Source organism: Allorhizobium borbori, assembly GCF_014196535.1.
GTDB lineage: Bacteria > Pseudomonadota > Alphaproteobacteria > Rhizobiales > Rhizobiaceae > Ectorhizobium > Ectorhizobium borbori.
Genome location: NZ_JACIDU010000001.1, coordinates 225,825 through 431,909, shown reverse-complemented (window position 1 = coordinate 431,909; position 206,085 = coordinate 225,825). Strand labels below are relative to the sequence as shown.

Here is a 206,085-nt window from a genome sequence, read left to right as displayed (position 1 = left end):
CATGCTTCCAATATATAACGCGGGGTGGAGCAGCCCGGTAGCTCGTCAGGCTCATAACCTGAAGGCCGCAGGTTCAAATCCTGCCCCCGCAACCACTGTTATCAAACAAGCCCCGTTGCCTGCGCCGCGGGGCTTGTTCCGTTTAACACATAGTCATATCAACTCGGTTGGAATGACGGCGCCCTAACAGCGGGTGCGTTGATGGACCACACCTGCGTCTGCCAACGTCGTCGCCGCCAATGTCTGGTCCAGGTGTCTAGCCCGAAGCGTCAGAAGCTTCTCCGCATAGGCAAGCCGGATCTTCAGATAGTCCGCATCCTCGGCCCTGTTTTCCAGCTCGCCCATGTCTTTCTTCAGATCGAACAGTACCGGCGGCAGGCCGGCGAAGTGGACGTATTTGAAATGGTCGTCGCGGATGACCGAGAGGTTGCACAGGCTGGATGGCAGCCCGAAATGCGTTTCCGCCACGCCATTCTCGATGTCGCGGAAATCATACTCGAAGAAGGCCGCATCACGCCATGGGACCGGGTTCCGCCCTTCGACGAACGGGAGCAGTGATGCGCCATCGACGTGGTTTTCCGGTTGAACACCCATGCGTTCGCAGAGCGTCGGCATGAGATCTGCCGAGGACGTGAAGTGCGACACGATGCGCCCGGCGCCGGCAGGGCGTGCGGGATCGCGAATGGCGAGCGGTATGTGGTAACTGCCATCAAAGAAGCCGCCTTTTCCGAGCGCCCAGTGTTCACCCATCATTTCCGCATGGTCTGATGTCACGATGACAACGGTGTTTTCCCATTTGTCCCGCGCCTTCAGCATGGTGAAGAGACGCCCGAGCTGCGCGTCCACTTCGGCGATCATGCCGTAATAGATGGCGCGGATCGCGGCGAAATCGTTCGCCCGCCATTCGCTGACCATGCCAGTTGTTCCCGTCATAAAGCTTGACTGCTTCTGTCGCGGGAGTTCGAACGCCAGAAAGGGATGCGCGGCAATCTCCTCGGCGTGGCTTTGCGCGCGCGGCGGTTCCGGGCCGTCCGACGGCTGAAAGAGGCTGTTATAGGGTTCCGGAACGGTAAAAGGCGGGTGCGGGCGCAGGAACGAGATATGAGCAAACCACGGCTTGTCCTGCTCCGCCTCCCAGGTCAGGAATTCGTTGACCAGAAAGGCCGTCTGGGTTTCCTCGGCGCTGTAGACCGGCGGAGCACCGATGGTGCCGACCGGCGCATCGGCCGGGCCATGTGGCAGGGCGGGGTCGACCTTCGTACCCCGCGTTGCCAGCCAGGAAATCCACGGCTTCTCGTGCTCGGGTAGCAGCCGGCGCACGGTGAAGCCGGGCAACACGCCCTCATATGTCGTCAGATGCGGGTCATTGGCCGCCATGCCACGTGGGTCGGGGGCCGTATCTGTGTAGCCGAACAGGGTCGGGTCATAACCGGCGCGGCGTGCGGCCAGTGCGATGGTGTCGAAGCGTGCATCGAGCGGCGAACCGTTGCGGCAGACGCGATGGTTCATCTGGTAAAGGCCGGTATAGATTGATGCGCGCGCGGGTGAGCAGGGGGCCGCACCTGCATAATGCCGGGCAAAAAGCGTGCCCTCGGTTGCAAGCGCATCGAGCGCCGGGGTCTTCACGGTCGGATGGCCGAGCGCGGAAACGCAGTCGCCGCGCCACTGGTCGGCGGTAATCAGCAGAATGTTCGGCTTCATGTCCATGTCCTTGAAGGTTTGTCGTAACGCGGTGCCCCGAATAAGGTCTTCGCGTTACGACAGGTATGAGACAGAATTATAAAAGTGGGGCCGCGGTTCACGGCTTGGGTTGCAATGATCCGGGGTTGAAGGCATTGCCGAAAGGTGAGGGATTGGCCGAAGGAACGGGGGTTGGTGCCGGTGCGGCCTCAGGTGCAAGCGCGCTCGGATTGAACGCGCCACCGAAAGGTGACGGATTGGTTGAAGGCGCCGGCGCGGGGGCTGCACCAGGTGCCAGACCGCCGGGGCTGAAGGCTCCGCCGAAGGGTGAGGGATTGTTGGACGGCTGGGGTGGCGTCGTTGCTGAAGGCTGTTGCAACCGCTTCTGTTCCTCGATGCGCTGGCGCTGCTCCTGAAGAAGGCGTTCCTGCACGGCGCGCTTCTGCTCGATCAGGTCGGCACGGCACGCGCGAGAATCGTGCTCGCTTCCTGCGTAGACGAGGGCAGCGGCGCAGCCGAGGAGAATGATGCCTATGCCGGCGGGATGCGTCAGCCAGCGCGTGACCGGGTTGGTATAGAGGCGGGATCTCGATGCCCGGCCCGTTCGCAGCAATTCCTGCCGGCGATTGTGCGCTTCGTTGATCATCGCGCCGATCAGGGTGACGGCGATGATGATGACGGCCAGCGCGGAAAGCGAGGGGTCGGTTCCGAGACGCACTTTGGATGCCAGCGCAGTGGTGAAGGTGTTGCCGGATAAAATGGTGAAGACGGTGGTGTTGTAGTTCTCGAACGAGGCGAGCAGCGCCATGAAGGCGGCGGAACCGATGGCCGGGCCAAGGAAGGGCATGAGAATCTTGCGAAATGCCTGTCCGGGCGTGGCGCCGAGGTCGAGAGCGGCTTCCGTCAGCGTCGGATCGAAGCGTTGCAGGCGGGCGATGAAGACCAGCATGGCATAGGCGGCGATGAAGGTGACCTGCCCCGCCAGCGTCAGGAATGTGCCATTGTAAAAGATGCCACCATGATCGCCGCCGAACAACCGCCCGACGCTGCCCCAGAAGACGATCGTGGAAATGCCGAGCACGACGCCGGGGACGAGGATCGGGATGATCAGCACGCTGTAGAGCGCGGTTCTGAGGCGCGGGCTGACTTCCGAAAGGGCAAGTGCGCCAGCCAGACCGAGCGGCACGGAGATCGCCACGACGCCGATGCCGATGCCGACGCTGGTGGATAGGCCGGACATCAGCCGCTGGTCGCGGATCAGGGCGCCGAACCAGTCGGTGGTAAAGCATTCCCATGGCGTGATGCGCGGGAACGACGAGGAGTTGAAGGCCGTGATCGTCATGATGATCAGCGGGCCGAACAGGAAGGCGAAGAAGAGAAGCGAGTAGCCGATCGCGAAGAGGCCGCCGCCCGTGCTTTTCGAAGAACCGCTCATCGTCCGATCGCTCCAATGTCGACCTTGAACACCCGCATGACCAGCATGACGAAGAGCATGCAGCACAGGAGCAGGATGGCTGCATAGGCGGAACCACGCTGCCAGTCGCCGGCCTCGTTGAACCACTGGTAGATCACCTGGGTGAACCAGAGGTTGGAAGGGCCACCAAGGATCTGCGGCGCGGCAAGTGCACCGGCGGTGAGCATGAACACCATGGTGGCGCCTGACGCGATGCCCGGTTTGGCAATGGGCAGAACCACGCGCCAATGCACCCGCCACCAGCTTGCACCCATGTCGCGGGCGGCTTCGATCTGGTTGCGGTCAAGCGCTTCCACGGCGTTGTAGATCGGGAAGATCATCAGCAGGATATAGGCGTAGGTCAGGCCGGAATAGAGCGCGATATCGGCGCGGATGAAGTCGATGGGGCTGTCCCAAAGGCCCATACCCATGCCGATGCCGTTCAGAACGCCAGTGGCGCCGAAGATGACGCGGAAAGCGAAGGCGCGCAGGATTTCATTGACCCAGAAGGGCACGATCAACCCGATCACCATCAGGCGGGCCGCCACGCCGCGGGCCGAATGGGCGAGGATGAAGGCGATGGGATAGCAGATCAGGACGTCGATAATGGTGACGAAGACCGCTGCCAGCATGGTCTTGAACAGGACGCCCATGTCCAGAACATTCGCCGATCCATCGGCGCTCTGGAAGAAGGCGGCATAGTTCGAAAGCGTGTAGACATCCTTCGCGCCGCCAATTTCGCTTGGCGGCAGATTATGGCGCAGCGAGAAATCGAACATGGCGATCTGCGGCAGGGCGATCAGGAAGAGAATCCAGAAACCGACCCCGAGACCGACGAAAAGTGCGACACCGAGACCGTGCCGTCCGGCAAATTCCTGCCAGCGTCCCTTCATGCATCCACCTCCGCCATGCTGGAAACGGGCAGGACGGTGGCATTGTCGGGCGAAAAGGCGAGTGTGACGTTTTCGCCCGGCGCAAGCGGTGCGGAAAGTCCGTCGTTGACCCGCGAAATGCGGATCATGGCATTGCCGATGCGCACATGGGCGATGCGGATATTGCCTTCGAACTCTTCTTTCTCAAGTGTGCCGACGATGCGGTTCACGCTGTCGTTATCGCGGGCAAGCATCAGTCGCTCCGGTCGCACGAACAGAATACAGGCATCGCCCGGTTTGTAGTGACGCCCGCCTGCGGCCACGCCATGCAGAAGCCCCGCCGGCGTTTCCAGCGCGGCGTAACCGCTTTCGGCACTGGCAATCTTGCCGGAAAGTGCGTTGTTTTCACCGACGAAGGACGCAACGAAGGCCGTCTTCGGGCGATTGTAGACGGCTTCCGGCGCATCCACCTGTTCGATGACGCCCGTATTCATCACCGCCACGCGGTCCGACATGGTCAGCGCCTCGCCCTGATCGTGGGTGATGTAGATGAAGGTGAGACCCACCCGCTGCTGGATGGCGCGCAATTCGGTGCGCATATGCTGGCGCAGCTTCAGATCAAGCGCAGAAAGCGGTTCATCGAGCAGGAGAATGTCGGGCTCCACGGCCAGCGCGCGGGCAATCGCCACACGCTGGCGCTGGCCGCCGGAAAGTTCATGCACCTTCTTGTCGCCGGTACCGGGCAGCGCGATCATGTCGAGCAGTTCGTCAGCGCGCTTGCGGCGCTCCTTCCTGCCCACGCCGCGCACTTCCAGCGGGAAGGCGATGTTTTCGGCCACGCTCATCAGCGGGAAAAGTGCAAGGTTCTGGAAGATCAGCGCCGTCGGCCGCTTGTTGGGGCTGACATCACGCATGTCCTTTCCGCCGATCAGCACCCGGCCTTCAGTCGGATCGACAAAGCCGGAGACGCAGCGCAGGAGCGTGGTCTTGCCACAGCCGGAAGGTCCGAGAAAGGAGAAGAATTCGCCGCCCTTGATGGTCAGGAAGGCATTATCCACCGCGGTATAGGCGCCGAAGCGGATGGACACGTGATCGAGCACGACGTCTTTGTTGCTGGTCATACGGCCTCTTGACGATGCAAACGGTGCGGGAAACGCCCGCAGTCCGGGCGCTTCCTGTCTCGATACCGGCGGCTTCATGCCGCCGGGTCAAAAGGGCCCGGTCGTCAGGCGCTCAGGAACTTGTTCACGAATTCCGTGCGCTGCGTCACATACCAGGGCATTTCGGCCGGCCAGGCGTTCAGCTTGGCAAGCGCGTCGCCCGGATAGGCATCGGCGAAGTTCTTGGCATAGACCTCGCCACCGAACTTGTCGGCACCGATGACCGGAGAGTTGTAGCCATGCGTCTTGATGGCTTCACCAGCCAGCTTGGCGTCATAGGCGGCATCGATGAAGGCATAGACCTGATCGATGTTCTTGGCGCCGATGGGCAGGGAAAGACCGTCCACCCAGGCCATGGCACCTTCCACCGGAGCGCGGTAGATGACCGGCTCGCCGGCGGTCTTGAGCGCGATCGGCGGGCCATCCCAGGTCTGGCCAACGATGACGCCTTCATTCAGAAGACCGTTCTTCTGGGCATCGGCATCGTTCCACAGAAGTTTCAGGTTCTTCTTCTTGGCAACGGCGATCTCGGTCAGCTTGCCCCAGACCTCCTTCATCTTGTCGGCGTCCTTGTAGGCCGCCCACATGGAGCCGGGCGCGAGTTCGCCGCGACGCTCGAGACCAAGACCGAGGCCGAGCATCACGGAGTGGCCGCGGCCCATGGTCTTGCCGGCATTGGCCTCGTCCCACACGTCGTAGTAGCTTGGGAACTCACCGGCGGGGGTGAACTTGTCGGTGCGCCAGGCGATACCTTCCGTGCCCCAGATATGCGGCAGCCAGTGAACGCCCTTGCCGCCGAAGTTCCAATGGGCTTCACCGAGCGCCATGGCCGGGTTCACCTTGTCGATGGCCACACGCTTCATGTCGAAGGGCTGTAGCAGGCCAAGTTCGGCCCAAAGCGGATTGCGGTTCACGGTGGGCGTCACGATATCGAAACCCTGGCCGTTGGTGGCCTTCATCTTGTTGAGGATTTCGTCGTTGGAGCCGATGCCGGTGAAGTTGATCTTGATGCCGGTCTTGTCCGTGAAGGCCTTGGTGAAGCTTTCCGGCAGGTAGTCGGACCACATCATGATGTTGATTTCGCCGGAGGAGGCGAGCGCCGACGAGCTGATGATCGCGGGCATGGCAAGCCCGGCGCCCGCGGCAGCGGTCGACTTCAGAAGCGTGCGGCGGCCGAGCGGCCTGGAAAGAAGAAGGTGAGACATCGTATTCCCCTTGGTTTGCGGCTTGAGCCGGCTTTGTTGTGATGTCGCGGTCGCGGTATCCGCTCTGACCTTCTCCCGATCAGGCGGGTACGGAAAGGAAGCCTATTTCCGGCTTCGCTTCCACCCGTAGAGCCACGGATTTAAATCTATGGAGCCAGAACGGACTGGACAGTTCCCGGCACGGCGCAATAGGCTGCGCACCTATTCGAAACACGGTCGCCCATGCTCGAACATTTCTTTTCCGCACCGCTCGATCCGGGCCGCAAGTTGCAGCAGCAGATCCAGGAGCGCATCATCGAGGCTATCCTGGCGGGCAGTCTGCCCTCGCACGAGCCGCTGCCGGCGACCCGCATTCTGGCGCGCGATCTGGGCGTTGCCCGCAACACGATCAGCCTCGTCTATGAGCGTCTGGCGGAAGACGGCTACCTGAAACCGGTCAGGCGGCGCGGCTATTTCATCGACGAACGCTATGTCCGCGAGCAGCTCAATCTGAAGCCGGATGGCGGCGGCAAGGGGCTTTTTCCGGTCACGGGAAAGCCGGTCGATTACGCTGCGCGCATTCCCGTCAGCTACAGAAATCAACGCCTCATGCACAAGCCCGCCGACTGGCGGCGCTATTCCTACCCCTTCATTTACGGCCAGCTCATCCCGGATCGCACCTCGGTCAGCCGCTGGCGCGACTGCATCCGTCAGGCCGGCACGGCCGAGCATGTATCGAGCTGGGCGGTCGACCTGATCGACGCGGACGACCCTATGCTGATCGACCAGATCATTCGCCGCGTTCTGCCCAAGCGCGGCTTCCGGGCGGAGCCTGCGGAGGTAATGATCACGGTCGGTGCCCAGCATGCGCTCTTTCTGGCGGCGACGCTTCTCATGCAGGCGGGAACCGTCGTCGGCTTCGAGGAGCCCGGCTATCCCGATGCGCGTAACATCTTCCTGTCACGGGGGGCGAGCATCAAGCCCCAGATGCTTGATGGCAACGGCATGCGGGTGACGGAGGATCTGGCAGGTTGCGAGGTTGTCTGCGTCACACCGGGTCATCAGTCGCCCACCAATGTCACCATGACGCTCGAACGCCGGCTCCAGCTTCTTGCGGCGGCGGAAACCCATGATTTCCTCATCATCGAGGACGATTACGAGCATGAGCTGAATTATGTCGGCAAACAGCGTCCGGCGCTGAAAAGCCTCGATACCAGCGGTCGGGTCATCCACATCGGCAGCCTGTCTAAGCCGCTCTTTCCCGGCTTGCGGCTCGGCTTTGTGGTGGCGCCAAAGCCGCTGATGGAGGAACTGCGAGCGCTGCGCCGGCTCATGTGTCGTCATCCCTCCGCGCTCGACCAGCGGGCCATGGCAATCTTCTTCGCCGACGGTCATTTCGAGGCGCATATCCGTCGCCAGCGCAGCGATCTGGCGCAACGCTGGAAAACCATCCTCAAGGAAATCGACAAGAGCCTGCCCGATTGCGATGTGACGATGACGACCGGTGGTTCCGGCCTGTGGCTGACACTGCCGAAGGGGACGGATGCCCGCCGTCTTGCGGCGGTCGCGGCTGAAAAAGGTGTCCTCGTCGAGCCGGGTGATGCCTGTTACCTACGCGATACGCCACCGCTCAACCGCATCCGCATGGGCTTTGCAGCGATCCCGCGGGAACGCATCGCAGCCGGCATTACGCTTCTGGCCGAGGCGTTGAAGGAGGTCCGGCCACCGGCATCATGATCCCGTTGGAGCCACCCTCGATAAACGATGGGGCCAGAGGGAAGCAACGGTCTGGCGGTCTTGGCCTTTATCACCCGGCCCGATAAACCTTTCGGGGCGAGCGGTTGCGACATGCCTGTGTCATCGAAGGCCGTTACGGCTCGCGTGCAATGGCAGAACAGGACATCGGAAATGGCTCACTACGATCTCGCCGTGGTCGGTGCCGGCATCGTCGGTCTGGCGCATGCGCTGGCGGCCGCCCGCAGGGGCAAGCGTGTCGTTGTCGTGGACAGGGACGCGCAGGCAAACGGCGCTTCGGTTCGCAATTTCGGCTTCGTCACCGTCACCGGTCAGGAAGCAGGCGACTGCTGGGAAAAGGCGCGGCGCGCCCGTGAAGTCTGGGCCGAGGTGGCGGCGGCAGCCCAAATTCCCGTCCTGCTCAACGGACTTGTCCTGACGGCGCGCCTTGAAGAATCCGAAGCGGTTATCGATGCCTTCCTGAAAACGCCGATGGGCGAGAAGTGTCGCAAGATCGGCTATGAGGAAGCGCTCTCCTTCGTCCCGGCGTTGCGCCGCGAGGCGGTACGGGCCGCTCTCTACAGCCCGCATGAGGTGCGCGTGGAATCGCGCACGGCCATTCCGCTGGTTTCCCGTTATCTCGCTGAACGCTATGGTGTCGAATTTCGCTGGCAGACCAGCGTCACGGCGGTTCAGCCACCGAGGATCGAGACCTCGAACGGTCCGATCGAAGCCGAAACAGCGGTGATCTGCCCCGGTGACGATTTCAGCGGCCTGTTCCCCGAACGCATTGCCACCTACAGGGCAACGCGCTGCAAGCTGCAGATGCTGCGCATCAGGCCCGGGGCGCCGGTTTCCTTCAAGACCGCCGTCCAGTCCGATCTCGGCCTTGGCCGCTATCTCGGCTATTCGATGCTGCCGGAAGCCGTGGCGCTGAAGGCACGGCTTGACGTGGAGATGAAGGCGGAGCGTGAGAACGGCATCCACCTCATCGTCACCCAGTCAGCCGATGGTTCCTTCGTCGTGGGCGACAGTCACCATTATGCCGCAACGCCCGATCCCTTCGCCAGCGAGGCGGTCGACAAGCTCATTCTCGATGAGTTCGACGCGGTGCTCGACTTGCCGGGCCGGACGATCAGCGAGCGCTGGGTCGGCACCTATGCCGCAGCGGCGAACTGGCGCTTTACCGACAAGCCCGCCGACGCGATCCGCATCGCGATCGTCACCGCCGGTTGCGGCGCATCCACCGCCTTCGCCATTGGCGAGGAAACCATTGCCGATCTTTATGGAGACGCCGCATGACCCGCTTCAAGGCCGTTGTTTTCGATTGGGCCGGAACGATCATCGATTTCGGTTCCTTCGCCCCGATGGGCGCTTTCGTGGAAACCTTCGCCAAGTTTGGCGTCGAAACCTCGATTGCCGATGCCCGCAAGCCGATGGGTCTGCCGAAACGGGCGCATATCGCCGCCATGCTGGCCGAGCCGGATATTGCCGCCCGCTGGCAGGCGGCACAGGGTTCCGCTCCCGATGAAGCCGCCATCGATGCCGTTTATGCGCTCTTTGTGCCGCTCAACGAGGAAGTCGTCACCAATTACTGCACGTTGATACCCGGCGCGCTGGAGGCGATCAATGATTGCCGGGCCAGGGGCATGAAGGTGGGCTCGACCACGGGCTACACCCGCTCCATCATGGAGCGGGTTCTTCCTCTGGCGAAGGAACAGGGTTATGAGCCGGATAATCTCATTTGCGCCGACGATCTGCCCTTCGGCCGCCCGACACCCTATGGCATGTACAAGTGCTTCCTCGATCTCGGCGTCTTCCCCGCCAGCGCGGTCATCAAGGTGGACGATACCGAACCGGGCATTGCGGAAGGGGTGGCGGCTGGCTGCCTGACGGTCGGCCTGACGCTCTCCGGCAACGAGGCCGGCCTGACACCCGAAGAACTCTCCGCCCTTTCACCGGAAGCACGCAAAGCCCTGCACGACAAGGTTGCGGAAAAGCTTCTGGCCGCGGGTGCCGACTACGTCATCGAGACGGTGGCCGATCTTCCCGCCCTGATTGAGACGCTCGAATAACCCTGTGGCTTTATGGGTCAGAAAGCCTAGACCGCCGTTATCCGTCTCTTTAAGGTTTATCCCTAGATTCCGGCTAAACGGAGCATCTTGTGGATCAGCAATACGGACTATGGCGGTTCTGGCGGAACGGCGCGGCAAGGTTGCCGTCGCTGAGGTTATGTATTGCCGGTGTTATCCTTCTCGTGCTGCTGCCAACGCTCGGCGTGGTAGCGATCACGCTTTTCAACGCCGGTCTGTCCTATCGCGACGGATCGGTCAGCCGTATGATGGAAACCGCCCATGTGGTGGCGCAGTCTGTCGAAAGCGAACGGGATTCAGCCTCCCGCATGATCCGCGCCTATGCGCTGATGACGGGCCATTCCGCCAGCGAGGAGGCGGAGCGGCGGTGGCTGTCGCAGTCCTTCGGCGATGGTGAGTTTCACCAGGTTCTCATCCGCCGTCAGGGAACGGATTTCACCGTTGTCTCGGGTGCTCCGGGCGAGGAGCTCGCAGGGCTTGCCCGTGCCGCTGCACGCAAGGGCGAACCACAGCTTTCCAATCTCATCTCCAGTGCGGAAAACCCCCGCCCCAGCATCGCCTTGGCGGTGGCCGCTCCCGAAAACGCCGAAGGCATGGTCGAGGTGGACCTCATCGTCGTACGGCCGGATGCACTCATGCGCCCGCTCGCGCGGCAGGGCGCGGCGAGCCAGTCGGTCACGCTGGCGGTGACGGATGGCAGCGGCCGCATCATCGGCCGTTCGCGCGATGCGGAGAAGTTTCTCGGTCGACCGGTGCCGGATTGGCAGGCGCTCATGGCGCTCGGCACCAGTTCCGGCCTGTTCGAGGCGCGTACCATCGAGGGCCAGAAGATCGTCTTTGCCTTCCAGCGCATTGCCGGTACGCCGGGTTGGGTGGCCGTGGTGGGCGAACCGCTCACCCTTTTCAACAGCCGCTGGCAGAAGCCTATTGCCGTTATGGCGGCAGCCTCCGCAGCGACGATTTTTGTCGCCTCCCTTCTGGCCTGGCTTCTGGTGCGCAACATTCTGAAGCCTATCCGCCTTCTGGCGGACCATGCCAGGCTGGTTTCCAGCACGCGAGGCGAAGGTGAGGCTGTCGATGTACCGCCTTCCTACGTTGCCGAATTCGAAACCCTGCGCCAGAGCCTGGCGGCTTCCGAAGCGGAACTGCGCCGTTCGATAGCCGAAAGCCGGGCAGCCGAACAAGCGGCGGAAAAGAGCCTTGCCGCCATGCGCAGGGCCGAACGTCTGGCCCGTATCGGAAGCTGGACGCTCAATCTTGAAACCCTCGAGTTCAATTCCTCGGACATGCTCCATGTGCTCAATGGTGCGGATCCCAACGGCCCGGCGGTGACGGTCAATGACCTGCAACGGCTGACCTCGCCGGAGGATTTCGAGCGTATCAACGCAGCGATGGACAACTGCATCGCAAACGGTGAGCCCTACCGTCTGGAAGTGACGCATCTGCGCGAGGATGGATCGCACTTCCCCGCCATGCTGCGCGGCGGGCCTGTCTTTGGCGAGAATGGCGAACTCATTGCTCTTGCCGGCACGGTGCAGGACGTGAGCGAGCGTCACGAGCAGATGGCGCGACTGGCGATGCTGGCAGACAATCTGCCGAGTGGCGCGGTCCTCCGTCTTGAGCGTGGCGCGACCGGAAAACTGGTGGTGAGTTACATAAGCGCGGGCATCGAGAAGATGACCGGTGTTCCGCCGGGCGAAATGATCGACAGTCGCGAGAGCCTGCTGGGGCTGATGGTATCGGAGGACCGGACCGCCTATGAGACGGCGCTGGCGTCGTTCATCGACCGTGGCGATACCTTCAATCACGAATTCCGCGTAAACGCCCGCGATGGCCGCCTCGTCTGGCTGCGCCTGCGGGCTGCGCGTCACGATCTTCTGGATGGCCGTACCGTCTGGGACGGCATCCTGCTGGATATTACAGCCGAAAAAGCTTCCGCCCAGGCGCTGGAAGCGGCCAAGGAAAAGGCGGAGGATGCCGAGCGCGCCAAGAGCGACTTCCTCGCCACGATGAGTCACGAGATCCGCACGCCGATGAACGCCGTCATCGGCATGACGCGGTTGACGCTTCAGACCGACCTGACAGCCAAGCAGCGCAATTATCTCGAAAAGATCGACACATCCGCCCGCCTTCTGCTCGGCATCATCAACGACATCCTCGATTATTCGAAGATCGAAGCCGACGGCATGAAGCTGGAGCAGACGGATTTCACGCTGGAATCGGTTCTGGAATCGGTTTCTGTCATCACCGCTCTGCGCGCGGAAGAAAAGCAGCTCGAGGTGATCTTCTCCGTGGCACCGGATGTGCCGCCGGTCATCATCGGTGATCCGCTCAGGCTTGGGCAGGTGCTGACCAATCTCGTTTCCAACGCGGTGAAATTTACCGAAAAGGGTGAAATCGCCATTTCGGTGGAAACGGTGCCGGGTGCGAAAAAGCCGATGCTTCGCTTTGGTGTGCGCGACACCGGCATTGGTCTCGAAGCCGACCAGATTGCCCGCCTCTTCCGTCCCTTCAGCCAGGCCGAACGGGCCACGAGCCGCAAATATGGTGGTACCGGTCTCGGTCTGGCCATCAGCAAACGGCTGGTGGAGATGATGGGCGGCGAAATCGGCGTGACGAGCGAACCGGGTGTTGGCACCACCTTCAGCTTCACCATGGCAGCGCCGCCTGCCATCCAGACCCGTCCGGCGACAGCCATTCCCGAACGTCTCAAGGGCAAGCGGGTACTGATCGTCGATGATAATGAAAGCGCCCGCATGGCGCTGGCCGAGATGCTCAACGGTCTGGGCGTCGAGATCGACGTGCGCGCTTCCGGCATGGAGGCGTTGGCCCTGTTGCATGAACGGGCGCTGGCCAACCGGCCCTTCGACGTGGTGCTGATGGACTGGCGAATGCCGCATCTCGACGGTTTGGAAACTGCCCGCCGCATGCGCGCCGATGGTGCGCTGGCAAAAATGCCGGCGGTTCTGATGGTGACGGCCTATGGCCGCGAAGAGATTTTGCAGGGTGCGGAGCAGGTCGGTTTGCAGGGTGTCCTGATCAAGCCGGTCACGCAGTCGGTCATGTACAACACCATGCTCGACCTTCTGGTTCCTGCGGATGGCAACGAGCAGCCCGCCATGCCAGCAACGGGCACGGATGTTGCCGCTGACATGCGCATATCACTGTCCGGTCGCCGGGTTCTGCTGGCCGATGACAATGCGCTGAACCGCGAGGTTGCGACCGATTTTCTCCACGCGGTCGGTATGGTGGTCGAAACGGCCTGCAACGGTGCCGAGGCTCTGGAAAAACTTGCGGCCGGCAATTTCGATGTCGTTCTTCTCGATGTGCACATGCCGGTCATGGGCGGTTTGGAAGCTGCCCGCGAAATCCGTCGTAATCCGGTCTGGGCCGGCCTTCCGGTAATCTCGCTGACTGCCCAGGCAAGCCAGGAAGATCGGCAGGCCAGCCTTGACGCGGGCATGACCGCCCACCTGACCAAGCCCATCGACGAGACTGCACTCTATAGCACGCTGGCCGATGTGTTGAGCGCCGGCGACGTGATCGACGGTGCGGGGAGCCCTGTGCCGGCATTTGTCGACCCTGAACACCCGGCCACGCCCGTTGACCTGCCCGCCATTCTCCGGCGCTTCAACGGTAACGAAGAGCGCGTAAGGCGCTTGCTTCAGGGCTTTACGCGTGATTTTGCCGATGTGCCGGTCACGCTGGACCGCCTTCTGGCGGCGAAGGACCTGGACAGCATAGCGATGCTGGCCCACCAGATGAAGGGCAGCGCCGCCTATCTCGAAGCGAAGACATTCTGCAGGATTGCGGCAAGACTGGAAACTGCGGCCCGCGACGGTGACGGCACGGCAGTTTCCGCGCAAGCCGGCGGTTTCCGTGACCGGCTTGTCGAGCTTCTTGCTGCCGTGAACGCAATCTCCGCATCGCTGATGCTCGTTGCAACGGTGCCGGCGGGTGGCGATGTGCAGAGGTTGATCGCAGACGCCAAACCCCTTGTGGAGTCCGGGGATTATGCGGCAATGTCTCTTCTGGAGGGCATTGCCACGCAGCTTGCGGGCGATGCGGCGCAGGCGCTGGTGCGAAAAGTACAGGCATATTTCGAGGATCTGGAACTTGTCGCCGCACTGGATGCGCTTGAGCAACTCGAGCGGATGGTGACGGGAACAGGAGGGGTGGCCCCTTGATGACGAGCGTAAACGAAGCGACCGCCTCCCGGCTTCCAACCGTCCTGATCGTCGATGACGACCGCGTCAACCGTGCGGCGCTTGCCGAAGCCCTCCAGTCAGACTGTCGCCTGCTTTTGGCCAAGGATGGCGAGAGCGCCCTGCAAAGGTTGCGGGAAGAGGATGTCAGTCTGGTCCTCCTCGATATTTCCATGCCGGGCATGGACGGCTACGAGGTGCTCCATCTCATCAAGTCCGATCCGCAACGGGCCGATCTCGGCGTGATCTTCATCACCGGCCAGGCCAGCGAGGCGGATGAAGAGCGTGGCCTTTTGCTTGGCGCGGCGGATTACATCACCAAGCCGGTTCGCCCGACGATCGTGCGCGCCCGCGTCAACATTCATCTGAAACTCGCCGCCCAGCGCCGCGAACTCGAACGGCTTTCGCGTGAGGACTGGCTGACGGGACTGGCGAATCGCCGTTCCTTCGAGGAGGCTTTTGCCCGTGCCATCCGGGGAGCCATGGAGCATGACCAGCCCATCGGCGTTGCTCTGCTCGATGTCGATCATTTCAAGCAGTTCAACGATCGCTACGGCCACGCGGAGGGCGACCGTGCCCTGCAGGCCGTGGCCCGCGTGCTTGCGGAGATGACCGGGCGAAGCGGCGAAATTGCCGCGCGGTATGGCGGCGAAGAATTCGTTCTGCTGAAGTCGGGACCGCATGATTTGGCGGCCTTCCTCGATGAAGTGCGCACAAAGGTTACGGGTCTCGGCATTCTCCACGAAGCCTCCGCCACGGCAGGTGTTTTGACCGTCAGCCTGGGCGGAGTCGTTGCGCAGGCGGCGGGGCTCGATACGCCGGCCGCCCTGCTGCGTCGGGCGGATGAACTGCTCTATACCTCCAAGCGTGACGGGCGAAACCGGGTCACCGTCGCGGAGTACGTGCCGGCGGCAGGCTGAACCTCAGGATTCCTTCACCGATTGCATGACGACAGAGGTCGATGTGCTCGCCACATGCGGCAGGCTGGAGATCTTTTCGCCCAGCACCTCGCGATAACGGCGAATGTTCTGGGTGCGCACCTTGAGCAGATAGTCGAAGCGCCCCGCGATCATGTGACACTCCTCCACCTCGCGGATTTTCCGCACGGCCCGGTTGAATTCTCGTAGTGCATCCTCGCGTGTATCCGTCAGTTTCACCTCCGCGAAGGCGACGTGATCGAGGCCGAGCTTCTGGGTGTTCAGCACCGCTCGGAAGCCGAGAATGAAGCCTTCTTCCACCAGACGTTTGAACCGCGCCGTCACCGGCGTTTTCGAAAGCCCGACCTTTTCGGAAAGCTCGGTAATCGAAATCCGCCCGTCTTCCACGACGGCGTCGAGTATTTTCAGGTCGAATGGGTCAAGTTCGCCATCTTTTGACTGATCCATGGTGAAATTCACTTCATATGGCATTATGTTTGGCTTCAAAGCCTACAAAAGATACCAATCAAAGTCCATCATTCCCGCGAAGATCGGGTATTCTTTATCCATAAAGCTCGAGCGCCGAAAAGCCGCCGGATGAACCGGCAGGACGCGCTCCTTTCTCCAGGATTCGGGACATGGACATGACGAACACATCAGGACATACCGCCAGACCCTTCGCCGATTTCGCCCCGCCGGTTTCGCCGCGAACGACCCTGCGCGCGGCCATCACCGCCGCTTACCGCCGGCCCGAGGTCGAGTGCCTCAGGCCGCTTCTGGAAGCCGCTTCGTTGCCGCGGGAGCAGCGCAACCAGATCCGCGAGACCGCTCGCGGTCTGATCGTGGCGTTGCGTGCCAAGCACAAGGGCACGGGCGTCGAAGGGCTGGTGCAGGAATATGCGCTTTCCAGCCAGGAGGGCGTGGCGCTGATGTGCCTTGCCGAAGCGCTGCTGCGCATTCCCGACGACGCCACCCGCGATGCGTTGATCCGTGACAAGATCTCCGAAGGCGACTGGAAGTCCCATATCGGCGGCGGTCGTTCGCTTTTCGTCAATGCCGCTACCTGGGGCCTCGTCGTCACAGGCAAACTGACCGGCACCGTCAATGACAGCAGCCTTTCGGCAGCGCTCACCCGCATCATCGCACGCTGCGGCGAACCGGTCATCCGCCGCGCCGTCGACATGGCCATGCGCATGATGGGCGAGCAGTTCGTGACCGGCGAAACCATCGAGGAAGCGCTGAAGCGGGCGAAGGTGCGCGAGGCGCAGGGTTTCCGCTATTCCTATGACATGCTCGGGGAAGCCGCGACCACGGCTGCCGACGCCGCCCGCTACTATCGCGACTACGAGCAGGCCATCCACGCCATCGGCAAGGCTTCCGACGGGCGCGGCATCTATGACGGCCCCGGCATTTCCATCAAGCTTTCGGCGCTGCACCCGCGCTACACCCGCGCGCAGCCGCAGCGGGTGATGAACGAGCTTCTGCCCGCCGTGAAGGCGCTGATGCAGATCGCGAAATCCTACGACATCGGCGTCAACATCGACGCTGAGGAAGCCGACCGGCTGGAGCTTTCCCTCGATCTTCTGGAAGTATTGGCGCTCGACCCCGATCTCGCCGGCTGGGATGGTCTGGGCTTCGTGGTGCAGGCCTATGGCAAGCGTTGCCCCTTCGCCATTGATTTCATCGTGGATCTCGCCCGTCGCGCCGGACGTCGCATCATGGTGCGTCTGGTGAAGGGCGCCTATTGGGATTCGGAAATCAAGCGAGCCCAGATCGACGGGCAGGCCGATTTCCCGGTCTACACCCGCAAGGTCCACACCGACGTGTCCTATGTCGCCTGCGCGAAGAAGCTTCTGGCCGCCACCGATGCCGTCTTCCCGCAATTCGCGTCGCACAATGCCCAGACGTTGGCAACGATCTACCACCTCGCGGGTCCGGATTATCACGTCGGTAAATACGAGTTCCAGTGCCTGCACGGCATGGGTGAGCCGCTTTACGAGGAGGTCGTCGGTCCTGACCGGCTGAACCGTCCGTGTCGCATCTATGCCCCGGTTGGCACCCATGAGACGCTGCTCGGTTATCTCGTGCGTCGCCTGCTGGAAAACGGTGCGAACTCCTCCTTCGTCAACCGCATCGCCGACCCCACGGTTACGGTGGACGATCTGACTGTCGATCCGGTCGATCGTGTGCACGCCATGCCGGAACCCGGCGCACGCCACGACAGGATCGCCCTGCCGAAGGACCTGTTCGGTGCGGGGCGCCGCAATTCGGATGGTTACGATCTCTCCAACGAGGATACGCTGGCCTTTCTGGGGCGGGAATTTGCCGCAAGCACCGGCAAGGCATGGGTGGCGCCGCCCGCTCTGGCCGATGCCTCGATGGAAGGCGAGACGCGCCCGGTTCTCAATCCCGCCGATCACACGGATATCGTTGGCAGCGTTACGGAGGTCTCGGAAGATACCGCCCGCAGGGCCGTGTCGCTTGCCGCCACCATCGGTATCGACTGGGCCGGCGTTTCGGTGAAGGATCGCGCCGGCATTCTCGACCGTGCCGCCGATCTATACCAGCAGAACATGCCGGCGCTGATGGCGCTGGCCGTGCGTGAGGCCGGCAAGTCGATCCCCAACGCCATTGCCGAAGTGCGTGAAGCTATCGACTTCCTGCGTTACTATGCCGAACAGGCGAAGCTGACGCTGGGTCCGGTTCACAGGCCGCTCGGTCCCGTGGTTTGCATCAGCCCCTGGAACTTCCCGCTGGCGATCTTCACCGGTCAGATTGCCGCCGCCCTCGTCGCCGGCAACCCGGTTCTCGCCAAGCCCGCCGAGGAAACGCCACTGATTGCGGCCGAGGCCGTGCGCCTTCTCCATGAGGCCGGCATTCCGCGCTCGGCACTGCAACTCCTGCCCGGCGATGGTCGTGTCGGCGCGGCCCTCGTCGCAGCGCCGGAAACGGCGGCGGTGATGTTCACCGGTTCGACCGAAGTCGCCCGCCTCATCCAGAAGGTACTGGCCGATCGCGTGTCTGCTGCCGGCAAGCCGGTGCCGTTGATTGCCGAAACCGGCGGCCAGAATGCCATGATTGTCGATTCCTCCGCACTTGCCGAACAGGTGGTCTTCGACGTCATCGCCTCGGCCTTCGATAGCGCTGGCCAGCGCTGCTCGGCACTGCGTGTGCTGTGCATTCAGGAGGACGTTGCGGATCGCACGCTCGGTATGCTCAAGGGTGCGCTGAAGGAGCTTTCCATCGGCCGCACCGACCGCATCGATGCCGATATCGGCCCGGTCATCACGGCGGAAGCGCAGGGCATCATCGAGGCGCATGTGGAGCGCATGCGCGCCGCCGGTTGCCCGGTCGAGCGTTTCCCGCTGCCACCGGAAACGGCGAAGGGCACCTTCGTTGCTCCGACCATCATTGAAATCCGCTCCCTGGCTGATCTGAAACGCGAGGTCTTCGGCCCTGTCCTGCATGTGCTTCGCTACCGGCGCGGTGATCTTGACCGGGTGATCGACGAGATCAACGGCACGGGGTATGGCCTCACCTTCGGCCTGCACACCCGTCTGGACGAAACCATCGCCCATGTGACGGGCCGTGTCCGCGTCGGCAATGTCTATGTGAACCGCAATGTCATCGGTGCCGTTGTCGGCGTCCAGCCCTTCGGCGGACGCGGTCTTTCCGGCACGGGTCCGAAGGCGGGCGGGCCGCTCTATCTCGGGCGACTGGTCACGGTGGCTCCGGTGCCGCCGAAGCACGGCTCTATCCACACCGATGCCGCCGCCGTGGATTTCTCCGGCTGGCTGCGCCGCAAGGGTAATCTTCAGGCTGCCGATACGGTGCGTCAGCAGGCAAGCGCCTCGGGCCTCGGGCTTGAGCGCGAATTGCCGGGCCCGGTCGGCGAGAAGAATCTCTATGCGCTTCATCCGCGTGGCCGCATTCTCGTCGTGCCGCACACCGAAGCCGGGCTTTACGGCCAGATCGGCGCGGTGCTCGCCACCGGCAATATGGCGGTTGTCGATAAAGCAGCCGGGTTGGAAAAGTGCCTCGTGGGCCTGCCGGCAAGCGTTGCCGCGCGGATCGAATTCACCGTCGACTGGGAAAAGGATGGTCCCTTCGCCGCAGCGCTGGTTGAGGGTGAGGCAGATGCGGTCCGCACGGTCTGTCAGAGGGTGACGACGCTTGCCGGGCCGCTGGTCACGGTCCATGCCGCCACGAGCGAAGCCGCTGCTCATGAGGATGGCTGGACGCTGAACTGGTTGCTGGAAGAGGTCTCGACAGCCATCAACACGGCCGCCGCCGGCGGCAATGCCAGTCTGATGTCCATCGGCTGACGGTCGTTTTTGGTGACGACAAAAGGCGCGCTTCGGCAGGAAACGCGCCTTTTTTGCAACAGCGAAGTAATGGACCGGACCTTTATTTCGCAAATGCGAAATAAACATTGAGCGGCGTGAAAGACTGTGCTTTGAAGGCCGAAAGTCGCAACCGGCGTTTCCCGCTCAAGTGTTTGCCATGTCCTCTCTTGCCCGTTCTCTCTCGGCTGTCTCCAAGAGCCTTATCCTGTGCCTTGCCGTCGCCGTGCTTCTGGCGAGCATCGGCGGGTTGAAGGGCGCATCGGATGTGGCCGTGGCAGCGCTCGGGCTTTTCGTCGTTCTCGAATGGCGCAACCTGCCGCGTCTGGCGCGGCTGTTTTCGGTGGGTGCGGTCGTGGCCGTCGCCGCCGTTCTGCTGCTGAAGCCGGATGCGGCAGCTCAGATGATCGCCGCCATGCGCCAGAGTACGACATTTGCCTGCCTGCTCGCGATGCTTGGTGTATTGCGCTATCCCGCTCGCCGGTCGAGGCTGGTGGCGAAGGCGGCGGCCTGGCTGGTAACCCGCAAACCGCGCCATGCCTATACCGCGCTCAGCGTCGGTGGCCACTTCCTGAGCCTCCTGTTTAACGTCGGCATCCTGCCACTTATCGGAGACATGATCCGCAAGGCGGGCGGGCGTTTCGAGGAAGGTCAACCCGGGCGCGAGATGATGCTGGGCGGCATGCGTGGCATGTCGCTGATGACGATCTGGTCGCCCATGGGCCTTGGCTTCGCCATCGTCACGACTTCCACCGCCGGTCTCGATCCCGTGAAGTTTCTGTTCGTTGCGTTTGCGGCGGCGATGGCTCTTCTGGCGATCAACTGCCTTACGACGGAGCCGGTCGACGCCGAACGCCCGGAAGAGGAGACGGCTGAAGCACAGGCTCTCTCCGTCATGCCGCTGCTTCAGATCACGGCGGCCTGCGCCCTGCTGATGGTGATGACCATCGTGCTGCACACGATCCTGAACGTCAGTTTCGTCGTCGCGACAATCCTCATCCTGCCGGTCTTCAGCGTCGCCTGGCTTTTGCTCGAGGGCGAGGAGAACCATGTCTCCGCAAGCCAGACCCTTCGGACGGGCCTGCGCGGCATCTTCGCCACTCTTTCGGACATGCGCACGGAAGCGACCTTTTTTGCGGCCGCCACGCTGATCGGCGCCGCGCTCACGCTGTTCATCTCCGCCATTCCCGGCTGGGATTCGATTGCCGAGAGCCGGGATTTGGGCCTGCCGATCCTGATTTTCTGTCTTCTTGCGATCCCTGTCACGGCCGCCGTCGCCATTCCTCACACCATCGTCGTCGTGCTGGTCGCCCAGCTTTTTGGCCATAGCCCGCTTGGTGCGACCCACCCCATGGCGCTGGCGTTGACCCTGACGATCGGCTGGGCGCTCGCTATCGCCGTTTCACCCATCAGCGCCACGACGCTGATCACCGCCGCCCAGGCCGGGGTGAAAAGCCACATCGTCGGCCTTGTCTGGAACCGTCGCTACGTGCTCATCCAGACCTCGGTCGCGCTTCTGATTGTCTCCGCGACCTATGTCGCAGGCATCTGAAAACGAAAAACCCCGGCACGGGCCGGGGTTCTCGATGGTTAAAATGCCGCGATCGTCTCAGTCGAGACCAAGCTTGCCGCGAAGCGTCGAAAGGTCTTCGGCCAGCGTGTTGACGGCGGTGGAGAGAACCTTGCGGTCGTCTTCCGTCAGCTTCTCGTAGGTCACGTAACCGTCGCCTTCCTTGTACTTGGCAAGGATGGTATCGACCTTGGCGAAGTTGGCATCGACCGTCTTGAGGAACGCGCCTTCCTTCTTCTCGATCAGCGGGCGCACCAGCTCGACGATCTTGTAGGCGCCATCGAAATTGCCACGGAAGTCCCAGAGATCGGTGTGGCTGTAGCGGTCTTCCTCACCGGAAATCTTGGTCGCGGCCACTTCTTCCATCAGCACGGCCGCACCGCCCACCACCTTTTCCGGCGGGAAGGTCAGGTCGTTGATGCGCTTGGAAAGCTCGGTCACGTCGGCCAGAAGCTTGTCGGCGACCGGGCCGAGTTCGGCGGTCGAGTTCTTCTCCCAAAGGCCGTATTCGATGCGGTGGAAGCCGGGGAATTCCGGGTCTGCCTCGGCCTTTTCATAGTCGTCGGCGCGCGAATCGATTGCGACGTCGAGATCGCTGAAGAGTTCGGCGATGGGCTCGATGGCTTCGTAGGAAAGGCGGGTCGGAGCGAAAAGCGCCTTCGCCTTGGCCACGTCACCGGCCTTCACGGCGGCGGTGAAGGCGGTCGTGTCCTCGACCAGCTTTTCCAGCTTTTCGGAAACGTAGATCTTGTACTCGGCAATCGGCTCGACGAGGTCGAGCGTCGCGCTCTCGGCAAAGGCCGAGGTGGTGAGGAAGAAGGAAAGCGCCGTTGCGCCGAAAAGATGCTTGATGGTCATGTCTTGGTCTCCAAGCGGGTTTAAAGGGGTTTCAGGGCGCTTTGCGCACGGCAGCGATCAATGTGCTGCCGAGGTAGTCCGAGGCATCACGAACACCGGGCAGCGTGTAGAAATACCCACCGCCAATCGGCTTGATGTATTCCTCCAGCGGCTCGCCATCGAGCCTGCGCTGCACGGTGATGAATCCTTTTTCCAGATCACCCTGATAACAGATGAACAGCAGGCCCTGGTCGAGCTGGCCGGACTTGGTGACCCCGTTTGAATAGTTGAACGGGCGGCGCAGGATGGTATTTTCCGCAGCAGCGGGGGTGCGGTCATTGGCCAGCCGGATGTGCGAATCGAGCGGCGTCAGCTTGCCTTCCGGGTCAGCGGCATAATCGGGCGTGGCGAACTCGCCGGCCTCCGGCTTGTCCAGCGGAGCGCCACCCATCTTCGTGCGGCCGAAAATGCGCTCCTGCTCCTTGAGCGGCGTGCGGTCCCAGCGTTCCACGAAATTGCGGATGATACGTACGGCCTGATAGGCGCCGCCAACGGCCCATTCCGGCTCGCCCCGGCCCGCACCGACCCAAACGACCCTTTCCATCACGGCCTCGTCACCCGAATCCGGATTGGCGGTGCCGTCGCGGAAGCCGAGATAGTTGCGGGCGCTTTCGGCTACGCCACCTAGCGGCGGCAGGATCACCGGAACATTGCCCTCCTGCTTCCATTTCAGGGTGAGGTGCCTGGAGGTGTTCTTGATGATGTCGCGCAGCGCATGGATCGTGGTGTCCTGCGTGTTGGCGCAGATCTGGATGGTGATGTCGCCGTGGCAGAGCGCTGCATCGAGCGCATCGTTGGGAAATTTCTTCATGCGCGAGAGATGGCGCGGCTTGAGCGGCTTCAGCCATTCCCGGCCGTCGAACAGCGAGGAGCCGAGCGAAACCGTGATGGTCAGCGCATCGGGCTTCACCACCGGGCCCACAATGCCGGAATCGGCCGGCGGCAGGCGTGGATCAAGCTCCGGTAACGTACCGCCTTCGGTCAGGAAGGCGATACGGTTGGTGATGAGCTTCAGAAGGGCTTCCAGATCGTCCGGTGTCTCGGCGATGACGTCGAAGGCGGCGATCATGCCGTTTGCCGGGCGCGGCGTGGTGATCCCGGCCTGATGTTTGCCGAAGAAAGGAACGCGATCCTCGGCGGAAGCGACATTGGCCACCGGCGCATCGGTCATGTGGCGGGCGGGCGCGGTTGCGGCCTGGGCAGCAGCACCGGCAAAGGGGCAGCCGAAGGCGGCAAGACCAAGGCCTTTCAGAACCTGCCGGCGATTTTCGTCGACGGAAGCGGACGCATCTGCAAGACGATCCCGGGACATGGGCTTACTCCATTCCAATGGCTGTGTTGATGGTTTCGATGCGCTCGGCGAGCGTTGTGAAGGCGGCCGAGAGCTTTTTGCGGGTTGCCGTGTCCACCGTCTGGTAGGAAGCGTTGCCGCTCATGACCAGCGCCGCGCGCGTATCGGCAAAGCCATCCTTCACCGCCTTGGCCACATCCGGCTTGGCGACCTCGATCAGCGGGTAGAGCAGCGAAACGCTCTTCTCCATGCCGTCGAGATTGGCGGTGAAATCGGCGAGATCGGTAAAACCGTAGCGGTTGTCACCGTTCGGAACCGTGTCCTCGGCCAGCCGGCGCGCCTGCCGGGCCGCGCTCGTGGCCAAGTCCTCGGGTACGAGTTTCATTTCCTTCAGGCGGGCCTTCAGCGCGGTCACATCGGCAACGAGAGCGTCTGCGAAGGGAGCAAGCCCGTCGGTCGAGTTCAGGCTGTAGAGGCCGTATTCGATGCGGTGGAAGCCGGCGAAGCCCGGATCGTCCTCCCGCTTCTCGAAATAGGCGGCGACGGGATCGATGCGGTTTTCGAGGTCGGCAATGCGACTGCTGACGCTTTCGATGCGCTTGTAGGGCAGGCGGGCGGCCACATAGGCGAGGCGGGCGCCATTGAGATCACCGGCCTTGATCGCGTCGGCGAGCTTTTGCGTGTCCTTCACCAGTGCGGAGGATTGTAGGCCGATATAGACCCGGTATTCCGACAGCGGGCCGATGAAGGCCTTGAGCGGCGGCTTGGTCTTCTCGGCCTCGGAGGAGGCCGAAGGCGTGACCGTCAACGTGCCGCGCGGGTTGGACAGCAGGCCGCAGGCGATTTCAAACGTTCCGGGATTGAGCTTGGCCGTTAGCGACGAACGGAAGCCCGGCGCGATGTTTTCGCGCTCCTCGACCACCATCACACCATCGAGAATTTCCCATTCGAGCGTGCGGTCTGACGCGTTGACGATCTCGAAGGTGGTACGACCGGCGGGAACCGTCAGCGTGTTCGGTTCGCAACCTTTGGCATTGACCGTGACCGTGTAGACGGCGCCCTTTTCCGGTCCCTTTGCCGTCTTGGCTGCATAATAGAACAGCGTGCCACCGGCGACGGCCAGTGCCGCCGCACCGGCAACGGCAAGCGGCATGAGGCGTGACGGGCGGGTGGCGGAACCGGGATTCGACATGATCAGACCTTTGCGGAGCCGTTGACGGTCGCTTTCGCAGCCGGTGCGGGCTCAGGCTTGAGAAAGAGGGTAAGCGTGATGGCGAGGAAGGCGATCCAGACAATGACTTCGCCGAGCGTCGGTGCGTCGTGATAGTTGAAGATGCCGGAGAGGATCGTACCGGTAAGACTGGAGACCGGCAGCACGGTCGTCAGATCATAAACGGTCGATTGGAGCCCGTTCCACAGGCCGGCCTCATGCAGGTTGCGCAAGACGCTTGCCAGAAGACCGGCGGCGACGATGAGGATGAACACGCCCGTCCAGCTGAAGAAGCGGCGCAAATTGATGCGGATACCGCCGTAGTAGAGCACGAAGCCGAGCGCGGTGGCGACGACAACGCCAGCCAGCGCGCTGAGCGGCGCAGCCGGGCCAGGGCTCTGCTGGAAGATGGCCAGCAGGAAGAAGATGGATTCCAGTCCCTCGCGCGCCACGGCGAAGAAGGCCATGCCGATCAGCGCCCAGGCCGTGCCGTGGTCGGCTCCCATGGCCTGATCGATGGAATGGTGCAGGTCCGACTTGATCGAGCGCGCTGCCTTGCGCATCCAGAACACCATCGAAACCAGAACCACGACCGCCACCAGTCCGACGATGGCCTCAAACAGTTCCTGTGCCTTTTGCGGAAACTCGGCGCTGACGAGTTGCAGGGCGGCGCCCGTGAACAGCGAAAGCGCCACGGCCAGAAAAATGCCGACCCAGACCGCCGGAAGCCACGCGCCACGGCCCGTCTGCCGCAGGTAGCTGGCGATGATGCTGGTAACGAGTGCGGCTTCGATGCCTTCCCGCAGCATGATCAGAAACGGTGCCAGCAAGGGTGTCTCCTTCAAGGCGCTCAAAGTGGGGTAACGGTGTCAGGAAATACGCCCGGTCACATTTTCGTGCAAGCCTGTGGTGCGCTAAAATAAGAGACAAAAATGCAGGTTTTCCGGGATTCTGCGCTTTCTGCGACAATCCGCCCGCAAATGCCCGCGCACCGAGCGGTCAAAATTGGCTCTTGCATCCTCTCCGGATCTGCGCATTAAACATGACTATAAATCTCACCTTATGTCGTGTGCGTCAAATCTGGAGATAGAAATGCGTTCTCATCTGCCCGGTGCGTCCGTGGTGCGAACCCTCACTCTTGCTGCGGCAGGGCTGGTTTTCGCCCACGGTGCGGCCCTTGCCGATCCCATCGTCTTCACCGATCAGGAAAAGCGCGAGGTGCGGCTTGAAAAGCCTGCGGAGAGAGTCGTTTCCATCGTTATTCCCATGGCGTCGACCGTCGTTGCCCTCGATGGCGGAACGAAGAAACTGGTCGGCATGAACCCGACCGCCAAAAGCGCAATCGTCGATGGCATTCTCGGCAAGATCTTTCCCGAGGCGAAGGATATTCCTTCGGACGTGACTGCACCCAACTTCGTACCGAATGTGGAAGCGCTGACGGCGGTCAATCCCGATCTCGTCATCCAGTGGGGCGGTCGTGGCGAGGATATCGTCAAGCCGATCACCAATGCCGGCCTCAACACCATGCTCATCCTCTATGGCACCGAGGAGCTGACCCGTGAGTATATGACTCTCGCCTCGAGGGCGATCGGCAGGCCGGAGCGAATCGGCGAACTCGTGGAATGGCGCGACCGGGTGCAGAAGGATATCGAGGCAAAGGCCGCAACCATACCTGACGGAAAAAAGCCGAAGGTCCTCTATCTTCAGACGGCGCTCTCCAGCATGATGGCCGCAGGAACGGGCGGCAATTATAACGACTGGTACATCAAGCTCGTCGGCGGCACGAATGCGGCAGCCGAGTTGAAGGGAACGGTCGCCGTCAACAAGGAGCAGATCGCGCAGTGGAATCCTGACATCATTCTGCTCAATGCCTTCGAAGCCAAACTCGGTACGGACTGGGTCTACAGCGATCCGATTCTGTCCCTCACCAACGCGGCGCAGGCCAGGAAGGTCTACAAGCTGCCGTTGGGTGGCTACCGTTGGGATCCGCCGAACCAGGAATCGCCCTTGACCTGGATGTGGCTCGCCAATCTCGTGCAGCCGGAGATCTTCAATTACGACCTGCGCACCGAAATGAAGACGGCCTACAACACGCTCTATGATTATGAGCTTGCGGATGCAGATATCGATAGCATCCTGTGGATCGATCGGCAGGGTGATGCTGCGGGTTACAGCCGTTTCAAGGCCAAGTGATCATGGTCGATGCGCTTTCCGAACGGCAGCCGGGAGCCATTCAGGGTGCCGGTCTGGTGCGCAACACCGCGATTTTCGCGGTGTTGGCCGCATGCCTCGTCATCGCATTGATTATCGGCATCGGTGCCGGCCGTTTCAGCGTTGCGCCGCTGCGGGTTCTCGAACTCGTCTGGCATGGGGTGGTGGACCCTTCTCGGACGCTGACGGGTATGGACGAGCGCATCGTGCTTCTCGTGCGGGCGCCGCGCGTGCTTCTGGCGGCGCTGGCCGGTGCCGGGCTTGCCATCTGCGGAGCGGCACTTCAGGGCGTTTTCCGTAATCCGCTGGTCTCGCCGGATATTCTCGGCATCTCGCAAGGGGCGGCCTTCGGTGGTGCGCTCGGCATCATGCTGGGCATCTGGGGCGGACCGCTGATCGCGCTGGTGTTTTCCACGGGTCTTGCCGGCCTTGCGCTGGTCGGCTTCCTGTCGCGCATCGATGGGCGTTCGGAAACCGTTACCGTCATTCTCTCCGGCCTCGTCGTCAGTTCGATGTTCGCGGCTGTCGTCTCGCTCCTGCAATTCGTGGCCGATCCGAATACTTCGTTGCCGGCCATCGTCTATTGGCTGATGGGTTCGTTTGCCTCCGCCACCTGGGAGCGGTTCCTTACCGCGCTGCCAGGTCTGGCTGGTGGTCTCGTTCTGCTCTGGAGCCTGCGTTTCCGGCTCAATCTCCTGTCGCTGGAAGAGGCGGAAGCCCGCAGTCTCGGTGTTCGCACAGAACGCGAACGCTGGCTGGTCTTTGCGGCGATTGCCGTCATCGTTGGCAGTCAGGTCGCCGTTTCCGGCATCATCGGCTGGGTCGGCATCGTCATTCCGCACGCCGCGCGCCTTGTCGCCGGTCACGATCATCGCGTGTTGCTGCCAGCTTCGGCCCTGCTGGGCGGCGCCTTCATGGTGGTGATCGATACGTTGGCCCGTACCGTGACCGCCGCTGAAATTCCGCTCGGCGTGATCACCGCGCTGGTTGGAGCGCCGGTTTTTGCCGTGTTGCTGCGCCGCCATTACCGCGAAAGGAACAGCGAATGATAGGTCTGGAAGGTGTCACGATCCGCTTCGGCGAGCGGGTCATTGTCGAGACCATGAGCTTTTCCGTGCCGCGGGGCCGCTCGCTTGCCATTCTCGGACCGAACGGGCGCGGCAAGACCACGACGCTCAAGGCCATGCTCGGCTTTCAGGCGCTGAATGCCGGCCGGCGTCTGGCGCCGAAGATTGTCGGTTACGTACCGCAATCGGCGTCCTACAGCCAGCGCTACAGGGTACTGGATGTGGTCATCATGGGCCGCGCCGCTAGGCTCGGCCTGTTTCGGCAGCCGGGTCCCGAGGATTTCGCCGTCGCGCGCGCGGCTTTGGACAAGACAGGGGCGCTGCGATTCGAAAGTGCCTATTTCGACCGACTCTCGGGCGGAGAGCGACAGCTCGTACTGCTGGCTCGCGCACTTGCCACGGGCTCGGATGTACTGGTTCTCGATGAGCCGGCTGCGGCGCTCGATCTCGCCAACCAGCACCGTCTTCTGGCGCTGCTCGGCCAGCTTCGCGCTCCGCGCGACAGGGCCATCGTCTTCACCACGCACGACCCGAACCATGCACTGACGGTGGCAGACGATGCGCTTCTGATGATGCCCGGCGCCCATCCGCTGTTTGGGCCGGTGGAGGAGGTGCTGACGCCAGACAATCTCGAACGCCTCTACGGGGTGGCGATGCGCCTCGTCGATCTCACCGGGCCGGATGGCGTGCTTCATCGCGCCGTTCTGCCCGCCTTTGCAGGAATGAAAGCCGCATGACCGTTCTCATGATCCAATCCCATTATCAGGCGCCATTCACCATGGGTGGCGCACTGTTCAGCCGCCACATCGAGGCCGGCACGGTGTGTCCGGTTCGTGAAATGGCGCTGACTGAAGCGCATTTCGCCACGGCGACGGGCCTCATCACATCCACCCACCTTGACCAGATCGGCTTCCAGCGCTTTCACGGCGCCGTGAAAGCACTGCTCGATCGCGGCGGGCGCTGGATCCTGAATGGCCATATCCTGCGCCCGATCCTGCCCGAGCTTTCCGTGTTCCAGCCGATTGCCATGCCGAAGCGGGCGGATTTCGAACAGATCCGGCTTTACGACCATCCGGTCTTTGCCGGCCTCGACCAGAAGGCGCTGGAAACGAACAGGGGTGTCGCCGGCTTTTACGGGCGCGGCCACAATCCGCCGCCCGAAGGCGCGCGCGTCATCAATGCGCTGGGCGCGGCGCGCACGCCGGTGGACTGGGTCTGGGCCCGTCCGCAGGGTGGCGAAGTGCTTTGTCATGCCGGCAATGAATTCTGGGCCTGCGGCGACGATGCCGCCCTGAAGCAGGAACTGGCCGACCGTGCTGTCGCCTGGGTAAACGGGGAGTTGAACTGATGAGCGTTCTGGCCATTCACCCGGGTGCCGCCTACCACATCGAATCGCTGGAAGGACCGCGTTACGCCGGCTATTTCGACCGGCTCGTGCGTCCCGAAGATCTGGCGACGGTTGATCTCGCGACCTTCGATGTCGTCTTCGTACCCTGCCGCACGCCCGCCGACCGCATGATCGAACACAAGGAGCGGCTTCGTGCCTATCTCGACCAGGGCGGCACGATCATCGCCACCGGCGAAACCGCCTGTGAGGCGTTCCTGCCCGGCATCCGCTTCACGCCGCAGCCGACGAACTGGTGGTGGTGGCTGGAACCCGGCGCCGATCTTGGCGTGCGGATCGCCTCGCCCGGTCATTCGCTCTTCAGCCATATCGGCGAGGGCGACATAACCTGGCACCTGCACGGCTGGTTCGATCCGCCGGACGGGGTGGAGGTGCTGGCCGTCAATGGCGAAGGCAGGCCGATCCTCTATATCGATGAGGTCACGACCGGCGGACGCATGGTTATCACCAGTCTTGACCCGATGTTCCATCACGGCTCGCATTTCATGCCAGCCACCACCCGCTTCCTCGATGGCTTTCTGCCCTGGATGCGCGAAACGCTCGACAAGGGAGCCTCTGCATGACGGTGATCCGCGTTCTCGAAAATGGGAAGCTCCTCGAATACGGCTTCGATGACCTCCTTCGCTATCACGGTTTCGGCTTTCCGGGCGGTGTGGCGCATGGCTTCAAGGTGATGCAGCGGGCCTTTCCGCTGCTTTCACCCGAGGCCCCGCCCGAAAGGCGGGAGATTTCAGTGCGCACGGCCTTCCGCGGTCCAGGTGCCCGCGATGCCTTCGAGATGGTCACGCGGGCGGTGATCGAAGATCGCTATGCAATCGACGCAAGCCTGGAAATACCCGAACGTGGCGAAACACTGATGCGCTACGTCTTCGAATTAAGTTACCGAAACGCGTGCATTACGCTGAAAATCCGTGAAGGGCATGTGCGGGACGAGTTCATTTTGCTCGGAAGAAAGCCGGAAAGAACACCGGAAGAGGAAGAACGCCTGACCTGGCTCAAGCAGGAAATGGCAGATCGGCTGCTCGTTGCAGACCCTCTCGACGTGTACGAAACGATTTAAACCGTGCGTTCCATGCATGGCGGTTTTGGGGGGTTTGCAGATATGCATTTTTGCATCGCTGCGTTGCGCAGAGCATGCTTTGAGCGCCAAGGAAATCAGCTATAACTCAGCCATCGCAGCGGCGCACTCCTCCTCCCAGCGCCCTGGGATCTGATCGGCAACACTCCTCCTCCTCCCAGTTGCCGATACAATCAAAGCCTGACGCACCTCCTCCCGCGTCAGGCTTTTTTGTTTTCCGGATTTCGATATTGATCTCGTTCGCCGCCTGTCGGGCTCGGCTTCAGCCCCTCGGCTCCACGGTGGCGAGCGTTGCGGCTGCAATGCCTTTCCACGTCATGATGCTTTTCGCAAAGCTCTCGCTGCGAGGCATGGAAAGCGCTTCGGTAATCTTGGCCGCCCAGTCGTTCGGTTCGTTCAGCGAATAGATGACCTCGTTGCCGCGTGTGGCGGGAATGAGGTTCGGAAGCATGACCGGCAGACGGCAATAGGCGTATTGGAGCAGCTTGAGGCTTGATTCGGCCAGATAGACCTCGTTCTCCGACAGGCGATAGGGCGCCAGGCCAAAGTCCGCATGGCGGATATAGGCAACGATGGTCTCGAAAGCACGTTCGCCGTAAATCCGGATATTCGGCGGGACCTCACCTTGCCAGTAAATGCCGAAAAGGTGGAACGTCACGTCAGGTGCGGCGGCAGCCATGGCGGCCACGGATGGCTGGTCAAACAGCATGTCACCCACTGCGACCGCGTTGCGCGTGCCCGGTGCATAGGGAGACTGGGTCGCGTTGTCGAACAGCTTTGTCTCAACGCCCTGAGCGATCACATTGACGTTACCTCCGGGTGGAAGCAACTGTCCGAGCCGCCGGGAAGGCACGCAGACCGAATCGAACATGCCGATCAGCCGCTGTTCCGTCTCCTGCAGAATCGGTGCGGTGCCGATGCTGGACAGCAGGTCGCGGCAAAAATAGATGGTTTTTGCCGTCTTGTTCAGCCGATGCGCGAGGCCGAAAAAGGTGATCGCTGTGCCGCTTTCGAACACCAGCACGTCCGCTTCGGCAATTGCTTCCCGCACAAAGCGCGGCAGATGGGCGCCATAAAGCCGGAAAATAGGCTTGATAAGCCGGTTCGCCAGAGCGTTTCGGGTGCTGAAAGCGTGAAGGAACGGGATGTAGGCGCCTGCCCGAAGTCCGGGCTCGATCGTGGAAAAACGGTTTCTTTGATCGATTCCAAGCGCTTTGAGGCGTTTCGGCTGCTTGAAAAGACTGAGCCAGCTATGTCCGACCGTTACGAATGTCACGTCATGCCCGAGTTCAGCCCAGTTCCGGCTGACGAAGTGGACGCTCGCCTTGCGGAAGCTCGGAAGAAAGACGTGTGATGTCAGCACGACGATCTTTCTCGGTTTGCCGCAATCTGGGGAATCGTCTGTAACGAGTGACATGAGCGCGCTTAGGGGGCTTCTGAAATAAATGGGTAGGGCCACAAACTGGTCCCCGGAGCGTTAATATTTATTCAAGATGGCAGGTCGGGCAACTGCAGGTCGAAGCGACCTTAGGCCCGGACAGACACCAAATGAAGTGTGGCCGCCAGGATGGAGCGGACGCGGTGCGGCAGTCGTTGCGCCACCGGACTGTCGAAGAGCGCGGCGGTATCGGCGTCCAAAACCAGCCGGAACCCCCTCAGGGCAAGGGGATAGGTAAGAGCGCCGGCAACGATCCCGACTGTGATGCCGGCCCAGCCATCCAGTGTCCTGACTGCAAGATGGGCGGTGAAGCCGCAGGTAGCCGCCGCCAGCATAGCCTTGAAGAGTGTGACATAGGGAATGGTGAGCCTGGTTCGCTTGCGGATTGCGAGGATAAGCATGGCGAGGGTCAGGCATTCGGCCAGCATGCGGGCGATGGCAGCGCCTTTCAGGCCAGCGAGAAAGATCCCCCCCGTCAGCAGTGCAACGGTAACGATGGCGCTGCTGGTCATGATGTGCAGGAGGCTGCCGCTGCCGCCCGTTGCAGCAAGGAACGCCCAGGGTATGACGGCGATCCCGGTAATGGCGGAGGCTATGAGCAGGATCGCCGCGGCGGAGCCGGCAGGTGCGAATGCCTCGCCGAAGGCCAGCGGCAGAAGCTGCTGGATGATCGCCGCACCGCCAAAAGCGACGGGAAAGATGCCGAGGGCGGTAAAGCGCATGGCGTTGGCGAAGAGCCGGGCGCGGGTATCTCCGGCCTCCTCGATAGTCGAGAAGCCGACGATGAGTGCCGGTGAAAGCTGCAGCGCGAACTGCCCGACCAGCCCGGCGAAGACGGCGGCGGCGGCAAAATATCCCATATCCGTGGAGGAGAAGAACAGCCCAAGCAGCGCCAGTTCGACGCGGGTCATGATAACGACATCGATGAGGTCACTCAGCCACATCTGCCGGGCATAGCGGCGCATTTCCGATGTCAGCCGCGCGGGTTCTGGCCGCAGCGAAAGATCGACATAGCGGTGGAGATTGAAAAGCTGCGGCACGAACCGTACCGCCATGCCGGCGACCGCACCGGCCGCCCCCAGGAAATGCGCGCCGGCGACTATGAAGGGAAGCTGAAGCAGGCTGCCCGAGACCGTGTTGACCGCGGTTTCGCGAAAGTTTCCCCGCCCGCGCGCTGCTGCCGTGGTGAAGGTGAAGAAGGCATAGCAGAGAAAGAGAAGGAGTGCCGCAGCCCAGAAAAGACCCCGCTCCGGCCCGTTCTCAAAGGTCGCCCAGAGACTGTAGGCGGCGGTTGCGAGCGCTGCGGCGAAAACGGGGCGGATGAACAATGAAAAGGCGGCGCGCACTGTCGCCTGCCAGGGGGCGGCCGGATTGTCCTCGTGGGTGCCGAGCGACCGCAGCATCGTCTGGGGCATGCCGCGATCGGCCAGTGCCGAGGCCGAGGTCGCGAACCACAGGGCAAAGGCGGCAAGCCCGGATCCCTCGGGCCCCAGCAACCTGGCATTGAGAATGCTGACAGCAAAGCCGGCCAGCAATGACACCAGTGTCGCGGTCAGATTGAGGAGCGAGGATTTCAGTACGGTACCCATTCTCGCGTTTTAGGGGAAATAAGGTAACGCTCGATTAAAGAAAGGAGCGCATCTTGGCGTGGGGCGAAAGGCGCTCCGCATGGGGGTCGGCGCGGAAAGAGCGGGCGCGATCCAGCTACGGAGACCATATCATGAGCGATGTTTCGATCCGCCAGGAGAGTTTTCTCATGCCTGGCTATCAGGATGGCAGGTTTCGCGAGAAGTTTCATCACCTGATCTGGCGCATCATTGCACCCTTGCCCGACAAGCCCTACCTCCGTGTCAAATATCGCGTCATCAAAGGCCTGTGGCCGGATCTCGACCAGCCGAAAACATTCTCGGAAAAGGTTCAATATCGCAAGTTGCATGATCGCGATCCGCTTCATGCGACGCTCGTCGACAAGGCGGCCGCCAAGGCTTATGTGGACGAGAAACTGGATGCGGTCTATGCGGTTCCCGCCTATTGGGTCGGCACCGATCTGGCGACCGTCGACTGGTCGAAAGTCGAACTGCCGGCCGTGGTCAAGCCGACCCATGCGAGCGCGCAGGGCCGTTTCCTCTATAATCAGGCGGATATCGACGCGCTGATCGCGGAAAACCCGGTGCCGGACTGGCTGAAACTCGATCACGCCCATTACAATCGCGAATGGGCCTATTCGCAGGTCAAGCCGCAGGTGGTCATCGAGAAGATGTTGAGCGTCAATGGCGGCGTTCCCTGGGATTATCGCTTCTTCACATTTGGCGGACGGGTTTTCTGCGTGCAGGTGGATATTCGGCATGAAGGCATGGGTTACTCATGCTTCTATTCCCGCGACTGGAAGCGCATGCCGTTCCTCGACGCGGATTACCTGCCTCCCTTTCCCAAGGAGGTCGAGCGCCCGAAACGCTACGACGAGATGCTTTCCGTGGCCGAACGCCTGGGCGAGGATCTGGATTTCGTCCGTGTCGATCTCTATGCCAGCGACGACTGGGTTCATGTCGGGGAATTGACGCTCTATCCCGGCGGCGGCTTTGAAAATTATCAGCCAGCGGCCTATGATCGTATCCTCGGTGATCTCTGGACGCTGGAGCCCGCGACCTGATCCCCGGTGAGCGATCGCATAAATATGAGTTATGCAGTCGACTTAAAACTTGCTTTTTTTCGTCAGCTTATTTATCGCAGAGGCATCGTCGCAGGTGTCGACTGAAGGCCTGCTTTACAGCGCCCGGTGTGCGACGTAAGGAAAAATGGTCTGGCCTGCCCCATGCGGCGCCTTCACCATTCTTTCCGCAAAGCTGAAGCGTAAGAAAGAAGCCGGTCATGCGTATGATGAACCTTGCCACTGGTCGAACCCTCCGCATCCTGTTTACCGCGGGCGTGCTGTGTGCAACTGCGGGGACCGCACTGGCGCAATCCACGGAAACGGCCCCCCCGCCTTCCCCTGCCATTTCCACGCCTTCAGTTGAAAGCGCCGCTCCGGTTGCGCTGCAAGACGCTGTCGGGCCGGAGGCTGCGCCGCGCCGCGCCGATATTCCCCATGACCTGTCACCCGTCGGCATGTTCATGGCCGCTGACTGGGTCGTTAAATCGGTCATGATTGCGCTGGCGCTTGCCTCGGTCGCCACCTGGACGGTCTGGCTGGCCAAGACCCTGGAACTGGCCGGCGCCCGCCGCCGCGCCGCCGCCGTGATCCGCATCATCCGCCAGTCGAAAAGCCTTGAAGATGCGTTGCAGGAAAGCGGCAAGCGCAAGGGTCCCGCCGCGCTGATGCTGCATGTCGCCGCTGATGAGGTGCGCCTGTCGGAAGGCGCGATCCCCCACGCCGATGGCAGCGGCCTCAAGGAGCGCGTGACGCTGGCGCTTTCGCGCGTCGAGGCCCATGCCGGCCGCCGCATGATGCGCGGCACTGGCATCCTTGCCACCACGGGTTCCATCGCGCCCTTCGTCGGCCTGTTCGGCACGGTCTGGGGCATCATGAATTCCTTCATCGGCATTTCCGAATCGCAGACGACCAACCTTGCCGTCGTCGCACCGGGCATCGCCGAAGCACTGCTGGCCACGGCTGTCGGTCTTGTTGCGGCCATCCCCGCCGTAGTGATCTATAATATCTTCTCCCGCGCCATCGCCGGCTATCGCATGCTCATGGCGGATGCGTCTTCGGGCGTGGAGCGCCTTGTCAGCCGTGATCTCGACCACCGCAAGGTTCCCAAGGCCGGGCAAAAGGCAACCGTTTCCATGGCGGCGGAGTAACCACCATGGCTGGCGGTATTCGCGAACATAGCGGCGACGACATGGCGGAAAGCCATGAAATCAACGTCACACCGTTTATCGACGTCATGCTGGTGCTTCTGATCATCTTCATGGTGGCGGCGCCGCTTGCGACGGTTGATATCAATGTCGATCTGCCGGCCTCCACCGCCCGCCCGGCGCCCCGCCCGGAAGAACCGCTTTACCTGACGTTGCAGCAGGATCTGACGATCAATGTCGGCAACGATCCGGTGGCCCGGGAAAATCTCGGTGCGACGCTCGACAGCATCACGAAGGGCGACAAGGAACGCCGCATCTTCCTGCGCGCCGACAAGACCGTTGACTACGGCCAGTTCATGACGCTGATGAACCTGTTGCGTGATGCCGGCTATCTGAAGATCGGTCTGGTCGGCCTTGAAACGGTGCCGCAGGCACCGGCAGGAGGTGCGCCATGATGCCGCTTTGCCCGCACGAACCCCGCCGCTCGACCCGCCTGTGCGATGCTGCTCTCTGGGGTTCTGCAGCTCTCATCGTGCTTTTCGCCCATGTTTCAAGCGCCGCCTGGCTGCTCAGCCAGATGCCGGTAGAAGTCGCCTCGGACGGTCCGCCACCGGCAATCATGATCGAACTTGCCGCCGAACCGGAAGCGATCAACACTGAAATGACGGAAGTCTCGACAGAGACCGAGGACGCGCAGGAAGTGGCCGAACTGATACCGCCGGAACCGCCGGTCGAAGAGCTTGTGTCCGAGCCTTTGCCGCCCGAGCCGGAACCGGTGCAGGAAACCACGCAGACGGTTCCCGAACCCGAACCGTTGCCGGAACCTGTGGTGGAACAGCCGCAGCCGACGGAAAAATTGGTTGAAAAGGCCGAGATCCCCTTGCCGCCCCCGCCGCCCGAACCGGTGAAGCCGGAGGTGAAGAAGCAGCCTGAGCCGCCGAAGCCGAAGAAGGTCGTGGTGAAGCAGGAAAAGCCGAAGGACGTGGTGAAGCCGCAGCCCGCACAGCCGTCGAAGGCTTCCGTGGCCGCAGCGGCTGAAGTTGCGAAAAGCGAGCGCAATGCCTCCGCCAGATCCTCTTCCGGCAGCGCCACCTCGAGCGTTTCACCGGCCCGCTGGCAGTCGAAGGTGCAGGCGCATCTGGCCCGCCGCAAGGGCCAACTCGCGAAAAGCCGCGACAAGGGCACGCAGGGCACGGTTCTTGTACGCTTCAGCATCGATACCGGTGGCAACGTGCTCTCGGTGTCGCTGTCGCGCTCCTCCGGCTATCCCTCGCTCGATCAGGATGTGCTGGCCATGGTCCGTGCGGCCTCGCCGGTTCCCGCACCGCCACCGGATGTCAACCGCACGCTCACGGTTCCCTTCGAGTTTACCACGCGTTGAGCGGACGAATACTTTTGCCGCTCGGTCATTCGCGCTAAGAGGCGTGAAGGATCAATGCGGGAATGCCGGACATGCTTCTTTCCATCGCCGAGGCCGAATGCCTCGTTTCCGAAACCCTCCGGAAAAACCGGGTCAGCCCTGAAAACGCCGTTGCTGTGGCACGGGCGTTGGTGGAGGCCGAGACGGTGGGGCAAAGTGGCCATGGTCTGCGCCGCGTGGAGGCCTACAGCCTTCAGGCGCGCGTCGGCAAGGTCGACGGTTTCGCCGTGCCGTGCCTTGAGGAGCCCCGTCCCGGTGTGCTGAAGGTGGATGCGGGGCTTGGCTTCGCTTACCCTGCGCTGGAACTGCTCCTGCCGAAGCTCGAGGAGACCGCGCGTCGTCAGGGCATCGCGGTCGCCGCTGTTTCCCGCTCCCACCATGCTGGTGTCCTCGGCCTTGTCGTCGAACGGTTGGCGACTGCGGGGCTCGTTGCCCTCATGGTTTCAAACGTGCCGGCTGCGATGGCGGCCTGGGGCGGTCGCCGCCCGATGTTCGGTACCAACCCCATCGCCTTTGCCGCGCCGCTGGCAGGGGCCGAACCCATCGTTATCGACATGGCACTGTCCACCGTGGCGCGGGGCCGGCTCATCAAGGCGGCTCAGAAGGGCGAACCCATTCCCGCCGACTGGGCACTGGCTCCCGACGGCAACCCGACTACCGATCCGAAGATCGGACTTGCGGGAACCATGATGCCGGCGGGCGGTGCCAAGGGGGCGGCGCTCGCCATGATGGTCGATCTTCTTGCCGCGGGCCTCACCGGGGCGAATTTCGGCTTTGAGGCGACACCGGTCATTGACGACAAGGGACGCCCGCCCGGCATCGGCCAGACGATCATAGCGATAGACCCGGAGGCGACCGGTGGTTCGGCGGCGCATATGGCGCGGTTGGCGGAAGAACTCGGACGGGAGGAAGGTGTTCGCCTTCCGGGCCGTCGCGGCTTCAATCTCCGGCGTCAGGCATTGGAGAACGGCATCGATGTCGAAGAGGACGTTCTGGCAATGATTGCCACACTCTGACACCACTGTTTTCCCCTTGTCCGGGCGTGAATCCGATCCGGATTTCACTGGAAATGCTTTGAACGAAAAATCCCGGCGACCACGGGGCCGCCGGGATTTCTGCTTTGAACGATCCCGACCGATCCTCAGAAATCGTCCGCAGCAAGAGCCATGAGCGTCGCCGGCCCCTTGAGGATCGACGCTTCAAGCGCCATCGTCTGGGGCAGGATGCGGGCCGCGTAGAATTCGGCCAGCGCCGGCTTGCGCCGCACCACCGGCGCGGCATCGGCGCCGGCGGCAAGGGCGGCCATCGCCATTTTCGCCCAGCACCAGCCAAGCGCGGTCAGCGCGAAGAGGCGCAGATAGTCGGTGGCGGCCGCACCGGCCTCCGCCGGGTTTTCCCCCTTGCCGAGAAGATAGCTGGTTGCCCGCTCCAGCCGGTCGAGCGCGGCTGCGGTCTCGCGGGTAATGGCTTCGGCACCAGCGACGAGCGATGCGGTCTGAAGGTCCTGCTTGATCAGGGCGAAGAAGCGCGGCGCCAGTTCGCCGCCTTCCATCGGCAGCTTGCGACCCGTCAGGTCCATGGCCTGCACACCATTGGTGCCTTCATAGATCTGCGTGATGCGGGCGTCGCGCACGAACTGTTCCATGCCCCATTCGCGGATATAGCCATGTCCGCCGAACACCTGCTGCGAGATCACGGCAGTCTCGAAACCGAAATCGGTGAAGGCAGCCTTCACGATAGGTGTCATCAGGGCCACGAAGCCATCCGCTGCCTTGCGGGTGGCCTCGTCGGGATGGCGGTCGGCCGTATCCATCTGCAGGGCGGTCCACATCGAAAGCGCGCGGGCGCCATCGCACAGCACACGGCCGGTCAACAGCATCTTGCGCACATCCGGGTGCTCGATGATCGGCACCAGCGGACGGGTACCGTCGAGCGAGCGGCCCTGCAGGCGCTCCTTTGCATAGGCTGTTGCCTTCTGGTTGGCGGCCTCGCCAACGCCCAGCCCCTCGATGCCGACGAAGAGACGTTCGGCATTCATCATGGTGAACATGGCAGCCAGGCCGCGATTGGGTTCACCGACGAGATATCCGGTGGCGCCATCATAGTTCATCACGCAGGTCGGCTGGGCGTGGATACCCATCTTGTGCTCCAGCGCGCCGGCGGCCAGGCCGTTGCGGGCGCCAAGGGTACCGTCGGCATTGACGAGGAATTTCGGCACGAGGAACAGGCTGATGCCCTTCACGCCCTTCGGTGCATCCGGAAGACGCGCCAGCACCAGATGAATGATGTTGCCGCCGAAATCCTGATCGCCGGAGGAGATGAAGATCTTGTTGCCGGTGACCTTGTAGCTGCCGTCTGCCTGCGGTTCGGCGCGGGTGGTCAGAAGGCCGAGATCGGTGCCGGCGGAGGATTCCGTCAGCGCCATGGCGCCGGTCCATTCACCCGAAATCATCTTCGGCAGATAGATGGCCTTCAGTTCGTCGCTGGCATGATGGCCGATGGCCTCGGTTGCGCCGCGCGTCAGCCCCGGAAAGAGGCCGAAGGACAGGTTGGCCGATGACACCATTTCGTCCATCAGGATCTGCAGCGTGCGCGGCAGGCCCTGCCCGCCATATTCCGGATCGCCCGAAAGCCCGCTCCAGCCGGCCTCGGCAAAAGCGCGGTAGGCTTCCTTGAAACCCTTCGGCGTCGTCACCAGACCGCCATCAAGCTTTGCGCCTTCCTCGTCGCCCGGACGGTTCAGCGGCTCAAGAATCTCAGCGGCGAACTTGCCGGCTTCCTCCAGCACGGAGGCGGCCAGTTCGGTGTTCACCTCATCGAAGCCCGGAAGGGCGGCCATCGTCTTGTCGAAGGCGAAGACATCGGAAAGCAGGAAGACCATATCTTCCACGGGCGGGGTATAGTTTGCCATGCGCGCAAATCCTCCTAATCAGTTTCTCAGCGGCTTGCCGGTGTCCAGCATGTGGCGGATACGGGCAACCGTTTCAGGTGTTTCCAGCAGATCAAGGAACGCTTCCCGTTCCAGAAGAAGCAATGCGTCCTCGCTGATGACGGTTCCGGAGGCCACATCGCCACCGGTCAGCACGCGGGCGAGTGCCGTGCCCACGACCTTGTCGTGTGGCGTTACGCCGTCAGTGTCGAGAAGGGCGGTCAACGCGGCAAAGCCTTCGCCGCCCGTCACCTTCACCGAAGCGGATTCCGGTGCTTTGTAGCCGGCTAACAGATCCAGGGCGCGGGCCTTGGCGTCGGCAATCAGGCGCTCCCGGTTCATGGTCACCCGGTCGGTCGACCGGATCAGGCCAAGGCTGCGGGCCTCGAATGCGCTGCCGGAGGTCTTGGCGCCGGCAATAAGCGTAAAGGCCGCCTTGGCTGCGTCGAGTGGAGACAACGTCTGCGAAAAGCGCAGCAGCATTTCCTTGCAACCGCCCCAGCCGGGAATGATGCCGATCTTCGTTTCGACCAGGCCGATGGAAAGCTCGGCATGGGCCTGTACGGCAGCGGAATGCAGCGTGATCTCCGCTCCGCCGCCCAGCGCCAGCCCGGAAGCGGCGCTGACCACGGGGAAGGGGGCGTATTTCAGGGCCTTGAAGGTCTGCTGGCCCTTGGCCACGAAAGGATCGAGCCCGGCCCGGCCCTGCGCTTCCAGAAGGGCGAGGAACTGACGCAGATCCGCACCGGCGCTGAAGGGATCGGTGTCGCCGCCGATCACCAGCGCGCCGAAGTCGCGGCCGGTCTTTTCCAGCGCCGCCAGCACGGCGTCGAGGGCTGCCGGGCTGAATGTGTTCATCTTGGTGCGAAGCTCGAGGCCGGCGACACCATCGCCAAGATCCCAGAGATTTGCGGCTTCGGATGTCTCCACCGGCGCGGTCGCAAGTTTCAGCGCCGCGAGCGTGATCACGCCTTCCGGCGTCTCGATGTCGCGCCACTCACCGTCGAGATCGAGCCACACCGCCTTGCCGTCACGCACGCTGTAGAAGCTGCCGGCTGCCGCAGCGGTGGCAAGATAGGCAGGCACGGTGACCCCCAGCGCTTCGAGTTTCCTCGCCAGCCATTCCGGACCAAGCTTGTCGATCAGTTCGAATGGACCAAGCTTCCAGCCGTAGCCGGTGCGCATGGCGTCATCGACGGCCTGCGGCGTATCGGCGATTTCGGGAATGAGGGCGGCGGCATAGGCGAGCGTCTTGCCCATGGTGAGCGCCGCATAACGGCCGGCGGGGCTGTCATGGTCCATCAGTGCCCGCGCATCGCCCTTCGTGACGTCAAGCGCGGCGGAAGCAAGCTTCTGCATCGGGCGGTAATCGCCGGTGACGAGATCGGTGATCTCGCGCGTCTTGCGGTCGGCGGACAGTTTCACGAAGCCTGCGCCGCTTTTGCGGCCCAGCCGGTTTTCCGCGATCATGCGGGAAACGAGCGGCGGCTCGGCGGCATAATCCTGCATCGGGTCGGTTGCCGGCAGTGCGCCCTGCAGACTTTTCAGGATGGTCGCCATCAGATCGATGCCGATAAGGTCCAGCAGGCCGAAAATGCCGGTCGAGGGAATGCCGAAGGGCTTGCCGATGATGGCGTCGGCCTCTTCCACCGAAAGGCCGAGCGCAATCGCCTCGCATTCACCGACCATGATCCAGTAATTGCCGATGCGGTTGCCGATGAAACCGGGCGTATCCTTGCAGGGCACCACGGCCTTGCCGAGACCGCGATCCGCGAAATCGGCAATCGCCGCACAGGCATCGGTCCGCGTCTGTTCACCGGTCACGAGTTCGAACAGGCGCATACGGCGGGGCGGATTGAAAAAATGGGTGATGAGGAAGTCGCCGGCGAAACGTTCCGGCATGTTCTCGGTCAGGCGGGCGAGCGGAATGGTCGAAGTGTTGGACGAAACGATGGAGCCCGGTTTGCGCACGGCTTCGAGCGCCCGGTAAAGCCCCTGCTTGATCTCCGGCTTCTCGGCAATGGCCTCGATAATCCAGTCGGAGTCGGCGGCCAGTGCCAGATCGGTGACGGACGAGCCGGTGCGTACCCGCGCTGCGAAGCCGCGCTCCATGAAGCCGCCGGCCTTGAGCTGACGCTCGACACCCGCTTCCGCAAGTTTCGCGTCCATATCGAGCAGGGTCACGGAGATGCCGGCATTGGCGAGATGGGCGGCGATGCCGGAGCCCATGGTGCCCGCGCCGATGACGGTTGCTTTTGCGATCGTGGTCATGATGCCTCACAGGAGCGGTCTGGCCGGTAGCGCTGCCGGCATGCTTGCGAACTGGATATGGGATTGCCGAAGGCCGCCCGTGCTCCTCCCCGGCCGGCCAAGTTCCCATTGTTTCTATATCAAACGGTTGTTACAGTTTGCAAGAGGCGAAAGACGGGATATGGGAAGGAAAGATGCGCGGCGCTTTGCGGGATGATATCCCGACAAATGCCGGGCGACGCCCTGAGAGCCCTTTTCGGGCGATGGAGAGACGATGGCGCCACACACGGACGGCAAGGCGACGGACATGCAGCGGGCGCAGCCCGGCAAGGGTCTGTTTCGCAACGAGGCAAGCGAACGCTACCAGGAAATTCTGGAGGCGGCGGCGGCCCTGTTTGCTGAACGCGGCTACGCCGCTACCTCCGTGCGCGACATCGGCGAGCGGGTCGGCCTGCTCGGCGGCTCGCTCTATCACTACATCAAATCCAAGGAAGCGCTGTTCGTGAAGATCCACGACACGGCGCTGGAAGTGGCGGCGGAACAGGTCAAGGAAGCGATTGCCGGGGTATCGGACCCCTGGGAAAAGCTGGAGGCGGCCTGCGTAAGGATGCTGGAAATCCAGCTCGATCCGCACTCCATCACAATGCCGCTCATGAACGACTTCCAGTCGACGCCGCTCGAAGTGCGCGAAAGACTGGTCGCGCGGCGCGATATTTTCGAACAGACCTTCCGCGATCTGGTCGATGGACTACCGCTCGATCCCGCCATAGACCGGGGTATCTATCGTCTTCTTCTGCTTACGCTTCTCAACAATATCAGCGGCTGGTACCGGCAGGGCCGCCTGACGCCCGCTGATATCGGCCGTCAGATCGTTCTGGTCTTCCGCCATCAGGCGGGCGCATAAAACCTTCACGCGGCCGCTTTCGGTGCCCGGCTGCGGACAGCCAGAACCAGTGCGCCGATCACCACCGTTCCCACGATGAACAGGAAGGCCGAAGAGGCAATCGCCGGACTGATGTTCTCGCGGATGGTGGAGAACATCTGCCGCGCCAGCGTGCGCTGGTTCGGGCCGGCAACGAAAATCGTCAGTACGACCTCATCGAGCGATGTGGCGAAGGCGAGAACCGCGCCGGAGAGAACGCCGGGCATGGCCAGCGGCAGCGTCACGCGGCGGAAAACCGTGGCCGGCGAAGCGCCTAGGCTGGCGGCAGCCAGTTCCACGCGCTTGTCGATGCCGGCAAGAGCCCCCGCCACGCTGATGATGACGAAGGGAACGGCAATCACCGTATGGGCGATGATGACCGCCGCATAGGTGTTGGCAAGGCCGAGATGAGCCAGCAGGATCTGCATGCCGATACCGAGCACCACGGCTGGCACCACCATCGGCAGCATGAACAGCGTGCGCAGCACCGCGCCGATATAGGGGAGCCGCTGGCGAAGTCCGAGCGAAGCGAGCGTGCCGAGAACGGTGGCAAGCACCGTCGTGCCGCCACCGATGATCAAACTGTTGACGATGGCCCGCCGCCATGCGTCGTTTTCCACCAGTTCCCTGAACCAGCGCATGGACCATCCCGGCACGGGATAGACGAGCAGCGCGCTGTTGGTGAAGGCAAGCGGCAGGATGACGATGAGCGGAATGATGAGAAATGCCACCATCAGCGCGGCGAAAAGTGCCTGAACCGTTTTGACGGGCATCATGCGCTCCTTTCACGGGTGGCGGACAGCCGTTCGTAAACGGCGTAAAGCAGGATGGTGATGATGAGAAGCACGAGGCCGAGAGCGCTCGCCATGCCCCAGTTGGCCGTTTCCGTTGCATAGAAGGCGATGAAATAGGAAATCATCTGGTCGCCCGCGCCGCCAATCAGCGCCGGCGTGATGTAGTAGCCAAGCGCCGACATGAAGACCAGCAGCGAGCCGGAGAGAATGCCGCGGAAGCTGAGCGGCAGCATCACCCGCCAGAAAGCCCGGATCGGATGTGCGCCAAGTGAAGCGGCGGCCGGCATCAGGTTTTTCGGAATGGTCAACAGCACGCTGTAGATCGGCAGCACCATCAGCGGCAACTGCACATGCGTCATGGCGATGACGACGCCGGTGCGGTTGAAGATCAGCGCCAGCGGCTCGTTGATGAAGGCGAGTGTCTGCAGCAATTCGTTGATGAGCCCCTTTTCCTGCAGCAGCATGAACCAGGCGGCGGTGCGCACCAGAAGCGAGGTCCACAGCGGCAGGAGAACGGCGGCGAGCAGAAGCTGGCGCTTCCAGCCGGTGGAGGCGACAATCAGCAGCGCATAGGGATAGCCGAGAACGACGCAGAAGAAGGTGACGAGCGCCGAGATCCACAGCGTGCGCGAGAAGATCGCGGTGTTGATGGCTGCTTCCGGAGGCTGCGAGACGATGGAGCCGGAGGCATCACGCGTCAGGTCGAGGGAGGCGAGAAGATAGCGGTCCGTGACGGGTGAAAGGGCTTCCGAGATGGCTTTCCAGTATTGTGGCTGGGCCCATTTCTTGTCGATCTCGAGGAGGTCGACCGGGCCTTCCCTGGCCTCGTTCGCGGCCTTGATGGTCTTGGCCATCAGCGTGCGGAAACCGGACTGGGCGCTGTTGAGACGCCGCACCATATCGCCGGTCGCCTGCTCGTCGGTTGCGGCGCGCAGATCGTCGATCAAGGCCTGCTGAAGAGTGGGAGAGGGCGTCGATTCACCATCCCAGTCGCTCATCGCTTCCGCCGTTTTCGGCAGGATATGCAATACAGCGGTATCCGATACCGACTGCTTCATGACACTGGCGAGAGGCCAGACGAAGAACAGCGCGATGAAGAAAAAGAGCGGCGCGACCAGCAGAAAGGCCCCCATGCGGGGCGAAAGCACGCGTTTCTTCATGGCAGCACAACCTTGCAATCCGCGGGCTTGAAGATCGCGGTGACGGCGGTGCCTTTCGGCCACTCCGCCGATTTGCGGTCGAGTCGGGCGATATAGGGCGTGCCGGCGCCGTCTTCGAGTTGCAGGCGGATATGGTCGCCCTGATAGACGCTGTCGGCCACACGGGTGGCGAATGCGTTGGCGCCCGTACTGGCGATGGCGGCGTCCTGAACCTCGATCCGCTCGGGGCGGATGGAGATGAAAACCGGCTGGCCTGGGGTAAGCCCCTGCGCATCGGTTACGGTGATGGCCTCGCCATTCGTCAGCCGCACGAGAGCGTCGCCGGCGCTGGTGCGGTCGACAACGCCTTCGAGCAGATTGGTCTCGCCGATGAATTCGGCGACGAAACGGGTTTTCGGCTCGTCGTAAATGTCGCGCGGCGAGCCGATCTGTTCGATCTTGCCTTTGTTGAACACGGCGATCCGGTCCGACATGGTCAGCGCTTCGCCCTGATCGTGCGTGACGAAGACGATGGTCAGCCCAAGGCGGTTGTGAAGGGCGCGGATGTCAAGCTGCATCTGTTCGCGCAACTGTTTGTCGAGCGCACCGAGCGGCTCGTCCATCAGCACCACGCGCGGCTCGAAGACCAGCGCGCGGGCAAGCGCCACGCGCTGCTGCTGGCCACCGGAAAGCTGCGAAGGCTTGCGCCCGGCAAGATGGCCAAGCTGCACCATGTCGAGGGCGCGGGCGACCCGTTCGGCAATCTCGGCCTTGCCGATGCCGCGCATCTGCAAGGGAAACGCAATGTTTTCACCGACTGTCATGTGCGGGAAGAGTGCGTAGTTCTGGAACACCACCCCCATGTCACGCTTGTAGGACGGCAGGTCGTTGACGGCGCGGCCATCCACGAGGATCTGTCCTTCAGTGGCTTCCTCGAAGCCGGCGAGCATCATCAGCAGTGTCGTCTTGCCGGAGCCGGAGGGGCCGAGCAGACTGACGAACTCGCCCTTGGCAATGTCGAGTTTCAGATTGTCGACCACCCGGACAGGGCCGTAATTCTTGCTGACGCTATCGAAGCGGATGCGGATGTCCACCAAGGTCTTGTCCCCTCGTTCTGGTCTTTGCCCGTGACATGGGCCGATGGCCGCGCGGAAGGCTCCGCGCGGGTCGGCGTCTGGAAGGCATGGCGGCAGCGAGACCGCCACGCTGGCAGGGGTGTGTTACTGGGCAAGCCAGGCGTTGAAACGCTCGGTCAGCGCTTCGGAATTGTCGATCCAGAAATCGACATTCAGTGCGATCGCGTGCTCGAGGTTGGCCGGGTAGGTTGGCAGGTTCTTCTGCACCTCCTCCGGAATGGCGGCGGCAGCCTTCGTGTTCGGCACGCCGTAATCCACCTTGAGCGGCAGCTTTGCCTGGTTTTCGGCCTGGCTTGCGAAGCTGATGAAATCCTGCGCCAGATCCTTGTTCTCGGCGCCCTTTAGGATGACCCAGCTATCGACGGCATACATGCTTTCCGGCCAGACCAGCTTGAAGTTCTTGCCTTCCGCCTTGTTGATGCCGGTAACGCGGCCGTTATAGACCGAGGTGACGGTCACTTCGCCGGAGGCGAGGAACTGGATCGGCTGGGCGCCGGCTTCCCACCACACGATGCTCGGCTTCAGTTCATCGAGCTTCTTGAAGGCGCGGTCGACACCTTCCGGTGTGGACAGGACATCATAGAGTTCGGCGGGCTTCACGCCATCGGCCAGCAGCGCGAATTCCAGATTGTACTTGGCGCCCTTGCGCAGCGAGCGCTTGCCGGGAAACTTCTTCGTGTCCCAGAAGTCGGCCCACTTCTTCGGGCCTTCCTTCAGCTTGTCGCCATCGTAGCCCATCGCCATGGACCAGTAGATGACGCCCGCGCCGCATTCGGAGACGGCGTCTTTCAGGAACTCGTCCTTGACGCCCATCTTGGCCCAGTCGAGCTTTTCATAGATGCCGTCTGCGCAGCCGAGCGCCAGTTCCTCGGCTTCCACCTGCACGACGTCCCAGTTCGGGGCGCCGGCCTTCATCTTGGCCTGAAGAACGCCGTAGCCGCCGTCCCAGCTTTCCTGGATGAGCGGCTTGCCGGTCTTGGCGGCAAAAGGCTTGAAGTAGACTTCATCCTGCGCGGCCTGGCCGGCGCCGCCCCAGCCGACAATGGTGAGATCGCGCGCTGCCGCCGGAAGCGCGGTAGCCAGCGCCGCGAGAGCCGCGCCAGCGAGAATGGTTGAACGGAGCATTGTGGTCATGTGGTAGTTCCCCTTGTGTTGCGGCCGGCTTTTGCCGGTCCGTGTCTGGAATGTCGCGGAAGCCTGCCTAGACGTGCTGGCCTCCGTTGATGTGGATTTCCGCGCCGTTGATGTAGGAGGATTCCGTGGAGCAGAGAAAATAGATGGTGCGTGCCACCTCGGCCGGCGTGCCGAGACGGCCCATCGGCACTTCGGCTTCCACCAGCGCATCGGTGCCCGGCGAAAGGATGGAGGTGGAGATTTCGCCGGGAGCAATCGCGTTGGCGCGCACGCCGCGCGGGCCGAATTCATGGGCAAGCTCGCGCGTCAGCGAGGCGAGGCCGGCCTTGGAGGCGGCATAGGCGACACCGGCAAAGGGATGAACGCGCGACCCGGCGATGGATGTCACGTTGACGATGGAGCCTTGCGCCTTTTCAAGCTCCGGCAGAAGTCCGCGCGCCAGAAGCGCGGTCGAGATCAGGTTGACGTTCATGACCCGCGTCCACACATCGGCATCGGAGGCGAGCACGCCAAGCCGCGAACCGCCCGGACCCTTGGGCGAGATGCCGGCGTTGTTGACCAGCCCGTGAAGCTCGCCGTTGGGCAGGCGCGAACGCACCTCCTCAATCAGTGCGTCGATCTGGTCGAGATTGGCGAGGTCCGCCTGAATGTGGCTCTCCCGCGCCGAAGGCCAGCGGCACTCTTCGGAGAAGGGTTGGCGGGACACGGTCAGGATTCGCCAGCCATGTTCCTGAAAGAGCTTGACCGTGGCGTGGCCGATTCCGCGGCTTGCCCCCGTTAAAAGCATGAACTTGACTGACATTTAATCACTTCCAATCTGTGCAAAATTTGTGTGCATCTTATTATTTGTACGATCCAATGCAAGTCGAAGCCTATGAGTTTTTCGCATCGCTGTGATGAGCTATGGTGCGAATTTGAAGTCACTGTCGGGCCGCGACGACGATGGGTGCGCCACTACCCTTGCATTTTCGGGCAATGCAGGCTATAAGAACTCCAAATTCTTGATCGCTTGATGAAGAGTGGGCCCTCCGGACCCGCTCTTTTTTGTTGCCGCGATCTCGTGAAGTTGAACGGGCGTTGTCGTCCGGGAGGGTGTATTGTCTGATACGAATACGGCCGTAACCGGCCCGGAGCCGAGACTGATCGTCGAGCAGGGTCTCGATCGTCGCGTCGCTGAAATCATCGAGCCGGTGCTGGAGGCGATGGATTTTCGCCTTGTTCGCGTGCGTCTGATGAACCAGAATGGCCAGACGCTTCAGGTCATGGCCGAGCGTAATGACGGTACGATGACCGTGGTGGATTGCGAAGCGGTTTCCATGGCGATCTCGCCGGTGCTGGATGTCGACGATCCGATCCCCGGCGCCTATCATCTGGAAGTGTCCTCGCCGGGTATCGATCGCCCGCTGGTGCGCCGTTCGGATTTCGTCCGCTGGCAAGGCCATATCGTCAAGTGCGAGACCTCGGTCATGCTTGATGGTCGCAAGCGCTTCCGTGGCCGCATCGCCGGTGCCGACGAAAACGGCTTCACGGTGGAGCGCACCGATATTGCATACGGCGAAAGCCCGGTCGTGGTCGTGCCCTTCACGGCGCTGGCCGAGGCCAAGCTTATCCTGACCGACGATCTGATCCGCGAAGCGCTGCAGGCTGACAAGAAAGCCCGCGAAGCCGCGAACCAGAACGACGAGACGGACGAAACCGATTCGATTTGATTGAGATGCCGGCCACTGCGCCCCGGCCAAAGACGGAGTGAAACGAAATGGCAGTCAGTGCGAACAGGCTTGAGCTTCTGCAGATCGCGGATGCCGTTGCCCGCGAAAAGGTGATCGACCGTGACATCGTGCTCGCCGCGATGGCGGACGCCATCCAGAAGGCGGCGCGCTCCCGTTACGGCAGCGAGACCAATATCCGCGCCGACATCAACTCCAAGACCGGTGAAATTCGCCTCCAGCGCCTGCTTGAAGTGGTGGAAAAGGCCGAGGATTACGCGACGCAGATCCCGCTGGAACTGGCGCGCGACCGCAATTCCGACGCCAAGATCGGTGATTTCATCGCCGATCCGCTGCCGCCGATGGATTTCGGTCGTATCGCTGCCCAGTCCGCCAAGCAGGTCATCGTGCAGAAGGTGCGCGAAGCCGAGCGTGACCGCCAGTTCGACGAGTTCAAGGATCGCGTCGGCGAAATCGTCAACGGCACGGTCAAGCGCGTCGAATACGGCAACGTCATCGTCGATCTCGGCCGTGGTGAAGGCATCATTCGCCGCGACGAGATGATCCCGCGCGAAAACTTCCGCTATGGCGACCGCGTTCGCGCCTATGTCTACGACGTCCGTCGCGAGCAGCGCGGTCCGCAGATTTTCCTGTCGCGCACCCATCCGCAGTTCATGGTCAAGCTTTTCACCATGGAAGTGCCGGAAATCTACGACGGTATCATCCAGATCCGTTCCGTTGCCCGCGATCCGGGTTCGCGCGCCAAGATCGCCGTGATCTCGAACGACTCTTCGATTGATCCGGTCGGCGCCTGCGTCGGTATGCGCGGTTCGCGTGTTCAGGCGGTTGTCGGCGAGCTTCAGGGCGAAAAGATCGATATCATCCCGTGGTCGCAGGACCCGGCGTCGTTCATCGTCAATGCCCTGCAGCCGGCTGAAGTCTCGAAGGTGGTTCTGGACGAGGACGCCGAGCGCATCGAGGTCGTCGTTCCCGACGAGCAGCTTTCGCTGGCTATCGGCCGCCGTGGTCAGAACGTGCGTCTGGCCTCTCAGCTCACCGGCTGGGATATCGACATCATGACGGAAGCCGAAGAGTCCGAGCGCCGCCAGAAGGAATTCAACGAGCGTACCAACCTCTTCATGAACGCGCTCGACGTGGACGAGATGGTCGGTCAGGTTCTGGCCTCGGAAGGCTTTGCCGCCGTCGAGGAACTGGCCTATGTCGATCCGAGCGAAATTTCCTCCATCGATGGTTTCGATGACGAGACGGCTTCGGAAATCCAGACCCGCGCCCGTGACTTCCTCGACCGTCTCGAAGCGGAAATGGATGCCAAGCGCAAGGAACTCGGCGTTGCCGACGAACTGAAGCAGATCGACGGCATGACCTCGCCGATGCTGGTTGCGCTGGGCGAGGACGGCATCAAGACCATCGAGGACTTCGCCGGCTGCGCCGTCGACGATCTCACCGGCTGGACGGAACGCAAGGACGGCGAAACCAAGAAGTTCGACGGCCTGTTCTCCAAGCTCGACGTTTCGCGCGTCGAGGCTGAAAACATGATCCTGCAGGCGCGCCTGGCCGCCGGCTGGATTACCGAGGAAGAGCTTGCCCAAGGCGGTGTTGAAACCGCCGAAGGCGACGCAACGGAAGAATGAGCGGCCCTGCCGGACAGGCGGACGCAGGCGATGACGATCTGGAGGCGGCCGTGAACGGTCGCCTCTGTATCGTTACCCGCAAGAGCGCCCCGCCGGAAGGTCTGATCCGCTTCGTTGCCGGGCCGGATGGCGCATTGGTGGCAGATCTGAAGCACAAGCTTCCGGGTCGCGGCTGCTGGGTCACCGCCAACCGGGCAACGATCGAAACGGCCCTGGCGCGGAAACTCTTCGCCCGGGCGCTGAAGACCGAAGTGAAACCCGCACCGGATCTGGTCGATCAGATCGACCGTCTGTTGCTGGTGGACCTCGCGAGCATGATGAGCATGGCGCGCAAGGCGGGTCAGTTCGTCATGGGATCGATGAAGGTCGAGAATGCCGTCCGTTCCGGTGCGGCGCTCGCCACCTTTCATGCCCGTGATGCTGCCGCTGATGGCGTCCGGAAGATCGATCAGGCCCGCAAGGCCTTCGCGATGATGGTTGAGGAAGACGAAATACCGTCCTTTTCCCTGCTCGGCAGCGCGGAAATGGACGCGCTGATGGGCCAGAGCGCGTTTATGCATGCCGTGGCGCTTGCAGGGCAGGCGGGTGAGGGTGTAGTGAAGCGCGCAACAGCGCTTGTCAGCTTCCGCAATGGCGGAAAAGACAGCGGGACTGGCGGTCGTGGCGGCCGGTCCTCCCGATCGGACGGAGCCGGGCGATGACCCGCTATCCGTCGCAGGAATTTGATTGAACGACGAGGACCGGTCCCAATCCGGCCTTGTCTGAAGGAACGGAAACGGAATGACCGACAACAAAGACGACAAGACCCTTGGCATCTCTGGCAAGAAGACGCTGACGCTGAAGCCTTCGGGCCTGACGCAAGGCACCGTGCGCCAGGACATGGGCCGTGGTCGCACAAATTCTGTCGTGGTCGAGACGGTGAAGCGCCGTCCGACGCGCCCGGCGGAAACGACGGCAAAGCCGGCACCGGTGGCGACGACTGCCCCGGCACCCGCTCCGGCAGCACCTGCCGCCCCCGCGAAGGCGCCTGAACCGGTGGCCGCGCGTCCGGCCCAGCCGGCTCAGCCGCCGCGCATTCACCAGCCTGTGCAGCAGCGCCCGCAGGGGCAGAACCAGCGCCAGGATCGTGACCGCGACCATTATCGTCAGGACCGTGATCGTCCGCGTGGCGGTGCTCCCGCTTCGCAGGGTGGCCTGTCTGCCGGTGAAATGGAAGCGCGTCGCCGCGCGCTGTTCGAAGCGCAGGCCCGTGACGCCGAAGACGCCCGCCGTCGTGTGGAAGAAGAGGCCCGCCGTCGTGCCGAAGAGGAAGCCCGCGCCGCTGCCGAGCGCGCCGAGGCTGCCCGTCGTGCTGCCGAACCGCCGGCACCGGTCGCACCGGAACCGGTGGCCGCTACCCCGACGCCCGCTCCGGCCCGTCCGGCTGAAGCTGCGCCGTCCGCCGTTCGTCGCACCGACGCCCGTCCGCAGGCGCCGGTCGTTACTCCGGCTGTTGCCGGCCGCGGCCGCAAGGGTGCCGACGAGGAAGAGGATGACCGTGGTGGCGCGGCCCGCACCGGCGCGCCGCGCGGCAAGGTTGCCGCCCCGGCCCCGGCCAAGGTTCCGGCCCGTCCGAAGGTCGAGGACGACCGCCGTCGTGGCAAGCTGACCGTGACCGCCGTGTCCGGCGACGATGAGGATGGCGGCTCTTCCCGCGGCCGTTCGCTCGCCGCCATGCGCCGCCGTCAGGAAAAGTTCCGCCGTGGCCAGATGCAGGAGCCGCGCGAGAAGATTTCCCGCGAAGTCATCCTGCCGGAAACCATCACCATTCAGGAACTGTCGCAGCGCATGTCCGAACGCGCCGTCGACGTCATCAAGTACCTGATGAAGGAAGGGCAGATGATGAAGCCGGGCGACGTCATCGACGCCGACCTTGCCGAACTTATCGCCGGCGAATTCGGCCACACCGTCAAGCGCGTGTCGGAATCCGACGTCGAAACCGGCATCTTCAATGTGGCCGACCAGGACGAGGATCTCGTGCCGCGTCCGCCGGTCGTCACCATCATGGGTCACGTTGACCACGGCAAGACCTCGCTGCTCGACGCCATCCGCAAGACGAGCGTCGTCTCGGGCGAAGCCGGTGGCATCACGCAGCATATCGGCGCCTATCAGGTCGAACAGCGTGGTCACAAGATCACCTTCATCGACACCCCAGGCCACGCGGCCTTCACGGCCATGCGTGCCCGCGGTGCCCAGGTGACGGATATCGCGATCCTCGTTGTGGCCGCCGACGACAGCGTCATGCCGCAGACGATCGAGTCCATCAGCCATGCCAAGGCGGCCGGCGTGCCGATCATCGTGGCGATCAACAAGATCGACAAGCACGAGGCCGACCCGCAGAAGGTGCGCACGCAGCTTCTGCAGCACGAGGTCTTCGTGGAAAGCATGGGCGGTGAAACGCTTGACGTGGAAGTGTCGGCCAAGGCCGGCCTGAACCTCGACAAGCTGCTCGACGCCATCCTGCTGCAGGCGGAAATTCTCGACCTCAAGGCCAACCCGAACCGCTGGGCCGAAGGCTCGGTGATCGAAGCCAAGCTCGACCGCGGTCGCGGCTCGGTGGCGACCGTCCTCGTTCAGAAGGGTACGCTGCGTCCGGGTCAGATCATCGTCGCCGGTGACGTGTGGGGTCGTGTGCGCGCGCTCGTCAACGACAAGGGCGAGCATGTGAAGGAAGCAACGCCCGCCATGCCGGTCGAAATCCTCGGCCTGTCCGGCACGCCGCAGGCCGGTGACAAGTTCGCCGTGGTCGAAAGCGAAGCCCGCGCCCGCGAAATTTCCGAATATCGCCTGCGTCTGGCCCGCGACAAGGCCGCTGCCCGTCAGTCCGGCCAGCGCGGTTCGCTGGAACACATGATGATCCAGCTCCAGAGCACCGGTACCAAGGAGTTCCCGCTGGTCATCAAGGGCGATGTGGGTGGCTCGGTCGAAGCGATCAATGCCGCGCTCGAGAAGCTCGGCACGGACGAAGTCCGGGCCCGCATCGTTCACTCCGGCGTCGGCGCTATCACCGAAACGGACATCACGCTGGCAGAAGCTTCGAACGCGGCCATCATCGGCTTCAACGTTCGCGCCAATGCCCAGGCCCGAGTCGCCGCCGACCGCGCTGGTACGGAAATCCGCTACTACAACATCATCTACGATCTGGTGGATGACGTGAAGGCGGCCATGTCCGGCCTGCTTTCGCCGGAACGTCGCGAAACCTTCCTCGGCAATGCCGAAATCCTTGAGGTGTTCAACATCACCAAGGTCGGCAAGGTCGCGGGTTGCCGCGTCACCGACGGCAAGGTCGAGCGTGGCAACGGCGTTCGCCTCATCCGCGACAACGTCGTCATTCACGAAGGCAAGCTCAAGACCCTCAAGCGCTTCAAGGACGAAGTTGCTGAAGTCAATATGGGTCAGGAATGCGGTATGGCCTTCGAGAACTACGAAGACATCCGCGTCGGCGACACCATCGAGTGCTTCCGCGTGGAGCACATCACGCGCACGCTCTAACAGCGGCGTTACACATAAAAGCGAATTGGCTCCGGGCGCTGGTTTTTCCAGCGTCCGGCTTTGCCGAACGCCATTTTATTCCAGGTTCCATCCCTGAAGGACGAGACCATGACCAGACCTACATCTTCTGCGCCTTCGCAGCGCATGCTGCGCGTCGGCGAACAGGTTCGCGCCGCTATCACGCAGGTTCTGCAGCGCGGCGACGTGCGCGATCCGCTGCTTGAAAAGACCATCGTTTCCATTTCGGAAGTGCGCATGTCGCCCGATCTCAAGATCGCGACGGCCTATGTCACGCCGCTTGGCGTTTCTGATCACGAAGCGACCATCAAGGCGCTGAACCACCATGCGAAGTACATTCGCGGACGCCTTGGTCCGTATCTGCATCAGATGAAATACATGCCGGAAGTGCGCTTCCGCGACGATACGAGCTTTGACAACTACAGCCGCATCGATGCGCTGCTGCGCTCGCCGGAAGTGGTGCGCGATCTCAAAGCCCACGACGACAACGAAGAATAACGGATATCATGTCGAAACCCCGCAAACCCAAGGGCCGCGCCGTTTCGGGCTGGCTGATCCTCGACAAGCCGGTCGATTTCGGTTCCACCGAAGCCGTTTCCAAGATCAAGTGGCTGTTCAACGCCCAGAAGGCCGGCCATGCCGGTACCCTCGATCCGTTGGCATCCGGCATGCTGCCGATCGCGCTCGGCGATGCCACCAAGACGGTTCCCTATGTCATGGACGGCCGCAAGATCTATGAGTTCACCGTAAGCTGGGGCGAACAGCGCACGACGGACGACCTGGAAGGCGAGGTCATCGCTTCGTCAGACAAGCGCCCGGCCAGGGAAGACATTCTGGCCCTCCTGCCGAAATACACCGGCACGATCAGCCAGATCCCGCCGCAGTTTTCCGCCATCAAGATCGACGGTGAACGCGCCTACGATTTGGCTCGTGAAGGCGAGGCGGTCGAAATTCCGGCGCGTGAGGTGGAAATCTTCCGGCTGAACCTCGTCGGCTGTCCGGATGAGAACACGGCCCATTTCGAGGTCGAATGCGGTAAGGGTACCTATGTCCGCGCACTCGCCCGCGATTTCGGGCGTGAACTCGGTTGCTACGGCCATATTTCCGATCTGCGTCGCACCTTCGTCGCGCCCTTTGCGGAGGAGACGATGATCCCGCTCGCCGATCTCGTGGCGCTCGAAAGCATCGAGGATCGCGACGAACGTCTGGCGGCCCTCGATGCGCTGATGATTGACACCGGCGAAGCGCTTTCGAACCTGCCGCATGTCGCGGTTACCGATGATCAGGCGCACCGCCTGCGCATGGGCAACCCCATCATCCTGCGCGGCCGCGACGCCCCGCTTGCGACAGACGATGCCTGGGTGACGGCGCGTGGCAAACTGGTCGCCATCGGAGAGATCGCCGGCGGCGAGTTCCGCCCCAAGCGGGTTTTCCAGTGAGAATACAAGCGCCGGCCTTCGAGCCGGCGTTTTCGTCTGCGCCCTCTTATTCCGGCGGCTTTGCAACCTGGCCGGCAAGCCAGTCGCTTGGCGACTGGCCCATCACGCGCAGGAATTCCCGGTTGAAGTTCGATTTGGTGTTGAACCCGCTATCGAGCATGGACGCGGTGATATTGGCCCCCTCTTCGAGACGCCGGCAGGCATGGCGGATGCGAAAGCCATTGATGTAGCGCGAGACATTGTCACCGGATGCGCGGTTCACTGCTGTCGAAAGACGTTTGACCGGCACATGCAGGCGCCGGGCAAGCCGCGCCAGCGTCATGCCGGGATCGAGATAAAGCTTGTCCGTCTCCAGAATCGTTTGAAGTTCCACCATCAGCGCCGTATCGGGTTCGCTCGGCTCGCCGGGCCTTTCTGCGGGCGCTGCATCGCCTTCACCGATGCTTTGCGACAGGCTGAGTGCGCCGATGGCCAAAAGCCACAGTGACGAAAACACGCTGACGATGATCGGTTGAAGCCAGTGGATACCATAGGCAAGTGCTGCTGCAATCATCCCGTCACTCAGCGCCGAAAGCATGAGCGCCACGGCGATGGCGCGCCAGACATGCATGGGTAGATCACCCGCATCGAGCTGCGTCAGCGGCAGGCTGTCTGCTCCGGCGCGCAGCGCAGCGAGCATCAGAGCGCCATAGACCAGAAATACAGCGGGTACCACGAAATCGAGCGCCTGTGGCGCCAGCAATACGCAAAACAGGGTGAAGGCCGGAGCGGCGACGTGCATAGCATCCCGGCGTATGTCTGCGGTCCGGATGGCGGCTGTCTGGAATGTCACCCAGGCCAGCGGCGGAATGGCGGTTGCCGTCACGGGCTGCACCGCCAGCAAGCCGGTAAAGCCATAGTGCTGGCTGAGCGAAACGATAACGCCCTGAACCGTACAGGCTGCGAGCAGGGTGAGGAAGGGGCGTGGCCTCTGGCGCGCAAGCAGCGCACGGACGAGCAGGAAGCCGAGAACCAGCGAAACGACAAGCGGAATGGGTAGGGCGATCATGGGGCACCGTTCGAAAACATGCGCCGATCCTTGTCCTTAATCGCGTCCGGCGCGACCTCGATCCGGTTTCAGGACGCGAATTCACCGGAAAACGGCGTAGCTGCATCGATGTCGATGTTCAATCCCGAAAGGACGAATTCCATGAAGCACCTTGCTCTCCTTGCTGGCGCCCTCCTGCTGGCGGCCGGCGCTGCCTGTGCCGAACCCTATGCTGGGTACGACCGCTTTGAAATCATGCCACCCGATCGCAGCGGTCCGGTGGCAGCCTCCGTCTGGTATCCCGCCGCCAAGGCCACCTATCGCGGTCTTGTCGGAGATAATCCGGTCTTTCAGGGGACGTCGGCCTATGTCGGTGCGGCGATGGCGGAGGGAAAGCACCCGCTCGTTCTCCTGTCGCACGGGTCGGGCGGCAATATGGATGGTCTTGGCTGGCTGTCGTCCCGGCTGGCGCTCAAGGGGGCCATCGTCGCTGCGGTCAATCACCCGGGATCGACTTCGGGTGACTCCTCGCCGCGCCGTTCGGTGCGCCTGTCTGAGCGGGCAGGTGACATTCGGGCGCTGCTCGATCATGTCCTGGCCGATCCGGAACTCGCAAGCCGCATCGATCCCGCCCGCATCGTCACGTTCGGCTTTTCGTTGGGTGGCGCCACCGCGCTCAATCTGGCGGGTGCTGTCACGGATGGCGCGCTCTACAAGCCCTATTGCGATCGCTTTCCCGATGCGGCCGATTGCGTGTTCTTTGGCAAGGGCGGTGTCGATTTCGCGAAGATGCCTGCTACATTTTCGGGTGACATGCGTGACCCTCGTGTCACGGCGGCGATTGCCATCGATCCGGGCCTGACCTATGCCATGACACAACAGAGTATCGAAGCCATGAAACTGCCCGTCCTGCTCGTCAATCTCGGTGGTGACGATCTCTGGAAGGCAATCGATGTGAGTGCCAGGGGCAGCAACCTTGCGGGCCGTATGCCGCAGGCGCAGTACGCCCGCTTCGGGCCGGCCCATCATTTCACCTTTCTTGCGCTCTGCAAGCCGGAAGGGCGGGCGCTTCTGGCCGAGGAAAAGGACGATCCTGTGTGCGACGATCCCGAAGGCACCGACCGGGCGCTGATTCACGCAGCCGTGGCGGACCGCATCGCTGCTTTTCTCGGCCTCTGAGCCCTTTCCGGTTTCGCTCTTTCCTTTAATGTGGAAATGCACTATATGCGGCGCCAGCAGCGGGCTTTTGTCCGCGTGCATTCATGGCCGAAGCTGGACGACATCCCGGCTTATGGCGTCCCTTAAATCCATTTATGAAAGGATTGTCCGATGTCGATCACTGCTGAGCGCAAGGCCGCCCTCATCAAGGAATACGCAACTGCCGAAGGCGACACCGGTTCTCCGGAAGTCCAGGTTGCCGTTCTGACCGAGCGCATCAACAACCTCACCGAGCACTTCAAGGGCCACAAGAAGGATAACCATTCCCGCCGTGGTCTGCTGAAGATGGTTTCCAGCCGTCGTTCGCTTCTCGACTACCTGAAGAAGAAGGATGAAGGCCGTTACGCCAAGCTCATCGCGAGCCTCGGCATCCGCCGCTAAGCTCTTCCGGCAGACGCTGGTCTCCAGCGTCTGCCGCCTCGTTTCAGGGCACTGAAAGCCCTCAACCGTCCCGGCTTTGCCGGATACGGATCTGCCGAAAAGCGACGCCATCCGGGCGGATACGACTTCGGCCAATGAAGCGCCTTCGCCGCAGGGTGGAGGCATGGGGTGTACCGGATGGGCCGGTCGCCCGGTTTAACCGATGACCTGTCATGGGGCAGGATTGCAGGATGCTCGGCCCGGGATTGCGGGTGTGCCGAGTCTCCCGCTGTCTTGCCCGTGATGAGTCTCAATCGCGAGGCGTGCCTCTGGCCATCGTGCCGGCGTGCCCGCAGTCTCAAGGACAAGATATGTTCGAACACCACATCGTAGAAGTCGAATGGGCTGGCCGCCCGCTGAAGCTGGAAACGGGCAAGGTCGCCCGTCAGGCTGACGGCGCTGTGATCGCCACCTACGGCGAAACCGTCGTTCTCGCCACCGTCGTTTCCGCCAAGGCGCCGAAGCCGGGTCAGGACTTCTTCCCGCTGACCGTCAACTACCAGGAAAAGACCTACGCCGCCGGCAAGATCCCGGGTGGCTACTTCAAGCGCGAAGGCCGTCCGTCGGAAAACGAAACGCTCGTTTCCCGCCTCATCGACCGCCCGATCCGTCCGCTCTTCCCGGAAGGCTACAAGAACGACACGCAGGTCGTCGTTACCGTTCTGCAGCATGACCTCGAAAACAACCCGGATATCCTGTCGATGGTTGCGGCTTCCGCTGCGCTCACGATTTCCGGCGTTCCGTTCATGGGCCCGGTTGGCGGTGCCCGCGTCGGCTTTATCAACGGCGAATACGTCCTGAACCCGCATCTCGACGAAATGCAGGAAAGCGTCCTCGACCTGGTTGTCGCCGGTACGCATGACGCCGTTCTGATGGTCGAATCCGAAGCCAAGGAACTCAACGAAGAAGTCATGCTCGGCGCCGTCATGTTCGGCCACCGTGGCTTCCAGCCGGTTCTCGATGCGATCATCAAGCTCGCCGAAGTGGCCGCCAAGGAACCGCGTGACTTCCAGCCGGAAGACTTCTCCGCACTTGAAGCCGAAATGCTCTCGATCGCCGAAGCTGAACTGCGCGACGCCTACAAGATCACCCAGAAGGCTGATCGCTACAACGCAGTCGACGCCGTCAAGGCCAAGGTGAAGGCGCACTTCGCTCCGGCTGAAGGCGAGGAAGCCAAGTACACGGCTGAAGAAATCGGCGCCGTGTTCAAGCACCTGCAGGCCAAGATCGTGCGCTGGAACATCCTCGACACCGGCAGCCGTATCGACGGTCGCGACCTGTCGACCGTTCGCCCGATCGTCGCCGAAGTCGGCACTCTGCCGCGCACCCATGGTTCGGCTCTCTTCACCCGCGGTGAGACGCAGGCCCTCGTGGTCGCCACTCTCGGCACCGGCGAAGACGAGCAGTATGTCGATTCCTTGACGGGCATGTACAAGGAAAACTTCATGCTGCACTACAACTTCCCGCCCTACTCGGTGGGTGAGACCGGCCGCATGGGCTCCCCGGGCCGCCGCGAAATCGGCCACGGCAAGCTGGCCTGGCGCGCCATCCACCCGATGCTGCCGGCCGCTGAACAGTTCCCCTACACGCTGCGTGTCGTTTCCGAGATCACCGAGTCCAACGGTTCGTCCTCCATGGCCACCGTTTGCGGCACCTCGCTCGCTCTGATGGATGCGGGCGTTCCGCTGGCCAAGCCGGTTGCCGGTATCGCCATGGGCCTGATTCTCGAAGGTGAACGCTTCGCCGTTCTCTCCGACATTCTCGGTGACGAAGACCACCTCGGCGACATGGACTTCAAGGTCGCCGGTACCGCCGACGGCATTACCTCGCTGCAGATGGACATCAAGATCGCCGGTATTACCGAAGAGATCATGAAGGTCGCGCTTGAGCAGGCTCAGGGCGGTCGTACCCATATCCTCGGCGAAATGGCCAAGGCCATCAGCGAAGGCCGTTCGCAGCTCGGCGAATTCGCCCCGCGTATCGAAGTGATGAACATCCCGGTCGACAAGATCCGTGAAGTCATCGGTTCGGGCGGCAAGGTCATCCGCGAAATCGTCGAAAAGACCGGCGCCAAGATCAACATCGAAGACGATGGCACCGTGAAGATCGCTTCGTCCTCCGGCAAGGAGATCGAAGCGGCCCGCAAGTGGATCCACTCCATCGTTGCCGAGCCGGAAGTCGGCCAGATCTACGAAGGCACGGTCGTCAAGACCGCCGATTTCGGCGCCTTCGTGAACTTCTTCGGCGCCCGTGACGGCCTCGTCCACATCTCGCAGCTTGCTTCCGAGCGCGTGGCCAAGACGACCGACGTCATCAAGGAAGGCGACAAGGTCTTCGTGAAGCTCATGGGCTTCGATGAGCGCGGCAAGGTTCGCCTCTCCATGAAGGCCGTCGACCAGACGACCGGCAAGGAAATCGTCGCCGAGAAGAAGAAGGACGATGGCGAAGCCGCCGAGTAATCGGCCACTTTTCCAGGAAATCAGGCGCGGGATTTCGATCCCGCGCCTTTGTCGTATCCGCCCAACCCGAAGGCCTGAACCATGTCCCGCGACGCCCTGAAGACCCTGTTCCATCCCTTTGCCGCCGAGGTTCTGCCTCTGCCCGGCGCGGATGAACGCTACCTGTTTCTGGGCGCCGAGGCCGGTCTCCGCCCGCCGGAAGGTTTCGCCGCCACGCTCGATTGTGTCCAGGGCTTCCGGCCGTTCTATCTGCCGCTCGAAAAGGCCGGTTTCGCACCGAAGCCGCTGGTTGAGGGCGAGGATTATGATGGCGCACTGGTTCTGGTCGGCAAGCACAAGGGCGAGAATGAAAACCGTGTCGCCGAAGCACTGAAGCGCGTGCGCACCGGCGGCGTCATCGTCGTGGCCGGAGGCAAGGAAGATGGCATCCAGCCGCTGCGCAAGGCGCTTGAGCGTCTCGGTCTGCTGACCGACCACATGCCGAAATATCATGGCGTGGCGCTCATTCTGCGCTGCCCGGAAGACATTGCGCCCGCGCTCGCCCAGTTCGCGACCCATCCCGTTACGGTCGAGGGCCGCTTTACAGCAGCGCCCGGCATGTTCTCCCACGATCGCGTCGACGCAGGTTCCGAACTGCTGGCAAGCCGCCTGCCGACCAACTTCGATGGCAATGCAGCCGATTTCGGTGCGGGCTGGGGTTATCTTTCGGTCATGCTGGCGACCAAATCGCCGGCAACCGCCCGTATTGACCTGTTCGAGGCTGACTATGCGGCTCTTGACTATGCGAAGGCCAATCTGGCCGCCAATTGCCCGAAGCTCACCACGCGCTTCTTCTGGCAGGATCTGGGTTCGGAACCGCCGAAGGAAAAATACGATCTCGTCATCATGAACCCGCCCTTCCATGAGGCGCAGGCCGCCGAGCCGGGTCTTGGCCAGGCCTTCATTCGCGCTGCCGCTGCCGCTCTGCGTCCGGGCGGTGAATTGCTTCTGGTCGCCAATCGCGGCCTGCCTTACGAGCCGGTGCTCAAGGAAGCCTTCCGCGAAAGCGGCGAGGTTTGCCGCAATGCTCGCTTCAAGATCTTGCAGGCGCGCAAGTAACGCCTTCAAGCTGCTTTTGAACCCTCATCTGTTTCAATGGAACGTCCGCCCTTCGGCGGACGTTTACATTTATACATAGGTGTAGTTGCGTATCATCTACTCCTAATGTTTGTATCGACAAGGCCGCCCAATCATCTTAGCATTGCGTGACAATTTCCGAACATTGGACGCCATAGTATGACTAATTCACCCGAACTGGAGGGTATGACCATCATTGCCGGCGTGGCGTCCGCCGTTGCGGAGCACGCCGCCAGCTATGGCATTGATATCAAACCGATTTGTGAAGCGCTCGGGATCGACCCCGAGATGCTGCAAAGCATGACGGCACGCGTCAGCCTGGACAAGATCTGCCGTCTTCTGGAAGCCTGTGCGCTGCTGTCCGGCGATGAGGCCTTCGGGTTGAAGTGCGTCGATGCCTATGAGCGTGGCGCGAGCGGCCCCTTCGGCTACGGCCTGATCGTGGCACCCACCGTGCGTGATTTGGTCGATTTTCTGGAGGCGCATGTACCGGGCGCCACGTCCTCCAGCTACTTTGTGCGCGAGGAAACGGAAAAGGGTGTCGTTCTCCGGCTGACCTTTTCACCGCTTGTCGTCAAGCGCGACCAGTATGTGGATATGGCGACCACCATGGTCATGGCCCGCTTGCGAGACATCGTCGGGGAACGCGCAGCGCTGGTGGAGATCGAACTGGAGCGTCCGAAGCCCCGAAACCCTGCCATTTTCCAGCGCTATCTTTCGAACCGGCTCACCTTTTCAAGTCGCATCAACAGCGTTTGCTTTCCGCACGAGATCATGGGGGTCGTCAATCCGCGCGGCGATCAGCGGCTGTTCACGCTGATGGATATGCAATGCCGCAGCCTGCATCCGTCGAAGCCGGCTTCGCAGGAGGAGTTCGTGACGGAGGTTCGCGATTATCTCCATCTGCGCATTGCCGAGCCGGAACTGTCGCTGACGGAGACCGCGAAGCATTTCGATCTTTCCGAGCGCACCCTGCAGCGCCGCCTGTCCGAACAGGGAACGAGCCTCAACGATATTCGCGACGCCATCCGCCGGGACATGAGCCTGACGCTTCTCAAGGAGAGCGATCTTTCGATCGCGGAGATCTGCTATCGCCTGGGCTACTCCGCTCCAAGCGCCTTCAGCCGTTCCGTGACACGCTGGTTCGGCACCTCGCCGCGCGCCGTGCGCAACAGGAAGGCGCGCTGACGCTATGAAGCCCAAAAGAAAACCGCCTGCCGGAGGCCGGCAGGCGGTTCTGTTCTTTGATCGGTTTCCGGCTTATTCCGGATCGACGTTCTTCAGCACTTCCAGCGGCGGAACCGAGGTGATGTTGAACCCGCCATCGACGTAATGGACTTCGCCGGTTACGCCGTTCGACAGCTTGCTGAGCAGATAGAGCGCGGAGCCGCCGATATCGTCGATGGTTGCGGTACGGCGCAGCGGCGCGTTCTTCTGGTTCCAGGCATACATGGCACGGGCATCGGCAATGCCGGCGCCAGCCAGCGTGCGCACCGGACCGGCCGAGATCGCGTTAACGCGGATGTTCTGCGGGCCAAAATCCGCAGACAGATAGCGCATCGAGGCTTCGAGCGCTGCCTTGGCGACACCCATGACGTTGTAGTTCGGAATGACACGCTGCGAACCGTTATAGGTCAGCGTCAGCACCGAACCGCCATCATTCATGATCGCTGCCGCCCGCTTGGTCACTTCCGTGAACGAGAAGCAGGAAATGATCATGGTCCGCACGAAATTATCGCGCGTCGTGTCGGCGTAGAGGCCCTTCAGCTCGTTCTTGTCGGAAAAGCCGATGGCATGCACGAGAAAATCGATCTTGCCCCAGCGGGCTTCCAGTTCGGCAAAGACGGCGTCGACGGATGCGAGGTCTTCGACGTCGCAGGGCAGCAGGAAATCGGAACCCACCTCAGCCGCCAGCGGCTTTACGCGCTTTCCCAGCGCATCGCCCTGATAGGTGAAGGCGATTTCCGCACCTTCCGCCGCCAGAGCCTTGGCAATGCCCCAGGCGATGGAATGGTTGTTCGCGACACCCATGATGAGTCCGCGCTTTCCGTGCATGATACCCGTCATGGAGTTCATCCGTTGTAGCGCTGGAACACCAGCGTGGCGTTGGTGCCGCCGAAGCCGAACGAGTTCGAGAGCGCAATATCGATCTTGGCGTTATCGATGCGTTTGCGCACGATCGGAACGCCGTCGAATTCGGGGTCGAGCGTTTCGATATGCGCGCTTTCGCCGATAAAGCCGGCCTGCATCGACAGAAGGCTGTAGATGGCTTCCTGTGCGCCTGCGGCACCCAGCGAATGGCCGGTCAGCGACTTGGTGGACTGGATATGCGGGATCTTGTCACCGAACACTTCGCGGATGGCGCCGATTTCCTTCGAATCGCCAACCGGCGTCGAGGTTCCGTGCGTGTTGACGTAATCCACGTCGCCCTTCACGGTGGCCAGTGCCTGACGCATGCAGCGGACCGCGCCTTCGCCGGAGGGGGCGACCATGTCGTAACCGTCCGAGGTCGCACCGTAGCCGACGACTTCGGCATAGATTTTCGCGCCGCGGGCCTTGGCGTGCTCAAGTTCTTCCAGGATGAGGACGCCTGCGCCGCCAGCGATCACGAAACCGTCGCGTTCGGCGTCGTAGGCGCGCGAGGCGGTCGCCGCCGTCTCGTTATACTTGGAGGACATGGCCCCCATCGCGTCGAACAGGTTGGACATCGTCCAGTCGAGATTTTCGTGGCCGCCCGCGAACATCACGTCCTGCTTGCCCCACTGGATCAACTCGTAGGCATTGCCGATGCAATGCGCGGAGGTGGAGCAGGCCGAGGAGATCGAGTAGTTCACGCCGTGAATCTTGAACCAGGTCGCCAGCGTGGCCGATGCCGTGGAAGACATGGCCTTCGGCACGGCGAACGGGCCGATCCGCTTCGGATTGCCGTTCTTGCGGGTGATGTCGGCAGCCTCGATCAGCGTGCGCGTCGACGGCCCGCCCGAGCCCATGATGATGCCGACCCGTTCCTGGGCCGAGTAGTCCTTCTCCGCGAGGCCGGCGTCGGCGATCGCCTGATCCATCGCGATATGGTTCCACACGCCGCCTTCGGAGAGGAAGCGCAGGGCGCGACGGTCCACCTTGTCCGCCGTATCGAGGTTCGGCTTGCCCCAGACCTGGCTGCGGAAGCCATGCTCGGCAAAATCGGGAGAGAAGGAAATACCGGACTTCGCGTCCCGCAGGGACTGCGTGACCTCGGCCGCATCGTTTCCGATGGAAGACACGATGCCAAGACCCGTGACAACAACCCGTCTCATCTCATGGACCTTTCTATGAATATGCGGAGCGGGCGTCCGTGCGCCCGGCTTCCGTTTAGCCCTGCTTTTCCTGGAACAGGCCGACGCGAAGATCGGTGGCCTTGTAGATGACTTCACCGTCGGCCTTCATCCAGCCATCGGCAATGCCGAGGACGAGGCGGCCGCGCACGACGCGCTTGAAGTCGATGCCGTATTCCACGAGCTTCGTCTTCGGCGTGACCATACCGGTGAACTTCACTTCGCCGGTCGAGAGCGCACGGCCCTTGCCGGGTTCGCCCAGCCAGCCGAGGAAGAAGCCGGTCAACTGCCACATGGCATCGAGGCCGAGACAGCCCGGCATGACGGGATCGCCCTGGAAGTGACAGGGGAAAAACCACAGGTCGGGAGTGATATCGAACTCGGCGCGGATGTAACCCTTGTCGTGCGGACCGCCATTCTCGAAGATCTCGGTAATGCGGTGGAACATCAGCATCGGAGGCAGCGGAAGCTGGGCATTGCCCGGACCGAACATTTCGCCCCGACCGCAGGTCAGGATTTCCTCATAGGTGAAGCTCGATTGTTTCTGTGTCATTAACGTGATGTTTCCCGTCTTTAACGCCGCGCCTGCTGCGAGTGCCTGCAAAAGCCTCTAGTGCATGTTCGCGATAAAATGAAGCGCCACTTTGGCGCATGCGGCAGGCCAGGCCCGCCCCTCCCTGTTTTTTGTTCAACAGGTCGCATACAGGAACAACTGGTTTCCGGCCAGCGAAAAAAGCAGGCGTTTCGCCTGTCCGTTAGGCGGTTTTGCGGAATCTGTTGAAAGAACGGGGGCAAAACGGTATATGCAACCACAGGACCCTCCCTTTTTCCGGGAGGCGGAGCGGTAGGCATGAGCGAAGACATGGATCTGGCGATGGAAGACAAGCTGCGTGAATCGGGCCTGCGCCCCACGCGTCAGCGGATTGCGCTTGCCGAACTGCTCTTCGCCAAGGGCGATCGCCACCTGACCGTCGAGGAACTGCACGAGGAAGCCGTAACCGCCGGCGTGCCGGTTTCGCTCGCGACGGTTTACAACACGCTGCACCAGTTCACCGAAGCCCGCATGATCCGCGTGCTCGCCGTCGAGGGGTCTAAGACCTATTTCGACACCAACACGTCGGACCATCACCACTTCTTCGTCGAGGACACGAACGAAGTGCTCGATTTCCCGGAAGGCAACGTGACGATCGACTGTTTGCCGACGCCGCCGCAAGGCATGGAGATCGCCCACGTTGACGTCGTGGTGCGCCTGCGTCGCAAGACCTCCTGATATTCACCAAACACCTTATTGTGTCGATCCGTCGTCCTTGACCGGGCGGCCCGGTCGCGGCTTGTAGCAGGGAATGCTCCAGCCACGGATCAGCGCGCCGCCACGCAACAGGAAAGCCGCAAGGGCGCCGGCCGTTGTCGCAGCCCACAGCGGTGTGCCGGCGAAATGCATGCCGGTGAAGACACCGGCGCCCAGCAGGGCCGCCGTAACGTAGATTTCCGGGCGCAGAAGCACCGACGGTTCACCCGAAAGCACATCGCGCAGAATGCCGCCGAAGGTTGCCGTCATCACGCCGGTTACGATGGCCACGGAGGCGGAGCCCGTGGCGGCGAGACCCTTGGCTGCTCCCATCACGCAATAGGCGGCCAGCCCCACCGTATCGAGCCACAGCAGAAGCCTGTATCGGTATTCGATAAGGTGGGCGGTGAAGAAGACGATAATGGCCACGCCGCCGCAAACCAGCACATAGGCCGGATTGACCACCCAGAAAACCGGTGCGCGGCCGAGCACTAGATCGCGTACCGTGCCGCCGCCAATACCGGTCAGCGCGGCCAGGAACAGGAAGCCGATCGGATCGAGCTGCTTGCGTGAGGCCGCGAGAGCTCCGGTGGCTGCGAACACGGCGACGCCGGCATAATCGAGAATGGTCAGAAGCGACATGGGTGGTCCTGGTGTGGTGTCGGGCTGAATCGATCTGCCCCATCCTCAATCCGTTAACAATTCCGTGGCATCCTGTCATTGGACCATTTGGAAAGCACCGGGGCATGATGCCGGCCCGGCGATGGTCCGGTGTCCCGACCGCTCTTTCCCGAGGCGCCCGCGCCCCTCTGCCGGAACTGAAACCCGTGAAAAAGTCCCGTTCTCTTCTCGCTGCCGCTCTTTTGCTTTTTGTCGCCAACGATACGTTGGCGCAGCAGGCGCTCGTCAGCGACCCGGAAATCTATGAGAAGAAATTCTTCCAGGACAAATGTAAGGTCGTCCAGTTCGACAGCGGCTTCGTCAAGCGGCAGGATATCAACAATGACGGGCTGGTGGATGCGGTCGTCAGCCACGGTTCTGTCGTGTGTGACGGTGAGCGTGGCGTCGGCTGCAATGGCGATGGCTGTCTCTACAACCTCTATCTTCAGGTGAAGGAGGGCGGCTATCTCATGATCGCCACCGCCCGCCTTTACAGCCTCGATTACGAGGTTCGTTATGGCAACAATCTCATTGCGATGAAGATGCATCCGCGTTTCTGCGATCGTGCCGAAGGCGAGGAACCCTGCCTGATTGTCTCGCGCATTCGCGGCACGACATTGTACACCGTTCAGAAGAAGTAGGTTTTCAGCCGGGCAGAAGCGTGTCGGTTCGCCCCATCAGCCTGTAGGCCACAAGACCAAACCATTCGCGCAGCGCCGTTGCAGTCTGCTGGGCGTTCAGCGTCGGCTGGGTCAGGTCCGCGCCAAGCGTCGTCTTCCCGTCCGTGCGATAATCCGTCGGCCAGGGGATGACGGAAAGCCCGGCCTTCCGCATCAGGCCGATGGAGCGCGGCATATGGAAGGCGGAGGTGATCAGCAGGCAATCCGAAAGCCCGGCACTCGTCAGCAGTGCTTTCGTGTTCTCCACATTCTCGGCTGTGTTGCGGGATGTCGTGTCGCGCAGCAGTCGATCGGTCGAGACGCCAAAGGCCGGGAAGAAGCGCTCCGCCGTCACCCCGTCACCCTCGTAAGTGCCGCTGAACGAACCGTCCCCGCCCGAAATCAGGACTTTCGCTTGCGGATGGGCGAGAGCCAGCCGCAAGGTCTCCACGAAACGGTCCGCGGATTGGTTCATTTCGATGCCGCCGCGCGCGGTATTCACCTGCGATGAAAACGCTCCGCCCAGAACGATCATGCACGACACGTTGTCCGGATCGCGTCCGGGCCTGGGAAAGCGATCCTCGAGGGTCTGCAGGGCCACGTCGCCTGCCGTCGTGAACAGCGTGACGAAGAGGATGCTGCTTGCCAGCATGCTCAAGGTGATCCCGCTCTTGCGAAAACCGAGGAGCAGCGCCAGACATCCGAGCGTTACCAGAAAAAAGGCGAGCGACAGAGGCTGGGCCAGCAGCCAGAACAGGCGGGAGACATAGAACACGACGCATCCATGGATTGATTCGGTCGTCGGCCATCATCCGGGTTAAGGTGACGCGGGCAAGGCCACTCACGGACTTGTGCGAATGCGCCAGGCCATGAGGGCCAGTGGTACGCCGATGGTGATGAACTGCACGCCGATCAGAAGCGCCACCAGCCACACCGCCGTTTCCGGCAGGTTGACGAGCAGGAAGATCGACAGCAGCACGCCGACAACGCCGCTTGCCAGCACATAACCCCAGATCGGCAGGGGGCGGATCGTCAGTGCGAAAACGATCTTCGACATGCCTTCCAACATGAAGAACACCAGCACCAGCAACGTCAGGATGGCGAGCGACTGGAGCGGATCGCGCAGGATGAGGAAGCCGGCGATGAGACTGAGCAGCACCGCAGCAAGCTGCAGCCAGAAATGCGGCACATGCCGCGCGCTGATGAGGTTGATCGCCTGCAGGGCGCCGCTGAAGATCAGAAGCCAGCCGAGCATGAGCACGGCGGCGGTCGAGGAAATCAGCGGGAAGACCATGGCGAGAATGCCGGCCAGCGTTAGCAGCACTCCCTCCACGAGATACCAGAGCGAATAACGCCGCACGGACTGGCGCATCGCTTCGCGATAGACTTCTGCGGCTGCATCGAGTGAAATGGTCATGATGGCTCCTCGCGAAAATGGGGCGAGGCCGGGAAAACCGATTCGGCCGCCCGCATGCCAAAACGCTTGTAGAGCCGCGATGTTCCGCGAATCGGCGCGAGAAGTCAATTTTCGCGCGAGGCGAATTCCGCAGACGCTTCGGCGTTTATCGCGTTACTGTCGTCAATGTCTGGAAAGATTTGGTGGAGCTAAGCGGGATCGAACCGCTGACCTCTTGCATGCCATGCAAGCGCTCTCCCAGCTGAGCTATAGCCCCATCTAAGGTGCCGGTTTTTCCGGCCCGGGAACCTTTCGGAGAGTGTCTCCCCGTCGGGTGTGGCGGCTTATTACTTCGTGGTTTTTTGAAGCGCAAGCCGAAAAATGCAGGCCGGTCGATTTTTTTATGACCGGCCTGTGGAACACATGCGATCAGACTTCGTCGTCGCCGCCGGTAACGCCGATGATACCGGTCATGTCGTCGTCATCGTCGTCATCGTCGGCTTCAAGGAAGGTGTCGTCCTCGTCGTCGTCCAGTTCGACATCGTCATCACCGAGATCCGGGAGGTCGCTGCCGCCGGCTGCGTCGTCGTCGGCGTCCTCGAGGGAAACCAGTTCGACATCCGTGTTCTCGGTATCGACTTCCTGAACGTCCTCTTCCTCGGCCTTTTCCATGATCGCTGCAGCCGTGCTCTCTTCAAAGAAGGAGAGCGGCCAGCTCTTGCCCGTGTAGGGCGAGACGACCGGATCACGGTTCAGGTCGTAGAATTTCTTGCCGGTATCCGGGTCGGTCCGCTTGGTACCAAGTTCCGCTTTTGCCACTGTTAGGCCTCTTGAATGGCTGAGATCACAATCGGTGCGAGCCGTCAAAACGGGCGCAGGACGAAAAATTATAGCCGGTCCCCTTAATCTGTGCGCCGCCGTCTGTCAAAGGCAAACTTCTCAAGGCTGGCAGGGCTTTTCGGCTGTTGGTGGATGACCGGGGCACATGAGTGTGGTAGCAAGCGCCGCATCCCCGTCATGCCGAGGTTCGCAACAAACCCGCGCATCCGGCGAGGCTATGATTGCAGCGGCACCGCCGCCAGTTTCCCCGGCCTCGTCGAGGCGATGGCCGGAGCCGACGCAGGAGTTTAGGTCCACCATGAGTTTCGTTGTCGCCATCGATGGTCCCGCAGCAGCCGGCAAGGGCACGCTTGCGCGCCGGATTGCCGAAACCTACGGCTTTCATCATCTCGATACCGGGCTCACCTATCGCGCCACCGCCAAGGCATTGCTCGACGCGGGCCTGTCGCTCGATGACGAGGCGGTCGCCGAGCGCATGGCGCTCGACCTCGACCTGTCCGGCCTCGACCGGGCGGTCCTTTCCCGCCACGAGATCGGTGAGGCCGCCTCGAAGGTGGCAGTGATGACGCCGGTGCGCCGTGCGCTGGTGACCGCGCAGCGACGCTTTTCCGGGAAACTGCCGGGCACGGTTCTCGACGGGCGCGATATCGGCACGGTCGTCTGCCCGGACGCGCCGGTGAAGCTTTATGTGACGGCCTCGCCCGAGGTGCGCGCAAGACGGCGTTTCGACGAGATCATCGCGAATGGTGGCACGGCCGATTTCGAGGCGATTTTCGCCGATGTGAAGACCCGCGACGAACGCGACATGGGAAGGGCCGACAGCCCTTTGAAACCAGCGCAAGACGCGCTCTTGCTTGATACCTCGGAAATGAGTATAGAGGCGGCGTTTCTGGCCGCAAAATCGATAATCGATGAACGGCTGAATTCGAATTGATTCTTTTCTCATCCAAGAGAAATTGACGAATACGAAGGGAACCGGCACCTGCCTGTTCCGTTTATGGGTCCGCAAGCACGTCCTGCGCCGGTTGTTCGCTCGTTGAAGCGGACGGATGCGCTTGCGAACCGGTTCAACACCAGCCCCCGGCGCATATGCGTCCGCTCGGATAGAGTGGATGTTCCAGGAGATTACATGTCTGTTTCTACCCCCACGCGCGAAGATTTCGCAGCCCTGCTCGAAGAATCCTTTGCCAAGACCGACCTCGCTGAAGGCTATGTTGCCAAGGGCATCGTGACCGCCATCGAGAAGGACGTCGCGATCGTTGACGTCGGCCTCAAGGTCGAAGGTCGCGTTCCGCTCAAGGAATTCGGCGCCAAGGCCAAGGACGGCTCGCTGAAGGTCGGCGACGAAGTCGAAGTCTATGTCGAGCGCATCGAAAACGCGCTTGGCGAAGCTGTTCTGTCGCGCGAGAAGGCTCGCCGCGAAGAAAGCTGGATCAAGCTCGAAGCCAAGTTCGAAGCCGGCGAGCGCGTTGAAGGCGTCATCTTCAACCAGGTCAAGGGTGGTTTCACCGTCGATCTCGACGGCGCCGTTGCCTTCCTGCCGCGTTCGCAGGTCGACATCCGTCCGATCCGCGACGTGACCCCGCTGATGCACAACCCGCAGCCCTTCGAAATCCTCAAGATGGACAAGCGTCGCGGCAACATCGTGGTTTCGCGCCGCACGGTTCTCGAAGAGTCCCGCGCCGAGCAGCGTTCTGAAATCGTTCAGAACCTCGAAGAAGGCCAGGTTGTTGACGGCGTCGTCAAGAACATCACCGATTACGGTGCGTTCGTTGACCTCGGCGGCATCGACGGCCTGCTGCACGTCACCGACATGGCCTGGCGCCGCGTCAACCATCCGTCGGAAATCCTGTCCATTGGCCAGCAGGTCAAGGTTCAGATCATCCGCATCAACCAGGAAACCCACCGTATCTCGCTCGGCATGAAGCAGCTCGAGTCGGATCCGTGGGATGGCATCTCGGCCAAGTATCCGGTCGGCAAGAAGATCTCGGGCACCGTCACGAACATCACCGACTACGGTGCATTCGTCGAGCTGGAGCCGGGCATCGAAGGCCTGATCCATATCTCCGAAATGTCCTGGACGAAGAAGAACGTTCACCCCGGCAAGATCCTGTCCACGAGCCAGGAAGTCGACGTGGTCGTTCTCGAAGTCGACCCGACCAAGCGCCGTATCTCGCTCGGCCTCAAGCAGACGCTGGAAAACCCGTGGCAGGCATTCGCCTTCTCGCATCCGGCTGGCTCTGAAGTCGAAGGCGAAGTCAAGAACAAGACCGAATTCGGCCTGTTCATCGGCCTCGAAGGCGACGTTGACGGCATGGTCCACCTCTCCGACCTCGACTGGAACCGTCCGGGCGAACAGGTCATCGAAGAGTTCAACAAGGGCGACGTCGTCAAGGCTGTCGTTCTGGACGTGGACGTCGAGAAGGAACGCATCTCGCTCGGCATCAAGCAGCTCGGCCGTGATTCGGTCGGCGAAGCTGCCGCTTCCGGCGACCTGCGCAAGAACGCTGTCGTTTCGTGCGAAGTCATCGCCGTCAACGATGGTGGCGTCGAAGTGAAGCTCGTCAACCACGAGGACATCACCTCCTTCATCCGCCGCAACGACTTGGCACGCGATCGCGACGATCAGCGTCCGGAGCGTTTCTCGGTCGGTCAGGTGTTCGACGCTCGCGTGACGAACTTCTCCAAGAAGGACCGCAAGGTCATGCTTTCGATCAAGGCGCTCGAAATCGCCGAAGAGAAGGAAGCCGTGGCTCAGTTCGGTTCGTCCGACTCGGGCGCTTCGCTCGGCGACATCCTGGGCGCAGCCCTGAAGAACCGCGGCGCCGAGTAATCGGTATCGCCTGAAATAAGAAGCCCGCCGGATAGTCCGGCGGGTTTTTTCATGTCCTGCGAAGCGGTAAGCGGGCGGGCCTGGCCCTGAACGGGCTTTTACAGTGCGCCCGACATGCGCTGGTAATAGGCATAGGCGAATTCGTCGGCTGCTTCGTCTTCGTCGGCGGGAGATGAAATTGTCTCGCCGCCAGATTTTGCCTCGTGCGTCAGCGCGGGCTGTTGATCGCTTTCGTCCTCTTCACCGTCGCCGTCATCGGCGTGGTTGCCGTCCTCATGCGAGGCGTGCCGTTCTTCATCCTCGTCTTCGTCTTCCTGCGTGACGTCATCAATCGCCATGTTCACGTAGGGCAGGGCAATGCCAACCCGTTGTGCGGCGAGAAATGCGGCCTGAAGAAGCTGGTTTTCGAAGGGCTGGATATTGGAGACGCCCTTCAATTCGATTTCCGGCCGTGCGGAGCGCAACGCCAGCGCGATCAGGCTGTCATCCTCGGATGCTTCGTTCTGCAGGTAGGACGCCACGACCGCATCGGTGGCCGCGTCGCCCTTCTGCCGGTTGACTTCCAGATAGGCTGCCACGCGCGCCGCTTCGGCGCCGCCGGGCTGCTTCAAGGCCAGAGCCACGAGCTGCAGCGGAAGACCCTTCAGAAGATGACCGAGCTGGCGTTCGAGCGCCATGCTAGGTCCCTCGTTCATGGCCAGAATTGCGTTGGCAAGACGAAGCGCATGCATGGCGGGGCTCTCGCCCGGCATGGCCGGCATGTCGAGAGCCTTGGCGATTGCATCCGAGAGCTGGGAAAGGCTCATCGTCATGGTCTCGGGGCCGGAAAGATTGAGAATATTCACCCGGCCTGAAACGGCGCTGGAGACGGCGACCGTACCCTGATCGCTGCGGTTGCCTTGCGGGTTCTGGCCCTGTCCACCCCGTGGATGACCATCATGTTCCTGCCGCGGCGGCACCCTGTGCTGCACGGTGGTATTTGAAACGGATAGGATCGGAGGCAGCATGGCGCGCTCCCACTCTGGCCAGGAAAAGGGGAACAGACAACATCAAGCCGCTCATACGGCTGTCGCATTCGAGACGCGGTGCCCGGTTTCCGCGCATTGCCTCATGGCCTGTGCGAATGCACGTTCAGTTCGCATATCGTCTGCCGATATGCAGAAGGCTATTTCCGGATGCGTCAATCGGGCGAATCATGGCGACGCTTCAAATCCGAGGATATGCGCACGATGCCCGAATGCAATGGGCATAGAACGACCCAAGACATTTATAATCCGGAATGGTTAATAAAATGTTAAGGGCGTGTTGTGGCTTTCGCCGTCAAATTCACGCACTTGCACAGGCCGCGGGTCTGGACTAGCCGGCCGCACCGCTCAGCTATGGGCGAAAATGTCGGTTTCTTCCCAGCCGAGAAGGTCGAGTTGCGCGCGCGTCGGCAGAAAGCGGAAGCATTCCTCGGCCAGTGCCTTGCGGCCATCGCGCACCAGACGCATCTCCAGCTTGTCGCGCAACGCATGCAGGTAGAGCACGTCGGAAGCGGCATATTCGAGCTGTTCCGGCGAAAGCACCGCCGCCGCCCAGTCGGAGGATTGCTGCGCCTTGGAAATGTCGACGCCCAGCATTTCCTTGAGATTGTCCTTCAGGCCATGGCGGTCGGTATAGGTTCGGGTGAGGCGCGAGGCGACCTTGGTGCAGAACACCGGCGTCGTCACCACGCCGAAGGTGTGGAAGAGCACGGCAATGTCGAAGCGGCCGTAATGGAAGATCTTCTGGCGGGCGGGATCGGCCAGCAGGGCAACGAGGTTCGGTGCTTCCTTCTGCCCGGCGGCGATGCGGATGACATCGGCCGTTCCATCTCCCGGCGAGAGCTGGACGACGCAAAGCCGGTCGCGGCGGGGAACGAGGCCGAGCGTCTCGGTATCGATGGCAATGGCGCCGGTATAGCGCGCGGCGTCCTCGGCGGAAATATCGCCTTCGTGAGAGCGGATCTTCGCGGCCATGGTCTTCTCCGGTCGTTTGCGCATGGTCTGATGGACTAACCGCAAGTGCCGGCCCGTGCAATGGCTATTTCAGGCGACTTTTCAGCGATGCATCGGGATAGCAGGTAGAGGCCAGCCCGTTTTTTGCCTGCCATTCGCCGAGGGAACGCCGGGTCTTGAAACCCGGCAGGCCATCCGCCTTGCCGACATCGTAGCCGAGCGTCACCAGCCGGTTCTGCATGGCCAGAACATCCGAGCGCAGCATCTTGCCCACATCGCCCCACGCCCCCTTGAAGGCGGCGCCGCCATTTGAAATGCGGTCGGCGAGGTTGCCGATGTAAAGCGCGTAGAGATCGGAATTGTTGTATTCCTTGATGACGTAGAAATTCGGCGTGACGATGAATTCCGGTCCGAAGGTGCCGGCCGGAACCAGCATCATGGATGGTGCCTTCATCTCGCTGGAGGGGAAGGCGCGGCCCGAAACGGGCCTGATGCCTTCGCCGGCCCACACGGAAAGCGGTTTGGCGCGATCCGGCCCTTCCTGCGCGCAGGAAACGCCGGCCGGCATCGTCACCTCATAGCCCCACCCGCGCCCGCGCTGCCAGCCCTTGAGCTTCAGATAGTTGGCGATGGAAGCCAGCGTATCCGGCACGGAGGTCCAGATGTTGCGATGGCCGTCGCCATCGAAATCGACGGCATATTTCAGATAGCTGCCGGGCATGAATTGTGGCTGGCCGAGTGCGCCGGCCCAGGAGCCCAGCATGGCCCGCGGCTCAGAATCGCCGCTTTCGACAATTTGCAGCGCCGAAATGAGCTCCTGCCGGAACATGTCCCTGCGGGTGGACATGAAGGCCTTGGTGGCGAGAACGCCCATGGCCGGATAAGGCAGCTTCGCCTTGCCATAGCCGCTCTCGCGCCCCCAGACGGCAAGAATGATGGGGCCGGGAACGCCATAGGCGGCCTCAACCTTCTTCAGCGTCGCCGCATGTTCGGATGCCAGCGCCCGGCCCGTGGCGGCAAGGCCCTGAAGCCGCTGCTCGTTGAAATAGGCGCCTGGGGAGGAGAATTCCGCCTGGCTCTGGCTCTGCTCCTTCGGCGGCTTCGTGCCGGGCGGCACCAGATCGGGCAGGTCGAAATAGAGCGTGACACCGGAAAGTGCTGCGCGGAATGTCTTTTCGGAAATACCGGCGGCCTTGGCTTCCGGCCAGAGGTCACGGTCGATCCATTGCCGGAACTGGACATCGACCGCGCCCTTGTCGAGCGCTGCGGCCGGAGTGGCAAAGGCCGTGATGCCCGCAATCAGTACGGCGGCAAGCTGTTTCAGACCCATTTCATTCCTCCCGGCATCCGCGAATCGTTTGTCGCGAGGATGACGTATAGGCTCAAAGGAGGAAACAATGGGGCCGGATCAAATCGCCGTGCGGGCGCGAAGTGCCGCCGTCAGCGTGCCCTCGTCGAGATAATCGAGTTCGCCACCCACCGGCACGCCATGTGCAAGCCGGGTGATCTTCACGTCGATGCCGGCAAGTTGCTCGGTTATATAGTGGGCTGTTGTTTGCCCCTCGACGGTGGCGTTCACGGCAATGATGACCTCACGCACATGGCCGCGCGTCACGCGGTCGATGAGGCCGGCGATGTTGAGGTCGTCGGGACCGACCCCATCGAGCGGCGAAAGCGTGCCGCCGAGAACATGATAGACCACGTTGAGCGCTCCGGCCCGCTCCAGCGCCCAGAGGTCGGAGACGTCTTCCACCACGATGATCACGCCGTGGTCGCGGCGTTCGTCGGTGCAGACGGTGCAGGGATCGATCGTATCGACATTGCCGCAGCAGGAGCAGATCCGCACCTTGTCATAGGCCTCGCCCATGGCCTTCGACAATGGCCCGAGCAACTGGTCCTTCTTCTTGACGAGCGTAAGCGCGGCGCGCCGGGCCGAACGCGGCCCGAGCCCCGGCACCTTCGCCAGAAGCTGGATAAGTTTTTCGATTTCCGGACCGGTGACTCGCTTTGCCATGGTGTCTTTCTATCCCATATGAACCCCGAACGGAATCGTGGAGCAGGAGCGGAACGATGAAACTGACAGCTATCTGCATCGGCCGGGCCGAACGACTTCCCGGCAAGAGTTACAAGAGCGGCATCGGCAAAAGCGAGGTCACGGCTCCGGTGATGATCGACACCGCCGGTCTCGTCGGCGACGCCGTATGCAACACGAAGCACCACGGTGGCCCGGACCAGGCAATCCTGCTCGAAGGGTCGGTGACGCTCGACTGGTGGGGAGAGCGCCTGAACCGCCCAATTCCGCCTGGAACCTTCGGCGAAAATCTGGTGATCGAGGCGCTGGACAATCGCGACATGGCAGTTGGTGACCGTTTGCACATCGGCGATGTCCTGCTGGAAGCCACGGCGGCGCGCATTCCCTGCAACACACTCGCCGCCCGCATGGGCGATCCGAAATTCGCTTCGCTTTACAATGAGGCCGGGCGGCCGGGCATCTATTGTCGGGTGTTGAGGGGCGGCGTACTGGCGGCTGGGCAGGTGGTTTCGATCGAACCCTATGCCGGTCAACGTGTCGCCATCCCGGACATGCTGTTGGCCGGCGGGCGAAGGCTTCCGGAGGAAGACAGGCGGCGCATGCTCGCCGCCCCGGTCAGTCTCAGAATGCGGGCGCTGTTATCGTCCTGAGGTTCAGAACGGAAACTTCATGCCGGGCGGGATCGGCAGACCCGCGGTCACGGCCTTGGTCTTTTCGGCGGCAATCGCCTCGGCCTTGTCCTTGGCGTCCTTGTGGGCGGCCACGATCAGATCCTCGAGGATTTCCACGTCGTCTTCCTTGAACAGCGACGGGTCGATCTTCACGCCCAGCAGGTCGCCCTTGCCGGTCAGGCGCAGGGTAACGAGGCCGCCGCCGGACTTGCCCTCCACTTCGAGGCTGGCGATCTCGGTCTGCAGGTTCTCCATCTTGGCCTGCATTTCCTTGACCTTGCCCATCATGCCCATGATGTCGCGCATTGCGGCTCTCCCTGTTTGAATTGTCGGCTGTGTTTTCAGAATTCGATGTCGTCGCCGGGCAGGATGTCGCCCTCGGAGGATTCGGTAATCGGCGGTGCCGGCGGATTATCCATCTCGCTGTCTTCCTCGGCGCTCGGCTTGGAAATGCGCACGTCGATGATCTTCGAGCCGGGGAAGCGGGCCATGATCGCCATCACGTCCGGGTCGGCCTTGGCATCTTCCTTCCGGGCTTCCTGCGCCATCACTTCCGCTTCGGAAAGCGTGGGTTCGCCCGGTTCGTTGGACAGCGTCACCCACCAGGTGATGCCCGTCCATTCCCGCAGCTTCGAGGTCAGATCGTTGACGATGGATTTCGGTGCGTCGGGGCCGAGGTTGATTTCCAGCCGTCCCGGTTCGAGCTTCACGAGATGCACCGACTGGCGCACCCGCGCCCGAAGCACGGGCTCGCGATGTTCGGCGCAGAGATCGGCAATGTCTTCCAGCGAGCGGACGTGAACCTTGGCTTCCTGCTGCGGCTCGGCCTGAACTGCCGGACGCTCCAGCGTTTCGGGTGGGCGCTCCGGTGTCGGCACGGCCCGCAGATGCGCGGAGGGGGCGTTGGTCGGGGCGGGCGCACGGCTTTCCAGCGGTCGGCCCATGGCTGCGGTTGCCTGCATCTGCGCGCCGCCGCCATTGCCGGAGGGCGCGCGCGGCGCAGAACCGCCATTGCCATTGGAAAAATCGGCGAGGCGGCGCGCGGCGTCTTCCGGTGAGGGAAGATTGGCGGCGTGCGCCAGCCGGATCAGCACCATTTCGGCTGCAGCAGAGGGCCGCGAGGAGTTTTCAGCCTCGGGAATGCCCTTCAACAGCATCTGCCACAGGCGAGACAGCGTGCTGACGGCAACACTGTCCGAAAACGCCTTGCCGCGCACGCGCTCGACCTCGGAGAGCGAGGGGTCGTCGGCGGCATCGGGTACGAATTTCAGCCGCGTCACCAGATGGGTGAAATCGGCCATGTCGGTCAGCACCACCACGGGGTTGGCGCCGGCCTCGTACTGGCTGGTGAATTCGGCGAGCGCCGAAGCGGCGTCACCGCGCAGGATATGTTCGAAGAGATCGACGATGCGGGCGCGGTCGGCAAGCCCCAGCATGCCACGCACGGCCTCTGCAATCACCTTGCCGCCGCCATGGGCAATCGCCTGGTCGAGCAGGGAAAGACCGTCGCGGGCGGAACCTTCGGCGGCGCGGGCAATCATCGCCAGCGCTTCCGGTTCGGCGTCGATGCCCTCCTTGCCGGCGATGGTGCCGAAAAGGTGCACGAGATCCGAGGCGCTGATGCGGCGCAGGTCGAAGCGCTGGCAGCGCGACAGGACCGTGATCGGCACCTTGCGGATTTCGGTGGTGGCGAAGATGAACTTCACATGCTCCGGCGGCTCTTCCAGCGTCTTCAACAGGCCGTTGAAGGCCTGCGTCGAAAGCATGTGCACTTCGTCGATGATGTAGACCTTGTAGCGCGCCGAAACCGGGCGATAACGCACCTGCTCGATGATCTCGCGGATGTCGTCGATACCGGTATGGGAGGCGGCATCCATCTCGATCACGTCGACATGGCGGCCCTCCATGATCGCCTGGCAATGGATGCCGGGCTCGCGCAGGTCGATGGTCGGTTTGTCGATCGTGTCGGTCTTGTAATTCAGGGCGCGGGCGAGAATGCGCGCCGTGGTGGTCTTGCCCACCCCGCGCACACCGGTCAGCATATAGGCCTGTGCGATGCGCCCGGTCTCGAAAGCGTTGGTGAGCGTGCGCACCATCGGTTCCTGACCGACCATGAGATCGGAGAAATCCTTCGGGCGGTATTTGCGGGCCAGAACGCGGTATCCGCCCGCAGTCGTCTGGCTTGCCGCCGGTTGCGTGTCGCTCATCCGACCCCTGTTTTGCCGCCAACGGAGAATGGATCGATAGGTGGGAGACTGGCGAGGCGACCCGTGCCCGCTCGTTAGGGCTGCTTCCTTCCGGACCTGACCCGGTTGGCGAGTAGCGACGTCCGCCACCAGCCTCCCGCGTTCCATATCGGCAATTCCATTTGCAAATGCAAGCCGAACCGTCAAAAAACTGCTATGAAAAACCGTAAGGCCGATGCACCATTCAAAAAAATGCGACAGCCCTGGGGAGGGATATGAAGTGAGCGACTTTCTTCTCGATGAACGGCTCGCGCGTGACAGCGAATGCCTGTCGAAACTCGGGCTCTGCCAGTTGCGGCTTTCAAGGGATGGCCGCTGGCCCTGGCTGATCCTGGTGCCGCAGCGAAACGGTGTCAGCGAAATCTTCGAACTCACACCGCTCGATCAGGCGGTGCTGACCTTCGAGATCAACATGGTGGCGAATGCGTTGCAAAAGGTGACGGGCGCCACGAAGATCAATGTCGGCGCACTCGGCAACATCGTGCGTCAGCTCCATGTTCACGTCATCGCCCGCAGCGAGGGTGATCCGAACTGGCCCGGCCCCGTCTGGGGCTTCGGAACCGCCGAGCCCTGGGATGCCGATGCCCGCAAGATTTTCGTCGACAAGCTGCAAGAGGCCCTTTCATGACGCTTGCCTTATTTGATCGGGCCGGGGAGGCAAGCGCGCTCACCGCTTTCTCCGGCAATACGCTGATCCGCGATTCCGAACACCGCACCGATGATTGCGCCCAGGTGGCGCTGCGTGACAAACGCGCCAAGGCTTTCGTCTTCTGTGGCGGCAAGCTGGTGCTGAAGCACGAGCACACCGCCGTTGATCCCCTGTTTTCGCTCTACGAACTCGCCGATCTGGAGCCTGCGCTGGAGGAGGCCGTGCTGCTCGGTCACGACAGCGAGGGAAAACCGCGCCTTGCGGTCAGCATTCTGAAGAATGTCGAGGAACCGGCAAGCCCATTCCGTCTGACCGACGGGCGTTCGCTGATCCGCGAATACGATCTCGCCCCAGAATTGCTGGGCGAATTCGCGCAAGGCGCAGGCCTCATCCGCTGGAATGCCGATAACCGTTTTTGCGGCAAGTGTGGCGCCCGCATGGCCATCCGCGCCGGCGGCTACAAGCGTGAATGCACCGCCTGCGGCAATGTCATTTTCCCGCGCACCGACCCCGTGGTCATCATGCTGGCCGTGGACCGGGCGAGCGACCGCTGCCTTCTCGGGCGCGGCCGCCACTTTGCGTCCGGCATGTATTCCTGTCTCGCCGGCTTCGTGGAGCCGGGCGAAACGATCGAGGATGCGGTCCGTCGCGAGACGGCGGAGGAATCCGGCCTGAAGATCGGCCGCGTCAGCTATCATGCCTCTCAGCCCTGGCCGATGCCGCACCAGTTGATGATCGGCTGTTATGCCGAAGCGCTGACCGTTGATCTGAACCCCGATCTGGAGGAACTGGAGGATTGCCGCTGGTTCACCCGCGAGGAGGTGCGCGCCGTGCTTGCAGCCCGTCCGGGCGATGAAGGTGTTCTTCATGCGCCTCCCTCCGGCGCCATTGCCAATCGGCTGATGCGGGACTGGCTGGATCGCGGGCTCTGATCCCGCATGGCCGGGTCCCGTTCCGAACGCCTTCTGGCGTTGTTGCAGGCGCTTCGCCGGCATCGCAGGCCGGTAGCCGGCGCGGATCTGGCGTCTGAAACCGGTATCAGCCTGCGCACGCTCTACCGCGATATTGCAAGCCTGCGGGCGCAGGGTGCCCATATCGAGGGCGAGGCGGGTCTCGGCTATCTGCTGAAACCCGGCTTTTTGCTGCCGCCACTGATGTTCTCGCCGGAGGAAATCGAGGCGCTGGTGCTCGGTTCGCGCTGGGTGGCTGGCACGGCCGATCCGAAGCTGGCGGGCGCGGCGCGTGACCTCATGACCAAGGTGGCCGCCGTGCTCCCCGGCGATCTGCGTGAGGATCTCGACCGCACGACGCTGATGGTGCCGCGTCGCGAGCAGGTGGCCGATACCGCCGATGTCGGTGGCATTCGCGAGGCGATCCGCCAGGAGCGGGTGCTGCGGATTGCCTATCGCAATGAACAGGGCGAGGCCTCCGAACGGCATATCTGGCCCTTCGCGCTCGCCTATTTCGAGCGGGTTCGCGTGGTTCTGGCCTGGTGCGAGCTACGCGAAGATTTCCGCAGCTTCCGCACGGATCGCATTCTGGATTTTGCGGACGCGGGCCGTCGTTATCGCCGCCGCCGGGCAGTTCTCCTGAAGGAATGGAAGACAGCGCAGGGAATTTCACCGGAGACATGATGCTGCTGCCATAAACTGACAGTAGGGTGGGTTAGTGTCCGGCCATCCACAAAGGAGACCTGACATGAAAACCCTCGATCTCAACCTCACTGTCCTCTATGTCGAAGATCCGGCCAGAAGTGCGGCCTTCTACCGCGACCTTCTCGGCGTCGAGACTTTCGCCTCCTCGGAAGGGTTTACGGCCATTCCTCTGCCGGGTGGTCGTCTCATGGGCCTGTGGCGCAAAAGCGCGGTGAAGCCCGACGTCACGGGGTCATCCGGCGGTTTCGAAATCGGCGCGATGATTGCGGAAGCCGGTGGTGTCGCCACGAAGTTCGCAGAGGTTGAAAAGGCCGGCCTCACCATCGCCCAGCCGCTGACGGTCGCCGATTTCGGCCCCACCTTCGTCATCCTCGATCCGGACGGTCATCGCATTCGCTTCTGCGAGCCGGACAAGTGAGACAAAAAGAGAAGGGGCGCATAAAGCGCCCCTTCCTCTTGCAAGCATTTGTTCTAGAGATCGCTGCGCATCGCATGGCCGCGATAAACGCCGAGAACCCGGACCTTTTCGGAGAAGAAGCGCAGTTCCTCCAGCGCCCGGCGCACCGGCTCGTCATCCGGATGCCCCTGGATATCGGCGTAGAACTGCGTGGCAATGAAACGCCCGCCGATCTGGTAGCTTTCGAGCTTCGTCATGTTGATGCCGTTGGTGGCGAAGCCGCCCAGCGCCTTGTAGAGGGCGGCGGGAATATTGCGGACGTTGAAGATGAAGGTCGTGACGATCACGTCCTCGTCCTTCTCGCGCTTGGCCCAGCGCTCGTCGCGCGACAGGATCACGAAGCGGGTGACGTTATTGTCGGTGTCCTCGACATTCTCCGCCACGATATCCAGCCCGTAGAGACCGGCGGCCAGCCGCGGCGCAAGCGCCGCCATCGTGCGGTCGCCCTTTTCCGAAACCAGCTTCGCCGCGCCCGCCGTGTCACCGGCCACCACCGGCTTCCAGCCGTTGGAGCGGATGATCTTGCGGCACTGGCCCAACGCATGGATGTGGCTGTGAACGGTGCGGATCTCGCTGACATCGACGCCCGGCAGCACCATGAGCTGGAAGCGGATCGGCATGAAATACTCGCCGATGATGTTGAGGCGCGACAACGGCAGCAGATAGTGAATATCGGCCACGCGGCCCGCAATCGTGTTCTCGATCGGGATCATGGCGAGGTCTGCGTCGCCGTTCTCAAGTGCGGTGAACGCGTCCTCGAAGGTCGGGCAGGGCAGCGGCTCCATGCTGGGGAACATGTCGCGGCAGGCCATATCGGAATTGGCGCCGAAATCGCCCTGGAAGGCGATCCTGTTGGTACGCTGGATCATGGCAGTCAGTCCGTCTTTCGTGCGGTGAGAATGGCGCGGGCCTTTTCGAGGTCTTCCGGTGTATCGACGCCGAGCGGCACGCCATCGACGATTTCCGCGTCGATGCGCATGCCGGCCTCAAGCGCACGAAGCTGTTCCAGCTTCTCGCGGGTCTCGAGTGTCGAGGGACCGAGCGCAACGAACTTTTCAAGTGCGGCGCGGCGATAGGCATAAAGCCCGATGTGATGGTAGAGCGGTCCTTCGCCATAGGGAGCGGTGGCGCGGGTGAAATAAAGCGCCTTGAGACGCGTGGCCGAAAGAGGCCCGCCGACGACCTTCACGACATTCGGATTGGTCTTTTCGTGGGGATCGGTGATCTCGGTCGTCAGCGTGGCGATATCGACGGCGGGGTCTTCCAGCGGACGAAGGGCGGCGCGAATGGACTCGACCTCGATGGTCGGCAGGTCGCCCTGCACGTTGATGATGATCTCTGCCTTGCGCTCGGGATCGGCAGCCTGAAGGGCCTCGAAAATACGGTCGGAACCGGATTGATGGCTCTCGGCAGTCATCACGGCGGTGAAACCGGCGGCGGAAACGGCATCGAAAACGCGTTTATCGTCGACTGCGACAATTATTCGCCCCACCCCCGCTTCTTCCGCGCGTTTGGCCACCTGAACGATCATTGGAAGGCCGGCAATGTCGGCCAAAGGCTTGCCGGGCAGGCGAGTCGAGGCCATTCGTGCCGGAATCAGCACGAGAATCCGGTCGGAAGCGGGTTTGGACATGAAGAGGCCCTTTAATTGCGACCCGCGAAATGGCACCATACGCGCGACCCGGGCCGAATGACGATATTGCAACGGACAGTCAAAAGACATAGGTTCCGCGCAAATTCAAGGCGCTCCGGGGGACGGATCGCTGACTCGCGATTGAAGAGGGACGAGTTAATGACATCTATCGTATTGAATGGTGCGGGGGCACTGATCAGCACGGCGTTGGTGGTGGCACTTGCAACGGTTTCCGGCAACGGCATCTTTGCGGAAAAGACGCCAGCCAAGCCTGGCTATGAAATCGCCGTTGGCGAAGCCGGTGGTGGCGCCGCTGCCGAGAAGGCCGCGCCGAAGTCGCTCTCCGAGCTTCTGGCAAGCGCCGATGCAACCGCGGGCCAGGCTGTCTTCAAGAAGTGTGCCGCCTGTCATGACGCCTCCTCCGGGGGGCCGAACAAGGTCGGACCGAACCTTTATGGCGTCGTCGGCCGTCCGGTCGCCTCGCATGAGGGCTTTTCCTACTCCGACGGCATGAAGGCCCATGCGGACGGCGGCAAGCACTGGACGTTCGAGGACCTGAACAAGTACCTGACGAACCCGAAGGCCGAAGTACCGGGCAACAAGATGGCCTTCGCCGGTCTGAAGAAAGACGAGGACCGCGCCAATCTTCTGGCCTGGCTGAACAGCCAGTCGACTTCGCCGCAGCCGCTGCCCTGATAGCGGGCAGTCTTGTTCACGAGGATTCGGGCCCGGCTGGTTTTCCAGCCGGGCCTTTCTCGTTCAGGTCAGAAGCCAGGCCCAGAAGGAAACGGAGAGAATACCTGTCGCGGTGCTCATGGTGATGGTGGAGGCGGCAAGCGGCTGACCGGTGTTGAAGCGCGTTGCCAGAAGCCAGGAGTTGATACCCGTCGGCAGGCAGGAGGTCAGCACCAGCGCCAGCGCCCAGGTTGGCGACAGGCCAAGGCCGTGGGCGCCAAGCCAGACGGCTGCCGGCATCAGGATCAGTTTCAACAGCGTCATTACCCCGGAAAGCCCCACATTGCCCGAGATGGAATAGCGCGTCAGGCTCATGCCGAGCGCAATCAGTGCCGCCGGGCCGGCGATGCCGGCAATCTGCGCCAGAACGGTGCTGCCGATCGTGGTCATGGGGAGTTCCACGAAATTGACGGCAACGCCGGATGCCATGGCGATGACCAGCGGATTGGTCACGAGATTGCGGCCGACTTGCCTGAGAATGGCGGAGACGGGGCGCTTCGTGCCGCCTTCCAGCTTGAACTTGGCATTTTCCATCAGGATTGTGCCGGTAATCATCATGATCGGCAGGTGCACGGCCAGCAGGATCGAAAGCGGCACCAAGCCATCATGGCCTACGATGTTGCCAACCAGCGGCAGGCCGATGAAGACGTTGTTGGCAAAGGATGCGGATATGCCGGCGATGACGCCCATCGTCGCATCGCGCCCGAAGATGCGCGTGGCGATGAGGTGGCCGGTGGTCCAGGTAACGGCGACACCGAAGAAATACGAACCCCAGAGCCGGAACGGGGAAAGGCCATTGAAATCCGCCTCCACGAGTGTCCGGAAAATCAGGACCGGGAGGGCGATCTTGAACACGAATTCGCCGAGGCCATCGCCCACAGAGGGCTTGAGAAGCCCGGTCCGGGCCAGAAGCCAGCCGATCAGGATGAGGGTGAAGATCGGGGCGACATTGAGCGCAATGGCATACATGGGGCGGGAAGCCTTCGGCGGAGGGACTTCTCGCTGTCTAGCGGATAATGCCGAAGCTGACAAATGGTTTGAACCAATTCCCGCATGGGGAGAGGGTACGCGCTGCGCTGCCCGCCAGGGCCGGAAAGCCGCGCCGCCAGTTCATCCGTGGTCGACGCGAGCAGTCCGGACGGAGAAATCCTGAGGCCGGTGCTTTCATGGCGTGGCCCCGGTTCTTCCGGGCGGACCATCGTCCGCTGCGGCTTCTTCTAAAGGCGCTTCGTAACAGACGTATGACGGGATAAATGCCGCTTGCTTCTTCCGCACCGCGAAAAACGCGCTATACCTCGGCGAGCAAAACAGGGGTTTCGGGGTCTCATGACGCAATATGACGTGCTTACCGTTGGCAATGCCATTGTCGATATCATCTCACGCTGCGAAGAGGCGTTTCTGACGGACAATGCCATCGTCAAGGGCGCGATGAACCTGATCGATGCCGAGCGTGCGGAAAAGCTCTATGCCCTCATGGGCCCGGCGGTCGAGGCTTCGGGTGGCAGCGCCGGCAACACGGCGGCGGGCGTCGCCAATTTCGGCGGTCGCGCCGCCTATTTCGGCAAGGTTGCGCAAGACGGCCTCGGTGAAATCTTCCGTCACGACATCCGTGCCCAGGGCGTGCATTACGGCGTGACGCCCCTGGCCGATAGCGCGCCGACCGCCCGCTGCATGATCTTCGTAACGCCGGATGGCGAGCGCTCGATGAACACCTATCTCGGCGCCTGCGTCGAGTTCGGCCCGGAAGATGTCGATCCCGCCGTGGTGGCGGATTCCAAGGTCACCTATTTCGAGGGCTATCTGTGGGACCCGCCGCGCGCCAAGGACGCCATTCGCGATTGCGCCCGCATTGCCCATGAAAATGGCCGCGAAATGTCGATGACCCTGTCGGACTCCTTCTGCGTCGACCGTTACCGTGGCGAATTCCTCGATCTGATGCGTTCCGGCACGATCGACATCGTTTTCGCCAACAAGCAGGAAGTGCTGGCGCTCTACGAGACCGACGACTTCGATGCGGCACTGACGGCGATTGCCGCCGACTGCCGTCTGGCGGCGGTGACGATGAGCGAGGACGGCGCCGTCATTCTTTCGGGCGGCGAGCGCATTCACGTTCCGGCCTTCCCGGTGGAAACGGTGGTGGATACGACCGGCGCCGGCGATCTCTTCGCCGCCGGCTTCCTGTTCGGCTATACGCAGGGGCGCACGCTGGCCGAAAGCGGCCGTCTCGGCTGCCTTGCGGCCTCGATCGTCATTGCGCAGATTGGTCCGCGCCCGATGGATTCGCTGAAGAAGGCGGCGGAAAAGATCGGCCTGCTCTGAGGAGCAGGAGGGGGCGTTACTTGAACGCTTCGCCGGGATAGGCGCCCCAGATCTCGCCCTGCGCCACCCAGCCTTCATTGCCTTCGGCCTGGGCCTTGCACCATTCGCCGGTGCACTCGGCAATCTTGAAAATCACGCCCGGCTCAAGACGGGCGGTGATGGTCGAATTGGCCTGTGGGTCGCGGCGAAGGTTGACATAGATGTTGTCGCCCTTGCCGCGCATCCACGGGGCGGCCACGGCCATGCGCTCGCCCGAAAGCAGCGACTGGTTCACCCAGCCCTCGGTGCCGTCTGCATCGCGAATCTTGCGCCAGTTCTCGTATTCCTGGGTGATTTCCACCGGCAGGCCCGCGCGGGTATACATCCACGAGGTCGCATAATCCGTGCTGGGGCCGACGCGCAGGTTGACGCGCTTCGATTTCAGGCTCACGAAACGCGGCAGCGGCAATCCGCTCGCTCCCTTGGCATTCTGCGCCTCGGCGGTCGAGGCAAAGGCGGCAAGCGCGAGGGCGAAAGCGAGGCAGGAACGGAAAATCGCGCGGCGCATTCTTGGATCACTCTTCGGTCTTGAACCTGGATTTGCGAGCGCCCGAACCGACCTTCATCCGAGGGTGCGACCCCAAAACCGTTCGCAACACCACGAGTTTTGTTGTCTTCCCCGAAGGGTCTGGTAGAAAACGCCCATAACGGCTTAATATTCGGTCATTCTGGTTAATGACCTCTAAATTCGGGGGTGCGAAACGCCATGGCGAACAAGAAACGTCCGAGGGTCTATATCACCCGCAAACTGCCCGAGGCGGTGGAAGCGCGCATGAGCGAGCTGTTCGACGTCGAGGTCAACGCCGATGACCACCCCCGTACCCGCGCGGAGCTGGCTGCCGCCATGCGTGAGGCCGATGTAATCGTGCCGACCGTCGGTGACCGCATCGATGCCGAACTCATCGAGCAGGCCGGTCCCGATCTCAAGCTCATCGCCTGTTTTTCCAACGGCACCGACCAGATCGATGTCGAAGCCGCGACCCGCAAGGGCATCACCGTCACCAACACCCCGAACGTGCTGACCGAGGATACGGCCGACATGACCATGGCGCTCATCCTCGCCGTGCCGCGCCGGCTGGCGGAAGGTGCGCGCCTCCTTACCGATACACCCGGCGACTGGGCCGGCTGGTCGCCGACCTGGATGCTCGGTCGCCGCATCTGGGGCAAGCAGATCGGCATCATCGGCATGGGTCGCATCGGCACCGCCGTCGCCCGCCGCGCCAAGGCCTTTGGTCTTTCGATACATTATCACAATCGCAAGCGCGTCAATCCGGCCACGGAACAGGAGCTGAATGCGACCTATTGGGAAAGCCTCGACCAGATGCTGGCCCGCGTCGATATCGTTTCGGTGAACTGCCCCTCGACGCCCGCGACCTTCCATCTCCTGTCGGCCCGCCGCCTCGCGCTGCTGCAGCCCACGAGCTACATCGTCAACACGGCGCGCGGCGATATCATCGATGAAGCGGCGATGATCCAGGCGCTGCGCGAAGGCAAGATTGCCGGTGCCGGCCTCGATGTTTTCGAAAGCGCCCCCGCCATCAACCCGAAGCTGGTGAAGCTATCTGCCGAAGGCAAGGTCGTGCTTCTGCCGCATATGGGCTCGGCCACCATCGAAGGCCGCGTCGATATGGGCGAGAAGGTGGTGATCAACATCCGCACCTTCTATGACGGTCATCGCCCGCCGAACCGCGTTCTGCCGGTGCGGGTATAACCACGCATACAAGCGCCATGGCCGCGAAGTCGAAACGATGCGTCCAGGTCTTGAGGTGTCAGAGCGCCTTTTTCATCTCGATGGAGGTCGGGCGGTCATAGCCGGCATGGGCGTTTTCTGCGGTCTTGACGAAGCCCCACTTGCCAAACACCGCGTGGTTGTCGGTAAGCTCGATGCGGGTTTCGAGCCTGAGCGCCGACAGGCCGAGTTCGCGGGCACGCGCCTCTGCTGCCGCCAGCAGCAGGCGACCAAGACCCTTGCCCTGCGCTTGAGGGGAAATCGCGAATTTGCCGATATAGAGCGTTTCCGGCTCCGCCTTGCAAAAGACGCAGCCGAGAAGCGCGCCATTCTCCGTGGCGACGATTGCGGTTTCCACGCCGGCCTTGTCCTTCAGTTTGTCCGGCGTCAGCCTGTGCGCGGACGAGGGCGGATCGATGCGTCCGTCCATATAGGCGAAAGCGTCCATGATCAGCGCGTGAAGTGCAGTCCAGTCGGTGAAGCGGTCGGGGTCGATACCGGCGAGGGTGATGCTCATGCGGTCTGTTTCCTGCGGCGATAGCGGATGGTGTCGAAACGGCTGGAGAGCGCATCGTAGAGCAGCAGCCGGCCGACAAGCGGTTCACCTGCGCCGGTGATGAGCTTGATCGCTTCCATGGCCATCAGTGTGCCGATCACACCGGTCAGCGCGCCGACGACACCCGTCTCCGCGCAATTGGGCACCAGCCCTGCCGGTGGCGGTTCGGGGAAGAGATCGCGGAAGCCTGGGTTGAGTTTGCCGTCAATGTCGGTCTCATACGGTTTTAGCACAGTCAGCGATCCGTCAAAGCGCCCGACGGCCCCCGTCACCAACGCGACATGCGCGGTTTCCGCCGCATCGGCCGCGGCATAACGCGTGTCGAAATTGTCGGACCCGTCGATCAGAAGCTGGAAGCCCGAGAGAAGGCGCGGGGCCGTTTCCTGCGTGAAGTGTTCGTCGAAGCGCGTCACCGTCACATGCGGGTTCAGCCGGGCAATGGCCTGCGCCGCACTTTCGGTCTTCAACGTGCCGAGCGTGCCGGTGTCGTGGATCACCTGCCTTTGCAGGTTGGAGAGGCTGACGGCATCGTCATCGACGATGCCGAGATGGCCGACACCGGCGGCGGCGAGATAATGCAGCACGGGGCTGCCAAGGCCGCCTGCGCCGATCACCAGAACCCGCGCCCGCTTCAGCGCCTGCTGCCCTGCGCCACCCACTTCAGGCAGAAGGATATGGCGCTTGTAGCGCTCGATCTCATCGGGGGTCAGGGCATCGCTCACAGGCTTTCCTCCGTCACGGTGGCCTCGCGCACCGTGAAATACTGCGCCCTCTCGCCAAGGGCTGCAAACATCGAACGGTCGGTGCCTGTCATGAAGGCCTGCCCGCCAAGCGCGTGGATACGGTCGAACAGGGCGGCACGGCGGTTGACGTCGAGATGGGCGGCGATCTCATCGAGTAAAAGCACGGGCGCATGGCCTGTCATGTCGGCAATCAGTTGCGCATGGGCAAGAATGAGGCCGACAAGTAGGGCCTTCTGTTCTCCGGTCGAGCAGCGGTCGGCCTGCATGTCCTTCTCGCGGTGGCGCACCAGAAGGTCGACCCGGTGCGGCCCCTCTAGCGTGCGCCCGGCAGCGGCGTCGCGATAGCGCCCTTCCACCAGAAGCGCGGCGTAGCGGTCTTCCAGTTCCAGCGCCGGCACTCCCTGAGCATCGTCGAGAAAGCCGGAAAGGGCGAGCGTCGCGGTCGGGAAGGGTTGGTCGCCGTCTGCCGTGCGCTCGGTCAGCGTCACCAGAAGGGCAAGCATTTCCCGCCGCGCAAGCGCCATGGCAATGCCGAGCCCGGCCATCTGCCGCTCCAGCCCGGATAGCCAGGCGGGGTCAAAGCGGCCTTCGGAAAGAAGCTTGTTGCGGCTGCGCATGGCGCGCTCGAAATCGGAGGCGCGGCGGCCATGGGCCGGATCGAGTGAAAGCACCAGCCTGTCGAGAAAGCGTCGCCGGTCGGAGGCGCCGCCGGTGAACAGCCCGTCCATGGAGGGCGTCAACCAGAGGACGCGTAGATGGTCGGTCAGTTCATCGGCGCTTTTCGCCGGCGTACCGTTCACCCTGAGCCGACGTGACAGGGTTTCTTCGGCAAGATCGACGCCGGTGCCGATCGACACCTCGTCTTCCATGCCATCCACTTCGGCAAAGACAGTGAAGGCGCTGGCGCCGTTGCGGATCACCTCGTCATAGCCGGCGCGCCGCAGACCGCGTCCGGGCGAGAGGAAGGAAACCGCTTCCATGAGATTGGTCTTGCCCGCACCGTTCTCACCGGTCAGCACGACATGACGGCCGTCGAAGCGGAGTGCCAGCGACGCGTAATTGCGGAAATCGGTCAGCGTCAGGCGCTTGAGATGGACTTTGCGGGTCATGATCCGAATCGGGAAGTGCCAGAAAGTGCTAGCCTATTCGTGCCAGCGGCGATACCGCCGCTCATGACTTGGCAATGCCAGAAAGCAGCATGTCCACCGTCTTGATGATGTCGGCGTCGTCATCGCCCAGCCGGTCGGTCAGAAGCCGGCTCCAGGCGAAGCTCGACAAAAGCTCCGTCACCAGTTCCGGATCGATATCGTCGCGTACCTCGCCGCGTGCCTTGGCCTCGATCACGATTGCGCTGCTTTGGCAACGCCGGTCAGCCATATAGGCTGTGAGCGCCGCCGCGGTGTCGGCATCGGCCTGCGCCTCGGCCACCACGGAACGGAACAATGCACCCGTGGTGGGATTGCGCCAGGCGGAAAAAAGGTTGTTCAGATAGACGATGAGGTCATCACGCAGATTACCCTTCGGCGCGTGGGAGAAATGCGTGCGCTTATGATTGTGGTAGACATCCAGGAGGAGGGCTGCCTTGGACGGCCACCAGCGATAGATCGTCGGCTTGCCGGCCCGCGCGCGCCGCGCCACCGCCTCGATGGAAAAGCCGGCAAGGCCGTTTTCCATAAGCACGGCCTGCGCTGCCGCAAGGATCGCCTCCTCGCTGGCGGGGTTGCGCTGCGCACCGATGGAACGCCGCGCCGGCCTTTCCGCAATCTCTGCCATGGTTTCTCTCCCGGATCATTTTTCGCGACGATAGCACGAAAGGGACTTGAACGGAACGTTTCGTTCTTATATAAACGAAACGTTCCGTTCAATAAAGGTTTCCCCATGAGCAATCCTTCCGCTCCCATCCGCAGGCTCTCCAAGCCGCATCTGGCCCTTGCCATGCTGCTGCCGGTCTATCCGCTGATTACCGTACTGCTCTATATCGTCATGCCGCTCACCGAAGGCTGGGCCATCTGGCAACGAACCCTGCTCATCGCTCCGATCATGATTATCAGCATCGTCTTCTTCGTGGCACCCATGGTGCAGAAGCACTTTGCCAGCTTCATCATGCGCCCGGCTTGACGAAAAAGGCCGGAGCGTTTCCGCCCCGGCCCTGGCAGCAAGCATCGCTTACGATCAATTGTCGAAGAAGTCCTTCATTCGGGCGAAGAAGCCGGAGGATTCCGGGCTGTTTTCGCCGGAGGAAAGCTTCTCGAACTCCTGCAGCAGTTCGCGCTGGCGTTTGGTCAGTTTCTGCGGTGTCTCGATCTGGATCTGGATATAGAGATCACCGACCTGGGACGAGCGCAGCACCGGCATGCCCTTGCCCTTGAGGCGGAACTGCTTGCCGTTCTGCGTGCCTTCCGGAACCGTCACGCGCGACTTCGTTCCATCCAGCGTCGAAACGTCGAATGTGCCGCCAAGGGCCGCCGTCGTCATCGAAATCGGCACCGTGCAGTAAAGGTCCGCGCCATCGCGCTGGAAGAACTCGTGCGGTGTCACCGACAGGAAGATGTACAGGTCGCCCGCCGGTCCGCCGCGCAGGCCGGCCTCGCCTTCGCCCTGCAGGCGAATGCGCGTACCGTCCTCGATGCCCGAGGGGATGTTCACCGAGAGCGAACGCTCTTCCGTCACCCGGCCCTGACCGTTGCACTTGGTGCAGGGGTCGGAAATCGTCTGACCGCGACCGTGGCAGGTCGGGCAGGTGCGTTCGACCGAGAATAAACCCTGCGCGGCGCGCACGCGGCCAGAACCCTGGCAGGTGGCGCAGGTTTTCGGCTGAGTGCCGGGCTTGGCGCCCGTGCCGGTGCAGACATCACAGGTGATCGAGGTCGGCACACGGATCTGCGCAGTCTTGCCCGAGAAGGCTTCCTCCAGCGAGATCTCCATGTTGTAGCGCAGATCGGCACCGCGTTCGCGACCGCCCGAAGCCCTGCGGCCACGGCCGCCGCCCATCATCTCGCCGAAAATATCTTCGAAAATATCCGAGAAACCACCAGCGCCGAAACCACCCGCGCCGGCACCGCCACCGCCGCCGAAACCGCCCTGTTCGAAGGCGGCGTGGCCGTAACGATCATAGGCCGCGCGCTTTTGCGGGTCCTTCAGCGTTTCGTAAGCCTCGTTGATTTCCTTGAACTTCTTCTCGGCTTCCGCATCGTCCGGATTCTTGTCGGGGTGATATTTCATGGCCAGCTTGCGGAAGGCGCTCTTCAGCTCCTTCTCGTCAGCGGTCTTGCTCACGCCCAGCGTTTCGTAGAAATCAGCTTTTGCCATGGAAATTCCTGTCCTTAAAGAACGTCCGGCTGCCTGTTGAGACAGCCGGACTCCAAGGTTTCAGACTTGAACGAGAGTCTCGGCTTAAGCCGACTTCTTGTCGTCCTTGATTTCCTCGTAGTCGGCATCGACGACGCCGTCATCCTTGCCACCTTCGGCGCCAGCGCCGGCTTCCGCCTGCTGGGCTTCATAGATGGCCTGGCCGAGCTTCATGGCGACTTCGGTCAACGACTGAGTCTTCGCCTGGATGTCTTCGGCGTTGAGTTCCGGCGCTTCGAGGGCGGTCTTGAGCGCGGCAATGGCATCCTCGATCGACTTGCGGTCGGCTTCGGAAACCTTGTCGCCATAGTCCTTCAGCGACTTCTCGGTGGAGTGAACGAGGCTTTCGGCCTGGTTCTTGGCTTCCACGCCTTCGCGACGCTTCTTGTCCTCGGCAGCATGGGCTTCGGCATCCTTCACCATCTTCTCGATGTCGGCGTCGGAGAGGCCGCCGGAAGCCTGGATGCGGATCTGCTGTTCCTTGCCCGTGCCCTTGTCCTTGGCGGACACCTGCACGATACCGTTGGCGTCGATGTCGAAGGTCACTTCGATCTGCGGCATGCCGCGTGGTGCCGGCGGCAGGCCAACGAGGTCGAACTGGCCGAGCAGCTTGTTGTCGGCGGCCATTTCACGCTCGCCCTGCGAAACGCGGATGGTCACGGCCTGCTGATTGTCTTCGGCGGTCGAGAAGGTCTGGCTCTTCTTCGTCGGGATCGTCGTGTTCCGTTCGATCAGTCGGGTGAAGACACCGCCGAGCGTTTCGATGCCGAGCGACAGCGGGGTCACGTCGAGCAGCAGAACGTCCTTGACGTCGCCCTGCAGAACGCCGCCCTGGATGGCCGCGCCAAGAGCGACGACTTCATCCGGGTTCACACCCTTGTGCGGTTCCTTGCCGAAGAGCTGCTTGACGACTTCCTGCACCTTCGGCATGCGGCTCATGCCGCCGACCAGAACGACTTCATCGATCTCGGCAGCCGAAACACCGGCATCCTTGAGAGCGGCCTTGCACGGCGCGATGGTGCGCTGAACGAGGTCGTCGACCAGGCTTTCGAACTTGGCGCGGGTCAGCTTCAGCGTCAGGTGCTTCGGGCCAGATGCGTCGGCGGTGATGAACGGCAGGTTGATTTCCGTCTGCTGCGAGGAAGACAGTTCGATCTTTGCCTTTTCGGCAGCTTCCTTGAGGCGCTGCAGAGCAAGCTTGTCGTTCTTCAGGTCGATGCCGTTGTCCTTCTTGAACTCATCGGCAAGATACTCGACGAGACGCATGTCGAAGTCTTCACCGCCGAGGAAGGTGTCGCCGTTGGTCGACTTCACTTCGAAGACGCCGTCGCCGATTTCCAGAACCGAGATATCGAAGGTGCCGCCGCCAAGGTCGTAGACCGCGATGGTCTTGCCGTCCTTCTTGTCGAGACCGTAGGCCAGCGCTGCCGCCGTCGGCTCGTTGATGATGCGCAGCACTTCCAGACCGGCGATGCGGCCGGCGTCCTTGGTGGCCTGACGCTGGGCGTCGTTGAAGTAGGCCGGAACGGTGATGACGGCCTTTTCGACCTTCTCACCGAGATATGCTTCCGCCGTTTCCTTCATCTTCTGAAGGATCATGGCCGAAATCTGGGCCGGGGAATAGTTCTTGCCGCCTGCCTGAACCCAGGCATCGCCATTGTCGCCCTTGACGATTTCGAAGGGAACGAGACCCTTGTCCTTCGTCACGGTCGGGTCGTCGTAGCGGCGGCCGATGAGGCGCTTGACGGCGAACAGCGTGTTGGTGGGGTTGGTCACGGCCTGGCGCTTTGCCGGCTGACCGACGAGGCGTTCGCCGTCGTCCGAGAAGGCGACCATCGAAGGCGTCGTGCGTGCGCCTTCTGCGTTTTCGATCACCTTGGCATCCTTACCGTCCATGACGGCGACGCAGGAATTGGTCGTTCCGAGGTCGATACCGATAACTTTTGCCATGTTTACTTCTCCTTGAAGCAGGTCGCCGGAACCCCTTGAAGGCATTTGCCTGGCGACCCCTTGACGTATGGTCCTGATGTCGGGGCCTCCGGGGCCACGATTATGACGGGTATATAAGGAGCCGTTTTTCGGACTGCAAGGCGCTTGAGCGCTCAAAACCGGCCAAAATTCAGCTTGTTGGAATGTTCAGTTGCCCATGATGACATCGAGCAGCGTCGTCGGACGCGTGCCGCGCGGCTGGCCGGGGGCGGGGCCGATATCGGCGGGCGGAACAGGGCCGCCATTGGCCTCCATCGGGCCGGGTGAAGGGAAGTTGCCAAAGTTGCCCGACGCGGGCGGAAGCGGTGCCACCGCGCCGGTCTGTTCCGGTGTCAGGCCCGGCCGGGGAGGGGCTTCCCGCTCACCCGGAAAGACGCCGGAAATAATGTCCATGATCGTCGTCTGCTGCGGCGCCTGCGCCGGAGGAAGGTCCTGCGGCGGGGCGGCGTCGAGCGGCGCGGGACCTCCGTTGCCGAGCCCGAAGAGCGGAGCAGGCGAAAGCCCCTTGTGGGCCGCCGTCATGAAATCCTTCCAGGCTTTTGCCGGCAGGCCGCCACCCGTGACCTTCTTCATCGGCGTGCCGTCGTCATTGCCGAACCAGATGCCCGCCGTCAGGTTGGAGGTGTACCCGACGAAAAGTGCGTCGCGGAAGGACTGCGTCGTGCCGGACTTGCCAGCCGCCTGCCAGCCATCGATTCTTGCCGCCTTGCCGGTGCCTTCGGTGATGACGCGCGACAGCATGGCGTTCATGTTGGCGGCGATGGCGCCGGAAATGACGCGCGGCGGGTTATCATATGTGTTTTCGTAGAGCACCTTGCCGTCCGCACCGGTGATGCGCCGGATGATGTGCGGCGTTGCCCGGTAACCGCCATTCATGAAGGGCGCGTAAGCCGAGGTGAGTTCCGTCAGTGACACTTCCGACGTGCCGAGCGCGATCGAGGCGTTGGACTGAAGTTCCGAATCGATACCCATGCGGTGGGCCAGCTTGATCACGTTGTCCGGCCCGGTTTCCATCACGAGCTGGGCCGCAATGGTATTAAGCGAATTGGCGAGCGCGGTGGCCACCGTCACCGGGCCGCGATATTTTTGCTCGTAGTTTTCCGGCGTCCAGTTGCCGATCCTCACCGGCGCGTCGTTGCGGATCGAATCGGGGGTCACGCCCTGTTCCAGTGCCGTGGCATAAACGAACGGCTTGAAGGCCGAGCCCGGCTGGCGCTTGGCCTTTACCGCGCGGTTGAACTGGCTTTCAGCATAATCCTTGCCGCCGACCATGGCGCGGATCGCACCGGTGCCGTCGATGGCGACAAGGGCGGCTTGCGTTGCGCCCAGCTTCTTGCCCTCGCCGTTCAGAATCTTGGAAATGGTCTGGTCGGCCTTGTGTTCCAGCCCCATGTCGATGGTCGTATCGACGACCACATCCTGCTTGACCTCGCCAATGAGCCGCTGAACCTCGTCCATCACCATGTCGGCGGCGTAATATTGCGCGCCGGACCAGAAGCTTTTGGCCTTGGTCGGCGGCTGGCTCATGGCGGAGGCTACTTCGCTGTCGGTAATCAGGCCCTGATCGCGCATCACGCCCAGAACCACCTGCGCGCGCGCTTCCGCCGCCTGGGGATCGCGGGCCGGTGAAAGCCGCGACGGAGCCTTCAGAAGGCCGGCGAGAAGCGCGGCTTCGCCCAGATTGGCATCGCGGGCCGACTTGTTGAAATAGCGCCGCGAGGCCGCCTCGACGCCATAGGCGTTCGAGCCGAAGAACACGCGGTTCAGATACATCGCCAGAATCTGGTCCTTGGTGTAGTGCTGCTCCAGCCAGAAGGAGAGCAATACTTCCTGCACCTTGCGCTCGATGGTGCGTTCGGGAGAGAGGAACAGGTTCTTGGCAAGCTGCTGGGTCAGCGTCGAGCCGCCCTGGATCGGCTGGCCGGTCAGATTGTTGAAGAAGGCGCGGGCAAGGCCGAGCGGATCGATGCCGAAATGCGAGTAGAAGCGTCGGTCCTCGATGGCGACCACGGCCTGCGGAATGTATGGCGACATGGCGTCGAGCGACAGCGCCTCGCCGCCGGTTGCGCCGCGATTGGCAATCGTATCGCCATCGACGGAAACGATCTTCACGTTCGGCGGGCGCTCGGGAATGGACCAGGTGGAGGCGCTCGGCATGCGCGCGCCGTAATAGACGAGAATGCCGGCAAGGCCGATGCCGCCCCAGATGCCGAGCACAAGTGTCCAGTAGATGGCAAAGCGGATGAGGCCGAACAATCCGCCGGACCGCGCCCGCCGCTGTCCAGCTTGCTTGCGCGCTTTGGATTTCGCCGGTTTGGAGCCGCGCCCGCCGCCGCTCACCCGTTCGCTGGCGTCGAGACGGAAGTCATTGCCGGAATCGGAGCGGCTGCCCGCCTCGAAGGAAGGTTCCATACGCTGGGATGGTCTTTTCTTGCCTGCCATGGAACCGGCCATATCCTCCTGATATTCCGACCTTGATTAGAAGAAGGTCCATGAATGCGTCGTGAACCGACCGCGAGCCCTGAGGCTGCGCATCACCAATGCGCGTGGACTGGACTCTAAATGAGGCGATTTAAGGGGGCGTAAACGGGCGGTTAACCAGCCCGCTCCCGCGTTCTGCTGCTACTGGCAGAGATCGGCCCATTCGGCCTGTACCAGATCCGCCATGCGTTCAGGGCCGATATGCACGGCGGCATTGGTCGCGCCTGCGGCGGGCACGACGCGCGGATAGGCCTTCAGCGAAATGTCGCAATAGATCTTGATCGGCGATGGGAGGCCGAAGGGGCAGACCCCGCCGACCGGATGGCTGGTAACGGATACGACCGTCTCTGCATCCAGCATGCGTGGCCTCACGCCGAAGAAATCCTTGAATTTCCGGTTGTCCAGCCGCTTGGTACCGGCGGCGACGACCAGGGCAATGTCATCCCCCAGCTTGACGGCAATGGTCTTTGCGATCTGGTCGGGCTCGACGCTGTGGGCGTGCGCCGCCTCAGCCACCGTGGCGGAGCTGGCTTCGGTCACGATAACGTCGATGTCGGGGGCATGCGCGGTAAAGAACGCGCGAACGGATTCAATGCTCATGCGTGAAATCTACCCCGGAATGGCGGATGGTCAACCCGTAGCGCTTTAGGTATGCGTTTGGTGCATAACAGCGCTGCCTTAATGTGTCTGTTTTTTAGGCGCGACTAGCGTATCTTGTGATTAACCAAGTGACGCAATTCTCCTCCCGGTGTCCTTGGCTTTGGACTGGCAACACCCTCCTCCCGGTTGCTGGTCAGTTTCAAGCAGCCCGGCCTTCCTCCTCCCAGGCCGGGCTGTCTGCTTTCCGGATTTCTGAACAGGACCTCTTGAAAGCAAGGGCAGGACTTCCCATCTAGCGTTCATCGGTGTTCCGAAGAAACAGTTTCACGCAAGACAGCCGGGTTAGGCTTGGCATGCATGAAACGGAAGCGGTCGCCTGAAGATGCGAGCAGTACGGTTAACCTTGTGTTAATCCTTTTGCTGCAAGCTTGTCTTCAAGAGCGTTCACGGGGTGTAAATCCTGACGCGCCGGAAAATCGAGATTTAATTCGCGTCGAAATGCTGACCACGGATGTACTGGCAGGTTTCGGGTAGCGGATTGGGAAAGGTCGGGCTTGCCCGGCCTTTTTGTTTTTCAGGCATCCGGAACGCAAAAGGGGCGCTGTCAGCGCCCCTTGGTGTTTGGCAGAGGTTTTTCCTCAAAGTGCCGCCAGAATCCGGATCCACGAGCGGATGCCCTTGTGGAAGGATTGCAGTTCGTATTTTTCGTTCGGCGAGTGGATACGGTCGTCAGCCAGACCGAAGCCGACCATCAGCGATTCCATGCCAAGCGTCTTCTGGAAGTCACCGACGATCGGAATCGAGCCGCCCATGCCGACAACGATGGCGGGCTTCGGCCATTCGTCGGAAAGCGCAATCTTGGCCTTCTGGAGAACGGGTGAATCGTAGCCGAGATGAATGGCGGGCGAAGCGCCGTGTTCGTGGAATTCCACCGAGCAATCCGCGGGTATCTTGGAGCGCACATAGGCGCGGAAGCTTTCGCGCACCTTCGCGGGGTTCTGCTGGCCGACAAGGCGGAAGGAAACCTTGGCCGAGGCCTGCCCCGGAATGACCGTCTTGAAGCCCTGGCCGGTATAACCGCCGATGATGCCGTTTACTTCCGCCGTCGGGCGCGCCCAGGTCAGTTCCAGAACAGAGCGGCCCTTTTCGCCGGAGGGAATGGATAGGCCAACCTCGCCCAGAAAGCTCTCCGCATCGCGACCGAGTTTCGCCCACGAGTCCTTGATGTTTGACGGCGTTTCCTCGACGCCCTCGTAGAAGTCGTCCAGCGTCACGCGACCGGTTTCGTCGTGCAGACCGGCGCAGATATCGGCGACGATATGGATCGGGTTGGCGGCAGCCCCGCCGAACATGCCGGAATGCAGGTCGCGGTCGGCAGCAGTGACGACGAACTCTTCGCCGACAAGGCCGCGCAGCGTTGCGGCAATCGCCGGCGTTTCGCCGTCCCACATGCCGGTGTCGCAAACAAGGGCGTAATCCGCCTTCAGTTCGGCGGCGTGGGCATCGAGGAAGGGCTTGAGCGACGGGGAACCGGATTCCTCTTCACCCTCGAACAGGATCGTGACCTTCACCGGCAGACTGCCCGTTACGGCCTTGTAGGCCGCGCAGGCTTCGACGAAAGTCATCAACTGGCCCTTGTCATCGGAAGAGCCGCGCCCGGTAATGACCTTGCGGCCCCCCGCAATCTCGGCAATCGACGGGTCGAAGGGATCGCGGGTCCACAGGTCGATGGGATCGACGGGCTGCACGTCGTAATGGCCGTAGAACAGCACATGCGGCGCGTCCGCCGTCGCGCCCGCGTGGTGGGCAACGACCATGGGATGACCGGCGGTATCGCGCACGGAAGCTTCAAAGCCGAGTTCGATGAGCCGGGTCGTCAGCCATTCCGCCGCCTTGCGGCATTCCGGCTTGTAGGCCGGATCGGTGGAAATCGAGGGAATGCGCAGCAACGCGAAGAGGCGCTCGAGGCTGGCGTCCAGATTCGTGTCGGCATGGTCGAGAAGGGCGGAAAGATCGGTCATGGGTGGGGACTCACTTGGTGAAACACTCGGCGCCGAACGAAGCACGCCCAGCCGCGCGGCGCAAGAAACTTTGCCGCGCCCTACACCTTGCCGGCGTTGCCGATGATGCGACGGATATATTCCAGCATCAGTTCGCGCTCGAAGGTGCGAAAGCCCGCAAACAGCGCGTCATCCGCCGCTGTGGCTGCGGTAATCGCGGCGTCGCGCATGCTGTTGGCCTTGTCCGTCAGGCGGATGACCTGCTTGCGCTTGTCCTGAGGGTGCGTCTTCCGCTCGATCAGTCCGTCGCGTTCCATGCGGGACAACGTGTTGGCGAGGGTTGCCTGTTCCACGTCGAGGCGGTCGAGGAGGTCTTTCTGGGTCAGGCCATCGCCGTTCCACAGTTCCACGAGAACGGGAAATTGTCCGGGCAAGAATCCGACGCTCGCCGACCGCTCCTGAAGCGACCGGCTGAAGCTCTTCGCCAACTGGCTGGCGAGATATGTAGCCGAATTCATACGATCGAACGCCATGGAAACTGCATAAGCCGAATTCGTGCCGCATACAATCACAGGGTAGTCGCATATTGTACCCAGGGTAAATGCCAACAAAAAAGCCGCCACGGTCCGGGGGCTGACCATGGCGGCTGTGCTGTTGGACGAAGACCCGGAGAGGGGGGAAGGTCTCCATCCGGCCTGCCGCGGCGGGGGACGGGCCAGCGGCAAGAGCGGTGGCGGTTTCATCCGCCGATGAGTAACAGATGATAGGCCAAATGCGGCTTTTCAAGGGAATGCTGCATTACAATTCGGTAACGTTCCGGTGAGCGATCATCGTGTTGGCGGTAGAAGTTTGTATGGACGCGGGCGGGCGCGGCGGGTTATCCATTCGCCCATGAAAAAAGGTGATCATCTCTTCCTCGTCGACGGCTCCGGCTTCATTTTCCGCGCGTTTCACGCGCTGCCGCCGCTCACCCGCAAATCGGACGGCCTGCCCGTCGGCGCCGTGTCCGGCTTCTGCAACATGCTGTGGAAGCTCATCACCAATGCGCGCGATACCTCGGTGGGCGTCACCCCCACCCATTTCGCGGTCATTTTCGACTATTCCTCGAAAACCTTCCGCAAGGAGCTTTTCCCGGAATACAAGGCGAACCGCTCGGCGCCTCCGGAAGAACTGGTCCCGCAGTTCGGTCTGATCCGCCAGGCGACGGTGGCCTTCAACCTGCCCTGCATCGAGACCGAAGGCTTCGAGGCCGACGATATCATCGCCACCTATGCCCGCATGGCGACGGAAAAGGGCGGCGACGTCACCATCATTTCCTCCGACAAGGACCTGATGCAGCTCGTTCGCGACAACGTCCACATGTATGACAGCATGAAGGACAAGCAGATCGGCATTCCCGACGTGATCGAGAAATGGGGCGTGCCGCCGGAAAAGATGATCGACCTGCAGGCTTTGACGGGCGATTCGGTCGACAATATTCCGGGCGTCCCCGGCATCGGTCCGAAGACGGCGGCGCAATTGCTGGAAGAATACGGCGATCTCGAAACGCTGCTGGCCCGCGCCGGCGAAATCAAGCAGGCCAAGCGCCGCGAGAACATCATCGAAAACCGGGAAAAGGCGCTCCTTTCGCGCCAGCTCGTGGAACTGCGCACCGATGTGCCGCTCGATGTCGATCTGGACGGGCTGGTACTGGAACCGCAGGACGGGCCGAAGCTTGTCGCGTTCCTCAAGGCGCTCGACTTTACGACCCTGACCCGCCGCGTGGCTGAGGCGACGGGCACGGACGCCGCTGCCGTTGAAGCGGTTGAGGTGACAACCGAATGGGGCGCCGACGCACACGGGCCGGATGTCGGTGAAGGTGGCGCTGCCGCCGCACCCGCCACCGCCAGGGTTGAAACAACCCCTAAAGCCGCGCCGGTGGCCGCTGCCGGCGCGCTGACGCCTGCCGCCCTTTCGTCTGCCCGGGCCGAAGCCTTCAAGGGCGTGAAGATCGATACGGAAGGCTATGAGACCGTGCGTGATCTCGATGCGCTCGATCGCTGGATCGCGCTGGCGCGTGAGACCGGCCTCGTCGCCTTCGATACGGAAACCACCTCGCTCGATCCCATGCTGGCCGAACTCGTCGGCTTCTCGCTGGCAGTCGCCGATAACCGTGCGGATGCGACGGGCGTTTCGGTCAGGGCCTGCTATGTGCCGATCGCCCACAAGGCCGGACAGGGCGACCTGCTGGGAGGCGGGCTGGTGGAAAACCAGATCCCGCTCGGCAAGGCGCTGGAACGGTTGAAGCCGCTTCTGGAGGATGCCGCCGTCCTCAAGGTGGCGCAGAACCTCAAATACGACTACCTTCTGATGAAGCGTCACGGCGTCGAAATCGCCGGCTTTGACGATACGATGCTGATGTCCTACGTGCTGGAGGCCGGAACCGGCTCGCACGGCATGGACGCGCTGTCGGAGCGCTGGCTTGGCCACACACCCATCGCCTACAAGGACGTTGCAGGCTCGGGCAAGGGGGCGGTCAGCTTCGACATGGTGGATATCGCCCGCGCCACGGCTTACGCGGCCGAGGACGCGGACGTGACGCTGCGTCTGTGGCAGGTGCTGAAGCCCCGCCTCGTCTCGGAGCAACTTGTCACCGTCTATGAGCGACTGGAGCGCCCGCTGGTGCCGGTTCTGGCGCGCATGGAAGAGCGAGGCATTTCCGTCGACCGGCAGATCCTTTCGCGCCTTTCCGGTGAACTTGCCCAGAAGGCCGCTGCCTTCGAAGCGGAAATTTACGAGCTGGCCGGTGAAAGCTTCAATGTCGGCTCGCCCAAGCAATTGGGCGATATCCTGTTCGGCAAGATGGGCCTGCCGGGTGGCGCCAAGACGAAGACCGGCCAATGGTCCACCTCCGCACAGGTGCTGGAAGATCTGGCCGCCGCCGGTCATCCGCTGCCGCGCAAGATCGTCGACTGGCGTCAGCTGACCAAGCTGAAATCCACCTATACCGACGCGCTGCCGGGCTTCATTCACCCTCAGACGAAGCGCGTGCACACGTCCTATTCGCTGGCGGCGACCACGACAGGGCGTCTTTCCTCCTCGGAACCGAACCTGCAGAATATCCCGGTTCGCACGGCGGAAGGCCGCAAGATCCGCACCGCTTTCATCGCCACACCCGGTCACAAGCTGGTGTCGGCCGATTACAGCCAGATCGAACTGCGCGTGCTTGCCCATGTCGCGGAAATTCCGCAGCTCACCCGCGCCTTTGCCGAGGGCATCGACATTCACGCCATGACGGCATCGGAAATGTTCGGTGTGCCGGTGGAAGGTATGCCCTCTGAAGTGCGTCGTCGCGCCAAGGCTATCAACTTCGGCATCATCTACGGCATTTCCGCCTTCGGTCTGGCCAACCAACTCGGCATCGAGCGCTCGGAAGCCGGCGATTACATCAAGAAATATTTCGAACGCTTCCCCGGCATCCGCGATTATATGGAATCCACCAAGGCCGAGGCGCGCGAGAAGGGCTATGTCGAGACGATTTTCGGCCGTCGCGCCTATTATCCGGAAATCCGCTCGTCCAACCCGCAGGTGCGCGCCTTCAACGAGCGCGCCGCCATCAACGCCCCCATCCAGGGCTCGGCAGCGGATATCATACGCCGCGCCATGATCCGCATGGAAGGCGCCCTTTCAGACGCAGGTCTTGCTGAACAGGCCCGCATGCTGCTCCAAGTTCACGACGAACTGATCTTCGAAGTAGAAGACGAGGCCGTCGAGGCGACGCTGAAGACGGTGACGCACACCATGGAAAACGCCGCCATGCCGGCGCTCGACATGCGCGTGCCGCTCAAGGTCGATGCCCGCGCGGCACATAACTGGGATGAGGCGCATTGAGGGTTTAGACCTCACGCGCTCCCAGGCCTGTCGGGTATTGTTGGCACAAGGGGCAGGAATGATGGAGCGATCCTGTTGCCCTCCTTCTCCCCGGTGGGGAGAAGGAAAGGCGGCACACGTTAACCCATAGAGCGGATCAGACCCGCTTAGCCACCGCTGTTTCCAGAACGCCGATGAACGCTTTCACCGCATCGTTGAGCGCGCCGCTATTATCCACGGTCACCACATCGAGATGACCGTCTATATCCGCCGGCGTGCGGGCAAGGCGTTTCAGAATATCCTCGCGGCTTTCGCGACCGCGGGCCGCAAGCCGTTCGGCCAGAACCTCAGGCCTTGCCGTCACCGAGATCACCCGCACACGGGTAAAGACCCGGTCGAAGGCGCGCAGTGCCGAGCGGGAGCCGTTGACGATAGCGACGTGGCCTTTGGCGAGTTCCTCGCAGGTGGTGCGCGGCACGCCGTATTTCAGGCCATGTGCGCCCCACCAGACCGCGAAACGATCCTCCACTACCAGCCGGTCGAAGGTCTCGCGGGAAACGGCTTCGTGGTCCTCGCCGCCCGCTTCCGCCGGGCGTGTGATGACGCGGCGCACGAAGTGAACGTTACCACGCCCGGAAAAATGCGTGCGGGCAGCGTCCATCAGTGTGTCCTTGCCGGCCCCGCTCGGGCCGACGACGACGATCAACAGTCCCTTGCCGGTGCCGGCAACACACTCCATCAGACGACCCGCCGGCCTTCGCGCCACACCGAACGCACCACCGGCACGTCGTTGGAGCGGTGTACCCGAACGAGATCGGCGCGCAGCCCTGGCGCGATACGGCCGCGATCATCGAGCGAAACCGTGCGGGCCGGCGTCGCCGTCACCATGGAAATGGCTTTGGGCAGCGACATGCCCTCGACGCTTTCGGCCAGCAGGAAAGGCGCATAAAGCAGGCTGAACGGCACGTAATCCGACGACAGAACGTCCAGAACGCCGTGCTCGGCCAGATCGCGGGCGGCGATGTTGCCGGAATGCGACTTGCCGCGCACCACATTCGGTGCGCCCATCAGCACGCTCATCCCGGCACTGTGCGAAGCCTTCGCCGCCTCGATGCTGGTCGGGAATTCGGCAAGACGCACGCCATGGCCGATGGCTTCCTCGACATGGGCAACGGTTGCGTCGTCATGGCTTGCAACGGTAATGCCGCGCTCGGCGCAGGCCTGTGCGAGATAATCACGGTGCTTGGCCGAATATTCGGCCGACAGCGCCTTGCGACGGGCAACAAAGCGCTCGAAGGCGGCGTCGTCCAGCCCGCGCTTGGTTTTGTAGTAGAAGACATACTGGTCCATTGACTGGAACTGCCGCTGGCCCGGGGAATGGTCCATCAGCGAGATGAGGCGGACATGCGGGTCTTCCTCGAAATCGGAAAAGTGGTCGAGTACGTCGTTCGAGGCCACTTCGCAGCGCAGGTGCAGAAGGTGTTCGGCCCGCAACCGTCCCTCGCGTTCGGCGGATTGGATCGCATCGGCCATCTCGCGCATTTCACCCTTCTGGAAGCCGCCGTCCTCGTCGGAGCCGAGACGCAGGCAGTCGAACACGGTGGTGATGCCGGAGGACGCAATCTGCGCGTCATGGGCCTGAATGGCGGCCGTCTTGTTCCAGCGCACGCTGGGACGCGGCGAATAATGGCCTTCCAGATGGTCGGTGTGCAGTTCCACGAGACCGGGGATCAGGAAGTCGCCTTCGCAATCCTCGCCGGTCTGCACGTTGCCGGCAGAAATGTCGGCGATCCTGCCATCACGGACAAGGATGGTTCCGTTGACGATCTCGTCCTCGAGAACGATGGCGGCATTGGTGAAGATCTGTTCGGCGGGCATGGTTTTCTCTCGTGCGGGGTCAGGCCGCAAGTGGCAGCCAGGTGTGGACGGTGAATGGCGCTCCCCGTTCGGGCTCAACGAAAAGAGCAAGCCCGGACACGGTCAGCGGCTTTCCGAGGAAGGAAGCGAAACGGGTTTTCAGCAGGGGTTCGATGGCATCGGCCAGTGCCGGTTCCAGCGCGCCGGACAGCGTCATGTGAAAGCGGAATTCATCGAACACGTAGGGATAGCCCCAACGCAGCAGATGCTCGCGCTGGATGGCCGGCAGCGTATCCGGCTTGCGGCGGGCAATGTCACCTTCCGAAAGCGGCGCCCGGAAGGGCTCGAAGCGGCGAACGGCTTCGGCGGCGAATGCCTGCAATTCAGCCGAGGGCTGGCCCGGCACGAGCGCGAAGAAGGCGCCGAGGCGACCGAGCGCCAGCGAAGGAATTTCGAAGCGACGGGTTTCGGCGGCGAAAGAGGCAAAGCTCTCCGTCAGTTCCGTCAGCGAAGCACCGTCCTTCAGCGCGAAGGGAGCCTTCAACGTGGCATGGAAGCCGTAGCGGCGCGGTTCGGCGGTTGCTTCCCGGAGCGTTTCGGAAGAAAGAGGCGGTTCGTCGCCCTGGGCAACGAGCCCTCCGGAGAAGGCGTCGCGACCGAGCCACCGGGCGGCCGCAACGGTCAGCGGATCGTCCTGGGCGGGCGTGAAATAAAGGGCATAGCGCACGGGCGGGTCTTTCAGTCGGCGGCGGGAGTGGTGCATTAGAGTGCAAACGCCACCCCGTCGCAAGGTCGGTTCTGCCCTAACGCCGTTCCGTGACAGAATGATGATGCCTTTGAGCGCGTCGCGCAAAAGTGTGCAGAGGCTTTGCGATGACGACACGCTGTGACTGGTTTCAGTGTCCCTGCTTGCCGATCAGCTTCCAGCGCAACGTGTTCGAAATGTTGTCGAACAGGAAGACGACGCCAAGGATGAGGAGCACCATATAGGCCACCTTGTCCCAGTCGGCATTGGTGCTCATGGCCTCCAGCAGCTTGAGGCCGATGCCGCCTGCACCGACGGCGCCGATGACGGTGGCCGAGCGGATGTTGCTTTCGAAGAAATAAAGCGATTGCGACACGAAGACCGGAAGAACCTGCGGCACAACGCCGAACCGGTTGACCAGCGCCGACGAAGCCCCGAGCGACTTCATGCCCTCGCGCTGTTTCTCGTCGACGTTCTCGATGGCCTCGGCATAGACCTTTCCGAGCGCGCCGGAATCGGTGAAGAAGATCGAGGCTATTCCGGGGATCGGTCCGGGACCGAAGCTGCGGGTGAAGAACAGCGCCCAGATCAGCATGTCGACGGAGCGCAGGAAGTCGAAGGCCCGCTTCATGCCCCAGTTGGCGACACGGTTGCGCGTGATGTTGCGCGCTGCGATGAAGGCCAGCGGAAAGGCCAGCACGGTGCCGAACAGCGTGCCGACAAAGGCCATCACCAGCGTCTGGGCAAGCTGTCCGAACACATCGCCATGCTGCCAGACATGGTTTTCAAGGAAGTCGTCCGCCATAGCGGAAATGTTGGAACGCGCGGGGTCGAGCCTTTCACCGCTTATGGCAAGACCGGCAAGTTCCGTAAAGCTCTTGCCCCAGAAGGCGGAGCGCGTATCGAAGAAGAAGTTCGCCCAGCCGAGGAAGCGGCGCTGCACATAGACCTGCGAACCGCGGATTTCCGCCTGCCCCGCAAAACCATAGCTGACGATGACCTTGGTCTCGTCCTGACGGATGGCGGACGGTCGGTCGGCGGGCGCACGCACTGCATCGGCGGTAATCGTCACGGGGTAGGAAACGCCGTCGATGATGACGTCCACGGCGGTCGTCGTCACCTCCAAACGGTTGTCGGCGTTGCCGTAAAAGACGGTATAGCCGCCATCGGTGCGCGGTTGCAGCCAGTCGATCTTTGCGCCCTCGGGATACTGCCCGCGCAGCGTCCATTTCGGCGTTACCTTGCCGTCCTCGAAGCGCAGGCGCGGCTGGGCCCGCCAGGAAATCCAGTCCTGCAGATAGGCCGTGGCGCGGTCCCATTGCCCGTTCATCAGGGTGGGGCCGACATTGAAGAAGACGAAGCTGAGCGCGAGATAGACGGTTGCGGCGGCAAGGCCGATGGCCAGCCCGAAGCGCTGCAGGAAGCTGCGCCCGAGCACGGTGGCATATTGTCTTTCGATGCGCTCGCGGTCGGCCAGCGGAATGAGCGGTGTCGAGTGCATCACAGGGCTCCCGGAGCGGCGAGAAGGGGCTTGTCGGTCATCAGGCGGCGGCGCAGCCAGGCGGAGAACTGGTCGATGGCGATGATGGTGACGAGCAGGAGAATGATGATCGCATAGGCCTTGGCCGCGTGGTCGCGCCCGATGGCCAGCCGGAACACCTCGCCGATGCCGCCACCGCCCACCGCGCCGATGATGGTGGAGGCACGCACATTCACTTCGGCGCGCAGCAGTGTGTAGGAGACGAAGTTCGGGAGAACCTGCGGCACGATAGCGAAGCGCACGCGGGTGAGCCAGTTTGCACCGACGGCGCGCAACCCCTCATCGGCCTTCATGTCGGCATTTTCCACTACTTCGAAGAACAGCTTACCGAGCGCGCCGACCGTGTGGATCGTAATGGCGACGATGGCCGCGATCGGGCCGATGGACAGGATCGCGGTGATGAGCCCGGCAACGACGATTTCCGGGAAAGCGCGCATCACTTCCATCGTGCGGCGGACGACGAAGCGTGTCGCTCCGGCCCCGACCAGATTGGTGGAGGCGAAGAAGCACAGGCAGAAGGCAAAGGTGCTGCCGACCAGCGTCGAAACCAGTGCGATATTCACGGTGATTACGAGCTGGTAGATGAAATGCGGAATGTAGATGTTATCGGTGATGTAGACCCGCTCCGACGTGAAATCATATTTCAGCGACCCGTCGGCCAAGGGGGAAGGCAGGTCGAACATCGCGCGGAAAATATCGACCGGGCTGTCGGGCGTGAAGGTCTTCAGGAAGTCGAAGAGATAGGGCAGGCGTTCGAGGAACTTGCCGGAATTGGCGCTGTTGGCGAAGTCGAGCGAAGCGACGAGGATGACCGTGAACACCGCGATGGATAGCACGGTATAGATCCGGCGGCGGTTCAATTGCTGCTGGTAGTGGCGCATCGTCGTCACGGCCTGTGCGCCGAGACGAGGTTCCGGGGATTGTGCCAGCGTGGTCGCCATGCCGTTTTCCTTTTCATAAGAAAGGGCGGCCCCCGGATGGAAAGCCGCCCTGCATGCCGTGGATGCGATCAGCCGCCGATGACGGACTTACGGGCGTCGATGATCGTCTGGTAGAAGGAGGAATCGACCTTGATATAGGCCTGGTTCTTGCCCTGGGTGTAACCCTGGAAGCAGGCGAGGTCCTTCTTCGGCAGTTCCATGAAGAAGTTCTCGACCTTGGTCTTCATGTCCTCGCCGAGCTTGTTCGACACCATCAGCGGGCCGTTCGGGATGAGCGGCGACTTCCAGATCTCGACGATATCGTCCATATCGAGAATGCCCTTGCCAACCATCTGGTGAAGGTTGCCGGCGGAATAGCCTTCTTCCCACTTGCCAACGCCCGAGCCGAACGTGGTGCCGGCATCGAACTTCTTGTCGAGAACGGCGAGAACGAGCTTTTCATGGCCGCCGCCGAAGCCGGTTTCGGAGAAGTACTCCTTGATCGGCGCGCCGATGTCCTTCGGCAGGGCGACGTTCGGAACGAGATAGCCGGAGGTCGAGTCGGGATCGGCGAAGCCGAGCTTCTTGCCCTTGAGGTCGGCGAGCGTCTTGATGCCGCTGTCCTTGCGGGCGACCATGATGGAGTAGTAGCCGCTGGAGCCGTCCGAACCCGTATAGGTCAGGATCGGGTCGACCGCCTTCGGATCGGCAAGGGCAATCTTGGCATAGGAGGAAGCGCCCATGGAAGCGATGTCCAGCGTACCGCCGAGCAGGCCCTGGATGACGCCGTTATAGTCCGGCGAAGGGAAGATCTGGACGTCTTCGACGCCCGTTGCAGCCTTCAGGCCATCGGCAACGCACTTGGTGTTGCGAACCTGGTCGGCTTCGTTTTCCGAGCCATCGAGGCCGATGCGCAGAACCTTGACGTCTGCAGCGGCAGCGGAACCGGCGAGAACGCCAAGGGCGGTCGCGGCAAGAAGAAGTTTCTTCAGCATGAGGTGTTTCTCCTGGTTGAGGGGATCAAGAAAAATGGCGCCCGCATGGACGCCATGATGGGAATGAATTCAGGCCATCACCGAAAAGGAGGCGACGGCAACCGGTGCGGCATGACCAACGCTGATCGCAGTCGAGGTCATGCTCTCGTCGATTTCAGCGCCGTCATGACCGGTGCCGTAGATCGTGCGCACGGCCTCGGCATCGAGTTCGTTCGGGCCGCCGTCAAACACGACGCGGCCGGCCGACATGCCGATGATCCGCTCGCAATAGGCGCGGGCGGTATCGAGCGTGTGCAGGTTGGTGATGACGGTAATGCCTTCGCGTTCGTTGATGTCCTTCAGCGCATCCATGACGATGCGGGCGTTGAGCGGATCGAGCGAGGCGATGGGTTCGTCTGCAAGCAGCATCTTCGGCGACTGCATCAGGGCGCGAGCAATGGCCACGCGCTGCTGCTGGCCGCCCGAAAGCGTGCCTGCGGCCTGAAGCGCCGTTTGCTCGATGCCGAGCCGTTCCAGCGCGGCAATCGCGGCAATGCGCTCTTCGCGGGTGAAGATGTTGAGCAGGCTCATCGCTGTCGAACGATGGTTCAGCCGGCCGAGCATGACATTGGTCAGCACATCGAGGCGCGGCACGAGATTGAACTGCTGGAAGATCATGGCGCAATCGCGCTGCCAGTTGCGCAGCGCCCCGCCGCGGAGCGCGGAGACTTCGAGATCGCCGAAATGCAGCGAACCGGAGGTCGGGTCGGCCAGACGGTTGATCATGCGCAGAAGCGTGGACTTGCCGGCGCCGGAGCGGCCGATGACGCCGACCATCTGTCCCTGCGGAATGCTCAGATTGACGCTGTTTACCGCGATATGACCGCCGAAACGCCGGGTGACATTCCTCAGTTCGAACTTCATGTTCATCCGTCCATTGCCATTAATTCATGCCCGGCAATAGCGTTCGGTCGTGAAGCGCTCATGTCATCTGAATGACAGTTTTGTTAAAGTGCAGAAGCCGACCGGTTTTTTGAACGGGTGGCGGGCGCTCAGCCGCCATATCGCTTGAGGAAGTCATGGACGCAGAGCGTACGGAAGTCGTTCAGCCCTTCCCTCAGTCGTTCGTGATCCCAGTCCCACCAGGCGAGCGCTTCAAGCCGGGCGACGGTCTCCCGGTCGAACCGCTCGCGTGCCGGCTTGGCTGGAACACCGGTAACGATGGTGTAAGGGGCTACGTCCCGGCTCACCACGGCGCCCGAACCGATCACCGCGCCATTGCCGACGGTCACCCCAGGCAGGAGCGTCACGCCATGGCCGATCCAGGTGTCGTGGCCGATGACCACGGGTTTTGAGCGGCGGGCGGCGAAGAAATCCGCCTCGTCTTCTTCCACGCCCGGCCAGTATTTGCCGGCCCGGTAGGTGAAGTGATGCAACGTTGCCCGGTCCATGGGATGGTTGGTGGCGTTGATGCGCACGAAGGCGGCAATGTTCGAGAACTTGCCGATTTTCGCGTTCCACAGGTGGCCGTGTTCCATCACATAGGAATAGTCGCCGATCTCACTTTCGCGGATGCGGCAGAACTCGGCCACCTCGGTATAGCGCCCAAGCGTCGAGTTTTCGACCAGTGCCGTGTCATGGATCGAGGGCTGTTCGGAGAGCGTGCTCATGCGGCCTTCTTTCTGGGCGAGAAGCCCGAGACGTCGATTAAGCGGTCGGCGACCTTCTCGCGCACGTCGAGATCGTGGAAAATGCCGATGATGGCGACACCCGCCGCCTTCTTGGCGGCAATCAGGTCCTCCACCACGGCGCGGTTCGCCGCGTCGAGCGAGGCGGTCGGCTCATCGAGCAGCAGGATCGAATGATCGGTAATGAAGCCGCGCGCGATGTTCACGCGCTGTTGCTCACCGCCGGAAAAGGTGGAGGGCGGAAGCTGCCACAATTCCTTCGGCAGGTTGAGACGGGCGAGCATGGCACCCGCCCGTTCACGAGCTTCTTCCTGTGCGATGCCCCGCGCCAGCAGCGGCTCTGCCACCACATCGATGGCCGCGACACGCGGTACGGTGCGCAGGAACTGGCTGACGTAACCCATGGTCCTGCGGCGAATGTCCAGAATGGTACGCGGCGAGGCCTTGGCCATGTCGATCACCTTGCCGTCGTGATCGACAAGGATCTGGCCGCTGTCGACGGCGTAATTGCCGTAGAGCATTTTCAGGATCGAGCTTTTGCCGATGCCCGAGGGGCCGGCCAGGACGGCGCATTCGCCGCTTGCCACGGAGAAACTGACATCGGATACCACCGGCAGAACGAGGCCGCCGCGCAGGTGCATGACGAAGCTTTTCCGGACTTCGGAAACGACAAGAGGGGTCGGCATTGTCACACCTGCAAAATCGAGGAAACGAGCAATTGCGTATAGGGTTCGCGCGGATCGTCCAGCACGCGGTCGGTCAGGCCGCTTTCGATGACGCGGCCGTCCTTCATCACCATCATGCGGTGGGAAAGAAGCCGGGCGACGGCGAGATCATGGGTGACGATGATGACGGCGAGACCGAGATCGTTGACCAGCGAGCGGATGAGATCGAGCAGGCGGGCCTGCACCGAGACGTCGAGGCCACCGGTCGGTTCGTCCATGAAGACGAGGCGCGGGCTGGTGATGAGGTTGCGGGCAATCTGCAGCCGCTGGCGCATGCCGCCGGAAAAGGCGCGGGGTTGATCGTCGATGCGGTCAATACCGATTTCCACCCGCTCCAGCCATTCGGAGGCGGTGGTGCGGATGTTCCCGTAATGGCGCTGGCCAATCGCCATCAGTCGTTCGCCGGCATTTGCCCCGGCGGAAACCGTCATGCGCAGGCCGTCGGCGGGGTTCTGGTGCACGAAGCCCCAGTCGGTGCGCATCAGCATGCGCCGTTCCGCCTCGCTCATGCGGTAGAGGTCGCGCCAGTTTTCGTCTCGCGTGCGGTATTCGACGGTACCGGCGGTGGGGGCAAGCCGTGTGGAGATGCAGTTGAGCAGCGTCGTCTTGCCGGAGCCGCTTTCGCCGACGATGGCCAGCACTTCGCCCGGAAAAAGCTCGAAGGACACATCGCGGCAACCGGTACGCGCGCCATAGAATTTCGAAACGCCGCTGACCTTGAAAAGAGGGGTATCTGTCATCGGATGTACTCCAGAAAATCGGCTTTTGCGCAGGCGGCCCCCTCATCCGGCTGCCGCCACCTTCTCCCCGCGGGGGAGAAGGCGAAGGAAGCGATGTTGTGACCTTGATCCTCTTCTCCCCAGCGGGGAGAAGGTCCCGGCAGGGGGGTGAGGGGGGCTTTTCGCAAGGTGCCGGTCATTCCGCTGCCTCCTTCACGCCGAGTTCGCCGACACAGCCGCAGGCGCGGCGCTCCTCGCAATGGTCGGTGTCGGAGCAGACGAACATGCGTCCGCCGCGGTCATCGAGGATCACCTCGTCGAGATAGACGTTCTCCGCACCGCAGAGCGCGCAGGGCTTGTCGAAGGTCTGTACCTCGAAAGGGTGATCCTCGAAATCGAGACTGACGACCTCTGTGAAAGGCGGCACGGCATAGATGCGCTTCTCGCGGCCCGCACCGAAAAGCTGGAGTGCTTCCGACATATGCATCTTCGGATTGTCGAATTTCGGAATGGGCGACGGGTCCATGACGTAGCGCCCCGCCACCTTTACCGGATAGGCGTAGGTGGTGGCGATATGGCCGTTGATGGCGATGTCCTCGTAAAGTTTCACATGCATCAGGCCATACTCGGACAGCGCATGCATGGTGCGCGTTTCGGTTTCACGCGGCTCGAGATAGCGCAGTGGCTCGGGGATCGGCACCTGATAGACGAGCACCTGTCCTTCCTTCAGCACCTTTTCCGGAATGCGGTGGCGCGTCTGGATGATCGTCGCCTCGTCGGTATGGGTGGTCACCGCCACATTCGCCACCTTGGCGAAGAAGGCGCGGATGGAAACGGCGTTGGTCGTGTCGTCGGCGCCCTGATCGATGACCTTCAGCACGTCGGCGGGGCCGATGATCGCCGCCGTCACCTGCACGCCACCCGTTCCCCAGCCATAGGGCATGGGCATTTCGCGCGAGGCGAAGGGCACCTGATAGCCGGGAATGGCGATGGCCTTGAGGATGGCACGGCGGATCATCCGCTTGGTCTGCTCGTCCAGATAGGCGAAGTTGTAGGCTGCCAGATCGCTCATTCCGCGGCCTCCTTCCTGTCTGATGATTCGGATGCGGTGCGGGCGGCTTCGAACTCCGCCCGCATTCGCCGCACAAGGCCGAGTTCGGCCTGGAAATCCACGTAATGCGGCAGCTTCAGATGTTCCACGAAGCCCGTCGCCTGCACGTTGTCGCAGTGGGAGAGAACGAATTCCTCATCCTGCGCCGGGGCGACAATATCCTCGCCGAACTCACGGGCCCGAAGCGCCCGGTCGACCAGCGACATGGACATGGCTTTGCGCTCGCTCTGGCCGAAGACGAGGCCATAGCCGCGGGTGAACTGCGGCGGCACCTTGGCCGAGCCTTTGAACTGGTTGACCATCTGGCATTCCGTCACGCGGATTTCGCCAAGCGAAACGGCATAGCCCAGTTCCGGTGCATCGATCTCGATCTCGACCTCACCGATGCGGATTTCGCCGGTGAAGGGGTGGGTGCGGCCGTAGCCGCGCTGGGTGGAATAACCGAGCGCCAGCAGGAAACCTTCGTCGCCGCGCGCCAGGGCCTGCAGGCGCAGGTCGCGGCTCATGGGAAACTCCATCGGCTCGCGCGTCAGGTCGCCGCCGCCCTCATCTTCGCCCAGCGTGCCGTCACCCTCGATCAAACCTTCCTGGGCAAGAATTTCGGACACGCGCATCACGGCTTCGGGCGTTTCCGTGCGTTCGGCGCCTTCCTCCACCGGACCGTCTTCCAGCAGCGTGGGGTCGAGCAGGCGGTGGGTGTAATCGAAGGTGGGACCGAGAAGCTGGCCGCCCGGCAGGTCCTTGTATGTGGCAGACACACGCCGTTCGATCAGCATCGCGCCGGTATCGATGGGGCTCGACACGCCGAAGCGTGGCAGGGTGGTGCGGTAGGCGCGCAGCAGGAAAATGGCCTCGATCATGTCGCCGCGCGCCTGCCGGAAGGCAAGGGCCGCGAGATCGCGATCGTAAAGCGAGGCTTCGGCCATGACGCGGTCGACGGCAAGCGCCAGTTGCTCGATAACCTGTTCACTGGAAACGGCCGGAAGCGAGCGATCTCCCCGCCGCCGGTCGGCGAGCAGGCGGTGCGCGTTGGCGATGGCGGTTTCCCCGCCCTTGACGGCTACATACATCTCACAACGCTCCTGCGGAAATCCGCGTCGTGCGCGGCAGACAGAGGAAGCGGTCACCCGCCGTCAGCACCACATCCACACCGCGCGGAAACAGCACATGGTTTTCCGCCCATTGCCGCAGGAAGCCATCGGGCAATCCTGACGGGTGAACGATCCGCCCGCCGGCGATGCCGGGGCCGGTCAGCTTCAGCGGCGTGGTGCCCTCGAAGCTGGCAATCTCGATGATCAGCGTTACCGAACGGTCCGGATACTCCTGCGTGCCGGCCGAAAACAGGCCGAAGGAAGGAAGGGGCGCGCCGGCCTCGATGAAGGCGAAGCGGGCCTCTGCCTTTTCCGGGGCAGGCGGCGCGCCGGTGTGGAAGGAGAGCCAGCCTGGTAGGGCCGATTTCTGCAACCGCACTGAAAGCCAGACCGGCGTATCGTGATCGAGAAGGGTGAGCGCGATGGCGCCGGCCGCGATCCCGAGGGGGGAAGGAGCGCCGGTATCGTCCGTCACCGTTTGCAGCGTGCCGGGGCGTGCCATGGCGTCCATGACGAGGCGGAACACGGCCTGACCCTGAAAGACCGGATCGTGAAAGCCGCCGGAAAGCGAATCGGATTCAAGGCCCATCAGTCCTCTCCTCGTACCATGGTGAAGAAATCGACACGCGTGGCGGCGGTCTGCGCGCGCGCATGGCCCCGGGCCTCCGCTATGCGCTGTTCCACTGGCGTCAGCAGGCGGGTCTCGATGCTGTCGCGTGTGGCCGCCTCCTGCCACAGCGCATGAATGATGGCGCCGAGCCTTGCTTTTTGGCGGTCGGTGCCGAGCGTCTGCGCATGGCCGACCGTGCCGGAGGCAAGGCGCACAGAAGCGCGGCTGACCGTGACTTCGCCCAGATTGAAGGGGGCGCCGCCGCCGCCGATACGCCCGCGCACCATGACCAGTCCGGTTTCAGGCCCGCGCAGCGGCCTGGCTTCGAAAGGTCCGCCCAGCGTGTCGATCAGCGTTGCCAGTTCCGCCCGCGTGGCGCGGGCGATCAGGTCGGAAGCGCGTTTGGCGCGCAGCGTTTCCGGGGTTGGTGTTGCCGTTTCGGCCATCCTCTGCACCTCAAATGTCTATTTATGTAGACAACCATACATTAAGATGTATATCTATTCCGAACCCATGACAAGCGTGTGACGGATGAACGACGGCGGACTGGTGAGACGACAAAGCGGTGTGGCCCTGTGGCGGCAGATTGCTGACCGAATCCGGGCGGCCATTGCCGATGGCAGCTACGACGAAACCGGCATGGTGCCGCCGGAAACGGTGCTGGCCGCCGATTTCGGGGTGAACCGCCACACTGTCCGCGCCGCCCTTTCGGCGCTGACGCAGGAAGGCATGCTGCGTCCGGTGCAGGGGATCGGAACGCTGATCCTGCGCCGCGAGCGGCTGAGTCTGCCGATTTCCCGGCGCACCCGCTTTACGGAAGGGGTGGGTGAGCAGGCCCGCGCGCTATCCGGGGCGCTGCTGGATCACGCGGAAGAACCCGCCAGTGCAGCGGTGTCCACAGCGCTTCACCTTGCGCCGCATGCACCGGTTCTGCGCATCGAAACCCTGCGCAGCGCCGACAAGCGGGGCATGTCGCGCTCGACAGCATGGTTTCCGCTGCCTCGCTTTCACGGTCTGGCCGATGCATTCGCCAAGTCCGGTTCAGTAACCGCAGCGCTTCGGGCTTTCGGGGTCGAGGACTATGTGCGGGTGAAGACGGAAATCAGCGCTGTTCATGCCGAACCCGGCGATCTCGCCGATCTTGGCCTTGCGCCCGGTGCCATCGTGCTGGTCACACAGGCGGTGAATGCCGATCCGGAGGGCATGCCGATCCAGTTTGCCGTCAGCCGCTTCCCGGCGGACAGGGTGCAGTTCACTGTCGAAGTGTGATGCGGCTCAAACGTAAACCGCCCGCCGGATACTGGTCCGGCGGGCGGTTTCAATGGATTTATCGGCCGCCAGCGCTTAATGCGCGCCGGACATGTCGCCGAGAACGTCCTTCGATGCGACGGTCGAATCGGCCTTGAGCTTGTAGACCATCGGCACACCGGTCGCGAGGTTGAGCTTGAGGATCTCTTCCTTGGACAGGCGGTCGAGCACCATGACAAGGGCGCGCAACGAATTGCCATGGGCGGCGACCAGAACGTTCTGGCCCGACAGGACGCGCGGCAGGATTTCCGTGAGGTAATAGGGCCAGACGCGCGCACCGGTGTCGCGCAGGCTTTCGCCGCCCGGAGGCGGAACGTCGTAGGAGCGGCGCCAGATGTGGACCTGTTCCTCGCCCCACTTGGCGCGGGCATCGTCCTTGTTCAGGCCGGAAAGATCGCCATAGTCGCGCTCGTTCAGCGCCTCGTCCTTGATCGTTTCAAGGCCGGTCTGGCCGACATTTTCCAGAATGATGCCGAGCGTCTTCTGGGCGCGAGTCAGCGCCGAGGTGAAGGCGATGTCGAACTTGATGCCGTATTCGGCCAGTGCCTTGCCGCCGGCATTGGCTTCTTCCACGCCGAGCGCGGTCAGGTCCGGGTCGCGCCAGCCGGTGAAAAGGTTTTTCAGGTTCCATTCGCTCTGGCCGTGGCGAACGAGGACGAGGGTACCGCTCATGACATGATCCTCCGCTTGGGATGGTGGAAAGGCAATCAGGATTTCGACAGTCCGAGAACATCGGACATGGAGTAGAAGCCGGGCTTCTGCCCGAAGGCCCAGAGTGCGGCCTTCACCGCGCCACGGGCAAAGATGGTGCGGTCGCCGGCGCTGTGCGACAGCGTGACGATCTCGCCTTCGCCGGCAAGCAGCACGGAATGCTCGCCGATGACGGAGCCGCCACGCAGTGTCGCAAAGCCGATATCGCCGGCATTGCGCGGGCCGGTGTGGCCGTCGCGCACGCGCACCGAGGTTTCCTGAAGATCGACGCCGCGGCCGTCCGCAGCCGCCTGCCCAAGCAGCAGCGCCGTGCCGGAGGGGGCATCGACCTTGTGTTTGTGGTGCATTTCAAGGACTTCAATATCCCAGTCGGCGGCATCGAGCGAGCGGGCGGCTTGTCGCACCAGCTCGGCCAGAAGGTTCACGCCAAGGCTCATATTGCCGGATTTGACGATGCGGGCATGGCGGGCGGCGGCGCGGATCTTTTCCTCGTCGGCCGAAGAGCAGCCGGTCGTGCCGATGACGTGGACGATGCGCGCTTGGGCGGCAAGCGCGGCATACTCGACGCTGGTGGCTGGCGTGGTGAAGTCGACAACGCCATCAGCATGGACGAAGGCGGCCAGCGGATCGGAGGTCACGGGAACACCGAGATGCCCCACGCCGGCGAATTCGCCGGCATCACGGCCGATGAGCGATGAACCCGCACGCGCGATCGCGGCATGCAGTGTCACGCCTTCCATCGCTGCTATGATGCGAATGAGCGTCTGGCCCATGCGCCCGCCCGCACCCGTCACCACCAGTTTCATGCCGGTCTTCGTCATGTCGCTTCCGTCAAATATCCGTTCGCACTGTTTGCAGGTTGTTGAGGCGCGCGTAAAGCCCGTTTTCACGGGCGCTCAGCGATTCATGCGTGCCTTCTTCCGCCACCTTGCCTTCGTGCATCACCACGATCTTGTCGGCGTTGACGACGGTGGACAGGCGATGTGCAATCACGATCACCGTGCGGCCGGCCATGGCAGTGTCGAGCGCCTTCTGCACGAAGGCTTCCGATTCCGTATCGAGCGCAGACGTTGCCTCATCGAGAAGCAGGATCGGTGCGTTGCGAACCAGAGCGCGGGCAATCGAAAGCCGCTGGCGCTGGCCGCCCGACAGTGTCACGCCATTTTCCCCAACGGGCGTGTCGTAACCCATCGGCTGCGCCAGGATGAAGTCGTGGGCATAGGCCAGCCGCGCAGCTTCCTCCACTTGCACATCCGTCGCATCGGGCCGACCATAGCGGATGTTGTCACGGATCGTGCCTTCGAACAGGTAAGGTTGCTGCGAGACATAGGCGAGGTGTTCGCGAAGCGACGATTTCGTCACCATTGCGATGTCCTGCCCGTCGATCAGGATCGAGCCGCCTTCCGGGTCGTAGAAACGCGGAATGAGATTGATGATCGTAGACTTGCCGGCGCCGGAAGGGCCGACCAGCGCCGTCGTCTTGCCACCCTCGGCCACGAAGGACACACGGTCGAGCACAGGTTTGCCGTTGCCGTAGGAGAAGGTCACGTCGCGAAATTCGATGCGGGCATTATCCGTCACGAGGGATTTCGCGCCATCGACATCGCGCTGATGCGGTTCGATGTCGAGGATCTCGTAGAGCATGCGGGCGTTGGTCACGGCGGCCTCGACGCGCACCTGAAGGCGGGCAAGGCGGCGGGCTGGATCATAGGCCATCAGAAGAGCTGTGACGAACGACACGAAGGCGCCGGGCAGGGCACCCTGATAGAGCGACATATAGGCGGTGTAGGCGAGCACGCAGGAAATTGCCAGGCCGGCGAAGGTTTCCGTCATCGGTGCCGTGCGTTCGGCCAGACGGGCGATCTTGTTGGCGCGCATCTCGGCGTCGTCGATCAGCACCCGCACCTTGCTGTTCAACTGGTCTTCCATGGTGAAGGCCTTCACCACGGCAATGCCTTGCACGCTTTCCTGCATGGCGCCGAGGACGCGGCTGTTGATTTCCACCGACTGGCGGGTCGCTGCGCGCAGGCGCTTGGAAACATAACGCAGGCCGAGCATCAGCGGCGGCGCCACGACGAAGACGATCAGCGTCAGCACCCAGTCTTTGGACAGCATCACGCCGATGAGGGCAATCAGGGTCAGGAAGTCGCGGGCGATGGAGGTCACCGTCATGTTCAGCACGTCGCGAATGCCGGAAATATTCTGGCTGATCTGTGCGGCGAGCTGTGCCGATCGCGATTCGCTGTAAAAGCCGACCGAGAGTTTCATGAGGTGTTCGTAGATGCGGCGCTGGTATTTGGCGACGATGTTGTTGCCGATCTTCAGCAGCAGAACCGCCTGCCAGTAGGTCGCGAAGCCGCGCGCCACGAAGGTCAGGAAGATCACGACACAGATGATCCAGATCATGCCGGAATCCGAGCGCCCGAAGGCCTCGTTGATGACCGATTCCATGATCCAGGCCGTAAAGGCCGTGGTGCCCGCGACAATGCCGAGGCAGATGATGGCAAGGATGTAGGACTTGAGATGCTCACGCCCGTTCTCGGCGATGACACGCTTGAGAACGTCACGCACGCCCTGGCTGTCGATGGCACGCTTCGGCTTATCCGCTTCGGTCAAGGGCGCGAAACCTTCCTGTGGGTTCAGATGCTTTGCCGCCGCGTCCAGAGCAATTTCAGCAAAAGTGCGTAGCGGTTTTGCGTCCGGAATCGCGTCTGAACAAACAGATAGAGCTTTTCCGTCGCAGTCTTTGGAACGGAAAAGCTCTATAGAGGCTGGGAAGCCGTTTGGCCATAGGGTTTCGCGCGGCCGAAGCTCAGCCGCGCCAGCGGCGGCCTTCGGTCGCGACACCGAAATTGGTGGGGGTGCGGGCATAGGCGGCAAGCCCCGCCAGCGCGGCCATCGGATGCGTCACCACGTAGGTCGGGGTGGAGCGCAGCAGGGCCGAATGCGGTGCCTTGTCCTCGAAGGCAGCGCGGAACTCCGGCTTCTGCAAAGCCGGCAGGATCTTCTGCGAAATGCCGCCGGCGAGATAGACGCCGCCGCGCGCCATGAAGGTCAGCGCCAGATCACCGGCCACGCGGCCAAGATAGGTGGCAAAGAGCGAAAGCGTCTCGACAGCGACAGAATCGCTGCCGGAAAGACCGGCAGTGGTGATGTCGGCCGGGTCGCCAAAGGTCGGCTTGACGCCATCGGCCACGCAGACGGCCCGGTAGAGGTTTACGAGCCCGCGGCCGCACAACACCTGTTCGGCGGAGACGCGGCCTTCGATCCGCTCGAGATGCGGAAAGACGGAAAGATCACGCTCGGTGCGGGGGCCGAGATCAACATGGCCGCCTTCGCCGGAGACCGGAATCCAGCGGCGCTGGACATGGACGAGGCCCGCAACGCCAAGGCCGGTGCCCGGTCCCAGCACGACGCGCGAGGCGACCTGCACCTTGCCCACCGAACCGATTTCCTCGCGGCTGTCTTCTGAAAGCGCGGCAACGGCCAGCGCCTGTGCCTCGAAATCGTTGATGACGATGATGTCTTCAAGGCCAAGGCTCTGGCGCATGTTGGCCGGGCGCAGCACCCAGTGGCAGTTTGTCAGCGGAATTTCCTGCGCGGCAATGGGGCCGGCGACGGCGAGGATGGCCGAGCGCGGCTGAAGTGAAGTCTTGTCCAGAACGCCGGACTGGATCGCATCCTCGATATTCGGGAAATCCGCCGTCTTGAGCACGGGGAAATCCTTCGGCTCGGCATAGGCGTCGATCAGAATCGAGAAGCGGGCATTCGTGCCGCCGATGTCGCCGATCAGGATCGGAAAGGGCTGATGGTCGGTGTCCGGGTATTTGAGCATCGTCTATCCAATCCGCGCCGGAGGGCGCCGTGGCAAGGGGGCTGGCGGGTCCCGCCGGGAGCGGGCCGGGTTCAGGTGCTGGAATACACCCGAACCATTAAGATTGAACGATGGCCGGGAAAGCCCAATCATCGCTCAATCGCGGTTTCAACCGATTGAATAGCGCTCCCGCCCGAGGGAGGCAAGCCCTTTAACGGTGCTTTCAGCGCGTGGCGGCGGGTGAGGCCAGAACGGCGGTGCAGGCTTTTGGGAGGTCGGCCAGCGTCACGGGCTTCGGCGGCTTGGGCGGCGGCGCGTTCGGGTCCTTCTTCGGTGCGGCCCACGGTTCCTTGGTGAACCACCAGGCGAGATTCTTGCCGCAATCGTCACCCGTCGGGGTGGAGGCCTGTTCCTTGCAGTTGGCGGAACCGGCAGGGCAGGCAAGGCGAATGTGGAAATGGGCGTCGTGACCATAGATCGGGCGCACCTTTCCAAGCATGTTGCGGTCGCCGGTCCAGGTTTCGCAGAGCTTCTTCTTGATGGCCGGGTTGACGAAGATGCGCTGGATTTCCGGATAGCTCGCGGCCCGCATGATGATGCGGGCATGGGCGGGCGTCCACTTGTCGTTGATCGTCAGGAACTTGTTGGGTTCGAGCATCGAGGTGAAAGGCATCTTTTCCCGCTCGTCGGCGGAAAGGCGGCGGTTCGGCATCGGCGTCAGCCAGATATCGGCATCGAGGCCGATCTGGTGCGATGCATGGCCGTTCTTCATCGGGCCGCCGCGCGGCTGGGAAATATCGCCGATGAGCAGGCCCGGCCAGCCGTCCTTGGCACCGTCACGCGACAGTTTCTGGATGGTGGAGAGAAGGGCGGGGTGCCCCCAGTTTCGGTTACGCGAAAGGCGCATCACCTGCCAGTTCGGTCCGTCGATGGGCAGCGCCTGCGCGCCCTCGATGCAGCCCTTGGCGTAAAAGCCATAGGGTGTCGGGATGCCGGTGCTGGGCGCATTGACGGCGCCGAACAATTCCTTGGCCGGTTTCGGGTTGTCGGCGGCGCTCGCCGACAGGGCGCCGAGCGCCGAGATGGAGATGCCAAGAAGCGCGCCGGCCATCTGCCACGCGCCGGAAATTCGGGAAAGAGAGAAGGTCATGCTGCCGCCGCTTTATGGAGCCCCGATCTTCCGGGGGAATCTGCTTTCTTGATAAACTGATTTGCGATTGGGGTGAAAGCGTGACCTTCGCGGTGCTCGGCGCAATGTGATTGCACGCCCCTGTTTTTCGCCCCACTTTTGCTTATGCTCTGGCGCGAAGCGGTTCAGGAGAACGGGAAGGCATGGCTTTGATGCGGATGATGGTGAAGGGGCTGGCCTTCTTGGCGGTTACGCTTGTGGCGGCAGTGCCGGCGGCGCGGGCAGAGGAAAAAGTCTGGCGCCATGGCGTGACGCTGGGCGACGCGCTGAAATACCCGCAAGGCTTCGCACGCTTCGACTACGTCAATCCCGATGCGCCGAAGGGCGGTACGCTCCGCCTTTCCGCCGATGGAACGTTCGACACGTTCAACCCGGTTCTTTCCAAGGGAGAGGCCGCCGCCGGCGTAGGCGCGGTTTTCGATACGCTGCTGAAGGAATCCGGCGACGAGGTTTCCACCGCCTACGGTCTTCTCGCCGAGGCCGTATCCTATCCGGACGATGTCTCGGAAGTGAGCTTCCGCCTGCGCCCGGAAGCAAAGTGGGCCGATGGCCAGCCGGTCACACCGGCGGACGTGATCTTTTCGCTGGAAAAGTTGAAGGAGCATAACCCGCTCTTCAGCAATTATTATCGCCATGTGACCGAAGCAGTGGAAACCGGCCCGCGTGAGGTAACCTTCCGTTTCGATGAAAAGAACAATCGGGAACTGCCGCAGATCCTCGGTCAGTTCCCGATCGTGCCGAAGCATTGGTGGGAAGGAACCGGCCCGGATGGCAAGCCGCGCGACATTTCCCGCACCACGCTGGAGCCGGTCATGGGCTCCGGCGCCTACAGGATCGCCGCGTTTTCGCCGGGCGCGACCATCCGCTACGAACTGCGCGACGATTACTGGGCGAAGGATTTGCCGGTGAATGTCGGCCAGAACAATTTCGGCGCCATCACCTACACCTATTTCGGCGACCGCGATGTGGAGTTCGAAGCCTTCCGCGCCGGCAATACCGACTACTGGTATGAGAACATGGCAGCGCGCTGGGCGACGGGTTACGACTTCCCGGCGGTCAAGGACGGGCGCGTCATCCGCGAGGAGGTCGAAAATCCCTTCCGTGCAACTGGCGTCATGCAGGCGATGGCGCCCAACCTGCGCCGCGCCAAGTTCCAGGACGAGCGCGTGCGCGAGGCGCTGAACTATGCCTTCGATTTCGAGGAACTGAACCGCACCATCGCGTTCTCGGCCTACAAACGCGTTGACAGCTACTTCTGGGGTACGGAGCTTGCCTCTTCCGGCCTGCCGGAAGGCCGGGAGAAGGAAATTCTCGACGCGATGAAGGACAAGGTGCCCGCGCGGGTTTTCACCACGCCCTACACCAATCCGGTGGGCGGCGACCCCACGAAGTCGCGGGAGAACCTGCGCAAGGCCATCGCCCTCTTCAAGGAGGCGGGTTACGAATTGAAGGGTAACCGCATGGTCAATACCAGGACCGGTGAGCCCTTCTCCTTCGAAATCCTGCTGTCCAGCCCGACGCTGGAGCGCTGGTCTGTTCCCTATGCCCAGAACCTCAAGAAGATCGGTGTCGAGGCCAGCATCCGCACGGTGGATGCCGCGCAATATACCAACCGCGTCCGCACCTTCGATTATGACGTGACATGGGTTGTGTGGGCACAGACGCTGCATCCCGGTAACGAGCAATCGGATTACTGGGGGTCGGCCTCCGTCGGCAAGCAGGGTTCCAAGAACTATGTCGGCATCGCCGATCCGGCCATCGATGAGTTGATCCGTCAGGTGACTTTTGCCCAGACGCGGGCGGAACTCGTGCCGGCGGTGCACGCGCTCGACCGCGTGCTGCTCGCCCACAATTACGTGATGCCGCTGTTCTATGGCAATACGGCGCGCCTTGCCTATTCCAGCCAGATCACCCACGCGAAGGAACTGCCCTATTACGGCACCGGCTTCCCGGATGCGTGGTGGTCGACGGCGGCGGGCAAGTGAACTGGCACACCGGGCCGGGGTTGCGTTGCCGGGCCAAGCCGTTACCAAATGAAACCGAACGAATCACCATCCTCTGCAAAGGGAATGGCAGCTTGAATAAGACCGGAAGGGCCTGACCGTATGGGCGGCTATATCCTCAGACGCCTTCTCCTGATGATCCCGACCATGATCGGGATCATGGGCATTTCCTTTCTCGTGGTGCAGTTTGCGCCGGGCGGGCCCGTGGAACAGGTCATTTCCCAGTTGACTGGCCAGGGCGACAGCGCTTCCGACCGTCTGACCGGCGGCGGCGACATGCTGGCCACGCAGGATTTTTCCTCGCAGGATAATGCGAAATATCGCGGCGCGCAGGGGCTTGATCCCGAACTGATCGCCAAGCTGGAAAAGCAGTTCGGCTTCGACAAGCCGCCGCTGACCCGCTTTCTGGACATGATGGGCAGCTACATCCGCTTCGATTTCGGTGAAAGCTTCTTCCGCAACACGCCGGTAATCGATCTCATCCTTGAGAAAATGCCGGTTTCGATCTCGCTCGGCGTGTGGATCCTGCTGTTTTCCTACACGATTTCCATTCCGCTCGGGATTCGCAAGGCCGTGAAGGACGGGTCCGCCTTCGACGTGTGGACCTCAGGTGTCATCATTGTCGGCTATGCCGTGCCAAGCTTCCTCTTCGGTATCCTGCTCATCGTGCTTTTTGCCGGCGGGTCCTTCTTCGACTGGTTTCCGCTTCGCGGCCTCGTGTCCGATAATTTCGACCAGCTCTCCTGGTGGGAAAAGATCATCGACTATTTCTGGCACCTGACGCTGCCGCTGATTTCGCTGGCGCTCTCGGCCTTCGCCACGACGACGCTCCTCACCAAGAATTCCTTCCTCGATGAAATCCGCAAGCAATATGTGGTGACGGCGCGCGCCAAGGGGCTTTCGGAAAATCGGGTTCTTTATGGTCACGTCTTCCGCAACGCCATGCTGATCGTCATCGCGGGTTTCCCCGGCGCCTTTATCTCGGCCTTCTTCACCGGTTCGCTGCTGATCGAGAACATCTTCTCGCTCGATGGTCTCGGCCGCCTCGGCTATCTCGCTGTCGTCAATCGCGATTACCCCATCGTCTTCGGCACGCTCTACATCTTCTCGCTGCTCGGCCTCGTCGTCAGTCTCGTCTCCGACCTGATCTACACCTGGATCGATCCGCGCATCGACTTCGAAAAGAGGGAGGTCTGACATGGACGCCACCTCGACCGCGACCACGATTACGGAAAAGCCCCGTCGCCCGTTCCTCTCGCCGGTCAATCGCCGGCGGCTGGAGAACTTCAAGGCGAACCGGCGCGGCTACTGGTCCTTCTGGCTGTTCATGGTGCTGTTCATTCTCAGTCTCGGAGCGGAATTCATAGCCAACGATCGACCGCTCCTCGTCTCCTACAAGGGAGAGATCCTGTTTCCGGTGGTGGTGAATTATCCGGAGGAGAAATTTGGTGGTTTCCTCGCCGAAACCGACTACCGCTCCTCCTTCATTGCCGACGAGATCAATGCGAACGGCTGGGCCATCTGGCCGCCGATCCATTATTCCTACAACACCGTCAATTCCAACATTCCCCATTCCGCCCCCACCAAGCCCTTCTGGTTGATGAGCAAGGAAGAGCGCTGCTCGGCCTATCCGAAGGGCGTCGAAGACCCCGATTGCAATCTCGGCAATCTCAACTGGCTCGGTACCGACGATCAGGCTCGTGATGTGACGGCGCGCATGATCTACGGTTTCCGTATTTCCGTTCTGTTCGGTCTGGCGTTGACCATCTGCTCGGCAGTGGTGGGCGTCACGGCGGGCGCTGTGCAAGGCTATTTCGGCGGCTGGACCGACCTTCTGATGCAGCGCTTCATCGAGATCTGGTCGTCGATGCCAGTGCTCTATATCCTGCTCATCATCGCCGCCATCCTGCCGCCCGGCTTCTTCATCCTGCTCGGCATCATGCTTTTGTTCTCGTGGGTCGGCTTTGTCGGCGTGGTGCGCGCCGAATTCCTGCGGGCGCGCAATTTCGAATATGTGCGGGCGGCGCGGGCGCTCGGCGTCGGAAATGCCACGATCATGGCACGCCACCTCCTGCCCAATGCCATGGTGGCGACGCTCACCTTCCTGCCCTTCATCCTCTCGGGTTCGATCACCACGCTGACCTCGCTCGACTTCCTCGGCTTCGGCATGCCGCCAGGCTCGCCATCGCTTGGCGAACTCATCGCGCAGGGCAAGAAGAACCTGCAGGCGCCCTGGCTGGGACTGACGGCCTTCTTCACCATGTCGATAATGCTCTCGCTGTTGATCTTCGTCGGCGAAGCTGTGCGCGACGCCTTCGATCCTCGCAAGACATTCCGGTGAGGCGGTCATGACAGAACAGAAAACGCCGCTTCTTTCCGTAAAGAACCTCTCGGTTGCCTTCCATCAGGGCGGCAAGACGTCGCTCGCGGTCGATGGTGTATCCTTCGACATCATGCCGGGCGAGGTCGTGGCGCTGGTGGGGGAATCGGGCTCCGGAAAATCGGTGTCGGCCAATTCCATCCTCAGGCTTCTGCCCTATCCTGCGGCGAGTCATCCCTCGGGTGAAATCCTGTTTCAAGGCAAGGATCTGTTGAAGGCCGACGAGCGCACGCTGAGGCAGGTGCGCGGCAACGACATTACCATGATCTTCCAGGAGCCGATGACCTCGCTCAATCCGCTGCATTCCATCGAGAAGCAGATTGGCGAGATCCTTGAACTCCATCAGGGCATGACGGGTAATGCGGCGCGGGCGCGTATTCTTGAGCTGCTGAATCAGGTCGGCATTCGCGAGCCGGAAAAGCGCCTGAAGGCCTATCCGCACGAGCTTTCCGGTGGCCAGCGGCAACGCGTGATGATCGCCATGGCGCTTGCCAACCGTCCGGCGCTCCTGATTGCCGATGAGCCGACGACCGCGCTCGACGTGACCGTGCAGGCACAGATTCTCGAACTGCTGCGCGATCTGAAGACTGGCCATGGCATGTCCATGCTGTTCATCACCCATGATCTCGGCATCGTGCGCAAGTTCGCCGACCGCGTCTGCGTGATGACGAAGGGAAGGATTGTCGAGACCGGACCGGTGGAAGAGGTCTTCAACCGACCGCAACATGATTACACGAAGCATCTGCTGTCCGCCGAACCGCGCGGCGAGCCGCCGCGTGCCGATACATCACGTCCGGTGGTGATGGAGGGCGACGACATTCGTGTGTGGTTCCCCATCAAGGCCGGCTTCCTGCGCCGTACCGTCGATCATGTGAAGGCGGTCGATGGTATCGACGTGACGCTGCGCGCCGGCCAGACGCTCGGCGTTGTCGGTGAATCGGGTTCCGGCAAGACGACGCTCGGTCTGGCGCTGACCCGTCTGATTTCCTCGAAGGGACGGATCGCCTTTCTCGGCGCGGATATCAATGCCTATTCCTTCAAGGAAATGCGCCCGCTGCGCGACCGTCTGCAGGTCGTGTTCCAGGACCCCTATGGCTCGCTTTCGCCGCGCATGACGGTGGGCGACATCATTGCCGAGGGGCTTCAGGTGCATGAGCCCACGCTCGATGCGGAAGGGCGCGACGCCCGCGTGGTGGAGGCGCTGAACGAGGTGGGGCTCGACCCCGCCACCCGCTGGCGTTATCCGCACGAATTTTCCGGCGGCCAGCGCCAGCGCATCGCCATTGCCCGCGCCATGGTGCTGAAACCCCGCTTCGTGATGCTGGACGAGCCGACGTCTGCGCTGGATATGAGTGTGCAAGCGCAGGTGGTGGATCTGTTGCGCGATCTCCAGAAGCGTCACGATCTCGCCTATCTCTTCATCAGCCATGACCTGAAGGTGGTCAAGGCGCTCGCCAACGACATCATCGTCATGCGCGCCGGCCGCGTGGTGGAGCAGGGCCCTGCGGCAGAAATTTTCGCCGCGCCGAAGGAGCCTTACACCAAGGCCTTGCTGGCTGCCGCCTTCAATCTTGAAGCCCGCCCGGCTGTCAGCCAGTAACGAAAGACCAGAGGAAGCCTGTCATGCGTGCGAAAAGCGCCATCATTCTCGACCTGAAATTCGCACGCGACAATCTCAAGCAAACGATCCAGACCTTTTTCCCCGATCGCGAGATCATCGATCTGGCGGAACCGGACAATGCAGCCCGTGACCTGTCTGGCATCGATTATGCGGTGGTTTGGAAGCCGGATGCTGATCTTTTCCGCCGCGCGCCCGATCTGAAAGTTCTGTTCTCTGGCGGTGCGGGTGTTGACCACATCATGTCGGTCGAGGGGATTCCCGATATTCCGATCGTCCGCTTTGTGGATCGTAACCTGACGACCCGCATGAGCGAGTGGATCGTGCTGCAATGCCTTATCCACCTGCGCCGCGTTCTGCCCTATCTGGAACAGCAGAAGAAGCGTGTGTGGAGTGAATTCCTTCAACCGGAAGCCTCGGAAATCACCGTCGGTCTCATGGGGCTCGGCGTGCTCGGGCTCGATGCCGCCGCCAAGCTCAGGGCACTCGGCTTCACCGTCATCGGTTGGTCGCGCACGAAGAAAGAGATCGAAGGCATGGAAACCTTCGATGCCACCGGCATGAATGACTTCCTGTCGCGCACGGATTTCCTCGTTGGCCTTCTGCCGCTGACCCCGGAAACCACCGGCCTTTATAACCACGATCTCTTCGGCAGGCTGCGCCAGGGCGGTGCGCTCGGCAAACCGGTCTTCATCAATGCCGGGCGCGGCAAGAGCCAGAACGAGGCCGATCTGCATATCGCGCTGACGGACGGCACACTGGGTGGCGCGTCGGTGGATGTGTTTGCGGTGGAACCGTTGCCGGAAGCGAGCCCGCTCTGGGGGCTGGATAACCTCGTCATCACCCCGCATGCGGCAGCTCCTTCCGAGCCGGTGGCGCTGTTTCAACTCATGCAGGAGCAGATCGGGCGTTTTGAACGGGGTGAAACGTTGCAGTTCACCGTGAACACGGCGGCAGGCTATTGAGGAATTGCCGCTGTCGAGGGTGGACAGCGGCAATGGTTATTTCCTAGTCTGCCCTCTTGAGGGAGAGCGACGCAGTTCGCGGGGGATGCGCAGATGACGAAGACGGATATTGCAGCGCGTGTGTTCAACCACACGTTCAAGCTGGACCCGATCATCCGCAGCCTGATCGACACCGACTTCTACAAGCTTTTGATGCTGCAGATGATCTGGAAGCTGCATCCGGATGTGGATGTCACCTTCTCCGTCATCAACCGCACCAAGACCGTGCGTCTGGCCGACGAGATCGATGAGGGCGAATTGCGCGCCCAGCTCGATTTCGCCCGCACGCTGCGCCTCACCAAGAAGGAAATGATCTGGCTCGCCGGCAACACCTTCTATGGCCGCGCCCAGATCTTCGAGCCGGAATTCCTCGCCTGGCTTTCCACCTATCAGCTTCCGGAATACGAACTGGTGAAGCGTGACGGGCAATATGAACTGACCTTCCATGGCCGCTGGAAGGATACGACGATGTGGGAAATCCCCGCACTCGCCATCATCAACGAGCTGCGCTCGCGCGCCGCCATGCGCAATCTCGGCTTCTTCACGCTGGATGTGCTCTATGCCCGCGCCAAGGCCAAGATGTGGGCGAAGGTGGAGCGGTTGCGCGAACTGCCGCGGCTCAAGATTTCTGATTTCGGCACCCGTCGTCGCCACTCCTTCCTGTGGCAGCGCTGGTGCGTCGAGGCACTGAAGGAAGGCATCGGCCCGGCCTTTACCGGTACGAGCAATGTATTGCTGGCTATGGATTCAGATCTGGAAGCCGTCGGCACCAATGCCCATGAATTGCCGATGGTGGCGGCAGCCCTTGCCAACAATGACGACGAATTACGCGCCGCGCCCTACAAGATCCTGCGCGACTGGAACAAGCTGTACGGCGGCAACCTGCTGATCGTTCTGCCCGATGCCTTCGGCACGGCGGCGTTCCTGCGCGGTGCGCCGGATTGGGTCGCGGACTGGACGGGCTTCAGGCCTGACAGCGCCCCGCCCATCGAGGGCGGTGAAAAGATTGTCCGCTGGTGGCAGGAGAAGGGCCGCGATCCCAGGAAGAAGCTGCTCATCTTCTCGGATGGCCTCGACGTCGACGCCATCGTCGATACTTACCGCCATTTCGACGGGCGGGTGCGTATGAGCTTCGGCTGGGGCACCAACCTCACAAACGATTTCGCCGGCTGCGCGCCGAGCGAGATCGCCGGCCTCAAGCCCATTTCAATCGTCTGCAAGGTCACGGAGGCCAATGGCCGTCCGGCTGTGAAACTGTCCGATAATCCGGAAAAAGCGACCGGCGACCCGGCCGAAGTCGAACGCTACCTGAAATTCTTCGGTCAGGAAGATCGTGTCGCCCAGCCCGTTCGGGTCTGACCCCGAACGGGCATCAAGGCCACGCCGGGCATGAAAAAGCCCCTGCGGGAGATCCCGAGGGGCTTTGGATAAACGTCTTCAGACGGCATCACCGCCAGTTTTTGGTCCAGCCCGAATGCGCCGGCGGATTACGGCTCAGGCTGCCGATCAGATAGCCGACCGCCATGCCCGACAAGGCCGCAATCGCAGCAACGGATGTCGCGGCGCCCGGATTGTCCCGAACGGTTTCAAGCGCCTGCTGGCCGCCTTCGCGCACGGTGGACGCCGCGCGGCGCAAGCCGCCCCTGGCTTCATCCAGCCGCTCCTCAGCCTTTTCCTTCAATGACCCCGCCTGCGACGACACCGACTCGGTCAACCCGGCAATCTGCTCGCGCAATGCCGCAATCTGCTCTTCGATGGTTGCTTCGGTCAATTTCTGAGCCACGTTTCATCTCCTTCGTGAGTATTTGAAGGAAAAACGCAGAACCACAAGGAAGGTTCCCGGCAAGCAATCAGGCAGACGCGGTGAAGAGCAGGGAGGTCATCGTCTGGAGAAGAAATGGCGGGCCGAAGACGAAGAAACGGAGAACTACACCTACGCTATAGCCCTCCAAAATTGAGGCGCAAGCGAATGGCTGGCCACGTCAAGCGCTGTGGCGGCGCGTGCCGTGGCAATGAAACTGCGGCTTGGTGCCGGTGCCGATCTGCATCAAGATCCGGTCAGCCCGCACACATCGACGTATTGTCGCGCTATCTTCTGCTATTTTCGCCGGCCAAAGGGGCCGTAGATTCAGGAACGGCGGACGAACTATCGCGCAGACTGATAGGCGGCGATCGCCGCTTCCTTGGCGTCGTTCAACGCCTGCAGCTCGTTCTGAAGCTTCCCGGTCGCGGTCGGGCCGGACAGCGTAATGATACCGATAATGGCAAAGCCGAAGTCGAGGCAGGCGCAGATGCCGCGGATCGTCTCGTGGTGGCCTGAGCCGTATAGGCTGGTGTAGGTGACGGCCACCATGCCGTCCGGTCGATCTTCGTTGATCGACACATGGCCGAAAACGCCCTTCAGATTGGGGTGCGCGCCGTAGTCGATCGCGCCCTCGTAGGCCTCTTTGGCGAGCCTACCGATATCCGGAGCCTTATGGGCAAAACCCTTGATCGCCTTATCGAAGGTGAAGGCGTTGCGGCAAGCCTTCTTGTCGGCCTCGCTGCGGTGTCGGTTGCCCCAGACCTCGGAAAGGGCGGGCTGCTGCTCCATGAGGTAACCATAGCTTGCAGATTCGAGGGCGGTCCGCAGAAGTGGAAAAACCGCTGCCGGATGCCCGCTTAATGCCATGCGCGCCGCGCCGAGGAACATCTGGTAGGCGTTGAGGAAGAGGACGAAGGCGAAGGCCGACGTCGGCGATACGTGATCCCACACGTCGCGCCGAAAATAGGCGTCGTACTGCAACAGCGCCTTCAGCAAGGGGCTGTCGGCTGCCCGCAGCTCGTGCACGGTCTCCTCGGCCGCCGCCATGTATTGCACGAGCCCGTCGCCCAACTCGACCCGTGCTTTGCCTTCCTTCATGCGCCGCCCGTCCACTGGACGGAGCGGATGAAGTCTTCCCGACTCCATCGAGTGAGCGCGTATTCGCCCTTTTTGAGGGGAATTCCGCCGGTTACGCGCCGCGCAAGCTCGTCGCCGGCGAGGAAGAAAATGTGAGTTTCGCACTCAAGGAAAACATAGCCCGTCGCTCGTTTCCACTTCTCGATGAACTGTTTGCTACGGCCCATCCACTGCATGATCGCATAGCGGCGGCCATCGATCTCGACGGGCCGGGCTCCCCAATTCATTGAGGCCTTGAAGCTCCAGCCGGTGAAGCTCGACGGCCCGTCATGAACGTGGACGAGCCAATACATTCGGTGGCCCTGACGATAAAAGGCTTCGCGTGCCGCTCGTTCCTCCTCCGAAATCGGAGAGTATTGCAGCTCCAGAACGGCCGCGTGCGCGGTACCAGCGTTGCAAAGCACGTCGGCCCTGTGGCGCTCGCCGGTCGCTTGGTCGATCAGACCGACCTCGCGGCAGTTCTCGGGAAAGGCCTCTTTCCAGCCTAGATGCCAGGGGCCTTCCGGTTCGCTCCATGGATCGCAATCCCCGGCCTTGTGCCGCCAGTGCCTGACATTCTCGACCGGCATGACGGAGGTCAGCAACCCGCCGCAATCACGGCAGACCGTGCTTTCCCCTTTTGTGAGGGGGGCGCGCTTTATTCCGTCAATCCAAGCGTAAAGCATCCATCCCCGCTACAGTGTTTTGGGCCTTTCAGGATCGGCCTCCCGGAAGCGCCGAGTCTAGTCGAATCTGATTTGAACATTAGCGTGAGGTCTTTCCGGGAGGCGAGGAAGGCAATTCCGTTTCTATAAAGACATAGCTTTATACGAGGCGGATGTCAGTGGCCGTAGTGTCCAAGATATTTTAGGATCGTAGATGACGACAGGGAGGGAAGGTGTGGCAAGGAAAAGTGCTGTATCGAAGGCGATCTACACGCGCCACATCCGGCTTTACCGCTATCTCAACGACGCATGGATATTTACGTCGCTGCTGCGACCGGAGTTGAAGACGCGCGCGGACAAGCTCCAGACTTCAAAGAGCAAGGCAAAAAAGCCCTATCCGGTACCGAAGCGCAAAGGCACGGTGACAAGCCGGCGCCGGGACGAGGATATCGGCTTGATCTTCTACGCCCAGCACGAGCGGGGCGTCTTTGAGACGAACATCGTCTCGATGGTGTCGCGGGTCGAAGCCTTCATCCAGGACTGTATTGCGATCGCCGCGAGTACCTTTCCCGCCAAGCTATCGGTTCTGGCGGACAAGAGCGGTATTCCCCTCGACCTGTTCCTTGAGCACGAGGACCGGGATGACGTGATCCGCCGTTTCGTCGCGCTGAAGTGCGAGGGACTGATGTTTGGCAAACCGTCCGAATATCTCGACAAGGCGGCGAAGGTGCTGTCGATTGAGCTTGAGCCAGAAACAGTGCGCGCCTTCATCGAGATCAAGGCCTCACGGGATATCATCATCCACAACAGCGGGCTCATCAACAAGCTCTACGTCGAGAAGGCGGGCGAAAAGCGTCGGGGCGAGGCTGGGGAAGAACTGATCATTGACGATGCTTATTTCCGGCACGTCATCGTAACACTAAAGGCGCTGGCCGGGGCCATCCAGTCGAAGACGGAAGCGGTCTACAAGTAGCTGCTCCGCTCCTGCGGCGTGACGCCTTTTTAGCGGCGGGTATCTCAGGATCAATGGGCGTCCGAGTTTAGAATAAAGCTGAGCGTGTTTGAATGGCGCGATCACGCGAACGGTTGGGCGACGTAGTTGCCGGTTGAAAAGCCCATAGATTCAAAGTTGGTGTTGACCTAACCTGCTTGAAAAGGGGGTGGACTTGGCTAGCAATGACGTAACAGCAGTCGAAGGGGAAACTGCGTGGGCGACGGACCAATTGGCTCTCGCTGCCGCGATGACTGCACTTCTGAAGGACCACGCGGGCCTCGGTATCCGCCTGAAGGAGGTCCCGTTCGACTGGACGTCTGGGATGCACCGGCTCACAGGTAGCTTCCACTACATCACCTTCGCTGATGGCGTTCCCACGGTTCAGGAATTTGTCGAGTACCTTTATGACTGCCTGATCCCGTACTGCCTGCCAAAGAGCAAGGTCCGGGATGCGCTACAGGGGATCGACCCCGTTCTCGATTATCACCGCATCGTCAGACTTGGCGACGATGCGAAGAGCTTGTTTATCAAGGCGAAGAATCAACTCGAGTCTGGTGGAGAGCCGGGAGAGCTAATCCTCTATGCTTTGCTGGAATGGGTGCTAAAGGCACCGCGTCTGGTCTCGAAGATGTACTTGAAGACTAATAGCAACATGCCCGTTCACGGCACGGATGGCATTCATCTTGGCTACGACGAAGCCAAGGATGTTCTGACCATCTATTTTGGCGAGTCTAAAATATACCAGAGCTTTTCGTCGGCGGCTGACGCTGCGTTCACCTCTATGGCCGAGCTCCTGGCGAATGCCGGTCAGATCTCTCGTGAGATTGAGATCCTGAACAACCTGTCCGACCTCAACAGCTTGGACCCGGCGTTTCGGGCGAAGATCGCGGACTATATCAACCCGTACTCCACGTCGAAGCTAACGCTGCAAAAGCGTATCGTTCACGCATGCCTGCTTGGCTTTGAGTATGCCGCTTACAACCGCATCCTTGATCTTGAACCCGACAAAGTCGCATCGGCATTCGAGGAAAAGTACAAGAAGAGGATCGGCAGCGCCTGCCGCGTGATCGAGCGCCACTACGGCAAGCGCCTGCCGGTAACCACGAACCTGCATCTCTTCCTTCTGCCGTTCCCGTCCCTAAAGATCTTCAGGGCGGCCTTCTATGAGAAGCTCGGAGTGGCGGCATGAGCTTCGTGGACGGGCTTTGCGAAACGATCAGCGGCGATCCCCGCTTCGCGGCCGACTATGAGGCCATACTGCGTCAATCGATTTTGAGCGGCGCGGGCTTCGCTGACGGCCCTGCGCTTGAAGAAGAAGTCCTGCGGCGGCTCCTTCAAAGCGCTACGATATTCGCGCAATCTGAAGAAGCGGAATGGCGGCAGCTCGCCTATCGCATTAGTGTCGGATCGCTAGCCTACAGCGAAACTCTCGCCGGGATCAGGGGTGCGTCCAGACTTGTCCTGGCGCGTCTTGGAAATTACCCCGCGATCAAATTCGCGTTCAAGGGCGAGGCGGAGCCAAGGACGCTCACTGAAGGGGTGTTTTACGAGATCCTCGGCCGTCAGCTGGACAATACCGTGCACATTGGCGAGCGCAGCGCCGTCCTTACCGACATGCAACGGGCGGTCTGGGAGGCCTTGGTGTCTGGCTCCTCGCTGGCGCTTTCCGCGCCCACCTCGGCGGGCAAATCGTTTGTGTTCCTAGCGTATATTGAACATCTAAAGCGAACGCGTCCGAACGCTAACCTAGTCTATCTTGTGCCGAGCCGCGCCCTGATCAGCCAGGTTGCCACGGATTTGCGCGCAGCAAGCCTCGACAATGCGTTCGAGGTGACGACGGTGCCGATACCGGCAGCGCCGACTGATTTAGGCACGCCGATCTATGTGCTCACGCCGGAACGGCTCCAGGTGCTCTTTCATACGGCTCCTGACCTCAGCTTCGACGTGGCGATCGTCGATGAGGCGCATCTTATCGGCGAGGGCTCCCGGGGAGTGGTCCTGCATTCAGTCTTGCAGGACCTGCAACGGCGTCACCCCGACATGCAGTTCCTGTTCTCGTCCCCGCAAGTTCGAGAACCGGCCGTCTTCGGCACGGTGGTCGGCCGCAAGAGCGTCAAGGTGGTCAAGACCAAAGACTCCCCCGTCGCCCAGAACATCATCCTGCTGAACCGCAGAGCGAGCGACGATAAGAAGATCGATATGCTGCTATGGCGGGACGGCGAGAAGACCCCGCTCGCGGAGATCGATGCCGCGATCCCCATCTACAATTCCCATGATGGGCTCGTGTATCTGAGCTGGGCTCTTGGAAATGCCTCTCAAAGCCTCGTTTACGCTGTGGGTCCTGCGGCATGCGAGGATATCGCTTTCAAGATCAAAGAGCTGTCGCAAGATCCGGCGGTTGCTGAGGTGGTGCCTTCCTCCGGACCCGGTGAGCTATCTGTACAGGTTCGCAAGGACCTGACTGCCTTTGCGAAAGAGGCGGTCCATCCGAGCTACGTGCTTGCTGAAACCGTGGAGGGCGGCGTCGGCTTCCACTATGGCCGCATCCCTCCGCTGCTGAGGAACGCGGTTGAGAGTGCCTTTGCTGACGGGCATCTCGACTACATCGTCTGCACAAGCACGTTGCTGCAGGGCGTTAATCTGCCCGCGCGTAACGTGTTTATGCAGAACCCCCATAAAGGAGAAGAGAACCCGATCGAACCCGTCGATTTCTGGAACCTCGCGGGACGTGCCGGTCGCCTTGGTCGGGACTTCCAGGGGAACGTCTTTCTCGTCGATTACGATGAGTGGGAATCGAGTCCGCTCTCCGGGCCGAAGGATGAGCCCATCAAGCCGTCGCTTGAGACCACCCTGACCGACACCTCGGCCGAGCTGCTGGAGTATATAGCGGCGACGGACCGTCCATCGGGCGAGTCTCCGCATTTGGAAGCCGCCTTCTCAAAGCTCCTTCGCGATCGTCGGCAAGGGCAGCTTGACGATACCCTTGACCTCCTCAGCGGATTGTCGCCGCAGACACGGGCGGGCATCACCTCCGCCCTGGCGATCGCTGACAATCATATCGGTTTGAACGTGGAAACGCTGGCGGCCAGCCCTCAGATTTCGGGGTACCGGCAGCGAGAACTCTACGATTATATGATCGAGAAGATCGGGCAAAAGGGTCCCGACTATCTGATCCCGCTGCATCCTATCGCGGGGTGGAAGGAAGCGCTCGACAAGCTGCGACCGGTTTTTGCCCGGGTGCACAAATATCTTGAGCTAAAGAGCGGCCAGCATCATCGGTACTGGGCTCCTTTGGCTCTTCGCTGGATGCGCGGTGAGCCGCTGCCGATGATCATCGAGGAGGCGATCAAGTACCACAAGAGCCAGGGGAAGAACCGGTCCAGCCGGACGGTCATCCGAGAGGTGCTGACGGATGTGGAAAGCAGTCTCCGGTTCAAATACGTGAACATGCTGGGCTGCTACGGAGCTGTGCTGAAAGAGGCCCTGATCGCAACCGGACACGCTTCTCACGTTGCAAAGATACCGGCGCTGCCCCTGTATCTGGAGCTTGGGGCAGCATCGCAAACGATGATCCAGTTTATCAGCCTCGGTCTCTCTCGCCACACGGCGCACATCCTGTCCGGCCTGACGATTAACAGGGATATGGATCTAGGATCAGCGCGACGCTTCCTCTCCCGGCTGACACCCGAGACAGCAGGGCTATCGCCTTACGTGGCAGGGGAACTGAGACGAGTGCTTCAAAACGTCTAAGCACGCACGTGGACGAAGCGGGACAGTGGAAAACTGTTCAGGGATGCGAGTTAGTCTGCCAGTCGCGGTGCAGGTTGCCGCTGGCAAAACGTAGGTCCACTTCCGGCGTCTTTCCGTACGAATGCAGTCTGTCAGCAACCGGCCCCGTTGCTGTCTCCAGCCCGCGGGAGCTCGTGGATAGGGTCTTTGACCTGTGAGATTTACGTGACACCGCATTTTGCAAACGATAGTAAAGGTGCGGCGGGGGAGCATGTAATACGTTGCTATCAGCATGTCCCCGTTGACGGTTGGACCATGAGGGGCTCAATGGCACAAGACGCCGATATTGCTGAGCAGTTCGAGAAACATCTTAACAGTCCGAAGCAAACTTGGCTTCTCGGAGCGGGTGTCAGCTATCCTGCCAATATTCCGCTGATGTATCCGTTGACTGATCGTGTAATGGAACTGGCAAGGGGCGACCTTTTCGCAGCCGACGCCGACGCCCTTCGCGTTCTGGATTTTGTTGTCCGGGATTGCGCTGAAACCTCACATATCGAGCATCATCTGACTCACCTTGGGGATCTCATTTCCATCGCTGAGCGATCGCGTACCGGCGGCATAGATATTGGCGGAGGACGCGTTTCAAAGGAGAAGCTCGAAGAAGTCCATCAGGGGCTCATTGAGCAAATCGCGTCGACCGTAAGATGGGGTTATCGGGCAGCGCGTAAGAACGACGAGGGTGAGATAGTCTCCGAAGCGCAAGTAGGTAGCCAGAGCGGCGCCATCATAGACATCTCAGGACACCGGAAATTTGTCGAAGCCGTGTTCGGCACCAGTCGTGCTGGCCTCGATTTTGTACGAACGCCCGTTGAATTCTTCACCACCAACTACGACACATTACTGGAAGACGCCCTCGCGTTAGCCGGGATCGAGTTCCAAGATGGATTTATCGGCGGCGGCGTCGCGTTCTGGAATGCTCGGAATTATGCGAGCCAAACAGGGACACGGGCCGTCGTATCGAAACTGCATGGCTCAATCGACTGGTATAGACCGCGTTCTGGCACGACAAATTTGCTGCGAGTAAGGCATGGGGACACCTATCCAGGCGATGGCGGCTCGGTCATGATCTATCCGCAAGCGACCAAATATCTGAATACGCAGCGTGATCCTTTCGCCGAAATCTTTCAAAGATTCCGGCAGCGGCTATCCCATGGAAGCGATCACGTCCTGCTCGTTTGCGGCTACTCTTTTGGAGACGAGCACATTAACGCTGAGATCGAAATTGCTATGTCTTCTTCGAGAAATCAGTTGACTATAATTGCTTTCAATGACGAGCCGAACGGAGAACTGCCCGCGACCGTAAGGGAATGGCAGTCGAAATCTTGGAGTCAACGGCTTTTTGTTGCGAGTCCGAAGGGCATCTACCAAGGATCAATAGGGCCAGTCTTTCCCATTGAAGAAGGAAAGCGGGACTGGTGGACTTTTGATGGAGCGGCAACGCTTCTTGCCAGCGGACTTCCAAAGGACATTCAGGACGCAATGGCATGAGCGCATTTCTTCTGGATACCGATTTGGAGATTGGCACAGTCTTCGAGGTTGCTGGTAGCGCCATAAAAATCGCGCTCAAGCGCGACATCACCGAACTTACTAGGAGCCATAGCGGACGAGTTTATGACGTAGGCCAAATAGGCAGCATTGTGAAAATGCACCTTGGGCGTAGAATTCTATTCGCCACTGTAAGACTCCTGCGGCTCCAATCTGATGAAGAAGCGGCGGCGCTTTCAACGACTCAGGGCAAGTCTTTCGATCAAGACCGCAGGGTCATAGAGGCCGACATGCTTGGTGAAGCATGGTTTAACCCCGCAGAGAAGGAACTCTCCTTCAAGCGCGGGGTTTCGACATACCCTCTACCGCTTCAAGCGGTGCATCTGATCACCAAGGAAGAGACCGACAAGTTATTTGCCAGCGCAGAGAAGGCATCCGAGGATGGCGCAGACCGATTAGTGACCATCGGTTCTTATGTAGGAGCGACGCGCGTATCTTGTCGTGCCAATATGGACAAGCTTTTCGGCCACCATTGCGCAATCCTCGGCTCTACGGGGTCTGGAAAATCTAGCGCGGTAGCAGCCGTAATCCACTCGATTTTAGAGCATCAATGCCGACCCGAGCAGAGCACCAGACCTTGCATCATTCTGATTGACCCGCACGGAGAGTATGCTTCCGCGTTCGGCAACAGGGCCAAAGTCTTTCGAGCATATGATGCGCTGGGGAATAACCCCGATGACGTGTCCACGCTGAAACTCCCGTACTGGCTCATGTCGAGCGACGAGTTCCGCTCGCTCGTTATCGGTAAAACGGAATTCGAAGCCACGTCTCAGGCAAACACTGTCTATAAGGCGCTTGCCCACGCACGAATGGTGGGTGCTGGTCTAGCTCGCAGCGCGGCTGGCGGAATCCCTGCTGATCTTCCGCCGGGACAACATCCAGAACAACCTATGCCCATGGCCGGAGTGAACGAAGATCACCTCGTATCGTTCGACCGTGATAAACCTCGTCCCTTCACCCTCTCTGAGTTCGAAACTCACATTAGAGAGCGTCAGGCGAAGCGCAACGGTCCCAATTGGACCGACGTGACGGCGTCGGATTTCCAAAAGGACTATGCGTCGATACTGAACAAGTTTCGCGTGCTCAGGACTGACCCCCGGGTTCAGTTCCTTATGGAAGAGCATGGTCCGGACGCACCGAGCCTTCCTGACGTTTTGTCTCAGTTCCTGAATGTGGATGGAGCGGACGATGCCTGCTTGAAGATCATAGACATTTCAGGATTGCCTAACGAAGTGGCCGGACCATTGACGGGCGCAATCGCGCGCCTGCTGTTCCAATACAAGCTCCACCAGACGCGAGAAGAACGCGAACGAGACCCTGTGCTGTTCGTTTGCGAGGAGGCGCATCGCTACGTACCAAATCGTGGCGACGCTCAGTACGAGGTGGCGCAAACAGCGGTACGAAGGCTTGCGCGCGAGGGACGCAAATACGGTCTTGGCCTTATGCTTGTCTCGCAGCGACCGTCCGACATCGAGGATACGGTTATATCCCAATGCAATTCGTGGATCGTGTTGCGCCTCGCAAACAGCACTGATCAAGAACACGTTGCCCGCATCTTGCCGGACAGCCTAGCAGGTATGACCAAAGTGCTCTCTTCGTTGCCTAGGCAAGAGGCGCTTTTCGTTGGTGAAGCAGCGGCCATTCCTTCTCGGATAAGGCTGCGAACTCTCAGCCGAGACCAGTTACCGAATTCACACGATATTTCCTTTGCTGAAGGCTGGTCCTCAGAGGGCACGACAGCGGCGACGTTGGCAACGATTGTAGGAAGAATGACCGCTTTCTGAAGATAGCTAGCGATGAATCTGGGCAGGCGCGGCTGCCGCCGCGTCTCATCTGATCGTTACCAAGAAGGTTGCTAAGGGCTTTGCCCTCGCGCCAGCAAGGTAAGTGGAACCGCCCGGGGCGGTATCCCCAGCCTTCCGCGCCCAATGGGCTTGTGCAGGCCGGGTGATCCCCCTCCACCCCGGCCGCCCTTGCTCGTTGCTACCCCAGTCTCGGCGACGGCCAGAAGGTCAGGCGCGGCGTTCCGCTTCGCTGACCTTCAGACCCGAGGATCAGAGACATGACCAACGTATCCGACAGCAACCCCCGCACCTATGTCGCCTGCCTTGCCGCCTACAATAACGGCTATCTGCATGGGGCTTGGATCGACGCGGATCAGGACGCGGACCAAATCCGGGACGAGATTGCCGCGATGCTTGCCCGTTCCCCTGTCGAGGACGCGGAGGAATACGCCATTCACGACTATGAGGGCTTCGAGGGCCTCAGCATCTCCGAATATACCGGCATCGACACCGTGGCGCGGATGGCCGCTTTGATCGCAGAGCATGGCGCACTTGGCGCGGGCCTGCTGGAGCATTTCAGCGGCGACATGGACCAAGCCGAATCAACGTTGGAGGATTGCTATCATGGTCAGTTCGCCAGCCTCGCCGACTACATGGAGGAATTGACGACCGAGAGCATCACGATCCCCGAGGCGCTGCGCTACTATGTCGATTGGGAGGGGATGGCGCGCGACGCCGAGATGGGCGGCGACCTGTTCACTATCGAGACGGCGCACGGCGAAGTGCATGTGTTTTCCAACAGGTGAAAACATGACTGCCTGTCCGTGCTCATACGGGCAGGCATCGCGAAAGCACGGCTGTCGCCAACCCAAAAGCACCAAAAATGATCGGGTTAGCGGCTCAAGGTATCTGCTTTGAGCGGCTTCTATATTTCCCGTGATCCTTGAACCTCCTTTTGCCGGGCGCTGCCCAGCATCCCGGCTTGGGGAGGTGACGCCATGCTCAGCATCGATTGGCGATCACCGGCGGCATATGGGCACACAAAGCATATCCCGGCCGCTGGTTTCGCTTGGGAATATTTGCGCCGCAACGACGAATATCGTCGGGACTGCCAGACCATCGCATTGACCGGAGGGGCGGCTGCCAGCGACCTTGAAGCGTTCGCGCATCGCTGGGGGGTGCGATTTCCCGTGCGATCCCGACGCGCCGCATGATCGGCAATCGCCAATCTGGAGCCCGCGCTTTCAACCGCAAGCCGTGATGTTGTCGCCGGTCGTTCACAAGGGCGACGACACCGAACCGATATTGACGTTGGCGCATCTCGACGGCCTCGACCTGCGCCGCGCCGCCGATGGCTGGCACGGTATCTGGCATGTGGATGGCGTCGCGCACCAATTCTGGCTGCCCGAGACGGTGCCCGCCGCCGCCTTCTATGCCGTGACCCTGCCGATGGATTCCTTTCTGGAGCTGCGTGCCCACGCCGCACGCCGTCTTTGGCGGTCCCTTAACGGCCGTGCGCCCGGTCCCGATTTTCGGGCAGTCCCCGCCCAACTCCGGCAATGGCACAACCTGTCCCTGCGCGCGCTCGACGCCCGGCTGCATGGCGAGAGCTATCGTACCATCGCTGAAGTCCTGCTCGGCTTTCGCGGCACCAAGGAAGACTTTGAGAACGATCCGCGCAAGAACAAGGCCCGCCGCCTGGTCGCGCACGGTAATAAGATGATGCGCGGCGGCTATCGCCTTCTGCTCCACTATCCGATCAAGCCCGGCAAGCGTTGATTGTGTGGGCATTGCGCTCACGCCCTGTTGGCTGCCGCCTGCTCCAGAATCTTCCGATAGCCCTCACGCGATAGCCATTGCGCGCGTTCGAGATGGCTTTGCCAGCAACGATAGGTCCGAAGTTCATAGGCGACCGGATCGCGGTGCAGCACGATGCGCGCGACTTCCTTCCAGTGCGCGCCCTCGGCCTTGGCATCGAGAAGGCGCAGATAGGTGATGTAATGCTGTTCGTCATAGACGGTTATGGTGTCGCCTGTCGGCGCTTCGTCATCCACATCGGGATCGAGTTCGACGGGTGTTCGCATGGTCATTCCCCGTATCGGAGAGAGCTTTGTCTGCGGTACGCCCCCGCAAACGATTCTCTCTGACTCTTGGTGATCGGGGAGTTCGAAACCGCTGTTACACGGCCCCATGGCCTTTAGCTCGGAAAGCCTGTTGTATACGCCACAGGCTCCCCGACCATAAGGTCAAGGAGTGTGGTGCCGTGACGGCCGGCACCAACCGGTAACAGAGGGGTTTCGACGCCCCGGAGCAGCGCGTCTGCTCCACCCGCATTCTTAGCCGAACCGCGTGCGAATGTCTTCGCCTATTCAGCACGGCAGGCGATGAGTCGCTGAAATCCCTCATCTATTGGCCGCGCATCGCCCCGAGAGGGGGTGCCGCCAGCGCATAGGCGCAAATGCGGCACGCTACGCGCCGCCGGTCTCTCGCCATGGTTCGCCACAGTCCGCTGCCGCCCTCGGCAGCCCAATCCCGACTGGAGGTGATCCATGCCCAACCCGCTTGCGGGCCTGCCGCCGCGCCTGTTGCGCACCAAGGAAGCCGCGCGCTTCCTCGGCATATCCATCCGAACCCTTGAGAAGCATCGCACCTATGGCACCGGACCGACCTATCGCAAGGTCGGCGGTCGCGTCCTCTACACCGTCCGCGATCTGGAAGACTGGAGCGCGGCTGGCGAGCGCAAATCCACCCGCGACAAGACCGCCGGCACGGTCTTTCCCGCGCGTCCGCTTACGCCCGAGGAACGGGGCAACTGCTAGATGCTGCGCGAGGACGATCATGCCCCCGCGCAGCCGACCGAGGACAGCGAGCGCAGCCGCCTAGACCCATTCGTGGTCGCAACGGGCGACGCGCCGCCGCGCGACCAGCGCGACTTGATGGAGCGGCCATTCTTCTCGCTGGCGAAGACCCCGCGCACCAAGCCGATTCTCTACAAGGCCGCCGACATAGAGGTGCAGGTGTTCGGGATGCCCGAGCACGGCATGGCGACCATATGGGACGCCGATGTGCTGATATGGGCGGCCTCGCAGATCGTCGCGGCCGAGAACAACGGCCTCACCACGTCGCGCTTTGTCCGGTTTACGCCCTACCATCTGTTGCGCGCCATCGGGCGGCCGACCGGCAATCACCAATACCGGCTTCTGAAAGCCGCACTGGCGCGGCTGCAATCGACCGTCATCGCCACCACCATCCGCAACGGCCCGCATTGGCGTCGCCGGCAATTCTCATGGATCAACGAGTGGGAGGAAATGACGACGCGCGCCGGCCGCGTCGAGGGCATGGAGTTCGTCCTGCCCGAATGGTTCTACAACAGCGTCAACGACCGCTCGCTGGTCCTGACCATCGACCCGGCCTATTTCCGGCTGACTGGCGGCATCGAGCGATGGCTTTACCGAGTCGCCAGAAAGCACGCCGGACATCAGCGCCACGGCTGGATTTTCGAGGTCGCGCACCTCCACCAGAAATCCGGCAGCCTCGCCCGGCCGTCCGATTTCGCGCTCGACCTGCGCCGGATCGCGGCCCGTCAGCAACTCCCCGGCTACCTGCTCCAGATCGAGTGGGAAGACGGCCGCGAGCTGCTGCGCATCCGGCCCGGAAACCTGTCAACAGGCACTGTTGATAACCCTGTTAATGCCATCGGCAGATCAGGCGCACGGGGTATCGGCACATCAGGCGCATCACTATCGGCAGATCAGGCGCACGAACCGCAGCTAACGCTTTGGCCTGAAAAGCGGAATCCGACCGCTAACTTGTCTAACAGAGAATCTAACTCTTTTTCTTTGACGCGCGCGCAGGCGAAGCGTGGTGCCGGTTTTGCCGGGAGCGGCGAGCCATGACGCCCGCGCTCGACGCGCTGCGCCCGCGCAGCCCCCAGCACATCACCGGAGACGAACAATGACCCGTCGCGCTCATCGCAGCGCGCACGGCCGTCCGCTGCCGGACAGGCCTGCGCCCTTCACAACATTGGTTGAGCTGACCTTCGAGAAACGCAAGGTCGAGCACTGGATACGCTTCGGCCGCAAGAGCTATGAACAGATCATCGACCGCCGCCGCAGCGTCGTCGGCTTCGCACCGGGCAGCGTCTTTGCCTTCGTGCGATGGGCGAAGAGCGAGCACGGCACTGTCGTTTCGCGCATCGACATTGTGCGCGCCATCGGTCGGGGTGAGCCGTTCCAGACATTGCCCTTCGTCCGGCCCGGCGGCGAAATCCTGCTGCGCCTCGATAGCTGGTCCAAGGTGCAGCGCGCGTTTGCAGCTATCGACGCCGTGGATGAGCTCGGCCTCGATCCGGCCGACGCCTCGCCGGAGCATTGGCGGCACGTCCACAACCGTTTGACCGCCAATCTGGAGCCGCACGCCTACACGCCCGAGCGACATGCCGCTTGGCTTCATCGCCGAAGGATCGACCCATGACGCGCCGCCTTACCCTTACGGTGACGGCGCTGGCGGTGCTCGGCATCACCGCCGCAAGCGCGGTCGAGACGCCATTGAGGCTCATCTGGAACGCCACGGCCAGCGCGCCAGTCGGGTTCTACACCGTCGAGCCGGCCCACCGGATCGACGTGCCCGAGCTGGTCGCCATCATGCCGCCCGAACCGCTCGCCGCCTTCATGGTCGAGCGCGGCTATATCGCGCGAGGCGTCCCGCTCTTGAAGCGCGTCTTGGGCCTGCCGGGGCAGCGGGTTTGCCGCTTGCGATCCACGATCACGGTTGACGGGATCGAGATGGGCGAGGCGCTGGAGCGCGACAGCCTCGGCCGCGATCTGCCCATCTGGCAGGGCTGCCGCGTCATCGGCGACGACCAGCTTTTCCTCATGAATTGGGAGGTCCGCGACAGCCTCGACGGCCGTTACTTCGGACCCATTCCCGCAGCTTCCGTCATCGGCCGAGCGGTCCCGCTCTGGACCGATGAGGAAGGCGTCGGCCGCTACGAGTGGCGCGCGCCGACGCACTGAAACCACCCCCCGAAAATCAACCGCAGGAGATTTCCCATGGCAGAAATAGGCACCTTCACCCGTACCGAAACCGCCTATGCGGGCGAGCTTCATTCGTTCGGCCTCCACGAAAAGCTGTTCATCGTCCCGGCCAAGCCCAGCGACGTAAAAAACGCGCCCGACTATCGCCTGCGCCTCGAAAGCGAGGACGGCCCGGACGCCGGCCCCGCATGGAAAGACTCCAGCGATAACGCTGGCGAGTTCGTGTCGATGAGATTGGAGGGACCGATCTTCCCGTTCCCGATCCGCGCCAAACTGTCCCAGTCCAACGACGATCCTTCGGTCTGGACGCTGCGTTGGAAGCACCCCCGGAAAGTCGAGGACGAGGAATGACGGCCGCGCGCGTCCGGCCTGCCATTCGGCCCAAGACCGTCATCCCTTTGCTCGCGGAAAAGCCGTCTCATCCCTTCGTCCCGCACGGCCAGCGGACGGCCGGCGCGCGCAGCGAAGCTCAGGGGCGGCCATCGGCCGGCGCTTGCGCCTTGCCCTTGACCGAAGCGAGCACGCTGGCAGGCTGGCGGCGAAGCGGAGACAGGATTGCATGGCATTGTGCCGTCCTGATACTGGCCGGCACGCTTTCCGTCTGCGTCGGATCGGGCGTCGCGGTCGCGCAATCCGCGCCCGTCGAGCGCCCGGCCGCCGCCCATCCCTATGCGGCGCACATCGCCGAGGCGTCGCAGCGTTTCGGTATCCCCGGGCACTGGATTCGCGCCGTGCTGCGCGCCGAAAGCGCGGGCGATGTGCGCGCGGTCTCAACGGCCGGCGCGATGGGATTGATGCAGGTGATGCCTGATACATGGGCGGACCTGCGCGTCCGCCATGGCCTCGGCCGCAATCCCTATGACCCGCGCGACAACATCATGGCAGGCACCGCCTATCTGCGCGAAATGTTCGATCGCTACGGCAATGTCGGCGCGATGCTTGCGGCCTATAACGCCGGTCCCGGCCGCTATGACGAGCACCGCGCCACGGGCCGACCGCTTCCCGCCGAGACACGCGCCTATGTCGCCGCGCTCGCCCCAATCCTTGGCGGCGCGGCTCCATCGGATGCGCCGTTGCAACCACCGGCACCGCCGCCCGATTGGCGCGAGGCACCGCTATTCGTCATGCGCCCGGCCGACACGCGGGCTGCCGCCGCGCCGCCGTCCGAGGTGCAAACAGGCGACGGCCGCGCTGCCGTTCCGGCGCGCGACCCCGCCCGTGCGGAGCCGCAGGACGGCAGCATTTTCGTGGCGAGCGCCAGCGACGGCGGAACGCCATGAGGGCAGCGTTCCCGCGCTCGGCGGCGCTGGTTTCGGCATCCGGTCGGGCAGGTTTGCGCCCGGCTGGATTCCCGGCAGGAGGGGCAGAAAAGACAGAAAGGGCGGAGGGCAAGATTAAAGAAGACGGCACTATGTCGGGCCGCTTCTGGAAATTATTGTTGTCTGCACACTGGTTAGGTGGCCGGTTCCGGCACCATGGTTTTAAGGGGCCGCGTGCCGCGATTTTGCGCAAAGCCTTGGCTTTGCAGGGTTTCGAGCGGCACCATAGGCGCAGATCGGCCGTTTTCCGGCGGTTTGGGCTGGAGTCGCGCCCTTGAGTGCCGACGACGAAAACCGCTTCCGACCGAAGCCCGGCCGCATCCGATCCGACACGCCGAAGGCTGGCAAGACCAAGAGCTTTTTCACGCAGGTCAAGAAGATCGCCCGGCAGCATCAGGCAGCGGCCTCCCGCGATCCTTCCGTGCCGTCATCCGCCCGCCCGTCAACGCCGGGCCGGTCCCGTGCCGTGGTCGCCAGCGGCAAGGGCGTGAAGCGCGGCCGGGGCGCGAGCTTCGTGCGCGCCCGCAATATCTCCGGCCATTGGCATCATCGCCAGCCGGGCAGCCGCCGCGTCATCGTCAAGCAGCGCAGCGTCAGGGCCGCATGGGAGGGCGGCCGTGCCCGCGCGCATCTGCGCTATGTCCAGCGTGACGGAACCTCACGCGACGGCGAGCGCGGCCGGCTCTATTCGGCGACCGAGGACCGCGCCGATGGCGACGCCTTCCTTGATCGCGGCAAGGACGACCGCCACCAGTTCAGGTTCATCGTCTCGCCCGAGGATGGCGCGGAGCTGTCGGACCTCACGGCCTACACCCGCGATTTCATGAAACAGGTGGAAGCCGACCTCGGCACGAAACTCGATTGGGTTGCCGTCAATCACTACAACACCGGCCATCCCCATGTGCATATCATCGTCAACGGCCGCGACGATACGGGCGGGGATCTAGTCATTAACGGCGACTACCTTTCCGCCGGCCTGCGCGAACGCGCCAGCGAGCTTGCCAGTCTGGAACTCGGCCCCGTCACCGAGATCGAGCAGACCCGCAAGCTGTCGGCCGAAATCGACCAAGATCGTTTCACCCGGATCGACCGCGCCATGGCCGAGGAAGCCGATGCGCGTTTCCTCGACCTGCGCCATGAACCGGCAGAGCCGAAACGGCAATTCGAGCGGACGCTGCGCCTGCGCCGTCTCGGCAAGCTGGAGAAGATGGGGCTGGCGACCGAACACGCGCCCGGCGTTTGGGAGTTGAGCAAGGACATGGAGCCGGCCCTGCGCGAGCTGGGCGAACGCGGCGACATTATCCGCACCATGCAGAAGGCGCTCGGCCCAAAGGGCGGCCAGCGCGACCCCATGAGTTTCCAAATCCATGACGGAGTGCCCGAGACGCCAATCTTTGGCCGCGTCGTGGACAAGCACCTGTCCGACGAGCTGGGTGAGAACCTGACAATCGTAGTGGACGGGATCGACGGGCGGACGCACCACATCGCCGGCATCGCGCCCGAGCGGCTGGAGGATGCCCGCATTGGCAGTATCATAGAGATCGGTCCGGCCGAAGCGGCAGCCCGGCCGTCCGACCGCACCATCACATCCATCGCCGAGAACGGCATCTACCGGCCGAGCCGTCATCTGGAGCAGGCGAAGTTCGAGGGCCGCGTTCCGGGCGGCGATTATGAGGGCTATGTCGATGCCCATGTCCGGCGACTGGAGGCATTGCGCCGCGCCGGGATCGTCGAGAGGATCGACGCCGACCAATGGCGCATCCCCGATGATCTGGTCAGCCGCGCCGCCGCCTATGACGCCGGCCGTGACCGGCAGGCCAGCGTTCGCATCCTTTCCCCGGTCGATCTAGGCAAGCAGATCGGATCGGACGGCACGACATGGCTGGACCGGCGATTGGTCCATGGCGAAACGGTCGACCTTGCGCCGGCCGGCTTCGGCCAGCAGGTGCGTGAGGCGATGGACCAGCGGCGCGAGCATCACATCGAACAGGGCGATGCCACCCGAGCACGGAACGGCCGCATCTTCTACCGGCGCAGCCTTCTCGCCACCTTGCGCGAGCGGGAGGTTGCCCGCATTGGCGCGGAGATGGCCGAGGGCAAGGGGTTGCCGTTCCGTGCCGCCACGGACGGCGAGAACGTCAGCGGCAAGTTCACCGGGACCGTTCAGCTATCGAGCGGCAAGTTCGCCGTGGTGGAAAAGAGCCATGAGTTCACGCTTGTCCCGTGGCGGCCGGTGATCGACCGCCAGCTCGGCCGCGAGATCACTGGCGTCGTGCAGGGCGGATCGGTGTCGTGGCAGTTGGGGCGAAGGCATGACCTTGGCCTTTAGCACATACGCGTGTTTCATCCGGTATCTATCATGCCCCGTGTATCTCACGCTGGATGCCGGCTATTGTAGGGGCCATCATTCAAGCGAGCAGTAGAAAAGAAGATATGCCGAGACCGAAACTACATAGCGATGAGTTCATTCTAGATACCGCGCTAGGCATCCTTCTTCAGAAAGGTCCATCGGCCTTCACCCTCTCCGATGTTGCGGAAGCGGTCGGCATCTCGCGGGCTGCACTGATCCAGCGGTTCAAAGACAAGGCGACGCTGCATCTAAAGGTCATGGAGCGCAACACGCAGGAGGTGCGCGACTATTTCGCGGGTGCGAGTCCCGAAAAGGGCCTCGATCCGCTGTGGGCGATGCTCAAGGACCTCATCGCCGGTATGGGTGACGGTGCCGGAACGGAAGGCTACCTTCTTCTATTGTGGGGAGACGTTCAGGAGCCGTCGCTTCGCGCCCTTGCGGCGGAGCGGAACAGACTGGTCCTGAAAGCTATCGAGGCACGACTGCCCGCCGGGCCGCGCCAACCCGAGCATACCGCCGGCTTGATTCAGACGGTCATTCAGGGGTCTTGCATGCAGTGGCTCGTTGAGCCGGAAGGCGAGCTAGCGGCTTTCATGACCAAGCGCACCCACATGCTTCTGTCCGTCCTCTATCCCGACCATGTGTTCGGGTAACACCATCTGGAGGGTTGTTTATAACCGTCGTGTCGGTTATCTATAAGGCATGCGCCACGGTATCGCCGGGCACGGAAACCCGGAACGACTATCATGCCTATACAAGAACCCAGCCCGTTGGGGGCCGAACGACAAAAAGCACTGCCTGCGCCAACCTTGGCGCTGAACCTCATGGCCGACGAGTTCGATGCGTTGAACGCGAGCAGCGGGCCGCAAATCGCCTATCGCGACCTGTTCTGCCCACACATGGACCTGCCGCGCGCCTTGCGGAACTGGTCAGAGGCTCGGGGCGTCCAGTTGCGGAGCCTTCGCAAAATCACGCATGAGCGCGGCGGTCGGTCGCAGAAGGTGCTTTTCGGCCTTCATGACGGTTATGCCGTTGAAAGCGTTCTGATCCGTCGTCACGACGGACACACCGCCTGTATTTCGTCACAGGTTGGATGTGCCTTCGCCTGCCAGTTCTGCGCTTCCGGCCAAGCCGGCCTCAAGCGCAACCTTTCGGCGGGCGAGATTGTCGAACAGGTCGTTCAACTCGGGCCGAAGGTCAACCGGATCGTGTTCATGGGCATCGGCGAGCCTTTGAACAACTACGAGCAGGTGATGAAGGCGATTCGTATCCTGCGCGACCGGCGAGGGATGAATTTTCCCACCACGGGAATCACGCTTTCGACCATCGGCATACCGAAGGCTCTAGCGCAATTGCGAGAAGAGCATCTGGCGATCAATCTGACTATATCGCTGCATGCGACGACGCAGGAAGTTCGCGACCGTCTCATCCCCGGATCGCGTAAGCACGACATCAATGAAGTCATCGCGCGCGCTTCGTCATGGGCGGAACGGCACAACCGGATCGTCACCTTTGTCTATCTGGTCCTCCCCGGCATCAACGACACGCTTGCTGATGCGAAACGGCTTGCCGGTCTCATGAACAAGCGAAGGGCGCGTGTGAACCTTATGCGCTGGAATCCTGTCGATGGCATCGCGCTTGATCGAACCGGCGACCGCAGCCTCGGACTTTTCCGTGAAGTGCTGGATCGCGCCGGTGTGCCGGTGGTGGTGCGGGATACACAGGGGCGGGATATTTCGGCGGCATGCGGTCAGCTCTGGTTGCGCGATCTGCGCGGAATCCCGGTCGAAAAACGCGGAGCCACAAAAAAGGCCGCCTAGCGGGAGCATAGGATGCGGCGTTCGAAAAGACATGCGAACGATGCCTTCCGATCAAGTGAAACGCTGCTCGGGTCGCGCATACCTCTCTTGTCGCTGATCCAGATGCTTGCGGTCGCTGAATATCTCAACTTCCGCCACGCAGCGAACGCACTCGGGGTTGCACAATCCAGCGTCAGCGCCCGCGTGAAGGCGCTGGAAGAAGACCTTGGCATCCTCCTGTTCGAGCGTCGTGCGCGTGGCGTTCGGTTGACCGAAGCCGGACGCCACTTCGTCGAGCGGATCGCAGCCGGCGTCGATCAACTCGACCATGCGGTGAAGACCGCAGGCATGGCGGCGACGGGGGAATGGGGCCGCCTGCGCATCGGCGTCCATGCCTTGATTCCGCGCAGCTTCCTCGCCGATCTGATCGGGCAGTATCGGGAAAACCATCCCGGCATCGAGGTCGAAATCACCGAAGGCACGGCCCGCGATGCGGTCATGCAGCTTCGTGCCGACCGGCTGGACGTGGCATTCGTCGCAGGCACGCCCGAGCTGCCCGACTGCCATTGCCGCCCGATCTGGACAGAACCGCTGGTTGCCGTGCTGCCCGATAGGCATCGCCTTGCCGGACAATCGGCAACCACTTGGACCGATCTGGTCGGCGAGACGTTCCTTGTCCGATATGGCGGCACCGGCCCGCAGGTGCATGACTATATCGTGCTGCGCCTTGCCGGACGCTGGCCTGCGCCGTCGATCCTGCGTTTCGACGTGGAGCGCGGCACGTTGCTGTCCATGGTCGGACAGGGCTTCGGCATCACCATCGTCGGAGCGGCTACGTCGCTCCTGCAAACATCCGGCGTTGTATTCGTCCCGTTCGCGGATGAGCCGGAGCCAGTTCCGTTCTCCGCAGTCTGGTCGCCGTTCAACCGCAGCGCCGCACTCCGCAATCTGCTGACACTCGCAAACGACATGGGACGGCTGGTCCGGGCGGACTAATTTTCCCCGCGATTCGGTTTAATCCACCAGCATAGTCATTGGCGCAGGCGATGACGCTGCCACGACCGTCCTATTTTCCGCCGATAGTATCCGGCAGCCCTCCGGCATCCTCTTTCCTGTTGCCCGTCCCGATTTTGCCTACTCTCTGATCGGCTCCGTCTCTTTTTGCCGACTGGGAGCCTGCATTGCGCGGAGGCCGAATCCTTTGGGGTCAAATCGCTGTCGTCTTCACCATCGTTCTGGTGATGGTGTGGGCAGCGACGCAATGGACGGCGTTCCGCCTCGGCTTCCAGCCGCAGCTTGGAGCACCATGGTTCGAGCTGGCGGGCCTGCCGGTCCATTATCCGCCCGCCTTCTTCTGGTGGTGGTTTTCGTTCGACGCCTACGCGCCCGCGATTTTCGTCGAGGGCGGCATCATCGCGGTATCGGGCGGCTTCCTCGCCATCGCCGCCGCCATCTTCATGTCGATCATCCGGGCGCGGGAAGCGCGCAACGTCGCCACCTATGGATCGGCGCGATGGGCCGAGGGCAAGGAAATCCATGCGGCCGGATTGCTCGGCCCCGATGGCGTCCTGCTCGGCCGATACGACCGGGACTATCTGCGCCATGATGGTCCTGAGCATGTCCTATGCTTCGCCCCGACGCGCAGCGGCAAAGGCGTCGGGCTGGTGGTGCCGACGCTGCTGACATGGCCGGCATCCGCCATCGTCCACGACATAAAGGGCGAGAACTGGACCTTGACGGCAGGCTTTCGCGCGAAGCATGGCCGTGTGCTGCTGTTCGATCCCACGAACGCCAGATCGTCCGCATACAATCCGCTGCTGGAGGTGCGGCAAGGCGAATGGGAAGTCCGCGACGTGCAGAACATCGCGGATATTCTGGTCGATCCCGAAGGCAGTCTCGACAAGCGCAACCATTGGGAAAAGACCAGCCATTCGCTGCTGGTCGGCGCGATCCTGCATGTTCTCTATGCGGAGAAGGACAAGACCTTGGCGGGCGTCGCCAACTTCCTGTCCGATCCCCGCCGTCCGGTCGAGGCGACCTTGCGTGCCATGATGGATACGCCGCATCTTGGCGAGGCCGGCGTTCATCCCGTCATCGCGTCGTCGGCCCGCGAGCTGTTGAACAAATCCGAGAACGAACGGTCGGGCGTATTGAGCACCGCCATGTCGTTTCTCGGCCTCTACCGCGATCCCGTGGTGGCGCGGGTGACGGCGCGATGCGACTGGCGCATTGCCGATCTGGTCGGCAGCCGCCAGCCCGTCACGCTCTATCTGGTCGTGCCGCCGTCCGACATAAACCGCACCAAGCCGCTCATCCGCCTGATCCTCAACCAGATCGGCAGGCGGTTGACCGAGGAACTGACTACCTCGGGCAAGCGCCATCGCCTTCTGCTGATGCTGGACGAGTTTCCGGCGCTCGGCCGGCTCGACTTCTTTGAATCGGCGCTCGCCTTCATGGCGGGGTATGGAATCAAAGGTTTCCTGATTGCGCAGAGCCTCAACCAGATCGAGCGCGCCTATGGCCCGAACAACGCGATCCTCGATAATTGCCATGTCCGCGTCAGCTTCGCCACGAACGACGAAAGGACGGCCAAGCGCATTTCAGACGCACTAGGCACCGCGACCGAGTTGCGCGACTCCACCAACTACGCAGGGCACCGCCTAGCCCCGTGGTTAGGTCACTTGATGGTTTCCCGGCAGGAGACGGCCCGGCCGCTGCTGACCCCCGGCGAAATCATGCAGCTTCCGCCCACCGACGAAATCGTCATGGTCGCGGGCACGCCGCCGATCCGCGCGACCAAGGCCCGCTATTTCGAGGATGCGCGATTCAAGGAGCGCATCCTGACCCCGCCCGATCTGGTCGCCGCTCCGCTGGCGCCCAGCCCATCCGCCGATGACTGGTCCGGCCGCGTGGTCGCGGCGGAAAGCCGTTCCGCGACGGCCGCCGCAGACGAGGCCGAGGGCGATCCGGCCAATGCCGGCATCCGCCGCGAGCCGGCATTGCCCGAGCATGAGGAAATCGTCGCCCCGCCGCCATCCCCCGAACAGGAGTTCGAGTTTCTGGACGACGAGCCGGACGTTGACGCGGCCAAGGCCCGCGCCATGCGCCAGCGCATGAGGATGGTGGCGCGACAGGTGGCGCTGAACCCCGATGACGGAATCGACCTTTGAGGACAAGCCCATGACCACACGCACCCGACTGAACCTCTATTTCGACCCCGCGCTCATGCCGCAGATCGAGTCGCTCGCGCTGCGCCGCAAAGTCTCGAAATCCGCCATCGTGGAGGCGGCCGTCATGTCCTACCTGTCCGGCGATTCCGCCGACCGGCTCGAAGCCGCCATGTCGCGCCGGCTCGACAAGCTCGGCCGCCAGATCGACACGCTCGACCTAGATCTCGCCGTCCTCGGCGAGACGGTCGCGCAGTTCATCCATTTCTGGATGACCCTCACGCCGCCGCTTTCGGGCACCGCGCAATCCGCTGCCCGTGCAAAGGGCGCGGAACGGTTCGAGGGCTTCATGCAGACCCTCGGCAAGCGGTTGGCGACGGGCGACAGCTTCCTCAAAGAGTTGTCGCGCGACCTCGACTCACTCGACGACGATCCTTTTCCAGACGAATCCGAGATTAATGGCAGCCAAGACTAAGTATTCGGACCCGTCCTATTTACCGCCGTTCGCCGCCGATCACCGCACACAGTTAGATACTTGTTGAAGCGGCCAGATTTCGGCCTCTCTTAATCGACCCCGATCCGGGGATCGCCTGTCGCGTCCCCACCAGAAACCGGGGCCGACATGACCACCAACCACCAAAAACCGGAAGCCATTGCGCGCGGCGCGCGCATGTTGCGCACGGCATTGGGGCCGGCAATCGCGCGGCTGCTCGAAGACCCGGCCGTGGTCGAGGTGATGCTGAACCCGGATGGGCGGTTGTGGATCGACCGCCTGTCCGAAGGGTTGTCCGATACGGGCGAGCGGCTGTCCGCCGCCGATGGCGAACGCATCGTGCGGCTGGTGGCGCATCATGTCGGTGCGGAAGTGCATCCCCGCAGTCCGCGCGTCTCGGCCGAGCTGCCGGAGTCTGGCGAAAGATTCGAGGGCCTGCTGCCCCCCGTGGTCGCCGCGCCGACCTTCGCCATCCGCAAGCCTGCCGTCGCGGTGTTCAGCCTCGACGATTATGTGGCGGCGGGGATCATGTCAGCCGATCAGGCCGCGACCCTACGCACGGCCGTTTCCTCCCGCGCCAACATCCTCGTGGCGGGCGGCACCAGCACCGGCAAAACGACACTGACCAACGCGCTGCTCGCCGAGGTGGCGAAGACGCAGGATCGCGTCGTCATCATCGAGGACACGCGCGAGCTGCAATGCCGCGCGGAAAATCTTGTCGCCATGCGGACGAAAGAAGGCGTGGCGACGCTCTCCGATCTGGTCCGGTCGTCGCTGCGTCTGCGCCCCGACCGCATCCCCATCGGCGAGGTGCGCGGCTCCGAAGCCCTCGACCTGTTGAAAGCATGGGGCACCGGCCATCCGGGCGGCATTGGCACCATTCACGCCGGCACCGGCATCGGCGCGCTGCGCCGCCTCGAACAACTCATTCAAGAGGCTGTCGTCACCGTGCCGCGCGCCCTGATCGCCGAGACCATCGACCTTGTTGCCGTCCTGTCCGGGCGCGGTTCCGCGCGCCGGCTGGCTGAACTCGCCCGCGTCGAAGGGCTGGGGCCGGACGGCGACTACCGCATCACCAACCCCAACCTTGAAGGAGACGCTTCATGACCTCCGAACCCAAAACTTTGCCTCGCCTGCGTAGCAGGTTGCTCAACGGGACATTCCTCGACCGTCTTGGCACGGCCGGCATCACCGCCGCCGGCTTGCTCTATTCGGCACCGGCATACGCCTCCGGATCGTCTATGCCGTGGGAGCAACCGCTCCAGCAAATCCTCCAGTCCATCGAGGGGCCGGTCGCCAAGATCATCGCTGTCATCATCATCATCGTGACCGGCCTGACCCTCGCGTTCGGCGACACCAGCGGCGGCTTCCGTCGCCTGATCCAGATCGTTTTCGGCCTGTCCATCGCCTTCGCAGCGTCGAGCTTCTTCCTGTCGTTCTTCTCGTTCGGCGGCGGGGCGCTCGTTTGATGGCCGTCGCGTTTGAGCAACTGGACGCCGTGCCGGGCTTCACGGTCCCGGTCCATCGGGCGCTGACCGAGCATATCATGCTCGGCGGCGCACCGCGCTCCATCGCCATCATGAACGGGACGCTGGCCGGGGCCGTGGGCCTCGGCCTGCGCCTCTGGCTGGTCGGCATCGCCATTTGGGCCATCGGCCATTTCGCTGCCGTGTGGGCGGCGAAACGCGATCCCCAATTTGTCGAAGTTGGGCGCAGGCATCTGCGCATCCCCGGCCATATGGCGGTGTGAGGGCGCGGCCATGATGAACCTTGCAGAATACCGCCGCACCGCATCCCGTCTCGCCGACTATCTGCCATGGGCAGCATTGGTCGGCTCGGGCGTCGTCTTGAACAAGGACGGCTCATTCCAGCGCACCGCGAAGTTTCGCGGTCCCGATCTGGATTCCGCCGTCGCGGCCGAGCTGGTCGCCGTCGCCGGCCGGATCAACAATGCCGTGCGCCGTCTAGGCTCCGGCTGGAGCATCTTCGTAGAGGCACAGCGCAGCGAAGCCGCGACGTATCCCCGCAGCACCTTTCCCGATCCAGCGTCGGCGCTGGTCGATGCGGAGCGGAAAGCCGATTTCGAGGAAGCGGGCGCGCATTTCGTATCCGGCTACTTCCTCACCTTCCTTTATTTGCCCCCGGCCGAGGAAGCCGCCCGTGCCGAAACATGGCTCTACGAGGGCCGGGAGAAAACGGGCGTCGATCCATGGGAGCTGCTGCGCGGCTTCATCGACCGCACAGACCGCGTGCTGGCCTTGCTCGACGGCTTCATGCCCGAATGCCGTTGGATGGATGACGGCGCGACGCTGACCTATCTCCATTCCACCATCTCGACCAACCGGCATCGCGTGCGAGTGCCGGAAGTGCCGATGCACCTCGACGCGCTGCTCGCCGACCAGCCGTTGACCGGCGGGCTGGAGCCTCGGCTTGGCAACGCGCATCTGCGCGTCCTGACCATCGTGGGATTCCCGACCGCTACGACGCCGGGCCTGCTCGACGAAATGAACCGGCTGCCGTTCCCCTACAGGTGGAGCACGCGCGCGATCCTGCTCGACAAGACCGATGCGACCCGGCTGCTGACTCGCATCCGTCGCCAATGGTTCGCCAAGCGCAAGAGCGTCGCCGCGATTCTGAAAGAGGTCATGACCAACGAGGCGTCCGCGCTTGTGGACACCGACGCCGCGAACAAGGCGCTCGACGCCGACATGGCGTTGCAGGAGCTTGGGGCGGACGTGGCGGGCATGGCCTACGTCACGGCGACCGTCACCGTTTGGGATGCCGACCCGCGCGTGGCGCAAGAGAAGCTGCGCCTGGTCGAGAAGATTGTTCAGGGCCGCGACTTCACCGCCATGTCCGAGAGCGTCAACGCGGTTGACGCATGGCTCGGCAGCCTGCCCGGACACGCCTACGCGAATGTCCGCCAGCCGCCTATCAGCACTTTGAATCTCGCCCACATGATCCCGCTTTCGGCGGTGTGGGCGGGGCCGGAACGGGACGATCATTTCGGTGCGCCCCCTCTGCTTTACGCAAAGACCGAAGGATCGACCCCGTTCCGGTTGAGTCTCCATGTCGGGGACGTGGGCCACACCCTTGTCGTCGGCCCGACCGGCGCGGGCAAGTCCGTCCTGCTCGCGCTCATGGCCTTGCAGTTCCGGCGCTATGAGGCCAGCCAAGTCTTCGCTTTCGACTTCGGCGGCAGCATCCGCGCCGCCGCGCTCGCCATGGGCGGCGACTGGCACGATTTGGGCGGTGGCCTCACGGAAGGGGCCGAGGCTTCGGTTTCGCTCCAGCCGCTTGCCCGCATCCACGATACCTATGAACGGGCGTGGGCTGGCGACTGGATCGCCGCCATCCTCATGCGTGAGGGACTGGCGATCACGCCGGAAGTGAAGGAGCATATCTGGACGGCGCTGACCTCGCTGGCGTCCGCGCCGGTCGGAGAACGCACCATCACCGGCCTTGCGGTCCTGCTTCAAAGCAACGACCTCAAACAGGCCCTTCGGCCTTATTGCGTCGGCGGTGCCTATGGCCGGCTGCTCGACGCCGAAGCCGAGCACCTTGGCAGCTCCGATGTGCAGGCGTTCGAGATCGAGGGCCTTGTCGGAACCGGCGCGGCCCCGGCCGTGCTCGCCTATCTGTTCCATCGTATCGGCGACCGGCTCGACGGGCGGCCGACGCTGCTCATCATCGACGAGGGTTGGCTTGCGCTGGACGACGAGGGTTTCGCCGGTCAGCTCCGCGAATGGCTGAAAACTCTGCGCAAGAAGAACGCCAGCGTCGTCTTCGCCACGCAATCGCTCTCCGACATCGACAACAGCAACATCGCGCCCGCCATCATCGAAAGCTGCCCGACGCGGCTATTGCTGCCGAACGAGCGCGCCATCGAACCGCAGATTACCACGATCTACAGGCGGTTCGGGTTGAATGACCGCCAGATCGAAATCCTCGCGCGGGCCACGCCCAAGCGGGACTACTACTGCCAAAGCCGCAGGGGCAATCGCCTGTTCGAGCTTGGCCTGTCCGAAGTCGGCCTCGCGCTCTGCGCCGCATCCTCCAAGTCCGACCAGACGCTCATTGCGCAGATCGTCGCCGAACACGGCCGCGACGGCTTCCTCTCCGCATGGCTGCGCGAGCGCGGCGTCGAGTGGGCGGCCGGCCTGATCCCGAACCTCACCAATCTTGCCGACCGAGCGGAATCCGCCGCGCCGGCCCGGCTCGATACCCACCCCACGCAGGAGATTCTTCCATGACCTATTCCAAGACCCTCGGGGCCTCGGCCCTCGCGCTGGCGCTCGCCGTCCCGGCCGCGCTTTCGCCCATGCTGACAAGCCCGGCTCACGCCCAGTTTTTCGGCCGGATCGTCTATGACCCGTCCAACTACGCGCAGAACGTGCTCACGGCCGCGCGCACGCTGGAGCAGATCAACAACCAGATCACCAGCCTCCAGAACGAGGCGCAGATGCTCATTAATCAGGCGCGCAATCTGGCGAGCCTGCCGTATTCGTCGCTCCAGCAGCTCCAGCGGAACGTCCAGCGCACCCAGCAGCTTCTCGGGCAGGCGCAGAACATCGCGTTCGAGGTCGGGCAGATCGACCAAGCGTTCCAGCAGCAATATGGCAACGTCTCGCTTTCGACGACCGACGCCCAGCTTGTCGCCAACGCCCGCAGCCGGTGGGAGAACACGGTCGGCGGCTTGCAGGACGCCATGCGCGTTCAGGCCGGCGCGGTCGGCAATATCGACAGCAACCGCGCCGAGATGGCCGCGCTGGTCGGCCAGAGCCAAGGGGCGACCGGCGCGCTGCAAGCCACGCAGGCCGGCAACCAGCTTCTCGCCCTCCAGTCGCAGCAGCTTTCCGACCTGATCGCGGTCATTTCCGCGAACGGCCGCGCCGACGCGCTGACCGAGGCAGAGCGCGCCGCCGCTGCCGAGCAGGGCCGTGAACAGCGCCGTCGCTTCCTCACGCCCGGCAACGGCTACCAGCCGGGCAATGCGCAGATGTTCAACAACGGCAACTGACCGGGAGGCTCGCCATGGACGGCAAGATGCTGGCCCGCCTCGGGGCCGTGGTGTTCGTCGCCATCGCCGTCACGGCGACCGCAATCGACATGGCGCGGAAGGACGAACCTTCCGCGCCGCCTCCAGCGCCGGCCCTCGCGCAGCCGACCGATCCCTTGCGCGAAACTCTGCGCCGCTGCCAACAGCGCGGCGAGGCAGCCGCCAGCGATGCCGGCTGCCTCGCCGCATGGGCTGAATCCCGTGACCGTTTCCTCGGCCGCACGCCAGCACCCACGACGCCGCAATCCGGCGAAGGACGCTGACCATGAACAATACGGGCGTCATCGACAATTTCCTCGGCGTATTCACCCGCTACATCGACAGCGGTTTCGGCCTGCTCGGCGGCGAGGTCGCCTTCATCGCCACCACCTTGATCGTCATTGACGTGACGCTCGCCGCGCTTTTTTGGGCATGGGGCGCGGATGACGACATTATCGCGCGGTTGGTCAAGAAGACCCTGTTCGTCGGCGTCTTCGCCTACATCATAGGCAACTGGAACAACCTCGCGCGCATCGTCTTCGAGAGCTTCGCCGGCCTCGGCCTCATGGCGTCCGGCACCAGTTTTTCGGTTGCCGACTTGATGCGGCCGGGCCGCGTCGCACAGACCGGCCTCGACGCCGGCCGCCCGCTGCTCGATTCCATTTCCAGCCTCATGGGCTGGATCGCCTTCTTCGAGAACTTCATCCAGATCGCGTGCCTGCTGTTTGCGTGGGCGCTGGTGGTGCTGGCCTTCTTCATCCTCGCCATCCAGCTTTTCGTCACGCTGATCGAGTTCAAGCTGACGACGCTCGCCGGCTTCGTGCTGATCCCCTTCGGACTCTTCGGCAAGACCGCCTTCATGGCCGAAAAGGTGCTCGGCAACGTGGTGTCGTCCGGCATCAAGGTTCTGGTGCTCGCCGTCATCATCGGCATCGGCAGCACCTTGTTTTCCCAGTTCACGGCCGGTTTCGGCGGGGCGACCCCGACCATCGACGACGCCATGGCGATTGTGCTCGCCGCGCTGTCGCTGCTCGGCCTTGGCATCTTCGGCCCCGGCATCGCCAACGGCATCGTGTCGGGCGGGCCGCAGCTCGGCGCGGGCGCGGCCGTGGGAACCGGCCTCGCTGCCGGCGGCATGGTGCTTGCCGGAGGTGCGGCGGCCGGTGGCGGGGCCATGCTTGCCGCCAGAGGTGGCGCTGCTGCCCTGTCCGGTGGAGCCGCGGCCGTTCGCGGCGGCGCGACCGCCGCGGGCGCGGCGGGCGCTGCCTATAGCCTCGGCTCGCTCGGCCAGACCGGCGCGGCCGGCGTCGCTTCCGGTCTCGGCGGCGTCGCCCGCGCCGCAGGCTCGGCCGCCATCTCTCCCCTTAAACGCGCCGCTTCCCAAGCAGGCGAAAGCGTCAAATCCAGCTTCTCCGCTGGCGCTAAGGCCGGATTCGGCGCGTCGGGCGGCAGCTCCACCATGGGCACGGTCGGCGGCGCAACCACCGACACAGCCGCTGCCGCGCCGTCAGGGGCGAGCGGCAGTCCGCCCGCTTGGGCGCAGCGGATGCGGCGCTCACAGGCCATGAACCACGGCGCGACCATGACGGCCCATGCGGTGCGGTCGGGCGACAGCCACGGCTCCGGTTCCTCCATCAACCTTTCCGAAAGTGACCGCTCATGAGCATCTTCAAACGACCATCGACCCACTACGGCAAATCGCCCGAACCCGAGACACCCTATCAAAAGGCCGCACAGGTCTGGGACGAGCGTATCGGCTCGGCCCGCGTTCAGGCGAAGAACTGGCGCTATATGGCGTTCGGTTCGCTGATCCTTTCGGCCGGCTTCGCCTCGGCGCTGGTCTGGCAGTCCGCGCGTGGGACCGTGGTGCCGTGGGTGGTGCAGGTCGATAATCTCGGACAGGCGCAGACCGTCGCGCCGGCCGTTGCCGACTATCGCCCGACCGACCCGCAGCTTGCGTTCCATCTCGGCCGCTTCATCGAGCAGGTTCGCGCGATCCCGGCCGACGCGATCATTGTCCGCCAGAACTGGCTTCGGGCTTATGAATGGACCACGGATCGCGGTGCGGCGGCGTTGAACGATTACGCAAGGGCGAATGATCCCTTTGCCAAGGTCGGCCGTCAGCAGATCGCCGTCGAGGTCTCGAGCGTCATCCGGGCCTCCCCCAACAGCTTCCGCGTCGCGTGGACCGAACGCCATTACGAGAACGGCCAGCTTTCCAGCACCGAGCGATGGACGGCCATCCTCACCATCGTCATCCAGCCGCCGCGCAATACCGAGCGGCTGCGCGCCAATCCGCTCGGCATCTACGTCAATGCAATCTCGTGGTCGCGGGAGATGAGCCAATGACTCACGCGATCAGCAAACCGGCCGTCTCCGCATTGCTCCTGTCCGCAACCATGCTGGCGGGCTGCGCCACCAACCGGACGCCGCAATTCAGCTACGACGCCAGCGTGCCGCCGCTGCCGACCGTGCAGACCACAGCAGCCGACAACACGCCCCGGCCGTTGCATGTGCCCCCGGCATGGACTGTGGCGCGGGGCGGACAGGCAGCGGGAACGCCGGCAGGCCGCGTCGAGAACGCCAATGCGGCCGCCCGCGTCGAGCCGCGCCGCGAAGGCTATTACAACGCCATACAGGTTTTCCCTTGGAGCGAAGGCGCGCTCTATCAGGTCTATGCCGCAGTCGGGCAGATCACGACCATTGCGCTGGAGCCGGGCGAAAGCCTGACCGGCGCGGGGCCGATCGCGGCGGGCGACACCGCCCGCTGGATCATCGGCGACACCGAGAGCGGCAACGGCGCGAACCGCCGCGTCCATATCCTCGTGAAGCCGACGCGCCCGGACATTTCCACCAACCTTATCCTCACCACCGACCGCCGCACCTACATGATCGAGCTTCGCGCGCGGGAATCGCTCTACATGCCGGCCGTGGCATGGGCCTATCCCGCAACGCCCGGCCAGCGCCAGACCGTCCCGGCCGCGCCGATCATCCCGGCCGAGGCCGCGCGGAACTATCGCTACGGCCTCACAGGAGACAGCCCGCCGTGGCGACCCATCTCCGTCTTCGACGATGGACGCCGCGTCTATGTCGTTTTCCCGGCCGGGATCGTTCAGGGCGAGATGCCGCCGATCTTCGTGCTCGGCACGGACGGCGAACCGCAGATCGTCAATTCCCGCATCCACCAGAACGTCCTGATCGTGGACCGCCTGTTCGGCGCGGCCGAGTTGCGCCTTGGCAGCGGCAACCGCCAGCAGATCGTCAGGATCGTCCGCATCAACCCGACGCAGGCCGCCGACGCGCAGCCCGCCAGCGCGACCGGAGGCTCCCCGTCATGACCGACAACACCATTGCCGATACCGCCCCGACCATGCGGCTGCGCGCCGAACCGCCGCGCGTCACCCGCCTGTCCCGCAAGATGCTGGCGGGCGTCGGAGCCGTCGCGCTTCTCGGCATCGGCGGCGCGCTGATCTATGCCCTCCAGACCCGCGACGGGGGACAGGGTAGCGAAGAACTCTATTCGACCGAAAACCGGCCCACGGCGGACGGTCTTGCCGGCCTGCCGCGCGACTATTCCGGCCCGGTGCTCGGCCCCGCGCTGCCCGGCGACCTCGGCCGCCCCATTCTCGATGCGCAGAACCGGGGACAGCCCGTCGCGCCGCCCGTCATGGCGACGCCCGCCGTCGATCCGGCAGAGGAACGTCGCCGCGCCGAGGAAGAAGCCGCGCGCTTGAGCAACGTCTTTTTCCAGTCCGGCCCGCGCACGGGAGCGACGGCCGGGACGGCCATGCCCGGCCTTGCCGGGCTTGGCCTCGGCGGGCAGCTCGCGACACAGGATCGCCACGCGGCGTTTCTCAATGGGCCGGTGGACCGGCAGACTGTTGCGCCGGATCGCGTCGCGCCGCCGGCATCGCCGTATATCCTTCAGGCCGGGGCCGTGATCCCGGCCGCGCTCATCACCGGCATCCGCTCCGACCTTCCGGGCCAGATCACCGCACAGGTGACGGAGAACGTCTATGACAGCCCGACCGGCTCGCTGCTCCTGATCTCGCAGGGGACGCGCATCATCGGCCAATATGATGACGGCGTGACCTTCGGCCAGCGCCGCGTGTTGCTGGTGTGGAATCGTCTGATACTGCCGGGCGGCCGTTCCATCGTCCTTGAACGCCTGCCGGGCGCGGACGCCAGCGGCTACGCCGGCCTTGAGGATGGCGTCGATTATCACTGGTGGGATCTGATGAAGGCCGCAGGGTTGTCCACGCTGCTTGCGGTCGGCACGGAGCTGGCCACCAGCGACGAGGACCGGCTGATCCGCGCCCTCCGCGACGGGGCGCAGGATACCGTCAATCAGGCAGGCCAGCAGATCGTGCAACGCCAGTTGCAGGTTGCGCCGACGCTCACCATCCGGCCCGGCTTCCCGGTCAGGATCATCGTCACCCGCGACCTTGTGTTCGCGCCGGCAGGAGGTTGACCATGACCAAGCTGAAGCTCGGCCCGCTGCCCGACGACAAGCCCGTGAAGGTCATGGTGGAGCTGCCCGCGCCGCTTCACCGCGATCTGGTCGCCTATGCCGAGGTGCTGGCCCGCGAGAGCGGCCAGCCCGCCGCCGATCCCGTAAGGCTGATCGTGCCGATGCTGGAGCGATTCATCGCTACGGATCGCGGGTTTGCAAAGGCGCGGCGAGGACGAAACTAGACAACTAATTTACGGAGCGATGGGGCAACGCATGGTCACTTCAAGGTCGCGTGAGACGCGCGGCGATTAGCTTGCTCTTAGGTTCCCCAGAAGCTGGCTACGAACTGAAGGACGCCACCAACGATAGAAAGCAAAAATCCAATGACCAAAAGCCAAATCTTTTGGGCTTTCTTGATCCATTTCGTAGAGCCATGACCGATAACAATATCACCGTGAGACTTCGACAGCTCCATGATGTTACTTTCGTGGATGCTCGCGACAGAGCCGAGCGCCTTAAGTATGCCCGTCACTCGCCAAGCGAGGAGCAACGATCCCCCCACCGAGCAAGCGGCGGCGATTCCTCTTAACAGATCAGCATCCATACTAATTGCTCTCCAAAATGACACACGCTCGCCCTCATAGAGCATCCGAGATTGTCGATTAACTTCCAAGTCCGCAAGGGCGAGCAAGTAGATCACAGGGGTGCCGCCAGCGCATCAATGCAAATGCGGCACGCTACAGGCTGCCGACTGCCCTCCATGGTTCGACTAATTCCGGGGCTTTCATCGCCCCGGAATCCACCAGAACCAAGGAGGATTCCATGTGCGCAGAGCGCCGCCGCGCCCGCAAAGGGCGACAACGACAGCCGGTCCCCGAGGCACTTCCCGACGATCTTTTCGACTATGCCGATGAACCCACGCCGGACGGCAGGGAGCGCCGCCGGTCGCCGCTTCGCATCGTCGATGTGGAGTCGCTGCCGGTCTTCGACGACTGGCCCGAGAAGGTGCCGATCACCGAGGAAGAACTGCAAATCTTCGAGCGGTATTTCGGCGACGTGCTCGACCGGCTGTTCGGCCCAATCGACGATCCTGACAATCAGGGCTTGCCACCATTAACAACAGATGGTAACAGTAAGTCATGAGCGAGGATCGTGACCCGAGCCTCTACACGCTTCTGGACCTCGACGGTCAGGTGCTCGTTGTCGATCCCGAGGGCGGCCATTGGGTGAAGTTCGTTGTCACCCGCGTTCCGGCATCACCGGAGAAGCCGCGCGGCCTCGATTACTCGCTCACGCTTCACGGGCCTTCGGGCGAACGGCTGGTCGGCTTCGATAACGCCCATCCGGTCGGCCGAGGCAGGAGGGGCGAGCCGATGGACCATCGGCACCGCCTCCAGACCGTGAAGCCTTACGCCTACGAGGATGCGGCCACGCTGCTGGCCGACTTCTGGCGGGCTGTGGACGCGGTGTTGAAGGAACGAGGCGTAACATGACCACATTGAAAGTCGGGATTGCCGACTATGACGAGATGAAGGCCCGCACCATGCGGATTGCCAAGGGCGAGGAAAAGCCCGCGCCCGGCGATCCGAAGGTGTGGTTCACGTCCACGGAATCCTTCGCGCAAATCCTGTCCAGCGGAAACCGCGAGCTGCTGCGCGTCATCGACGAGCAGTCGCCCGGCTCGCTGGAGGAACTGTCGCGGATCACCGGGCGGTCGAAGCCCAGCCTGTCCCGAACCCTCAAGACGATGGCGAACTACGGCCTTGTTCGCATGGACCCCGGCGAGGGCCAGAAGGTCGTTCCCAAGGTGTTGCATGATCGCGTGGCGCTGGAGCTGCCGCTGATCGAACGCCGGGCCGCGAAAGGAAGCGCGCTATGAATATGCAAAGTCCCCATGTCGCCTTGCGCGCCGCGCTCTATCTGCGTGTCTCCACGACGCGGCAGGCCGAGCATGACGTGTCGATTCCCGACCAGCGCAAGCAGGGCGAAACCTATTGCGCTTCGCGTGGCTACCAGCTTGTCGAAACCTTCGTCGAAGCCGGCGCATCGGCCACCAATGACCGCCGCCCCGAGTTCCAACGGATGATCGAGGCCGGCACGTCCAAGCCCGCGCCCTTCGATGTTGTCGTGGTCCATTCGTTCAGCCGGTTCTTCCGCGATCACTTCGAGCTGGAGTTCAACGTCAGGAAGCTCGCCAAGAACGGCGTCAAGCTGGTCTCCATCACGCAGGAGATGGGCGACGACCCCATGCACGTCATGATGCGGCAGATCATGGCGCTGTTCGACGAATACCAGTCCAAGGAGAACGGCAAGCACGTCATCCGGGCCTTGAAGGAGAATGCCCGGCAAGGCTTCTGGAACGGCTCCCTGCCGCCCATAGGCTACCGTGTCGTCGACGCCGAGCAGCGTGGCGCGAAGATGAAGAAGAAGCTCGAAATCGACCCGCTCCATGCCGACACCGTGCGGCTGATCTTTCGGCTTGCCTCGGAAGGCGACGGCACGTCTGGCCCGATGGGCGTCAAGAACATCGTCAGCTACTTGAACAGGCACCGCATGTTCACGCGCAGCGGCGGGCGTTGGGGTATCGGCCAGCTTCACCGTGTCCTGACCCGACGCACCTATATCGGCGAGCATCGCTTCAACCGCCGCTCCAACAAGGGCGTGGTGAAGCCCGAGGAAGAAATCGTCACCGTCCCCGTGCCGCCGCTGATCGACCTTGAGATATTCGAGGCGGTGCAGAACCGCTTGAAGGTCAACAATCCGAAGGTGACGCCGCCGCGCGTCGTCAGCGGGCCGAACCTGCTGACCGGCATTTGCCATTGCGGCAATTGCGGGGGCGCGATGACGCTGCGCACCGGCAAGAATGGCCGCTATCGCTATTACGCCTGCTCGATTCGGGCGCGGCAGGGCGAAACCGGATGCAAGGGCCGTGCGATCCCCATGGACAAGCTCGACCGCATCGTGGTCGGCCACATCCAGGAAAGGCTGCTGGACCCCGAGCGGATCGAAGACGTGCTCGCCTCGCTTCTGGATCGCCGGCAGGAGAGCGTCGAGCGGCGCAGCCAGCACATCGCCGAGTTGAACCACCGCGCCGCCGAGGCGGACATGCGCCTCAAACGCCTCTATGACGCTATCGAGTCCGGTTCGCTCGACCCGGCCGAAGCCGCACTCGGCGAGCGCATCGCGGGCCTTACCGCGCTACGGGATCAGGCACGGGCCGACGCCGAAAGGACCGAGGCCATGCTGAAAAGCTCGGCCCATCAGGGCCTCACGGGGGCAGCCGTGCGGGAAATGGCGAGCGAAGCCCGCACCCGGCTCCGGCTTGGAAAGGGCGGCTATCGGCGGGAACACGTCCGGGCCTTCGCCCAACACGTCGAGGTCGCGGACGACGCAATCTACATCAAAGGAAACAAAAACGTCCTGTTGAGGACGCTGGTAGCCACTGGAGGAGGGAAAACGGCGGGAATCGGCGTTCCCGGTTTTATACCGAAGTGGCGGACAGGGAGGGATTCGAACCCTCGGTACGCTTTCACGTACACACGCGTTCCAGGCGTGCGCCTTAAACCACTCGGCCACCTGTCCACAGGCTTTGCTGAATGCCTGTAGGGAGCAAATCAGCCGGTTCGGCGGGATATATACCGATGATTTTCAAAGGATCAACCTGAATCTGACGTTTTCTTGAAGGCTTCTGTGAAAAGACGTTTGAAGGTGGCATTGTCGCGGACGCCGGCTCATCCTATCTATAAGCGGGACGGGGGCTTCACGCGGCGGAAAGGCTTGGGTTTCATGCGGTTTCTTGCCCGATTCACGAGCTTTGCGGCGCTGGCAGCGGCCGTTGTCGTTGCGACCATCGATTCCATCCGTTTCGTCGCCACCTCGCTTCTGGAACCGCTGACCCTCAAGGTCGTTCTCGCCTGGTCAGGCATAGGGCCGGAGAGGCTTTCCGGCCTTTTGGGTGATTTTGATAACGGCCTGTTGGGCGTCGTGACGGCTCAGCCCGCCGCGTTTGTTTTTCTGGTGCTGTCGTTACTTTTCTGGATGGCGGGATATCGCCGCCCGAGGCCCTTCAAGCCGTTCGCCACGGCAGGGGCCTGATACTCTGGAGGAAAATCATGTTCGGTTTTTATGAAAAGAAGGTGGTCATGCCGACTCCGGAAGTAGCGCTTCCCGGTCGGGCAGACCCCATCCCCACGGCAACGAATCACTTCGTCAACGGTCACCCGCTCAAAGGGCCCTATCCCGATGGTTTCGAAACCGCCGTGTTCGGCATGGGCTGCTTTTGGGGTGCCGAGCGCCTGTTCTGGAAAATGCCGGGTGTCTGGGTCACTGCCGTCGGGTATTCCGGCGGCTTGACGCCCAATCCGACCTATCGCGAGACGACGACGGGACTGACCGGCCATGCCGAAGTCGTGCTTGTCGTCTTCGATCCCGCGGTCATTTCCTATGGTACGTTGCTCAAGACCTTCTTCGAGGAGCACGATCCGACGCAGGGTATGCGTCAGGGCAATGATGTCGGCACCACCTATCGCTCGACGATTTATACGACGACCCCGCAACAGGAGCACGAGGCGCTGGAAGCGCAGGACGCTTTTGCCGCAGCGCTGAAAAAGGCCGGCCATCGCAACCCGATCACCACGGAGATCGCGCCGCTCGGGCCGTTCTATTTCGCCGAGCCCGATCACCAGCAATACCTTGCCAAGGTGCCCGATGGTTATTGTGGCCTGAAGGGCACGGGCGTTACCTGCCCGGTCGCAAGGGATTGAAAGAAAAACGTTTTGGTTGTGATGCGTCAAAAACGCCGGTTCCGTTTGGGTCGGCGTTTTTGCGTATCCGGCAGCCTCGGCGCAAATCTTTACCAGTTGAAAAAAAGCGGATGAATTTTTGTTTTAGCCGTGCAAGACTGCCGCCAACCGCGCTCATGGCGGATTGCGCTGCGGCAGCGCCTTCCAGCGGGCGACGGGGGGAACAAGTTTCAACAGCGATGACAGGGCTGAAAAAAATGAAGAAAAGCTTTTTGACCATGCTGGCGCTTGCCGCGATGTCCACGACCGCACTCGCCGCCGATGTGAAGCCGGCGCTGGTCTATGGCACGGGCGGCAAGTTCGACAAGTCGTTCAACGAAGCCGCCTTTGCCGGCGCCGAGAAGTTCAAGGCTGAAACCGGCATCGAATACCGTGATTTCGAGCCGACCGGCGATACGCAGGGCGAGCAGGCCATCCGCAACTTTGCCAGCCGTGGCTATAACCCGGTTGTCGCCGTGTCCTTCGCCTGGACCTCGGCAATCGAAAAGGTGGCCGCCGAATTCCCCGACACCAAGTTCGTGCTGGTCGATTCCGTGGTGGAAAAGCCGAATGTCCGTTCGGTCGTCTATGCCGAGCATGAAGGCTCCTATCTCGTCGGCGTTCTCGCCGGCATGGCTTCGAAGAGCGGCAAGATCGGCTTCGTCGGTGGCATGGACATTCCGCTGATCCGCAAGTTCGAATGTGGTTATGAGCAGGGCGCACGCGCCGCCAACCCGAAGATCGAAGTGTTCCAGAACATGACCGGCACAACGGGTGCTGCCTGGAATGATCCGGTTCGCGGCGGTGAACTCACCAAGTCGCAGATCGATCAGGGCGCGGATGTGGTCTACGCCGCCGCCGGCGCCACCGGCCTCGGCGTTCTGCAGACGGCTGCCGATAACAAGAAGCTGTCGATCGGCGTCGATTCCAACCAGAACCACCTGCATCCGGGCTCGGTGCTGACCTCGATGGTCAAGCGCGTCGATCTCGCTGTCTACAATGCCTATGCTGATGCCAAGGCCGACAAGTTCACCGGCGGTATCGTCGCCATGGGCGTGAAGGACGATGGCGTTGCCTGGGCTCTGGACGACAATAACAAGGCGCTGATCACGCCGGAAATGCAGGCAGCCGTCGACAAGGCCAAAGCCGACATCATCTCGGGCGCGGTCAAGGTACACGACTATATGTCGGACAACGCCTGCCCCAAGTCCTGATCGAACTGAAATCCATCGCGAACGCGGGCGGGCTGCCATGCCCGTCCGCTTTCCGTTCCGTTCGTTTCGGGGGTATGCGGTTTGGTTGACGTTCCAGCCATTGAACTCATCGGGATCGACAAGCGGTTCGGTCTCGTTCACGCCAACAAGGCTATCGACCTGAGGGTCGGGAAGGGCTCGATCCACGGCATCATCGGTGAAAACGGTGCCGGCAAGTCGACGCTCATGTCCATCCTCTATGGCTTCTATCAGGCCGATAGCGGCGAAATCCGCGTGGATGGCAAGCCGATCCACATCCGCGACAGCCAGGCGGCGATCGCGGCTGGCATCGGCATGGTTCACCAGCACTTCATGCTGGTCGAAAATTTCACGGTTCTCGAAAACATCATGCTGGGTGCCGAAGGCGGCGCGCTGCTGCGCGGCGGCGTGAGCAGGGTGCGCAGCGAGTTGAAGCGTCTGGAAGAAACCTACGGCCTCGAAGTCGAGCCCGATGCGGTGATCGAGGAACTGCCGGTCGGTCTCCAGCAGCGCGTCGAAATCCTCAAGGCGCTTTATCGCGGTGCTGAAATCCTCATTCTCGATGAGCCGACCGGGGTACTGACGCCGGCCGAGGCCGACCACCTGTTCAGGATTCTCGCGCAATTGCGCGATCAGGGAAAAACGGTGATCTTCATTACCCACAAGCTGCGTGAGATCATGGCGGTGACGGATACCGTCTCGGTGATGCGCCGCGGTGAAATGGTGGCGACGGTGAAGACTGCCGAAACTTCAGTGGAGGAACTGGCCGAACTGATGGTCGGTCGCCGCGTTCTGCTCCGTGTCGAAAAGGGCCCCTCCGCGCCGGGCGATGTGCTGCTTTCGGTTCGTAACCTCACGGTCAAGGATAATCGCGGCGTCGTCATGGTCGATAACGTCTCCTTCGACGTTCGCGCCGGCGAGATTACCGGCATTGCCGGCGTGGCAGGCAATGGCCAGTCGGAACTGCTGGAAGCCATTGCCGGCATCCGCAAGCCGGTGTCGGGCGAGATTTTCGTCAACGGCCAGTCGCTCGCCAAGGCTGACCCGGCCTATCTACGCGAGATCGGGCTTGCCCATATTCCCGAAGACCGTCACCACATGGGCCTTGTGCTTCCCTTCGAGGAATACGAGAACGCAGCCCTCGGCTATCACCGCGATCCTGTTTACGGAAAGGGTCCGTTCCTTGATCTCGATGCGATGCGGGACGATGCCAAGGCCAAGATCGAGAAATACGATATCCGTCCGCCGGATTGCCGCCTGAAGACGGCGAACTTCTCGGGCGGAAACCAGCAGAAGATCGTCTGCGCCCGCGAGATCGAGCGCGATCCCAAGGTGCTGATCATCGGTCAGCCGACGCGCGGTGTCGATATCGGTGCCATCGAATTCATTCACAAGCGCATCATCGACATGCGCGATAGCGGCAAGGCGGTGCTGCTGGTGTCCGTCGAACTGGACGAAATCCGGGCGCTGGCCGACCGTGTGCTGGTGATGTTTGCCGGGCATGTGGTGGGCGAAACCGTGCCCAATGCCGATGAAAAGACGCTGGGCCTGATGATGGCCGGCATTGCCGCATGAGGCCCGCATGAGCACTGCTTCCGTCAAGCTGCCGAACTGGATCAATTACGGCCTGATGCCGCTTCTCAACCTCGCGGTTGCCTTCGTGATCTCGGGGCTGGTCGTCTGGCTGATCGGCGAGGACCCGTTCGAGGCGGTCTCGCTGATGCTGGAAGGCGCGCTGGGTAATGGCGAAGGCATCGGCTTTACCCTCTACTATGCCACGAGTTTCATCTTCACCGGCCTCTCGGTGGCGGTCGCCTTCCATGCAGGGCTGTTCAATATTGGTTCGGAAGGGCAGGCCTATGTCGGCGGTCTGGGGGCAGCGCTCGCGGCTTTGGCGCTCGACCACTATGTGCCGTGGTATGTGACCATGCCTGTGGCGGTCGCCGCCGCCGCCCTGTTCGGCGCGGCCTGGGCCTTCATTCCCGCCTGGATGCAGGCGAAACGCGGCAGCCACATCGTCATCACCACCATCATGTTCAATTTCATCGGCGCGGCGCTGATGGTCTATCTGCTCGTCAACGTGCTGATCGTGCCGGGCAAGATGGCGCCGGAAACCCGCACCTTCCTCGAGGGCGGGCAACTGCCGAAGCTCGACTGGCTGATGGCGCTGTTCGGCATGAAGCTCGGCCCCGCTCCCTTCAACGTGTCTTTCATCATCGCACTCGTCGCGGCCTTCCTCGTCTGGGTGCTGATCTGGCGCACCAAGCTGGGTTATGAGATGCGCACGCTCGGCATCAGCCCGTCGGCGGCGATTTATGCCGGCGTGCCTTACGTCCGCACCGTCATCATCGCCATGCTGATTTCCGGCGGTCTTGCCGGCATGATGGCGCTCAACCCGGTCATGGGGGCTTCCGCGCGCCTGCAGGTGGAATTCGTCGGTGGCGCAGGCTTCGTCGGCATTGCCGTGTCGCTCATGGGGCGCAGCCATCCGGTCGGCATCGTGCTCGCCGCCATCCTGTTCGGCATGCTCTATCAGGGCGGCAACTGGGTGTCGTTCGAAATGCCGAATATTACCCGCGACATGATCGTGGTCATCCAGGGCCTCGTCATCCTGTTCGCCGGTGCGCTGGAATTCATGTTCCGCCCGGCGATCGTGAAAATTTACACCCGGCTGGCCGGGGCTTGAGGAGGCAGGAATGGACGGCTTCGATATTTTCGTCAGCATCCTCGGCTCCACCATACGCCTGTCGATCCCGCTGATCTTCACCGCTCTTGCAGGGCTCTTTTCCGAACGCGCCGGCGTGTTCGATATCGGGCTGGAAGGCAAGATGCTGGCGGCGGCCTTTGCCTCGGCCTGCGTCGCCTATCTGACCGGTTCGGCCCTTGCCGGGCTGGGGGCAGGCATCGTCGTATCGATCCTGCTGTCGCTGGTGCACGGTTTCGCCTCGATCACCAGTCGCGGCAACCAGATCGTTTCCGGCGTGGCGCTCAACTTCGTTGCGGCGGGGCTCACCATCGTTCTGGGGCAGGCTTGGTTCGGGCAGGGCGGCCGCACGCCCACCTTGCCGACAACCGCGCGTTTCCAGCCGATCACGCTGCCGGGCGCCGATACGCTGCATGATGTGCCGATCCTCGGACCGTTCTATGCCAATGTCATTTCCGGCCATAATCTGCTGACCTACCTTGCCTTCCTCGCGGTTCCGGCCTGCGCCTGGGTACTTTACCGCACGCGCTTTGGCCTCAGGCTGCGTGCCGTCGGTGAAAATCCGGGGGCGGTCGATACGGCGGGCATTTCCGTCACGTGGCTGCGTTATCGCGCCGTCATCGTCGCCGGTTTCCTCTGCGGCTTTTCCGGTACTTACCTCGCCATCGCCCAGTCGGCGGCCTTCATCCAGAACATGTCGGCTGGCAAGGGTTACATCGCGCTGGCCGCGCTGATCTTCGCCAAGTGGAAGCCGGTGCCGGTGCTCTTCGCCTGCCTGCTGTTCGGCTTCCTCGATGCCATGGCCAATTTCATGCAGGGCAAGGCCATTCCCGGTATCGGCGAAGTGCCGGTACAGATTTTCCAGGCGCTGCCCTATGTGCTGACCTGCATTTTGCTCGCCGGCTTCATTGGCGTTGCCCGTCCGCCCAAGGCTGGCGGTGTCGCCTATACCAAGGAGCGCTGATATGGCTCACGATCTCTTCGAGGCGGCGCGCGACGCCATGAAATTCGCGCATGCCCCCTATTCGAAGTTTCCGGTCGGGGCGGCGATCCGCGCCGATGACGGCAAGATCTATACCGGCGCGAACATCGAGAACCTGTCCTTTCCGCAAGGGTGGTGCGCCGAACCGACGGCCATCGGCTGCATGGTCATGGGCGGAGCCAAGAAGATTGTCGAAATGGCGGTGATTGCGGAAAAGCTGGCGCTCTGCCCGCCCTGCGGTGGTTGCCGGCAGAAGATCGCGGAATTCGCCGATGCCGGCACGCGCATCTATCTCTGCGACGAGGCCGGTGTGCAGAAGACCCTGACCATGGACGAGCTTCTGCCCCTGTCCTTCAAGACGGATATTCTCGGATGAAGGACGTGACCGATCTGCTCGTCGACCGTCTCGATGGCCTGATGCCGCGCGTCGCGGTGGTACTCGGTTCCGGCCTCGGGCCGCTCGCCGAAGAGATTGATGTCAAGGTTCGTATTCCCTATGGCGAACTGCCGGGCTTTCCGGTCAGCCGGGTTTCCGGCCATGCCGGTGAGCTGATTGCTGGCCATATCGGGCGTGAACCGGTTCTCATGCTGTCGGGCCGGGTGCATTATTACGAAAGCGGCGATGCCCGCGCCATGCGCCGGCCCATCGAGGTTCTGGCGGGGCTCGGCGTCCAGTCCATCCTTCTGACCAATGCCGCCGGCTCGTTGCGGGAAGACATGCCGCCGGGGTCGGTCATGTCGATTACCGATCACATCAACTATTCCGGCATGAATCCGCTGATCGGCGAGGAAAACGATGGCCGTTTCGTCGGCATGACCACGGCCTATGACGAGGTGCTCGGCTATCGTGTGCGAGCATCCGCCGAAAAACTCGGCCTGCCCATCCACAAGGGCGTCTATATGTGGTTTTCCGGCCCGAGTTTCGAAACGCCGGCGGAAATCCGCATGGCGCGCATTCTGGGGGCGGATGCGGTGGGTATGTCCACCGTGCCGGAAGTCATTCTGTCGCGCTTTTTCGGGCTGCGCGTGGCCGCCGCATCGGTTATTACCAATTACGGTGCCGGCATGACCGGCGCGGAACAAAGCCACGAAGAAACAAAGGAATGGGCCCCCGCCGGTGGCAGGCGGCTGACTGCCATCCTGAAAGACATGATTGCCGAGGGAGGATTCGAGGCATGAGCGAGTTGAACCTCAGGGAAGCCGCCCTTCTGGCGCTGACCCTTCTCGATCTCACCAATCTCAAGGAAGATTGCACGGAAGCCGATGTGAAAGCGCTGTGCAAACGCGCCCGCACGCCCTTCGGCGATGTGGCCGCCATCTGCATCTGGCCGCGTTTCGTGGCTGCTGCGGCCGCCACGCTCGGCGATGGCAGCCCGATCCGCATCGCCACGGTTGTCAACTTCCCCTCCGGCGAAGAACCGCTGGCCGATGTGCTGGCGCAGACGGAACGTGCGATTGCGGATGGCGCCGACGAGATTGATCTCGTCATGCCCTACAAGGCGCTTATGGCGGGCGATGAAGCCGCCTGCGAGACTGTGGTGAAGGCGGTGCGCGGCGTCTGCCCCGATCCCGTCAAGCTCAAGGTCATCATCGAATCCGGTGAGTTGAAGGACAAGGCGCTCATTCGCCGCGCCTCCGAAATCGCCATTGCCGAAGGGGCGGATTTCATCAAGACCTCCACCGGCAAGGTCGCCGTCAATGCGACGCTCGAGGCGGCGGATACGATGCTGCACGCCATTCGCGATTCCGGCCGCAAGGTCGGCTTCAAGGCGGCGGGCGGCATTTCCACGGTCAATGACGCCGTGTTCTATCTCGATCTGGCCGACACTATTCGCGGGCCGGACTGGGCCATTCCCTCGACCTTCCGCTTCGGCGCCTCCAGCCTGCTGGATAATATCCTCGCCGTTCTGGCGGGTGGCCACCAGTCGACCGGCAAGGGCTATTGAGGGCGTCATGATCCCGCAGGAAATCATTCGCCGCAAGCGTGACGGGCAGGAACTGACCGGCGCGGACATCGCCGCCTTCATTGAGGGCCTGACGCGGGAAGCCGTTTCGGAAGGGCAGGTCGCGGCCTTCGCCATGGCCACCTTCTTTCGCGGCATGAGCCGCGACGAGGTGATCGCGCTGACGCTGGCCATGCGCGATTCCGGCGATGTGCTGACCTGGACGGATGCCGGCAAGCCGGTGGCGGACAAGCATTCGACCGGGGGCGTCGGTGATAATGTCTCGCTGATGCTCGCCCCCATCGTCGCCGCCTGCGGCCTTGCCGTGCCGATGATTTCCGGGCGGGGCCTTGGCCACACCGGCGGAACGCTCGACAAGTTCCAGTCCATTCCCGGCTACGACGTCATGCCGGGCGAGGACGTTCTGCGTCGCGTGGTGAAGGAGGTCGGCTGCGCCATTATCGGCCAGACGGGCGATCTGGCACCTGCCGACAAACGCCTTTATGCCATTCGCGATGTGACGGCGACAGTGGAGTCCATTCCGCTCATCACGGCCTCGATCCTCTCCAAGAAGCTCGCCGCCGGCCTCGAAACCCTTGTGCTCGATGTCAAATGCGGCAATGGCGCTTTCATGGCCCGCCAGGAGGATGCCGAGGCCTTGGCCCGCTCGCTGGTCGAGGTGGCGAACGGTGCCGGCGTCCGGACGGCGGCGCTTCTGACCGATATGAACGAGCCGCTGGCGGATGCGGCCGGCAACGCCGTGGAAGTGGCGAATGCCGTTTCCTTCCTGCGCGGTGAAAAGGCGGGAACACGGCTTGATGCCGTGACCTTCGCGCTGGCGGCTGAAATGCTGGTGCAGGCTGGTGTATTTGCAACGCACGATGCTGCGGAAGCTGCGGCCCGCAAGGTGCTTGCAAACGGTACCGCTGCGGATGTTTTCGCACGCATGGTGCATGCGCTCGGTGGCCCTGCCGATTTCATGGAGAAGCCCGAAGCCTATCTAGTGAGGGCGCCTGTCATTCTGCCGGTTCCCGCAAGGGCGAGCGGCTTTCTCTCGGCCTGCGAGACGCGCGATGTCGGTCTGGCCGTCCTGGAACTCGGCGGTGGCCGCAAGCGCCCGCAGGATGCCATCGACCATCGGGTCGGCTTTACCGATCTCCTGCCGCTTGGTGCGCGGGTGGAGAAGGCACAGCCCTTTGCCTTCGTGCATGCGCCTGATGAGGCGGCTGCCCGGAAGGCGATTTCCGCCTTGCAGGCCGCCTACACGCTGTCGAACGACACTCCCGGTGATCGGCCTGTTATCCTGACCCGGATGTAATCAGTTCGAAAGCTTCATCTGGCCGCCTTCCACCTTGTAGGAGGCGAGTTGCTTGAGGAAGCTGTTGCCGATCAGCGTGGTCGAGAGCGCGTCGTCCTTCAGCACGAGTGCGGTGACATTGCGCACGCGCACCTGGCCGATCTCGATGCGGTCGAGGGTCACGAGCGCGCCCATGGCCTTGCCATTGGCGGTGCTCACCGGATGGCGGAAATCGAGCGTGGCACCGCTGAAGCCGAGACGACGGGCGACACTTTCAGGCACAGAGACGAAGGATGCGCCGGTATCGACAAGCCCGTCGACGGCCTTGCCGTTCATTCGGAAGGAGCCGGAGTAATGGCCGCGATTGTCGGAGGCGAGCGTGGCGCTGCCGTTGAGCACCTGGGTATCGACATGAGCATCGGCGGCGGCGGCCATGGCCGGTGTCTCGGCCCGCGGCGGCGGCGCGAGGCGCTCCATATAGGACGGCACCTGTGTTGCAGCGACTGCCGTCAGACCGGCGATGAAAAGAAGGCTGCGCATCGTCATGAAGCTGCTCCGGGCGTTGTGAGTTCGGAGCAAGTCTTGCAGAGCGACGCTGAGACGCGGTTAAATCCATTCCGGCAATTTTAATCAATGCCGGAATGGAGCCGTTTTTCCAGCCTCACTTCGTGCCGTACATACGGTCGCCGGCATCGCCGAGACCGGGCACGATATAGCCATGTTCGTTCAGGTGCCGGTCGATGGCCGCCGTGTAGACCGGAACATCCGGATGGGCGGCGCGGAAGTTTTCAATGCCTTCGGGTGCGGCCAGCAGGCAGAGGAAGCGGATATTGTGGGCACCGCGCTCCTTCAGCTTGTCGACAGCGGCAATCGAGGAATTGCCGGTCGCGAGCATGGGGTCGACGACGATGACCAGGCGTTCGGCAATGTCTTCCGGAGCCTTGAAGTAATACTCGACGGCTTCCAGTGTCTCGTGGTCGCGGTAGACGCCGACATGCGAAACGCGCGCCGAAGGCACGAGATCGAGCATGCCTTCCAGCAGGCCGTTGCCGGCGCGCAGGATGGAGGCGAAGACCAGTTTCTTGCCTTCGAGCACCGGCGCTTCGATCGTTTCGAGCGGTGTCTCGATGGTCTTCATCGTCAGTTCCAGATCCCGCGTCACCTCATAGCAGAGGAGCGTCGAAATCTCGCGCAACAGACGCCGGAAACTCGCGGTGGACGTTTCCTTGCTGCGCATGATGGTCAGCTTGTGCTGGACAAGCGGGTGTTTGATAACGGTCACGCCATTCATCGGAAGCTCCCCGGCATTGATTATTCATCCCTGTTTTCCACGGAACAACAGGCGCTGCAAGAGTTTCGTCCGCCCGTCCCCAATCCTCGTTCTAAACGAGGGCGAGAAGACGGGTGCGGGTGTCCGAGTCGATGAACGCCGCCTCGATGGCGGTGCGGGTGGTTGCCACGATCTGGTCGTGCGAAAGGCCGAACACCGTCTCGGCGCGTTCGTATTCCATCGCCAGCGTCGTGTGGAAAAAGGGCGGATCGTCGGAGTTCAGCGTCACCCGCACGCCCGCCTCGATGAAGCGGCAAAGCGGATGGCTGGCATAATCCGGGAAGACCTTGAGCGCGATATTCGAGCCGGGGCAGACCTCCAGTACCGTACCGAGATCGGCCAGCCGCTTCACCAGATCGGCATCCTCGATGGCGCGCACGCCATGGCCGATGCGTGAGGGCCGCACGAGATCGAGTGCGTCGATAACGCTTTGCGGGCCGACCAGTTCGCCGGCATGGATGGTGAGACCAAGGCCGGCATCGCGGGCGATATCGAAGGCGCGGGCATAATCGGCTACACGGTTCATGCGTTCCTCGCCGGCCATGTTGAAGCCGGTGACGAGCGGATGCCTGTGGAGATGCTTTGCCGTTTCGGTGGCGCGACGCAGTACGTTTTCCGGGCCGAGATGGCGCTCGCCGATGATGACCATGCGAGATTCGATGCCGGTCTTTTCCTTCGCCGCGATCATGCCCGCGGCGATGCCGTCGAGATAGGCGTCGGCGGAAAGACCGACTGCTTCACCATGGTCGGGTGAAACGAACAGCTCACTATAGATCGTGTTTTCGGCGGCCAGTTCCAGAAGGTAGGTTTCGGCCAGATGCGCGTAGTCTTCCGGCGTGCGGAAAAGGTCGGCCACCAGATCATAGGCAGCTATGAAACTGGTGAAATCGTCCCAGACATAAATGCCGTCGCGGATGAAATGTCCGGTTTCGACATTGTATTTTCGAGCCTGTTCGAGGGCGAGGGATGGCGGCGCCGCACCCTCGATATGGCAGTGCAGTTCGGCTTTGGGCAGGCTTTTTGTCAAAGGAAGCTCTTTCCGTGGGGGCCTGCCGCAAGGCCGAGATGGGCGGCAACGGTCTCGCCGATATCGGCATAGGTTTCACGCACGCCGATGGAGCGTGAACGAATGCCGGGGCCGAACATCAGGACCGGCACCCGCTCGCGGGTGTGGTCCGTGCCGCGCCACGTCGGGTCGCAACCGTGGTCGGCGGTCAGAACCACAAGGTCGCCGTCCCGCAGGTGACGGTGGATGTCCGGGATCTGCTGGTCGAAGGCTTCGAGCGCGGCGGCGTAGCCCGCCACGTCGCGGCGATGGCCATAGGTCTGATCGAAATCCACGAGATTGGTGAAGACGAGATCGCCATCGCCAGCCTCCGCCATCACGCGCAAGGAGGTCTCGACCAGTGCGGCGTTGCCATTGGCTTTCAAGACGCGGGAAACGCCCTGGTGGGCATAGATATCGCCCACCTTGCCGATGGCGTGCACCTGCCTGCCGGCGGCAACGACGCGGTCGAGTAGCGTCGGTTCCGGAGGCGGCACGGCGAAGTCGCGCCGGTTGCCGGTGCGCACGAAGGTTTCCGGCGTTTCGCCGATGAAGGGCCGGGCGATGACGCGGCCGATGTTGAGCGGGTCGAGATGGGTGCGCACGATGCGGCACAGTGCAATCAGCCGGTCGAGGCCGAAATGGGTCTCGTGGGCGGCGATCTGGAAGACGGAATCGGTGGAAGTGTAGCAGATCGGCATTCCGGTGCGGATGTGTTCCTCGCCCAAGCGCGCGATGATCTCTGTGCCCGAAGCGTGGCAATTGCCCAGAATGCCGGGAATATCGGCATCGCGGCAGATATCCTCGATCAGATCCTGCGGAAAGGCGGTTTCGCCCTCGGGGAAATAGCCCCAGTCGAAGGAAACCGGCACACCGGCGATCTCCCAATGGCCGGAAGGCGTATCCTTGCCGCGCGAGATTTCGCTGGCGGCGCCGGAAAGCCCGAATATGCGTTCCGGCACGGGCATGCCTGCCGGGAAGTCGCCCGAGGCGAGCTTGGCGGCGTGCAGAAGGCCGAGCGCACTCATGTTGGGAAGCTGGAGCGGTCCCTGCCGCAATCCGGCGCGATCGCCGGCACCAGCGGCGCAGAACTCGGCGATGTGGCCAAGCGTGTTCGCGCCGGCGTCGCCATAGGCCTCGGCGTCCGGTGCTCCGCCTATACCGAAGGAATCGAGAACATAAATGAAGGCGCGTGCCATGATCGACCTATCCAGACTATGCCGATCCACCCGAAAACGGGAAAGACGCGGCCTTTATCGTCAGATAAAGCGCCGGAGGCGGCTTTGCAAGAAACTCAACCGGAAGGGCAGCCGGGACAACTGACCGCTTCGTTGATACGCTGGCGGAAGTAGTATTCGCGGGTGATGGTGATGTTCTGCATCGAAGCCGGCATCAGGCCGGGCATGAACATCAGAAGCTGATGCGGTATGGAAACCCGGGCGTGCACCAGGAAGGAACTCGGCGTCGCGATATTGGCGGGTAGCGAGAAGGCCGCTTTCTTGAGGTAGGGGGCGGAGCCGTCGCCCGCCCAGGACCAGCGCACGGTTGCCTTGCCGGCTGTGTCGATATCGATGCCGGTGATTTGCAGCGTCATTTCGTCGGTCGAATAGGGGGCGAAGATTGCGCTGGCCACGTCCTTCATCGTGTTCAGCGTAGCGAGGTCGACCGTGTCGGCCTGCGTCGTCAGGTCGGCAATGGCGCCGGCCGAACGGGTGGCGCGCTTGGCCACGGAAAGACCGATCGTCACCTCGAAAGCGGTAATGTAGAGCATCAGAAGCAGCGGCGCGATCATCGCGAATTCCACCGCGCCCATGCCCGACCGATCCTTGCCGAAACGCGAAAGCCTGCTGCGCACTGCGTGTACAAGTGCGGCAAGCCCCTTTTCGTTCGATGGTGACGGCAACCGACCGGTCATTGTGAGCTTTCTACTTCGGATAGGCTTCGTTCTTGTAGGCGGTGGTCGCCATGATGAGAAAATAGGATTGCGAACCGTCCGTACCGAGCTTCACGTTGCTGATATAGGGACGAACGAGATCGGTGATGATCTGCCACTTGTAATAGGCGCGGAACATGTTGATCGTGCTGGGGCCGCCCGGATTGAACTGAAACGTGCTGGTGTCGAGGTCGATGGAGCCGTCGGACTGCTCCGACATCGTGAAGTTCTTGGGAATGCTTGCGAAATTGCTGAAGCTGCGAATATCCAGAAAGAGCTTGGACGGTGTGTTCACCTCGGAGGCCGAGCAGGAGATGAGGATCGATATCTCGTCGCAGAACGCCTGTCGGAACTCCTTTTCCGTCTTGTTGCTGGACAGATTCAGCCCGGACGTGATCTGGCCTGTGCGCAGTTGACGCGAGAGCGTATCGACGGCATTCGAAACGAGCTGTTCGCCCGTGAAGGCGATGAAGGTCTCGAAGATCGCGAATACGATCATGAAATAGGGAATGGCCAGCAGCGTGAATTCGATGGCGGCGGCACCGTCGCGCGTGCGGGCGATACGGGGCAGAAGACGGAGAAGTCGCCGTTTGCGGGACATCAGCCTGCCTTTTTTGGGATTGCGCTCGCTCATGCCGGTATCCGCGTCCAGTTTGGAGCGTCAGAATAGGGGCAAGAGGGTTTATTTTCCGTTGCCGTCCCGTTCTGCGGCTCAAGGCGTGCCGGACGATCCCTTCTGGTTTTGCTGCTCGTGCTTCTCGCAATTGGGCGAACATGAGAACACGCTTCGCTCCGTCTGTTTGTAAAGACGCACCGTGTTGCCTTCATCGATGGAAACGAGAATGCGTTCATCGACGATCGGATTGCCGTCAACGTCGAGAAGAAGGATATTCGTCGTTCCGAAGCTCTTGCCGGTGAGCACGATGGTACGGGAATCGGCGACCGTCGCGTCGGCGACGTCGGCATTGCCGACGATGACCTTGGCCACCGGCCGTTCCAGCCTCAGCACACGCGCATGATCCATGTAGACCCGCAGCATGTCACCGTCCTGCGCGCGCAACGGACCGATCGACATGAGAGCTATGATGGTCGCGGCAGCCAGGCAGGAAAGAACGTTCTTCAAGGTCATGACGGCAGTCATCCCGCAAGTGGTCGTGGTGAAATCCTTTCATGAAAATGAACCGGATAGGTGAATGAAGGGTTAAGGCCCCGTGCCGGGGTTGCCAACGATATCCCTTGCTGGAGTGGTTCTTGGAAATGGTGGCTGAAATGCGAGGTGTAAATTCGGGTTCCCCCTTTAGTGTTTTATTCACCACCTCACACCAGCGGTTGTTCTTCATCCCCGATTAACCCTGTTCCTTAAGCGGATGGAAATGAGGCCGGACTAATGTTTGCTCAACCGAACAACGGAAACAGTTGTCGGGTGTGCTGAAAAACAAGTGAAGTAGGAGAGAGTTCCATGACCAAGATTTTCGCAAAGTTTCTGAAGGACGAATCGGGCGCAACGGCTATCGAATACGGCCTGATCGCTGCCCTTATTTCCGTCGCCCTGATCACCGGCGCCACGACGCTTGGCAACACGCTGAACAACACGTTCAGTGCGATTTCGGGCAAGATGAACAGCGCCTGCAAGCAGGGCGGCCTTGGTACCACTTGCTGATCGCCTAGCAACTACAATCGGAAAGCCACCCGGCGCGAGTCGGGTGGCTTTTTGCATTGTTCACGACCGGCCATGCTCGCCGCTTGTGTTCTCCCTTTTTTAAGAGGGTTGAGAGCATAAATGTGGCTTGAAACACTTTTGCCCGGAGCGCGCAGGAAATGATTACCGCAGCGACCTTCATTGTATTTCCGCTTTGCCTTGCCTTTGCGGCCTTCACGGACCTGTTCACGATGACGATCCCGAACCGGGTGTCGGCAATTCTGCTTGCCGCCTTTGTCGTCATTGCTCCGTTTAGTGGCCTCGGCTGGAATGAAATCGGCATGAGCCTTCTCGGGGGCGTGGCCGTTTTCGTCGCCTGCTTCGCGCTTTTTGCTCTGAACGTCATGGGTGGCGGTGATGCCAAATTGTTGACGGCGGCATCCGTCTGGTTCGGCTTTGGCATGCCGCTGGTCGGATTTTTGGCTTATGTGGCTTATGTCGGCGGCTTCCTGACGCTTCTGATCGTGCTCTTGCGTGTGAAGTCTTCCTCGGTCCTCGCCATGGGCTTGCCTATCCCGGACTCGCTTCTGATGGCCAAGAAGGTGCCCTATGGCATTGCCATCGCCATTGGCGGCTTCATGGCTTTCCCCGAAGCGCCCATCGTTGCGCAACATCTGGCCCGCGCCTTCTGAAGGTCTGCAGCAAGGCGTTAACGAATCCCATCGTTGATAATCAGAAGCCGGCCCTCGTGCCGGCTTTTTCGTGTCGTCGACGCAGGCCATCAACGGTTTGTTAATCCCATATTTAAGGAAGTTGTTAACCATAATTACACCATTGGGGCCCATCCTGCGGGCTGAACTAGAGATTTGTGCCCCTTTCAGAGAACGCCCATGAAGCCCGCTCGCATCATAATTCTCGCAGTCGCCATTGGCGCCGCCGGTCTGGCAGGCCTGATCGCCATGCGTATGACCGGCACGCAGCAGGTGGTGATGCAGCAGGCCGAGACGATCATCAAGAAGGAACCCACCGTGAAGGTTCTGGTTTCGGCCGAGAACCTGCCCGTCGGATCGCGTCTGAACGAGAATACGGTACGTTGGGCCGAGTGGCCTGAAACGGCGCTGATCGATGGCTACATCACCGACCGTGCCATGCCGGAAGCGGTGAAGGATGTGACGGGGTCTGTGGTCCGCATGCCGCTCTTTGCCGGTGAACCGGTGCGCCGCGAAAAGATCGCCGATGCCAAAACCAATGTCATGTCGGCATTGCTGCCGGCCGGCAAGCGCGCGGTTTCGACCGAAATTTCCGTCTCGACCGGTGCCGGCGGCTTCATCCTGCCGAACGATCGCGTTGACGTCATCATGGTGCGCCGTGGTGACGGTGGCAGTTTCACGACGGAAACCGTTCTCGAGAACATCCGCGTTCTGGCCATCGACCAGCAGATCCAGGAGCGGGAGGATGGGGCAAAGGCCGTTATCGGGACCACTGCGACACTGGAACTGACGCCGGACCAGGCAAAGGTGATCGCGGTTACCCAGCAGATGGCTGATCGCCTGACCTTGTCGCTCCGCTCGATTGTCGATGCGCAGGAAGCGGATACGCGTTCTGCGGATTATCTGCTGAGCGGCGGTAGCAACAATCCGGCCGTTCAGTTGATCAAATCGGGCACATTGACCACCAGCACGCCGAGCGGGACAGGCGCGGCAAGTTCGGCTGGCACGGCGACCGCAACGGGGCAGCCGGCTTCGTCCAGCAAAACATCGGATATGCAATGAGCGAGGTCGGTACAGTGAAGAAGAATCGCAAGATCGCCGGCGCTGTCCGGGCCAGTCTCGTTCTGGGCATCAGTCTTTCGCTGGTGCCGCCGCCGTTCGTTGCCGTGGAACGCGCACAGGCCGCCTCCAATGAAGCGCCCAGCATTCTGCGCATTACCAACTCCGGAGCGGGTGCCCGCAAGCGCGTTAAGCTTGGCCTCAATAAGGCGCTGGTCGTAGACCTGCCTGCCGACGCGCACGACATCCTGGTTGCCGATCCCTCCATGGCTGACGCGGTGACGCGTACATCCCGGCGCATCTACCTTTTCGGCAAGACGGTCGGTCAGACGAACATCTTTATCTTCGGTGCCAATGGCGATGAGATCGTCAGTCTCGATGTCGAGATCGAACGCGACATCGGCGGGCTGGAGGCCAATATTCGCCGCTTCGTGCCGGACTCGGATGTGAAGGTGGAAATTGTTTCGGACAACATCGTGCTGACGGGGTCCGTGCGCACGCCGCAGGATTCCGATCAGGTCGTGAAACTGGCCAAAGTCTTCCTGAAGGGCGGTGAGGCGACAACCCGCAACATGACCGCCAGCGGTGGCAACAATGGCGGTGATGTCGCCATTTATGCCGAAGGGCGCCAGACCTCGCAGGTCGTGAACCTCCTGACGGTCGATGGCGAGGATCAGGTGACGCTGAAGGTTACGGTGGCCGAGGTTCGCCGCGAGGTTCTGAAACAACTCGGCTTTACCAACTCCGTCCAGCAGGGCTCAGGTTCCGGCTTCGACCTGCTGACGCTCGGCACCAGCTCGACCGGCCTTTCCGGCACGGTGACCGGACAGATTGGTAAATATGCGCTGCAATCGACCATTGATGCGCTTGAACAGGCCAAGGTTCTCAAGACATTGGCGGAACCGACGCTGACGGCGATCTCCGGTCAGTCGGCCACGTTCAATTCCGGTGGCGACCGGCTTTACTATGTACCGGACGGCAATGGCAGCTACACGCTGACGTCCTATAATTACGGCATCTCCCTTGGCTTCACCCCGACGGTCCTGTCGTCCGGCCGCATCAGCCTCCGCATCCAGACCAAGGTGTCCGAGCCGATTACCTCCACGTCCGGGGTCGAGTATCGCAAGCGCGATATGGAGACGTCTGTCGAGTTGCCGTCCGGTGGCTCGCTCGCGCTGGCCGGCCTGATCCAGGATGACCAGAAGCATACAACCAATGGAACGCCTGTCGCCAACAAGATACCGGTTCTGGGTGCCCTGTTCAGAGACAAGACCGTTGAGCGCACGGAAACCGAACTCGTCATCATTGCGACACCGTATCTGGTGCGCCCGGTGGCGCGTAACCAGTTGGCCCGGCCGGATGACAATCTCTCGCCGTCGAACGATGCCGGCACCTTCCTGCTTGACCGGGTCAACAAGATCTACGGCCGCAAGGAGCAGGTCCAGCCCGGCCAGTACCACGGCAATGTCGGGTTTATCTACAAATGAGGAGCGGCGTCATGACGATGATCGAAACCATCAGGCCGTTCAACGGAAGGGACGAAAGCATGTCCTCTGCAATCAAGGCTCATCCGCTTCGCATGCTCGGCGGCCTGTCGCTGGTCCTTCTGCTTTCAGCGTGCGGCAGCACCCGCGACGGCATGACAACGGGTTCTGTTGATGATTACCGCGAGCGCCATCCGATCGTCATTACCGAGGCGGAACATACGATGGATGTGCCGGTTGCATCCGGCGACCGGGCGCTGACCATGTCGGCGCGTGAGGTGGTACGTGGCTTTGCGCGTGCCCGCAGTGAGTATTCGAAAGGAACCGTGCAGGTTCTTTATCCGCAGGGCGCTCCGAACTCGGCTGCTGCCCGCAGCATGCGCGAACAGATTTTTGCCGACCTGAAGCGCGGAGGCGTCGATCCCCGTTCGGTGGTTGAGGGTAGTTACCCGGCATCAGGCGGGGAAGCGGCGCCGATCCGCCTGAGCTATGTCGCAACCACCGCCATGGTTGCCAGCCAGTGCGGCGAGTGGCCGAAGAACATCGCCCCCGACATGGCCAACCGCCAGTACCACAACTTTGGTTGCGCCTATCAGAATAACCTCGCGGCCCAGATCGCCAATCCTTCCGATCTGCTTGGCCCGCGCGCCATGACGCCGGTCGATGCGGAATCGCGTGCAAATGCGCTCAACCGCTATCGCACGACGTTCACGGAACTCAAGGAAACGAGCGGCAATTGAGGCAATCCGGCAAGGAAACGGAACGTAAGATATGAGCACGGTCAATTACGAAATCCGCAAGGCAGACGACTTCGCAGATCACGCGCCGGAAGAAGAAGCCCGCGCGGTGGATCTCGAAGGCCTGCGCCCGCTCCCCCGCATTTCGGTCCATGCCTTCTGCGAAAGCGCAGAGGTTCAGCGGGTGATGGAGCGCCTTGCAGGCGACCGTCGCATGGCCAAGGTCGCGATGCGTGTCACGGGCGGGTCCGTTGCCGCGGCCGCGAACATGTTTGCCTCCACGTCGACGCCGAACCTTATCATCATCGAAAGCCATGCCAAGCCGGAGGACATTCTTCCCGAACTTGGGCCGCTGGCCGAAGTCTGCGACCCGAATACGCGCGTCATCGTCATCGGTCGCTACAACGACATCTCGCTTTACCGCGAGCTGATCCGTAACGGCATTTCCGAATATATGGTGACCCCGGTCGGCATGGCCGACCTTCTGGTTGCCATTGCTTCCATCTTCGTGGATCCCGAAGCCGAGCCGCTTGGCCGCTCCATCGCCTTTATCGGCGCCAAGGGTGGTGTCGGTTCCTCGACCATCGCGCATAATTGCGCCTTCGGCGTCTCGACCCTGTTCTCCTCCGAAACGATCCTCGCCGATCTCGATCTGCCCTATGGCACGGCCAATATCGACTTCGATCAGGACCCTGCCCAGGGGATCGCCGAGGCGGTGTTCGCGCCGGATCGTCTGGACGAGGTCTTCCTCGACCGCCTGCTGACGAAATGCTCCGAGCATCTTTCGCTTCTCGCGGCGCCGTCGCTGCTCGATCGCGCCTATGATTTTGAAAGCGGGGCTTTCCTGCCCGTTCTCGAAGTTCTCCAGCGCAGTGCGCCGCTTTCCGTTCTCGACGTCCCGCACCAGTGGTCGGACTGGACCCGTTCCCTGCTTTCCGAAGTGGACGAGATCGTGATCACGGCGGTGCCGGATCTTGCCAATCTGCGCAACACCAAGAACATGCTCGACGCCTTGAAGAAGCTGCGGCCGAATGACAAGCCGCCGCATCTCGTTCTCAATCAGGTCGGCATGCCCAAGCGCCCGGAAATCGCGCCTTCTGATTTCTTCGAGCCGCTGGAACTGGAGCCGGTCGCGATCATCCCCTTCGATGTGCAGATGTTCGGCAATGCCGCCAATAGCGGGCGCATGATCTTCGAGGTCGATCCGAAGTCGGCGATTGCTGAAACATTCGCACAGCTTTCGCATGTGGTGACGGGGCGCGTCGCCGCCAAGAAGCCGAAACGCGCCGGTCTTGGTGCGATGCTTTCGATGCTGCGCAAGCGCAAGTGAGGCCGCCGCCGGGCCGGAACGCTTCCGGAATGATGAAGATGGAAACAGGGCATGTTTGGAAAACGCGGTAACGATGGCTTCGGGAAAAAACCCGCTGGAACGGTGCAGACGACCTCTGCGGCGCCGGTTGCGCCCGCGCCCGTCGTTACCAAGGGACCGGAGGTTCTTGCCGAGCCGCCGCGGGACAATACGTCTTCACGCCAGCAGATGACGCCGCCGGCCATGCAGCCGCCGGGCAATACTGGCACAACCCGCCGCCGCGTCGCCCGCACGGAAGATTATTACGACACCAAGACACAGGTCTTCTCCGCCCTGATCGACACGATCGATCTCTCGCAGCTTGCCAAGCTGGATACCGAGAGCGCGCGTGAGGAAATTCGTGATATCGTCAACGATATCATCACCATCAAGAACATCGCGATGCCGATTTCCGAGCAGGAAGACCTGCTTGAGGACATCTGCAACGACGTTCTGGGCTACGGTCCGCTGGAGCCGCTTCTGGCCCGCGACGACATCGCCGACATCATGGTCAACGGGGCCGGCCAGACCTTTATCGAAGTGGGCGGCAAGACCATAGAATCGGAGATCCGCTTCCGTGACAATGCGCAACTCCTGTCGGTGTGCCAGCGCATCGTCAGTCAGGTGGGGCGCCGCGTCGATGAATCCTCGCCGATTTGCGACGCCCGCCTGCCCGACGGTTCGCGTGTGAACGTTATCGCCCCGCCGCTTGCCATCGATGGTCCGGCGCTCACCATTCGTAAGTTCAAAAAGGACAAGCTGACGCTCGATCAGCTCGTACGCTTCGGCGCCATTACACCGGAAGGCGCGGTGCTTCTGCAGATCATCGGCCGCAGCCGGTGTAACCTCGTCATCTCGGGCGGTACTGGTTCGGGCAAGACGACGCTTCTGAACTGCCTGACGCGCTACATCGAAACGGATGAACGTGTCATCACCTGTGAGGATACGGCCGAACTCCAGCTTCAGCAGCCGCATGTGGTGCGACTGGAAACCCGCCCGCCCAACATCGAGGGCGAGGGCGAGATCACCATGCGCGATCTCATCAAGAACTGCCTGCGTATGCGTCCCGAACGCATCATCGTCGGCGAAGTGCGTGGCGCGGAGGTGTTCGACCTTCTGCAGGCCATGAACACCGGCCACGACGGTTCGATGGGCACGATCCACGCCAATACGCCGCGCGAATGCCTGAGCCGTATGGAATCGATGATTGCCATGGGCGGCTTCACGCTGCCGGCGAAGACGGTGCGCGAAATCATTTCCGGCTCGATCGATATCATCATCCAGGCCGCCCGCCTGCGCGACGGTTCGCGCCGCATTACCCACATCACCGAAGTGGTGGGCATGGAAGGCGAGGTGATCGTGACCCAGGACCTGATGCGCTACGAGATCGAGGGTGAAGACGCCAACGGCAAGATCATCGGTCGCCACGTCTCGACTGGCATTGGCAAGCCGCACTTCTGGGATCGCGCCCGTTACTACAATGAAGAAAAGCGGCTGGCAGCGACGCTGGACGCGATGGAAAAGCAGACCAACTGAGGCTCCTGCGGAGTGTCGGACCGGGAAAAAAGGAGGAGTGAGCGATGGACCTGACCGTGCTGGCGATTGTCGTGCTCGCCGCCATTTCTGCCGGGGCGGTTGCCTGGGGCCTGCTCTACAGCCGCCTTGAGGTCGACAAGAAGACGGAAAGCCGCGTAAAGCGGGTGCAGGCGGCCGAAACCGACCGTGCCCGCATCAAGGCTTCGCGCGACCGTATTGCCGAAGTGTCCAAGCGCCGTAAATCCGTGCAGGATTCGCTGAAGGAACTGGAGCGCAAGCAGGAAGAGAAAAGCCGCAAGGCCGCACAGGCCAGTGTCAAGGTCCGCCTCGTGCAGGCGGGGCTGAATATTTCGCCGCGCCAGTTCTACATGATCGGGGGTGGCTTTGGCGTTTTCGTTGCTTTCGTGTTGCTGCTGGCGGGGTTCAATCTGATCGTTTGCCTTGGTGCCGGTTTCGTCGCCGGTGCAGGCCTGCCGCGTTTCGTGCTGAATTTCCTCCTCAATCGCCGCAAGAAGAAGTTTCTGGAAGAGTTTCCGAACGCGCTCGACGTCATGGTGCGTTCGATCAAGTCGGGTTTGCCCCTCAACGATGCGCTGCGTCTGATTGCCGCCGATGGCCAGGAGCCGGTCAAGAGCGAGTTCCGCCGGGCGGTGGAGTCGCAGCAGATGGGGCTTTCCGTGTCCGATTCCTGCGCCCGTATCATGCAGACCATGCCGCTTCAGGAAGTGAACTTCTTCTCGATCGTCATTGCTATTCAGGCGCAGGCGGGCGGTAACCTGTCCGAGGCGCTGGCCAACCTCTCGAAGGTGCTGCGCGAGCGTCGCAAGATGCGCGCCAAGGTGCAGGCGCTTTCGATGGAGGCCAAGGCATCCGCCGTTATCATCGGTGCGCTGCCCTTTATCGTCGCGACGCTCGTTTATCTGACGTCGCCCCAATACATCATGATTCTCTTCACCGATACGCGTGGTCACATCATCCTGGCCGTCTCCGCCTTCTGGATGTCGATCGGCATTTTCGTGATGCGAAACATGATCAACTTCGATATCTGAGGGAACGGCGCCATGGAACCGTCAATGATCGTCGCCCTTCTCGTCGCTGTCGCGGTTTTCGCCACCGTGTTTGCGATGATTCAGCCCTATCTGGCGCGCGAGGGTTTCGAAAAACGCATGCGCGCCGTCTCGTCGGAGCGCGAACTGATCCGCGCCCGTGAACGTGCCCGGATGGCTTCGGAAACCACGATTGGCCGTGCGGCATTGCGCGGCAACAATAACCGGTCCGTCAAGCAGATCGTCGAGCGCTTCAACCTGCGCGAGGCGCTTGTCGACGAGAACACGGTCAACAAGCTGAAGGCGGCGGGTTATCGCTCGCAAAACGCCCTGAACACCTTCCTCGTCGCGCGGTTCACGTTGCCCTTCGTGTTCTTCGTCGCGGCGCTTGTCTGGCTGTTCGTTCTGGGCAACCTGGCGGACAAGCCGTTGCCGATGCGTATTTTCGGCTCCATCGTCTTTGCCTATCTCGGCTTCTACGCACCGAACATCTTTATTTCCAACAAGATGAAGAAGCGGCAGCTTTCGATCAAACGCGCCTGGCCGGATGCGCTGGACCTGATGCTGATCTGCGTTGAATCGGGGATTTCCATGGAAGCGGCCATGCGCCGCGTGGCCGAAGAGATGACCGAAGCTTCGCCGGAGCTGGCGGAGGAAATGGTCGTGACAACGGCGGAACTCTCCTTCCTCCAGGACCGTCGAACGGCCCTTGAGAACCTCGGCCTGCGCACGCAGCTCGACATGGTCAAAAGCGTGATGCAGGCGCTGATCCAGGCCGAGCGCTATGGTACGCCGATTGCCTCGGCTCTGCGCGTGCTCGCCCAGGAGGGCCGTGACGAGCGCATGAACGAGGCCGAAAAGAAAGCCGCCGCCCTGCCGCCGAAGCTGACCGTACCGATGATCCTGTTCTTCCTGCCGGTTCTCGTGGCCGTCATTCTCGGCCCTGCCGGTATTCAGGTGGCCGATCGCTTCTGACCGGCTGCATCGCCGCCCGGTCCGGCGGCAAGGGAAATCTCGGCCCTGAGCCCCGGCGAGGCATTGCTGAAGGCAAGCGTCCCGCGGGCAGCCTCCACGATATCGGCGACAATGGCAAGACCTATGCCCTGGCCTTCGCCGCTCTCGTCCAGACGCACGCCACGTTCCACCAGCCGCAGAAGATCGCCGTCCGGCACGCCGGTACCATCGTCTTCTATAGTGATGACGACGCGACCTTTTTGGGCGGCAGCGCGTGCTGTTACGGTATCACGCGCATGCCGCATCGCGTTTTCCAGCAATGCGCCGAGCGCCTCGGTCAGGTCGTCGGCGTCGATGCGCGCCGAAAGCCCGTTTTCGACCTCGATGCGCCAGTCGATATCGCGACCCCTCGGCGTTTTCCGCAACACGGCGATGACTTTCCGCAGAAGAGCGGCGGGATCGCAGAAGCCGGGATTACGGTTCGAGCGGATGCGGGCGCGGGCGAGTTCCCGGTCCACCAGTCGGCGCATGGCTGCCACCACGTCTTCGATACTGCCGCTGATCTCGTCTTCCCCCTGATCACGCAGACGCTGGGCATCGCCGAGAAGCGCCTGAAGCGGGGTCTTGAAACCGTGCGCCAGATCGCCGGCCCGGTGGCGGGCCCGTTCCAGCTCCCGGTCGCGGGCATCGAGCAGTGCGTCCAGTTCGCTGGCAAGCGGAATGACTTCGGTTGGCAGGTCCTGTCCGATGCGGCTTGGTCCGCCGGAATTCAGCCCAGCAATGCGCTGGCCGATCTGGGCGAGCGGTCTGAGACCCACGGTGATCTGTGCCCAGGATGCCGCCAGAAGCAGGGCTGCCAGAACTGCGATGTAGGGAACGAGATCACCGAGAAACGCGCGCCGCGCCGCCGCGATCTCGCTGCGGTCGGCGGCGACGATGATGCGTAGCGGAACGGCATCCTTGCCGCTACCCACACGCAAGGCATGTTCGACGGCGACCAGCGCTTCCTTGCGTGGGCCCTCCAGCACAATCGTGCGCGGTTTACCCGGAACGGGGCCATCGGCTGCCATGGAAAACTGGTGATCCCACAGCGAGCGTGACCGATGAATTTCGCCGCCGAGGGCAATCTGCCAGTAGTGGCCGGAAAAGGGTTGATCGTAGAGCGGGTCGGCCGGCGGCTTGCGGATGGTTGCACCGGCGGGCCCGCCCGGCTCCACCATCGCGACAAGAGCGAGTGCACGGGCGTTCAGGCTTGAGACGGCGACACGCTCCACATGGCGATCGAAGAGAATGGCCAGGACGATGGCGGAGAGGGCGAGAGCGGAAAAAATGGCAACCGCGCCAGCCAGCAATAGCCGCCATCGCAGGGAACGGCTTCTCATTCCGGCCGTTCCAGATGGTAGCCGAAGCCACGCCGGGTGGCGATGACGCCGGGGCCGAGCTTGCGGCGCAGGCGGGCGATGATGGCTTCGAGCGCATTCGCCTCGCGGGCGTCGTCCTCGCCGTAAAGGTGCTCCAGCAATTCGCCGGGCGGCACAACCTTGTCCTGATGCAGCGTCAGATAGGCGATGAGGCGGAACTCGAGCGGGGTGACAGAGGTTGGCACACCGTCGATGGCGATGGTCATATGGTTGAGATCGACCGTCAATCGACCGACCTGATGGCGCGCGGCACCGCGCCCGCCCGCCCGGCGCACCAGCGCACGCGCGCGGGCGATCAGTTCTTCCATGCGGAAGGGCTTGGCGAGATAGTCGTCGGCGCCTGCATCAATCCCTTCAACCCGTTCCGTCCATGCTCCGCGGGCGGTGAGGATGAGGATCGGGCTTTCGCAGCCCTCCGCGCGCCAGCGCTTGAGCACGGTCAGGCCATCGAGCTTCGGCAGACCGAGATCGAGAACGATCAGATCGTAATCTTCCGTTCCGCCACGAAACCACGCCGTCTCGCCATCCTCGGCGCGTTCGGCGCGAAAGCCTGCGGAGGCGAGGGCGCGTTCAAGGCTTTCGGCGATCCGTCGGTCATCCTCAACGATCAGCGCGCGCATCGATCCTCGGCTCAGTCGTCATCTTCTTCTTCCTCAACCCCCAGAATGTCGCCCGTTGCGGCGTTCATGTCCACCTCGATGAGACGACCGTCCTCGGTCACGAGTTCGACTTCATAAACCAGAATACCCTTGCTGTATTCCAGTTCGACCTCGACGACCCGGCCGGGATGCACCCTGGCCAGCCGGTTCAGAATTTCGGCGAGCGGCAGGATATCGCCCCGTTCGACGGCATCGCGAGCGATCTCGAAATCCGGAGCCACAGCGGGCGGCTGACCGGCTGCAAACAGCGGCAGAAGCGTCAGAACGGAAGCGAGGAAGACAGTGCGTTTCATGCGCTTTCTTATAAGTCTTCCAACCTGACATTTGCCTGACAGGTCGGGTCAGGCCGCTGTCAGGCGCCCTGTGGCAATTGTTGTCTCAGGCCGGGTGCATGGGCGCCATCGGCAGTCACAAGCCCGGTGGATCGAGGCGCAGCCGCGCTGTCCGGTTCAGGGCGTACATATTCGAAGGAGCACAGCCATGGCACGCAAGAATGGAACCATCAATGCAGATCTCCTGAAGGGTACGACGGTTGCCGACTGGTTGTTCGGACGGGATGGCGATGATTCGCTTTACGGCTATGCCGGCAATGACGAGCTTTACGGCGGCAACGGCAATGACCGTCTTTGGGGCGGTGCCGGCAATGATGATCTCGAAGGCGGTTCGGGTAACGACAAGCTCTATGGCGGCGATGGCCATGACGATCTGGAAGGCGGCTCGGGCGCCGATGTTCTCGATGGCGGTACCGGCAATGATGAGCTTGAGGGTGGTTCGGGCAACGACACGCTTCTTGGCGGCGCCGGCAATGACGAACTTGACGGGGGCTCCGGAAACGACAAGCTGAACGGCGGATATGGTCGCGATCATCTGGAAGGTGGGCTCGGCAACGACATCCTGACCGGTGGCAGCGGCGCCGACACCTTCGAGTTCGACCGGAATGACGGTCGTGACGTGATCACGGATTTCAGCAACGGTGTGGACCGTATCGAGCTTGATGATTTCAGCCTTGCTCAGGTTCGTTCGGTGATTGCCGGCGCAAGACAGTCCGGCGATGATGTCGTATTGAAGCTTTCTGCAACGTCGAGCGTGACGATCGAGAACTTCAAGCTTTCGCAGCTCGATACCGGCGATTTCATCTATTGATGTACAAGGACCGGACCCGCCTCCTGAGCGGAGGCGGGTCCGGCCGCCTCAACTGGCGGCCGGCGCAAGGCGGGCAGGCGGATCGCGCAGCGCGATGATGGCCAGCGATGCCGCAAGGCACAGAAGCCCGGCCAGGAAGAAGGCCGGAAGATAGGTCTCATAGGCCGAGCGGATGAAGCCGGCGCCGAAGGCGGCAAATGCAGCGCCCAACTGATGGCCGGCGAAGATCCAGCCGAAGACGAGGTTGGCGCGCTCGCCGAACCGGTCGGCGGTGAGCTTGATCGTCGGTGGTACGGTCGCCACCCAGTCGAGCCCGTAGAACACCGCGAAGATCGACAATTCGTAAAAGCTGAAATCGGTGAAGGGCAGGTAGATGAGCGACAGGCCCCGCAGGCCGTAATACCAGAACAGCAGCGTGCGGCTGTCGAACCGGTCGGAAAGCCAGCCCGATCCCACCGTTCCGATGAAATCGAACACGCCGATGACCGCCAGCATCCCCGCGGCGGCAACCGCCGCCATGCCGTAATCGCCGCATAGTGAAACGAAATGGGTCTGCACCAGCCCGTTGGTGCTTGCGCCGCACACGAAGAAAGTGCCGAAGAGAACCCAGAACAGGCTGGTCCGGCTAGCATCCCTGAGCGCGATGAGCGGCGAAGCAAGCATGGCCATCAGGGTTGCTGGGGCCGCTGCCGGGCCGGGCTGTACCTCGGTTGCGCCGTAGGGGGCAAGCCCGACATCAGCAGGACGATCCCTGAGCAGGAAGAGAACCGCAATCGCGGCGATCAGCAGCATGACGAGCATGAAGGCAAGCGCTCCACGCCAGCCGGCATTCTCCGCCAGCGAGGCAAGCAGCGGCAGGAAGACAAGCTGGCCGGTTGCGGTACTCGCGGTCAAAAGCCCGATGACGAGGCCGCGTCGTCTGGAGAACCAGCGTGTGGCAACCGTTGCGCCCAGCACCATCGCCGTCAGTCCCGTGCCAAAGCCCACGACCACACCCCACAGCAGCATGAGCTGCCAGATCGTTGTCATGTAGAACGAGCCGAATATGCCGGCTCCGATGAGCGAAAGCGCCACCGTGGCCACCGGGCGAAGCCCGAAGCGGTTCATGAAAGCGGCCGCAAAGGGACCCATCAAACCGAACAGCACAAGCCGGATTGCGAAGGCCGAGGAAATTTCAGAGGTCGTCCAGCCGAACTCCTTCTGCAGCGGACCGATCAGCACGCCGGGCGTGCCGACCGCGCCGGCGGTGACGAGCATGGCAAGAAAGGTGACGCCGGCAACCACCCAGCCATAATGCACGCCACGGCGCGCGAAGAAGGCCGGAAGAAATGCCGTACCGGCGGCGGGTTCGCTTGATGGCATAAAAGGCTCCATTTTAAGGGTATATACCCGTATATGTGAAACAGAAGACCGTCACAGCAACGGCAGGAGTTCTCCGATCATGGCAACTCGATCGGGACCAAGGCGGCTTTCGATATCTTTCTGACAACTCTCCCAAAGCGGGATCGCGCGGGCGAGGAGGGCCGCACCCTTATCCGTCAGGCTGACGGCTGCCTCACGCTGGTCGTCGCCCTTGGTGGTTGCGACCAGCCCGATCTTCTCGATCACCCGCACATTACGGCCCATGGTGGATCGGTCGAGGTCGAGCCGCCCGGCCAGATCCGTCAGACTGATCGGTTGCCGGTGTTCGATGGTTCGCAGAACCGCAAATTGCGCAACGCTGATGCCTACCGGTGCCAGTGCGGCATCGTAAAGGGCGGAAATCTTCCGGGCCGCCATTCTCAGGCGTGTGCAGTGACAGGGCGACAACATGGATGAGGGTATATACCCGTATCGCGGAAAAGGCAAGTCACCGTCCGGCTTGTCAGGGCAGAGTGGCTGGTGGGGTGGTTCAGCCGCCGGCCTTCTTGTCCTTCTGGGAAAGCTGCTGCCAGGCGTTCTGCTGGGACAGCATGCTGCGCAGATAGGCGACGTTGGCATCGGCCTGCTGCGGCGAAAGCTCCTGACGGGCGATCTTTTCAGCTTCGGCGAAGCGGCCCTGCAGGCCGACCACCAGCGAATAGTTTTGCCGCACGCGGCTGTCGGCGGTCGGCTGTGCCATGGCGGCCCGGAGATAGCTTTCCGCGGATTTCAGGTCGCCGGAGAGCAGGTAGGACATGCCGAGATTCGACAGGATGCTCGGTTCGTTTGGCTGGATCTGCAGCGCATCGTTGTAGCGACGGCGGGCGTCGTTCGCCCGACCAAGCTGGTCGAGCACAGCGCCTTCGGCGGAAACGAGCCGCCAGTCGGGCATATCCGGCGTCTGCGCCCGGCGGATGGTCGTCAGGGCTTCATCAAGCTGGCCGGCACCGGCCTGTGCCTTGCCGTAGGCGGCCAGAATTTCCCGATCGTTGGGGAAGGCGATGGCCATCTGCTGCATCACCGCCAATGACTGTGCATTGCGGCCCGTCATGCGCAGCACATTGGCGTAGTTAAGGCCGATGCGGCGATCCTTGGGGTTCTTTTCGTAGGCAATGCTGTATTTGCGCGCGGCATCCGCCAGTTCGGTAGCGGTCATGGAGTCGACCGGCTTGCCCGGCATGCTCAGCGAGGCACTGTCGGTGGTCGAACCCGTCGTCTGGCGGCTGGTGCCGCAGGCGGCAAGCGGAAGCGCAACAAGGGCGACTGCAACGCCGCGCAGCAGCCGGCTTTTCAGATCTGGCGTTGTCAGCAGCATGGCACGATCTCCGGGTTCCGGCGCCGGACCGGTCCGATTTGCCGGAAGGGTGTGGCGCAATCCTCAATTCAGCAATAATCTGTTAACCCTAATAGATCGTTAACGCGCTGATTCCGCCGTACTCCGAAGGTCCCCATGCAGTCCTATCAGTTCATCGAACGAACCTCGCCCTTCTGCCCGGAAGGGGTCAAGACGCTGCCCGTTTTCGCTGTCACCCCTGCCGATCTCGAAACCGGGTCGGGGATTGCGCCGGCGGCGCGCGACTGGGCTGGCAAGGCAGGCTTCAAGGCGGCCAGCGGCACACTGTTGCCTTTTCCCGGCACCGATGGAAAGCTGGGCGGAGTGCTGTTCGGTCTGGGTGCGAAGCCGCAGGACACCCCCTTCATCGCCGGCAAGCTGGTGCGCCTTCTGCCGGCGGGTGACTGGCATATCGAGACGACACCGCTGACGCCCACCCAGATGGCGCTCGGCTTCGGCCTTGGTGCCTATAGTTTCGACCGCTACAAATCCGATCCACCGGCTCTGCCGCGCCTGCGCATGCCCGCCGGCGTCGATGCTGACCAGCTTCACCGCGAACTCGCGGCGATCTATCTCGTGCGCGATCTCATCAACACGCCGGCCAACGATATGGGCCCGGCCAAGCTCGAGGCGACGTTCCGGGAACTTGCCAGCCAGTACAAGGCGGTGGTGAAGGTCTCGGTGGGCGATGCGCTGCTCGATCACAATTTCCCGCTGGTCCATGCCGTCGGCCGTGCCGGTGCGGAAGCGCCGCGCCTGATGGAATTGCGCTGGGGCAAGCCCGGCGCACCGAAGCTTACTCTGGTCGGCAAGGGCGTGTGTTTCGATACCGGCGGTCTGGACATCAAGCCGGCCTCCGGCATGGCGTTGATGAAGAAGGACATGGGCGGTGCGGCCAATGTTCTCGGTCTCGCGATGATGATCATGGATGCCGGGCTGAAGGTCGATCTGCGGGTGATCGTACCTGCCGTGGAAAACTCCATCGCCGGCAATGCTTTCCGACCCGGCGATATCTATCGCAGCCGCAAGGGCCTTTCGGTGCAGATTGACAATACCGATGCCGAGGGCCGGCTGATCCTTGCCGATGCGCTGGCTCTGGCCGATGAGGAAGCCCCCGACCTCCTGATCGACATGGCGACCCTGACGGGGGCCGCCCGCACGGCGCTCGGTCCGGATGTGCCGCCCTTCTTCACCGATGACGAGGACTTGGCCGCCGGCATTGCCGCGGCTTCCATCCGCTATGACGATCCTCTTTGGCGCCTGCCGCTTCACCGCGGCTATGAAAAGGACCTTTCCGCCAAGATCGCCGATCTGACCAATGCGCCCGCGGGGGGCATGGCCGGCGCGATCACCGCGGCCCTTTTCCTCAACCGGTTCGTCGCAGAGGCCAAAAGCTGGGTTCACTTCGACGTTTATGGCTGGGCACCGGCGGAGCGGGCGCATGGGCCGTCCGGTGGCGAGGCGCAGGCCATCCGTGCGCTCTATCACCATATCGTCAAACGGTTCGTCTGAACCGCTTGCCTGAAAGGCCGGATTGACGGACAATGAAACGGAAGCGAAACGATAACCCGGAGCGTGTCCGTTGCCCGTTGAACTCAGTCCGTCGCAGGCGCTTCTGCTCTGGCATGCGGCAACCCTTCAGCAGGTGCGGCAGGAACGCACCGACCTGACGCTTCGCCAGATGGCCATCCTGCTGCATATCTATCTCAAGCCGCCGCCGCACACCGTGCGGGGGCTGGCCGCGACGCTTGATGTTACCAAACCTGTGATTACCCGAGCACTGGACACGATGGGAGAAATGGGTTTGGTAGAGCGCGTGCGCGACGAGCGTGACCGGCGCAATGTCATCATCCGCCGCACCGTGACCGGCGCGCTTTATCTCGAACGCCTTGGCGATCTCATCATCGCCGAAGGCCGTCGGCTGGATGTGTAAAGCCATCCGCCGCAGCATGAACCAGAGGACATTCCTATGCTCGACCGCCGTCTCAACGCCTTTCGTCCCGATCTCGCGGATATCCGTTTGAAGGGTCAGGTCGAAGCGGAACGTTTTGTCGAAGGTGACGTGGCAACGGTCGTCGTGCCGGTGGCGGGCATTCGCCCGCGCCCGGATTTCCGCGCTTCCATCGATACGCAATTTTTGTTCGGCGAGCCGATAACGGTGTTCGACCGTCAGGACGAATGGGCCTTCGTGCAATCCGATATCGACGGTTATGTCGGCTATCTCCCGGAAGAGGATATTTCCGACGAGATCGATGAGCCGACCCACTGGGTCGTCGCGCCGCGCACCTTCGTCTATCCCGGTCCCGACCTGCGGTTTCCCCACGCGGGCGAACTGTCCATGGGCAGCCGCGTTTCGCTGGTCGGTGAGGAAGAGACCCGCGGCACGAAATATGCGCTGATGGATGGCGGCGGCGCCGTCATCGCCGCCCATTGCCTGCCGCTTGAACAGGTCGCCTCCGATGATTATGTGGCGATTGCCGCCCGTTTCCTTGAAACGCCCTATCTCTGGGGCGGCCGCTCGGGCTTCGGCATCGATTGTTCGGGTCTCGTGCAGCTTTCGATGATGATGGCCGGCCGGGAAGCTCCGCGTGATTCCGACATGCAGGCGGCGCGTCTCGGTACGCCGATTACCCGCGAGGAACTGCGCCGTGGCGATCTGGTGTTCTGGAAGGGCCATGTCGGCATCATGGAAGACGCGGAAACCCTGCTGCATGCCAATGGCCATACCATGACGGTGGCACGCGAGAATCTGGAGGCGGCAATCAAGCGCATTGGCTGGCTCTATGAGGCGCCGACCGGTTACAGGAGGCCCTGATGCATCGGTCTGCCGTTTTCCTTGTTCTGCTTCTCGCCGGTGTCGCGACAGCGGGCGCGGCGGAAAAGAAGCTGCCGAAGCTGAACCTCGATGCGCAGCCGACGCCCGCCTATCAGGATTTGCCTGGCGTGAAGACACCGGAGGAGATGGAGGCGGCGCGAGCGGATGGCTTCACCTGCACCACCACGCTCAGCACCCATCGGCAGGATGGTAGCGAAGGGTTCGATCGCAGCCTGCCCGAGCGCGTCTATCGTTGCGAAAAGAACGGTATAGTGCTGGAAAGCCGTGACCCGCCGGCCCGTGGCGTCTGGATGCCGGGCATCAATCCACCCGACGCCCGCTGACGGCAGGGATCAACCCGGCTCACTTGCCGGATAACGTTGCCAGCCTTGTGTCATCCTCCGGAGGTGCGCTTCGCTTCGCCTTGCCGACCGGCGGCAAGGCCGGCATGCTGATGAGAACATCACCGAGCAAGGCCGTCGGCGTGGCCTTGGCGAAATGCCAACCCTGAAGATGGTCGCAGCCAAGACGCAACAGAAGCTCCGCATGGTCGGCGGTCTCGACGCCTTCGGCAGTCACGCGCTTGCCCAGGCTGTGGGCAATGCCGATGATACCCCGCACGATGGCCAGATCTTCCTGGCTTTTCATGATGTTGGTGATGAAGCTGCGGTCGATCTTCAGGCGGTCGAACGGCAGTTGGCGCAAATGGGTCAGCGAAGCATAGCCTGTTCCGAAATCGTCGAGCGCAACCTCGACACCGGCTGAATGCAGCCGCGTCAGGCGAGCCCGCATCGATGCCGTGCCGCGCCCCAGAAACATGCCCTCCGTGACTTCCATGCAGATGTCCGAAGGCATGATATCCAGTGTTTCGCAGAGTTCGAAGAAGCGGTTGCTGAATGTGTCGGATCGCAAGTCGGCATTGGTCAGATTGAGCGCGACGCGGCCGATGGCCAATCCTTGCCTGCGCATGGCGGCAAAATCGGAAAGCACCCGCTGCATTACAAAAAGGCCGATCTCCGCCTGGATCGCCGGATCGTTCATGCCGGATGCAAAACGTTCGGGTGAAATCGTGCCGAGCCGCGGATGCTGCCAGCGGAGCAGCGCTTCCAGTGAAACCGGCTCCTGCGGGTCGGCGTTGACGATCGGCTGGTAATTCATGGCAAACTGGCCGTCATCCAGTCCCGCCTCGATCTCGTCGAGCAGTTCGGCACGGCGGTCGATGGAATCCTGAAACTCGCTGCGAAACACTTCGCAACGGTCGCGACCCATGTCCTTGGCATAGTAGAGAGCGATATCGGCGCGCTTGAACAGGCTTTCGCCATCGCGCGCGTGGTCGGGGCAGATGGCAACCCCAAGGCTCGTCGTGCTGTGCCTTTGCCAGTCACTGATCGAGAACGGTGCGCGCAACGCCTCCTGTACGTCGTGAATCAGATCGTTGGCCTGTGCAGCCTGCATGTCCGAAATGACGACGGCGAATTCGTCGCCGCCCAGACGGGCGATGAAGACGGCGTCGCTGCTGAACGCGCGCAACCGCTCGGCAACGATCTTCAGAAGCTGGTCTCCCGCATCGTGGCCAAACGTATCGTTGATCTCCTTGAACGCGTCGATGTCGAGCAGCGCCAGATGAAGCGGGCTCGCTTCGCCGGCCTCGGCGATCCGGCGTTCCATGTAATTCTGGAAGCAGCGGCGATTGGGAAGATCGGTCAGGGGGTCGATATTGACTGCACGCTCGAGTTGAGATCTGTTGAGCCTGAGGTCACGCTCGGCGATCTTGCGGGCGGTAATGTCGAAGCGCACGGAGGTGTAGCTGGTAAGCTTACCCTGCGGGTCGAAATGCGGCACGATGGTTGTGTCGACCCAGTAGATTTCACCATTCTTGCGCCTGTTGCAAATCTCGCCATGCCATACGGTGCCCTGGGCAATGGCGCGATACATCTCACGGAAGAAGCCGCTGTCGTGAAGGCCGGAACGCAGGATGCGATGGTTCGCACCAAGCAGTTCTTCCCGTGAATAACCGCTTATTTCGCAGAATTTCCGGTTCACGAAGGTAATTGTGCCCTTGAGATCTGTGCGGGCCACAATGGCCGCATTGTCCAGGGCGTCTCTGATCAGATCGGCAACTTCGGCCGGCTCATCCATCATCGGCGATCCTCAGTCTTCAAAAATCGGGAATACTCCGCAGCCAGGCCAACGCTTCCCGGCATTGACGCCGTGAAAGTCGTGGGATCAAAAGCGACCGGCACCGGTTATTCCCTTTCCTTGCATAAAATATATGTACGCTCAACGTGTATTACGTGTAGCTTAATTTTCCTCTGCTAATCGACCGGGATTGCAACATCAAACTCTCGCACAACTGCGATAATTTGATGCAGGTCCCAGCGAAACCATTCACGGGAAAGGTCAACCCCTCAAAAATGCAGGGTTTTAGCGGCGCGCATCTGCATAGAACGGAATGCAGCCGGCGCGAACCGGCTTTTCGGATTGTGATTAAGGCAGGGTAAAGTGGAGGAAGCAGAATGTTGCCGTCACCAAGGTTGGACGGCCTCAATTCCCGCCAGGGTTTCGTTAGAAAAGGGCATCCTCGAACAGGTCGTCGTCGCTCGCCGGTGCGGCAGGCGCCGGCGCGGCTGCGGACAGATTGCCGGGCAGGATCGTTTCGTGCACGGCCCGTTCCTGCATCATCGTATAGATCCGGAAGATGCGGGCACCCAGATCTTCCGCCTCCTGATCGAGCCCTGAAAGATCGAGCGGCGTATCGGTGATCTCGGCGAAGCCGGCGGATACGTTCTCGATGATTTCGCCGAGTTCGCTTTCGAAATCGAGCTTTGCGATGGCAGCGCTGACCTGACTGAAAACGGCCTGGCCTTCGTTGGCAAGTTCGCCGATAGCGCCTTCAGTATTGGCGCAGACGCCCCGGATCGTCACCAGCGCCCTGGCCAGCGGCTCTCCGACATCCTCGTCACCGCTGTTCTCGCCATGGAGTTCGCCGGCGGCACTGGTCAGGTCATGAAGTTGCCCGACAATGCTTTCCGCCGCAACCTCGAGTTTGCCGGCGAAGATCCGCAATTCGGACGTTACCACATTGATGGAGCGGCCGGCTTCGCCCAGTTTTGAGCAGCGCAGATTGGAATTGAGCGCCATATAGTGAATGTCGGTCTTGATGGCGCGGACCACCTCGATGCCCTGCATCAGGTCCTGAACCGTGCCGGATGTGGTTTGAGCCACGGCATTGGCGCGGCTGCTGACTTCGCGAACGCGGGCGACGACCTCACCGGCAGAGGATACGCTTTCCTCAAGCGTGTGCAGGAAAGTGTGGCCACCGCCCGTGTTCTCCGTGGCCATCGCGTCACGCATGGTGAGGATTTCGCGGGTATCGTCGACAAAGCTGGTGATCTTGGTGACGATCTCCCGGCACTGGTGGCGAAAGTCGGAAGCCGTTTCCGTCATTTGCGCGGCAGCGAGGTGAAGGACGGCCGTCTCCAGCCGCAACGCCCACTCGTCCTTGCGGATATCGGCATCGCGTTCAAGGAGATAGGCATCGAGAATTTCGAGGCTGGTTCGCACATGCTCGATGCGCTGAC

At 62.3% G+C, this 206,085-nt stretch carries 196 protein-coding genes, 3 tRNA genes, 1 other RNA gene and 2 pseudogenes (1 of these 202 cut by a window edge); 112 read left to right on the top strand and 90 right to left on the bottom strand.

The window, feature by feature from the left end:
- The first annotated feature begins 18 nt into the window (after positions 1-18).
- Positions 19-95, top strand: a tRNA-Met gene (locus tag GGQ66_RS02050).
- A gap of 88 nt (positions 96-183) precedes the next feature.
- On the opposite strand, the gene GGQ66_RS02045 is transcribed toward GGQ66_RS02050, so the two are convergent.
- The 5 genes from GGQ66_RS02045 to GGQ66_RS02025 all read right to left on the bottom strand — a co-directional run bounded on the left by GGQ66_RS02045 (position 184) and on the right by GGQ66_RS02025 (position 6,370).
- Complete coding sequence (locus GGQ66_RS02045) at positions 184-1,707, bottom strand: alkaline phosphatase family protein (protein ID WP_183788857.1); 1,524 nt, start codon at positions 1,705-1,707, stop codon at positions 184-186.
- 91 nt (positions 1,708-1,798) lie between these two features.
- Entirely contained in the window at positions 1,799-3,115 is a 1,317-nt protein-coding gene (locus GGQ66_RS23235) for an ABC transporter permease (RefSeq protein WP_210287152.1), read from the bottom strand.
- Positions 3,112-4,026: an ABC transporter permease gene (locus GGQ66_RS02035; protein WP_183788855.1), complete on the bottom strand. Its 915-nt coding sequence runs from the start codon at positions 4,024-4,026 to the stop codon at positions 3,112-3,114. The genes GGQ66_RS23235 and GGQ66_RS02035 overlap by 4 nt, the downstream gene beginning before the upstream one ends.
- Positions 4,023-5,126, bottom strand: coding sequence for an ABC transporter ATP-binding protein (locus GGQ66_RS02030; protein WP_183788853.1), 1,104 nt, complete (start codon positions 5,124-5,126; stop codon positions 4,023-4,025). The genes GGQ66_RS02035 and GGQ66_RS02030 overlap by 4 nt, the downstream gene beginning before the upstream one ends.
- 104 nt (positions 5,127-5,230) lie before the next feature.
- Entirely contained in the window at positions 5,231-6,370 is a 1,140-nt protein-coding gene (locus GGQ66_RS02025) for an extracellular solute-binding protein (RefSeq protein WP_183788851.1), read from the bottom strand.
- 222 nt (positions 6,371-6,592) lie between these two features.
- Between GGQ66_RS02025 and pdxR the strand changes: the two genes are divergently transcribed.
- From pdxR to GGQ66_RS02000, 5 genes are all read left to right on the top strand, one after another.
- The gene (gene pdxR / locus GGQ66_RS02020; protein ID WP_183788849.1) at positions 6,593-8,086 is read left to right on the top strand and encodes a MocR-like pyridoxine biosynthesis transcription factor PdxR; all 1,494 of its coding nucleotides are present in this window, start codon (positions 6,593-6,595) and stop codon (positions 8,084-8,086) included.
- Positions 8,087-8,257: 171 nt separating this feature from the next.
- Positions 8,258-9,385, top strand: a complete 1,128-nt coding sequence (locus GGQ66_RS02015) for a TIGR03364 family FAD-dependent oxidoreductase (protein ID WP_183788847.1) — start codon at positions 8,258-8,260, stop codon at positions 9,383-9,385.
- Positions 9,382-10,158, top strand: coding sequence for a phosphonoacetaldehyde hydrolase (gene phnX / locus GGQ66_RS02010; protein WP_183788845.1), 777 nt, complete (start codon positions 9,382-9,384; stop codon positions 10,156-10,158). Before GGQ66_RS02015 ends, phnX begins: the two co-directional genes overlap by 4 nt.
- An 89-nt stretch (positions 10,159-10,247) precedes the next feature.
- On the top strand, positions 10,248-14,363 hold the full coding sequence (locus tag GGQ66_RS02005; RefSeq protein WP_183788843.1) for a response regulator: 4,116 nt from the start codon (positions 10,248-10,250) through the stop codon (positions 14,361-14,363).
- Positions 14,363-15,301, top strand: a complete 939-nt coding sequence (locus tag GGQ66_RS02000; protein WP_183788841.1) for a GGDEF domain-containing response regulator — start codon at positions 14,363-14,365, stop codon at positions 15,299-15,301. Before GGQ66_RS02005 ends, GGQ66_RS02000 begins: the two co-directional genes overlap by 1 nt.
- 3 nt (positions 15,302-15,304) lie before the next feature.
- Here the strand turns inward: GGQ66_RS02000 and GGQ66_RS01995 are convergent, their stop codons facing one another.
- Positions 15,305-15,766 carry an Lrp/AsnC family transcriptional regulator gene (locus GGQ66_RS01995; protein ID WP_183788840.1) on the bottom strand — a complete coding sequence of 154 codons (462 nt, stop codon included), beginning with the start codon at positions 15,764-15,766 and terminating at the stop codon, positions 15,305-15,307.
- A 176-nt stretch (positions 15,767-15,942) separates the two neighbouring features.
- On the opposite strand from GGQ66_RS01995, the gene putA reads away from it, so the two are divergent.
- Together putA and GGQ66_RS01985 are read left to right on the top strand one after the other, a co-directional pair.
- Positions 15,943-19,623, top strand: a complete 3,681-nt coding sequence (gene putA / locus GGQ66_RS01990) for a trifunctional transcriptional regulator/proline dehydrogenase/L-glutamate gamma-semialdehyde dehydrogenase (RefSeq protein WP_183788838.1) — start codon at positions 15,943-15,945, stop codon at positions 19,621-19,623.
- A 178-nt stretch (positions 19,624-19,801) separates the two neighbouring features.
- The gene (locus tag GGQ66_RS01985; protein WP_183788836.1) at positions 19,802-21,193 is read left to right on the top strand and encodes a hypothetical protein; all 1,392 of its coding nucleotides are present in this window, start codon (positions 19,802-19,804) and stop codon (positions 21,191-21,193) included.
- Between the two features lie 57 nt (positions 21,194-21,250).
- Here the strand turns inward: GGQ66_RS01985 and efeO (GGQ66_RS01980) are convergent, their stop codons facing one another.
- Genes efeO (GGQ66_RS01980) through efeU form a run of 4 tightly spaced genes read right to left on the bottom strand, consistent with a single transcriptional unit; the run spans position 21,251 to position 25,439 of the window.
- Complete coding sequence (gene efeO / locus GGQ66_RS01980; RefSeq protein WP_183788834.1) at positions 21,251-22,069, bottom strand: iron uptake system protein EfeO; 819 nt, start codon at positions 22,067-22,069, stop codon at positions 21,251-21,253.
- Positions 22,070-22,100: 31 nt separating this feature from the next.
- On the bottom strand, positions 22,101-23,420 hold the full coding sequence (gene efeB, locus GGQ66_RS01975) for an iron uptake transporter deferrochelatase/peroxidase subunit (protein WP_183788832.1): 1,320 nt from the start codon (positions 23,418-23,420) through the stop codon (positions 22,101-22,103).
- A gap of 4 nt (positions 23,421-23,424) precedes the next feature.
- Positions 23,425-24,591, bottom strand: coding sequence for an iron uptake system protein EfeO (efeO, locus tag GGQ66_RS01970; RefSeq protein ID WP_183788830.1), 1,167 nt, complete (start codon positions 24,589-24,591; stop codon positions 23,425-23,427).
- A gap of 2 nt (positions 24,592-24,593) precedes the next feature.
- The gene (efeU, locus tag GGQ66_RS01965; RefSeq protein ID WP_183788828.1) at positions 24,594-25,439 is read right to left on the bottom strand and encodes an iron uptake transporter permease EfeU; all 846 of its coding nucleotides are present in this window, start codon (positions 25,437-25,439) and stop codon (positions 24,594-24,596) included.
- Positions 25,440-25,701: 262 nt separating this feature from the next.
- Between efeU and GGQ66_RS01960 the strand changes: the two genes are divergently transcribed.
- Genes GGQ66_RS01960 through GGQ66_RS01935 form a run of 6 tightly spaced genes read left to right on the top strand, consistent with a single transcriptional unit; the run spans position 25,702 to position 30,352 of the window.
- Positions 25,702-26,802, top strand: coding sequence for an ABC transporter substrate-binding protein (locus GGQ66_RS01960; protein ID WP_237358755.1), 1,101 nt, complete (start codon positions 25,702-25,704; stop codon positions 26,800-26,802).
- A 2-nt stretch (positions 26,803-26,804) separates the two neighbouring features.
- Complete coding sequence (locus GGQ66_RS01955) at positions 26,805-27,869, top strand: FecCD family ABC transporter permease (RefSeq protein ID WP_183788824.1); 1,065 nt, start codon at positions 26,805-26,807, stop codon at positions 27,867-27,869.
- Positions 27,866-28,624, top strand: coding sequence for an ABC transporter ATP-binding protein (locus GGQ66_RS01950; protein WP_183788822.1), 759 nt, complete (start codon positions 27,866-27,868; stop codon positions 28,622-28,624). Before GGQ66_RS01955 ends, GGQ66_RS01950 begins: the two co-directional genes overlap by 4 nt.
- A complete protein-coding gene (locus GGQ66_RS01945) occupies positions 28,621-29,235 on the top strand; it encodes a hypothetical protein (protein WP_183788820.1) in 615 nt (204 codons plus the stop codon). The genes GGQ66_RS01950 and GGQ66_RS01945 overlap by 4 nt, the downstream gene beginning before the upstream one ends.
- Positions 29,235-29,855, top strand: a complete 621-nt coding sequence (locus tag GGQ66_RS01940; protein WP_183788818.1) for a type 1 glutamine amidotransferase family protein — start codon at positions 29,235-29,237, stop codon at positions 29,853-29,855. Before GGQ66_RS01945 ends, GGQ66_RS01940 begins: the two co-directional genes overlap by 1 nt.
- Entirely contained in the window at positions 29,852-30,352 is a 501-nt protein-coding gene (locus GGQ66_RS01935) for a hypothetical protein (RefSeq protein ID WP_183788816.1), read from the top strand. Before GGQ66_RS01940 ends, GGQ66_RS01935 begins: the two co-directional genes overlap by 4 nt.
- A gap of 280 nt (positions 30,353-30,632) precedes the next feature.
- Here the strand turns inward: GGQ66_RS01935 and GGQ66_RS01930 are convergent, their stop codons facing one another.
- Together GGQ66_RS01930 and GGQ66_RS01925 are read right to left on the bottom strand one after the other, a co-directional pair.
- Positions 30,633-31,733, bottom strand: a complete 1,101-nt coding sequence (locus tag GGQ66_RS01930) for a GumK N-terminal domain-containing glycosyltransferase (protein ID WP_183788814.1) — start codon at positions 31,731-31,733, stop codon at positions 30,633-30,635.
- Positions 31,734-31,897: 164 nt separating this feature from the next.
- Positions 31,898-33,397 carry a lipopolysaccharide biosynthesis protein gene (locus GGQ66_RS01925; protein WP_183788812.1) on the bottom strand — a complete coding sequence of 500 codons (1,500 nt, stop codon included), beginning with the start codon at positions 33,395-33,397 and terminating at the stop codon, positions 31,898-31,900.
- A gap of 131 nt (positions 33,398-33,528) precedes the next feature.
- Between GGQ66_RS01925 and GGQ66_RS01920 the strand changes: the two genes are divergently transcribed.
- The 5 genes from GGQ66_RS01920 to GGQ66_RS01900 all read left to right on the top strand — a co-directional run bounded on the left by GGQ66_RS01920 (position 33,529) and on the right by GGQ66_RS01900 (position 38,039).
- Positions 33,529-34,458: an ATP-grasp fold amidoligase family protein gene (locus tag GGQ66_RS01920; protein WP_183788810.1), complete on the top strand. Its 930-nt coding sequence runs from the start codon at positions 33,529-33,531 to the stop codon at positions 34,456-34,458.
- A 218-nt stretch (positions 34,459-34,676) separates the two neighbouring features.
- Positions 34,677-35,606, top strand: a complete 930-nt coding sequence (gene exbB, locus GGQ66_RS01915) for a tonB-system energizer ExbB (RefSeq protein ID WP_183788808.1) — start codon at positions 34,677-34,679, stop codon at positions 35,604-35,606.
- A gap of 5 nt (positions 35,607-35,611) precedes the next feature.
- On the top strand, positions 35,612-36,058 hold the full coding sequence (gene exbD, locus GGQ66_RS01910; protein WP_183788806.1) for a TonB system transport protein ExbD: 447 nt from the start codon (positions 35,612-35,614) through the stop codon (positions 36,056-36,058).
- On the top strand, positions 36,055-36,984 hold the full coding sequence (locus GGQ66_RS01905; protein WP_237358754.1) for an energy transducer TonB family protein: 930 nt from the start codon (positions 36,055-36,057) through the stop codon (positions 36,982-36,984). Before exbD ends, GGQ66_RS01905 begins: the two co-directional genes overlap by 4 nt.
- A 71-nt stretch (positions 36,985-37,055) precedes the next feature.
- A complete protein-coding gene (locus GGQ66_RS01900; RefSeq protein ID WP_183788804.1) occupies positions 37,056-38,039 on the top strand; it encodes an Ldh family oxidoreductase in 984 nt (327 codons plus the stop codon).
- 125 nt (positions 38,040-38,164) lie between these two features.
- Here the strand turns inward: GGQ66_RS01900 and GGQ66_RS01895 are convergent, their stop codons facing one another.
- Together GGQ66_RS01895 and GGQ66_RS01890 are read right to left on the bottom strand one after the other, a co-directional pair.
- On the bottom strand, positions 38,165-39,934 hold the full coding sequence (locus GGQ66_RS01895) for an acyl-CoA dehydrogenase C-terminal domain-containing protein (RefSeq protein WP_183788802.1): 1,770 nt from the start codon (positions 39,932-39,934) through the stop codon (positions 38,165-38,167).
- An 18-nt stretch (positions 39,935-39,952) separates the two neighbouring features.
- Positions 39,953-42,223 (bottom strand): 3-hydroxyacyl-CoA dehydrogenase/enoyl-CoA hydratase family protein, encoded by a 2,271-nt coding sequence (locus GGQ66_RS01890; RefSeq protein ID WP_183788800.1) that lies wholly within the window; start codon positions 42,221-42,223, stop codon positions 39,953-39,955.
- A 253-nt stretch (positions 42,224-42,476) separates the two neighbouring features.
- On the opposite strand from GGQ66_RS01890, the gene GGQ66_RS01885 reads away from it, so the two are divergent.
- The gene (locus tag GGQ66_RS01885) at positions 42,477-43,106 is read left to right on the top strand and encodes a TetR/AcrR family transcriptional regulator (RefSeq protein ID WP_237358753.1); all 630 of its coding nucleotides are present in this window, start codon (positions 42,477-42,479) and stop codon (positions 43,104-43,106) included.
- A 5-nt stretch (positions 43,107-43,111) separates the two neighbouring features.
- On the opposite strand, the gene GGQ66_RS01880 is transcribed toward GGQ66_RS01885, so the two are convergent.
- The 5 genes from GGQ66_RS01880 to GGQ66_RS01860 all read right to left on the bottom strand — a co-directional run bounded on the left by GGQ66_RS01880 (position 43,112) and on the right by GGQ66_RS01860 (position 48,129).
- Positions 43,112-43,897, bottom strand: a complete 786-nt coding sequence (locus tag GGQ66_RS01880; RefSeq protein ID WP_183788798.1) for an ABC transporter permease — start codon at positions 43,895-43,897, stop codon at positions 43,112-43,114.
- Positions 43,897-45,078, bottom strand: a complete 1,182-nt coding sequence (locus GGQ66_RS01875) for an ABC transporter permease (RefSeq protein ID WP_183788796.1) — start codon at positions 45,076-45,078, stop codon at positions 43,897-43,899. Before GGQ66_RS01875 ends, GGQ66_RS01880 begins: the two co-directional genes overlap by 1 nt.
- Positions 45,075-46,154, bottom strand: coding sequence for an ABC transporter ATP-binding protein (locus GGQ66_RS01870; RefSeq protein WP_183788794.1), 1,080 nt, complete (start codon positions 46,152-46,154; stop codon positions 45,075-45,077). The genes GGQ66_RS01875 and GGQ66_RS01870 overlap by 4 nt, the downstream gene beginning before the upstream one ends.
- Positions 46,155-46,277: 123 nt before the next feature.
- Positions 46,278-47,318: a polyamine ABC transporter substrate-binding protein gene (locus GGQ66_RS01865; protein WP_237358764.1), complete on the bottom strand. Its 1,041-nt coding sequence runs from the start codon at positions 47,316-47,318 to the stop codon at positions 46,278-46,280.
- Positions 47,319-47,394: 76 nt separating this feature from the next.
- Positions 47,395-48,129 (bottom strand): SDR family NAD(P)-dependent oxidoreductase, encoded by a 735-nt coding sequence (locus tag GGQ66_RS01860; RefSeq protein ID WP_183788790.1) that lies wholly within the window; start codon positions 48,127-48,129, stop codon positions 47,395-47,397.
- 295 nt (positions 48,130-48,424) lie between these two features.
- Between GGQ66_RS01860 and rimP the strand changes: the two genes are divergently transcribed.
- From rimP to truB, 6 genes are all read left to right on the top strand, one after another.
- On the top strand, positions 48,425-49,036 hold the full coding sequence (rimP, locus tag GGQ66_RS01855; RefSeq protein ID WP_183788788.1) for a ribosome maturation factor RimP: 612 nt from the start codon (positions 48,425-48,427) through the stop codon (positions 49,034-49,036).
- A 47-nt stretch (positions 49,037-49,083) separates the two neighbouring features.
- A complete protein-coding gene (gene nusA / locus GGQ66_RS01850) occupies positions 49,084-50,685 on the top strand; it encodes a transcription termination factor NusA (protein WP_183788786.1) in 1,602 nt (533 codons plus the stop codon).
- Positions 50,682-51,386 (top strand): RNA-binding protein, encoded by a 705-nt coding sequence (locus GGQ66_RS01845; RefSeq protein ID WP_183788784.1) that lies wholly within the window; start codon positions 50,682-50,684, stop codon positions 51,384-51,386. Before nusA ends, GGQ66_RS01845 begins: the two co-directional genes overlap by 4 nt.
- Positions 51,387-51,465: 79 nt before the next feature.
- Complete coding sequence (gene infB, locus GGQ66_RS01840; RefSeq protein ID WP_183788782.1) at positions 51,466-54,216, top strand: translation initiation factor IF-2; 2,751 nt, start codon at positions 51,466-51,468, stop codon at positions 54,214-54,216.
- Between the two features lie 108 nt (positions 54,217-54,324).
- A complete protein-coding gene (gene rbfA, locus GGQ66_RS01835) occupies positions 54,325-54,732 on the top strand; it encodes a 30S ribosome-binding factor RbfA (protein ID WP_183788780.1) in 408 nt (135 codons plus the stop codon).
- 8 nt (positions 54,733-54,740) lie between these two features.
- Positions 54,741-55,673 (top strand): tRNA pseudouridine(55) synthase TruB, encoded by a 933-nt coding sequence (truB, locus tag GGQ66_RS01830; RefSeq protein WP_183788778.1) that lies wholly within the window; start codon positions 54,741-54,743, stop codon positions 55,671-55,673.
- 46 nt (positions 55,674-55,719) lie between these two features.
- Here truB and GGQ66_RS01825 read toward each other — a convergent pair whose 3' ends face one another.
- The gene (locus GGQ66_RS01825) at positions 55,720-56,721 is read right to left on the bottom strand and encodes a helix-turn-helix domain-containing protein (protein WP_183788776.1); all 1,002 of its coding nucleotides are present in this window, start codon (positions 56,719-56,721) and stop codon (positions 55,720-55,722) included.
- 141 nt (positions 56,722-56,862) lie between these two features.
- Between GGQ66_RS01825 and GGQ66_RS01820 the strand changes: the two genes are divergently transcribed.
- From GGQ66_RS01820 to GGQ66_RS01800, 5 genes are all read left to right on the top strand, one after another.
- Entirely contained in the window at positions 56,863-57,879 is a 1,017-nt protein-coding gene (locus GGQ66_RS01820) for an alpha/beta hydrolase family protein (RefSeq protein ID WP_183788774.1), read from the top strand.
- A gap of 150 nt (positions 57,880-58,029) precedes the next feature.
- Positions 58,030-58,299: a 30S ribosomal protein S15 gene (gene rpsO, locus GGQ66_RS01815; RefSeq protein WP_183788771.1), complete on the top strand. Its 270-nt coding sequence runs from the start codon at positions 58,030-58,032 to the stop codon at positions 58,297-58,299.
- Between the two features lie 350 nt (positions 58,300-58,649).
- Positions 58,650-60,797 carry a polyribonucleotide nucleotidyltransferase gene (pnp, locus tag GGQ66_RS01810; protein WP_183788769.1) on the top strand — a complete coding sequence of 716 codons (2,148 nt, stop codon included), beginning with the start codon at positions 58,650-58,652 and terminating at the stop codon, positions 60,795-60,797.
- An 81-nt stretch (positions 60,798-60,878) separates the two neighbouring features.
- Positions 60,879-61,895: a class I SAM-dependent methyltransferase gene (locus tag GGQ66_RS01805; RefSeq protein WP_183788767.1), complete on the top strand. Its 1,017-nt coding sequence runs from the start codon at positions 60,879-60,881 to the stop codon at positions 61,893-61,895.
- Positions 61,896-62,072: 177 nt separating this feature from the next.
- Positions 62,073-63,101, top strand: a complete 1,029-nt coding sequence (locus GGQ66_RS01800) for an AraC family transcriptional regulator (protein WP_183788765.1) — start codon at positions 62,073-62,075, stop codon at positions 63,099-63,101.
- A 72-nt stretch (positions 63,102-63,173) separates the two neighbouring features.
- Here the strand turns inward: GGQ66_RS01800 and fabI are convergent, their stop codons facing one another.
- The 3 genes from fabI to fabA are packed head-to-tail and all read right to left on the bottom strand — an operon-like array spanning position 63,174 to position 65,780.
- On the bottom strand, positions 63,174-63,980 hold the full coding sequence (gene fabI / locus GGQ66_RS01795) for an enoyl-ACP reductase FabI (RefSeq protein ID WP_183788763.1): 807 nt from the start codon (positions 63,978-63,980) through the stop codon (positions 63,174-63,176).
- 5 nt (positions 63,981-63,985) lie between these two features.
- Positions 63,986-65,209: a beta-ketoacyl-ACP synthase I gene (gene fabB, locus GGQ66_RS01790; protein WP_183788761.1), complete on the bottom strand. Its 1,224-nt coding sequence runs from the start codon at positions 65,207-65,209 to the stop codon at positions 63,986-63,988.
- 55 nt (positions 65,210-65,264) lie between these two features.
- Entirely contained in the window at positions 65,265-65,780 is a 516-nt protein-coding gene (gene fabA, locus GGQ66_RS01785; protein ID WP_183788759.1) for a 3-hydroxyacyl-[acyl-carrier-protein] dehydratase FabA, read from the bottom strand.
- Positions 65,781-66,077: 297 nt separating this feature from the next.
- On the opposite strand from fabA, the gene irrA reads away from it, so the two are divergent.
- A complete protein-coding gene (gene irrA, locus GGQ66_RS01780; RefSeq protein ID WP_183788757.1) occupies positions 66,078-66,497 on the top strand; it encodes an iron response transcriptional regulator IrrA in 420 nt (139 codons plus the stop codon).
- A 15-nt stretch (positions 66,498-66,512) separates the two neighbouring features.
- On the opposite strand, the gene GGQ66_RS01775 is transcribed toward irrA, so the two are convergent.
- Positions 66,513-67,157: a trimeric intracellular cation channel family protein gene (locus tag GGQ66_RS01775; protein WP_183788756.1), complete on the bottom strand. Its 645-nt coding sequence runs from the start codon at positions 67,155-67,157 to the stop codon at positions 66,513-66,515.
- Between the two features lie 185 nt (positions 67,158-67,342).
- Between GGQ66_RS01775 and GGQ66_RS01770 the strand changes: the two genes are divergently transcribed.
- On the top strand, positions 67,343-67,816 hold the full coding sequence (locus GGQ66_RS01770) for a hypothetical protein (protein ID WP_370686268.1): 474 nt from the start codon (positions 67,343-67,345) through the stop codon (positions 67,814-67,816).
- Positions 67,817-67,820: 4 nt separating this feature from the next.
- Here the strand turns inward: GGQ66_RS01770 and GGQ66_RS01765 are convergent, their stop codons facing one another.
- The 4 genes from GGQ66_RS01765 to GGQ66_RS01750 form a co-directional block, all read right to left on the bottom strand.
- Positions 67,821-68,609, bottom strand: coding sequence for a YdcF family protein (locus GGQ66_RS01765; protein WP_183788754.1), 789 nt, complete (start codon positions 68,607-68,609; stop codon positions 67,821-67,823).
- Positions 68,610-68,675: 66 nt separating this feature from the next.
- Positions 68,676-69,251: an HdeD family acid-resistance protein gene (locus GGQ66_RS01760; RefSeq protein WP_183788752.1), complete on the bottom strand. Its 576-nt coding sequence runs from the start codon at positions 69,249-69,251 to the stop codon at positions 68,676-68,678.
- 180 nt (positions 69,252-69,431) lie between these two features.
- Positions 69,432-69,507: transfer RNA gene (locus GGQ66_RS01755), tRNA-Ala, on the bottom strand.
- A 152-nt stretch (positions 69,508-69,659) separates the two neighbouring features.
- Entirely contained in the window at positions 69,660-70,049 is a 390-nt protein-coding gene (locus GGQ66_RS01750; protein WP_183788750.1) for a TIGR02300 family protein, read from the bottom strand.
- Positions 70,050-70,368: 319 nt separating this feature from the next.
- On the opposite strand from GGQ66_RS01750, the gene cmk reads away from it, so the two are divergent.
- Both cmk and rpsA read left to right on the top strand, forming a co-directional pair.
- Complete coding sequence (gene cmk, locus GGQ66_RS01745; RefSeq protein ID WP_183788747.1) at positions 70,369-71,004, top strand: (d)CMP kinase; 636 nt, start codon at positions 70,369-70,371, stop codon at positions 71,002-71,004.
- Between the two features lie 195 nt (positions 71,005-71,199).
- On the top strand, positions 71,200-72,903 hold the full coding sequence (rpsA, locus tag GGQ66_RS01740) for a 30S ribosomal protein S1 (protein WP_183788745.1): 1,704 nt from the start codon (positions 71,200-71,202) through the stop codon (positions 72,901-72,903).
- A gap of 98 nt (positions 72,904-73,001) precedes the next feature.
- Here the strand turns inward: rpsA and GGQ66_RS01735 are convergent, their stop codons facing one another.
- From GGQ66_RS01735 to recR, 4 genes are all read right to left on the bottom strand, one after another.
- Positions 73,002-73,910: a hypothetical protein gene (locus tag GGQ66_RS01735; protein WP_183788743.1), complete on the bottom strand. Its 909-nt coding sequence runs from the start codon at positions 73,908-73,910 to the stop codon at positions 73,002-73,004.
- Between the two features lie 366 nt (positions 73,911-74,276).
- Positions 74,277-74,903 carry a ribonuclease D gene (locus GGQ66_RS01730; protein ID WP_183788741.1) on the bottom strand — a complete coding sequence of 209 codons (627 nt, stop codon included), beginning with the start codon at positions 74,901-74,903 and terminating at the stop codon, positions 74,277-74,279.
- Positions 74,904-74,967: 64 nt separating this feature from the next.
- Positions 74,968-76,212 (bottom strand): lytic murein transglycosylase, encoded by a 1,245-nt coding sequence (locus GGQ66_RS01725; protein WP_183788739.1) that lies wholly within the window; start codon positions 76,210-76,212, stop codon positions 74,968-74,970.
- 78 nt (positions 76,213-76,290) lie between these two features.
- Positions 76,291-76,896 carry a recombination mediator RecR gene (gene recR / locus GGQ66_RS01720; RefSeq protein ID WP_183788737.1) on the bottom strand — a complete coding sequence of 202 codons (606 nt, stop codon included), beginning with the start codon at positions 76,894-76,896 and terminating at the stop codon, positions 76,291-76,293.
- A gap of 56 nt (positions 76,897-76,952) precedes the next feature.
- On the opposite strand from recR, the gene GGQ66_RS01715 reads away from it, so the two are divergent.
- Complete coding sequence (locus GGQ66_RS01715; protein WP_183788735.1) at positions 76,953-77,564, top strand: MOSC domain-containing protein; 612 nt, start codon at positions 76,953-76,955, stop codon at positions 77,562-77,564.
- A 3-nt stretch (positions 77,565-77,567) separates the two neighbouring features.
- On the opposite strand, the gene GGQ66_RS01710 is transcribed toward GGQ66_RS01715, so the two are convergent.
- From GGQ66_RS01710 to ffs, 3 genes are all read right to left on the bottom strand, one after another.
- Complete coding sequence (locus GGQ66_RS01710) at positions 77,568-77,891, bottom strand: YbaB/EbfC family nucleoid-associated protein (protein ID WP_183788733.1); 324 nt, start codon at positions 77,889-77,891, stop codon at positions 77,568-77,570.
- 35 nt (positions 77,892-77,926) lie between these two features.
- On the bottom strand, positions 77,927-79,792 hold the full coding sequence (locus GGQ66_RS01705; RefSeq protein ID WP_183788731.1) for a DNA polymerase III subunit gamma/tau: 1,866 nt from the start codon (positions 79,790-79,792) through the stop codon (positions 77,927-77,929).
- Between the two features lie 47 nt (positions 79,793-79,839).
- Positions 79,840-79,929: signal recognition particle sRNA small type (ffs, locus tag GGQ66_RS01700), an RNA gene on the bottom strand.
- Between the two features lie 77 nt (positions 79,930-80,006).
- Here ffs and GGQ66_RS01695 point away from each other — a divergent pair.
- The 4 genes from GGQ66_RS01695 to GGQ66_RS01680 all read left to right on the top strand — a co-directional run bounded on the left by GGQ66_RS01695 (position 80,007) and on the right by GGQ66_RS01680 (position 82,553).
- A complete protein-coding gene (locus GGQ66_RS01695; protein ID WP_183788729.1) occupies positions 80,007-80,459 on the top strand; it encodes an HIT family protein in 453 nt (150 codons plus the stop codon).
- A complete protein-coding gene (gene nudC / locus GGQ66_RS01690; protein ID WP_183788727.1) occupies positions 80,456-81,412 on the top strand; it encodes an NAD(+) diphosphatase in 957 nt (318 codons plus the stop codon). The genes GGQ66_RS01695 and nudC overlap by 4 nt, the downstream gene beginning before the upstream one ends.
- Before the next feature lie 6 nt (positions 81,413-81,418).
- Positions 81,419-82,114: a helix-turn-helix transcriptional regulator gene (locus GGQ66_RS01685; protein WP_183788725.1), complete on the top strand. Its 696-nt coding sequence runs from the start codon at positions 81,419-81,421 to the stop codon at positions 82,112-82,114.
- A gap of 64 nt (positions 82,115-82,178) precedes the next feature.
- Positions 82,179-82,553 (top strand): VOC family protein, encoded by a 375-nt coding sequence (locus GGQ66_RS01680; RefSeq protein WP_183788722.1) that lies wholly within the window; start codon positions 82,179-82,181, stop codon positions 82,551-82,553.
- Positions 82,554-82,606: 53 nt separating this feature from the next.
- On the opposite strand, the gene GGQ66_RS01675 is transcribed toward GGQ66_RS01680, so the two are convergent.
- Together GGQ66_RS01675 and GGQ66_RS01670 are read right to left on the bottom strand one after the other, a co-directional pair.
- Positions 82,607-83,461: a prephenate dehydratase gene (locus GGQ66_RS01675; protein ID WP_183788720.1), complete on the bottom strand. Its 855-nt coding sequence runs from the start codon at positions 83,459-83,461 to the stop codon at positions 82,607-82,609.
- A 5-nt stretch (positions 83,462-83,466) separates the two neighbouring features.
- Positions 83,467-84,225: a 3-deoxy-manno-octulosonate cytidylyltransferase gene (locus GGQ66_RS01670; protein ID WP_183788718.1), complete on the bottom strand. Its 759-nt coding sequence runs from the start codon at positions 84,223-84,225 to the stop codon at positions 83,467-83,469.
- Between the two features lie 159 nt (positions 84,226-84,384).
- On the opposite strand from GGQ66_RS01670, the gene GGQ66_RS01665 reads away from it, so the two are divergent.
- Complete coding sequence (locus tag GGQ66_RS01665) at positions 84,385-84,921, top strand: c-type cytochrome (RefSeq protein WP_183788716.1); 537 nt, start codon at positions 84,385-84,387, stop codon at positions 84,919-84,921.
- A 63-nt stretch (positions 84,922-84,984) separates the two neighbouring features.
- Here the strand turns inward: GGQ66_RS01665 and GGQ66_RS01660 are convergent, their stop codons facing one another.
- Positions 84,985-85,929 (bottom strand): AEC family transporter, encoded by a 945-nt coding sequence (locus GGQ66_RS01660; RefSeq protein WP_183788714.1) that lies wholly within the window; start codon positions 85,927-85,929, stop codon positions 84,985-84,987.
- 357 nt (positions 85,930-86,286) lie between these two features.
- Between GGQ66_RS01660 and GGQ66_RS01655 the strand changes: the two genes are divergently transcribed.
- Positions 86,287-87,279, top strand: a complete 993-nt coding sequence (locus GGQ66_RS01655) for an adenosine kinase (RefSeq protein WP_183788712.1) — start codon at positions 86,287-86,289, stop codon at positions 87,277-87,279.
- Positions 87,280-87,295: 16 nt separating this feature from the next.
- Here GGQ66_RS01655 and GGQ66_RS01650 read toward each other — a convergent pair whose 3' ends face one another.
- The gene (locus tag GGQ66_RS01650) at positions 87,296-87,826 is read right to left on the bottom strand and encodes an SH3 domain-containing protein (protein ID WP_183788710.1); all 531 of its coding nucleotides are present in this window, start codon (positions 87,824-87,826) and stop codon (positions 87,296-87,298) included.
- Positions 87,827-88,024: 198 nt separating this feature from the next.
- Here GGQ66_RS01650 and GGQ66_RS01645 point away from each other — a divergent pair, with 198 nt between their 5' ends.
- On the top strand, positions 88,025-89,029 hold the full coding sequence (locus tag GGQ66_RS01645) for a 2-hydroxyacid dehydrogenase (protein ID WP_183788708.1): 1,005 nt from the start codon (positions 88,025-88,027) through the stop codon (positions 89,027-89,029).
- Between the two features lie 58 nt (positions 89,030-89,087).
- On the opposite strand, the gene GGQ66_RS01640 is transcribed toward GGQ66_RS01645, so the two are convergent.
- From GGQ66_RS01640 to GGQ66_RS01625, 4 genes are all read right to left on the bottom strand, one after another.
- Entirely contained in the window at positions 89,088-89,564 is a 477-nt protein-coding gene (locus tag GGQ66_RS01640) for a GNAT family N-acetyltransferase (protein WP_183788706.1), read from the bottom strand.
- Positions 89,561-90,325 carry a molybdopterin-synthase adenylyltransferase MoeB gene (locus GGQ66_RS01635; RefSeq protein WP_183788704.1) on the bottom strand — a complete coding sequence of 255 codons (765 nt, stop codon included), beginning with the start codon at positions 90,323-90,325 and terminating at the stop codon, positions 89,561-89,563. Before GGQ66_RS01635 ends, GGQ66_RS01640 begins: the two co-directional genes overlap by 4 nt.
- Entirely contained in the window at positions 90,322-91,455 is a 1,134-nt protein-coding gene (recF, locus tag GGQ66_RS01630) for a DNA replication/repair protein RecF (RefSeq protein ID WP_183788702.1), read from the bottom strand. The genes GGQ66_RS01635 and recF overlap by 4 nt, the downstream gene beginning before the upstream one ends.
- A 61-nt stretch (positions 91,456-91,516) precedes the next feature.
- Positions 91,517-92,119 (bottom strand): TetR/AcrR family transcriptional regulator, encoded by a 603-nt coding sequence (locus tag GGQ66_RS01625; protein ID WP_183788700.1) that lies wholly within the window; start codon positions 92,117-92,119, stop codon positions 91,517-91,519.
- Between the two features lie 105 nt (positions 92,120-92,224).
- On the opposite strand from GGQ66_RS01625, the gene GGQ66_RS01620 reads away from it, so the two are divergent.
- Positions 92,225-92,464, top strand: coding sequence for a putative antibiotic biosynthesis monooxygenase (locus tag GGQ66_RS01620; protein ID WP_183788698.1), 240 nt, complete (start codon positions 92,225-92,227; stop codon positions 92,462-92,464).
- 54 nt (positions 92,465-92,518) lie between these two features.
- Here GGQ66_RS01620 and dnaJ read toward each other — a convergent pair whose 3' ends face one another.
- The 6 genes from dnaJ to GGQ66_RS01590 all read right to left on the bottom strand — a co-directional run bounded on the left by dnaJ (position 92,519) and on the right by GGQ66_RS01590 (position 101,282).
- Entirely contained in the window at positions 92,519-93,655 is a 1,137-nt protein-coding gene (dnaJ, locus tag GGQ66_RS01615) for a molecular chaperone DnaJ (RefSeq protein WP_183788696.1), read from the bottom strand.
- A gap of 84 nt (positions 93,656-93,739) precedes the next feature.
- Positions 93,740-95,644: a molecular chaperone DnaK gene (gene dnaK / locus GGQ66_RS01610; RefSeq protein ID WP_183788694.1), complete on the bottom strand. Its 1,905-nt coding sequence runs from the start codon at positions 95,642-95,644 to the stop codon at positions 93,740-93,742.
- Positions 95,645-95,830: 186 nt separating this feature from the next.
- The gene (locus GGQ66_RS01605) at positions 95,831-98,125 is read right to left on the bottom strand and encodes a transglycosylase domain-containing protein (RefSeq protein ID WP_183788692.1); all 2,295 of its coding nucleotides are present in this window, start codon (positions 98,123-98,125) and stop codon (positions 95,831-95,833) included.
- A 180-nt stretch (positions 98,126-98,305) separates the two neighbouring features.
- On the bottom strand, positions 98,306-98,764 hold the full coding sequence (locus GGQ66_RS01600) for a YbaK/EbsC family protein (RefSeq protein WP_183788690.1): 459 nt from the start codon (positions 98,762-98,764) through the stop codon (positions 98,306-98,308).
- A 638-nt stretch (positions 98,765-99,402) separates the two neighbouring features.
- Positions 99,403-100,785, bottom strand: a complete 1,383-nt coding sequence (locus GGQ66_RS01595) for a M20/M25/M40 family metallo-hydrolase (protein ID WP_183788688.1) — start codon at positions 100,783-100,785, stop codon at positions 99,403-99,405.
- An 80-nt stretch (positions 100,786-100,865) separates the two neighbouring features.
- Complete coding sequence (locus tag GGQ66_RS01590) at positions 100,866-101,282, bottom strand: MarR family winged helix-turn-helix transcriptional regulator (RefSeq protein ID WP_183788686.1); 417 nt, start codon at positions 101,280-101,282, stop codon at positions 100,866-100,868.
- A gap of 373 nt (positions 101,283-101,655) precedes the next feature.
- Between GGQ66_RS01590 and polA the strand changes: the two genes are divergently transcribed.
- A complete protein-coding gene (gene polA / locus GGQ66_RS01585; protein ID WP_183788684.1) occupies positions 101,656-104,634 on the top strand; it encodes a DNA polymerase I in 2,979 nt (992 codons plus the stop codon).
- A gap of 136 nt (positions 104,635-104,770) precedes the next feature.
- Here the strand turns inward: polA and phnN are convergent, their stop codons facing one another.
- The 14 genes from phnN to phnG form a co-directional block, all read right to left on the bottom strand.
- Positions 104,771-105,352 (bottom strand): phosphonate metabolism protein/1,5-bisphosphokinase (PRPP-forming) PhnN, encoded by a 582-nt coding sequence (gene phnN, locus GGQ66_RS01580; protein ID WP_183788682.1) that lies wholly within the window; start codon positions 105,350-105,352, stop codon positions 104,771-104,773.
- Entirely contained in the window at positions 105,352-106,491 is a 1,140-nt protein-coding gene (locus tag GGQ66_RS01575) for an alpha-D-ribose 1-methylphosphonate 5-triphosphate diphosphatase (RefSeq protein WP_183788680.1), read from the bottom strand. The genes phnN and GGQ66_RS01575 overlap by 1 nt, the downstream gene beginning before the upstream one ends.
- A 19-nt stretch (positions 106,492-106,510) precedes the next feature.
- Complete coding sequence (locus tag GGQ66_RS01570; RefSeq protein WP_183788678.1) at positions 106,511-107,197, bottom strand: DUF1045 domain-containing protein; 687 nt, start codon at positions 107,195-107,197, stop codon at positions 106,511-106,513.
- Positions 107,198-107,366: 169 nt separating this feature from the next.
- A complete protein-coding gene (phnE, locus tag GGQ66_RS01565) occupies positions 107,367-108,716 on the bottom strand; it encodes a phosphonate ABC transporter, permease protein PhnE (RefSeq protein WP_183788676.1) in 1,350 nt (449 codons plus the stop codon).
- Positions 108,716-109,696, bottom strand: a complete 981-nt coding sequence (gene phnE / locus GGQ66_RS01560; protein ID WP_183788674.1) for a phosphonate ABC transporter, permease protein PhnE — start codon at positions 109,694-109,696, stop codon at positions 108,716-108,718. Before phnE (GGQ66_RS01560) ends, phnE (GGQ66_RS01565) begins: the two co-directional genes overlap by 1 nt.
- Positions 109,697-109,764: 68 nt before the next feature.
- Positions 109,765-110,670 carry a phosphonate ABC transporter substrate-binding protein gene (gene phnD / locus GGQ66_RS01555; RefSeq protein ID WP_183788672.1) on the bottom strand — a complete coding sequence of 302 codons (906 nt, stop codon included), beginning with the start codon at positions 110,668-110,670 and terminating at the stop codon, positions 109,765-109,767.
- Between the two features lie 69 nt (positions 110,671-110,739).
- Positions 110,740-111,573, bottom strand: a complete 834-nt coding sequence (gene phnC / locus GGQ66_RS01550; RefSeq protein WP_183788670.1) for a phosphonate ABC transporter ATP-binding protein — start codon at positions 111,571-111,573, stop codon at positions 110,740-110,742.
- Between the two features lie 128 nt (positions 111,574-111,701).
- Complete coding sequence (locus tag GGQ66_RS01545) at positions 111,702-112,319, bottom strand: LbetaH domain-containing protein (RefSeq protein ID WP_183788668.1); 618 nt, start codon at positions 112,317-112,319, stop codon at positions 111,702-111,704.
- The gene (gene phnL, locus GGQ66_RS01540) at positions 112,316-113,023 is read right to left on the bottom strand and encodes a phosphonate C-P lyase system protein PhnL (RefSeq protein WP_183788666.1); all 708 of its coding nucleotides are present in this window, start codon (positions 113,021-113,023) and stop codon (positions 112,316-112,318) included. Before phnL ends, GGQ66_RS01545 begins: the two co-directional genes overlap by 4 nt.
- Positions 113,024-113,025: 2 nt before the next feature.
- Positions 113,026-113,802, bottom strand: a complete 777-nt coding sequence (phnK, locus tag GGQ66_RS01535) for a phosphonate C-P lyase system protein PhnK (RefSeq protein WP_183788664.1) — start codon at positions 113,800-113,802, stop codon at positions 113,026-113,028.
- A gap of 175 nt (positions 113,803-113,977) precedes the next feature.
- On the bottom strand, positions 113,978-114,853 hold the full coding sequence (locus tag GGQ66_RS01530; protein ID WP_183788662.1) for an alpha-D-ribose 1-methylphosphonate 5-phosphate C-P-lyase PhnJ: 876 nt from the start codon (positions 114,851-114,853) through the stop codon (positions 113,978-113,980).
- Positions 114,850-115,962, bottom strand: a complete 1,113-nt coding sequence (locus GGQ66_RS01525; RefSeq protein WP_183788660.1) for a carbon-phosphorus lyase complex subunit — start codon at positions 115,960-115,962, stop codon at positions 114,850-114,852. Before GGQ66_RS01525 ends, GGQ66_RS01530 begins: the two co-directional genes overlap by 4 nt.
- Before the next feature lies 1 nt (position 115,963).
- On the bottom strand, positions 115,964-116,572 hold the full coding sequence (gene phnH, locus GGQ66_RS01520) for a phosphonate C-P lyase system protein PhnH (protein WP_183788658.1): 609 nt from the start codon (positions 116,570-116,572) through the stop codon (positions 115,964-115,966).
- On the bottom strand, positions 116,572-117,039 hold the full coding sequence (gene phnG / locus GGQ66_RS01515) for a phosphonate C-P lyase system protein PhnG (protein ID WP_183788656.1): 468 nt from the start codon (positions 117,037-117,039) through the stop codon (positions 116,572-116,574). The genes phnH and phnG overlap by 1 nt, the downstream gene beginning before the upstream one ends.
- Positions 117,040-117,124: 85 nt before the next feature.
- Here phnG and phnF point away from each other — a divergent pair, with 85 nt between their 5' ends.
- Entirely contained in the window at positions 117,125-117,862 is a 738-nt protein-coding gene (phnF, locus tag GGQ66_RS01510; protein ID WP_183788654.1) for a phosphonate metabolism transcriptional regulator PhnF, read from the top strand.
- A 75-nt stretch (positions 117,863-117,937) separates the two neighbouring features.
- Here the strand turns inward: phnF and GGQ66_RS01505 are convergent, their stop codons facing one another.
- The 5 genes from GGQ66_RS01505 to mepA form a co-directional block, all read right to left on the bottom strand.
- Positions 117,938-118,573, bottom strand: a complete 636-nt coding sequence (locus tag GGQ66_RS01505; RefSeq protein WP_183788652.1) for a 2,3-bisphosphoglycerate-dependent phosphoglycerate mutase — start codon at positions 118,571-118,573, stop codon at positions 117,938-117,940.
- A 35-nt stretch (positions 118,574-118,608) separates the two neighbouring features.
- On the bottom strand, positions 118,609-119,433 hold the full coding sequence (gene dapB, locus GGQ66_RS01500; RefSeq protein WP_183788650.1) for a 4-hydroxy-tetrahydrodipicolinate reductase: 825 nt from the start codon (positions 119,431-119,433) through the stop codon (positions 118,609-118,611).
- Positions 119,434-119,443: 10 nt separating this feature from the next.
- On the bottom strand, positions 119,444-121,228 hold the full coding sequence (locus tag GGQ66_RS01495) for an ABC transporter ATP-binding protein (RefSeq protein WP_183788648.1): 1,785 nt from the start codon (positions 121,226-121,228) through the stop codon (positions 119,444-119,446).
- 196 nt (positions 121,229-121,424) lie between these two features.
- Positions 121,425-122,447: a glucokinase gene (locus GGQ66_RS01490; protein ID WP_183788646.1), complete on the bottom strand. Its 1,023-nt coding sequence runs from the start codon at positions 122,445-122,447 to the stop codon at positions 121,425-121,427.
- A 202-nt stretch (positions 122,448-122,649) separates the two neighbouring features.
- Positions 122,650-123,576 (bottom strand): penicillin-insensitive murein endopeptidase, encoded by a 927-nt coding sequence (gene mepA / locus GGQ66_RS01485; protein WP_183788644.1) that lies wholly within the window; start codon positions 123,574-123,576, stop codon positions 122,650-122,652.
- Between the two features lie 182 nt (positions 123,577-123,758).
- On the opposite strand from mepA, the gene GGQ66_RS01480 reads away from it, so the two are divergent.
- From GGQ66_RS01480 to pncB, 6 genes are all read left to right on the top strand, one after another.
- On the top strand, positions 123,759-125,600 hold the full coding sequence (locus GGQ66_RS01480; protein WP_183788642.1) for an extracellular solute-binding protein: 1,842 nt from the start codon (positions 123,759-123,761) through the stop codon (positions 125,598-125,600).
- Positions 125,601-125,720: 120 nt separating this feature from the next.
- Positions 125,721-126,815, top strand: coding sequence for a microcin C ABC transporter permease YejB (locus GGQ66_RS01475; RefSeq protein WP_183788640.1), 1,095 nt, complete (start codon positions 125,721-125,723; stop codon positions 126,813-126,815).
- A 1-nt stretch (position 126,816) separates the two neighbouring features.
- A complete protein-coding gene (locus GGQ66_RS01470; protein WP_183788638.1) occupies positions 126,817-127,959 on the top strand; it encodes an ABC transporter permease in 1,143 nt (380 codons plus the stop codon).
- 7 nt (positions 127,960-127,966) lie between these two features.
- A complete protein-coding gene (locus tag GGQ66_RS01465) occupies positions 127,967-129,598 on the top strand; it encodes an ABC transporter ATP-binding protein (RefSeq protein ID WP_183788636.1) in 1,632 nt (543 codons plus the stop codon).
- A 23-nt stretch (positions 129,599-129,621) separates the two neighbouring features.
- Positions 129,622-130,581, top strand: a complete 960-nt coding sequence (locus GGQ66_RS01460; RefSeq protein ID WP_183788634.1) for a 2-hydroxyacid dehydrogenase — start codon at positions 129,622-129,624, stop codon at positions 130,579-130,581.
- A 93-nt stretch (positions 130,582-130,674) separates the two neighbouring features.
- A complete protein-coding gene (gene pncB / locus GGQ66_RS01455) occupies positions 130,675-131,979 on the top strand; it encodes a nicotinate phosphoribosyltransferase (protein ID WP_183788632.1) in 1,305 nt (434 codons plus the stop codon).
- A gap of 88 nt (positions 131,980-132,067) precedes the next feature.
- Here the strand turns inward: pncB and GGQ66_RS01450 are convergent, their stop codons facing one another.
- From GGQ66_RS01450 to GGQ66_RS01440, 3 genes are all read right to left on the bottom strand, one after another.
- A complete protein-coding gene (locus tag GGQ66_RS01450) occupies positions 132,068-132,403 on the bottom strand; it encodes a hypothetical protein (protein ID WP_183788630.1) in 336 nt (111 codons plus the stop codon).
- 363 nt (positions 132,404-132,766) lie between these two features.
- The gene (locus GGQ66_RS01445; protein ID WP_183788628.1) at positions 132,767-133,522 is read right to left on the bottom strand and encodes a hypothetical protein; all 756 of its coding nucleotides are present in this window, start codon (positions 133,520-133,522) and stop codon (positions 132,767-132,769) included.
- Positions 133,519-134,226 (bottom strand): competence protein CoiA family protein, encoded by a 708-nt coding sequence (locus GGQ66_RS01440; RefSeq protein ID WP_183788626.1) that lies wholly within the window; start codon positions 134,224-134,226, stop codon positions 133,519-133,521. The genes GGQ66_RS01445 and GGQ66_RS01440 overlap by 4 nt, the downstream gene beginning before the upstream one ends.
- A gap of 214 nt (positions 134,227-134,440) precedes the next feature.
- Here GGQ66_RS01440 and GGQ66_RS01435 point away from each other — a divergent pair, with 214 nt between their 5' ends.
- The 8 genes from GGQ66_RS01435 (at position 134,441) to GGQ66_RS01400 (ending at position 144,096) form a co-directional block, all read left to right on the top strand.
- Entirely contained in the window at positions 134,441-135,178 is a 738-nt protein-coding gene (locus tag GGQ66_RS01435) for a hypothetical protein (RefSeq protein ID WP_183788624.1), read from the top strand.
- A 193-nt stretch (positions 135,179-135,371) separates the two neighbouring features.
- Complete coding sequence (locus tag GGQ66_RS01430) at positions 135,372-136,388, top strand: HamA C-terminal domain-containing protein (protein WP_183788621.1); 1,017 nt, start codon at positions 135,372-135,374, stop codon at positions 136,386-136,388.
- Complete coding sequence (locus tag GGQ66_RS01425) at positions 136,385-138,949, top strand: DEAD/DEAH box helicase (protein WP_183788619.1); 2,565 nt, start codon at positions 136,385-136,387, stop codon at positions 138,947-138,949. Before GGQ66_RS01430 ends, GGQ66_RS01425 begins: the two co-directional genes overlap by 4 nt.
- Before the next feature lie 306 nt (positions 138,950-139,255).
- On the top strand, positions 139,256-140,476 hold the full coding sequence (locus GGQ66_RS01420; RefSeq protein ID WP_183788617.1) for an SIR2 family protein: 1,221 nt from the start codon (positions 139,256-139,258) through the stop codon (positions 140,474-140,476).
- On the top strand, positions 140,473-142,317 hold the full coding sequence (locus GGQ66_RS01415) for an ATP-binding protein (protein ID WP_183788615.1): 1,845 nt from the start codon (positions 140,473-140,475) through the stop codon (positions 142,315-142,317). The genes GGQ66_RS01420 and GGQ66_RS01415 overlap by 4 nt, the downstream gene beginning before the upstream one ends.
- 278 nt (positions 142,318-142,595) lie before the next feature.
- Complete coding sequence (locus tag GGQ66_RS01410; protein WP_183788613.1) at positions 142,596-143,123, top strand: antirestriction protein ArdA; 528 nt, start codon at positions 142,596-142,598, stop codon at positions 143,121-143,123.
- Between the two features lie 192 nt (positions 143,124-143,315).
- Entirely contained in the window at positions 143,316-143,531 is a 216-nt protein-coding gene (locus tag GGQ66_RS01405; protein ID WP_183788611.1) for a transcriptional regulator domain-containing protein, read from the top strand.
- A 46-nt stretch (positions 143,532-143,577) separates the two neighbouring features.
- Positions 143,578-144,096: a DUF2285 domain-containing protein gene (locus GGQ66_RS01400; protein WP_183788609.1), complete on the top strand. Its 519-nt coding sequence runs from the start codon at positions 143,578-143,580 to the stop codon at positions 144,094-144,096.
- 17 nt (positions 144,097-144,113) lie between these two features.
- Here GGQ66_RS01400 and GGQ66_RS01395 read toward each other — a convergent pair whose 3' ends face one another.
- Positions 144,114-144,401, bottom strand: coding sequence for a DNA -binding domain-containing protein (locus tag GGQ66_RS01395; protein WP_183788607.1), 288 nt, complete (start codon positions 144,399-144,401; stop codon positions 144,114-144,116).
- A gap of 465 nt (positions 144,402-144,866) precedes the next feature.
- Between GGQ66_RS01395 and GGQ66_RS01390 the strand changes: the two genes are divergently transcribed.
- The 24 genes and pseudogenes from GGQ66_RS01390 to GGQ66_RS01280 all read left to right on the top strand — a co-directional run bounded on the left by GGQ66_RS01390 (position 144,867) and on the right by GGQ66_RS01280 (position 166,214).
- A complete protein-coding gene (locus tag GGQ66_RS01390) occupies positions 144,867-145,136 on the top strand; it encodes a helix-turn-helix transcriptional regulator (RefSeq protein WP_183788605.1) in 270 nt (89 codons plus the stop codon).
- Positions 145,137-146,213 (top strand): replication initiator protein A, encoded by a 1,077-nt coding sequence (locus tag GGQ66_RS01385; RefSeq protein WP_183788603.1) that lies wholly within the window; start codon positions 145,137-145,139, stop codon positions 146,211-146,213.
- 58 nt (positions 146,214-146,271) lie between these two features.
- Complete coding sequence (locus GGQ66_RS01380) at positions 146,272-146,790, top strand: DUF2840 domain-containing protein (protein WP_183788601.1); 519 nt, start codon at positions 146,272-146,274, stop codon at positions 146,788-146,790.
- The gene (locus GGQ66_RS01375; protein ID WP_183788599.1) at positions 146,787-147,332 is read left to right on the top strand and encodes a S26 family signal peptidase; all 546 of its coding nucleotides are present in this window, start codon (positions 146,787-146,789) and stop codon (positions 147,330-147,332) included. The genes GGQ66_RS01380 and GGQ66_RS01375 overlap by 4 nt, the downstream gene beginning before the upstream one ends.
- Before the next feature lie 36 nt (positions 147,333-147,368).
- A complete protein-coding gene (locus GGQ66_RS01370) occupies positions 147,369-147,704 on the top strand; it encodes a DUF736 domain-containing protein (protein WP_183788597.1) in 336 nt (111 codons plus the stop codon).
- Positions 147,701-148,633, top strand: a complete 933-nt coding sequence (locus tag GGQ66_RS01365) for a lytic transglycosylase domain-containing protein (protein WP_183788595.1) — start codon at positions 147,701-147,703, stop codon at positions 148,631-148,633. Before GGQ66_RS01370 ends, GGQ66_RS01365 begins: the two co-directional genes overlap by 4 nt.
- A gap of 460 nt (positions 148,634-149,093) precedes the next feature.
- Positions 149,094-149,600 (top strand): annotated as a pseudogene (locus GGQ66_RS23410) (relaxase/mobilization nuclease domain-containing protein); the annotation flags it as partial.
- Between the two features lie 168 nt (positions 149,601-149,768).
- Positions 149,769-151,001, top strand: coding sequence for a DUF3363 domain-containing protein (locus GGQ66_RS22970; RefSeq protein WP_226937532.1), 1,233 nt, complete (start codon positions 149,769-149,771; stop codon positions 150,999-151,001).
- A gap of 104 nt (positions 151,002-151,105) precedes the next feature.
- The gene (locus GGQ66_RS01355; protein ID WP_125334608.1) at positions 151,106-151,675 is read left to right on the top strand and encodes a TetR/AcrR family transcriptional regulator; all 570 of its coding nucleotides are present in this window, start codon (positions 151,106-151,108) and stop codon (positions 151,673-151,675) included.
- A 93-nt stretch (positions 151,676-151,768) separates the two neighbouring features.
- The gene (gene rlmN, locus GGQ66_RS01350) at positions 151,769-152,842 is read left to right on the top strand and encodes a 23S rRNA (adenine(2503)-C(2))-methyltransferase RlmN (protein ID WP_125334607.1); all 1,074 of its coding nucleotides are present in this window, start codon (positions 151,769-151,771) and stop codon (positions 152,840-152,842) included.
- Positions 152,843-152,854: 12 nt separating this feature from the next.
- Positions 152,855-153,817, top strand: coding sequence for a LysR family transcriptional regulator (locus tag GGQ66_RS01345; protein WP_125334606.1), 963 nt, complete (start codon positions 152,855-152,857; stop codon positions 153,815-153,817).
- Positions 153,818-154,002: 185 nt separating this feature from the next.
- Positions 154,003-155,991, top strand: coding sequence for a conjugal transfer protein TraG (locus GGQ66_RS01340; protein ID WP_125334605.1), 1,989 nt, complete (start codon positions 154,003-154,005; stop codon positions 155,989-155,991).
- 10 nt (positions 155,992-156,001) lie between these two features.
- Positions 156,002-156,463: a ribbon-helix-helix domain-containing protein gene (locus tag GGQ66_RS01335; protein ID WP_183788593.1), complete on the top strand. Its 462-nt coding sequence runs from the start codon at positions 156,002-156,004 to the stop codon at positions 156,461-156,463.
- Between the two features lie 147 nt (positions 156,464-156,610).
- Entirely contained in the window at positions 156,611-157,588 is a 978-nt protein-coding gene (gene trbB / locus GGQ66_RS01330) for a P-type conjugative transfer ATPase TrbB (RefSeq protein WP_183788590.1), read from the top strand.
- Complete coding sequence (locus tag GGQ66_RS01325; protein WP_125334602.1) at positions 157,585-157,950, top strand: TrbC/VirB2 family type IV secretion system protein; 366 nt, start codon at positions 157,585-157,587, stop codon at positions 157,948-157,950. The genes trbB and GGQ66_RS01325 overlap by 4 nt, the downstream gene beginning before the upstream one ends.
- Positions 157,950-158,231: a VirB3 family type IV secretion system protein gene (locus GGQ66_RS01320; protein ID WP_125334601.1), complete on the top strand. Its 282-nt coding sequence runs from the start codon at positions 157,950-157,952 to the stop codon at positions 158,229-158,231. Before GGQ66_RS01325 ends, GGQ66_RS01320 begins: the two co-directional genes overlap by 1 nt.
- Positions 158,232-158,241: 10 nt before the next feature.
- Complete coding sequence (gene trbE / locus GGQ66_RS01315) at positions 158,242-160,734, top strand: conjugal transfer protein TrbE (RefSeq protein WP_125334600.1); 2,493 nt, start codon at positions 158,242-158,244, stop codon at positions 160,732-160,734.
- Positions 160,731-161,501 (top strand): P-type conjugative transfer protein TrbJ, encoded by a 771-nt coding sequence (gene trbJ / locus GGQ66_RS01310; RefSeq protein ID WP_125334599.1) that lies wholly within the window; start codon positions 160,731-160,733, stop codon positions 161,499-161,501. Before trbE ends, trbJ begins: the two co-directional genes overlap by 4 nt.
- Before the next feature lie 14 nt (positions 161,502-161,515).
- Positions 161,516-161,803: a putative entry exclusion protein TrbK-alt gene (gene trbK-alt / locus GGQ66_RS01305; RefSeq protein ID WP_125334598.1), complete on the top strand. Its 288-nt coding sequence runs from the start codon at positions 161,516-161,518 to the stop codon at positions 161,801-161,803.
- A 2-nt stretch (positions 161,804-161,805) separates the two neighbouring features.
- Positions 161,806-163,182, top strand: a complete 1,377-nt coding sequence (gene trbL, locus GGQ66_RS01300) for a P-type conjugative transfer protein TrbL (protein ID WP_125334597.1) — start codon at positions 161,806-161,808, stop codon at positions 163,180-163,182.
- Positions 163,179-163,868 carry a conjugal transfer protein TrbF gene (trbF, locus tag GGQ66_RS01295; RefSeq protein ID WP_125334596.1) on the top strand — a complete coding sequence of 230 codons (690 nt, stop codon included), beginning with the start codon at positions 163,179-163,181 and terminating at the stop codon, positions 163,866-163,868. The genes trbL and trbF overlap by 4 nt, the downstream gene beginning before the upstream one ends.
- Entirely contained in the window at positions 163,865-164,857 is a 993-nt protein-coding gene (trbG, locus tag GGQ66_RS01290) for a P-type conjugative transfer protein TrbG (protein ID WP_125334595.1), read from the top strand. Before trbF ends, trbG begins: the two co-directional genes overlap by 4 nt.
- Positions 164,854-165,990: a TraB/TrbI/VirB10 family type IV secretion system protein gene (locus tag GGQ66_RS01285; protein ID WP_125334594.1), complete on the top strand. Its 1,137-nt coding sequence runs from the start codon at positions 164,854-164,856 to the stop codon at positions 165,988-165,990. The genes trbG and GGQ66_RS01285 overlap by 4 nt, the downstream gene beginning before the upstream one ends.
- A 2-nt stretch (positions 165,991-165,992) precedes the next feature.
- Positions 165,993-166,214, top strand: coding sequence for a DUF2274 domain-containing protein (locus tag GGQ66_RS01280; RefSeq protein WP_125334593.1), 222 nt, complete (start codon positions 165,993-165,995; stop codon positions 166,212-166,214).
- A gap of 77 nt (positions 166,215-166,291) precedes the next feature.
- Here the strand turns inward: GGQ66_RS01280 and GGQ66_RS01275 are convergent, their stop codons facing one another.
- On the bottom strand, positions 166,292-166,576 hold the full coding sequence (locus GGQ66_RS01275; RefSeq protein ID WP_125334592.1) for a hypothetical protein: 285 nt from the start codon (positions 166,574-166,576) through the stop codon (positions 166,292-166,294).
- Between the two features lie 218 nt (positions 166,577-166,794).
- On the opposite strand from GGQ66_RS01275, the gene GGQ66_RS01270 reads away from it, so the two are divergent.
- The 4 genes and pseudogenes from GGQ66_RS01270 to GGQ66_RS23300 form a co-directional block, all read left to right on the top strand.
- Entirely contained in the window at positions 166,795-167,115 is a 321-nt protein-coding gene (locus GGQ66_RS01270; RefSeq protein WP_125334591.1) for a hypothetical protein, read from the top strand.
- Positions 167,112-167,465: a toxin-antitoxin system TumE family protein gene (locus GGQ66_RS01265; protein ID WP_125334590.1), complete on the top strand. Its 354-nt coding sequence runs from the start codon at positions 167,112-167,114 to the stop codon at positions 167,463-167,465. Before GGQ66_RS01270 ends, GGQ66_RS01265 begins: the two co-directional genes overlap by 4 nt.
- Complete coding sequence (locus GGQ66_RS01260; RefSeq protein ID WP_125334589.1) at positions 167,462-167,851, top strand: HVO_A0114 family putative DNA-binding protein; 390 nt, start codon at positions 167,462-167,464, stop codon at positions 167,849-167,851. The genes GGQ66_RS01265 and GGQ66_RS01260 overlap by 4 nt, the downstream gene beginning before the upstream one ends.
- Positions 167,848-168,888: pseudogene (locus tag GGQ66_RS23300) on the top strand (recombinase family protein); the annotation flags it as partial. The gene GGQ66_RS01260 and the pseudogene GGQ66_RS23300, both read left to right, overlap by 4 nt.
- A 576-nt stretch (positions 168,889-169,464) precedes the next feature.
- On the opposite strand, the gene GGQ66_RS01250 reads toward GGQ66_RS23300, so the two are convergent.
- Positions 169,465-169,554: transfer RNA gene (locus GGQ66_RS01250), tRNA-Ser, on the bottom strand.
- A gap of 204 nt (positions 169,555-169,758) precedes the next feature.
- On the opposite strand from GGQ66_RS01250, the gene GGQ66_RS01245 reads away from it, so the two are divergent.
- Together GGQ66_RS01245 and msrA are read left to right on the top strand one after the other, a co-directional pair.
- Complete coding sequence (locus GGQ66_RS01245) at positions 169,759-170,067, top strand: hypothetical protein (RefSeq protein ID WP_183788588.1); 309 nt, start codon at positions 169,759-169,761, stop codon at positions 170,065-170,067.
- 17 nt (positions 170,068-170,084) lie between these two features.
- Positions 170,085-170,735 (top strand): peptide-methionine (S)-S-oxide reductase MsrA, encoded by a 651-nt coding sequence (gene msrA / locus GGQ66_RS01240; protein WP_183788586.1) that lies wholly within the window; start codon positions 170,085-170,087, stop codon positions 170,733-170,735.
- Here msrA and GGQ66_RS01235 read toward each other — a convergent pair.
- Positions 170,710-170,994, bottom strand: a complete 285-nt coding sequence (locus GGQ66_RS01235) for a hypothetical protein (protein WP_183788584.1) — start codon at positions 170,992-170,994, stop codon at positions 170,710-170,712. The two genes, msrA and GGQ66_RS01235, sit on opposite strands and share 26 nt — an antisense overlap.
- Between GGQ66_RS01235 and GGQ66_RS01230 the strand changes: the two genes are divergently transcribed.
- The 8 genes from GGQ66_RS01230 (at position 170,972) to deoA (ending at position 178,932) form a co-directional block, all read left to right on the top strand.
- Complete coding sequence (locus GGQ66_RS01230; RefSeq protein ID WP_183788582.1) at positions 170,972-171,967, top strand: BMP family lipoprotein; 996 nt, start codon at positions 170,972-170,974, stop codon at positions 171,965-171,967. The two genes, GGQ66_RS01235 and GGQ66_RS01230, sit on opposite strands and share 23 nt — an antisense overlap.
- Positions 171,968-172,048: 81 nt before the next feature.
- On the top strand, positions 172,049-173,560 hold the full coding sequence (locus GGQ66_RS01225; RefSeq protein ID WP_183788580.1) for an ABC transporter ATP-binding protein: 1,512 nt from the start codon (positions 172,049-172,051) through the stop codon (positions 173,558-173,560).
- A gap of 7 nt (positions 173,561-173,567) precedes the next feature.
- The gene (locus GGQ66_RS01220) at positions 173,568-174,671 is read left to right on the top strand and encodes an ABC transporter permease (protein ID WP_183788578.1); all 1,104 of its coding nucleotides are present in this window, start codon (positions 173,568-173,570) and stop codon (positions 174,669-174,671) included.
- Between the two features lie 10 nt (positions 174,672-174,681).
- Entirely contained in the window at positions 174,682-175,653 is a 972-nt protein-coding gene (locus GGQ66_RS01215; protein ID WP_183788576.1) for an ABC transporter permease, read from the top strand.
- Between the two features lies 1 nt (position 175,654).
- Positions 175,655-176,047 (top strand): cytidine deaminase, encoded by a 393-nt coding sequence (locus GGQ66_RS01210; RefSeq protein ID WP_183788574.1) that lies wholly within the window; start codon positions 175,655-175,657, stop codon positions 176,045-176,047.
- Entirely contained in the window at positions 176,044-176,850 is an 807-nt protein-coding gene (locus GGQ66_RS01205; protein WP_183788571.1) for a purine-nucleoside phosphorylase, read from the top strand. Before GGQ66_RS01210 ends, GGQ66_RS01205 begins: the two co-directional genes overlap by 4 nt.
- Entirely contained in the window at positions 176,847-177,617 is a 771-nt protein-coding gene (gene deoC, locus GGQ66_RS01200) for a deoxyribose-phosphate aldolase (RefSeq protein WP_183788569.1), read from the top strand. Before GGQ66_RS01205 ends, deoC begins: the two co-directional genes overlap by 4 nt.
- 7 nt (positions 177,618-177,624) lie before the next feature.
- Positions 177,625-178,932 (top strand): thymidine phosphorylase, encoded by a 1,308-nt coding sequence (gene deoA / locus GGQ66_RS01195; RefSeq protein ID WP_183788567.1) that lies wholly within the window; start codon positions 177,625-177,627, stop codon positions 178,930-178,932.
- On the opposite strand, the gene GGQ66_RS01190 is transcribed toward deoA, so the two are convergent.
- The 7 genes from GGQ66_RS01190 to GGQ66_RS01160 all read right to left on the bottom strand — a co-directional run bounded on the left by GGQ66_RS01190 (position 178,933) and on the right by GGQ66_RS01160 (position 184,294).
- Positions 178,933-179,457, bottom strand: coding sequence for a TIGR02281 family clan AA aspartic protease (locus tag GGQ66_RS01190; RefSeq protein WP_183788564.1), 525 nt, complete (start codon positions 179,455-179,457; stop codon positions 178,933-178,935).
- A gap of 115 nt (positions 179,458-179,572) precedes the next feature.
- Positions 179,573-180,202: a uracil phosphoribosyltransferase gene (upp, locus tag GGQ66_RS01185; RefSeq protein ID WP_183788562.1), complete on the bottom strand. Its 630-nt coding sequence runs from the start codon at positions 180,200-180,202 to the stop codon at positions 179,573-179,575.
- Between the two features lie 91 nt (positions 180,203-180,293).
- Positions 180,294-181,268: an adenosine deaminase gene (locus tag GGQ66_RS01180; protein ID WP_183788560.1), complete on the bottom strand. Its 975-nt coding sequence runs from the start codon at positions 181,266-181,268 to the stop codon at positions 180,294-180,296.
- Positions 181,265-182,485, bottom strand: a complete 1,221-nt coding sequence (locus tag GGQ66_RS01175) for a phosphopentomutase (RefSeq protein WP_183788558.1) — start codon at positions 182,483-182,485, stop codon at positions 181,265-181,267. Before GGQ66_RS01175 ends, GGQ66_RS01180 begins: the two co-directional genes overlap by 4 nt.
- A gap of 95 nt (positions 182,486-182,580) precedes the next feature.
- Positions 182,581-183,201: a TadE/TadG family type IV pilus assembly protein gene (locus GGQ66_RS01170; RefSeq protein WP_183788556.1), complete on the bottom strand. Its 621-nt coding sequence runs from the start codon at positions 183,199-183,201 to the stop codon at positions 182,581-182,583.
- Between the two features lie 10 nt (positions 183,202-183,211).
- Positions 183,212-183,853: a TadE/TadG family type IV pilus assembly protein gene (locus GGQ66_RS01165; RefSeq protein WP_183788554.1), complete on the bottom strand. Its 642-nt coding sequence runs from the start codon at positions 183,851-183,853 to the stop codon at positions 183,212-183,214.
- 78 nt (positions 183,854-183,931) lie between these two features.
- Positions 183,932-184,294 carry a pilus assembly protein N-terminal domain-containing protein gene (locus GGQ66_RS01160; protein WP_183788889.1) on the bottom strand — a complete coding sequence of 121 codons (363 nt, stop codon included), beginning with the start codon at positions 184,292-184,294 and terminating at the stop codon, positions 183,932-183,934.
- A 384-nt stretch (positions 184,295-184,678) separates the two neighbouring features.
- Here GGQ66_RS01160 and GGQ66_RS01155 point away from each other — a divergent pair, with 384 nt between their 5' ends.
- From GGQ66_RS01155 to GGQ66_RS01115, 9 genes are all read left to right on the top strand, one after another.
- Positions 184,679-184,879 (top strand): Flp family type IVb pilin, encoded by a 201-nt coding sequence (locus GGQ66_RS01155; RefSeq protein ID WP_183788552.1) that lies wholly within the window; start codon positions 184,679-184,681, stop codon positions 184,877-184,879.
- Positions 184,880-185,037: 158 nt separating this feature from the next.
- Positions 185,038-185,550: an A24 family peptidase gene (locus GGQ66_RS01150; RefSeq protein ID WP_183788550.1), complete on the top strand. Its 513-nt coding sequence runs from the start codon at positions 185,038-185,040 to the stop codon at positions 185,548-185,550.
- Between the two features lie 198 nt (positions 185,551-185,748).
- Positions 185,749-186,630: a Flp pilus assembly protein CpaB gene (gene cpaB / locus GGQ66_RS01145; RefSeq protein WP_183788548.1), complete on the top strand. Its 882-nt coding sequence runs from the start codon at positions 185,749-185,751 to the stop codon at positions 186,628-186,630.
- Entirely contained in the window at positions 186,627-188,114 is a 1,488-nt protein-coding gene (locus GGQ66_RS01140; RefSeq protein ID WP_183788546.1) for a type II and III secretion system protein family protein, read from the top strand. The genes cpaB and GGQ66_RS01140 overlap by 4 nt, the downstream gene beginning before the upstream one ends.
- Positions 188,115-188,125: 11 nt before the next feature.
- Complete coding sequence (locus GGQ66_RS01135) at positions 188,126-188,851, top strand: CpaD family pilus assembly protein (protein WP_183788544.1); 726 nt, start codon at positions 188,126-188,128, stop codon at positions 188,849-188,851.
- A 31-nt stretch (positions 188,852-188,882) separates the two neighbouring features.
- Positions 188,883-190,178, top strand: coding sequence for a CpaE/TadZ family protein (locus GGQ66_RS01130; protein ID WP_183788542.1), 1,296 nt, complete (start codon positions 188,883-188,885; stop codon positions 190,176-190,178).
- Positions 190,179-190,229: 51 nt separating this feature from the next.
- A complete protein-coding gene (locus tag GGQ66_RS01125) occupies positions 190,230-191,732 on the top strand; it encodes a TadA family conjugal transfer-associated ATPase (protein WP_183788540.1) in 1,503 nt (500 codons plus the stop codon).
- A 44-nt stretch (positions 191,733-191,776) separates the two neighbouring features.
- Positions 191,777-192,781 (top strand): type II secretion system F family protein, encoded by a 1,005-nt coding sequence (locus tag GGQ66_RS01120; RefSeq protein ID WP_183788538.1) that lies wholly within the window; start codon positions 191,777-191,779, stop codon positions 192,779-192,781.
- A 12-nt stretch (positions 192,782-192,793) separates the two neighbouring features.
- Positions 192,794-193,753 carry a type II secretion system F family protein gene (locus tag GGQ66_RS01115; RefSeq protein ID WP_183788536.1) on the top strand — a complete coding sequence of 320 codons (960 nt, stop codon included), beginning with the start codon at positions 192,794-192,796 and terminating at the stop codon, positions 193,751-193,753.
- Here the strand turns inward: GGQ66_RS01115 and GGQ66_RS01110 are convergent.
- From GGQ66_RS01110 to GGQ66_RS01100, 3 genes are read right to left on the bottom strand one after another with little or no spacing between them, the layout of a single operon-like run.
- Positions 193,732-195,114 (bottom strand): sensor histidine kinase, encoded by a 1,383-nt coding sequence (locus GGQ66_RS01110; protein ID WP_183788535.1) that lies wholly within the window; start codon positions 195,112-195,114, stop codon positions 193,732-193,734. The genes GGQ66_RS01115 and GGQ66_RS01110 overlap by 22 nt on opposite strands.
- Positions 195,111-195,773, bottom strand: a complete 663-nt coding sequence (locus GGQ66_RS01105; protein ID WP_183788533.1) for a response regulator — start codon at positions 195,771-195,773, stop codon at positions 195,111-195,113. Before GGQ66_RS01105 ends, GGQ66_RS01110 begins: the two co-directional genes overlap by 4 nt.
- Positions 195,774-195,784: 11 nt before the next feature.
- Complete coding sequence (locus GGQ66_RS01100) at positions 195,785-196,105, bottom strand: PepSY domain-containing protein (protein WP_183788531.1); 321 nt, start codon at positions 196,103-196,105, stop codon at positions 195,785-195,787.
- Positions 196,106-196,292: 187 nt separating this feature from the next.
- On the opposite strand from GGQ66_RS01100, the gene GGQ66_RS01095 reads away from it, so the two are divergent.
- On the top strand, positions 196,293-196,955 hold the full coding sequence (locus GGQ66_RS01095) for a calcium-binding protein (RefSeq protein WP_183788529.1): 663 nt from the start codon (positions 196,293-196,295) through the stop codon (positions 196,953-196,955).
- Between the two features lie 48 nt (positions 196,956-197,003).
- Here the strand turns inward: GGQ66_RS01095 and GGQ66_RS01090 are convergent, their stop codons facing one another.
- The 3 genes from GGQ66_RS01090 to GGQ66_RS01080 all read right to left on the bottom strand — a co-directional run bounded on the left by GGQ66_RS01090 (position 197,004) and on the right by GGQ66_RS01080 (position 199,671).
- Entirely contained in the window at positions 197,004-198,317 is a 1,314-nt protein-coding gene (locus tag GGQ66_RS01090; protein ID WP_237358752.1) for an MFS transporter, read from the bottom strand.
- 51 nt (positions 198,318-198,368) lie between these two features.
- A complete protein-coding gene (locus GGQ66_RS01085) occupies positions 198,369-198,734 on the bottom strand; it encodes a MarR family winged helix-turn-helix transcriptional regulator (protein ID WP_237358751.1) in 366 nt (121 codons plus the stop codon).
- 112 nt (positions 198,735-198,846) lie between these two features.
- Entirely contained in the window at positions 198,847-199,671 is an 825-nt protein-coding gene (locus GGQ66_RS01080) for a tetratricopeptide repeat protein (RefSeq protein WP_183788525.1), read from the bottom strand.
- 135 nt (positions 199,672-199,806) lie between these two features.
- Between GGQ66_RS01080 and GGQ66_RS01075 the strand changes: the two genes are divergently transcribed.
- The 4 genes from GGQ66_RS01075 (at position 199,807) to GGQ66_RS01060 (ending at position 202,848) form a co-directional block, all read left to right on the top strand.
- Complete coding sequence (locus GGQ66_RS01075; protein WP_183788523.1) at positions 199,807-201,201, top strand: leucyl aminopeptidase family protein; 1,395 nt, start codon at positions 199,807-199,809, stop codon at positions 201,199-201,201.
- 70 nt (positions 201,202-201,271) lie between these two features.
- Positions 201,272-201,622 (top strand): MarR family transcriptional regulator, encoded by a 351-nt coding sequence (locus GGQ66_RS01070; protein ID WP_183788521.1) that lies wholly within the window; start codon positions 201,272-201,274, stop codon positions 201,620-201,622.
- Between the two features lie 30 nt (positions 201,623-201,652).
- The gene (locus tag GGQ66_RS01065; RefSeq protein ID WP_183788885.1) at positions 201,653-202,504 is read left to right on the top strand and encodes a C40 family peptidase; all 852 of its coding nucleotides are present in this window, start codon (positions 201,653-201,655) and stop codon (positions 202,502-202,504) included.
- A complete protein-coding gene (locus tag GGQ66_RS01060) occupies positions 202,504-202,848 on the top strand; it encodes a hypothetical protein (protein WP_183788519.1) in 345 nt (114 codons plus the stop codon). The genes GGQ66_RS01065 and GGQ66_RS01060 overlap by 1 nt, the downstream gene beginning before the upstream one ends.
- A 19-nt stretch (positions 202,849-202,867) precedes the next feature.
- Here GGQ66_RS01060 and GGQ66_RS01055 read toward each other — a convergent pair whose 3' ends face one another.
- Both GGQ66_RS01055 and GGQ66_RS01050 read right to left on the bottom strand, forming a co-directional pair.
- Positions 202,868-204,646, bottom strand: coding sequence for a putative bifunctional diguanylate cyclase/phosphodiesterase (locus GGQ66_RS01055; protein WP_183788517.1), 1,779 nt, complete (start codon positions 204,644-204,646; stop codon positions 202,868-202,870).
- Between the two features lie 423 nt (positions 204,647-205,069).
- Positions 205,070-206,085: the 3' portion of a methyl-accepting chemotaxis protein gene (locus GGQ66_RS01050; RefSeq protein WP_183788515.1), read on the bottom strand. It continues 721 nt past the right edge of the window; the window shows 1,016 of its 1,737 coding nt (coding positions 722-1,737); the start codon falls outside the window, past its right edge — the gene reads right to left on this strand; the stop codon is at positions 205,070-205,072.

Bases quoted from the DNA above. Each gene is read 5' to 3' on its own strand.
- GGQ66_RS02045 (WP_183788857.1), bottom strand. From the start codon at position 1,707: ATGGACATGAAGCCGAACATTCTGCTGATTACCGCCGACCAGTGGCGC.
- GGQ66_RS23235 (WP_210287152.1), bottom strand. From the start codon at position 3,115: ATGAGCGGTTCTTCGAAAAGCACGGGCGGCGGCCTCTTCGCGATCGGC.
- GGQ66_RS02035 (WP_183788855.1), bottom strand. From the start codon at position 4,026: ATGAAGGGACGCTGGCAGGAATTTGCCGGACGGCACGGTCTCGGTGTC.
- GGQ66_RS02030 (WP_183788853.1), bottom strand. From the start codon at position 5,126: ATGACCAGCAACAAAGACGTCGTGCTCGATCACGTGTCCATCCGCTTC.
- GGQ66_RS02025 (WP_183788851.1), bottom strand. From the start codon at position 6,370: ATGTCTCACCTTCTTCTTTCCAGGCCGCTCGGCCGCCGCACGCTTCTG.
- pdxR (WP_183788849.1), top strand. From the start codon at position 6,593: ATGCTCGAACATTTCTTTTCCGCACCGCTCGATCCGGGCCGCAAGTTG.
- GGQ66_RS02015 (WP_183788847.1), top strand. From the start codon at position 8,258: ATGGCTCACTACGATCTCGCCGTGGTCGGTGCCGGCATCGTCGGTCTG.
- phnX (WP_183788845.1), top strand. From the start codon at position 9,382: ATGACCCGCTTCAAGGCCGTTGTTTTCGATTGGGCCGGAACGATCATC.
- GGQ66_RS02000 (WP_183788841.1), top strand. From the start codon at position 14,363: ATGACGAGCGTAAACGAAGCGACCGCCTCCCGGCTTCCAACCGTCCTG.
- GGQ66_RS01995 (WP_183788840.1), bottom strand. From the start codon at position 15,766: ATGGATCAGTCAAAAGATGGCGAACTTGACCCATTCGACCTGAAAATA.
- putA (WP_183788838.1), top strand. From the start codon at position 15,943: ATGACGAACACATCAGGACATACCGCCAGACCCTTCGCCGATTTCGCC.
- GGQ66_RS01985 (WP_183788836.1), top strand. From the start codon at position 19,802: ATGTCCTCTCTTGCCCGTTCTCTCTCGGCTGTCTCCAAGAGCCTTATC.
- efeO (WP_183788834.1), bottom strand. From the start codon at position 22,069: ATGACCATCAAGCATCTTTTCGGCGCAACGGCGCTTTCCTTCTTCCTC.
- efeB (WP_183788832.1), bottom strand. From the start codon at position 23,420: ATGTCCCGGGATCGTCTTGCAGATGCGTCCGCTTCCGTCGACGAAAAT.
- efeO (WP_183788830.1), bottom strand. From the start codon at position 24,591: ATGTCGAATCCCGGTTCCGCCACCCGCCCGTCACGCCTCATGCCGCTT.
- GGQ66_RS01960 (WP_237358755.1), top strand. From the start codon at position 25,702: ATGCGTTCTCATCTGCCCGGTGCGTCCGTGGTGCGAACCCTCACTCTT.
- GGQ66_RS01955 (WP_183788824.1), top strand. From the start codon at position 26,805: ATGGTCGATGCGCTTTCCGAACGGCAGCCGGGAGCCATTCAGGGTGCC.
- GGQ66_RS01950 (WP_183788822.1), top strand. From the start codon at position 27,866: ATGATAGGTCTGGAAGGTGTCACGATCCGCTTCGGCGAGCGGGTCATT.
- GGQ66_RS01945 (WP_183788820.1), top strand. From the start codon at position 28,621: ATGACCGTTCTCATGATCCAATCCCATTATCAGGCGCCATTCACCATG.
- GGQ66_RS01940 (WP_183788818.1), top strand. From the start codon at position 29,235: ATGAGCGTTCTGGCCATTCACCCGGGTGCCGCCTACCACATCGAATCG.
- GGQ66_RS01935 (WP_183788816.1), top strand. From the start codon at position 29,852: ATGACGGTGATCCGCGTTCTCGAAAATGGGAAGCTCCTCGAATACGGC.
- GGQ66_RS01925 (WP_183788812.1), bottom strand. From the start codon at position 33,397: ATGGGTACCGTACTGAAATCCTCGCTCCTCAATCTGACCGCGACACTG.
- GGQ66_RS01920 (WP_183788810.1), top strand. From the start codon at position 33,529: ATGAGCGATGTTTCGATCCGCCAGGAGAGTTTTCTCATGCCTGGCTAT.
- exbB (WP_183788808.1), top strand. From the start codon at position 34,677: ATGCGTATGATGAACCTTGCCACTGGTCGAACCCTCCGCATCCTGTTT.
- exbD (WP_183788806.1), top strand. From the start codon at position 35,612: ATGGCTGGCGGTATTCGCGAACATAGCGGCGACGACATGGCGGAAAGC.
- GGQ66_RS01905 (WP_237358754.1), top strand. From the start codon at position 36,055: ATGATGCCGCTTTGCCCGCACGAACCCCGCCGCTCGACCCGCCTGTGC.
- GGQ66_RS01900 (WP_183788804.1), top strand. From the start codon at position 37,056: ATGCTTCTTTCCATCGCCGAGGCCGAATGCCTCGTTTCCGAAACCCTC.
- GGQ66_RS01895 (WP_183788802.1), bottom strand. From the start codon at position 39,934: ATGGCAAACTATACCCCGCCCGTGGAAGATATGGTCTTCCTGCTTTCC.
- GGQ66_RS01890 (WP_183788800.1), bottom strand. From the start codon at position 42,223: ATGACCACGATCGCAAAAGCAACCGTCATCGGCGCGGGCACCATGGGC.
- GGQ66_RS01885 (WP_237358753.1), top strand. From the start codon at position 42,477: ATGGCGCCACACACGGACGGCAAGGCGACGGACATGCAGCGGGCGCAG.
- GGQ66_RS01880 (WP_183788798.1), bottom strand. From the start codon at position 43,897: ATGCCCGTCAAAACGGTTCAGGCACTTTTCGCCGCGCTGATGGTGGCA.
- GGQ66_RS01875 (WP_183788796.1), bottom strand. From the start codon at position 45,078: ATGAAGAAACGCGTGCTTTCGCCCCGCATGGGGGCCTTTCTGCTGGTC.
- GGQ66_RS01865 (WP_237358764.1), bottom strand. From the start codon at position 47,318: ATGCTCCGTTCAACCATTCTCGCTGGCGCGGCTCTCGCGGCGCTGGCT.
- GGQ66_RS01860 (WP_183788790.1), bottom strand. From the start codon at position 48,129: ATGTCAGTCAAGTTCATGCTTTTAACGGGGGCAAGCCGCGGAATCGGC.
- nusA (WP_183788786.1), top strand. From the start codon at position 49,084: ATGGCAGTCAGTGCGAACAGGCTTGAGCTTCTGCAGATCGCGGATGCC.
- GGQ66_RS01845 (WP_183788784.1), top strand. From the start codon at position 50,682: ATGAGCGGCCCTGCCGGACAGGCGGACGCAGGCGATGACGATCTGGAG.
- infB (WP_183788782.1), top strand. From the start codon at position 51,466: ATGACCGACAACAAAGACGACAAGACCCTTGGCATCTCTGGCAAGAAG.
- rbfA (WP_183788780.1), top strand. From the start codon at position 54,325: ATGACCAGACCTACATCTTCTGCGCCTTCGCAGCGCATGCTGCGCGTC.
- truB (WP_183788778.1), top strand. From the start codon at position 54,741: ATGTCGAAACCCCGCAAACCCAAGGGCCGCGCCGTTTCGGGCTGGCTG.
- GGQ66_RS01825 (WP_183788776.1), bottom strand. From the start codon at position 56,721: ATGATCGCCCTACCCATTCCGCTTGTCGTTTCGCTGGTTCTCGGCTTC.
- GGQ66_RS01820 (WP_183788774.1), top strand. From the start codon at position 56,863: ATGAAGCACCTTGCTCTCCTTGCTGGCGCCCTCCTGCTGGCGGCCGGC.
- rpsO (WP_183788771.1), top strand. From the start codon at position 58,030: ATGTCGATCACTGCTGAGCGCAAGGCCGCCCTCATCAAGGAATACGCA.
- pnp (WP_183788769.1), top strand. From the start codon at position 58,650: ATGTTCGAACACCACATCGTAGAAGTCGAATGGGCTGGCCGCCCGCTG.
- GGQ66_RS01805 (WP_183788767.1), top strand. From the start codon at position 60,879: ATGTCCCGCGACGCCCTGAAGACCCTGTTCCATCCCTTTGCCGCCGAG.
- GGQ66_RS01800 (WP_183788765.1), top strand. From the start codon at position 62,073: ATGACTAATTCACCCGAACTGGAGGGTATGACCATCATTGCCGGCGTG.
- fabI (WP_183788763.1), bottom strand. From the start codon at position 63,980: ATGACGGGTATCATGCACGGAAAGCGCGGACTCATCATGGGTGTCGCG.
- fabB (WP_183788761.1), bottom strand. From the start codon at position 65,209: ATGAGACGGGTTGTTGTCACGGGTCTTGGCATCGTGTCTTCCATCGGA.
- fabA (WP_183788759.1), bottom strand. From the start codon at position 65,780: ATGACACAGAAACAATCGAGCTTCACCTATGAGGAAATCCTGACCTGC.
- irrA (WP_183788757.1), top strand. From the start codon at position 66,078: ATGAGCGAAGACATGGATCTGGCGATGGAAGACAAGCTGCGTGAATCG.
- GGQ66_RS01775 (WP_183788756.1), bottom strand. From the start codon at position 67,157: ATGTCGCTTCTGACCATTCTCGATTATGCCGGCGTCGCCGTGTTCGCA.
- GGQ66_RS01760 (WP_183788752.1), bottom strand. From the start codon at position 69,251: ATGACCATTTCACTCGATGCAGCCGCAGAAGTCTATCGCGAAGCGATG.
- cmk (WP_183788747.1), top strand. From the start codon at position 70,369: ATGAGTTTCGTTGTCGCCATCGATGGTCCCGCAGCAGCCGGCAAGGGC.
- rpsA (WP_183788745.1), top strand. From the start codon at position 71,200: ATGTCTGTTTCTACCCCCACGCGCGAAGATTTCGCAGCCCTGCTCGAA.
- GGQ66_RS01735 (WP_183788743.1), bottom strand. From the start codon at position 73,910: ATGCTGCCTCCGATCCTATCCGTTTCAAATACCACCGTGCAGCACAGG.
- GGQ66_RS01730 (WP_183788741.1), bottom strand. From the start codon at position 74,903: ATGGCCGCGAAGATCCGCTCTCACGAAGGCGATATTTCCGCCGAGGAC.
- GGQ66_RS01725 (WP_183788739.1), bottom strand. From the start codon at position 76,212: ATGGGTCTGAAACAGCTTGCCGCCGTACTGATTGCGGGCATCACGGCC.
- recR (WP_183788737.1), bottom strand. From the start codon at position 76,896: ATGGCAAAGCGAGTCACCGGTCCGGAAATCGAAAAACTTATCCAGCTT.
- GGQ66_RS01715 (WP_183788735.1), top strand. From the start codon at position 76,953: ATGAAACTGACAGCTATCTGCATCGGCCGGGCCGAACGACTTCCCGGC.
- GGQ66_RS01710 (WP_183788733.1), bottom strand. From the start codon at position 77,891: ATGCGCGACATCATGGGCATGATGGGCAAGGTCAAGGAAATGCAGGCC.
- GGQ66_RS01705 (WP_183788731.1), bottom strand. From the start codon at position 79,792: ATGAGCGACACGCAACCGGCGGCAAGCCAGACGACTGCGGGCGGATAC.
- GGQ66_RS01695 (WP_183788729.1), top strand. From the start codon at position 80,007: ATGCACCATTCAAAAAAATGCGACAGCCCTGGGGAGGGATATGAAGTG.
- nudC (WP_183788727.1), top strand. From the start codon at position 80,456: ATGACGCTTGCCTTATTTGATCGGGCCGGGGAGGCAAGCGCGCTCACC.
- GGQ66_RS01685 (WP_183788725.1), top strand. From the start codon at position 81,419: ATGGCCGGGTCCCGTTCCGAACGCCTTCTGGCGTTGTTGCAGGCGCTT.
- GGQ66_RS01680 (WP_183788722.1), top strand. From the start codon at position 82,179: ATGAAAACCCTCGATCTCAACCTCACTGTCCTCTATGTCGAAGATCCG.
- GGQ66_RS01675 (WP_183788720.1), bottom strand. From the start codon at position 83,461: ATGATCCAGCGTACCAACAGGATCGCCTTCCAGGGCGATTTCGGCGCC.
- GGQ66_RS01670 (WP_183788718.1), bottom strand. From the start codon at position 84,225: ATGTCCAAACCCGCTTCCGACCGGATTCTCGTGCTGATTCCGGCACGA.
- GGQ66_RS01665 (WP_183788716.1), top strand. From the start codon at position 84,385: ATGACATCTATCGTATTGAATGGTGCGGGGGCACTGATCAGCACGGCG.
- GGQ66_RS01660 (WP_183788714.1), bottom strand. From the start codon at position 85,929: ATGTATGCCATTGCGCTCAATGTCGCCCCGATCTTCACCCTCATCCTG.
- GGQ66_RS01655 (WP_183788712.1), top strand. From the start codon at position 86,287: ATGACGCAATATGACGTGCTTACCGTTGGCAATGCCATTGTCGATATC.
- GGQ66_RS01650 (WP_183788710.1), bottom strand. From the start codon at position 87,826: ATGCGCCGCGCGATTTTCCGTTCCTGCCTCGCTTTCGCCCTCGCGCTT.
- GGQ66_RS01645 (WP_183788708.1), top strand. From the start codon at position 88,025: ATGGCGAACAAGAAACGTCCGAGGGTCTATATCACCCGCAAACTGCCC.
- GGQ66_RS01640 (WP_183788706.1), bottom strand. From the start codon at position 89,564: ATGAGCATCACCCTCGCCGGTATCGACCCCGACCGCTTCACCGACTGG.
- recF (WP_183788702.1), bottom strand. From the start codon at position 91,455: ATGACCCGCAAAGTCCATCTCAAGCGCCTGACGCTGACCGATTTCCGC.
- GGQ66_RS01625 (WP_183788700.1), bottom strand. From the start codon at position 92,119: ATGGCAGAGATTGCGGAAAGGCCGGCGCGGCGTTCCATCGGTGCGCAG.
- GGQ66_RS01620 (WP_183788698.1), top strand. From the start codon at position 92,225: ATGAGCAATCCTTCCGCTCCCATCCGCAGGCTCTCCAAGCCGCATCTG.
- dnaJ (WP_183788696.1), bottom strand. From the start codon at position 93,655: ATGGCAAAAGCTGATTTCTACGAAACGCTGGGCGTGAGCAAGACCGCT.
- dnaK (WP_183788694.1), bottom strand. From the start codon at position 95,644: ATGGCAAAAGTTATCGGTATCGACCTCGGAACGACCAATTCCTGCGTC.
- GGQ66_RS01605 (WP_183788692.1), bottom strand. From the start codon at position 98,125: ATGGCAGGCAAGAAAAGACCATCCCAGCGTATGGAACCTTCCTTCGAG.
- GGQ66_RS01600 (WP_183788690.1), bottom strand. From the start codon at position 98,764: ATGAGCATTGAATCCGTTCGCGCGTTCTTTACCGCGCATGCCCCCGAC.
- GGQ66_RS01595 (WP_183788688.1), bottom strand. From the start codon at position 100,785: ATGACCGATCTTTCCGCCCTTCTCGACCATGCCGACACGAATCTGGAC.
- GGQ66_RS01590 (WP_183788686.1), bottom strand. From the start codon at position 101,282: ATGAATTCGGCTACATATCTCGCCAGCCAGTTGGCGAAGAGCTTCAGC.
- polA (WP_183788684.1), top strand. From the start codon at position 101,656: ATGAAAAAAGGTGATCATCTCTTCCTCGTCGACGGCTCCGGCTTCATT.
- phnN (WP_183788682.1), bottom strand. From the start codon at position 105,352: ATGGAGTGTGTTGCCGGCACCGGCAAGGGACTGTTGATCGTCGTCGTC.
- GGQ66_RS01575 (WP_183788680.1), bottom strand. From the start codon at position 106,491: ATGCCCGCCGAACAGATCTTCACCAATGCCGCCATCGTTCTCGAGGAC.
- phnE (WP_183788676.1), bottom strand. From the start codon at position 108,716: ATGCACTCGACACCGCTCATTCCGCTGGCCGACCGCGAGCGCATCGAA.
- phnE (WP_183788674.1), bottom strand. From the start codon at position 109,696: ATGGCGACCACGCTGGCACAATCCCCGGAACCTCGTCTCGGCGCACAG.
- phnD (WP_183788672.1), bottom strand. From the start codon at position 110,670: ATGCTGAAGAAACTTCTTCTTGCCGCGACCGCCCTTGGCGTTCTCGCC.
- phnC (WP_183788670.1), bottom strand. From the start codon at position 111,573: ATGAAGTTCGAACTGAGGAATGTCACCCGGCGTTTCGGCGGTCATATC.
- GGQ66_RS01545 (WP_183788668.1), bottom strand. From the start codon at position 112,319: ATGAGCACGCTCTCCGAACAGCCCTCGATCCATGACACGGCACTGGTC.
- phnL (WP_183788666.1), bottom strand. From the start codon at position 113,023: ATGCCGACCCCTCTTGTCGTTTCCGAAGTCCGGAAAAGCTTCGTCATG.
- phnK (WP_183788664.1), bottom strand. From the start codon at position 113,802: ATGACAGATACCCCTCTTTTCAAGGTCAGCGGCGTTTCGAAATTCTAT.
- GGQ66_RS01530 (WP_183788662.1), bottom strand. From the start codon at position 114,853: ATGAGCGATCTGGCAGCCTACAACTTCGCCTATCTGGACGAGCAGACC.
- GGQ66_RS01525 (WP_183788660.1), bottom strand. From the start codon at position 115,962: ATGTATGTAGCCGTCAAGGGCGGGGAAACCGCCATCGCCAACGCGCAC.
- phnH (WP_183788658.1), bottom strand. From the start codon at position 116,572: ATGGGCCTTGAATCCGATTCGCTTTCCGGCGGCTTTCACGATCCGGTC.
- phnG (WP_183788656.1), bottom strand. From the start codon at position 117,039: ATGGCCGAAACGGCAACACCAACCCCGGAAACGCTGCGCGCCAAACGC.
- phnF (WP_183788654.1), top strand. From the start codon at position 117,125: ATGAACGACGGCGGACTGGTGAGACGACAAAGCGGTGTGGCCCTGTGG.
- GGQ66_RS01505 (WP_183788652.1), bottom strand. From the start codon at position 118,573: ATGAGCGGTACCCTCGTCCTCGTTCGCCACGGCCAGAGCGAATGGAAC.
- dapB (WP_183788650.1), bottom strand. From the start codon at position 119,433: ATGACGAAGACCGGCATGAAACTGGTGGTGACGGGTGCGGGCGGGCGC.
- GGQ66_RS01490 (WP_183788646.1), bottom strand. From the start codon at position 122,447: ATGCTCAAATACCCGGACACCGACCATCAGCCCTTTCCGATCCTGATC.
- mepA (WP_183788644.1), bottom strand. From the start codon at position 123,576: ATGACCTTCTCTCTTTCCCGAATTTCCGGCGCGTGGCAGATGGCCGGC.
- GGQ66_RS01480 (WP_183788642.1), top strand. From the start codon at position 123,759: ATGGCTTTGATGCGGATGATGGTGAAGGGGCTGGCCTTCTTGGCGGTT.
- GGQ66_RS01475 (WP_183788640.1), top strand. From the start codon at position 125,721: ATGGGCGGCTATATCCTCAGACGCCTTCTCCTGATGATCCCGACCATG.
- GGQ66_RS01470 (WP_183788638.1), top strand. From the start codon at position 126,817: ATGGACGCCACCTCGACCGCGACCACGATTACGGAAAAGCCCCGTCGC.
- GGQ66_RS01465 (WP_183788636.1), top strand. From the start codon at position 127,967: ATGACAGAACAGAAAACGCCGCTTCTTTCCGTAAAGAACCTCTCGGTT.
- GGQ66_RS01460 (WP_183788634.1), top strand. From the start codon at position 129,622: ATGCGTGCGAAAAGCGCCATCATTCTCGACCTGAAATTCGCACGCGAC.
- pncB (WP_183788632.1), top strand. From the start codon at position 130,675: ATGACGAAGACGGATATTGCAGCGCGTGTGTTCAACCACACGTTCAAG.
- GGQ66_RS01445 (WP_183788628.1), bottom strand. From the start codon at position 133,522: ATGAAGGAAGGCAAAGCACGGGTCGAGTTGGGCGACGGGCTCGTGCAA.
- GGQ66_RS01440 (WP_183788626.1), bottom strand. From the start codon at position 134,226: ATGCTTTACGCTTGGATTGACGGAATAAAGCGCGCCCCCCTCACAAAA.
- GGQ66_RS01425 (WP_183788619.1), top strand. From the start codon at position 136,385: ATGAGCTTCGTGGACGGGCTTTGCGAAACGATCAGCGGCGATCCCCGC.
- GGQ66_RS01420 (WP_183788617.1), top strand. From the start codon at position 139,256: ATGGCACAAGACGCCGATATTGCTGAGCAGTTCGAGAAACATCTTAAC.
- GGQ66_RS01415 (WP_183788615.1), top strand. From the start codon at position 140,473: ATGAGCGCATTTCTTCTGGATACCGATTTGGAGATTGGCACAGTCTTC.
- GGQ66_RS01410 (WP_183788613.1), top strand. From the start codon at position 142,596: ATGACCAACGTATCCGACAGCAACCCCCGCACCTATGTCGCCTGCCTT.
- GGQ66_RS01405 (WP_183788611.1), top strand. From the start codon at position 143,316: ATGCTCAGCATCGATTGGCGATCACCGGCGGCATATGGGCACACAAAG.
- GGQ66_RS01400 (WP_183788609.1), top strand. From the start codon at position 143,578: ATGTTGTCGCCGGTCGTTCACAAGGGCGACGACACCGAACCGATATTG.
- GGQ66_RS01395 (WP_183788607.1), bottom strand. From the start codon at position 144,401: ATGCGAACACCCGTCGAACTCGATCCCGATGTGGATGACGAAGCGCCG.
- GGQ66_RS01390 (WP_183788605.1), top strand. From the start codon at position 144,867: ATGCCCAACCCGCTTGCGGGCCTGCCGCCGCGCCTGTTGCGCACCAAG.
- GGQ66_RS01385 (WP_183788603.1), top strand. From the start codon at position 145,137: ATGCTGCGCGAGGACGATCATGCCCCCGCGCAGCCGACCGAGGACAGC.
- GGQ66_RS01380 (WP_183788601.1), top strand. From the start codon at position 146,272: ATGACCCGTCGCGCTCATCGCAGCGCGCACGGCCGTCCGCTGCCGGAC.
- GGQ66_RS01375 (WP_183788599.1), top strand. From the start codon at position 146,787: ATGACGCGCCGCCTTACCCTTACGGTGACGGCGCTGGCGGTGCTCGGC.
- GGQ66_RS01370 (WP_183788597.1), top strand. From the start codon at position 147,369: ATGGCAGAAATAGGCACCTTCACCCGTACCGAAACCGCCTATGCGGGC.
- GGQ66_RS01365 (WP_183788595.1), top strand. From the start codon at position 147,701: ATGACGGCCGCGCGCGTCCGGCCTGCCATTCGGCCCAAGACCGTCATC.
- GGQ66_RS22970 (WP_226937532.1), top strand. From the start codon at position 149,769: ATGGCCGAGGAAGCCGATGCGCGTTTCCTCGACCTGCGCCATGAACCG.
- GGQ66_RS01355 (WP_125334608.1), top strand. From the start codon at position 151,106: ATGCCGAGACCGAAACTACATAGCGATGAGTTCATTCTAGATACCGCG.
- rlmN (WP_125334607.1), top strand. From the start codon at position 151,769: ATGCCTATACAAGAACCCAGCCCGTTGGGGGCCGAACGACAAAAAGCA.
- GGQ66_RS01345 (WP_125334606.1), top strand. From the start codon at position 152,855: ATGCGGCGTTCGAAAAGACATGCGAACGATGCCTTCCGATCAAGTGAA.
- GGQ66_RS01335 (WP_183788593.1), top strand. From the start codon at position 156,002: ATGACCACACGCACCCGACTGAACCTCTATTTCGACCCCGCGCTCATG.
- trbB (WP_183788590.1), top strand. From the start codon at position 156,611: ATGACCACCAACCACCAAAAACCGGAAGCCATTGCGCGCGGCGCGCGC.
- GGQ66_RS01325 (WP_125334602.1), top strand. From the start codon at position 157,585: ATGACCTCCGAACCCAAAACTTTGCCTCGCCTGCGTAGCAGGTTGCTC.
- GGQ66_RS01320 (WP_125334601.1), top strand. From the start codon at position 157,950: ATGGCCGTCGCGTTTGAGCAACTGGACGCCGTGCCGGGCTTCACGGTC.
- trbE (WP_125334600.1), top strand. From the start codon at position 158,242: ATGATGAACCTTGCAGAATACCGCCGCACCGCATCCCGTCTCGCCGAC.
- trbJ (WP_125334599.1), top strand. From the start codon at position 160,731: ATGACCTATTCCAAGACCCTCGGGGCCTCGGCCCTCGCGCTGGCGCTC.
- trbK-alt (WP_125334598.1), top strand. From the start codon at position 161,516: ATGGACGGCAAGATGCTGGCCCGCCTCGGGGCCGTGGTGTTCGTCGCC.
- trbL (WP_125334597.1), top strand. From the start codon at position 161,806: ATGAACAATACGGGCGTCATCGACAATTTCCTCGGCGTATTCACCCGC.
- trbF (WP_125334596.1), top strand. From the start codon at position 163,179: ATGAGCATCTTCAAACGACCATCGACCCACTACGGCAAATCGCCCGAA.
- trbG (WP_125334595.1), top strand. From the start codon at position 163,865: ATGACTCACGCGATCAGCAAACCGGCCGTCTCCGCATTGCTCCTGTCC.
- GGQ66_RS01285 (WP_125334594.1), top strand. From the start codon at position 164,854: ATGACCGACAACACCATTGCCGATACCGCCCCGACCATGCGGCTGCGC.
- GGQ66_RS01280 (WP_125334593.1), top strand. From the start codon at position 165,993: ATGACCAAGCTGAAGCTCGGCCCGCTGCCCGACGACAAGCCCGTGAAG.
- GGQ66_RS01275 (WP_125334592.1), bottom strand. From the start codon at position 166,576: ATGGATGCTGATCTGTTAAGAGGAATCGCCGCCGCTTGCTCGGTGGGG.
- GGQ66_RS01270 (WP_125334591.1), top strand. From the start codon at position 166,795: ATGTGCGCAGAGCGCCGCCGCGCCCGCAAAGGGCGACAACGACAGCCG.
- GGQ66_RS01265 (WP_125334590.1), top strand. From the start codon at position 167,112: ATGAGCGAGGATCGTGACCCGAGCCTCTACACGCTTCTGGACCTCGAC.
- GGQ66_RS01260 (WP_125334589.1), top strand. From the start codon at position 167,462: ATGACCACATTGAAAGTCGGGATTGCCGACTATGACGAGATGAAGGCC.
- GGQ66_RS01245 (WP_183788588.1), top strand. From the start codon at position 169,759: ATGCGGTTTCTTGCCCGATTCACGAGCTTTGCGGCGCTGGCAGCGGCC.
- msrA (WP_183788586.1), top strand. From the start codon at position 170,085: ATGTTCGGTTTTTATGAAAAGAAGGTGGTCATGCCGACTCCGGAAGTA.
- GGQ66_RS01230 (WP_183788582.1), top strand. From the start codon at position 170,972: ATGAAGAAAAGCTTTTTGACCATGCTGGCGCTTGCCGCGATGTCCACG.
- GGQ66_RS01235 (WP_183788584.1), bottom strand. From the start codon at position 170,994: ATGGTCAAAAAGCTTTTCTTCATTTTTTTCAGCCCTGTCATCGCTGTT.
- GGQ66_RS01220 (WP_183788578.1), top strand. From the start codon at position 173,568: ATGAGCACTGCTTCCGTCAAGCTGCCGAACTGGATCAATTACGGCCTG.
- GGQ66_RS01215 (WP_183788576.1), top strand. From the start codon at position 174,682: ATGGACGGCTTCGATATTTTCGTCAGCATCCTCGGCTCCACCATACGC.
- GGQ66_RS01210 (WP_183788574.1), top strand. From the start codon at position 175,655: ATGGCTCACGATCTCTTCGAGGCGGCGCGCGACGCCATGAAATTCGCG.
- GGQ66_RS01205 (WP_183788571.1), top strand. From the start codon at position 176,044: ATGAAGGACGTGACCGATCTGCTCGTCGACCGTCTCGATGGCCTGATG.
- deoC (WP_183788569.1), top strand. From the start codon at position 176,847: ATGAGCGAGTTGAACCTCAGGGAAGCCGCCCTTCTGGCGCTGACCCTT.
- deoA (WP_183788567.1), top strand. From the start codon at position 177,625: ATGATCCCGCAGGAAATCATTCGCCGCAAGCGTGACGGGCAGGAACTG.
- GGQ66_RS01190 (WP_183788564.1), bottom strand. From the start codon at position 179,457: ATGACGATGCGCAGCCTTCTTTTCATCGCCGGTCTGACGGCAGTCGCT.
- upp (WP_183788562.1), bottom strand. From the start codon at position 180,202: ATGAATGGCGTGACCGTTATCAAACACCCGCTTGTCCAGCACAAGCTG.
- GGQ66_RS01175 (WP_183788558.1), bottom strand. From the start codon at position 182,485: ATGGCACGCGCCTTCATTTATGTTCTCGATTCCTTCGGTATAGGCGGA.
- GGQ66_RS01170 (WP_183788556.1), bottom strand. From the start codon at position 183,201: ATGACCGGTCGGTTGCCGTCACCATCGAACGAAAAGGGGCTTGCCGCA.
- GGQ66_RS01165 (WP_183788554.1), bottom strand. From the start codon at position 183,853: ATGAGCGAGCGCAATCCCAAAAAAGGCAGGCTGATGTCCCGCAAACGG.
- GGQ66_RS01160 (WP_183788889.1), bottom strand. From the start codon at position 184,294: ATGTCGATCGGTCCGTTGCGCGCGCAGGACGGTGACATGCTGCGGGTC.
- GGQ66_RS01155 (WP_183788552.1), top strand. From the start codon at position 184,679: ATGACCAAGATTTTCGCAAAGTTTCTGAAGGACGAATCGGGCGCAACG.
- GGQ66_RS01150 (WP_183788550.1), top strand. From the start codon at position 185,038: ATGATTACCGCAGCGACCTTCATTGTATTTCCGCTTTGCCTTGCCTTT.
- cpaB (WP_183788548.1), top strand. From the start codon at position 185,749: ATGAAGCCCGCTCGCATCATAATTCTCGCAGTCGCCATTGGCGCCGCC.
- GGQ66_RS01140 (WP_183788546.1), top strand. From the start codon at position 186,627: ATGAGCGAGGTCGGTACAGTGAAGAAGAATCGCAAGATCGCCGGCGCT.
- GGQ66_RS01135 (WP_183788544.1), top strand. From the start codon at position 188,126: ATGACGATGATCGAAACCATCAGGCCGTTCAACGGAAGGGACGAAAGC.
- GGQ66_RS01130 (WP_183788542.1), top strand. From the start codon at position 188,883: ATGAGCACGGTCAATTACGAAATCCGCAAGGCAGACGACTTCGCAGAT.
- GGQ66_RS01125 (WP_183788540.1), top strand. From the start codon at position 190,230: ATGTTTGGAAAACGCGGTAACGATGGCTTCGGGAAAAAACCCGCTGGA.
- GGQ66_RS01120 (WP_183788538.1), top strand. From the start codon at position 191,777: ATGGACCTGACCGTGCTGGCGATTGTCGTGCTCGCCGCCATTTCTGCC.
- GGQ66_RS01115 (WP_183788536.1), top strand. From the start codon at position 192,794: ATGGAACCGTCAATGATCGTCGCCCTTCTCGTCGCTGTCGCGGTTTTC.
- GGQ66_RS01110 (WP_183788535.1), bottom strand. From the start codon at position 195,114: ATGAGAAGCCGTTCCCTGCGATGGCGGCTATTGCTGGCTGGCGCGGTT.
- GGQ66_RS01105 (WP_183788533.1), bottom strand. From the start codon at position 195,773: ATGCGCGCGCTGATCGTTGAGGATGACCGACGGATCGCCGAAAGCCTT.
- GGQ66_RS01100 (WP_183788531.1), bottom strand. From the start codon at position 196,105: ATGAAACGCACTGTCTTCCTCGCTTCCGTTCTGACGCTTCTGCCGCTG.
- GGQ66_RS01095 (WP_183788529.1), top strand. From the start codon at position 196,293: ATGGCACGCAAGAATGGAACCATCAATGCAGATCTCCTGAAGGGTACG.
- GGQ66_RS01090 (WP_237358752.1), bottom strand. From the start codon at position 198,317: ATGCCATCAAGCGAACCCGCCGCCGGTACGGCATTTCTTCCGGCCTTC.
- GGQ66_RS01085 (WP_237358751.1), bottom strand. From the start codon at position 198,734: ATGGCGGCCCGGAAGATTTCCGCCCTTTACGATGCCGCACTGGCACCG.
- GGQ66_RS01080 (WP_183788525.1), bottom strand. From the start codon at position 199,671: ATGCTGCTGACAACGCCAGATCTGAAAAGCCGGCTGCTGCGCGGCGTT.
- GGQ66_RS01075 (WP_183788523.1), top strand. From the start codon at position 199,807: ATGCAGTCCTATCAGTTCATCGAACGAACCTCGCCCTTCTGCCCGGAA.
- GGQ66_RS01060 (WP_183788519.1), top strand. From the start codon at position 202,504: ATGCATCGGTCTGCCGTTTTCCTTGTTCTGCTTCTCGCCGGTGTCGCG.
- GGQ66_RS01055 (WP_183788517.1), bottom strand. From the start codon at position 204,646: ATGATGGATGAGCCGGCCGAAGTTGCCGATCTGATCAGAGACGCCCTG.